Raw genomic sequence first — 230,686 nt, 5'->3', positions numbered from 1 at the left:
CCGGCGGTCGCGATGATCCGCCGGGCGATCTCGCCGCGATTCGCGACCAGCAGGCAATCTGGAAATGAGTTCATCACATCGTCCTCAGTAACTCGTCGGCCAGGCGCGCAGCAGGTGCTCGCCGATGCCGTTGGTCCGGGCTCGGTAGTGGTCTTTCAGCGCGCCGAGGATGAAGTCACGGGTCTCGGCGGGATCGATGACCTGTTCGACGCCGAAGACGCGTGCGACGTCGTACGCGGTAGTCCCCTTGGCCATCTCGGCGAGGCGCTGCGCATAGAGTTCGGGGTCGGACTCCGCGTCGACTCCGTGGACGACCGACACCGCGGACGTGGGATCCATGAAGCTCACCTCCGTCGACCACCAGCCTGCAGTCGTGTCGGCGGTCAGTCCGCCACCCATGTTGATGTAGGCCTGGCCGTAGTTCTTGCGAAGCGTGACAGCGATCTTCGGCACGGTCACCAAGGACAAGGCGTTCATCCAGTTGATGACCTTGCCTGCGATCTTGTTCCGCTCGGCTTCCAATCCGATCAGGAATCCCGGCTGGTCGACGAGGAACACGACGGGAATGTTGTAGGAGTCGCAGAGAACCAGGAAGCTGGTCGCCTTGTCACACGCCGGACCGTCGAGCGCCCCGCCCTTGAACATCGGGTTGTTGGCGATGATGCCGACGCTCTGTCCACCGATCCGGACCAGCGAGGTGTCCAGGCTCTTGCCGTAACGGGCCTTGATCGGGAACACCGAACCGGTGTCGGCGACGATCTCGATGACCTTGCGTACGTCGTAGGTCTGGGTGCGGGCCTGCGGAACGATGTCGTTGAGTTCGGCGGCACGCTCACCCGATCCACTCGGGATCGGCGCGACCGGCGGTGTCTCACCGTTGTGCGAAGGCAGGTACGAGAGGAACCGGCGGATCAGTTCGATCGCTTCCTCGTCGGTGTCGGCGACGGCATCGGCGTAGCCGGTGACCTCCGCATGAACCTTCCAGCCTCCGAGCTCCTGGGCGTCGACTTGCTGACCGGTGGCGCGGCTGACCAGTCCGGGGCTCGACACCGCCAGGACACTCCCCTTGCGGAAGACCGCGAAGTCGGCGGACACGGTGTGCCACGCGGCCGATCCGAAGCAGTATCCGAATGCGGCCGATGCCCAGGGACTTTCGCGCTGCCGGAGGAACCGCTTCTTGCTGTTGGCGGCGCCCATTCCGGTCCCGCCCATCGCGTCCGGCATCCGGACCCCGGTGGACTCCGACAGGTAGACGAGCGGCATCCCGACCTGAACGACGAGTTCCTTGAAATGGGACATCTTCTTGTTGCTCACCGGACTGCTCGACGACCCCTTGACGGTGAAGTCGTAGGCGATGACGGCTGCGCGCCGGCCGTCGACCTCGCCGGTTCCGGTCACCTTGCCGTCCGCGGGAGTTTTGTCGCGATCGGCGTCGACGGCCGAGGTCGTGAACAACCCGCTTTCCCGGAAGGTTCCGGGGTCGAGCATCAACGCAATCCTCTCGCGGGCGTTGAGTTTGCCCTCGGCGCGCCGCTGCTCCAGCTTCTTCGGGCCACCCATCGCCAGCGCGGCTGCGCGGCGTTCTTCGTGCTCCTGCTCGCGGCTGAGCGTGGGTTCAGCCATGACTGTGTCCTGTGACATCTCTACTACCTTCCGTCTGCGTCGCGTGACGCCTGGTATGTCCGCTGTCCCTGCTCGAGAACCGCCCGTGCGGCGAGGGCCGCGTCCTCGAAGGCCGGAAAGACCGGGATTCCGCGTGTGCGGGCGCGGTGCGCGTACGTCGTGATCAATGCCTCCGTGTCTGCGCTGCCGTCGGTCTTGAGCACGAGAAGTTGGTGGGTGTTCGACGTGGCTTCGTCGCGGGCGCCTGCGATCGAGTCGATGACGGTGCCGGTCACGTCGCCGTGGGTTTCACCGAGGTTGCGCTGGATGATGCCCACATTGAGGTGGGAGATCAGCACTGCCGGCTCACTGCCGGCGAGCACCACCGCGAGAACGTCCTTCGCGATCGCACCGTTCTTGACGGCGAGCGTCCCCGCGGGCACGTCGATCGGGTTGCGCAGTCCGTTGCCCGGCGGCAGGCCCAGGCCGTCCAGTTCCTCGACCACGGAATCGGCGAGCGGCGGTGTGGCCAATCCCTGCCGCTCGAGTGCGTCGGCGCCGAGGACGCTCGCGCCGCCGCCGTTGCCGAACAGAACAGCATCGCGACCGTTCGGCTTGACCGTGAGGTCGAGCGTGGACAGGGCATGCAGGGCCGTCGCGAAGTCCTCGAGTGAATCGACGAGTGTCATTCCGGCCTGCCGCGCGATCGCGGGCCACAGTCGGTGATTTCCCGCGAGGGCACCGGTGTGGCTGGTCGCCGCCCGCGAGCCTTCGCTGGTTCGGCCACCGGCGAGAAGCACTACCGGCTTGCGCATTTCGGCCCGGGTCAGCACGTCGAGCACCTCGCGTGCCGCCGCCAGCGACTCGAGGTACAGGCCGATGACACGGACCTCGTCGTTCCGTAGGGCGGATTCGACGAGCTCTGCAGCGGTGACGTCTGCGCCGTTCCCGATGCTGACCACGCTGTGAAAGTCGATGCCGCGCAACGATCCGATGCGCAGGATGTCGACACTCAGCCCGCCGCTCTGCGAGACCACAGCCGTCGTTCCGGGCGTCAGGGGAGCTTCGGGCACGAACGAGAGCCGACCGGCCGAGGCGTGCGTGCCCAGGCAGTTCGGGCCGATCAGCCGAATGCCCGCATCGCGGACGGTCTGGACCAGGGTCTCCTCGAGATCTTTTCCTTCTTCGACCTCACTGAAGCCGCTGGAGATCACCTGGGCAAACCGAACTCGACCGGCGCCTCGGCTCAGTGCCTCGCTGACACGGGTCGCAGGCAGCGCCACGAACGCGTAGTCGATCGGTTGATCGACCTCGGCCAGTGACCGCACGGTGGGAAGTCCTTCGATGCTGTCCGCGGTCGGGTGGATCGGCACGATGGTGCCGTCGAACCCGCCGCTCAGAATGTTCCGGATGAACCGGTTCGCGAGATTCGGCCGCTGACCGCTCGCGCCGAGGACGGCGATCCTGCGCGGATGGAACAGCGGCGTGAAATCGGTGGCCCGGCCGTCATCACGGTCGCCGGGTGCGGATCCGGTGTCTTCCACCGGACCGACGACGAAACGTGCGTCCACGGCCACTGCGCGTGTTCCGGAAACGATGACCGGGTTCAGGTCGATCTCGATCACGTCGTCCGGCAGCGACTGCAGCAGACCGTTCGGCCCGGCGAGTCGCGAGATCAGTGTCACCAAGGCAGGAATGTCTGCCTTCTCCCCACCGCGGGCTCCGTCGAGCACCTTCATGCCGCGCAGTTCGTGCAGCATATCGAGAATCTGTTCGTTCGCGAGCGGCGCGAGACCGAACGCAACATCCTCGAAGACCTCGACCAGTACGCCGCCGAGGCCCACCATCACGGTCCAGCCCAGCCCGGGAGCCCGAACTGCTCCCACGATCACCTCGTGACCGGACGGGACCATTTCCTCGACGAGGAGGCCGTCCAAGCGGTGCCCGGCGGCGGCCAGTTGCTCGCCCATCCGTGCAGCGACCTCGTCGATCTCGTCGCGGCGCACCCCCACCCGCACGCCGCCGGCGTCGGACTTGTGGACGAGCGTGGACGAGATGGCCTTGACCACCAACGGCTCGCGAATGTCGTCGGAAATCATCTGGCCGACAGCAATTTCGATGCCCCGGGGGGTGTCGATCCCGAAGGCGGAGAGCAGGGATTTACCTTCCGCCTCCGTAAACATCGCCGATTCTCTTTCCCGTGCAACGGAAATGAGTTCGGCGACTGCGTCCCGGGTGCATGGCTGTGCTGTATCGACTGACACCTGAAGTTCCTCACTGAACGTCGGATCCGGCGGCGATCTCGCTCGCTCGGCACGTATTCAGTGTGGTCAGCCGCACAGGGCTTGGGAAGGTCCGCAGCGTTGGCGGGGTGATACGGGTGCGCTATCGGACCGTCGCGACCGTGTCCCGGTCGACGGCGCCGTCAGTAATTCTTGGCAGATTCCCGCAACAACCCCAGGAATGCCTGCACCGCAGACGTCCGCGCTTCGTCATTCCTGACGATCGCGGAGATGCGGGCATGGGCCCACTCGAAGGGAAGGGGCACGAGCGCGACGCCGTTGCCGCTCACCGTCGAGCTGAGAAGTGTGTTCGCCATGCAGATCCCGACGCCGGCGCGCACCATGTTCTGCGACGCTTCGGCGTTGTTGGTCGCGTAGACGATCCTGGCTTCGATTCCGTCGAGTAGCTGCTCGAAGGCGGTACGGAGGATGCTGGTCTCCGCCGGGAAGATCAGCGGCTCGCCCTCCAGGTCGGCGGCCTCGAAGCCGTCCTTGCTGGCGAGGCGATGGTTCTCCGGGACCGCCAGCACCAGTCGGCCGGAGATCAAGTCGACGTGGTGCAGCAGAGCCTGCTCCGCCGGAATCAGATCGATTCCGGCCAGACGCGTCACCAGGCCCACGTCGAAATGGCCGCTGAGGACGCCGCGGCTCACCATTCTCGACGGACCTTCCTCCACCTCGAAACGCACATTGGGAAAGTCGCTCAACAGGCGCTTGACCACCCCGGGAAGGATCGTCTGAGATCCCGCGGGCACCGTGCCCAGGCGGACGGTGCCGAGTTTCAGGCCGCCGATGGCGCTGGCCTCCTCGCGCATCAGGTGTTCGGCCTGAACGGCGGCGACCACGTGCGGCAGGATCCGTTCGGCCGCGTACGTCGGTCGTACTCCCTTGGCACCGCGAACCACGAGCACGACGCCGAGGTCCTCCTCGAGCCGCTGTACCTGGTTGGTGATCGTCGGCTGAGAGATGTCGAGTTCCTTGGCGGCTTGACGGAACGATCCGGTCCGAAGCGCTGCTTCCAGATATCGCAACTGCTCGAATCTCATCGGTCTCCCTCGGTGCTGCTATGCGACGTGGCCCACATTACAGCTCGTCGGGGGCTCTCCGAACTCAGCGTCGCCCTGTTCGCAGCACTCGACACGAAACCGCGAGCGGACCGACCCGGCCGGTCAGTTCACCAGGTCGTCGAGGCCCGTCGAGTCCCGCGACAGGGAGCCGCCCTCGACGGGAATCGTTGTACCCGTGATGTATCCCGCGGCGGGAGACAGAAGGAACGCGACGGTGGCGGCGATCTCGAAGGGCTGACCGAGTCTCCCGAGCATGGGCCGTCCGGCCAGGATCCGGGAATCGTTCAGGCTTCGCGGGGTCGCGGCAACGCGTGGCGAGAGGAAGAGGCCCGGGGCGACCACGTTGACGCGAACACCGCGGGGTCCGTGCTCGGCGGCCAACTCCTTGGACCACACTTCGAGTGCCGCCTTGGCGGGGCCGTAGCCGGGTGCCGTTCGACCGCCGTGAGAACCCATCACACTCGAGACGTGGACGATCGCGCCGTGGCTGATCAGCGGGGACAGCCGGCGCGCAGACAGAAAGGCGTGGGCCAGGTTCACCCGGAAGTCCTGATCCCAATCCGCCAGTCCGTAGTCGGCGATCTGCTTGCGATGCATCCGGCCGATGACGTCCACGTAGCCGTTGATCTGTCCGAACTCGGCGATGGCACCGGCCGCCGCGATGTCGATGCCCTCTTCGGTGGTCACGTCCGCGACCACCGACGGCATCCGCAACGAGCCGGCGACGGCGTCGACGTCGTCACCATTGACGTCGACGCACAGAACGCGGCCGCCCAGGGCGACGATCGTCCTGCTGACGTGCTCACCGATCCCGCCGCCTGCGCCGAGGACGACGTAGGAATTGCCGTCCAGCCGGAACAGACTGTGGTGATCGATCGTCTCGGCGAGAAGTGGCTGATCGGGGTCGTCGATCTTCACCGACTCACCTCGTCCACTTGGTGACCAGCTTCTGCAGGCCGGAGATCGAGACGTCCAGGACCATGGACAGCAATCCCATGGCGATCAGGATCGCGAAGGTTTCCGCGACCTGGAAATTGTTGGTCACGACGACGAGGCGCTGCCCCAGGCCGGTGTAGGCGCCGACCATTTCCGACACCACGGCGCCGAGCACCGAGTAGACCGCGCCGAGCCTCAGGCCGCCGACGATGGCAGGCAGAGCCGCGGGAATCTCGATCTTGAAGAAGCGCTGGGTCCGCGTCATGCCCAGCGACTTGGTCAACTGAGCGATGTCGTGGTCGATGCTCTTCATCGCACCCATCGTGCTGGTCATCAGGACGAAGAACACGACGCTGAAGGCGACGAGGGCCTTCGGTCCGAAACCCAGGCCGAACCAGAGGATGAAGATCGGTGCCAGCGCGGGCCGCGGAAGGCTGTTCATCAAGGTCAGGAAAGGTGAGGCAGCGGTGTGGAGGACCTGGACGCGGGCGAAGACGACACCTGCGAGGATGCCGGCGATCGCACCGGTCACCAGCCCTACCATCGCCCCGCTGAACGTCGCCGTCACATCGGTCCAGAAGACGCCGTCGCTCAGCTGGTCGATGAACGCTCGCGCGACATCGAGAGGGGCGGAGATCATCATCGGGTCGACGATCATGTTTCCGGAGACATAGGCCCAGACGGCGACGAAGAGTGCGAGTGCACCCACCCGAAGCGACCAGACGAGGATCTTTTCGTTGCGCCGGGCGCGACGCCGTTCCACGAGGATCGTGTTGTCGATATCCGCCGGTTCGTCGTTGTTCGCGACTCCGCCGATCGACGCGACCGTGCGGGGCGCTTCAGTGATGGATTCCATGCCGGGACCTTCCCTTCGAGTCTTCTGGACAGCTGTGTGGGTCAGGCATCGAGCGGTCCTCGGACGAGCTCGACGTCGGCGGCCGAGGAGGTGTGGGGGCCGCCGGTGACCTGCAGGACGGTTCCCGTGATGAAGCTTGCGGCGTCGGAGCACAGGTACAGGCACGCATCGGCGACTTCTTCCGGCCTTCCGACGCGTCCGAGTGCGAGGTAGCGGCCGAACTTCTGCTCGGTTTCGGGAGACGCGAAACGAGACGCCGGCGTCAGAGTGGCGCCGGGTTCGACGCAGTTGACTCGAATGCCACGATCCGCCCATTCCCAGGCCATCGTCTTCGTCAGCGAGGCGAGCCCCGCTTTGGCTGCCGCGTAGGCGCCGCGGAGCGGGTGCGCGTGGTTGGCCGATCCGGATCCGACGTTGATGACGTTTCCGCCGCCCTGACGTTCGAAGACCGGCAGGCATGCGCGGGCCGTGTGGAAGGCCCCGCTGAGATTGGTATCGATCGTCGCGTTCCAGGCATTGACCGACAGGTCCTCGAGGCGCGACGCGAAGTTGCCGCCGGCATTGTTGATCAGGACGTCGATCCTCCCGAACTGTTCGAGAGCGGTCCGGACGAGATCTTCGGCAGTCTTCGGCTCGCGGATGTTGCCGGCGACGAGGGCTGCCTTTCGCCCGAGCGCTTCGACGCTCTCGACTCTTGCCTGGAGCGTTTCGGCGTTGCGCCCGTGCAGGATCAGATCTGCTCCCGCTTCCGCGAACTTGTCGGCGAGCGCCGACCCGATACCTCCGGAAGCGCCCGTCACTATGACGACCTGGTCCGTGAAGTCGAAAGTGGTCTGACCCACCTTGTTGATGGTGGCGGCTTCTCTGGTCACCTGACGTCCTCCTCGTGATTCGCACCCTGTGTGGGCAGCTTGTGACGCACTGGGAGCCGTTCCCGGCAAGGTGCGTTCGAGTTAGCGTCGTGCCATTCGAGGCCGTGGACAATGACTGAATCGCTATCAAGGCGATAGCCCCCGGGCGGGCCTCTTTTCCTTGACACCGTCGCCGACGTGTTCAACGATTCATAGGCCGATAGGGTGATATTCACCACAGGGTCATGCAGTCCGGATCCACCGCGGATTTTGTGCCGATTCAGCAGATCGTCCGGCACGGGAGGCAGCGATCGGTCGGCCCCGCACACACATCATCGGATTGACGGTGTCCGATTCATCCCTACGGTCAAACAGTGAGAGTGAGAATCTTGTGACTGGTCTAGCTGAAACTCCGACGAGGCCCACTACCGCCAAGGGGGTCTCGGTCGAGTTCGAGAATGTCCGCCACGCGTTCCTCCACGGCAATCGACCGGTGCGCGTGCTGGACGACTTCAACCTCCGCATCGAGCCGTCCGAGTTCGTCAGCATCGTCGGTCCGTCGGGCTGCGGGAAGACCACGGCGCTCGGCATGGTCGGCAACCTCCTGAAGCCGCGCAGTGGAACCGTTCGCATCGACGGAGCGGAGGTGAGGCCAGGCAGCAATGACGCGGCCTTCCTCTTTGCGCGTGATGCGCTCCTTCCGTGGCGACGGGTCCGCAGCAACGTCGAACTCGGCATGGAGGTCCGGGGCGTTCCCAAGGCAGAACGACGCGAGCGCGCCGAGGAATGGCTTCGTCGTGTCCGTCTGCACGAGTTCGCCGACTCGGACGTTCTCCACCTGTCGCAGGGCATGCGCCAGCGCGTTGCGATCGCCCGCACCCTGGTCCAGAGCCCCGGCGTCCTTCTGATGGACGAGCCGTTCGCAGCGTTGGACGCCCAGACCCGCGCGATCCAGCAGGAGGAGTTCCTCCGGCTGTGGGAGGCCGAGCGACCGACGGTCATCTTCGTCACCCACGACCTCGAGGAGGCCATCCTGCTCAGCGACCGCGTCATCCTGATGGCCAGCAGGCCGGGCCGCATGGTGGTCGACATGAAGATCGAACTCGAGCGGCCGCGACATCAGGAGATGCGCAGGTCCTCCGATCTCTTCAAATCCTATTTCCACGATATGTCCGCCCGGCTTCGGGCCGAAGTCGATCTCGCCGAACAGCGGATGATGGAAGAAAACCAGAATGACTGAAACTCTGCAGACTGCGACTACCGCCGATGGCGCCACCATCGCCTATCAGCAATTCGGCCGAGGGCCACGCCTGATCACGTGCCTGCACTCCCTGGCGTTGGACGGATCCTGGTATGCGCCTTTGGCCGAGGCTCTCGGAGACGACTACCGTCTGCTCGCGCCGGATTTCCGCGGGCACGGCATGACTGCGCGCGGAGGATCTGCCATCACTCTCGGTCTCATTGCCGGGGACGTCGCCGCGATGTGGGACACCGAGAACGTCGAGAGCTCGGTGGTGTTGGGAATCTCCTTGGGAGGCATGGTCGCTCAGGCGGTGTCGGGCAGCTTCCCGAACCGGGTCGACGCGCAGATCCTGATGGCCACCCGAGGCGCCTATGATGAGGAGGCCATTCGCGGAACTTCGGCCCGCGCGGCGGAGGTTCGTGCACCGAACGGCCTCGAGCAAGCCGAGGAGATGACCATGCATCGCTGGTTCGGCGACGCATCGCGAAACGAGGCAGACCCGTTGGTTCGGAAAGCTCGCGAACAGTTCCGGAACGCCGGCGGCAACACCATCGGCGCCTATTTCGACGCCATGACCGAGGTCGGCACGTTTCACACCGATTCACCGCCCCCGACCCTCGTGGTCGGCGGCGACGACGACCGAAGCACACCTCGTGCCGTGATCGAACAGCTCGCAGCGTCCATCACGGGTGCCGAACTGCGCTTCGCCGAGGGCGGACACCTCGCCGCCTTCGACAACCCCCGCGAAGTCGCCGCCACGGTGCGACCTTTCCTCGAGGGCCTCGACTGCTGGTAGCCACTCGGCCCACGTGCACACTGGTTCCACATACTGCTACGGAGACGACATGGATTTCACGCTCGATCGCGCGATGACAGAGGATGAGCTTCGCGCACACCTCGATTCGGCCCTCACGCCCGCGCTCCTGATGTTGACGGCCCACGTCACGGGTGACGCCGGCGTACTGCGTACGGAATGGAAGCCCAACCGGGCGACGTTGCCTGCCAGTGGACTCGCACCCGAGACCGACGCGGAGATCAGAGCCTTCTGCCTGAAGCGCCTCGCACCGTACCTCTCCTCGCAGCGAGACTGGGCTGCACTGCCCGACGATTCCCTGCGTGAGTCGATGTGCACCTGGTTGATGGACGAGAACATCGAGGACGCCCAGGCTCTGGCCGCGGTGGCCTTCACACCCGACGACAGCGATCCTCGCGGGCCGGAGTGGAATCTCGACGAGATCGCTCCCGACAGCGGCCTGAGTGCCGTGGTGATCGGCGCCGGATTCTCCGGTCTCCTTGCCGGACTTCGACTGAAGCAAGCAGGTGTGCCCTTCACGATCCTCGAGAAGAGCACGAATGTCGGTGGCACGTGGTACGAGAACAGCTACCCGGATTGCCGGACCGACGTCCGCAGCCACATCTACACGTACTCGTTCGTTCCGCACGACTGGGTCACGCACTTCGGCCGCCAGCAGGCCATCCACGAGTACCTGTACAACTTTGCGGCGAAGAACGGCCTCCTGGAGCACATCTCGTTCGGCACCGAAGTAACCGCGACCCGGTGGGACGAGAGCACCAGCACCTGGACGATCGACACCCGCACGTCCGACGGCGTCGTCGGCTCAGCCGAAGCTCAGATCGTCGTCAGCGCTGTGGGACAACTGAACCGGCCGATGATCCCCGCCGTCGACGGCCTCGACACCTTCACCGGCCCGGTAATGCACTCCGCACAATGGGACCACAGCATCGATTTCGCCGGCAAACGCGTCGTCGTGATCGGGACCGGCGCCAGCGCACTGCAATTCGCTCCGGCGGTCGCGAAGGAAGCGGAGCACGTCACGATCTTCCAGAGGAGTGCCCCCTGGTTGCGGTCGACGCCGGTGCTCCGGCAGGAGATCGACCCCGGCGAGCGCCGGCTCCTCACGAATCTGAAGCACTACCGCGCCTACTACCGTTTCTCCATCTTCCTTCCCCGCCTCATCGGCAACCTCCCGGCCGCAACGGTCGATCCGGACTTTCCGCCGACCGAGGTCTCGGTGTCCGCGGCCAACGAGGCCCTTCGTGTCGAACTGACCGACTATCTCACCGAACAGGCCGGCGACCGACTCGATCTGCTCGAGCAGATCATGCCCGACTACCCGCCCGCCGCGAAGAGAATCATCTGCGACGACGGCACATGGGTCGCCACCCTCAAGCGGGACAACGTGCGCCTGGTCAGCCAGGCCGTGCAACGGATCGACAAGGACGGTGTCTGGATCGGTGACGAGCACGTCCCCGCCGACATCATCCTGTTCGGAACCGGCTTCAAGGCTTCGGAATTCCTCGTCCCCATGACGGTGACGGGCATCGGCGGACAGGACCTGCACCAAACCTGGGGTATCGACGCCAGCGCCTACCTCGGCATCACGCTGCCCGGCTACCCCAACTTCTTCTGCATGTACGGCCCGAACACCAACACCGTCATCCACGGCAACCTGGTGTTCTTCCTCGAGTGCCAAGCCGCGTACATCATCAGCGCGGTCCAGATGCTGGCCAAGGGCGGCCACCGTTCGATGGCCCTTCGACCGGACGTGTTCACCGAGTACACCGACGAGGTCACCAAGGAGAGCGCCAAGCGCACCTGGGGCTGGTCGAAGACCCACAGCTGGTATCAGAACGCCGCCGGGCGGTCCACCATCATGTGGCCACTCCCGGCCCGGCAGTACTTCGAGCGCACCAGCGCGGTGCACGGCGAGGACTACCACATCCACTGACCCGCACGACGTCATCATCCGCATTTTTCATTTCACCGGAGGCTACTTTGATCACCGAGACGACGGCAGTTGTCGCCAACCTCGAAACCCGCTACCTGACGGGCGGTCCGGAAGACGGCGTCCCCGTCGTGTTCCTGCACGACGGCGCGTGGGGCGGCAGCGCCGACGTGACGTGGGGGCAAGTCCTGCCCCTGGCCGCAGAGAAATACCGGGTCATCGCCCCGGACTTCCTCGGTTACGGCGGATCCGCCAAGTCCGTTCGCCTGGATGTCTCGCCGTTCGCTTTCCGGATCCGGCACGTCTTCGCCTTGCTCGACCATCTCGGCATCGACGGTCCGGTGCACCTGGTCGGAAATTCGTTCGGTGGATCGGTGGGTCTGCGGGCGCTGGCCGACGGTGACTATCGATCCCGGATCGCCTCGGTCACCACACTCAGTGGCACCGGCGGCCCCTGGAAAGCGCCGGACATGGGCAAGCTGCGCGACTTCGACGGTTCGGTTGCCGGTATCGAGGCGTTCGTCGACCTGCTGTGCGACGACTTCTCCGGCAGGGCCGGACAGGTGGACGCCCGGTACAGGTGGGCCGTCGCGCCCGGTCACTTCGGGTGCATGAGCGCTCCGCATCTGCCGGTACCCGAGGCGTTGCGGAAGGAGCGCCCAGCCGATCCCTACCCCGCCACACTTGCCGGTGTTCAGACCCCCGTGCTGCTCCTCGAGTGCTCCGAGGACGTGCTGCTCGAGGCGGGGTGGAGCAAACACCTCCAGGCCGAACTCCAGAATTCCCGCGCCATGGTCCTGCCCTACCGGCACTGCCCGAACATCACCCATCCGACGGAGACGTGGGCCGTGATCGGCGAGTTCCTCGACAGCTGCACCGGCGGTACGAACTGATGCCGACCCCGGGCGGCAATGCCGCGACCGCGTCCACCGTGGGTTCGCTCGTTCTCACCGGCGGATCGTCCGGAATCGGCGCCGGGTTGGCGAGCGATCTGGCAGGCGAGTGGGACATCACCGTCGTCGATCGGGATCTGCCGGAAACGCCTGCCCCCGGCGTGACGTACCTCCAGGGCGACATCACCACCGACGATGCGGTCGACACGGTTCGCAAGTCCCTGACCGAGAACGGCCGGGCAACGATCGACGGCATCGTCCACTGCGCGGGCATCGGCGCATTCGGCCCCTTCATGGAGATGCCGAAGTCCGAGTGGGAACGGGTGCTTCTGGTCAACCTTCACGGAACACTCAATTTCGTCCAGGGCGTCGCCGACATGGTCGCAGACGGCGGCAGAATCGTCCTGTTCTCGTCCGGGACGGTCTTCAAGGCCCCGGCGAGCGCAGCGGCGTACGCGGCCTCCAAGGCCGGCGTGATCGGCTTTGCCCGCAGCCTCGCCGCGGAACTCGGAGCCAGGAACATCACGGTCAACGTGATCGCCCCCGGTTTGGTGCTGACCCCACTCTCGACGGCGATCGCCGCAGGTGAAGAGGCCAACATCAGCACGCGAGCGATCAAACGACCCGCAACGGTCGAGGACTTCATCGGCCCGACCCGATTCTTCCTCTCCCCCGGCTCCTCCTTCGTCACCGGGCAGACGCTCGTCGTCGACGGAGGTTCGATCCGCCGTTAGGCGGCGCCGCCCGGACCGCCACCGGTCGCCTGCTCGACGGCCGCGTGACCGAATTCCGGATCGTCTCGGTCCGCGGCCCGGGCGGCGGCGATAGTCTGGGAAGGGTCGTCGAGAGGTAGGCGGATGACACCACGGTTCCCGGGGCGGCACAGGGGCGGATAGCGCGTTGGCAACCGACGGCGATCCGCTCCGCACACAGCGCGATACCGACACCGCGACGACGGATGAACTGCGCGCGGCCGGGTTCGACGATGCCCGGGAGATCGGGCGTGGGGGCTTCGGCGTGGTGTACCGCTGCACTCAGTCCGCTCTGGAGCGCGCCGTGGCCGTGAAGGTTCTCAGCGGCGACCTCGACGACGAGAGCCGGGCCAGGTTCCTCCGTGAGCAGCGGGCGATGGGCAGGCTGACCGGGCACCCGAACGTCGTGAGTGTGCTCGAGGTCGGCGTCACGCCGAGCGGGCGTCCGTTCCTGGTGATGCCCTACCATCCGCAGGACTCCCTCGACGCGCGGATTCGCAGGCACGGCCCGCTCACCGTCACCGAGGCGTTGCGGTTGGGAGTGAAGATCGCCGGCGCACTCGAGACCGCGCACCGGTTCGGCATCGTGCACCGCGACGTCAAACCCAGCAACATCCTGCTCACCGACTACGACGAACCGGCGCTGACGGACTTCGGCATCGCGCACATCACCGGCGGTTTCCAGACCGCAACCGGAACCATCACCGGATCACCCGCGTTCACCGCCCCGGAGGTCCTCGAGGGCGACACCCCGAGTCCGTCCTCGGACGTGTACGGCCTCGGGGCGACACTGTTCGCCGCGCTGACCGGACACGCGGCATTCGAGCGCCGGAGCGGTGAACAGGTGGTGGCGCAGTTCCTGCGGATCACCACGCAACCGGCGCCGGACCTCCGTGAGTCCGGTTTCGAAGCCGACGTGGCCGCCATGCTGGAACAGGCCATGTCGCGAGACTCGCGCGAGCGCCCGTCCGCGGCGATGCTGGGTGAAACGCTGCAGGACATTCAATTTCGCCGCGGTGTCCCCGTCGACGCGATGGCGCTGGGCCCGGATCCCGACGCGGACCGAGCGCCGGAGCGCTCCGCACGACCGCCGACAGGACGATCATCCACCGGTTCCTCGGGATCGCCGACCGACGGGAGCCTTCCGCTGGACTTGACGAGCTTCGTCGGCCGGCGAAAAGAGCTCGCCGAGGCCAAGAAACTGCTCTCGGCGTCACGGCTGGTCACGTTGACCGGAATCGGCGGTGTCGGCAAGACCCGACTGGCACTGCGCGTCGCGACCAACATCCGGCGGGCATTCGACGACGGGGTCCGGATGGTCGAATTGGGCGAATTGCGCGACGGATCGTTGCTGGGAGAAGTCGTGGCGGCCGGGCTGGGATTGCGGCAGCGGTCGCCGAGACCGCTGCAGACCCTCATGGAGTTCCTGGAGCCGCGCGACATGCTGCTGGTCCTCGACAACTGCGAGCAGGTGGTGGATGCGGCGGCAGACCTGACGGAGACCGTGCTGCGTACCTGCCCCGGCCTGCGGATTCTCGCGACCAGTCGCGAAACCCTGGACGTCGCGGGGGAAGCCGCCCTGCGCGTTCGTCCACTGACGCTTCCGGATTCGGACAAGGAGCCGTCGCTGAAGAGTCTGCCCGGGTACGACGCAGTGACGCTGTTCGCCGAACGGGCCGCCACGGCGGTACCCGGCTTCGAGGTCACCGAAGACAATGCCGCCACCGTCGCCCGGATCTGCATCCGGCTGGACGGCCTGCCCCTGGCCATCGAATTGGCGGCGGCGAGGCTGCGCTCGATGTCGCCGGAACAGATCCTGCAGCGGTTGACCAACCGGTACGAGTTGCTGACCCGCGGAAGCCGGAGTGCACCGACCAGGCAGCAGACGCTGCGGTGGAGCATCGACTGGAGCTACGACCTGTGTCTCCCCGCCGAGCAGCAGCTGTGGTCGCGGCTGTCGGTCTTCGCCGGCAGCTTCGAACTGGACGCCGCCGAGGAGGTGACCATGTACGACGCCGAACCGGCCGGTCTCATCGATCTCGTCGCGTCGCTCGTGGACAAGTCGATCCTCATCCGCGAGGGATCGGGGGCGGTGGTGCGATTCCGGATGCTCGAAACGCTGCGCGAGTACGGCCGGGAGAAGCTCGAACAGGACGGCACCCTCCCGGACCTCCGGCGGCGGCATCACAGCTGGTACCGGCAATTCGCCCTCCAGGCCGAATCCGAATGGATCGGCCCCCGGCAGGTCGCCTGGCTCGCCCGGCTCGCCCGTGAACAACCCAACCTGCGCGAAGCGATGGAGTACGGCCTGTCCACGGCTGCCGACTCGGCCGAGGCGGGGCTGGAGATCGCGACCGCTCTGTATCCGTTCTGGGTTTCGCGTGGGCTGCTCCGCGAGGGACGCCGCTGGCTCGACCGCGCACTGGCACAGGAGGGAGGACACGACACCGCACTCCGGGTCAAGGCGTTGCATTCGGCCAGCGTCCTCGCCAGCCGGCACGAAGACCTGGAGCGGGCAGCCGAACTGATCGACGAGGGGCGTGTGCTTGCCGAGACCCGGGGCAGTGCACTCGATCGCGCCCTCATGCTTCAAGCCGACGGAGCGCACGCACTGCACGGCGGCAACCCGGAGCACGCCGTGAGCTCGTTCACCGGGGCTCTCGAGGTGTTACGCGGCGAGCGCAACCTCCTTGCACACGTCACGGCCCTGCATGCGCTCGGATTGGCTCACGAGATACTCGGGCACGCCGAGGCCGCCACCGGCTGTCTCGACGAGGCGATCCGGATTACCGAATCACACGGTGAATCGGTGTACCTGGGCCGCTCGTCCCTGACCCTCGGGCTGGTGATGTGGCGGGAGGGCGACCGTGATCGCGCGGTGCTGCTGCTCCGAAAGGGACTCGAGCTGGCCCGCGCGGTCGACGATCCGTTCGGAGCCACCTGGTGCCTCGAAATTCTCGCCTGGATCTCGACCCGCGAGAACGATTTCCACCGCGCCGCCGTCCTGCTGGCAGCGGCCGAGATGCTTCGACGGAGGGTGGGCACCTCCATCGTTCAGATCCCCGACTTGACCGAATCTCACAAGGAATGCGAGCTCGTCACGCGGCGCTCGCTCGGTGCCCGCGCGTTCGAGACCGCGTCCCGCGAGGGCGAGGCGCTGGGCTTCACCGCCGCCGCCTCGTATGCCCTGGGCGAAACTCTCCCCGCAGCGCCGCGGCGCGGCGATCCGGCGGCGGCACTGACCAAGCGCGAACGCCAGGTCGCCGACCTGGTCGCGCAGGGTCTGACCAACAAGGCGATCGCCGCCCGCCTCGTGATCTCTCAACGCACCGCGCAGGGTCACGTCGAGCACGTCCTCTCGAAACTCGGATTCTCATCCCGGGCTCAGATCGCGGCCTGGGTCACGGAACTGTCAGCCGACCCGGGCGGCCCGAAACCCTGATGCCGTTCCGTCGCACGCTCTTCGGGCGATGGGAGTCAGCCGCCACCGCTCGGGCAGGATCCGGAAACAGAACCGCACGACGCCTCCGAATCGGCGGAGCCTGCGCTCGTCGGCGGCGGACCACTCCCAGCCGAGCTTGTCGCGCGCGACGGGAGGCAGCGTTCCCCGGGCGATCCAGACGAGCAGCCGTCCGAGCGCGGGACCGACGAGACGCCACACCACCTCGGGGATGCGATCGTCGGGGCGTGGCATCGACAGTCCACTCAGAAGCCGCGACCTGCGCACCGTCTCGGTCTTCTCCAGGACGGTGCCGACCATCTCGTTCCAGTAGTCCACGAAATCGGCGTACGTCTCGGGCAAGTGGGTGGCCGACACCCCGTACAGCGCGTACCACTGCTTCGACTCCTGATACAACTGTTCCTTCTCGCCGGCGGTGAGCGGTTCACCGAAGTATTCGGCGACCACGTACTGGGTGCCGAGGAACGTGGCGTGTGCCCAGAAGTACGGACCCGGGTTCAGTGCGTGGTACCGCCGGCCGTCGTCCGTGGTGCCCTTGATGTCCTTGTGCATGTCGCGGATCATCTGGGCCTCCGCGCCCGTCGGATCGTAGAGCGCCCGGATGATCGGCCCCGCGGAACGGGCGAGCCGGGCGAGTTCGTTGTCGAAGACGGTCGAGTGCTGCACGAGGGCGGTGTCGATGACGGGATGCATCACCTGCAGCGTGCCCGACCACGAGATGAGCAGCGCGGTTCGCCAGTCGCCGAACCGGTGCCACGTCAGCGAATCGGGTCCGAGCGCAGGCGCAGTCGAACGACGGTGGGGCGGAAGCTCTGTGGTGGTCATGGCGATCTCCTGATGCCGCTGGATGTAGAACGTGGTGCATTCAGGATGACTGTTGACATCACCTGATGTCAACAGTCGGTGCGCGAGGGCACCCCGATCGACACCGGGATCGGTGAGACGATGACGGAATGAGCGACAGCGAGAACCCTCGTGGAGCGCCGCGCAGATGGCGCGGCCAGGAGCCGGACGACCGCCGCGCGGCGAGGCGCGCGGCGCTGATCGAGGCCGGCCTCCAGATCATGGGAACCGAGGGCACAGCGGCCACGACGATGCGCGCGACCTGCCGTCAGGCGAGCCTCACCGAGCGCTACTTCTACGAGAGTTTCGACAATCGGGAGGCGCTACTCGTCGCCCTCCTCGACCACGTCGTCCTGGGCGCGAGGGACACCCTGCTCGGGGCACTCGAGACGGCCCCGGAAGATCCGGGCCGACTCGTCCGCCACGTCGTGAAGGCGTTCACCGGCTACATCGCCGAGGACCGGCGGCGGGGACGCATCATGTTCGTCGAGTCGCAGTCCGTGTCGGAACTGGCGCAGCGCGGCGAACAACTCGTTGCCGAGTTCACCACCCCCATGGCCGCGGCACTGAAAATGCTGGGTGCCGACGGCGCACCCCGCGACGCCGTCAACACCCAGCTGAACGCGATTGCCTTGTTCGGGGCGATCGCCTTCCTGTATCAGCGCTGGCTCACCGGCAGCCCGAAGATCTCACAGAAGCGGATCGTCGAGCACATCGCACTCACCATCGAGGCGCACGTGCCGGTGAACAGCACCCCCTAGACCTGCGCGCGGACCAGCGGACGCCGCATCGCTTCGAGGCCGACGACGATCACCACGGCGATCACCACGTGCATGGCGGCCAGTGCGATGGTGCTGGCCGTGTCGAAGTCCGCTTGAACTGTGAGCGCGATCGTCGCCAGCGGCAGCAGCGCGCCGATCACTTCCGCAGGCCGGATGACGGCCACCCATTTGAGTGAGATGAGCGCGGCCAGCGTCATCCCGATCAACGTCGGAACCACCGTCAGGATGACGACGCCTCCGGGAGCGACACTGCTGGTCGTGCCCGCATCGGTCATCTCGAACGACCCGCCTGCGGCGAGGCCGAGCAGCCAGATGACCAGGTTCGGCACGAGCGCTCCGATGACGGTCGCGGCGACCGCCCAGGGCCGGCTCAGTTCGAGCGTCGCCGGGTTGATCCGTGAGGTTGTGGTTGCAGAAATCGTGGCTCCGGTGTCGGACATGATCTGTACTCCCCTGTCGAGTGGCTCGAATTGCTACTGACCGATCCTGCAACCTCAACCGTTGTTCGGGTCAAGGCGTGAAATCGAGGTCTTTTCGGTGGGACCTGACCATTAGACCCGCGGGATGCCCAAAACTCATCGCGATCGGCCCGAACCGCCCACCTGAGGGAAAATGGCCACCATGAACGCCGTCCCCACACCCCCTGACCGATCGCGCGCGCTCCGCAACCCGCTCCGCATCCTTGCGCGGTGGCTGGGCACCCGGGAATGGGTGATGCGGATGGCGCCGGTGATCATCTGGCTGGAGTCACACCTGCGCGCGTGGACCGGGAACCGCGTGAGCCTCATCGGCATCGCCGGCCTGCAGTCCGTGCAGGTGACGGTCCCGGGACGCAAGAGCGGCACCCCGCGGACGACAGCGCTGCTATGCATTCCGTACGGCGACGGATACATCGTCACCGGCTCCAACTGGGGTCGCCCCGAGCACCCGGCATGGTCGGCGAATCTGCGCGCCGCCGACGAGGCGCTCGTCAAGGCCGGGGCACGGGAGTCCCGGATGCGTGTCCAGATGGTCACGGGCGACGAACGCGAGAACCTGTGGAAATTCGTCGTCGACTACTGGCCCGGCTACCGCATGGAGCACCGGCGGTCCGGGGGACGCGAGTTCCGGCTCTTCGTGCTCGAGCCCACCCGATCGGCTACGACGCCGCGCGAATCCTGAAGATCGGCTCCACGAAGCGTTCGACGGTCCGCCGCTCGGCGGCCGCGTCGGGCAGCGGCCACGTCAACAGGGCCAGGACGACGCGCACGATCCATCCCGCAGCCTCCTCGTCGGGCGCGATGCGGGTGAGCGAGATCGCCACCCGGCCGAGTTCGGGTGCGCGGGCCAGGTACTCGTCCGTACCCCTCGGATGCGCCCCGGTGAACCACTGCACCAGGGTCGACTCCTCGCGGATCGCCACCAGCGAGGCGAGGATCGCCTCCACGATCCGCTCCGAGTCCTCGAACGGTTCCAGCGCCTGCTCGACGTGGTCGGCCACGGAGTCGGCAGCGCGGGACATCACGGCCTCGACGAGCGTGCGCTTGCCGCCGGCGTACCGGTAGAGCGTGGCGCGTGAACACCCGGCACGGGCGGCGACCTCGTCGACACTCACCCCGTCGATGCCCTGTTCGCGAACGAGGTCGGCAGCGGCGGCGAGAATCCTCTCGACCGCGAGCACCCGCCTGCTGCCTCCGGTCAACCAGTCTGCCTGCTCCGTGCCCACGGCACCTCCAGAAACGTCCTTGCCATTTTGTCTCACGATGAGACGGATACGTGCCAATTCTATAACGTGTTCCTCTCCGATAGGGCCGTGATCAGGATCGACGAAGCCGGATCATCGAGCACTGAGACACCGGCAGAACGGCGTGCTGATCAGCAGAATCCCAGCTTGCTCGCAGTCCTTGACAGCACCCGGCTCCGACGCGAACTGTGGTGATGTGCAACAAGTTCTCGATGACAAGGAGTCTTCGATGGCCCACTCGCCGACCCACGGAATCGACATCTTCGATCCCACCCACCTCGACGACCCGAACGAGCTGTATCGGATTCTCCGCGAGCACTCCCCCGTCCATCGCGTCGAAGGCACCGACTTCTTCCTCGTGTCCACGTGGGACCTCGTGACAGAGGCGGCGAACCGCACCGACGACTTCTCCTCGCACCTCACCGGCGTGCTGGTGCAGCAACCGTCGGGGCCGCCCACGACGTTCGACATGGACGGCGGCGGTCAGGCGATTCACGTGCTCGCCACCGCCGACGACCCGACGCACCTGCACCACCGCAAGCTGGTGCTGCCCACGCTCGGCCGCCGCATCCGCGCGCTGACGCCCACCGTGCAGTCGCTCGTCGACACCCTGTGGGACGAGGGGCTGCGGGACGGGCGGATCGACTGGGCGGCCGAGATGGCCGACCGCCTGCCGCTGACGATGGTGGCGCATCTCATCGGGCTGCCGGAGCAGGACGTTCCCCGACTGCTCGCCTGGGCGTACGACAGCACGGAGATGCTGGGCGGGATCGTCGACGCGGGTCGCCTCGGCCGGCTGGTCGCCTCCGTGGCCGAACTGGCCGCGTACTTGCGGGCCGAACTCGTGCGGGCGAGGTCGCATCCGTCGGAGGATCTACTGGGCGTCCTCGCACACGCCTGCAATGACGGAGACCTGTCCGAGGACGTCGCGACGCTCGTCCTGCTCCAGCTCGTCGGCGCCGGCGGCGAATCGACCGCGGGCCTGATCGCGAACGCCGCCCGCCTCCTGGCCACCCACCCCGGAGTGCAGACCCGGCTCCGGCACGAACCCGCGCTCGTCGACGCGTTCCTCGACGAGGCACTGCGCCTCGAATCCCCGTTCCGCGGACATCACCGGCACGTGGTCGCCGACACGACCCTCGGCGGCGTCGACCTGCCCGCGGGTAGCCACCTGCTCCTGCTGTGGGGCGCGGCCAACCGGGATCCGGCCGCGTTCGAAAGGCCGGACGAGATCGTGCTCGACCGGCCGCACATCCGCTCCCATCTCGCGTTCGGCAAGGGCGTCCACTTCTGCGTCGGATCGGCGCTCGCCCGCATGGAGGCACTCGCCGCCACCACCACGCTGCTCGCGCGCACCGACCAGTTCTCCCTCGCCGACGACGCCGAGACACGTTGGCTCCCCAGCGTCCTCGTGCGCCGCCACAGCGCACTCCCGCTGCGGATCAGGTCGTCGTCGAGCCTCGATTGACATTGACGTCAATATCAACCCATACTGTGACCGTGACCACAAGCGAGGCTCAGGAGCGGGCACGGTCGGCGCGTAAGGACAACGACGGTCCCCGCCGCCGCGAACTCCTCCGCGCCGCGAGCGCCTGCTTCGCCGAACTCGGGTACGACCGGACGACCGTCGAGGTGATCACCACCCGGGCGGAAGTGTCACGGGCGACGTTCTACGCGTACTTCTCCTCGAAGGACGAGGTGTTCCACGCCGTCGCCGCCGACGTCTGCGAGGAGTTCCTCGAGTCGCAGCACGTCGAAGGACCGGCGAGCGAGGACCTGCGAGAGGTGCTGCGCACCACCACGAAAGCCTTCGTCGAGGCCGTCTACACCAACGGACGGGTCCTCGAACTGATCAGGCACCGCGCCGGGCTCGACCCCGAGGTCGGCCGAAGCTGGACCACCGTGCAGACGCGGCTCATCCGCCGCTACACCCGGTTCATCGAGCGCATCAACGCCACCTGCGACGTCACGCCCTGTGCACCACCCGCCCGCATCGCGCAGACCCTCGCCGACGCCCAACTCGCGGGCGCGGCCCGGCTGGTCGATGCGAGCGCCCGCGAACAACGCCGGTACACCGCAGATCTGACCGCCATCTCCGAAAGACTCATCGGCTTCGCCTAGCAAGGACAATCCGCACAGAATCGGGAGTTCGGTATGCCCACTTCGCCTTCGAGTGACCCCACGGCACTGGAATCGGCCCTCGCCGAGATACGCGCACTCCAGGACGCCGCGTGGCCACCGGAGGTACCGCGGTCCGTCGAGTACCCGATCGAGGGCCGCACCGTGATCGACTATCTGCGGCACTGGGCAACGCAGCGGCCGCACACCGTCGCGATCGACTACTACGGCCGCGACATCACGTACGCCGAACTCGACGACCTGTCGGACCGCTTCGCCGGCTGGCTGCTGCAGCGGGGCGCGTCGGCAGGCGACCGCGTCGGCGTCCACCTGGCCAACTGTCCTCAATTCCACATCGCGATGCTGGGGATCCTGAAGATCGGTGCGGTCCACGTCCCGATCAACCCGCTGTTCCGCGAACACGAACTCGCGTACGAACTCGGTGACGCCGGCGTGGAGATTCTGCTGACCCAGGATTCCCTCGCGGACATGGTCGAATCCGTGCGTGGCGGGTCGGCTCTGCGGCACGTCGCGGTCACCGCCCTGTCGGACCTGCTGCCCGCCGAACCCAGCGTCGCACCGCCGTTCCCCACCGCGTCCGGAGCCACCGACTGGTCGGGGATCATGGAATCCCCTCGCGCCGATCCGATCCCGATGGATCCCGACGCGCTCGCGACACTGAACTACACCGGCGGCACCACCGGGATGCCGAAGGGCTGCAAACACACTCAGGCGCACATGGTGTACACCGCCGCCACCGCGACACTGGCCGGGGGCAGGCAGGTGGGCGAGGCTCCCCCGGTGGTCCTCGGGTTCCTGCCCATCTTCTGGATCGCCGGCGAGGACTTCGGCATCCTGTACCCCCTGATCAACGGCGGCACCGTCGTGCTGCTCACCCGATGGGACCCGGAAGCCGCGGCGACCCTCGTCGAACGGCGTGGTGTGACGTCGATGGTCGGCACCGTCGACAACTACGTGGAACTGATGGATCTGCCCGGCTTCGCCGAGCGGGACTTCTCCACCCTCGGCAACGCGATGGCCGTGTCGTTCGTGCTCAAACTCGACCCCGAGATCCGCGGCCGATGGCGCGACGCGACCGGACACGTGCTCCGGGAGGCCAGTTACGGCATGACGGAGACGCACACCGCCGACACCATCACGCTCGGTTTCCAGACCGACGACGAGGATCTGCTCAGCGAACCCGTGTTCTGCGGGCTGCCGGTTCCGGGGACCGATGTGCTGGTCGTCGACGACGCCGGGGTTCCGGTGCCGGTGGGGCAACCCGGGCAGATCATCGTCCGCAGTCCGTCGCTGCTCACCGGCTACTACGGCAAACCCGACGCCACCGCCGACGCACTCCGCGGCGGATGGCTCCAGACCGGTGACATCGGAAAGCTGAACGGCAAAGGCGCACTGCACTATCTGGCCCGCAATAGGGAGATGATCAAGACCAACGGGATGAGCGTGTTCCCCTCGGAGGTGGAGGCACTGCTCATGCTGCATCCGGCGATTCAGTCGGCCGCGGTGGTCCCGAAGCCCGATCCGGGCAAGGGGCAGGTGCCGTTCGCGTTCGTCCAGCTCCTGCCCGACCGTCAGGTGTCGGGTGAGGAACTGCGGGAGTGGGCCGCCCGGAACATGGCCACCTACAAGGTGCCCACCGTCGAGGTGCTCGACGCACTACCCATGACGGCGACGGGGAAGGTCCGCAAGGCCGACCTGTTCGCCCTGGCCGAGGAGTACAAGTGACCCTGCTGGTCGCCAATCGCGGCGAGATCGCGCTGCGCATCATCCGCTCGGCGGAGGAGATGTCGGTCGACACCATCGCCGTCTACGCGGAGGACGACGCCGACAGTCCCCACGTGCGCGCGGCGACCGAGGCGGTCGCGCTGCGCGGCTCCGGACCGTCCGCGTACCTGGACCCTCGGGCGATTCTCGCCGCGGCCGCCGAGTTCGGTGCGACGGCGGTGCATCCCGGTTACGGGTTCCTCAGCGAGAACGCCGATTTCGCCCGCGCCTGCGGCGAGGCCGGACTCACGTTCGTGGGCCCGAGCCCGGAGGTGCTCGACATCTTCGGCGACAAGTCGTCGGCACGCGAGGCCGCCGTGGCCGCGAAGGTGCCGGTGCTCGCCGCGACCCACGGTCCCACCGACCTGGACGGCGTCCGCGCGTTCTTCGCGGAACATTCGGGCGGCATCATGATCAAGGCACTCGCGGGCGGCGGCGGCCGCGGCATCCGCGCCGTCCGCAGCGCGGACCGGATCGACGAGGCCTACCGGGCGTGCGCGGCGGAGGCGGAACTCGGGTTCGGCAATCCCGCACTGTTCGCCGAGGCGCTGCTCGAGGGCGCCCGGCACATCGAGGTGCAGGTGGTCGCGGCACCGCAGGCGAGCGTGACGCGGGCACTCGCCGTCGGCGACCGCGACTGCAGCGTGCAGCGCCGCCACCAGAAACTCGTCGAGATCGCACCCGCGCAGGGGCTCGACCCCGGACTGCGCAGCGAACTGCACGAGGCCGCGGCGCGGCTGTGTGCCAGTGTCGGCTACCGGGGACTCGCCACCGTCGAATTCCTGGTGTCCCCGGACGGATTCGTGTTCCTGGAGGTCAATCCGCGGATTCAGGTGGAACACACGGTCACCGAGGAGGTGACGGGGATCGACCTCGTCGCCGTGCAGATCGACATCGCTCGGGGAGCGGACTTCGCGGAACTGGCGCTGCCGGACGGGGTCGGCGCCGTCGGGCTCGACACGTCGGGCACACCCGCTGTCGCGCGCGGAATCGCCGTCCAGTCCCGGGTGAACATGGAGACGATGCGCCCCGACGGTCAGGCCGTTCCCGCCGCGGGCACGCTGTCCGTGTTCTCCCCGCCGACGGGACCGGGGGTGCGCGTCGACACCTACGGGCGGCCGGGACTGTCGCCGAGCCCGCGGTACGACTCGCTCCTCGCGAAGGTGATCGTTCATTCCCGCGGGCAGTCGTTCGCGGCCGCGGCACGCAAGGCGGACGCGGCGCTCGCCGAATTCGTCGTCGACGGCGTCCCCACCAACATCGGCTTTCTCCGGGCGATTCTCACGGATCCCGGCTTCGCCGACGGCGTCGTCGGCACCGACTACCTCGCCGAGCGGATGGGTGCCCTCGTCGACGCCGCGCACGTGCATCATCCGGCGGAGGTCGCATCGGACACGCTCGAGTTGCGCGCCGGCGAGGACGTGCTGCGCGCGCACCTGGCCGGGACGGTCGTGGAGTCGGCCACCGAGGGGGCCGCCGTGACGCCGGGGGCGCACCTCGTGGTGCTCGAGGCCATGAAGATGCAGCACGTGATCGCCGCCTCCACCGGCGCGGTGGTCGAGCGGAATCTGGTGTCGCCCGGGCAGACCGTCAACGCCGGCGATCCACTGGTCGTGATCCGCCGAACCGGGTCGGAGGCCGGCGACGTGGCCGACAGCGCAACCGATCTCGATCGTGAGCGTGCCGATCTGGCGGAGATCCGGCAGCGGCACGACTACACCCTCGACGCCGCCAGGCCCGCCGCGATCGCGAAGCGGGCGAAGCTCGGGAGGCGGAGCGCGCGTACCAACATCGAGGACCTGGTCGACCCCGGCAGCTTCGTCGAGTACGGGCCCCTCGTTCTCGCCGCACAGCGCAGTCGCCGCTCCGAGCAGGACCTGATCGAGAACACCCCCGCCGACGGCCTGATCGCCGGCCTCGCCGCAATCAACGGGGACGTGTTCGGTCCGCAGAATTCCCAGGCGGTGGTGCTGTCGTACGACTACACGGTGCTCGCCGGAACCCAGGGCATGCGGAACCACGCCAAGACGGACCGGGTGATCGAACTCGCCGGCCGCAGGCAGGTTCCGGTCGTCCTGTTCGCCGAGGGCGGCGGCGGACGCCCCGGCGACACCGACGCCGGCCCCGCAGCGGGCCTGGACCTGAACACCTTCCGGTCGCTGGCGGCGCTGAACGGGAAGGTGCCGCTGGTGTCGGTCGTGTCCGGCCGCTGCTTCGCGGGCAACGCCGCCCTGGCCGGGGTCTGCGACGTCCTGATCGCCACCCCCGACGCGAACATCGGCATGGGCGGTCCGGCGATGGTCGAGGGCGGCGGGCTGGGTGTGTACCGGCCGGAGGACATCGGGCCGGTGGACGTGCAGCGGCGCAACGGTGTGATCGATCTGCTCGCCCGCGACGAGGCGCACGCCGTCGAACTGGCGAAGACGTACCTGTCGTATTTCCAGGGGGTGCTCCCCGACTGGGAAGCCCCCGACGAGCGGCTGGCCCGTCACGTCGTCCCGGAGAACCGGTTGCGCGCCTACGACGTTCGCAGTGCGGTGGAGTCCATCGCCGACGTCGGCTCGGTCCTCGAGCTACGCCGCGACCACGGCGTCGGCATCGTCACCGCGCTGATCCGGGTCGAGGGGGCGCCGTACGGTCTCGTCGCGAACAGCAGCCACCACCTCGGCGGTGCGATCGACGCGGTCACGGCCGACAAGATGGCCCACTTCCTGGAACTGTGCGAATCGTTCGGCCTGCCGGTGGTCTCGCTTTGCGACACACCGGGATTCATGGTCGGTCCCGACTCGGAGAAGGAGGCCACGGTCCGCCGATTCGGCAAGCTGTTCATCACCGGCGCGCAGATGACCGTGCCGTACGGAACGGTCATCCTGCGCAAGGGCTACGGTCTCGGCGCGATGGCCATGGCGGGCGGCTCCTTCCACGCGTCCGAGTTCACGGTCGCGTGGCCCACCGGCGAGATCGGCGCCATGGGGCTGGAAGGCGCGGTGCGCCTCGGGTTCCGGAAGGAACTCGAGGCGCTCGACGACCCCGCCGAGCGGGACGCGGCATTCACGCAACTCGTCGACGCCGCCTACCAGCACGGGAAGGCACTCAACGCGGCGACGATCTTCGAACTCGACGACGTGATCGACCCGGCGGATACCCGCGCCTGGATCGTGCGGCTCCGCCGCCCGTGAGTACTTGTTAACCGCCGGACGTTAATAAGTACTCACAGGCGCGTCAGCGCACGACCCGACCACGTACCCGCCCGCACCTGATCGATCACCGAGACGACGTCGGCAATCGGGACCTCGTGCGTGATCGACTCGAGGCGGCTGGGTGCGAGGTCGGAGGCGAGGCGGCCCCACAGTCGGCGCCGCTGGTCGATCGGGTACTGCACCGAGTCGATGCCGAGCAGGCTGACGCCGCGCAGGATGAACGGCAGGACCGTGGTCTCCAACTTCGGTCCGCCGGTCAGTCCACTGGCCGCCACGGCACCGCCGTATTCGATGGTGCTGAGCACGTGGGCGAGGGTGGCGCCGCCGACACAGTCGACCGCGGCAGCCCACTGAGCCTTGCCGAGGGGACGCGGTTTCGTGTCGGGTTCGGGGAGGCGTCCGATCACCTTGCTCGCGCCCAGCTGGGTGAGCAGTTCCGCCTTCTCCGGCTTTCCGCTCGACGCGACCACCTCGAAGCCGGCCGCCGACAGCAGGTCGACGGCGACGGTGCCGACGCCGCCGCTCGCCCCGGTCACCAGGACCGGGCCGTGGCCCGGCTCGACGCCGCGGGACTGCAGTGCCTCCACGCTCATCGCAGCCGTGAAACCGGCGGTCCCGATCGCGGCGGCGGTTCGAGTGGACATGCCGTCGAGTTTCACCACCCAGTCGGCCGGGACGCGGGCGAACTGCGCGTACCCGCCGTGCCGGGCCGTTCCGATGTCGTAACCGTGAGCGACGACCTTGTCACCGACCGCGAACTCCGGCGACTGCGACTCGGCGACGATGCCTGCGACGTCGATGCCGGGGACGATGGGGTATTCGCGGACCACTCCGCCCTTCGGTGTCAGCGCCAGCGCATCCTTGAAGTTCACGCTGGAGTACTCGACCTGGATCGTGACCTCGCCCTGTGGCAGGAACGATTCGTCGACCGTCTCCTCGGAGAGGCCGATGGCGCCCTCGTTCTCGCGAGCGATCCAGGCGGTGAATTCCTTCATCAGCTTGCTCTCCTGACCTCGGGGGTGCGTCGAGACCATCATGCGACAACTGTGCCGCGTCGACGATGCCGGGGCGAGGATCCCGGGATCAGAACCTGAGGAGAACCTTGCTCGACGACGACGCGTCCTTGGCCGACGCGAACGCGGTGAGCGCATCGGCTACGTCGTACTCGGCGGTGATGATCGGATCGACCGCCAGCGAGCCGTCGGCGAGAGCGGCCACGACCTCGTCGATCTCGTCGTTGAACCGGAACGAACCGATCAGGTCCAGTTCCCGGGTGATCGCGATCGAGACGGGTACCGGCTGATCACCGGAGGGAAGCAGTCCGACCATCACGACCCGGCCGCCGCGCGCGGTCCCGTGGATCGCCGACGACAGACCGCGGTGGTTGCCGGAGCATTCGATGGTCACGTCTGCTCCGACAGCCGCGACCGCGCCGGCGTCGGTGGCCGTGAGGGTCACGTCCGCGCCCACGTCGCGCGCGATCTGCAGCGGGTACTCGTGCATGTCCACCGCCGTGATCTTCCCGGCGCCCGCTCGCTTCAGTACCGCCACCACGAGCGCCCCGATGGGTCCGGCGCCGATGACGAGGACCGACCGATCCTTCACCTCCCCTGCCCGCGCGACCGCGTGCCACGCCACGCTCGCCGGCTCGGCCAAGGAGGCGAGCCGCAGATCGAGCCCGGACGGGAGGACCCGCAGCATGCGGGTCGGGACGGCGACGTGGCTGACGAACAACCCGTCCGTGTGCGGAAAGTGCGCCGCACTGCCCAGGTACGTGCATCCGGGGGAAATGTTGGGGCGGTCGGCCGGATACGTCGCGCTGTCGCCGCCGGGTGTCGCGGGATGGATGGTGACGGGTGCGCCGGGACGGGGACCGCTGCCGTCCGCCGCGCCGATCAGCACCGTGCCCGACGCCTCGTGCCCGAGCCGCATCGGTGCGCGGAGGATCGACTCGCCTGCGGCGCCGTGCTGCCAGTAGTGGAGGTCGGATCCGCAGATTCCGCCGTAGGCGATGCGGATCACCGCCTCGTCCGGCTTCGGTGCGGCGATAGGCACGTCCTCGACGCGCAGGTCGTTCGCGCCGTGGGCGACGACCGCCTGCGCATGCGTCGGAATCTCGATCGTTTCCGTGCCGGTGGTCTCGGTGGTGTTCATCGGTGAAGTCCAGTTCTGTGGGAGATGGGAGCTTGTCATCTGGTGACGGGTTCCGCGGTGGTGAGGAGTCCGAGTTCGTCCCTGCGCGGCATGCCCTCCCAGTCGCCGGACACGGTGCACGCGAAGGCCCCCACGGTCACCGCGGTTCTCAGACGGTCGCCGGGTGACTCCCCCGCGAGGCGGTCCGCGATGTATCCGGCAACGAAACCGTCTCCGGCCCCGACGGAGTCGACGACGTTCACCGGCACCGCCGGCAGGGAGAACGTCTCGCCGTCGACCACCGCCAGGCACCCCTGGTCTCCCAGTTTCAAGATGCTTTCGCGGGGACCCAGGTCGCGGACACGCGCGACGAGTTCTGCGGGGTCGCCGTCACCCACCGCGATCGCGGCCTCGTCCTCACCGGCGAAGACGATGTCCGACAACGCGATCAGCTCGCGGAAGACGGGACCCGCTTCTTCCGGCGACCACAGCGCACGGCGGTAGTTGAGATCGAACGACACCGGAATGCCCAGTGCGCGTGCCCGTTCGACGCAGTACAGAGTGGTCTTCCTGGCGCTGTCGGACAGGGCCGGGGTGATGCCGGTGACATGCAGCAGCGACGCCGACTCGAGGCGGTCGTCCGCGATGTCCGACATCGTGAGCCGCGACCCTGCGCTGCCGGTCCGGTAGTACCAGACGCGGGTGGCGGTGGCGGTTCGCCGCTCCTTCACCATTAGCCCGGTCGGGGCGTCCGGATCGCGGATGACGTCGGCGGTGATTCCCTCGGCCCGGAGTTCACGCTCGACCAGGTCACCCAGGCTGTCCTGGCCGACGCGCCCGACCCAGGCGACGTCCACGCCGAGCCGTCGTAGCGCGATCGCGAAGTTCGTTTCGGCCCCGCCGATTCCCAGGTGCAGCGTCGAGGTGTGGGCGAGTGCACCGGTGTCCGCCGCTCGGGTGAGTGCCATCGTTTCGCCGAACGTCAGTACCGTCATCACGCGACCGCCGGTTCTGCGACGACGCCCGCGAGGCGCCGGCATCGTTCGGCCAGCTGACCGAGGTCCCCGCCGCGGAGTGCGTCCCCGATCAGGGGGCCGCCGAGGCTGACCGCCGCCGCTCCGGCGGCGATCCACACGGGGACGTCCTCGATGCTCACCCCGCCCGAGGGGACGACCTGGATGTCGGGGAAGGGCCCGCGCAGATGCGCGATGTACTCCGGGCCGACCACCGATGCCGGGAACAACTTCACTGCGGTCGCACCCGCGTTCCATCCGTTCCACAGCTCGGTCGGGGTGAATCCGCCCGGGTAGATCGGGACACCCGCACGCACGGCCGTGGCGATGACGTCGAGGTTGGTGGTCGGTGTCACGAGGAAGTCGGCACCCCCGTCGAGGGCGGCCCGGGCCTGGTCGACGGTGGTGACCGTCCCGACCCCGATCTCGGCGCCGTTCCGGTGCGTCGCGCCGGATGCTGCGCAGGGACTCGAGGGTGCCCGGCGTGCTCATCGTCAGCTCGACGGCCCGCACCCCGTTCTCGGCGAGGACGGTCACGACCGGGGCGTAGAGGTCGGCGTGCGCGGCGCGCAGCACTGCGATGACGGAGGAGGTCATGCCGCCGTCACCTCACGATCGGTGGCGTTGGCGGCCAGCGTGAGGTCGCGGTCGCGGGTTTCCGGTGCCATCGTCGAGGCGATCAGAACGGTCACGGCCATCACGATCATGTAGACCGCGACGGGGATCCAGGAGCCGGAGAAGGCCGTGACGAGGGCCGCGCAAATCAGTGGCGCGACACCGCCGCCGAAGATCGACGCGAATTCACGGCCGAGGGTGACGCCGGCGTAGCGGTAGCGGGAGCCGAAGATTTCTGGGAAGTAGCTCATCGTGACACCGACCGCGCCCTGGCAGGCCAGGATGAAGCCGACGATCATCGCCATCGTGATCAACAGGTGCGAGCCGGTGTTCAGAGCCAGGAAGGTCGGCACCGGCAGGATGATCAGAGCGATCACGATCGAGATGTACACCGGCTTGCGGCCCACCCGATCGGACAGCCGACCGAACCCATAGGCCGCGATGCCGCCGCAGATGGCCCCGACCAGCAGCACCTTGGGAATGAACGTGGGGTCGACGTGCACGTCGTTCTTGAGGTACGACGCCATGAACACCTGGTACGTGTACGACTGCGCGCTGATGCCGATCGTCATGAACATGACGATGAACAGCGGCTTCTTGCCGTTCGCGAAGATCTCCTTCACGGGTGTCTTCGGAACGTGGTGCTGCTCCTTGAGTTCCTGGAACACCGGGCTCTCGTTGAGCTTGCGACGGATGACGAACGCGGCGACAGTCACGAGCAGACTGCTGATGAAGACGAGCCGCCAGCCCCAGGACATGAGCTGCTCCTCCGGCAGGAGCTGCGCGGCGATCCACGCGACTGCGCCGAGCGCCGTGCCCAGCGCGGCCCCGGTCATCACCAGCGCGGCGAGCCGGCCTCTCCTGCCTATCTGCGCTGTCTCCGTCAGAAGGGTTGCACCACCGGACTGTTCGGCGCCCGCGCCGAATCCCTGGAAGAATCGGCACGCGACGAGGAGAGCGGGTGCGAGCAGCCCGACCTGACTGTAGGTGGGCAGCAGACCGATACCCAGTGTCGCGCCGCCCATCAGCATCAGGGTCGCGACGAGCACCCATTTGCGGCCGAGACGCTCACCGTAGCGTGAGAAGAACAGGCCGCCGAGCGGTCGGGCGAGGAACCCGACGGCGTAGGCGCTGAAGCTCGCGAGGATGCCCGCCGCGGGCGAGATGTTCGGAAAGAACAGTGTGTTGAAGATCAGCGCCGAGGCGGTGCCGTAGATGACGAAGTCGTACTGCTCGAGGGTGGTGCCGATGAGTCCCGCCCACGCCGCCCGGCGGACTGCGGCCGGGTCTGCCTGGGGTGTACCGCCTGCGCGGCCGGGTGTTTTCGGGTTCACCGTGGGGTCGAGTGTAGTGTCCATGGATTCCTCCATTGGTGGTTCCCGGAAAGTCCGGGCAGGGGGTGAGAGAGTCAGATGGTCGCCCTGGACTGCAGCGTGAGCGCGCCGGAGTCCGGGACCGGGGCGGATGCTTCACCGGCGGCGACAGCCGGCCCGTGGCGGACGATGATGTCGACGAAGTCGGCAATCCGCGAGACGAACTCGGTGTGCGCAGCGAGAACGCTGGGAAACAGGCCTCCGTCGACGAAGACGGAGCGAACGAATTCTGTAGTGGAAGCGGCGTTGTCGGCCATTCCTGCCAGGCGCGGTCGAGCGGGGTCGGTCATGGATCGTGCGTGTGGGCCGGGGTCGAATCCAGGCAGCGGGGCGATGCAGGCGAGATACGCCGCCACGGTCAGAGCAAGGAACTGCGGGACGTCACCGCGGCCGAGGTGTTCGAGCGCGGGGATCGGGATACGCTGCGCCAATTTGACCGATCCGTCGGAGCCGACCTGCGAGGTGCGGTGTCCCAGAGCGGTATTGGACCAGCGCGAAAAGAGTTGCCGGATGTAGTCGTCCGTGTCGACCGCTTCGGGAACAGTGACTGTCGGCAGGTATTCGTCGCACAGGATGCGGCGCGCCGCGTCCTCGACGAACGGTCGTGCCACGGACTCGGGGATGGTGGCACACCCGTCGAGTGCGCCGAGGTACGCGATGAGCGAATGCGTCCCGTTGAGCAGCCGGACCTTCATCAGCTCGTACGGCTCGACGTCGTCGGTGAACAGTGCGCCGCCGTGCTCCCAGGCGGGACGGCCGGCGGCGAACTTCTCCTCCATCACCCACATCGTGAACGGTTCGGCGGGGACGGCGATCGTGTCCCGCACGCCGAGGTGCGTCAGGGCCGTCTCGTTGTATCGGTCCGAACTGGACGGCACGATGCGGTCCACCATCGAATTGGGGAACGCCACGGACGCATCCATCCAGGTCAGTACCTCGTCACGGAGGGGTGCCCTGAAGGTGCCGACGAACTCGCGCACGAGCCGTTCGGTCTGCCGTCCGTTTGCCAGCAGGTTGTCGCAGCTGAGGATGGTGATCGGGGTGCCGTGTGTGCTCGCCCGCAGGGCCAGTGCGCGGGCGATCTGTCCGATCGTCGTGCGCGGCGTCGAGGCCTCGGCGAGATCACGCCGGACAGCGTCGGAGTCGAGGTCGAGGGATCCGGTCTCGGGAGACACGGTGTACCCGTGTTCGGTCACGGTGATCGTCACGATCTTCGTTGCCGGATCCGCGATCGCGTGAACGACGGACTCCGGATCGTGTTCGGCCACCAGGGTCCCGGTGTGGGAGCCGGGAACTCTGACACGCGATCCACCGGGCGAGATCTCGACGACGCTGTAGAGCAGATCCTGCGCCGTCATCGCATCGGCGACGGCGCTCGACCGGCTCGCCACACCGAGGATCCCCCACGGCCCGGGTTCGCGTTCCATTGCCAGCGCGGTGTAGACGGCCTGGTGGGCACGGTGGAAGTTGCCGAGCCCCAGGTGTACGATCCCGGTGCCTTCCGGCACCCGCCGGTGGATCAGTGCCGCGGCGGAAACGTTTCGGCGTGAGAGTGGGTGTTCGGTCATGCGCGTCACCAATCCGTCATGGAGCCGTCGCGGCGCCGGGCGACCGGGAGGTAGGCCTGCTCGTAGGGATACTTCGCCGCGAGTTCCTCGTTCATCGTCACTCCGACACCCGGTGCGTCACCCGGGGTGAGATGGCCGTCCGCGAACGACCACGCGTGCGGGAAGACCTCACTGACGAGCGGGTCGTAGCCCATGTATTCCTGAATTCCGAAGTTCGGCGTCGCCAGTCCGAGATGCAGGCTCGCGCCCAGGGAGATCGGCGAGACGTCCGACGGCCCGTGCGGTCCGCCTCGCACCTGATACACCTCGGCGAGCGCAAATATTTTGCGGACGTGGCTGATTCCGCCGGCGTGGACGATCGCCACGCGAATGAAGTCGATCAGTTGTTCGGTGATCAGGTGCTGGCAATCCCAGATCGTGTTGAAGACCTCGCCGATCGCCAGCGGCGTCGTGGTGTGGTTGCGCACCAGACGCAACGCGTCCTGGTTCTCTGCCGGCGTGACGTCCTCGAGCCAGAACAGATTCACCGGCTCGAGCGATTTGCCGAGCCGCGCGGCCTGCTGCGGGGTGAGTCGATGGTGGGCGTCGTGCAGCAACTTGAGGTCGGGGCCGACATGGTCCCGGACCGCCGCGAGGACCCCGGGCACATGATTGAGGTAGGCGTCCGTGTCCCATACCTCTTCGACCGGGAGTGCGCCGCGGCTCGCGGGCTCGTATCCCGCAGCCCCCTTGTGCACACCGTAGACCGAATCGAGTCCGGGCACCCCGGACTGCACACGAATCGCCTGAAAGCCCTTCTCCCGCTTGGCGTCGACGGAGTCGAGCAGCGCGGGCACGTCCCACCCGGTGGCGTGGGTGTACGACAGGACGCGGTCACGCACGGCACCGCCGAGCAACTGGTAGACGGGCTGGCCGAGCGTCTTGCCCTTGATGTCCCAGAGCGCCACGTCGACCGCGCCGATCGCGGCCATCGTGACCGGCCCGCGGCGCCAGTACACCCCACGGTAGAGGTACTGCCAGGTGTCCTCGATCCGCGTCGCGTCCCGTCCGATCAGCAAGGGCGCGACGTGGTCTCGCAGATACGACGCGACGGACAGTTCGCGGCCGTTCAGTGTCGCGTCACCGTAACCGACGACGCCGTCGGCGGTGGTGATCTTCAGGGTGACGAAGTTGCGGGTGGGGCTGCAGACCAGCACGTCCGCGGAGATGATCTTGTCGGTCATGCCCGTGATCCTTTCGCTCCGACCGCGGGAGCAACGACGTTGCGCAACTGCTCCCCGCGTGCGAGTCGGGTGATGTTGTCGGTGATGTCGTCGACGCGGCCGAGAAACGTCTGCCGCGACACCCCGGAAGAATGCGGCGTCATCATGATGTTGGGGAGTTCGGAGAACGGGAGGGCACTGGGCGCACCTCGACCGTCGGCTCCGGGATAGTCGTACCAGACGTCGATGGCCGCAGCCGCGATGGTCGACGAGGACAGCGCGTCGAACAGTGCCTGCTCCTGGACGAGAGGCCCGCGGCCCACGTTGACCAGCACACCGTCGCTGCCCAGCGCACGCAATTCGTCGGCGCCGATCATGCCCCGCGTCCGGTCGTCGAGCGGTGCGGACACCACGACGACATCGGATTCGGCGAGGAGACGCCCGAGCTGGGACACGTCGGCCGCCCAGTCCAACCCCTCACCCGTCGCATCGACGTTGCCGCGGCCGGTCACGGCCGCTCCTGTCGCGCCGAATGCCCGGAACAGATTCCACGCGGCGTTGCCGATGTGGCCGAAACCCACGAAACCCACCCGCGCACCCTGCAGTGAATTCGACTGTGTGAGGCGGTCGTCGTAGACCGACGTCGCCCACACCCCGCGCCGCAGGGCCGCGTCCTGGGCGACGAAGCCGCGCCGAAGCATCACTGCGGCCGCCACGACGTATTCCGCGATCGACTTCTCGTGGTGGAAGGTGTTCGCCACCAGCACGTCGGGGGCCAGGGCGCCGAACGAGATATTGTCTGTCCCGGCGCCGGCGACGTGCACGAGCCGCAGCGTGGTCGCGGACGACGCCATCGACGGCGTGAACTTTCCCCCGACATACACGTCGGCGTCACGCAGATCTTCGATCAGGGCAGCCTCGTCGAAGCTGCCGTGCCAGGACAGTTGCGATCCTGTGGGAACCGCGGCATCGAACCGCGCCCGGTGTGGGATCAGATTACTGTCGGCAACAACGATTTTCATCTAGCGGCTCTCTTTTCCGGGGCGAAACACCCGATCGTGCGCCGGTCCGGCCGACGCACGGACGACAAGTTGTGTGGGGAGGTGAACTTCGCGGACGTCGGAATCCGGTTCGCCGGCGCGCTGGTACACCAGGTCGAGACTCAGCACGCCGGCTCTCGCCATGGGCACGTTGACACTCGTGAGCGCGGGGTTGGCGAGCTCGGCCAGCGGTGAGTCGTCGATGCCGACGACGCTCAGGTCGTCCGGAACCGAAAAGCCCATTGCGCGGACGCCGTTCATCACACCGATCGCCATCGGATCGTTGTGTGTGATCACGGCACTCGCACCGGTCGCGATCACGCTCGCGGCCGCGGCATGACCACCCGCGAGGGTCTCCTGCTGCCATCCGAGCAGGCTCAGCTGCACATCGCGGGACTTGCAGAATTCCTCGACCGCGGCGACGCGGCGCTGATTCGACCAGGACTGCGGCGAGCCCTGAACGTAGGCGAGGTGTTCGTGCCCGAGGGCAACGAGGTAGTCGATGGTCTGACGAAGACCGTCCTCGGAATCCGCCACGATGCAATCGCATTCGGGCGAAGACCGGTTGACGAGCACCAGTGGGGTGTCGCCGGCAAGCTGCACGATGTCGGACGCGGGCAGTCGCGGCGCGCAGACGACGAGTGCGTCGACACGACCCTGCAATTCGCCGAGGACCTCGCGCTCACGATCCGCGCTGCCGTCCGTGTCGGTGAGGAGCACGGTCTGCCGCCGGTGCCACCCCTGAGCCTGCGCCGCCTTCACGAAACTCGCGAACACCGTGTGCGCAATGTCGGGCACCACGACAGCGACGGTGGTCGCCGTCGGCCTCACGGCGTCATTGCGTGTCGGCGACGCCGCCCGGTAGCCGATCTCGTCGGCGACCGCGATGATCCGCGCGAGAGTGTCCGGTCCGATCCGGTCCGGGGCACTGAACGCCCGCGATGCGGTGGACAGGGATACCCCTGCGCGTTGAGCGACCTCGGTCAAGGTGGGTGCCACTGTGCTACCGCCTCGCTGTTCGTTGTGACTGCCGACACACACTATTCACCCGCTTGCGCAAGATTGTCAAGACTTGCGCAAGGCTTGCGGCAACTGTTGTGTGCCGTGCGGGTCACACGTCCAGGAGTGACAACAGCCGATCGGATTCGAACAGCGCGTCCCGGTCGAACGTGGACGTCGAGGCCAGGAGTTCGTCAGCGCCGGTGCGCGCCCTCAGCGCGTCGAGCGCGACCTTCACCTGCTCGGCGTCGCCGTGGATCGACGACGCGATCGTGGCGTCGACCTGTTCGCGCAGCCGCGGGGTCCAGGGCTGAGTGCGTATGTCCGCGACCGATTCAAGCGGCGGAAATTCGCCGGTCCGGCTCGATTGCGCCAGCGCCCACGCCTCCGGGAGCAGCAGTTCACGGGCCCGGTCGTCGTTCTCGGCGATCATGACCTCGAGCGAGATCATCACGTACGGGGCCCGGTGAACGGCGGATGGGACGAAGCTGTCGCGGTACCGGTCGAGTTCCGGGACGCGCGCGCCCGACCCTTGAAGGATCGGCCCGCCGACCACCACCGGCAGACCCGCCTTCGCGGCGAAGTCGAGTCCGCGGCGAGTCGCGAGAACGAACATCGACGGGGGGCTCGCCACCTGGGGCCGGGCCGTCACGGTGCCCTTGCCCTCGAGGTAGTTCCGCACCTCGTCGAGGTCGTCCGCGAACGTGTCGGGGGCGTTGCGGTCGCGTCGCAGCGCCTCCCGCACCGGCTTGGTGAATCCCAGGGACCGCCCGACCCCCAGGTCGATGCGGCCCGGGTACACGGCCTCGAGCATCAGGAATTGTTCGGCCACCACCAGCGGCTGGTGGTTCGGCAACATCACACCACCCGAGCCCAACCGGATCCGGCTGGTGCGGGCGCCGAGGGCCGCGAGCAGCACGGGCGGCGACCCGCTCGCGATGCCCGGCACGGCGTGGTGCTCGGCCACCCAGAACCGCTCGAATCCGAGGTGTTCGGCGTGCACCGCCCGCTCGATCGTCCCGGTCAGCGCGGCAGAGTCGGGCGCACCGCGGCGCGTGCGGGACCGGTCCAGAATCGAGAGCTTCACCTCCGGGGGAACCGCCGTCCTGCCGGCGGTATTTCCTCACCCCGTCCGCACTCGGTGGACGAGTGTGCCCGCTTCGCTGACATACTGACCGCCGCAGGATCCACGATCGCCGGGAGGTCAATGGTGAGCAGCACAGGGACTATGTCGTACTCGCTGGATGTCACGTCGCGGTCCGCAGCGCAGATGCGGGAGTGCGCAGAGTTCTTCAGCGAGCCCGAGCTGGCCCACCTGCCCACCGCCCGCCTCGCGGACGCACTGGAGTCGCTGGCCGAGGCGGGCCGCTACGAGCACACCGTGGAGGAACTGGAAGTCGGCTCGCAGCTGGCGTGGCGCAATCACGCCCGCTGCGTCGGTCGCAAGCACTGGCGCACGCTGAAGCTGATCGATGCCCGCCACGCCACCACCGCGGACGAGATTGCGGAGGCGTGCTGGGAGCACCTGCGGGTCGCGACGAACGGCGGCGCGCTGCGCTCGGTCATCACGGTCGGTCCCCTACCGCTGGCGGACGGACGCGAGTACAAGATCGTCAGCCCGCAACTGATCCGGTACGCCGGCTACCGCCACGCGGACGGGACGGTGACCGGGGACCCCGCCCAGGTCGGAATCACCGAGGCGGTGACGAAGATGGGGTGGCGGGGCGCAGGCACGCCGTTCGACGTGCTGCCGCTGCTGGTGAGCACCCCCGACGAGACGCTGCGCTGGTACGAGATTCCATCCGAGCTGGTGCTCGAGGTCGAGATCGAGCACCCCGACTACGCCTGGTTCGCCGATTTCGGTCTCAAATGGCATGCCGTGCCCGCCGTGTCGAACATGAGCTTCTCCGTCGGCGGGCTGACGTATCCGCTGGCGCCGTTCAGTGGGTGGTACGTGAGCACGGAGGTCGGGGCCCGCAACTTCAGCGACCGGGACCGGTACGACATGCTGCCCGCCATCGCCGAAAAGCTGTGCCTGGACACGTCCTCGGAGCGGACGCTCTGGCGCGACCGGGCACTGGTCGAACTGAACCGCGCCGTGATCCACAGTTACCGGCAGTCCGGGGTGCACATGGTCGATCATCACACCGTCGCCAAGCAGTTCATCAGCCATGTCGAACGCGAGGAATCGCTGGGCCGGAAGTGCCCCACCGACTGGTCGTGGATCAACCCACCGATGTCGGCGGCGCTGACCCCGACGTTCCACCGGCTCTACGACGCACCCGACATGGACCTCCGCCCCAACTTTCTCCCGGCCGCCAGCTCGGGTTGCCCGATCTCCGGTCAGCCGCGGTAGGGCGGGGCGACGCCCCAACCCCAGTGCGGGACGGGTGCGTGCTCGACCACCTCGGCTCCCGGACTCGAATTCTGCAGGGCGAGCCGGGTCCCCCACTCGACGTATGCCATGAAGGCGGAGCGGAATTCGGGGTCGGACGGCAGGGCCGCGTCGTCGGCGGCGAGACTCATGGTCGCGGCGAAGCGGTGCCGCTGTTGCGGGCTGATGGCGAGACCGATGTGGTGCCGCAGCATGCGTTCGTAGCCGCCGAGGTGTTCGGTGTATCCCGGCGGGCCGCCGAACACCTCGCACCACCACAGAGTGACGTTGCGGCGATGCTCCTCGTGCACGCCGCCGGGGAACATCGGCGACAGCAGTTCGTCGCGCTCCACCCGGTCGTAGAAGGCGTCGATCAGCCGCCGGAACGACTGCTCACCGCCCGCCCATTCGTACAGGGACGGGGTGTCCTGATCACTCATGCGAGCTCCCGATTTCCGTCGTCTCTCCATTACAATACACATCAGCATTGGATTGAAAAGAGGTTCGAGCATGAGTGTGGCCGGGCGCAGTCGCGACACCGACATCGACACCCGGGTCCTGAGAGTTGCGGGCCGGCAACTGTCCCGGGCCGGATACGACGCGATGTCGCTCGCCGCGATCGCGGCGGAGGCGGGCACCACCCGCCAGGCGCTGTACCGCCGGTGGGCGACGAAGGCGGAGTTGGCCGCGGCCGTCGTGGCGCAGTTGGCCGACGAGGAGACCGGCCGGTCGTCGGCGGACCCGTTCGGTGATCTGGTTCGCGAACTGGCCGACTTCCAGCGCGGGGTGTCGTGCACCGGCCGGCTGTCGCTGGTCGGGACGATGCTGCAGGACACGACGGACGGCGACGTCCGCGCGCAGTACCGTGCCCGGGTGGTGGCACCGCGCCGGCGCCGTGTCCGCGCCATCCTGGATCGTGCCGCGGAGCTGAAGATGATCGACGCCGACGCCGATCTCGAGGTCGCCGTCACGATGACCACGGGCAGTTGGTACGGCCGCGCCCTGGCCGGCGATCCGCCCCCCGCGGACTGGGCGGCCCGGACCGCGGCGCTGGTCTGGCGGGCGGTCGGAGGAACGGCTCCCTCCTGACGTGCCCCCTACGCAGCGGACCGGCGGTCGCCCATGTTCCGCGACATCAGGACCCCGGCGAGGAGGAGAACACCCGCGATCGCGATGAACCATCCCGTGCGGTGCAGTCCGTCGTCGCCGATGACGTGACCGGCGGTGGTCTGCAGCACGACGGCCGACAGGTTCGCCCCGATGTACTGCACGGTGCGGTACATCCCGATGGCCGTGCCCACTTCCTCGACGGACGTGACCGAGCTGATCAGATTCTGGTTGCCGATGTTGTTGAATCCGTTGGGGATTCCCAGCACCGCCGCCACCATGAGCAGCACGACGATCGGGGCGGTGCTGCTCTCCACCGAGGCCAGGAGCACCCCGCCCACCAGCAGCGCGCACGTCCCGACGGTGAGCGTTCGGCGCACCCCGTGCCGCCGGTACGTCCGGGACGCGAGCAGCGTGGAGCCGATACCGACGACGGCGACGGGAAGCATCGTCAGCCCCGCCTCGGTGGCGCCCATTCCCCGGGAGTACTGCAACCACTGCGGGATTCCGAAGAAGACGCAGTAGAAGGCGGTGTAGGTGAGGAGGGTCCGCGCGAGTGTTGCGCTGAGCGCCCGGTTCCGGGCCAGTGCCCGAACGTCGATGAACGGTTCGTCCGCCCGACGTTCCCACTGGACGAACAGCGCCAGCACCAGCGCCCACACGGGGATCAGCCACCACACCGGGTCGGTGGTGACCGACAACAGGAACAGCATCGTGGACGAGACGAGCGCGAGGAACAGCAGGACTCCCACGACGTCGAGTGCGTGCAACAGCTGGCGTCGACTGACCGACATGCCGCCGACGAAGCCGACGTTCGCGAACTTCGTGACCGCGATCGCGCTGAACGCGACGATCGGGAGGTTGATCCACATGATCGACTGCCAGCCGAACGCACCCACCAGCAGTCCGCCGAGCGTCGGGCCGAGTGCCACGACGCCCTGGCTGCAGATCGCGAGGGTCGTGATCGCGGTGCGCGGTTGCGCACCGTGCCGTTCCGCGTACCCGCGAATCATCGTCATCGCGTTGGGATACTGGGTGGCGGTTCCGATTCCGACGAGGATGCGGGAGAAGATCAGCCAGCCGACCGTGGGTGCGAGCAGACCGGCCACGGAGCCCAGCGCCACCAGTGCGAGGCCCCCGAGGTACACCTTCCGGGCGCCGAGGAGGGCGCCGAGCTTCCCCGCCATCGGCGCGGTGACGGCGGTGGCGATGTAGAGCGCGGAGATCACCCAGGTGATGCCGGACGAGGAGCCGAACTGGGCGGCGATGCCGACGATCGCCACCGCGATCATCGACGAGTTCAGGGGTTGGAGAATGCTCCCGGTGGCGACGGATCCGCTGACCCGGAACGGTACGGACGGCGACTTCTGCGCGACAGCGGTGTCGGCGACGGTCGCGCTCACGAGTTCATCAGTGACTCCCGCTGCGGCGCCGACTCGGGGGTTGCTGCGAGTCGGCGGAGTAGCCGTCCGGCGATGTAGAGGAGGTCGCGTTCAGCCTCGGTGCATTCGGTGGCGAGCGCGGCCGAGAGCCATTCGCTCCGCCGCGACCGGTCGGCGGTGAGGGTCTGCAATCCCAGCGCGGTGATCGCGACGATGCTCGCCCGCGCGTCCTGGGGGTCCACCGTGCGGGATACCATGCCGGAGTCCTCGAGGATCGAGACGGTCCGCGCGATGGACTGCGGCGCCACCTGCTCGAGATCGGCGAGGGCACGGGCGCTCATCGGACCTTCCCGGTCGAGATGCGCGAGGGCCTGCAGCTGCGAGGGCGTGAGCAGGTGCCCGGACCGCTGGGTCCGGATGCGCCGGGTGAACATGACGACATCCTCACGGAGTCGATCAGCCTTCTCGTCCATGTATTCGCCTCTCGTTCGCCGGAGCAATTTCATTAGCCAGTCTAGCTGTTTTATTTCTCAAGGTCAATCGTCATGTTGCGCCAGCTACGTGCGCATACAGTCAGAAATATTGCCAGCACAGCTGTCTAAATCGTCGTGAGTGGACGGATTCACCCAGGTCGGGCAGGGTCGGCGGGTGTCTGACAGGAAACTCCGAGGCGATCGCTGGCAGTATGAGGACGGCGAAACGCTGATCGAGATCCGAAAGAAGGTGGTCGTGACTCTCCGCACACGGACAGCCGGCATCGTTGCAGTGGTGGCCCTGACGTTCCTGGCCACGGCATGCACCATCGGAGACACCGGCACCTCGGAACCCCCGACCACCACCCAGGCCGCGCCCGCCTCGATTGCCGTTCCCGCGGCCGCCGGCGCGCCGATCAACCCGACCACCCCGATCGTGGTCACCGCCACGGGCGGCCGGCTGACCACCGTGACGGTCACGAATCCCGCCGACGCCGGCGCACCGGTCTCCGGCGCCCTCGCCCCCGACGGCACGAGTTGGACGAGCACCGCGCCCCTCGGATACGGGTCCACGTACACGGTCGTCGCCGACGCGGCGAACCCCGACGGCGCCCCCGTCGAGCAGACGTTCACGGTGACGACGATGACCCCCGATTCCACCGCGTACGCGAACGTCGTCCCGGCACCCGAGGTCGTCGCGGACACGGGCATCGGAGTCGGCCAGCCCATGGTGTTCCAGTTCACCGCTCCGGTCGCCAACAAGGCCGCGGTGCAGGAGCGACTGCACGTGACGACAACACCGCCGCAGCCCGGGGCCTGGTACTGGACCGACGACCAGAACGCGCACTATCGCGCCGCGAACTATTGGGCGCCGGGAACCAAGATCCACATCGAGGCGGACGTGTTCGGCGTCGACCTGGGCGACGGCGTCTTCGGTGCCGAGAACAATGCCGCCGACTACACCGTGCACGACTCGTGGGTCGCCAAGGCGGACGGTGCCAGCGAGGTGCTCACCGTGTTCCACAACGGTGTTCAGGAAACATCGATGCCGATGAGCCTCGGCTCCCCCGACCACCCCTCGCACGAGGGCCCGCACGTGGTCTCCGACAGGCAGCAGAGCATCATCATGGACTCCTGCACGTACGGCGTCTGTGCCGGCGACCCCGACTACTACCGCGAGAAGGTCGACCTGAACCTCCGCATCTCGAACGACGGCGAGTTCGTCCACTCGGCGCCGTGGTCGGTGGGCGATCAGGGCAACAGCAACGTCTCCCACGGCTGCGTGAACCTGGCTCCCGCCAACGCCCAGTGGATGTTCGACCACTTCGGTATCGGCGACGTCGTCGAGATCACCAACTCGGGCGGACCGATCCTGCCCGTGTGGGACACGTACGGGGATTGGGAAGTTCCGTGGGCCGAGTGGCAGGCAGGTAACGCAACCGGATAGGAGGCGCTCGTGAGTTCACCATCCGCGGAATGTGTCGCGCAGCTGAAGGCGGTGCTCCCGCACCGGGTTCATCTCCCGGACACCGACGACTACCGCGCGGCACTGGGCAGAGTGTTCTTTCCCGACGCCGCGAGACGCCGACCGTCCTGCATCGTCGAACCGGAGTCCGTGGAGGACGTCTCCACTGTCATGCGGGTTGCGCATCGGACGGGCGGCACCGTCACCGTCCGCGGCGGCGGGCTGAGTTCGAACTGTGTCGCCGACGACGCCGTCATGCTCGACTTGTCTGCCCAGATGAACACGGCGCGGCCCGAGGACGACCGAGTGGTCGTCGCCGGCGGCGCCACCGTGGGAACCATGCTGGACGCACTCGCCCCCACCGGCCGGGTGGTGCCGGTCGGGATCGTGGGGCATGCCGGCTTCGGACTCGTCACCCGCGGCGGCGTCGGCTACCTCACCCGCAGTCTCGGGCTGACCGTCGATCAACTGCTCGAGGTCGAACTCGTGCTGCCCTCCGGCGAAGTCGTCCACCTGTCCGATGCCAGCACCGGCGACGAGGCCGATCTGTGGTGGGCGGTCCGGGGTTGCGCACCGTGCTTCGGGGTCGTCACGTCGGCGGTGCTGCGCACCCATCCGCAGGGCCCGGTGTGGGTCGATCGAATGGTGCTCGGACTCGAAGCGCTCGCCACCTATTTCCGTGTCGCCCCGACGCTTCCGCGTGACACGACGATGGGCGCGGTGCTCGGTTACAGCGCGCTGTCCGCCGACGAACCCGTCCTGTTCGTGTACACCGCGTGCGCGAGCGACGATGCATCCGACATCGACCGCGCCCGGGCCGCCGCCACCTCGGTCGCCGCCGTGTCGGGCAGCGTGCTGTACCGGTCCGAGACCTCGGGCAACTACCTCGACGGGCTACCCGAATTCGCGCCACCCGGAGCCGACGGCGAAGAACCGGAACCGATCCGGCTGCCCCAACCGGGTGACCACAGGGGGTCGTTCTTCGGGAAGGCCGTCTTCACCGGACCGACCCTCGACTCCCACCTCGCAGAAGCCCTGGCCACCCAGATCCGCGGGGCGCCGACGCGGGAATGTCGTATCGACTTCCAGCACACCGGCGGTGCACTCGCCGATGTGAGTAACGGCGACACCGCCTTCTGGGGTCGCGGCGGCGAATGGAACATCCCGCTCAACGCCATCTGGTCCGACCCCTACGACGGCGCCGCCTGCCTGTCCTGGGCGGGCGGCACCCTCGACGCGCTCGCACCCCACACCACCGGCGTCTACAGCGTCGAAGTCCGGCCCGGATTCCCCGAGACGGGCGCCGAGATCGACGCTGCCTACGGCGGAAACCTGCGGCGACTGCGCGAACTGCGGCAAAGGCACGATCCGATGGGGGTGCTGACGCACTACCCGCTCTGAGATTCGCAGATGTCACACGCAATCGTCGACGGCAGCCCGGCCGGCGAAACGTGCTGCAAGGAAGTCGATCGCACCCGGCGCGCCGGAGACCAAGGTGGTGTTGTGACTCGGCACATGCGGGCTCGGTCCACTCGGCCCGAACTGGAGGGCAGCGCGGATGCCGTCGAGAACCGCGTAGCCGGCCTGTGGTCCGGCGAGGAATTCGGATTCCGGTCCTTCGTAGTCGGCGGTGACGACCGCCCAACCACGGGATAGCAGATACGCGATCATCAACGACTCTGATGCGGTCGAGCGACTTGTACAGCAGCTGCCAGGAATCGACCGGGATCGGCACACTCCGTCCCGTCACCGCCGCGACCAGAAGGCGCAACCACCGCCGAATGCGCACGAAAAACATGCTACCGTGCGAATGGTACGACCGAAAGGACTTTTTGTGGACGCCGTCGTGTTGCGAGAATTCGGGGAGCCGGATGTCTTGAAGGTGGAGTCGATTTCCGACCCCGTGGCGAGCTCGGGTTGGGTCACCGTCCGCCTGAAGGCGGCCGCGCTCAACTGGCACGACGTCCTCGTCCGCCAGGGCAGGTATTCGTCACCGCTGCCGCACGTACTCGGCGCCGACGGCGCAGGCATTCGCAGCGACACGGGCGAGGAGGTTCTCGTCCTCCCGTCGCTGTGGTGGGGAGATCGCGACGCCGCGCCGAGCGCACAGTGGGAGATCCTCGGCGATCACCAGCGAGGCACCTATGCCGAGTTGGTGCGCGTTCCCGCAGACTGCGTCGCCCCCAAACCACGCGGGCTCAGCTGGGAGCAGGCCGCCGCACTGCCCCTCGTCGGACTCACCACCTACCGCGCCCTGTTCACGCGTGGCCGCCTCCGCGCCGGCGAGAACGTGCTCGTCCTGGGTGCTGGCGGCGGCGTCGCGACCATGGCCGTCATGCTGGCTTCCGCAGTAGGAGCGAACGTCACCGTCACGTCCTCCACGGCGGCCAAGATCGCGCAGGCACAGGAACTCGGCGCCGCGAACGGTGTGCTCTACACCGACCCCGAATGGCCGGACGAGGCTCGCCGACTCACCCCGGACGGTCAGGGATTCGACCTCGTCCTGGATTCGGTGGGGACCTGGGAGCAGGCCATCGCCGCACTGCGGCCGGGTGGCCGCCTGGTCGTGCTGGGCGCGTCGCGCAGCGAGCTCGCCACCCTGGACGTCCGGCCTTTCTACTTCGGTCAGTACGAACTGATCGGGACCACGATGGGCAGTCCCGGGGACTTCGCGGGGCTACTGACACTGCTGGACACCGAATCCGTCCCGCCCGTACCCATCAGCGCAGCATTCCCCCTCGCCGAAGCGGCCGCCGCACACAAGCATCTCGAACAGGGAAGCGGGTTCGGGAAGGTCGTTCTCTCGCACGGGTGACCGCGGTTCTATGATCTACCTCGACGCGGTTCGGTGACGACGAGAGGACGCCCAGTGGCGAGTGAACTCCCGACGCCGGCTGACGACGAGCGCCACGACGTGGTCGACTGGATGCGAGCCGAATGGTCCCAGCGGCGTGATTCGGCCGATCTGGAGTTCGGAACCACGATGGCGTTGCTCCGCACGCACCAGTGGATCGTGCGCGCCATGGACCAGGAACTGCGTTCACTTCGACTGTCGCGCAACGCCTATCTCATTCTCACGTCGCTGCAACTGTCGGAGCAGCGCACTCGCACGCTCGGCAAGTTGAGCAAGTACCTCATGGTCCACCCCACCACCGTGTCGATGGCGGTCGACCAACTCGTCAAGGCGGGCCTCGTCGAACGCAAAGCCCACGCGACGGATCGCCGCACCGTTCTCGCAACCCTCACTCCGGCCGGCCTGGAGGTGGTCGAGGATGCGAACGATCGCCTCGCCGCAGTGCGCTTCGGCCTTGCGCCCGTCGACACCGACACCCTGGAAGCGTTGATCGAACAACTGCAACAGGTACGTCGCGCCGTCGGTGACGTCGAAACCGGGGACTGAGAACCGCCGGAGACCCTCTCGCGGTTGAGGTGCCGGACCCGGGCGCCGCATCTCCCACGTAGACATCTACCCGGCACATCCCTTGCCTCATTAGCTTTGACGCCCTACTATTCAAACCTAGAATAGTTCTCACGGGACGAGGAACGGGCCGTCCGGCTTCTCAGTGCACGACAACGCCCCCTCGCCGTGATCCCCCAGCCGAGTCACGCACAGGAGCACACTCCGATGGTTTCATTCGCATTCACCGACGAACACGAAGAGTTCCGAAAGACGCTGGCCACGTTCAGCGACCGAGTTCTACTTCCCGGCTACCGCGATCGAGCCGCGTCAACGGACTTCCCTTTCGACATTCTGAAGAGGATCGGCGACCTCGGATTGCTGGGCATCGGCCTGCCCGAACAGTACGGCGGCACGGGCACCGAAGACCCCGTCCTCCTCGGGATCGCCACCGAGACCCTGGCCTACGGCGACGTGAACATGGCGTCGGCACCCGTCCAGATCGGGTTGGTCGCCTCTCAACTGGCGCTGTGCCGGGACGAGATCCAGGAGCGCTACCTCCCTCCCCTCATCAACGGGGAGCAGACCATCGCCATCGCGTTGACCGAACCGGGCTCGGGCTCCGATGCGAGTACACTGACCACCACCGCAACGGCGGTAGAGGGCGGATGGCGCCTCAACGGCGAGAAGACGGCCATCTCCTGGGCGATGAATGCCACTGCGGCACTTGTCTACGCGCGAGAGCCCGGATCCAGCCGTGCCCGGGGTGTCAGTTGCTTCGTCGTGCCGCTCGACGCGGACGGGGTCAGCGTCAGCCACATGCCCGGCATGGGCTGCCTGCCCTTGGGGTGGGGAAGCATTCATCTGTCCGACGTCTTCGTTCCCGAGTCGCATCTCGTCGGCGAACTCGGCAAGGGCTTTCACTCGGTCATGGACCACTTCGACTACAGTCGTGCGGCTCTCGGACTGATGTGCCTCGGCGCCGCGAAACAGAGTCTGGAGGAAGCCGCCGCGTACGCGCAGCAACGGGAGACGTTCGGGCAGCCGCTCTCCGAGCACCAGGGACTCGCGTTCCAATTCGCCGAGCACGCCACCTATTTAGAAGGCGCTCGCTGGATCTGCTACCGGGCGCTGTGGCTCCGGGAAACCGCCCAGCCGCACACCGCCCTGGCGTCGATGAGCAAGTGGTGGCCTCCCGTCGTGGCCAAGAACGCGATCGAGTTCGCCATGCGCGTACACGGAAACCTCGGGTACTCGACCGAATCGCCTCTGCAGCAACGCTACCGCGACGTCACCGCGTACCTCGTCGCGGACGGCACAGCCGAGATCCAGAAACGCATCATCGCGAAGGACATCTTCGCCCGCGGCACAGTATCTCTCTGACCCCCATCACCCTGAAGGAGCTCACCATGGGAACGCATGAAATCTCACCGCCGAAAGAACTGAAGGACAGCAGCGGACTGATCGTCGGTGGCACGGCAGGGATCGGGCTCGCGACCGCCGTCGGCCTCGCTCAGGCCGGCGCACCGCGCATCATGGTCGTCGGACGCAGCACGGAACGCGGACACACTGCCGTCGATCGCATCTCGTCCGCCAACTCGTCGTGCGAGGTGACCTTCCTGCCGGAAGACGCAACCACAGTCGACGGCGCCGCCCATATCGCGTCCGAAGCCGAGCGGATTCTGGGCGGCGTGGATGTCCTGGTATCCACGACAGCTGCCGACGTCCGGCCGGAACTCTTCGCGAACATTCCCACCGACGACATCGCGCGCATCTTCAACCAACTCGCGCTCCCGTGCATGTATCTCGCGAGCGAAATCGTTCCCCACATGACGGCACGGAAGGGCGGCGTCATCATCAACGTCGCATCGGACGCAGCCAAGACCGCGACGCCCGGCGAGTCCGTGATCGGGGCGGCGAAGGCCGCGATCGTCATGTTCACCCGCACACTGGCCATCGAAGCCAAACGCAGCGGAATCCGCGTGAACGTCCTGACGCCGTCGCTGGTCGCCGGCACCGGGTCTACCGAACGCATCACCTCCGACGGGTTCAGTGCCAAACTGTTCGCCAAGGCAGCACAGCAGGCCCACCTCGGCGTCCCCGAATCCGAGGACCTCGCTGCGCTCGCCGTCTTCCTCGCCTCCCCCGCCGCGCGCCGGCTGACCGGACAGGCGATCAGCGTCAACGGGGGAATCTCGGCGGCCTGAGAACTGCCTCCGAATCGGGGGCGAAACCCCTCGTCTGGGTGACGCATGGGTGCCGTTCATGCATGAGACTCGAGTCACAGCATGAACGGACACCGCGCGACAGCGCCGGTACGTCCCGGCGCTGTTCAGCCCACACCAGAGAGAAGGTTGATCATGACGACGGTCGAATCCGCCAACACCACAACAATTCCCGATGAGATAGCACGGCAGATCGTTCTCGCCGAGGGACACACCGACGACGCGAAGCTGTACGACGCCTACCGGTGGCTGCGCGAGAACCGGCCGCTCGGGCAGGCACGCGTTGAGGGATACGACCCGCTCTGGCTGGTCAGTAAGCACGCCGATCTGATGGAGATCGAGCGACAGCCGCAGATCTTCAGCGCCGGCGGCGGCGAGGACAAGGGCTCGCACAACCCCATTCTCGCCAACCAGGCCGGAGACGAGTTCACGAAGAAACTCACCGGCGGAAGTCTTCGCATCCTGGACGCGTTGCCCTACCTCGATCCCCCGGAGCACTCCACCGTCAAGGATGTTGCGTTCGACTGGTTCCGGCCGGCCAACCTCAAGAAATGGGAGGACCGCATCCGCGAGACGGCGAAGGAATCCGTCGATCGGCTCGTGTCCGGGAGCCAGGACCTCGACGCCGTACAGGAATTCGCGGTGTTCTTCCCGCTGCACGTCATCATGTCGCTGTTCGGTGCGCCGGTCGAAGACGAGCCGCGCATGATGGCACTGACACAGGACCTGTTCGGGGTCGCCGACCCGGATGCGACACGTGAGGACATCGAGAGCCTGTCTCCCGATGCCGCCGCCCAGCAGTGGGCAGCGGCGATCTCCGACTTCTACGCCTACTTCGATGTTCTCGTCGAAAGCAGGCGAGCAGAACCACGCGACGATCTGGCGACTCTCATCGCGGTCGCGAAGGATGCCGACGGCGAGTACTTCCCCAAGACGTTCGCCTACGGGTGGTTCGTCGCCATCGCCACCGCCGGCCACGACACCACGGCGAGCACCCTTGCGGGTTGCCTGCAGCAGTTGGCCGCACGTCCCGACATCCTCGAGCAGGTGCAGGGAGACCTCGATCTGGTTCCCCACCTGGTGAACGAAGCGTTGCGGATCGTGTCTCCGGTGAAACAGTTCACCCGAGTCGCACTCACCGATTACGAACTCCGTGGGAGTTCGATCAAGGCCGGCGACCGACTGATGCTGCTGTTCCAGTCCGGTAACCGCGACGCCGACGTGTTCGACAACCCGGACACCTTCGACATCGACCGGCGTCCGAACAAGCAGATCGCGTTCGGCTACGGACCGCACATGTGCATCGGCCAGCATCTCGCCAAGCTCGAAATGAAGGTCATGCTCGAGGAACTGCTGCCCAAGCTTCGTCGCGTCGAGGTGACCGGCGAACCCAAGATGATCCAGACCAACTTCGTCGGCGGATTGCGGCACCTCCCCGTCCACCTGACGTTCGCCTGACCAGGTGGTGTGCCGAGACAAGATGATATTCGGCGCACCACCTTCGAGTGAGAAAGTGCCCTCAGCGCATGACGAAAGTTACCTATGACCTGCCGGACGGGTCGACGGAGCACGTCGATGTCGAACCCGGTGAAACGCTCATGAACGCAGCGCTCCGCAACAACCTCCCCGGCATCGTCGCCGAATGCGGCGGCAGTTGCGCCTGCGCTACGTGTCACGTCCACCTCCCGAAGCAGTACACCCGCTTCTTCGCCGAACCGACGGACGAGGAGACGGATCTGATCGCCTATCTGGACGCCGCGGACGACGATTCTCGTCTGTCCTGCCAACTCGTCGTCGCCGACAGCGAGGCCGAGATCCACGTTCGCGTCGCAGACAGCAGGTGACGTCGTGACCACGCAGATGCGCGGAAATACCGCAATGAATGCCCGTCACGCCTTCTACGTCGTCGCCGGGATCGCTGCGCTACTCCTGACCTGGCCATTCGCGTTCGACTGGATCGGCGACGGCGGAAACATCTTCAACCCGGTCGAATTCTTCGGAGACGGTATCGAGCCGGGCGGCACCGCCGCGTTCCTGAGCATCGACATGCTGATCGCCTGGACGGTCTTCATCGTCTGGGTGCTCACGGACACCGCACGGATCGGCATGCGCCGGAAGTGGGGCGTGGTCTTCGTGCTCTTGTCCTACATCGGCGTCTCCATGGCATTCCCGTTCTATCTCGTTGCACGAGAGCGCTTCCTGGCGCACGAGGCCGGCGGTCGACCGGACGCGAAGACACCGGAGAACCCGGCGTCCCGTGTCGGGCGCGGCTAGCAACCGACCGAGGCCCCTACGTCGAGCGCTGCTCGGCGTGGGGGCCTCGTGCCGTTCGGCCTTCTACGACACCACTCGCCGCGCCTTCATGCCCTCGAAGACCGGTGCGATCCGAACGACGTCGCCTGTCGTCGGCGCATGCACCATCTGACCGTTTCCCAGATAGATCGCGACGTGGCCGGGCCCTCCCGGGCCCCAGTTGCCGAACAGCAGATCGCCCGGCCTCGCGCCGTCCAGCGGGACCTCGACACCGACGTTCCACTGGGTCTCCGACGTGCGTGGGAGGATGAGGCCGGCGGTTGCGTCGTACACGGCGTAGGACGTCAGACCGGAACAGTCGAACCCTCCGGAGGACGGGCCCTTCACGCTGCCGCCACCCCACACGTACGGCAAGCCGAGATACCGAATTGCCGCCTGCACGATGAGACCACCCACACCCCCCGAATCACTGCGCAGGAGTTGTAGAACCGACGCGAACCGCCCCTCCGACTCACGGATCTTCGCGACGTACGGCCGGGTCTGGTTCTCGTAGTCGTCAGTCCCTCTGGGCATTCCCCCGAATTGGCGTACCGCTCCTATCCCCGCGTTGTATCCGGCGAGAGTCAGGTCAAGGGTATCGCCGGATACGAGCCCCTCGGCCTTCCATTCACCGATCTGGCTGTACATGTCGCACAGCAGGTTCCCGGACGCCATCACCGAATCGGCTACTCCGAGAACGTCCGACATTCCGTCGCCGTCGGCGTCCTTGCCGTATCGCGCCCAGGTGGCCGGCATGAACTGTCCGGGTCCACGTGCACCCGCCGGCGAGGCCGGCGAGGTGGCACCGTACCGAAATCCGTTCTCGACGGAATACAGCGCTGCGAGAACGGGCGCGGTGATTCCCTCGCAGATTCCACCCGCCTTCGTGAACCAGGGGACGAACACGGCGATCGAGCCGATCGGCATCGGACCGGCTGCGACGCTGCTGATAACGTCACCTTCCTCGCGCGGAATTGTTTCCGGCACAGTACTGTCGGCAGCAATCGGCTCCTCTGCGGGCCCGACCACCTCGGGCTCTTCGGATGCCCCCGGCAGCGACTCGTCGATTTCGGGATCAGGAGGAACCGCGACGACGGGTGACGGCAGAAACGGTGCCACCGCACTCTGGGCCGTCTCGGCAGCCGTGTCGACTGCCTGCCGAGCGGGCTCGCGGGAATTCTCGGGTAGCAATTCGATGTAGTCGTCGATTGTCACGTCGACGGCCTTCGCCTGATCCGCCACCGCGTAAATCTGCTGCATCGCGAAATCCTTTGCTGCATCGGGCATATCGGCGCCCTGGACGATGCCGCCGATTGCGGCGGCGACCCCCATGATGAGCGCCGAAGGATCAACAGACACTGGTTCCTCCTGAGATGGGACATCGATCGAGTTGATCGCGGAATGTGATTCAAGTCTCTCTTCATGCGTGCACTCGACGCGTCACACCAAGGGGTGTTTTCGGTACTTCGTCGGGGGCATCGGGTTCCCGCGGCGCGCAGACTGCCGACCCTGCGTCGACTCCGCCACATGAGCCTCGACTCCGTGTGGCGAATTTTCACAGGAAGACAGGACCTCTCGGGTGCCGTAGTCCCATCGGGGGTAAAAGGGGGGAGATTGGAGCGAACTTGCCGCTCATCCCTATTTTCAGGGCTTGTGATCTACCTAACATTGCACCTGAGCAAGTGATGCCCGTCCTCGGGCGAACACCTGAAATAGGGAGCAGTCGTGCAGATCACCGCCGCCGTAGTCCACGAAGTCGCGGGCGACTTCGCCATCGAGACCGTGTCTCTGAGCGAACCCACGGAACACGAAGTCCTCGTCGAGATCGCCGGCGTCGGTCTCTGCCACACCGATCTGGCCGTCAAGGAGGGCCATCTCCCGTTCCCCCTTCCGGGCGTCGTCGGCCACGAAGGTAGCGGGACGGTCGTGAGGGTCGGATCCGGAGTCACCAAGGTCGCTGCAGGCGACAAGGTCGCGATCAGCTTCAACAGTTGCGGCCAGTGTGCCCACTGTGGGAAGGGCGAGCCTGCGTACTGCCACAATTTCATGGCGTTCAACTTCGGTGGTGTGCGCCCGGACGGCAGTTCGGCACTCACCGCGGGGGACGCCACGCTCGGCGGCAACTTCTTCGGGCAGTCCTCCCTCGCGACACATGCCATCGCTCATGAACGCAACGTCGTGAAGGTCGCGGACGATGCCCCTCTCGAACTCGTCGGTCCGCTCGGCTGCGGAATCCAGACCGGCGCAGGCGCGGTGTTGAACTCTCTCGACGTCGCTCCAGGATCTTCACTGGTCGTCGTCGGCGCGGGTTCGGTCGGCCTGGCGGCTGTGCTTGCTGCCGTGGTCCGCGAGGTCGGCGTGATCATCGTCGTCGAACTTCACGAGTCGCGGCGCGAGCTCGCGCTGTCTCTCGGCGCGACCCACGTCGTCGATCCTGCGGACGGTGACCTCTCCGAACAGATTCGGGCAGTGGTGCCCGACGGCATCGACTACGCGATCGACACGACGGCTCTCTTGCCCGTGCTGGACCAGATCCTGCAGTCACTGGGTGTCCGGGGCACCCTCGGCCTCATCGGGGTCCCCGCCGACCCGACCGCCACAATCCCGATCGGCATGATGTCGACGCAGCTCTTCGGTCTGACGATCCGCGGGATCGTCGAGGGGGATGCCGACCCCGACACGTTCATTCCGCACCTTCTCGATCTGCACCGTCAGGGCAGGTTCCCGTTCGACAAGTTGATCACGACAATGCCGTTCTCACAGATCAACGAAGCTGTGGCCGTCCAGCATCGAGGTGACGCGGTGAAGGTCGTCCTCGTCCACGAATGATGACCGACTCCGCCGTATCGGATACTCCGGAAACAGTGAGAAAGGCCGTTCGATGTCAGTAGATCTGGAAGCCCGCCCGTCGAGGGCGAGCGCTGTCAAGAAGGGCATTCAGGTCGCGCCGACTGCGGTGGGCGCGTTCTACGCGACGTCGATGGAGACGTTCCGATGCATGTTCAAGCGCCCCTTCCACGCTCGCGAGTTCGTTCAGCAGGCATGGTTCATTGCGGGTGTGTCGATCATGCCGGCGCTGCTGATGGCGATTCCCTTCTGCATGATGTTCGTCTACCAGATCAATATTCTGCTGGCCGAGATCGGAGCCGTCGACCTCAGCGGGGCCGGCGCCGGTGTCGCGATCATCCGTGAAATCGGTCCGGTGGTAACGGTTCTCGTGGTTGCCGGCGCCGGTTCGACCGCGATCTGCGCCGATCTGGGATCGCGCACGATTCGCGAGGAAATCGACGCGATGAAGGTGTTGGGAATCGACCCGATTCAGCGTTTGTGTGTACCGAGGGTGCTGGCGTCGACTCTCATCGGAATGTTTCTCAACGGTCTGGTGTCTGCCGTCGGACTGGTGGGCGGTTACTTCGCGACGGTCTACATGCAGGGTGCGTCGCCGGGGCAATACGTCACGGCCATCTCGATCCTCACGGGACTGCCCGATTTCCTTGTCAGTGAGGTGAAGGCGGCGGTGTTCGGCATGCTTGCCGGTCTCGTCGCGTGTCATCTGGGACTCAACGCGAAAGGCAGCTTCCTGCTGCTCTTCCTCGCGAACTCGGTTATCACCACTCTTGCGCTGCACTGACAGCGCTCAACACCTAGCCGCACAGTCGGCTGTCAACGGGAGAATTCTGTGTCGAAAGCTACTCGGGCCGCCCCGGCGAGACCGCACGTTGCCGGGCTCGCGCTCCGCGCGGTCGGTGCACCTGTTGGTCATCTGGAGGAGATGGGCAGGCAGCTCCACTTCTACAGCCACGCCGTCACCTCCATCCCGCACACGGTTCGGCGTTACCGCAAGGAGACGATCCGACTGCTCGCCGAGGTCAGCATGGGTACCGGTGCCCTTGCGGTGATCGGGGGAACCCTGGTGGTCATCTCGCTTCTCACCACCGCGGTCGGCTACGAGGTGGGCCAGCAGGGAGCGACGTCGATGGGCCGCATCGGAATCGGTGCGCTGTCCGGATTCATCTCGGCATTCTTCAATACCCGCGAGGCGATTCCCGTCATCGCCGGCATCGCGCTGACCGCGACGGTCGGTGCGGGTTTCACCGCTCAACTCGGTGCGATGCGGGTGAGCGAAGAGATCGACGCCATGGAGACCATGTCGATCCCGTCGCTCCCCTATCTGGTGAGCACTCGCGTCACCGCCGGGGTCATCGCGGTGATTCCGCTGTATGCCGTGGCGTTGTTCGTCGGGTACGTCGCCACGCAATTGGTCACCGAGTATCTCGGTGAGGCGAGCGGAACGTACCAGCACTATTTCAACGTCTTCCTCGTGCCGAGTGATGTCGCGTGGTCGATGGTGAAGGTGCTCGCGATGTCGGTGGTGGTGATGTGTGTGCACTGCTACCACGGCTACAACGCGAAGGGCGGGCCGGCGGGAGTCGGTGTCGCGGTCGGACGTGCGGTACGCACATCCCTGATCTCGATCATGGTCATCGACCTTCTCATCGGAATCGCCGTCTACGGTGGCTCCGCAGGCGCCGTGAAAGTGTCGGGCTGACATGGGTGGCCATATCGAAGAGCGGAGCCGCCGCGTCTACGCGCTCCTGGGTGGGTGTCTGATCGCGTTGATGGCAATCGCGACCGCAGCGTCAGTCGGCATCTACCGCGGATTGTTCCATTCGACCGTCCCGGTCACGTGTACTCGGTGCGGTCAGGGCTGATGCTCGAACCCGGCTCGGACATCAAGATGCGCGACGTCGTCGTCGGCCGGGTGTCGAAGGTACAACTGGTAGACGACCGGGCCAAGATCACCATGGACATCGACGAGAGCCGAACGTCGACGATCCCGGAGAACATCACGGCCGTGATCGATCCGACCACGTTGTTCGGACGCAAGTTCGTCACGCTCGTCCAGCCGGAACATCCCTCGAGCACAATGGTGTCGGCGGGCTCTGTAGTTCAGGGCACCGGCGTGGCCACCGAGGTGAACGATCTCCTCGATTCGCTGGTGACGGTGCTGCGGACCGTGGAACCGCAGAAGGTCAACGCGACGTTGAGTGCGTTGTCGACCTCGTTGCAGGGCCGCGGCGACCAACTCGGGGACATGATGGTCGAGCTCGACGCCTACTTGTCCGAGTTCAACGGCAGCCTTCCCACGTTGCAGCGGGATCTGGTCAAGGGTGCGGAGGTCTCCGATGTCCTCGCCGATGCCGCTCCGGAGCTGCTGCGGACCGTCGATCATGTGAGTACCACCGGTGACACGGTGACCGAACGGGAACAGCAGTTGAGCGCTTTCCTGCTCAGTTTCAGCGGTTTCGGCAACAGCGGGCGGAGCTTCTTCGAGGCTTCCGGTGACCCGTTGGAGAAGTCCCTCGATTCGCTGGAGCCGACGACGGCGCTGCTCGCCCAGCATGCGCCGATGTTCCCGTGCTTCCTGGCGAGCATGGATCAGACCAACAGGTACCTGGAGCGCACCGTCGGCGGTAGCGATCAGGCCGGGCTGAACATCCTCGGCACTCTGCTGATGGGCGATCCGCCTTACACGTACCCGGAGAATGCGCCGAAGAACGGTGCTGACGGCCCGCCGCGGTGCTACGACCCCGCGCAGGCCCCCGGCCATACCGATTTCGACGACGGCAGCAAGGCCTACCAGCCCGCGCACGGAATCGAAGATCTGATCGGCAACCCGTTCGCGCAGTTCATGTTCGGAGGTGTTCGCTGATGACGAAGGCACCGGGAATCAAGTTGCTGATCTTCGTCCTGGTCACGTCGTTGACGGGATTCGGTGTGGCGACGGTGGTGGGCAACATGCGCTTCGGCAGCACGAACACCTATCAGGCCGTGTTCTCGAATGCGTCCGGGCTGGGCCACGGGGAAGACATCAAGGTCGGTGGTGTGCCGATGGGAAAGGTGACAGAGGTGGAGTTGGCCGGAGACGGCACGGCAGTGGTGTCGTTCTCCCTCTCCACGGAACGCCCCCTGACGGCGGGGACGACGGCGCGGATCAAGTACAAGAACCTGATCGGTGACCGCTACGTGGAGCTCTCGAACGGACCTGGCGCGATCGGAGCGCTCGACGGCCCGATCCCCCTCGAGCAGACGACGCCGGCGCTCGACCTCGACCAGGTGGTCAACGGATTCCGTCCTCTCCTACAGGGTCTCGACCCGGATCAGACAAATCAGCTGTCCGCTTCTCTGATCGAGGTACTGAACGGTCAGGAAGCGAGTATAGGGAGTCTGGTGGCCCAAATCGGAACCTTGAGCAACACATTGGCGGACCGGGATCAAGCGATCGGTCAGGTGGTGAGCAATTTCAACACCGTTGTCGGGACCGTGAACAATCGCGGTGACCAGTTCTCCGCACTGATCGACCAACTCCAACGTCTGGTCGCGGGTCTCGACGGCGACCGTGACCTGATCACCAATTCCCTGGTGAACATCGACCATGTCACGGACAGTCTCGCAGGAGTTCTCGACCAGAATCGCCCGGCGATCGCGCAGGACGTGGTTGCGCTGGGCGATCTCGCGGGCAACCTCGACGCGAATACCGACACCCTGAACATGGTGCTGTCCACGCTGCCCGAGAACTACCGCCTCATCGGCCGCGTCGCGGGTTATGGAAGTTTCGTGAACTTCTTCGTCTGCGGTCTCGCTGTCAAGTACGCGCCCGGGCCCGGTGGACTCACACCGATGTTCAAGGCCCCCGCAGAAAGGTGCCAGTGATGGCTCAGAAGTCCTTCCTCGAGCGCGATGCGTTCCGCATGGGCCTGGTCGGAACAGCCGTGCTGATCGGAGTCCTGTTTCTTGCGCTCAACTTCAACTCGATACCCGGTGTCAACAGGGCCACGACCTACCATGCCGAGTTCGCCGATGCCAGCGGCCTCGCGGTGGGTGATACCACGCAGATCGCCGGTGTGAAAGTCGGAGAGGTGAAGAAGCTTTCGATCGCCGATGGAAGAGTCGACGTGGAATTCGATGTGGACGGCGGTGCGGTCGGGCTCGGTGAGGACACGACGGCGGCGATCAAGGTCGAAACTGCGCTCGGTCGGCGGTACGTGGAGATCACTCCGGGACGCCATGGCGAGCTCGCCGACGACGCCACCATTCCGCTGGCCCATACCAGCTCCGGATACGACATCACCCGGGCGCTCGAGGAGGTCACCGACAAGGTGTCGGAGACCGACACCGTCAACCTGTCCGGCGCACTCGAGCAGGTCTCCTCGGTCGAAGACGAGCTTCCGCCTGACCTGCGGTCCTCTCTCGACGGCCTGTCCCGCCTGTCCGACACGGTGGCGAGCCGCGACGACGAACTGCGTCAGCTGCTCTCAGGCGCCGCCGACGTGTCCCGGATCCTCGCGGACCGAGACGTGCAGGTCGCCACGCTGTTCGGCCAAGGGCAGTCGCTCTTCACCGCACTGAACAGCCGGGCAGACACCATCCATCGCGTGCTCGTGCAGTCACGGCAGGTGGCCGACGCCCTCACCGGGCTTTCCCGCGACAACGCAGCAACACTCGGACCCACTCTCGATCAGTTGAAGACTCTGGTGGCCACATTGAACAGCAATTACGACAACATCAACGCATCGCTGACCGGCCTCGAACGGTTCGCGAAGCAGGTCGGCGAGGCGGTGGGCAGTGGTCCGTTCTTCGGGGTGCTCCTCCACAACATCGTTCCCGCCAACCTCTCCGGGCAGCTTCCCGGAAGCTTCGGGGGGCCGCGCTGATGGCATCGGTACGTGAGATGGCACGGGCAGTGCCGGCGAGACTGCTCGCCGTGGTGATCGCGGTCGCCCTCGTCGGGTTGCTGACCGCCGCCTGGATCGAAAATCACTCCGTCAACCACGTCACGGCGTATTTCCGGAACACCACCGGCATGTACGTCGGGGACCGGGTGATGATTCTCGGTGTCGAGGTCGGCCGCATCACGACGATCGAGCCGGACGGTGAACGGGTCCGAGTGGAGTTCGACTACGACAACGAGTACGACGTCCCCGCCGACGCGAAGGCGGCGGTCGTCGCCCCGACCTTGGTCACCGGCCGCTACATCCAGCTCGCACCGGCGTACTCGGGTGGACCGACCCTCGCGGACGGCGAAGAGATCCCCCTCGACCGAACAGCCGTCCCGGTCGAGTTCGACGAGATCAAGAAGCAGGTGGTCAAGCTCAGCGAGGACGCCGGACGCACTCCGGAGCATCCGGACGGTTCGCTCAATCGCTTCGTCAGCAGTACCGCTCGGACACTGGACGGCACGGGCACAGCGCTCCACGACTCCCTCATCCACCTCTCGGACGCCGCCACCATCCTGAACGCGAGCGGCGAGGACCTGTTCGGCACTGTCGAGAACCTTCAGAAGTTCACTACCGCGCTCGCGGCCAGCGATCAGCAGATCCGGGCATTCAGTGGCGAACTCGCGAACGTCTCGGGGCTGCTCAACGACAACCGGACCGAACTCGACGCGGTGCTGAGCAGCATGGTGACTACCTTTCAGGAAGTCACAAAGTTCATCGAGGACAATCGTGGGGCGCTGGTCGACAATGTCGGGCAGCTCGAAGAGATCACCCGGTTGCTCGTCGACCGCCAGGACACCCTGATGTCGATCCTGCACTCCGGACCGACGGCACTGTCCGACTTCTACAACATCTACGATTCCGACGCGAACTCGCTCACGGGCGCACTCGCGGTGCCCGAAATGCCGGACCCACGCTCGCTCATCTGTGCACTCTTGACCACGGTCGATGCTCCGGGCGACGAATGCAACACGGCTGCCGGCGCTTTCGCGGCGCCCTTGGCCAACGCCGCGGTGCGGCAGGCGTCACCGGCACCGGTCACCGCCCCGCGTCCCCCGGGGATCACGCCGGGCACTCCCGCACCGAATGATCCCGTCGCCTCCATCACCCAAAGTCTGCAGAACCTCATTCTCCCGGAGGGACCACGATGACGAACTCTCTGCGAAGATCGGCGCTCACGGCAACCATGCTCGTCGGTGTCGTCGCCGCGGCGGCAGGGTGCCGATTCGACGGAATCAATTCGATCGGGCTGCCCGGCAACGCGGTCGGAGGCGACGCCCACGAGGTGACAGTCGAGCTGGCGGACATCCAGAACCTGGTCGGCAACTCACCGGTGAAGGCCGGCAACGTCATCGTGGGAAACATCAGCCACATCACGGGCGACAACTGGGGCGCCAAGCTGACCCTCGAGCTCGACCCGGATGCAGAAATCCCCGTAAACGTCAGCGCCAAGCTCGCCCAAACCAGTGTGCTGGGCTCCCAGTACCTCGAGCTCACCGTGCCGCCCGGTACGGAGGGGGTCGGCAGACTCGCCGACGGCGACGTGATCCCCCTCGCCCGCACCAGCCAGTACCCGTCCACCGAGGAAGTGCTCTCGGCACTCGCGCTCGTCCTCAACGGAAGTGGATTGCAACAGATTCGCACCGTGACCTCCGAGCTCAACCGCGTTCTGGGTGGCCGGGAGGAATCGCTGCGCAGCCTGTTCGGCAACCTCGAAGAGTTCGTCGGTGGTGTCGACCAACAGCGCGACGACATCGTCCGGGCGATCGACGGACTGGACCGTCTCGGCGCGGAACTCGCCAGTCAGAATGAGACGATCGATCGGGGAATCACGTCGATCCAACCGGCCCTGCAGGTACTCGACGAACAGCAGAAACAACTCACCACGATGCTGAACGACGTGGGACGGTTCGGCGAGGTGGCCACCGAAGTACTCGAGAGCAGCCGCGACGACCTCGACGCCAATCTGCGGTCGCTGCAGCCGGTGTTGTCGCAGCTCGCTGCGGCCGGCGACCACCTCCCGGAAGCGTTGAAGATCGCCGGAACGATCCCGTTCCCGGTGACGACCACCCAGCGCGCCGTCAGGGGCGACTACATGAATCTCTTCCTCACCCTCGACGTCAGCGCCGAGACGGTCGGCGGCAAGGTCCTCGGCAGCATCCCCCTCGACGAACTGGCGGGACTGAACCCTGCCCGCCAAGCCGTGGATCCTCTCCTGGCACCCACCGGTGCAACGACATCCGGCCGGCCCGCGACGTCCGCACCGCAGAACGGAGCACCACGCTGATGAGATCGAAACTCGTTCGCTTCCAACTCATCGTGTTCACCGTGGTGGCAGTTCTCGCCGTCGGCAACGCCGCGGTCAACTACCTCGGGTTGAAGAGGGTCACCGGGATCGGGATGTACACGATCACGGCCGAATTCGATCGCGCCGGAGGCCTCTACGTCAACTCCCTCGTTACCTACCGCGGCGTCGACGTCGGCGTCGTGAAGTCGATCGACCTGGGCCCCGATCGGGCGTCGGCGGAATTGCAGCTGGATTCCGACTTCGCGATTCCCCGGAACAGCCAGGCATTCGTCCGCAGTGTCTCGGCCATCGGCGAGCAGTATCTCGACGTGGTTCCGGCATCCTCCGAAGGTCCCTTCCTCGCGGATGGTGACGTGATCACGAAGGAGAACACCGAAATCCCGGTGCCTGCCTCCGAGGTCGTCGACAAGGTGAACGTGCTCCTGTCGGAACTGCCCAAGGATGACCTCCGAGTCACCGTCGACGAGGCCTACACCGCATTCGACGGCGCCGGACCTGCCTTGTCGCGACTCATCGACTCCTCGCGTCCTTTGATCGAACTCGCGCAGGCGAAGATCGGCACCACGAGGACCCTCCTCGACGACGCCGAACCCGTCCTCGAGGCCGGAATCGACTCGCGAGCAGACATTGCGAGCTTCGCCCACGATCTCTCCTCGTTCTCCGAGCAGTTGGTGATGAGCGACGCGCAGGTCCGCGGTGTGCTGGACAACGGATCACAGTTCTTCGACACGGTCAGCGGCACACTCGACGACGTCCGCCCCACCGTTCCGCTGCTGCTGGCGAACCTCCAAACGGTCGGTGAGGTCGTGCGAGTGAGCATCCCGGGTATCGAGCAGATCCTGGTGATCTACCCGGCCGTGTCGGCATCGATCAACTACATGCACCGGGGAGTCCAGGGCGACGACCGGGTGTACGGTCAGGGCGCCCTCGACGTCAAGCTCGGCAACTCCGCGAACCCGCTCCCCTGCACCGAGGGTTACCAGGAAACCCAGCGGCGCGACCCCAGCGATCTCAGCGCGATCCCCGCACCGGAGAATTCCTACTGCAAGCTGCCGCAGGCCGACCCTCGGGTCGCACGAGGGGCACGGAACATCCCCTGCGCGACGAATCCCGCGGTGCGCACCGCCGAGATCGCGGACTGCCCGGGCGGTCTGCCGTCCACGTGGCCGGACATACTTGCCCGGCCGGGACAACCGTATTCGCCGCCGCCGGTGGATACCGGCGGTCCGAGCACGGGACCGATCTCGACCCCGCCGAGCCCGGACGCCACCGAACCCGGAACCGTCACACCGGCCTCGTGGTCGAACCGACAAGAATTGGGGAGCGGCGCCGGCACTCTCAGCGTTCCCTATGACCCGGTTACCGGAAGTTTCCGGGCACCGAACGGCGATCTCTACTCGATCGCCGGCGTTTCCGCACCACACCCGAAGGAGGAATCGACATGGCAGGCACTTCTGCTCCGGTAGAGGTCGAACCCCGCCTCGACCAGCCCGGCCCCGACCGACCCGGGGACGAGGCCCCAGCGGGGGCCGTACCCGACTCCGAGGAGCGGGCACCGACGCGCGGATTCCTCATCGGCCTGGCCACGACCGCGGTGATCGCGATCGCCGCCGTCGTCGTCGGCGGCGTCTCGTGGACCAACCTACGCACCGAACAGACCGCACAGTCCCGAGACGAGCAGGTCCTCGAGACGGCACGGCAGGTGGTGGTCAACCTCGTGACACTGCGGCACCAGAGCGTCGACGAAGATATCCAACGCGTCGCGGACGGCACCACAGGACCGTTCCGCGACCAATTCACTAGCGCGTCGGGCAGTTTCGGTGACGTATTGAACCAGGGCCAGGTCGAGTCGACCGGTGAAGTAAAGGAAGCCGGTCTCGTCGAGGCCGACGACGACCACGCCGTGGTCCTCGCCGCCGTGACGTCCACGGTCAAGAACACCGAGGCACCCGACGGCGAGATCCGCGTCTACCGCATGAAGGTCTCGCTCGATTCGGTGGACGGCAACTGGCTCGTCTCGGATGTGGAGTTCGTAGCATGAGAAACACACTTACCCGGATACCCGAGGCCATCGCCACCTGGTCCTATGCGCGGCGGCGGGCCACCCGCTACCTCGCCGTGCTTCTCGCAGGCGGACTCGTCGCGGTCGCGGTCGCGGTCGCGGTCACCCTCCAGGTCCACGATCACCACCAGATCAACAGCGCGGAGGCACAGGCGCGTGAACGCGCCACTCAGCTGGTCGCCGACGTGTTGTCGTACGACTTCAACACCATCGACACGCATTTCACCGACGTACTTCCCAGTCTCGGTGGCGATCTGCGCGGCCAGTTCGACAGTGTCGGCAAAGAGGTCATCATTCCGTCGGCGAAACAGCGCCAGGTCGTCACCTCTGCGACCGTCGTCGAATCCTCCGTCGTGGCCGCGTCGGAAGACGCGGTGACTCTGCTGTTCTTCGTCAACCAGTCGACCACCAGCACCGACAGCGCCGCACCGAAGTTGGACGGAAGTCGCGTGCGGGTCGGCATGACCGAGCAGGAGGGTACGTGGGTCATGACGGAGATGACTCCGGTCTGACCGTTTCCCCGAAACACGGGGATCAGTCGATGTTTTCGCAATCGTAGGAGGTAAAAGTGGGTGTCGAGGTATCCGTCGAGGGACTGACCAAGTCGTTCGGCTCGCAGAGGATCTGGCAGGACGTCACGTTGATCCTGCCCACCGGCGAGGTCAGCGCATTGCTCGGCCCGTCCGGAACGGGCAAATCGGTGTTCCTGAAATCGCTGATCGGTCTGCTCCGCCCCGAGCAGGGCTCGATCGTGATCGACGGCACCAACATTCTCGAATGCTCGTCCAAGGAACTCTACGAGATCCGCAAGCTGTTCGGGGTGCTGTTCCAGGACGGTGCGTTGTTCGGCTCGATGAACCTGTACGACAACGTGGCCTTCCCGCTGCGCGAGCACACCAAGAAGTCCGAGTCGGACGTCCGCAAGATCGTGATGGAGAAGATGGAACTCGTCGGCCTGCTCGGGGCCGAGGACAAACTGCCCGGGGAGATCTCCGGTGGCATGCGCAAGCGGGCCGGCCTGGCCCGGGCGCTGGTGCTGGACCCGCAGATCATCCTCGTCGACGAACCCGACTCCGGCCTGGACCCGGTCCGCACCACCTACATCAGCCAGACGCTGATCGACATCAACGCCGAAATCGACGCGACGATCCTGATCGTCTCGCACAACATCAACCTCGCGCGGACGGTGCCGGACAACATCGGCATGCTGTTCCGCCGACAACTGGTGATGTTCGGACCCCGCGAGGTGCTGCTCACCAGCGACCAGCCGGTGGTCAAACAGTTCCTCAACGGCACCATGATCGGCCCGATCGGGATGTCCGAGGAGAAAGACGAGGCCACCATGGCCGCCGAGCAGGCCATGGTCGACGCCGGACACCACGCCGGTGGTGTCGACGACGTCGAGGGCATCGTCCCGCAGATGAAGGCCACCCCGGGGATGCCGTTCCGGCAGGCCGTCGCCCGCCGGCAGGAACGCGTCCGCGACATCTTGCACACCCTGCCGGAGAACGCGCAGGTCGCCATCCAGGACAGCTTCGAGGAGAGCTTCGGCCCCTACGACGACACCGAGGATTTCTCGATATACGAGGAGCCCCTCGAATCCGTGTGATCCATCTTCCCGGTTCACGACTCGGCAACAAGAACAGCCAGATCAACGAGAGGAACCCGTCATGACGACGAACAACAACGCCTTCTTCATCGGAGGCGAATGGCATGCGCCCGCCTCGAGTGGCGTGATCACGGTGGTATCGCCCAACGACGAACAGGTGGTGGGCCACACCCCCGATGGCGCCGAACCCGACATGGACGCCGCCGTCGACGCGGCACGCCGGGCATTCGACGATCCGACCGGTTGGTCGCAGTGGGAACCGGCTCGGCGAGCGCAGGCACTGGGACGCCTTGCAGATGCGCTCGACAAACGCGCACCGGAGATGGTCCAGGCGGTGAGCTCACAGAACGGCATGCCCGTCGCGGTCGCAGAGAAGCTGGAAGCCGTATTCCCGCAGGTTCTGCTGCGCTACTACGCCGGATTGATCGAGAACGACTCCTTCGAGGAGACACGGCCGGGTCTGCTCGGCGGATCGACTCTCGTGACCAAGACCCCGATCGGGGTCGTCGGCGCGATCGTCCCGTGGAACTTCCCGCAGGCACTCGCCGCGTTCAAATACGCTCCCGCTCTGGCTGCCGGGTGCACGATCGTCATCAAGCCGTCCCCGGAGACGGTCCTCGACAGCTACGTTCTCGCGGAAGCGGTCGAAGAGGCAGCCCTGCCGGCGGGCGTGATCAACATCGTGCCCGGCGGTCGCGAACTGGGCGCGTACCTGGTCTCGCATCCCGGCATCGACAAGGTGGCGTTCACCGGGTCGTCGACTGCCGGCCGCAACATCGCCGAGGCCTGCGGCCGACTGCTCCGGCCGGTCACGCTGGAACTCGGTGGAAAGTCGGCGGCGATCATCCTCGACGACGCGAATCTGGATCTCGCCACCGTCGGCGAACAGCTGTTCGGGGCGACCATGCTGAACAACGGCCAGGTCTGCTACCTCGGCACCCGCATCCTGGCACCACAGTCGCGCTACCAGGAAGTGGTCGACACGTTCAGTGCTCTGGCCGGGTCACTGACCGTAGGAAGTTCCCTCGACCCCGCCACGATGATCGGACCGATGGCCAGCGCCCGGCAGCGCGACCGGGTCGAGTCCTACATCGCGAAGGGCAGAGGCGAGGGTGCCCGCATCACGGTCGGTGGTGGACGCCCCGCGGACCTCGAGAAGGGATGGTTCGTGGAACCGACCATCTTCGCGGACGTCGACAACAACTACACGATCGCCCAGGAGGAGATCTTCGGACCCGTGCTGTCGATCATTTCTTATCGGGACGACGAGGACGCTGTCCGCATCGCCAACGACAGCGACTTCGGTCTCGGCGGCACCGTCTTCACCGCCGATCACGACCACGGAGTCGCCGTCGCCCGGCGCATCCAGACGGGAACCGTCGGCATCAACGGCTACCTTCCCGATCCGACGGCGCCGTTCGGTGGTGTCAAGGCCAGTGGTCTCGGACGCGAATTGGGTCCGGAGGCCCTGTCCGCCTATCTCGTGCCGAAGTCGATCTACCTGTAAGGGCGAGTGCGGGTGCGGCACTCGGGGCGCACCCGCATCGCTCCGCGGACCACTCATCCCCATGGGGCATTTCCCTCCCCCCGAAGGATGAGAACGCGTCCGATTCGCACCTTTTACCCCCTCTCGGTCGGCATTATGGTTCGACCAAACACTGTGGCCTGTCCCCTGTCGGGAGAGGCACCTGAAAGCAAGGATCCGCACATGGATGTCATGGAACACGCGGGAGCGATTCTCCCCGAGGACCGCTACAGTGCGAGCACCCTCGAGGCGTTCCGATCGAACGGGTACTGGCGCGACGAGAGCCTGACCCAATACGTGGACCGGTGGGCGGACACCGACCCGGACTTCGTCGCCGTCACCGACGGCTACGGAACTCTCACGCGCGGTGAACTTCGAGCGCAGGCGTACCGTCTCGCGGCCTCCCTGCAGACGCTCGGCGTCGAACGGGGTGACCGCGTTCAGGTCCAGTTGCCGAACTGGAACGAGTTCGTCGTCATCTACGTGGCGCTCGCCCGGATCGGCGCCGTCCTCGTGCCCACCATGCCGGTGTACCGGCACGACGAGGTGCGCTACGTACTGGAGCACTCCGGAGCCAAGATCTCCTTCGTCACCGAGGAATTCCGCAAGTTCCGGTACACGGATATGCTCGCCGAGGTGCGTAAGGACGTACCCGGACTCGAACAGGTCGTCGTCGTGCGTGGGACGGCGGGCGCCGGCACGATCGCCTTCGATGACCTGATTGCCGGCGACCATGTACCCGGCGACGACGAACTCGGACCACCACCGCCCGCGGATGCCGCCCACGCCATCATCTACACCTCGGGAACCGAGTCGCGGCCGAAAGGCTGCCAACATACCTTCAACACACTGTCTTTCACCGCCCACGGACTCGGCGGGCAGGTGATGGGGCTGAACCCCGACGACGTGATGTTCATGCCCTCTCCCGTCACCCACGCGACAGGACTGGCCGTGGGAGTGGCGACTCCGTTGATCCTCGGAAGCGGGATCCACCTTCTCGACGTGTGGGAGCCCAACGAGGGACTCCGGCGTATCGCGGAATTCAAGACGACAGTGAGCATGGCCGCGACACCATTCCTCCAGATGGCACTCGGGGCCATCGAAGCCGGTGCCGACCACGACGTCAGCGCGATGCGACTCTGGGTCAGCGCCGGCGCACCGATACCCGAGACCCTTCTTCGGAAATGGAAGACGGCACTACCTGACTGCACACTCTTACCGGTATACGGCAGTAGCGAAGGACTACTGGTGACGGCAGTGCGTGTCGACGACCCGCTCGAGAAGGTGCTCTCCTCAGACGGGCGTGCGTTCGATGGTGTCGGTCTCGAGATCCGCGACGAGGAAGGCACCACCGTACCGGCCAGCGAGGAAGGCCAGATCTTCTACGGAGGACCGGGCATCTTCCTCGGGTACTGGCGCGACCCCGAACGCACGACCGCGTCGGTCGACGCACGTGGGTTCCTCTCCTCAGGTGATCTCGGCCGCGTCGACAAAGACGGCTATCTGCGGGTCACGGGACGAATCAAGGACCTCATCATCCGCGGCGGCATGAACATCTCGGCGCGGGAAGTGGAGGAGCACCTCCTGGCGCACCCGCGTATCACCGCAGCTGCAGCTGTGTCGATGCCCGACGCGCGTCTCGGCGAGAAGGTATGCGCCTTCGTCGTTGCCAACGGCCCCGCACCAACTCTGGACGAAATCGCCGACTTCCTGCGAATCGAGCGCAAGGCCATGGTGCAGAAGATTCCCGAGAAGCTGGTAGTCGTCGATCAACTCCCCACCACCGCGACCGGCAAGATCCAGAAGTTCGTTCTCCGCAAGCAAGCGGCCGAAGCGGTTGCCGGCGACTAGATCCCGACCAGGACACAGGACCGCCCCCCTCGCCGAGGCAAGGGGGGCGGTATTCGTGTATGTGGTGAGTCCGTCACCCACCGAGATGGTCTGAGTGCGCGCGTGAGACTTTCGTGGCCCCTGTCACCGCTGGCCGGTCATCGCCAGATAGCGGTAGATCGCCTCGGACCGGTTCATCGCGCCCAGCTTGCGAAGTATCTTCTTGACGTGCGTCTTCACCGTGAAGATGCTGATGACGAGTTCGTTCGCGATCTCGGCGTTCGATGCGCCCCGGATCAGCAACGTGAACACCTCGCGCTCACGCGTCGTCAGCGATTCCAGCGCGGCGGGATTCAGATCGTCGTGGGGCGTACCGGGCAACGCCGAGACCTGCTCGGCCGAGGTCTCGTCGAGGAAACTGACGTCCGCGTGTTCGAGAAGCTCGGCTTCGCGGGCTTCCTGTTGCAGGCGTTGGACGATCACATCCTTCTGTTCACTGAGGCGGTCGGCCAGCATCGCCCGTTCGAACAACGTCCCGAAACCGCGGGCATATGCCCCGAGCATGTCCCGTACCACAACGTTCACCGGGTCCCCGGAAGGTCGACTGCCGTGCACGAGACCGATGACACCGGTCGACACGGTAATCGGGGCAACCACATAGGAGTCGGCGGCGAGCATCTGCATGACCTCGGCACTCGGCCGGACGTCGGCGTTCGGCCCGGCGAGTACCGCGGATCTGGTCTTACACGCCCGGCTCTCGGCTGATTCGAAACCGAGGGGTAATGCCTGCAGGGAACTCAGGACCTCGTCCGACCTCGTCGAGCTGTGGAGCTCGAGCGCCGTCCACGAGCCGTTGTGCACCTCGGACAGGAGAATTCGGTCGAGTCGCGCTGCGTTCGCAGCCTCGAAGCAGATTCTTTTGCGAAGACCGGCAACGGATTCCGAGCCCCGTAAACGCCGGATCGCGCTGGCGAACTCGGCGGGTTGCACGACGTGCCCCGGACCCTCGCGCATTGTGCGAATCCGCGTGCGCGTGTTCTGAAGGTCGACGATGAGGCGGCCGAGCGCTCGTTGCTGCTCGGGGCCGAGCGCGGGGAATGTCGCAATTGCCGATTCCGTGGCCTCGTCGAGGAGCGCCATCTGGGTGCCGAGCGAGACAACGCGGATCTCGTGGGAGCGGGGGCCGACGCCGTACTCGTCGCGCAACCGATCGAGGAGAACGATGACCGCGTGCGACAACTCGCGGTCGGTCGTCGACCTGACGGTCGCTCGCCCCTCCGTCTTCCCTGTCATCTCGCTCGGCGCGCCTGACTCGAGTAGAGGGCCGTCGCCGCGGCACGAGTCGGTGCGTGCAGCTTCTTGAGCACGGCTTTCACATGCGATTTCACGGTGCCCTCGGAGATGACCAGTGCCTGCGCAATCTGATTGTTGGTGGCCCCGGTTGCCAGGTGGGACAGGATCTCGCGCTCCCGGACGGTCAGCACGCTGTTGATCTCGAGCGCCCGGTTCTCCCCGGGCTCATCCGTGGAGCCCTCGACCGGTGCGGCGGCCTGATGAGAGAGAACCGCATCCGCCTTCGAGATCCGGTCCAGCATCGTCTGGGTTGCGTCGAACGACTCCTCCACCCGGGCACGCTGCAGTTGAATTCGGTGCTTCAGCACCGCCTGCTCGTACACGATGGCCAGAATGGTCGCGAAGGTGTCCAACCGATCCCGGTCGTCGGGATCGAGAACATGCTCCGACCCTGGCCGGTCGGCGTGGAGCAGTCCGATGACCTTACCTGCGGACATGACCGGCGCCGCGACGTATGCCGACGTCCGAGATCGGCTGACGATCTCCTTGTGTGTGCGGTCGTCGTCAGCCGGGGCGGCGACCAGCGCGGGAACCCGGCGTCGGACCAGCTCGGTTTCCAGAGGCGCTTCAGCCAGGGACAACACCGCGGAGTCGACGTAGTCGGAGAAGTCGAGAGGCGAGCCGTCGAGCTCGGGCCGCAGATAGAGGCGGCGGGGCTGCCACAGAGAGCCGGACACAGCTGAGACCATCGAGCGCGCGAAGGGCAATTGTGTACACACCACCTCCGGTGCCGCCTCGATGATCTGTCGCGGGGAAAGTCCCCGAAGCGTCACCGCGGCGTCGTGCACCTCGCCCAGCTCCGCGATCCGGCGAATCGCCTCGGTTCTCGCCAGCTGCTCCTGAACACGTTCGATGTCGACGAGAACCCGGCAAGCGTCTCCGATATCGGTCTCGGCGAGCTGCCCATCGGTCAGCGCTTCGACGAGGCGACCCCTTGCCGCTGCAAGAGACACCGACAACGTGGGAGAGCCGACGTCCGGGTTGTGCTGGTGGTCGACCAGTAGCTTCCTTGCCCTGCCGATACAGTCGGCTGCTTGGTGCTCGAGATCCGCGTGATCAGGATCCATTGACGTCTTCGTCCGGCTCACCTTCTCGTCACACCTCCGGCCGCATCGGCACACCACTCGACATGATTGTTGTGACTGGCATCACTCTGCAGTGTAGCCCGATCGCCCAGCTATCGTCCAATGGTATGACCGATCAGCTGATCGCGGGTACGCTGATCTACCCCGAGTACACGGCAAATGCCTTGTTGGAGTTGAAGACGTCGGTCACCACGAGGTCCGACCAGTCTCGGCGCAGGCCGAGCTCCTCGACCGCACCGAGCATGCAGAACCAGTTGAGAATTTCGTGCTGGCCGGCGTCGACAACTTCTGCGCTGGTGTAGTTGCGCATCAGCCCGAAGTCGTCCTCGAGCAGCGCCTTGTAGATACGCAGGTCGGCTTCGGTATCGGGACGCATATGCCACAGCTTGTCGGCGAGGAAGGCGTGCGACCAACTCGAGGAGGCGACGAACGCCACCCTGAGATCACGGTCGCGGAAATGTTGCGCGACCGCCCGACCGACTTGGAAACACCGGGCCGGCGTCGGACCCGAGGGGTCGAGAACCTCCGATTCGATGTCGGCGAATCGCGCCAATCCACCTTTGCGCGCGATGGCATGCTGCCCATAGCAATTGACCGTCATCGGGATGAAGGGATATGACATCTCGGCGCCGGCGTCGGCGTAGTCGAGGAACAATTGCGTATTCAGGATCGCGTGCGGAAAATGTGCGGCGGTGCGCTTCTTGTACGAGTAGGCCATGTCGAATCCGCGCTCGATCAGGCCGTCGGCGAGTTTCCTGGCCCCCGACGCGTCACCATGCATCACGATCTCGAAATCGTCCGGCTTCCCCCAGAAGTTCGAACTGCCTCGCTCGTTCATCACCTCGAAGGCGGGCACCTCGAGGTCTCCGTAGGCGAGCACGCAGAACGGTGGCACCACCTCCTCGCGAAAATTCTCGTACTGGTCGTCGCCCCACACCACGACGACGTCGGGGGCGAACTCGTCGACCGCGTCACGCACCCGAGTCAGATTCGCCACCAGCTCCGCACGATGCGCCGATGCGGCGGCGGTTCCACCGTCGTCGGACCACTCGCGACGCATACGGTCCGGCCAGTGGGCCGGGTCCTTCTCCTCGTCGGGGATGTCCGGGTCGGTGAGAGTCCATCGCAGCAGACCTGCCATGTGCTCGTCGGTTCCCGCCAACAGCGGGTAGTGGGTCATGCCGAGAGCGAGGAAGTCTCCCATTGGCCGTCCTTTCTGAGGTGGCGCCTCGGCGCCGTCACACGCGCCGGGGGTATCGCTCCCCATCGTGTGACGTGCGCGCGCCACACGCACAGCAAGTTCCAGTGCCCGGAACGCGGCGTCAGTCGTCGAACGGAAAGAGATCGGCCCTACCCTGGGCGAGCATCTGGGTGGTGTCACGGCAGATGCGGTGAGCAGTCAGTTTGACGGCGTTGATCACCGACTCCGAGACCTCCTTCGCCGAGTCGAACTGAACGGCGACAGCACCCATCGGCCGGCCCTTGATCAGCACCGGCGCGGCGATGTTGCCCAAGCCCAGAACCACCCCGTCCTTCTGCACGGCAACTCCCGCCACTCGAACGTGCTTCAACTCGTGGCGAATTCGGACCGGGTCCGTGATCGACTTCGGCGTCAGTCCTACCAGAGGTCCGGCCAGCAGTTCGGTGAGCTCCTCTTCACGCAGATGCGCCATCATCGCCCGGCCCATCGCGGACAGGTGCGCGGGGATCCGGGTGCCCACCTCCCCGATGGGTCGCGCGTGGTTCACCGCGAACAGCGCCTGCAGCACGACGACTTCGTTGCCCCTGAGGACGCCGAAGTGCACGGATTCCTTCGACCAGGCCTGCAACTGCGCCAAGTGCGGCAGCGCAACCTCGCGCATTCCGTCCACCGGCATGGACGAAACCAGCCGCAACAGCCGGATACCGAGCCGGTACCCGGCACCGTGTTCCTCTATCACCGCCAGTTCACCCAACCGCTGCAGCAATCTGTGCACCGTCGACTTGGGCAGGCCCGTCTTCCTGCTGATCTGTGTCAGGGTCAGAACCCGATCGCGCTCGTTGAACGCATCGATGATCGAGAACGCCTTCGCCAGGATCGAAGGCGGTGAGCTCCCCGCACCGCCGGTGTCGTGCTTGTCTTCTTCCATCTGCATCATCCGGGCCTCCGCAATCTTCACTCCGCCGACCCCGCGGAAAACTAATGTAACGGCAGTCACAGCGCGCTGACATTCAGGGTACGTGCCCGCCGATCGGTTCCAGCCCCCGGAACTACAGCGGCCGCAGCCGCACCGAGCCCCTAACGTTCCCTCCGTCCGGCTTGCCCGACGACGCGGGCAGGCCGGACGGAACACGCCACGGATGCGCGCGAAAGGAGACCCTCGTGGTTCCACCCGGCACCATCGATGTGCATGCGCACTACTTCCCCCGGGACGCACCCCCTGCCGACGTCATCGCAGGTTTTCCGCGAGCACCCCGATTGGTGCTCGATTCTCCCGCGGAGGGACGGCTCGTCCGCGGATCCGAAGACTTCCGCGCCGTCCGGCGCGCTCTCTGGGATGTGCCGGCGCGCTTGGAGGACATGGATCGCGCGGGTGTCGGGGTTCAGGCGATTTCTCCTGTTCCGGTCACCCTGGAGTACGGCGCCGCGCCGGCACCCTTCGCCGCGTACTGCCGGTGGATCAATGAGTCCACCGCCCGCGCAGTGGAAGACGGCGATGGCAGGCTCATCGGAATCGGAACAGTTCCCCTCTTGTCTCCCCGGGACTGCCTATCCGAACTTCACTACCTGTCCACAGTTCTGGGACTGCGGGCGATCGAGATCGGCACACGGATCAACGGGATGGAATTGGACGACCCGGCACTCGAGTACTTCTTCGATGCGGTCGACGGTCTCGGACTCGCGGTAATGGTCCATCCCGTCGACGGAGGCGGTGGCGCGGTGCGCCGTTCGGGGTTCACTTACGACTTCGGACTGGGGATGCCCTCGGATACCGCGTTGGCGGCTACCGCGCTTGTCTTCGGCGGGGTGCTGGACCGTCATCGACGACTACGCATCGCCATGGTCCACGGGTGCGGCACCTTTCCCTGGGCATACCCGAGACTGCGCCTCGGCGCCCACTTGGCCGCCACACACGTCCCAGACGATCTGGATCGCCTCGTATCACGTCTCTACGCAGACACATTGGTCTTCGACCCGGGACTCCTGCCTGCGTTGGTACACCGCTTCGGCCCGAACCAGATCCTGCTCGGCAGCGACCACCCCTTCATTCCGGGACAACCTGGAGATGGACTGGCGGACTTGAACTCTGTGGCACAGCATTTGCCGCCCGGCACCGTGCCGAGAATCCTCCGCGAGAATGCGCTCGAATTTCTCGGACTGGCATCCGGCGCACTCGTCACCGACCACTTCTCACCGATAAAGGAAGATCACCATGGCACTCACTGCTGAAAATCTCGTCGACGTTCCCGGCTTGGCCAGCCGTTGGGTCCGACTGGCGAACGGCGCCCGCGCCCACTACATGACCGCCGGCACGTCGGGCCCCGCCGTGATCCTGCTCCACGGCGGATTGCCCGGCTCCTCAGGCCTCGCGGGATGGCGCTTCATGGCCCCCTACCTCGGCGAGAACGGTTTCCGCGTCTATTGCCCCGACATGCCCGGATTCGGCCTGTCCGATACTCGTGCGGAGTATTGGCCGGACGGCATGGAGTCCTTCGTCGACTTCATCGACCAGTTCGCCACCGCACTGTGCCTCGACGAGTTCCACCTCGCAGGAAACTCCATGGGCTGCATGAACACGGTCAATTACACGGTTGCACACCCGGACAAGGTCAAGAGCTTCATTCTGATCGCGGGAGATGTCGGCGACGTCGTCCCGGAGCACTTGACCCCGCCGGCGGGCGAGTTCCGTCTCACCGCCTACGACGGCACACGCGAGGGAATGCGCACGATGATGGAGGCGATCATCCATCGCGGTGAGGCCATCAGTGAAGATCTGATCGACATGCGCTACCTCTCCGCGAGAGACCGGATGGACGCGCACGCGAAGTTCTGGCCCACTCTCCTGCAGTACCGGCGGATCACGGACTGGACGGACGAGAATCGCGCCGCCCGTTTGGTCACCAAGGGGCGCCTCGACCGGTTGAGCACTCCGGGGCTCTACCTCTACGGACGCCAGGACATCCTGACACCGGTCGAGTGGGGGTACGTCCAGGAAGACCACCTGCCCAACGTGCAATTCTTCTATCCCGACGAGTGTGGCCACCAGGGCCAGACCGACCGACCGGACCTGTTCAACCCGGTCTTCCTCGAATTCTTCCGCGACGGGAGGGTTTCCGGAGATCTCGCCGACGCCGCCGGCGTCTCCGATCGCCGACCCGAACTGCCACTGATCGATCGCTCCCTGGTCTCTGCTTGATTCTCCGATGACAACCGATGGCCGACGCCGGAATCCACGATTCGGCGTCGGCCATCGGTTGTTTCCGCCTCCGCCAATCCAGGAAGTGTCCGATGCCCCGACCGCAGTCCGTGCCGGCCGAAATCTCACCACCTGCTCCGGCAAGATCGCTGCGAGCCGGGCATCGCGACCGGAACTGGTTCTCACTCTGTGCGGCAATGTTCGTGGTCGCGTGGGGCGGCAATCAGTTCACTCCGCTGCTGACCATGTACCGGGCGGAGCGCGGGTTCAGCGAACTCGCCGTGAACACACTGCTGTTCGCGTATGTCATCGGCCTGATCCCCTCGCTCCTCCTCGCGCATCGGCTGGCGGCCCGCTGGGGCACCCGCACTCCCCTCGTTCTCGCCGTACCCGTCAGCGCGCTGGGTTCGATACTGGTCGCAGCCGGGTCACACTACCCCGCACTGATGTTCGCCGGGCGAATGTCGACCGGCATGGCTCTGGGGATCGGAATGGTGGTCGGCGGGCTGGCGCTCGACTCGCTGACCACTTCACCCGGCCGTGCTCCACGAGCGTCGGCAATGAGTCTGACGAGCGGCTTCGCGATGGGTGCAGGTGCCGCGGGCGCCCTCGCCCAGTGGGCGCCCGCACCGACCACCGCGGCTTTTCTGCTGCACGGGGTTCTCTGTGTAGCTGCCGCCCTGCTGATCGCGCGAACGACGACGAACAGCCCGGTGCGGGCTCGGCCAGAACCGTTGGAGAGGAATCGAATACTTCTTCCCCGCGCATTCCACCTCCTGGTGATACCCGCGGCACCGTGGATCTTCGGCGCCCTCGGCATCGCGTACGCGGTGCTCCCGCCCATCGTGGCGCCTCAGCTGGAAGGCTTCGACACGGCGTTCTCCGGTCTGCTGTGTCTACTGAGTTTGGGACTGGGCTTCGTCGCGCAGCGACTCGTCGGGCGCACGGCGGGACGATCGGGCCCGGCCCGCGGGATCGGACTGACACTCTTCGTGGCCGGCACGCTCGCCGCCGCCTTTGCCGCCGCAACCGCGTCGATCTGGCTGGTCGTGGTTGCGGCATCCGTGCTGGGCGTCGGATACGGATTGACGTTGGTCGGGTGCTTGCGTGACTGCGAGCGATTGGCCCCGCCCGGCCGGCTGGGGACGATGACCGGCCGGGTCTACTGCCTGGGTTACCTGGGGTTCGGACTACCGACGGCGATCGCCTGGCTGCACAGTTCCTATGCGATCGGCACGCCTGCAACATTGCTGGGCGTGGCGTCGGCAGCCGTCGCCGCCAACGTCGCAGGTGCCGCCATTCTGCGGATCCTGTCGCGGACGCGCGCCAGTCGACGCTAGCCGGGCTACATGCTCGCCGACTCGTCACCAATTCGCGGTTCCAGCGGCCGGAACTGCACACCACCTGGGCGTGATGCGTGGCTACGTTTCGACTATGTCCTTCCTGATCGTCGGCGCCTCGGTTGCAGGCACCAGAACAGCAATCGCATTGCGGCAGCGCGGTTTCGCCGGGCGCATCGTGCTCCTGGAGAGCGAGGAGCACTGGCCGTACGACAAACCCCCTCTGTCCAAGGACCTCCTGGCCGAGGGGCACGCCCCGGATGTTCCGCGGCTCCTCACACCGGAGCTCGCAGCGGAGTTCGACCTCGACGTCCGGCTGGGCGTGCGAGCCACCGCTCTGGACCCGGTACGGAGGGTAGTGATCGCCCACACCGGTGAGCAGTTCTCGTACGAGCAGTTGGTGATCGCTACCGGTGCTCACGCACGGTCCCTCCCCATTCCTGCCGTGCCGGCGGGGGTTCACACGCTGCGCACGCTCGACGACGCTACGGCTCTGCGAGAAGCTCTCACCGGCAGACCGCGGGTGGCTGTGGTTGGCGCAGGCTTCATCGGCGCCGAATTCGCCTCCGCGGCGCGGGGGCGCGGCCTCGACGTCACCCTGATCGAGGCACTCGAGATCCCGATGAGTCAGGTTCTCGGCGACGAGGTCGGACGCGAGATCGCGTCGATCCACACACTCGGCGGTGCCCAGCTCATCACCGGAGCGCGGGTGGAACGTTTCCGGGGCAGTGAGCACGTCGAGGGCGTCGTCCTTGCCGACGGAAGCGAGGTACCGGCGGACCTCGTCGTCGTCGGCGTCGGCGCAGTACCCAACACCCGGTGGCTCGAGAACAGCGGGCTTCCCGTCGACGGCGGGGTGCACTGCACTGACCGCTTCGAGGTCGAGGGATTCCCGTCGATCTTCGCCATCGGCGACCTCGCCCTGCGTCGGCATCCGCTGCTGGGTATCCGGGCGCGGATCGAGCACTGGACCAGTGCCGGCGAACAGGCCGATGCGGTCGCCGCGATCGTGACCGGTGCAGAACCCCCTGCACCGCAGCTTCCGTACGTGTGGTCGGACCAGTACGGCTCCCGGATCCAGATAGTCGGGAGGCCCTCGCTCGGTGAACTCGCCCATCGCGAGGGGGCGATCTCGGAGGGCCGCTTCCGTGCCGTCTACACCGACGCCGACCACAACCCGATCGCCCAGGTCAGCGTCAACGACCCCAGAGCAGTCGCTGCGTTCCGCAAGAACCACCGTCGCGGCGGGAGTCTCGCGGACCTCGTCGGCGGCCAGATACCCGCCCGATAAGGAAGGCACCCATGCGTCAGATCCAGCATTTCAAGGGGGGTCCGGACAAGATCCTCCACATCGAAACCGAGGGCTGCAAGATCAACGTGATCATCGGGACCCACGACCTCAGCAACGAAGTCTTCACCACCGTGGAAATCCTGCCCGCCGAACCGGACGACGACGGACGGAACTGGATGGCAATCGGCCCCACCGCCGTGCTGGTCGTCCCGGCCACCGGCTCCGATCCCGACAGTTGGCTCTTCCGGGACATCACCACAACCGATCCCCGCGTCGCCGACCACCACTAACTCACGCCGCCGGCGCGGCCCGCACTCACCAGAACGGATCAGCCCCATGACCGCAGAGCAATTCATCATCGACGACCGCGAGAACAGCCTTTTCCGGGTCAACCGTGAAGCCTTCACTTCCGAGGACGTGTTGCAGCGCGAACGAAAAGAGATCTTCGACAAGACGTGGCTGTACGTCGGACACGAGTCCGAGATTCCCGGCAAGAACGACTTCCAGACCCGGGACGTCGGCGGCCGACCGGTGATCTTCAACCGGGACCGGCACGGTGACGTCCGGGTGCTGCTCAACACCTGCCTGCACCGCGGATCCTCCGTCTGCCGGCACAGCTCCGGCAATGCGAAGATCTTCACCTGCTTCTACCACGGCTGGGCGTACCGGAACTCGGGCGAGTTGGTCAATGTGCCCGGCAACGAGGACTACAAGAGCGAGCCGGCTGCCGTGTACAAGGGTCTGCAGTCTCCGGCGCAGGTGGACTCCTACCGGGGGCTCTACTTCGTGAACTTCGATCCCGACGCGCCTGATCTGCTGACGTACCTCGGCGACGCCCGCTATTTCATCGATCTGGCAGCCGATCAGTCCCCCGAAGGCGTCGCGATCCTGGAGGGAACCCACAAGTACTCACTGAAGGCCAACTGGAAGCTCCTCGTCGAGAACAGCATCGACGGGTATCACGCCAAGTCCGTTCACCACACCTACTTCGAAATGATGATGGAACTCGGTGCCACACCACCGATGCTGGGCAAGGAGACCGTCAACGGTGTGGCACCGGCCGGTATGGGAACCGAATTCCCTAACGGGCACGCCACATTGATGTATCCGGCCAACGGACTTCCCCTGGCCACCGACAGTGTCAAGCAGACCCTCGCCGGCCTGCGGTCGCAGGCCGAACAGTCCTTCGGTGAGAATTATGCCAACGCGATGTTTGGCCTCGCGCGAAATTCGGTGTTCTTCCCCAGCCTCATCCTGATCGATCTCAGCTTCGGTTTGACGCTGCGCACATTCCACCCGGTGAGCCCATCGGAAACGCTCGTCACCGGTTGGCAGATCATCCCCAAGGGTGTCGACGAGGAGTTCGTCAGATACCGCATCAACAATGCACTCACCTTCTGGGGGCCGGCCGGCCTCGCGACCCCCGATGATGTCGAGGCCCTCGAACAGGCGCAGAAGGGGTTCGGCGCACGCGGCGAGGTCGGCTGGTCCGACGTGTCGAAGGGAATGGGCAAGCCCGTGCCGGCGGCCAACGACGAACTGCAGATGCGGTCCTGGTGGCGGGAATGGAACCGGCGCATCACCGGACAGCAGCTCCCCACCGAAGGCACGTCGTTCGTTCCCTTCGACAAGCAGGCTGCCGATGCCTGACCTCGTTCGATAAGCCGCACATCCGCCAGTCACCTCAGAAGGACACTCCCATGACTTCCGTGTCAGAGACACCCACCATCACGACGCGTAACGCCGTCGAGGAATTCCTGTTCCATGAAGCCGGCCTGATCGACGAATGGCGACTCGAGGAGTGGCTCGACCTGTTCACACTCGATTGCACGTACGAAGTACCCGCCACGGACCGGCCGGACGCGGACCCCGGTCTCACGTGGTCACTCATCCACGATGGCCGCACCATGCTCGAACAGAGGGTGATTCGCCTGAAGAAACCGGAAGCACACGCCGAATTTCCCCATTCACAGACCAGCCGGATCGTCGGCAACGTGCGAATCCTGACACAGAACAACGAGTCGATCTCCGTCACAGCCAATTTCATCATCAACCGCGCGAAAGCCGGCAAGTTCGACACGTATGTCGGCCGCTACGACTACGACCTGACCCCTCACGGTTCCTCCTTCCTGATCCGCAGGAAGCGGGCCGTTCTCGCTCACGACATGCTCGATCCCCAGGGCAAGATCAGTTTCATCATCTGAACTGTCACCGCGCACCGTATCCGCGCATCACGAGAGGGCCGACCATGGCACCGGAAATATCAACCGCAGCACTGATCTTCGCGTGCAACGAGGAAGATCTGGCCGACGGCGAAACCCTACGCTTGGAGGCGGATGGCGGGATCGCCGTCTATCGCGTCGACGGCGAGTTCTTCGCGACCTCCGACTCCTGCAGTCACGAGAAGTGGTCGCTGGGCGAGGAGGGCGAACTCGAGGGCCACGAGGTGCTCTGCACACTCCACATGGCCCGGTTCGACGTCCGCACCGGAGCACCCCTGTGCTTTCCCGCGGTGCTGGCGTTGAAGAAGTATCGGACCGTGTTGAGCGACGACCGGGTGTACGTAGCACCGAACGAAGACTGAACACTCTCGCGTCCAGCATATTCCAGAGGAAGGCAGCAGCACCACATGAACAGATTCAAAGGCCGGACTGCGGTTGTCACCGGGGCCGGCAGCGGCATCGGCCGCGCCATCGCCGTGCGACTCGCCGACGAAGGGGCGGACCTCGTCCTCGGAGACATCAGTGCCGACGCGGTGGAGGCGGTGGCCGAGCACCTTCGCCCCGGCAACGCGGCGTCCGTGACCACAATCGTCGGAGACCTCTCACAACGTGAGGACGCCGCCGACCTCATCCGACGGACTGTCACGGAACGCGGCGCGGTAGACGTGCTGGTGAACTGCGCGGGCGGTGGCGTCATCCTTCCCACGTTCGACCACACCGAGGAGACCTTGCGGGCCACCATCGACCGCAATCTCTGGACGACCCTGTACACCACTCTAGAAGCGCTGCCCCACATGGTGGACGCCGGTTACGGCCGGATCGTGCACATAGGAGCGGAATCCGTGCGCAATGGGCTGTACCGGCACGCGATCTACAACGCCGCCAAGGGCGGGGTCCATGCGTTCGGGACCGGACTCGCACGAGAGTTCGCAGATGCCGGAATCACCGTGAACACGGTCGCCCCCGCGTGGATCGAGACACCGGAGGCCGCAGCCAAATTGGCGTCCGCGACCCCCGAAGCGAAGGAGGACATGGCGGTCTTCGGCGCCCAGATGCGCAACCTCATCCCGATGGATCGACCGGGGACCGTCGAAGAAGTCGCGGCTGCCGTAGCCTTCGTCGCTTCCGAAGAAGCGTCCTACGTCACCGGTCAGGTGATCAGCGTGAACGGTGGCAGTTCGATGCTCTGACCCCGGCCTGTATCTGCAAGAACACGGTTGACCGACCGCCGCGTCGCCCTACCCGAAGTGCCCAGCGACCGGTTACTCCAGCCGAAGGTCGAGCCACGACCATCCCCGCACCGCTACCTCGCGTGTCAAATCGCGGCAAGTCGGCGGAAGCGGCTGCCGTGAAACACCAGAGGCGGCGTGTCGGGCTCAGCGCGAAGACCGTGCACCTCGAGCACCACGATCGCATGGTCCCCCGCAGGAACCTCGGCGTGGAGCGAGCAGTCCAACCACAGGCTCGCCCCATGGACGAAGATGCTGCCGTGCGGAGACTGGTCCCAGTCGACGCCGGCGAACCGGTCGCCGTTCTTGTCGGAGAGGCTTCGGCAGGCCCTGTCATGGCCTTCGGCCAGGACACTCAGGCCCAACCTTGTCGCGGTTCGCAGCCGTGGCCACGTCTCCGAGATATCCTGCACACACACCGAAACCAGGGGTGGTGTGACCGACACCGAGGTGAAGGAGCTCGCTGCCATCCCGACAGGTACACTGTCGACGATCGCACACGCGGCTGTCACGCCCGAGGGGAAGCATCCGAAGGCCCGCCGAAGCCGAATGGCATCCTGGTCGAACGGTTCGATCTCAATCATTTTTGTGTCACACCTTTTCCATGTATTGCATGACCAGTTCTGCAGTGGTCACGCACTTGTCTTTTCTGCGAGAGTGGCGCTTCGCAATGAGCTGCGGTCGATCCGGATGGGTCGGCTTGCCTCGTGATGGACGGACCGCACCGATGTCACCTCGAGATCCGCCAGAATCGAGGCGACCACAGTGTCGGTCCTGTCCGAATCCCCTGTAGACGGGGCTCCAGACAGTCCGCACGCATACGGTCGACCTTGCGCTCGGATGTACACGATCACTCCCCGCCGCTCCCCCGCCACCGTGGCCAGCCCTCTGTCGAGATCCTTCCGGCAGTCGCAGGCCGTTGATCCGAATACATCACCTGTCAGGCACTCCGTGTGCACGTGGACGGGCACGTCGGTTCCGTGGACATCCCCAGCGACCAGAGCCATGTGTTCGGCGCCATCATGCACACCGCGATAGCCGACGGCGCGAAACTCGCCGTGTGAAGTCGGAAGCGCAGCATCCGCATGTCGGCGCACCTGTGACTCAGTGCGTCTGCGGTACGCCACCAAATCCCCGATACCGACGATCTCGATCCCGTGCTCGGCCGCGAAGCGCTCCAGTTCTGGCCCATGTGCCATCTCGCTCGGCGTGTCCGTCGACACAATCTCGCAGAGGCCACCGGCTGGCCGCAGGCCCGCAAGCCGAGCCAGGTCGACAGCTGCCTCGGTACGCCCCGGACGCTGCAAAACTCCGCCGTCACGAGCTGCCAACGGCACCACGTGCCCGGGACGAGTGAAGTGGGCCGACTGGGCCGATGACGATGCGAGAGCCGCGATGGTGGTCGCGCGGTCGGCCGCCGAGATGCCGGTGCCTCGGCCCCTGAGATCGACTGAGACTCGATATGCGGCGGCGTATTTGTCGCCCGACGCGTAAGACATCGGGGGTAAGTCGAGGCGATTGCAGTCGTCGGCAGGCAAGGCGACGCACACGAACCCCGACGTGTGCCGGATAACGAAGGCCAGCAATTCCGTGGTGGCGTGCTCGGCCGCGAAGATCAGGTCGCCCTCGTTCTGTCGGTCGGCGTCGACGACGACAACGGGACGTCCGGATCTGATCGCGGCCACCGCCCGTTCGACACTGTCGCGCACCGACGGCCATCTGGCACCGAGCTCTCTCATGCGCGTCCTTTCTGGGCCTGACGGACGGAAACTTGCGAGAACCGCGCCGTCGTTGCTTGAAGATCTGTGTCCAGCCTGCACCGCGGGTGTGCGCTCCGTCACCTGTCGAAACCGTCAGCTCATGGCACTGGCTGGTTCGGAGACCGACAGCGTCTCTCTCGACAGGCCTGGACGTGATCAACGAGGGCCGTACACAACGAAGATGTTGCCCCAGGGATCGGCGGCGACCGCTCTGATCTCATGTGCCCCCTGTTCGACCGGACGCACGACCCTGCCACCTGCGTGTTCGATCGCGTGGAGTGCGGCAGTCACGTCCGGGACCTTGAACGATGCGGCGACCCGCTCGGCCAGATCCTCCTCCGGCGCGGCCAGGGCGAGAGTCGTCCCGCCGGCATCGAGTGCAGCGTACCGATCACCGTCCACGAACTTCGTCTCGATGCCGAGGCCGTCGCGGTAAAAGGCCGCCGCCGCGGCGACGTCCGCGACTGGATGGGTAACGTTGCCCAACTTCACTTCTGAGGGATCCACGGATGCCCGTCAGAAGGTCGTCCAGCCGGCATCCACCGGCAGCGCTGCTCCGGTAATGAAGGCTGATTCGTCGGACGCAAGAAACACCACCGCGCGGGAGACACCGTCCGGCGGAATCAAACCGTCGGGCAGCAGTGAACGGTCGAGTGTGAAGAACCGCGGCTGCCACTCGCTGGACTTCTCGATGGTCCCGCCCTGCAGCATCTGGGTGTCGACCATACCGGGCAGGATCGCGTTGGCACGGATGTTGTGCCGCCCAGCTTCCCACGCGAGGGTCTTCATCAAGCCGAGTACGCCGTGCTTGGCCACCGTGTATGCCACCGAGGACGGCTGGGCCTTGATTCCCATCGCAGACGAGGTGAGGATCACCGATCCGCCGAGGCCGCCCTCGATGATCTTGGGGATGAAGGCTTTGGTCACCTTCCAGGCACCCGTCAGAAGGACGTCGATACTCTCCTGCCAGTCCTCTTCATCGGTTTCCCAGGCGTTCTCGGAAATCGCCCAGATCCCGTGGTTGACCACGACCACGTCAATGCGGCCGAACTCAGCCATCGCCTGGTCGGCGAGTGCTGTCAGGGCGTTCAGATCGCGGGCATCGGCCTTGACCGCCAGGATGCGCTGGTCTTCTTTTTCCACGAGGCGCACGGTTTCGGCCATGTCCTCGGCTGTGGAGCCCTTGTGAAGTGGGCTACGAAGGCTGTCGAGAATGTCGAGCGCGACGATGGTGGCCCCCTCCTCGGCCAGTGCCACCGCGTGGGCCCGGCCCTGGCCTCGGGCCGCGCCGGTCACGACGGCCACTTTTCCGTCTAGTCGTCCCATTTCTCTCGGCTCCTTGTTCGAGGTGGCGGCACGCCTCTCTGGCGTACCGCACATGAATGCGCTGGATGTTGTGTCAGAGGATCTCGACGGCGTCGACGGCGAAGGTCATGGTCGCTGAACGCGCGAAAGGAAGAGAGTCGAGTGCTTCCTTGACTGCGGCCGCGTCGGTGGCGTCCAAGATCAGGTAGGCCCCGGTGTTGTCGGTTCGCCTGATGAGTTGCTCGATGATCCCGGCGTCACGCAACTCATTGACGCGTGCGAGTTCGGCAGCCATCTCGGGCGCGGGGTCCTTGCCTTCGACGAATCGTGCGTCGACGTGGAACTTCATCGTGTCCCTTTCGATTCGTGGCGGCTATTTGAGGAGCAGGCCCGCATCGATCGGCAGTGTCACCCCGGTGATCAGGCGGGCATCCTCGGATGCGAGGAAAACGACGGCCTTACTGATGTCAAGGGGATCCGCGACTGCGACCGGAAGCGCGTGCAGCGACGCGGATGCCACCTCGAAATCTTCTTTGGTGGGGTGCTCGAGATCGGGTCGGAAGATCTTGAAGGTCTCGTCGTTCATGATCATCGGCGTATCTACCTGCGTCGGGTGCACACTGTTGACCCGGATCGAGTGCTGGGCGAGCTCAGCCGCCATGGTCTTCATCAGACCGACAACGCCGTGTTTCGCCGCACTGTAGGCGGCGATACCCTGGTACACACGCAGGGCCGCCATCGAACTGGTCAGAATCATGGATCCGCCGCGGTCGCCCTCAACCAGATACGGCACCGCAGCCCGACAGGTCTTCCAGACACCGGTCAGATTGATCGCCAGCATCTGATCCCATTGCGCCTCGGTGATCTCGTGTGCCGGGATGGCGGACGTCGCGATTCCCGCGTTGGCAACGACGATATCGAGGCGCCCAAGTTCCTGCACGCCGGCCCGCAATGCGGCGGCGAGGGCGTCGCCGTCGCGGACGTCGACCTGTGCGGTGACGATCCGGCGGTCGAGATTTTCGACTTCCTTTGCCGTCTCGGCAAGTTCGTCGGCCGATCCGAGTGCGTACCCGAGGCCGAGCTCCGGCTCGTCGTGGGCGATGTCGATCGCGATGATGTCGGCGCCCGCACGGGCGAGCTCGATGGCGTGGCTTCGGCCCTGGCCGCGTGCGGCCCCGGTGACGAAGGCGACCTTGCCGGACAGAGTGTTCATGAGAAGACCTCAGTTCGATAGGCGAGCGGTGGGCCGCGAAGCCGCAAGCCCACCACTCGATCTTTGGTATGCCCGCGCGGGAGCGTGGGCCCTCGGTTGCGTCATGGAGATGCCGCAGGCCGACGGTGCCTGGGTCAGGACGCGGCGGTCTCTGCGGCGTGCTTCGCCATCGCGTTCTCAACGCTCTTGATCTGGGCGCCGCCCAGTTCACCGCGAGTGGTCGCGGCCCAGTCCGCGCTCGCCTGCAGCGACTCGATACTTCCCTGGAACGCGGGGAACACTCGCTCAGCCATCAACTCGTAGGAGTGCAGAGTATTCGCCCAGTTCGCCCACTCGTGGGTCATGACCAAGTACGCACCGAAACCGCCATTGGACTGCTCTTTGAGCTTCGAGATCTGCTCGATCGCGTCGTCCGGGGTGCCGATCACACCGAGCCCGGAGTTGATCACGAAGTCGATTCGTTCTTCCGTCGTCCGGCCGGCGACGTTGAAGTGCACCGCAGCCTGCACATCCTGGAAGTAGTCGAACCAGGCATCGATGCCGTGGTGAACCTGCTCTCGTGCTAGCTCGCGGGTCTCTGCAATGTGCATGGGGCCGACGAGGCGCCACTTGGAGCGGTCCGCGGTCTGACCGAACTGTGCGGCTCGCTGCTCCATGACGTCCCAGTGCAGGGCGAGCGTGTTGACACCGTCCGGCGCCATTGCCGACATCGTCGCACCGATCGACAGGACACCGTCTCCGTACTTGCCCGAGATGCGTGGGCCTGTGGGCGACGCCACCGCCGCGACCGCAACCTCGAAGTCGGAATAGGGCCGAATCTGTGTGCGGGCTTCGATCAGCTCGTAGCGTGAGGTCTTGTGGCTGACGGTTTCTCCCGCGAACAAGCGCTTGAGGATGTCGACATCTTCCTCGAGTGCGTCACGCTGCTCGAGAGGGTCTATGCCGATCATGTAGGCGTCGGTGGTGAGAGCCCCCGGGCCCAGTCCGAGCATGGCGCGGCCGCGCGTCAGATGGTCGAGCAGAATGAACCGATCCGCAACCCACAGTGGGTTGTGGTACGGCAGCGACAGCACACCGGTACCGAGCTTGATCGACTTCGTCTGCGGTGCCACGTTGGCGATGAACGTGATCGGGTCCGGAATGATCTCGGCACCGCAGGAGTGATGCTCACCGATCCACGCCTCGTCGAAGCCGAGCTCGTCGAGATGCTGGACGAACTTGACGTCACGGTGCAGCGCGAGATGGGGATTCTGCCCCATCGGAAGATGGTACGGGGCGTGGAAGACACCGAAACGGAGCCGGTCGGTCATGAGAATCTCCTTGGTTGTCGCTGAGTCAGAAACGATCGCCGGGCCGAGCCGAGTGTTTTCGCCACGCGTGCGTTCGTTGCATCGAATGTCGAACGGGCAGAGTTGCACCGGCGTGTCCGCAGGGAAGTCCGATCGCCTTGGGGCCGCTCCGTTCCGTTCTCCTTCGACGCTACGAGGTCGATGAGAGCCGCGTCACTGTCGTTTCCGACAGGATCGGAGCCATACCACTGGGATCCGCCCTCTGGAGACGACTGTGCCGGCGACTCCGTGAGCGGAGTCGCCGGCATAGTCGTGGTGGGAACCGTGTGGTCAGCCAGCCACCGTGGCCGCGGCGGCACCAATATTGTTGAGTACGAACGGCTGGTAACCATCTGCCGCGATGTCATCGCACTTGTCCCGGTACTGGTCCAATCCGGCCGCATAGGGAAGGAAGCGGCTTGGCTTTCCTGGGATGTTGTCACCGGTGTACCACGACTTGGCCTTCACGTAGAGCGTTGTCGCGGCAACCTCATCGACGTGCTGCGCCCAGTGTTCGTCGAAGTCGTCGGTCGATTCGATGGTCGCCACGTCGTTCCGGCGCACGTAGTCGATGCAATCGGTGATCCATTCGACGTGTTGTTCGGCGAAGGCGACGACATTGCCGAGCACAGCGGGGCTTCCGGGACCGTTGACGAGGAAGAAGTTCGGGAACCCGGCGACCTGTAGGCCCAACGCAGCCTTCGGGCCCTCCTTCCAATACTCGCGAAGTGTCTGGTCATCGCGACCCCGGATATCGATCTCGGCCACAGCACCGCTGATGGCATCGAATCCGATCGCGAAGACGATGATGTCGACGGCATGCTCGACTCCTCCGCAGCGAACTCCGGTGGCGGTGATGCACTCCAACGGTGATCGGCGTAGATCGATCAGGTCTACATTCGCCCTGTTGTAGGTGGCGAAATAGTCGGTGTCAGCGCACAAGCGCTTGGCGCCGAACGGATAGTCGGTGGGGCTCAGGGCCGCCGCGGTCTCGGGATCGTCGACGATTTCTGCGATCTTCGATCGCACGAAGTCTCCGACAGCGGCATTTACTTCGAGGTCGGACATCGCGTCGGTAAAGGACCGAAGCATCGCGGGTGCGCCACCGACTGTCCAGCCCCTTTCCAGGACACGTATCCGTTCCTCGTCGGTGAGGTTCTTGCCGGGTTCCGGCACGACGGACGGTGGCATGCCGGATGGCGCGCGTCTGGCCTGGTCACGGCGGGTGTTGTAGTCGGACTTGATCGAGCGTAACTCGTCCTCGGACAGGCGTCGGTTACGTGCGGGCACCGTGAAGTTCGGCGTACGTTGGAGCACGAGAAGATGCTCGGCTTCCTCGGCGACCTTCGGAATGACCTGGATCCCAGTTGAACCTGTACCAATGACGGCGACGCGTTTGCCCGTGAAGTCGACACCTTCCGCCGGCCATCGAGCGGTGTGGAACCACTGCCCACGGAAGTCGTCGAGGCCGGCGAAATCAGGGCGCTTCGGTGCCGAGAGCCCGCCGGTAGCCATCACGCAGAACGTAGAACGGACAGATTCGCCTTTGTCGGTGTCGAGTTCCCAGCGTCCATCGATGAACCGGGTGGCGACGACGCGGGTATTGAACTCGATATGGCGGCGCAGGTCGAATCTGTCTGCGACATGGTTTATGTACGCCAGGATTTCCTGTTGTGGCGCATACCGTTCCGACCACACCCATTCCTGCTGAAGCTCCTCGGAGAAGGAGTAGGAGTAGTCGACGCTCTCGACGTCGCAGCGGGCGCCGGGATACCGATTCCAGTACCAGGTGCCGCCCACGTCGGAGCCGGCCTCGAACACGCGAACCCGCATGCCCATCTCGGTTGCGGTGCGCTAGGTAGAGCCCGGAAAAGCCGGCGCCGACAACTGCGACGTCGAACTCGGGCTCGTGCACTACGTGCTGCACTGTGTACGGTCCTTTCTCTGCGGATCAGCTGCGGGGAAGGGTGAACGGGTCGCGGGTTGCGCCCGACAATTCCAGCCACACCGACTTGACCTGGGTGTAGTCGAGTACGGCGTCGGGGCCGTTTTCTCGTCCGAAGCCGCTCTGTTGCATCCCGCCGAAGGGAACGTGCGGGGAGTAGTTGCGGTAGCAGTTGATCCATACGACGCCGCAGCGGAGGCGGCGCGCCATCCGATGGGCACGCTGGACGTCCTTGGTCCACACACCACCGGCGAGCCCGAACTCCGTGTCATTGCCGAGTTCGATGGCGTGCTCCTCGTCACGGAACGGGACGACGGCAAGCACCGGGCCGAAGACCTCTTCACGCGCCAGTCGCATGTGCGGTTGGACGCCGGCGAAGATGGTCGGTTCGACGAAGTACCCGTCGGGCACGCGATGGGGTGCCGCCCTCGTGCCCCCGGTGACCAAGGTTGCTCCTTCGTCGACACCGCTCGCGACGAGGTCCAGGACCTTGTTCAACTGCGCTTCGCTGACCAGGGGACCCATCTCGCTGGCAGGGTCCTGGGGATCGCCCAGCAGAATTGTTTCCGCCCTCGCACGAAGCCGGTCCACGAGCTCGTCGTGGACCGTCTCCTGCACCAGCAGCCGACCACCGGCAATGCACATCTGGCCGGTAGACGCGAAGATTCCCCCGATCACCCCGTTGACCGCAGCGTCGAGATCAGCGTCAGCGAAGACGATGTTCGGTGACTTGCCACCAAGTTCGAGGGTGACGGGAGCGACGTGCTCAGCGGCAGCCTTCATCACCGAGGTTCCCACGGCGGTCGATCCGGTGAAGCTCACTTGCGCCACACCGTCATGTCGAGCGAGTGCATCGCCCACCACCACCCCGGGGCCGGTCAAGACGTTGAAGGCGCCGGCCGGGAACCCGGCCTCCTCGACGAGCTCGGCCAACAAGAGGGTGGAGGTGGGAGTCTGATCTGCGGTCTTGATGACGACGGCGCAGCCGGCGGCGAGCGCAGGGGCGACCTTCATCGCCGTGATCATCAGTGGTGCGTTGAACGGGATGATCGCACCAACGACCCCGACAGGCTCTCGGGTCGTGTAGACGAGGTAGTTGGGGTCTCCGGTTGGGAGAGTGTGGCCCGCGATTTTGTCAGCGGCGCCGGCGAAGTAGCGCAGCCATGCCGCGACCTGCCCGACGGCCGGTCGTGTCTCGCGGATCAGTTTTCCGTTGTCGCGGGACTCGACGGCTGCCAGCCGGTCGGCGTCCCGGTCGACGAGATCGGCGAGCTTGTTGAGCAAGCGTGCTCGCGCCGGGCCCTGTGTTGCGCCCCATTCGCCTTCCATTGCGGCGGTGGCTGCCGCAACTGCCCGGTCGACGTCGGCGACGTCACCAGCGGGCACCTGCGTCCACACCTTCCCCGTCGAGGGGTCGATGGATTCCATGGATGCGCCACACGCAGCGGCAGTCCAGGCTCCGCCGATGTACATCGAGTTCGGAAGATCGCCGAACACGTCGGCCCGCGCTTCGTCTTGTGTGATGGAGGTCATGCTTTCCACGCTACGATTTCGGCGGCTCGGGCGGACCTGTTGCATCCGTCAGGATTTCGCCGACCGGCAGGCATCGGAGATGGCAACGGCGACACTGCGGATAGCATCGTCAGCAACCGCGAGGGTGCCGAACATGGAGAAGAATCCGTGTGCCACCGTGTCGTATCGGTGCACAGTCGTCGGCACGGACGCATCCTCCAGTCGACGTGCGTAGTCGAGTACCTCATCGCGCATCGGATCGTGCTCGGCGACGACGACGACAGCTGGCGCCAGCCCCCGCAGATTCGCGGTCAGCCCGGGTGACGCGTCCGCCTGGCTCCGTGCATTGACATCCGGAACGTACTGTGACCAGAACCAATCCATGTCATCGGCACTGATCAGCAGCTTGTCTCCGCGGTCGCGGTACGAGTCGGAGTTCATCCGGTGGTCGAGCACTGGATAGACGAGTACCTGCAATGCGATGGCAGGCAGAGCGTGCTCGCGTGCGGACTGTGCGACCGCGGCGACGAGGTTTCCGCCGGCGCTGTCACCCATCAGGACCAGCGGCGCAGACCCGGCCAGCGTGTTTGCGACCCACCGGACGGCGTCCTCGGTGTCGTTCACCGCTGCCGGATAGACGTGTTCGGGTGCCAGTCGATAGTCGACGCTGACGACGTCGCAGCCGGTGAGGGCTGCGAGTAGACGGCAGAGTCCGTCGGATTCGTCGAGACTACCGAGCACCCAGCCGCCGCCGTGGAAGTAGACGACGATACCGTCGGCCGGACCACTCTGCGGACGGTAGTGACGTGTAGGTATGTCGCCGTCGCGCCCGGGGATCTGGAGATCGAAGACGTCGGCGAGTTGGATGGCAGGTGCAGTGGCCGACCGCAGGGCAGCGCGTCGAGCTCGGATCTCGGACGCGCCGAGCTCCCGCATGGGCTCGGCGAAGTGCTGTTGGAACACCCTGACGACAGCCTGCATCTGTGGATCGAGTGGGAGGTCGCGTTGATCGTCACGAAGAGCGGGTGCGGCTCTTCCGACGTCTGTCATTGCTGACCTCCGGTCGAGTCGAGGGCCCCTGCGTTGTTCCGGTCATCGAGTGTGAAGTGCCGCATGCATTCCATGGTGGGGATTGGGGCCATGACGCGACAACTGGCGTTTACGTCAGTTGACGCCTTCGCCCCGGCATCTCGATGATGACCGCTGTTCCTCCGTCGGGAACTGACCTGAGCACCATCAGCGCCGACTGCTCGGTCAACTTTCGTCGGGTCGAGGTAAGGCCGTAGCCGGGCGGCGCGCCCCGCAGCCCGAGACCGTCGTCTTCCACGCGGAGGACGACGCCGTCGGGGACGCGCGAGGATAGGACAACCGTGATCCTGCACGGACCCGCGTGCTTCGCCGCGTTGATCATGGCCTCCCGTCCCGCCGACAGCAGGGCGGTCGATGGACGCGGTCCGAGATCGGGCAACCTGTCGCCGTCGGGCAGGTCGACCTTGATCTCGATTCCGAACTGCTTCTCGACTTCTGACACGATCGTGAAAAGCCGGTCGCAGAGTGAGTGTCCGGGGTTCGCCGTTGCGGCGAGGTGACGAATGACCTCGCGGACCTCTCGGTCGCTCCGCTCCACCAGATCCAGGGCTCGCCGCACGTCACGACATGCGGGATGGTCGGCCTGCAATTGACCTGCCAAACTCTCGTCCAGGTTCTGCAAAGAGAGCTTTCCGGCAAAGAGCAGCTGCGCGAGACGATCGTGGATATCGTCGGCAATTCGCAGCCGTTCTTTCATTCGTGCGGTCTCGGCTTGCTCACGCAGGTACTGATCCGTCGTCCAGCCCAATGCGATCGTTTCGGCCATTCGTCGCACGGCGGTTCGCTCGTGCCGGCGGAAAGGCAGCCACGGAGTGCGCAAGAGTGCCAACGTCGCTCGGACCTCGCCATCGACCACGATGGGAACTTGGATGGAGACCCAGCCGAACTCTCGGGGCAACTCGGGTCGGTGCATTGCGCTGCGCAGACCCGACGACTCCGCATCGATCCCGGCCAGGAATCCGGTCGCGGATTCCACGGATTTCGCGTCACCCACCATGATTTGGTGTCCGTCTTCCCGGAAGGTGACCACGGTCGATACGCAGGACAGGACCGTCCGGAATTCGTCGAGGAAATCGACGAGTTCCTCGAAGCCGCGTCCTGATGCGATGGCAGCCGCGGCCCGACCGATCGACACCACCAGCTCTTCACGCTGACGCATCTCGAGGCGCTGCCGAACCTGTGCCACCGCTGACGCGATGAATGGAGTAAGGCGTTCGGCGAGCCGCGCGTCGCTCCAGGTGAAGGCGGTGGGGTGGTTTGCTACATGGACGACACCGAGCCTTTCTCCCCCGACGGTCATCGGCAGGGTGATGAGCCGCTCGACGCGAAAGCACTCGTACCATTCGGGAAAGCGTGGGATCTCGACGTCGGGGTGGTTGGACAGCATCGTCCGGCCGGACCGGAACACCTCTGCCGTCGACGTTGCGACCTCGGTGCGCCCGACCACTGCTGCTGCGACCACATCGGTGGGTGCGCCGAAGGAGCCGGGAAGAACCTGAAGGATATTACGATCGTTGAGTACCGACACACCTGCCGAAGTGCCGTCGACCAACACTCCCAGAGCTGCAGTGATACCCCCCAGCAGCTCCTCGATCGACTCGGCAGTCAGCGCGAGCTCGGCGAGAATACGTCCACCGGTCAGGACCATTCGCTCCTCAACGGGCAAGGCGCTCTCGACGACAGCGGCCCTTGCCAACCGCGCCAGCGACCGTAGGGCAACCCCGACACGTGAATCGATCAGAGACATTGACGGCCACTCCACCGTCAGAATGAGTCCGTCACCCTCCCCGCTCGATACAGTGGCGGTCGTGATGTCGCGTGATCTGTTGTGCTGCAGCGGAACCTCCGCACGAAGCAGTGAGGTATCAGCTGGTGTAGGGGGGGCCGCCACCGTGGGCGTACCGCAGGATGCCACGATCCCGAGCGGGTTCGACAGCGTTACCGCATCGGCCTCGAGTATCCCTCGCACTGTTTCCACGAACCGTCGAGGCCGAGTGCTGTTCGTTGTGTCGACAGCACCGGGGATCACCGGGGACATGGAGCTTCCTGCACGCTCGCCACCTCGGGATCGATGAACCCTTCCCTCAGCGCCGTGACGATGAGTTCAGGCGTTGTCCGTACTCCCACCCTCTCCTTGATCCCGTTGACATGGAAACGAACAGTCGACTCGGAGATGTGCAGTCGACGTGCAATCTGACCGTACGTCAAGCCTTCCGCGACCAGTTCGAGGACCCGCACTTGGTGCTGGGTCAACCCCTTCCCTCCCGGGCCGGCGAACGGACGTTCTGCACTGCCCTGCAACGAATCACGACAGACGACTCCCACCTGCCCGTCCAGTACAGAACCGAGTACAGCCCGAAGCTCCTGGAGCCCGGATCCTTTCGTCACATATGCAGCGGCTCCCGCACGCAAACACCGGTTGATCACGTCCTCCGCGCTCGAGGTGCTCACCACCACCACCGACGTTCCCGGTCTCGCCTCCGTCAAAGCCTGACACAACCGATCACCCGTCGTGTCGGGCAGACGGTAGTCGACCAGGAAGAGGTCGGGACGTTGGTGCGTTTGGACAGTCAACGCCTCTGCACCCGAGGCTACTTCGGCGATGACATCGACCGACGGGTCGGTGAGTGCGCCGAGCATCGCCCGTAGTCCTTCCCGCACGACCTCGTGATCATCGACTATGCATGCCTTCACCATTGGCTTCGCCTTCCGTGAGTTCAGATGACGTTGTCTTCGCGAAGCCGCTCGATCTCGCTGGGTGAGAGGTCGAGTAATGCCCGGAGTACGTCGTCGGTGTTCTCTCCGAGAAGCGGCGCCGGTGTGGCCGGCAGCGTTGGAGAGTTGCCCATCTGCAGCGGGCTGCCAAGCACAGTGCAGGCCCTGTCGCCTTCGCCGATCTCGGTGATCATTCCGCGGTCACGCAGAACAGGGTCGTGGATCACCTCGGCGAGCGATCGCACCGGCGCGGCCGGAACATCGGCTTCCTGCAGCAATCGGAACGCCTGGTCCTTGCTCAGTCCTGCGGTCCAGGCGGTGACTGCAGCGTCGACGTCGTCCATCTTCAAGACTCGGCCGGCCGGGGTTGCGAGGGCGGGGTCGTCGGCGAGATCCTCTCGTCCCATGACCCGGCACAGGTCCGTCCAGTGTTTCGGGCGCAGGCACAATATCGCCAGCCATCCATCTGTGACCGGATAGATGTTGTACGGACACACCGCAAGGCCACCATGTCGATTCCCGGTACGTTCCGGGAAGTCGCCATCTGCTTCGAGCAACCCTGCGATGTTGGAGGTCAAGGTCGGCACGATGGCGTCCTGCATCGCCACTTCGACGTGCTGACCTACACCAGTTCGCTCGCGCTGGAGCAGTGCTGCGAGAACGGCAGAGGTGAGGTGGCTACCTGCAGCGAAGTCGACAACCGCAGGTCCGGCCTTGACCGGTGCGTCGTCCGGGAATCCGGTCGTCGTGACCACGCCGGACATCGCCTGCACGGTCACGTCCATGCCTCGCATACCCTCGGCCGCAGGATGATTGCCGTAGGCGCGGCCCGACGCGAGGACGACAGCCGGCTTCACCGCGTGCAGCACGTCCCATCCGATGCCCAGGCGGTCCATCACTCCGGGAGCGAAGTTCTCGACCACGACATCTGCCTGTTGCACCAGGTCGAGGAACAGTTTGTTGCCCTGCGGCTTCTTGAGATCGAGGCGTACGCCGTGCTTGCCGGCGTTGAGCATGAGAAACGCCTGACCCGATGTTGCACCCGAGGAGCGCCAGCGAATCGGCTCACCACCGAACGGCTCGATCTTGATCACGGTGGCACCGAGTGCCCGCAGCAGGTGGGTGCAGTACGGGCCCGCGTACACCTGGCCAAGATCCAAGACCACGACGCCTGTGAGGGCGCTCTCCTGTGGGCTGCGGCTGGGCTCGAGTTGGGTTTCGTTCATTCACACTCCGTCCATATATACGGATACCAATCCGTACTTACGGATACGATAGGGAGTCGGGGAAACACCGTCAATGCCCCTCGTTACACTCGACGCTGTGCCACCGCGCCATCACCGAACAGTCGACCGACTCGCCGCCATCCTCGACGCCGTCGCGCCGGTCCCCCAGGGACTGACTCTTGCCGCGCTCGCGGACCGCCTCGGCGCGCCCAAGAGCTCGGTTCACGAGCTTGTGAACGGACTGCTCGCAACGGGATACCTCGTCGAGCGGGACCACCGCCTCAGCCTCGGTCCCGCACCGTTCGTACTCACACTCAGCGGGAATCGCCTTGCAGCCCAAGAGATCGACCGCGATCTCCTCCCCCGCATCCACGACGCCGTCGGCTGCAGCGTGCTCATCGGGATTCAGGTCGGCATGTCGCTGGTATACATCGATCAGATCGGTGAGGAACCAGCGCTCGAATTCGCCGCTCGCAACCACAACCGACGCTCGCTCTACGGGACCGCCTCCGGGAAAGCAATCTTGGCCTGCCTTCCCGGAGTCGACATGGATGCACTGCTGCATTCGGCCACCTCGAGCGAGCAAGTAGAGGTGGACCGCTTCCTGGCCGAGTTGCCCGACATCAGAGCCACCGGGCTGGCCTACAACCTCGGACTGACTATCCCGGATGTCTATTCCGTGGCCACGGCTCTTCGTCGCCCGGATGGCGCATTGATCGGCGCCGTGTGCGCCGTTGCGCGAGGAGAGCTCAGAGAGCGGCTTTCCGACATCGGCCATCAGATGCAAGAACTGCTCGCCGGGAGATCCGATGCCCCGACGACGCCGAAATGACGGCCACAGACCTGACGCCCGCGACTTCACGCCCGTCCTATTTCTTCAACAGGAATCCCGCATCTACCGGCAACGAGACGCCAGTGATGAACCGGGCGTCGTCGGAAGAGAGGAAGACCAGCGCGTTGCTGATGTCGACCGGATCCACCCATGGAATCGGAAGAATGTTCGCCAGCGCGTAGTTCGAGTCCGGCAGTTCCGCGTCCGCGCGGGTCGGATTCTCGAGATGAGGCATGAACAACTTGAGGATCGTCTCGTTCTGGATCATGTCCGTGTCGACGTTCGTCGGGAGGATGGCATTCACGCGGATGAACTGCGGACCAAGTTCGAGCGCAAGTGTTTTCATCAGGCCCAGCACGCCATGCTTCGCGGAGGTGTAGTGACCGAGATTCTGCACCGCAGTCACGCCCATCGCCGAGCTGGTGAAAGTGATCGAACCTCCGCGGCCGCCGGCGATGATGTGCGGGGCGGTGGCCATTGCGGTATGCCACGCTCCGGTGAGATTGACGTCGATGACGTCCTGCCAGGTTTGTTCGCTCAGATCGAGAACCTGGGATGTCGAGGCGATTCCGGCGTTGACTGACACGATGTCGAGGCGGCCCAACTCGCTTACGCCGGCCGATACCGCCTCCTCGAGCGCAGCTCGGTCTCGCACATCCGCTTTCGCGGTCACAATGCGACGGTCGAACTTCTCGACCAGTTCAACTGTTCGGCGAAGGTCTTCTTCAGTCCCCATGGTGTGGTCGGCAGTTGCGATCTGGTCGCAGATGTCGATCGCAATGATGTCGGCGCCTTCCTCCGCGAGCCGGGTTGCATGACTGCGCCCCTGGTCGCGTGCGGCACCCGTGATGAGGGCTACTTTTCCGTCAAACTTTCCCATGTTGCGCTCCTGTGGTCGTATGGAAGGATCTGTTTCGGCCGGAGGGTTCAGGCCAAGCGGCTGGTGTCGACGTACACGCGGTAACCGCTGATTCGATCTCCGGCGAAGTCGAGGAACGAGCAACCCTTGATCTTCTCGACTCGTCCGTCCGGGAACTGATATGCGACTGTCAACTCGACCCCCACCGCGCACTGCACTGGATCGGCTGTCACGCGAATGATTTCGTGGGTCAGCGATGCAAAGTTCGCCTTCCAGTCGCCGACGAAGGCCGCAATGGCATCCCGTCCGGGTACGGGGTCGTAATCGTTGAACGCGAACACCGCGTCGATGGTCAACCTGCGTTCGAACACGTCAGGTTCGTTGGAGTCGAGTTCGCGGTAGAAATCGGTGGCCGCGGCCGAGTAGTCGAAAACCGTCTGAGTCATTGTCGATCCTTCTTTGTCGATGTTCGTTCGAATTTGCGTCAGCTGGTGATGTGCTTGGCCGCTACATATGCGGCGCATTGAATGAAGCCGATCGTGTGACCACCGGCCCAATACGCCTCGCCGGACGGCGTTGCGGCGCAGTTGCCGACGGCGTAGAGACCCGGGATCGGCTGATCGTCGGGACGAACCACCTGATTGTTGTGGTCGACCCGGGGGCCACCAGCCGTGTCGATCAGCGCGGGACCGAGCACTGTCGCGTGATAGGGGCCGTCTGCGGAGAGCGGCGCCATCATGGGATTGGGTCCCTCACCGACCCCGAAGAAGGCGCTGAGTGCCTGCTCGATCGGTGTCGAGCCGCGCCCGAAGTCGTCATCCACGCCGCGGCGTGCCATGGTGTTGTAGCGCTCGACGGTCGCGGCAAGTGTGCCCGAGAACTCGGCGGCCAACTCCACCCGGCCCGTCATCGCGCGCAGCCGCTCGAGGCGCTCGCCGATGCCCTTCTCGAGATCGGTGAACGAATCGGCAGTAACAACCCAGTACGGGTCCTCACCCTCGGCGGGAATTGGATTGCCGAACCCGTCGCCGCCGAACCGCTGAGCTGCGTCGTCCCACAACATGATCAGCGGGTTGTTCGGGTAGGCCGCGATACCGCTATCCCACTCGAAGAAAGCTCGCGCGAAGTCGTGATATGGCGTCTTCTCACTGATCACCCGTTTACCGAATCGATTGACTATCAGCATAGAGTCGCCTGGAATCATGAAAGAGCCCCGTACCGCCGCCGGATCAGTCAAGAGGCGTTCGAGCACCATCGGCGCTCGCATTCCGATGTTCATGTTCGCGAAGTCAGCGCCGACCTCACGGACGATGTCGAGGATGTCTCCCGTATTGGTACGAGCGGCGCAGCCGCCGACGTACGAATGATCGAGATAGCGGAGTCTGCGGACCGGGTCCTGCGTGAATCCACCCGTTGCGAGAACGACGCCGCGGCGTGTCTTGATTCGAACCGTTTCGATCCCCACGTCGACGACCGCGCCGATCACCGCTCCGAGGTCGTCCTGAATCAGGCTCGTGATCCGGGCACCTGTGGTGATCGGGACTCCGGACCGCTCACAGTGCGCTGCAAGACGGCCGATCAGAATTTCCCCACCACTAGGACCGCCCTCACTCTCCGCAGGGAAGAGAATCCGGCCCGTGGGCGCCGCGTCTTCAGGTAGGTGTGCGTAATAGTCCGGAAAATCGGCCGCATGCCCGAATTCGAGGACCCCCAACCTCTCGTACTCGTCAGCCGCCTCGGAGGCATGGTCGTAGAACGCGGCGATACCGCGGTACTCCCATTCGGGCAGTCCTAGAGTTTCATGATCTGCGTCGTACAGTCGCGGGCGACTCAATCTCGCCATGTAACGAAGTGCGTCTTCGCGGGGGTCGGTCCGCCCGCTGGCCCGAAGGTACCTATTGTTCGGAATCCACATGTAAGCAGCGGATTTGGCGGTGGTACCACCAATCTTTTCCGCCTTCTCGACCACCTCGACTGTAGCCCCGGCCGCGGCCGCAATCACAGCAGAGCCGAGCCCACCAATACCGCTACCCGCGATGAGGACATCGACGGTCCGATCCCATGACACATCAGTCATTGCACGTTTCTCCGTATCGAAACACTTGGTCAAATGCGTTTCATGGTTCCTGTGTAGTCAGTACTCAATTCCTCGAAGCCTCGGCGCCTCCGCCAAGTGGCCGGCAAGGAATAATTTGATGTCACTTCGTGCCGACCACTCTGAAGACCCGTAATCGAAACTCCGCCTGAGCGGGCACCCTCCCCTTCATCGTCTTTATCTACGAATCCCTGCTAGCCAACCCAACCAAGCCTTGACGGAGTCCTGCCAGAAAGGCATGTAGCCGAATTCAGTTACTCGACAAGGTAATAGAAGAGTGTGATGTCATCGAAATGATGGCGATTCCGAACGTCATTTTCTTCGAGTGGTTGGGCCGTGCGGATGCGAGCGCCGAGTGCGCGCCGACGAGATGGTGGTGGTAAGTGAGCATTGCAGATCCTCCTTCCGCCACGCGCAAGAATTGCCGAACCTCGTCGAGAGGAATCCGGGCACCGATATGTCAACCGTTCAGGTTTCGCCCGACCACTTGTGTGGCGTGTGCCACAATTACAGCCCACGAGTTGTGGGGTTCGCACTGGGATAGAGCCCAGGGTTATCGCCCCACATTGGGCTAGAGACCAATGCAGAGCAGAAACATCACATCGCCTCGACCGCTGGTTCAGGCGTCGGGCCGGGACGTGGTGCCACCTCGGAGCCATTCGTGGACCCTGAGTGCGGCCCGCAGGTTGGTGGTCGAGGCTCCAGGTGGATGCTCACACAGGCTCAATGCCTTATGGACTCGATACGTGACCGTGTTCTTGGAAATATGTTCGGCAGCAGCGACTTTGGCCAGACTGTGATCCATGTCGAGATAGCGAATGAGGGTCGATCGCAGATCGGCAGTCCGGGCGTCGTCGTCGGCGAGGGGGCCGAGCAGGCGACTGGCGAATCCGGCGGCGGCATCTGGTTCGGCGAGGAGAAGCACTTCGAGGGCGAAATCTTCGTGCGTGCACGTGGTGCGCGGCTGATCGGCGCGAAGACGCACTATCCGCTCCACTGCCCTGGCCTCCATGTGACTGCGCCGAAAGCCATCCACTCCGGATCCCAGTTGGCCGACGACGACGGAGATGTCACCGAATTCCGGCAAAGGCTCTCGGAGGACATGCCCTTGATCCGGGGAGACCGCACCCCACGCCCATATCGTCTGAAGTCCCACGGGAATCACCAGCGTTGCTGTAGGAATTCCCCAGTGCCGCAACACAGGGTCGACGATGCTTCGCAGATCGTGACCCGCGTGCGGCCCGCTCCACGCGATGATCGCCAGATGGTGTCCGCCGAGCGGGTATCCCAGCACCTCGTCTGCGCGAGAAGGGTCGACGGGTTCGGCCTCGACGATCTTCTTGACGAAATCGAGTCGAGCGGCAGAGACCCCGGCCGCCCAGGCGCTCCGCTCCTCGAGAAAGGTAGTGGCAGCGACTCCGGTGAACTGGTCCAAGACCTCGAAGAGCAGCACCGAGACCCGCCGCAACTCAGCGCTGCTCTCCGCCGGCGGGATCAACCGGAGGGCCGCATCGAGGATGGCGGCTGCGAGAACGGCGTACCCGACTCGGATCGAGCCGAGAAGATCATTGAGTTCCAGGCCTCGGCGGGCGAAGTCCACCGCAACCTCCTCGACCTCGGCACTCGCCAGGGAGGTATCGGGTTCACCGAGGCCGGCGACCAATGTCAGGGCCCGTAGTGCTGTCGACGTCGTCGCCCTGCGCACGGCACTGGGCTGTGAGGCTCCTTCCCGAAGGATCGGCATTTCCCGCGAGATCCTGGTCGCGATATCCTCGCCTACCTCGACAGCCCAGGTCACAGCGCCGTCGCCCAAGGTGGAGCGGATGCGATCCGCGTCGGGACTGAGCCATTCGCGTTCGGATTGCCGGGCGCGGGTGCCCGCGAGTTCGTGAGTCCAGTGCGGCACTCGACATCCTTCCACTCTGCCCCCGACCACTACGATCCGCCCGAATTGGGCTCGAACCCAAATTCCTCGAGTGTTCCTGGTCCTCAGCCAGTAGCAACACGCGCTGAAATTGAATGAAATTGTGTCATCGATCAGTGACGGGCACCACAGCACCGGGTCTCTCGGACATGGCGTTCACCCGGTGTCGTCAACACATGTTTCGCATTACACCACCCATGAGTGACCCGTGGACACAAAGGAGTCAACGATGACCGCCACCCCCAAGTTCGCGCACGTCGTGCTGCAGACCAGCCGGTTCGAGGAGATGCGCGACTGGTACTGCACCGTGCTGGACGCGCACGTGGTCTACGAAGGGCACGGTTTGTGCTTCATCACCTTCGACGAGGAACACCACCGGGTCGCGCTGCTGGGCGCACCGGTGCAGCTCGAACCGAGGAACCCGGGCGCGTCGGGTATGCATCACACCGCCTACACGTTCGACACTCTCGATGATCTGCTCGATCGCTACGACTCCCTGAAGGAGCGGGGGATCGAGCCGAAAGTGCCGATCCAGCACGGGGTGACGACGTCGCTGTACTACCAGGATCCGGACGGCAACTTCGTGGAACTCCAGATCGACAACTTCACCACCCCGGACGAGGCAACGGCCTACATGAACGGCCCGGAGTACGGCAACAACCCGGTCGGAGTGTCGTTCGTACCGGAGTTGATGCGGGAAGCACTCGTGAACGGCACCCCGATCTCGCAGATCACCACCCACTCCTGGGCCCTGCAGACCAGCCCCGACCTGCCCGACCCGATGGCGGCGTTGACCAGCTGACCCCACTCGAGCTCACGCTCGGCTCGGCACAGCGGCAATTCTCTTTCACCGAAGGACAATCTTCATGCGTGTAGCAAACCAAGCCGGCCGGCTCCAGGTCGTGGCGGACGGCGTTGCCGTCGACGTCGAGACGGCCAGCGGGGGCCGCTTTTCCGCCGAACCCCAGCAGATTTTCGACCGGTGGGACGAGTTCACCGCCTGGTCACGCACCGCGGACCTGGCGGACGGGGTACCGGTGGACGAGTCGAAGCTGGGCGCTCCGGTTCCCCGGCCCGGCCAGATCTTTGCCGTCGGCGTCAACTACGCCGATCACGTCGAGGAATCCGGGCTCACACTGCCCGACGCCCCGTTCGTGTTCACCAAGTTCCCCGCGTCGATCGCCGGGCCGTACGACACCATCGAACACCCCGGTGGCTCGGTGGATTTCGAGGTCGAACTCGTGGCGGTCATCGGCAAGGAAGCCCGAAACGTGCCCGCCTCCCAGGGCTGGGACCACGTGGCCGGGCTGACCCTCGGCCAGGACCTCTCCGAGCGGGACCTGCAGCTGTCCGGTCCCCCGCCACAGCAGTTCAACCTCGGCAAGTCGTTCGCCGGATTCGCCCCGATCGGACCGCTGCTCGTGACGCCCGACGAATTCGGCGACCCCGACGACATCGAGATCAGCACGGTCCTCTCCGGCGAGCTCATGCAGAAGTCGCGGACCCGGCACCTGATCTTCCCGATCCCGGTTCTCGTGTCCTACCTGTCCTCGATTCTGCCGCTGTGCCCCGGCGACCTCATCTTCACCGGCACCCCCTCGGGGATCGGCTTCACCCGCGACCCGAAACGGCTCATCGGTGTCGACGACGAACTCGTCAGCCGCGCCGAAGGCATCGGCGAGATGCGGCATCGCTTCGCCGCCACCGACCGTCCGCACCCCCTCACCACTCTTTCCAGGAGCACGCACAATGTCTGACATCACCGTCCCGGTACTCGTCGTGGGTGGAGGCGGGTGCGGATTGACCACCTCGATCCTCCTCTCCGAGCACGGCATCGATCACCATCTCGTCGAGCGGCACACCGGCACCTCCCACCTGCCGAAGGCCCACTACCTCAACCAGCGCACGATGGAGGTGCTGCGCCAGGTCGGCGTCGCGGACTCGATCTACGAAGTGGGCACCCCGCCGAGGAAGATGGGCAAGACCCGATGGGTGACCTCTCTCGGGGGTGACGGCGAACTCGACGGCCGCACCCTGTTCACGCTGGAGTCGTTCGGCGGCGGACGGCTCGAGAGTGCGTACGCAGTCGACAGCCCGTGCCCGTCCAGCAACTACCCCCAGATCCGTCTCGAACGGCTGCTCCGGCAGCATGCGGAGGACCGGGCACCGGGCTCGATTCACTTCGGTCGTGAGCTGGTCTCGTTCGAGCAGGACGACGACGGTGTGCACGCGGTCATCGTGAACCGGGAAACGCAGGAGACCTACACCGTCCACGCCCAGTACATGGTTGCCGCGGACGGCGGCAAGACCGTCGGCCCCGAACTCGGAATCACGATGGAGGGCCCGAGCGGCATCCTGGACATGGTCAGCACCCATTTCACCGCGGACCTGTCGCAGTGGTGGGAAGATGACGTCCTGATCACCTGGCTCCTCAACCCCGAGGGCGCCGGGTCCTGGAGCAGCGGCGCCATGGCCGCGATGGGGCCGACCTGGGGCAAACATTCGGAAGAATTCGTCCTCCACTTCACCTTCCGGCCCGACGATCCCGCTCGCTTCGACGAAGACGCGATCGTTCCCCGGATCCGCGAACTACTCAAGCTGCCCGACCTGGAGATGACGGTCCACAAGGTCAGCCACTGGATCCTCGAAGGTGTGCTCGCCGACAAGTACCAGGTGGGCCGCATCTTCCTCGCCGGCGACGCCGCACACCGACACCCGCCGACCACGGGACTGGGTCTGAACACCGCCGTCCAGGACGCCCACAACCTGGCGTGGAAGCTGGCTGCGGTCCTGAAAGGGGACGCCGCCCCTGCCCTGCTCGACACCTACGAGCCCGAACGTCGCCTTGTCGGGATGCGCAATGTCGACTGGGCCATGTTCACCTTCCTCAATCACATGGTCATCGACGCGGGTCTCGGCCTGATCCCCGGGCAGCCCGTCGAGGCTCAGGTCCAGGTGTTCCGGGACTTTTTCTCCGACACCCCGATGGGTGAAACCCGCCGTGCGCGTGCAGCCGAGGTGATCAGTACCCAGCGCACCGAATTCCAGGCTCACGATCTCGAGATCGGCTTCTCCTACCCGGAAGGGGCACTCGTCCCGGACGGCACCGAGGCACCGCCGCGTGACCCGATGGGGCACACGTACTACCCCACCACCCGTCCCGGGCACCGACTGCCCCACGCGTGGATCGAACACGACGGCAGGCAGATCTCCACCCACGACCTCACCGGGAACAACGCTCACTTCGTGCTCATCACTGCTACGGACGGTGCCGCATGGTCCGACGCCGCCCGACTCGCCATGGACAAGTTCGGTGTCCAGATCAAGGTCGCGCAGATCGGCGACGGCACCGACTACACCGACCCCACCGGCCGGTGGAGCGAACTCCGCCAGATCGACGACACCGGGGCGATCCTGGTCCGTCCGGACAACCACGTCGCCTGGCGCAGCACCGGCACCGCCGCCGACCCCGCCGACGAGCTCACCCGCGCACTCGGCACCGTGCTCTCACGCTGACGGCGGGACCCACCGGAAAGGACGCACGACTATGACCACGCCAGGACGTGAAGTGCTGTGGACGCCGCCGCCCGGGCGGGTCTCGGCCTCGAACATCATCCGGTACCAACGCTGGCTCGCTACCGAGAAGAATGTCCCCACCGACGATTTCGATTCGCTCTGGTGCTGGTCGATCAGTGACCTCGACAAGTTCTGGCTCTCGATCTGGGAGTATTTCGACGTGATCGCCTCGGCGCCGCCGCAAACGGTGCTCGCCGACCCGCGGATGCCCGGTGCCCGGTGGTTCCCGGGCACTCGGCTGAACTGGGCGGAGAACCTCCTCCGTCACGTCGACGAGCCCGGGCCGGCGATCATCTCGGTAAACGAGACGGGCACGACCGGGGAACTATCGCGGGCCGAGCTGGTCGCGCAGGTCGCCAACCTCGCCGCGCACTTCCGCGAGATCGGAGTGCGTTCCGGCGACCGGGTCGCCGCGGTCTTACCGAACATCGCCCCCACCGTCGTCGCGGTGCTGGCCGCAGCCAGCATCGGTGCGGTGTGGTCCTGCTGCGCACCGGATTTCGGCGTCAAAGGGCTGGTCGACCGGTTCGCGCAGATCGAGCCGACCGTGCTGATCGGGGTGGACGGCTACCAATTCAACGGCAAGCGCATCGACCGCCGCGACGTCTTCTCCGCACTGCTGGAACAGCTCCCAACCGTGCGGCACACCATCATGGTCCGCAACCTCGGCCTCGAGGGGCGGCTCCCGCCCGAGGTCGCCGATTACGCCGACCTCGTCGTCGGGGACGCCGCACCACAGTACGAGCAGGTGCCGTTCGATCACCCGTTGTGGATCCTCTACAGTTCCGGCACCACCGGCCTCCCCAAGGGCATCGTCCACTCGCACGGCGGAATCCTGCTCGAATCCCTCAAGGCCAACGCGCTGCACTATGACCTCGGCCCCGCCGATCGGGTGTTCATCGCCGCGAGCACCGCCTGGGTGGTGTGGAACATGCTGGTCGACGTCCTGGCGGTCGGCGCCACCGTGATCACCTACGACGGCAGCCCCACCTACGGCCGGCCAGACCACCAATTCGAGGTCTGCGCCCGCTACGGGGCAACGAGATTCGGCACCGGCGCGGCCTACCTGACGCTGTGCGAAAAGGGCGGCACCCAGCCCGGTACCGATTTCGACCTGTCGAGGTTGCGGTCGATCATGTCGACCGGTTCGCCGCTACCGGACACCACCTGGCGGTGGGTCTACGACGCAGTCAGCGCGGACGTGCACCTGGGGTCGGACAGCGGCGGCACCGACGTGGCCACCGGATTCATCGGCGCCAACCCGATCTCCCCTGTTCGCGTCGGGGAACTCCAAGGCCCCTACCTGGGGGTCGATGTGCAGGCCTGGAACGAGGCCGGTCAGGCGGTCGTCGGCGAGGTCGGGGAAATGGTGATCGCCGCACCGATGCCGTCGATGCCGATCTACTTCTGGAACGATCCCGACGGAAACCGCTACCGGGAAGCCTATTTCGATGTTTATCCCGGGGTATGGCGGCACGGCGACTGGATCAGCATGGAAGCCGACGGCGGTTGCGTGGTCCACGGTCGGTCGGACTCGACAATCAACCGCGGCGGTGTCCGGATGGGGTCGGCGGATATCTATCAAGCCGTCGAAACGCTTCCCGAGATCGCCGAGGCACTGGTGATCGGCGCCGAGTTACCCCACGGGGGCTATCACATGCCGCTGTTCGTGGTGCTGCGCGAAGGATTTGACCTCGACGAGGCTCTCGTGGAGAAGATTCGCACCTCGATCCGCCGTCAGACCTCGCCCCGGCACGTTCCGGACGAGATCATCGATGTTCCTGCAGTTCCCACCACCCGCACCGGCAAGCGGCTCGAGATTCCCGTCAAGAAGCTGATCCAGGGAGTGGCTCCCGAGACCGCGATCAACCGCGCCACCGTCGCCGACGCCGCCGCCCTCGACTGGTACATCGACTATGCCGAACGCTTTCACAGCAACAGCGAGGGTGGCTGACTTGCTCAGGGAGCGATAGTCCCCTCGGAACTGCCCTGTTGCACCCCCGCAGCTTCGTCGTAAACCAAAGAGAAACAATGAACAACGCCCTGTCAGTCGATCACGGGACCGCGACCCCCTCGCAGCACGGGCCACGGACGCGGCGCTTCCACGCACGGCTGCTGTGTCCGGCACTCGACGCGCGACACATCGCCCTGCCGAGCCGGCCCTGGATCGTCAGGTTGGCGGATCGAGGACCCGGACCGACCGCGGAAGCGGCTGTACCGCAATATCACAACGCCTCGCCGCCGCCATGAAAGACTCCGGGCGCGGGTCCACAGGCCAGGACACCTCACCGGCCGGACCGAACACTGCGGCCGCATTCGCCGCCGGGCCCGTGGTGAAACGCGTCTGATACCGGATGCCGTCGAACTCGACATCGAACGCTGCCGCCCACGACCGGGGAACGTCGTACGGTGTCATCGAACACAACTCCCGGGTGAGCCCGAACGCGGCAGCCGCGTCAGCGCACGTGTCGGCGAGGTCATGGGTGCCCGGTACCCGGAGAGTCGACAGTGCCCGCTCGGCCGCGAAGTCGTGGGCGATCACCCCGAGCGATGCCAACGCCTCCCCCACCGTCTCCCGGATGGCCGTCGCCTCATCGAATGCGACGTAACACGTGCCCCGCGGTGCGGACAGATCGAATCGTCCGCCACCCGAAGAGGAGAACCACCACGGCCCATTCGAGACCCGGTGACCACGCTTGACCTGCCGCCTCCCAGTCAACCGCCAACCAGGAAACCCCGTGAGCGTGCGTGGTCCGGGCGCCCGAAGAGCAACGTCCTCACGGTTCACACCTCCCACCGCTGCACGTCCGCGCGGGCCGCCGCCAGGACCGGGTCGACCCGGCCGCCCTCGGCCAACCAGCCCGCCGCGGTCTTACCGCCGAACGCATCCTGCGGTGCCCGCAGCCACAGCGCACACGTCCACGGGTCCGCCCCCGCACGCAGGACACGCCACACCTGCACCAGCGTCGGATCCACGGTGCCGCTGCTGGTGAACTGCCACACCGGATAGACCCACTGCCCCTCTTCGAGTTGGCAGGCGATCACCGCGTTGGTAGCGACCCTCTTGCTCACCGCCTGCCGACTGACATTCCACCAGCGAGTCAGCCCGGCCGTATCGTAAAACGGGCCCACGACCTGGTCATAGACATGATGGGTGGGAAGCGCAGCCGACATCGCATCAGCGATCGCCTGCACGTCCGCGAACGCGTCGGTGGGCACACCGGCCGCAGCGGCCGCAGCGAACGTGCGGTGCACACGCTGCGACAGCTCCTCCATCAATCGCTTCTCCTGCTCCACCAGCGACGTCATCACACCCGCCCTTTCGCGTCAACCTTGTCAACCATAATGCTGCCTTATGTCGTCAACCACGTCAACCAGAGAGTCGGCCCGATCGCACCTCCCCGATCTACGGTCAAGTGCGGACGTCGATCTCATCGCCGCCGATCGTCGACCTCGACAGAGCGTTCCCCTCGACCTCGTCGAGGAGCCGGTCCCGGCCGGTCCCTCCGTGTGACCGAGGTTTCCTTGCGGATGCCGCATCCGGCGGGGCGCTCCGGGCACCACACTCTGCGGGGCTCGTTCCGGCGTCGCGATTGCAGCGGTGGCGTCGACGATCAGAGACGGCAAACGCGCCGATTTCCCCTGACGACGCGTGCTGGAGGGTCGATGGTTCACCTTGCCGGTTAGAAGCAACCGCCACCGCGCACTCGCGGCTTGAAACATCACGAGTCGAACGTGACTCATACACCACAAACTTGATCCCAAACCCGGCTACGCCGCCTCGATCAGTCCTCGAGCGAGACGAATCTGCACCCCCGATACCGAGTTGATCGACAACATGAAGGCACTCGATTCTGCCGTGACGGCCGTCGCACCGGATCTGTCCGAGTTGCCCGGCATCGGATTCGTCATTTGCGACCTCCGAGCTAATCGCATGGCCTCATCCCGACCGTGCCCGTTCGAGCCGCGGTCGCAGCCGCCGCCGGGACCGGCGTTGTCACGCAGGTCGATAGGTTCGTGGGCCGGCACGGGATCCGCGGCAGCGCCCGTACCAGACCCAACCCCCATCGCAGGATCGCTCACCTCTGCCCTTCTCGACCCCCGGCGAGCTTGACCGAGTTTGATCAGCCGTCGACGTGGAACACCGCATGTCGACCGCGGTCGGCGGAACGGCGCAACGCGGCCTGGATGACGGCGGTGCCACCGATTCCGCCGGCGAGGACAAGGAGCAGTAGAGCGACATTGAGATTCACGGGACAGGTCCTCCTCGGGATGGGCCAGGTGTGGCGGCCGGTGCGGATCGTGATGCGGTAGAGCTCAGTTCGCGCCCAGTCGGCAGCGAGGGCAAAGGGGTGTCGGCGTTGTCGTCAGCGAACATCACGGCGAGTCGGGCCTTGATCTCCGCGGTGCTGATCGACCCGGCACCGGTGAGGGTCGACGATCTCCTGCGGTCGGATGTCACACTCATGATGGACGATTCCTGCCTTCGTCTAGAAATCAATTGGTTGGCTCCGAGTGCACTCGGCCAGATCACGGACGGGCATGCAGTCACCCCACGAGAAGACCGCGAAGTCATCGCCGACCGCTACACCCTCACCAGCAAATAACGTGCCCATCGACGAGCCATGCGAACGGCGACGGGCCGGCGAAACCGTGAGTCACACTGCCCGCCATCGACCAATCCGTCCAGCACCCACGCTACGACCTCCGGAGCACCCTGTCATCCAGTAGGAAATCATCGAATTCTCCTATCGTTCAGTTTTTTTCGCTGTTGGTCGCCTGCCGGCCGTCGCCGATGTGGTCGAACCTTCGCGCCGCAGAGTGCGCGTACGCGGACACCTACCTCGGGGAACGCCACCGGACTGGGTGACCTCGTCGGTGTCGGCGCAGTGTGCCCGACGACGGTGCAGACTCCAACGGTTCCGAATTCAACCCCAGGCTCACGAACTCAACGTCGAGTGACCGGTCGAGCCATTCTCTCGTTCACTTCACGGCCGCCGTCGTCGCGGATGTCTCTGCGAGCGGGGCCGGTAGACGCTGGCGCAACTTCGCTTCGTGAGCGTCGATCTTGGACCTCAACGATTTGCCTGCCTTGGCCACCCGGCGTCCGGCGACAGTCAGCATCGGTCGTGGAATCCCGATACCCATTACCGGGACGCCTGTCACAAAGTTCTCCTTGAAGAGAAACATCGAGGCGTCGACCACTTCGTCATGGGTGAGCGCCGAGGCCACCCACCCGACCTCCGCTCCGATGGCATCCGCGTCCAGAATCGGGCTGCGATAACCCTCCGTTGTCTTCGCAAGAAGCCAACGCAGAACAGCGTCGCGAACCGCCCACTGACGATCGGTAGCTGCACTCACATTTCAGTCCTCCAAATAGATTCCACTAACGCTGCCCTGCACCATAGCCATCGGTGAGAAATAAGCAAGCTCCGTGAAATTTCCTGCGCGCCTTGCACCTCGGAAGCTCCCGACTGGTGTTTCACGACGACCGGACCGGACAAAAGGGGGCGTAGCGCCCCTCGGACCGGGGAACCGCCCGCCGAGGCGCCACCCGACCCCTCGTCACGACCCGGCATCACCGAGCCGCCTCGCATTTCGGCCGCTGAACTGGACTTATTTCTTTTGTTGGGTATGGTCGAGGTCAGTTCGCGGTTGCCGATTCGGAAAGGACCGACAATGGCCGACAAGTCCGCCGTCAAGAGTTCGAAACAGTCCGCACGTGCCCTCAAGGAGCGCCGGGCGGAGAAGCGAGAGAAGGCCCTCGAGTCCACTCAACTCATCCGAAAGCGGAAGAGCTGATGCGACACTGGCGTCAACACCGCATCCCGCCATCTTCTTCGCTGCCTGAGGATTGATGATGTTGCCGCGGGAACACGGCCAACACCCCTGACCCGCGCCCACATCAGAAGTAACGGCTTCGGAAAGGAACGGCCCGGAACGTGGAAATATTGCCGACTGCACTCACTTCCATTTTTTGCAGCAGCGAAAAGTCTCACAAGACCTGACGAGTTCAATGGAAGCACGCCGCAGGTTTTCGGTTTTCCCTGCGTGTGACCACCTTTTCGGGGGGCCAACTTCCGGCCTCTGGCACGTCGTCCCGGCCTCTCCGTGGCCGGGACGACGTGTTTTCCGAAGTAGTTCAGGGTGAGCAAGACAAGGCCACTCACACAACGACATCCGGAGTTCCAGACCCGTCGAGAATTGATGGAACAGAAATGAATCGTCCTGGAATCGCCACCCCCTCGGCCGGACCCGACTTCACTGTCGCCGAGGAGACGACGGGCCCCACGCACAGTTGCCGGCGTTCCGACACATCGTCGATCGCAGCAGTCCCCCGATAGCGTTCGGCCTCGCACCCGATGGACAGCGCGCACCTGACAGCCCGCAACGCCCGTACGTCGGCCCCCGGCCACCTACCTGTCGCTGTGGGAAGTACCCGGCAACGGACTGGTACTGGCCTGCGAGGAACTCACCCCCGACCGCGCCGGCAGCCTGATCGACCGAACAATGACCCGCTCCGCGACGGCGGCAGCCGAGAATTCTGGGCCGCCAAAGCCGGCGCCCGGTCGATGCTCGTGGACCGATGATATGGGCACGCCGAACCGAACCCCGCCAGTCTCATTCGTTCGGTTGCCGACACCACGAGATGTCGCCGCGATGAACTGCGGCGCCGAGCAAACCGCTGACGGCTGGGTGATCAACGGCCAGAAGACGTGGTGGGGCCTGCCCCGCCCCTTGCCATCGCCCCGCCGATAAGTTTATGGTCAGTCCATTCGCATGAAAGGAGATCAGGGTGTCGATCAGAGTGGGATTGTCGGTCACGGACGCACTCCTCGTCCCGAAACCCGCGGATCGGCGACTGCTCCTCGATTCCGCGGCAGAGGCGGGTCTCGACCACATCACCGTCGGCGACCACATCAGCTTCCACGGCGGAACCGGGTTCGACGGCATGGTCTCGGCCACGTCCGTCCTGTCCAGCCACGACACGTTGTCGGTGATCATCGGCGTCTACCTGCTCGGACTGCGGCACCCGATGCTCGCCGCGCGCCAGATCGCGACGCTGTCGCAGATCGCACCCGGACGGCTGGTCCTCGGTGCCGGCGTCGGCGGTGAGGACCGCTCCGAGATCTCGAACAGCGGGGTCGACCCCAGCACCCGCGGCCGTCGCCTCGACGAGACGCTCGAGGTGCTGCGCGCCGTCCTCACCGGCGAGGAAGTGACCCATCATGGTGAGTTCTTCACCCTCGACCGGGCACGCATCCTGCCTGCGCCGCAGCCGGCGGTGCCGATTCTGATCGGTGGCCGCGGCGAATCCGCCATCCGCCGCACCGCCCGCTACGGCGACGGCTGGCTCGGCATCTTCTGCACTCCACGCCGGTTCGCCGAGACCCGTACCGCCATTCTCGATGCGGCAGCGAAGGAAGACCGGGCACCCGACTCGTTCGGCGTCAACGTCTGGTGCGGGCTCGACAAGGATGCCGCGGTCGCGGACCGGCTCGTCGGCGAGAAGATGCAGGCGCTGTATCAGTTGCCGCGCGACAAGTTCCGTCATCTGGCCCCCGCCGGAACACCCGAGCAGGTCGCCGAGTGGCTGAACTCGTTCGTCGAAGCAGGTGCAGACAACATCACCCTGGTGCCGGCAACCACGTCGATGGAGTCGGCCATCGAGCACGCGGCGTCAGTCCGCACACTTCTGCTCACCCATCACCGCTGACCGTGTGATGTCCACCTCCGACGAGCGCACCGACCGTAGGCACCTTCCGCTCAGCGCGTTGGACGAGCTTCTCGACGACGCCGCGGTGGCCGTCGACTGCCTGTCCGCGATCGTCCGGGTCTGTTCGGAGGCCACCGGCAAAGCCGTCACCCTCTTCGACCGCCAGGGACACGTCGTCGCGTCCTCCCGGCCCGATGCCGGCAGGCAGACGACGTTCCCACCACTGCGCGAGATCGTGCGCGAGCACACGATCACCCCGACCAGTGCGGAACCCGTGCTGTTGCCCGCCGAACTCGGCACCGGGTTGTCGCGGCGCAAGATCCTCAGCGCGATCGTCGAACGCGGCGAACACCTCGGATGGCTCGTCGTCGACGAACAACCCACGCCGTTCCATCCCACGGACGAGTACGTGACCCTCCGCTGTGCCCGCCGCATCGGCGCGCAATTCCTCACCCAGCGTCGCATCACCCGGGTGGCCTGGAATGCGCGGTCCGCACTCGCCCGCCAACTCGTTCGCGGCTCCGGCGCCTGGGCCGATCTCGCGGCCGGTGCCGAATACCTCGGCGTGAACGTCCACGCCCGCCGGTCCCTGGTGTATGTCCGCGGATCCGACGGAACACCCGAGGATCTCGACCGCTCCCTCGCCGAGCACACCGAGCGTGCTCTCGGCATGGAGGTGTTGTCGACTCGGGGTTCGGAGGGAATCCTCCTGCTCATCGAGGCACCGGAGCACGTCGCGTCCCCGACCGTCGTCCGGCGCATCACCGCGACCCTCGAGGCGGCGGCCGCCGAACTGAGCCCGACGGGAGGTCTGATCGCCGGGGTGTCATCCGTGTACGAACCCGATTCGTTCACCCGCGCCTACCGCGAGGCACGGGAGGTGGTGCGCTGCATCGACCGTTTCACTCACGGAACGGGGCATCGCGTTCTCGCCGTCGACGATCTGGGACCGGCCCGGCTCTTCCTCGCGAACGGCGAGATCTCCGCCATCCGGCACTACATCGACGACATGCTCGGCCCCCTCCTCGATGACGACGCGACGTCGACCGAACTGATTCGCACCCTGGCAGTCTGGTTCGAGCAGAATCGCGGCATGCGCCGCACCGCCACGCGTCTGGGTGTGCACGAGAACACGGTGCGCCTCCGGTTGTCGCGAGTGCACGCCCTCACCGGCCTCGACGTCACCGGTGACGCGTCTCATCAACTGAGCATCCATACCGCGCTTCTCGTCCTCCGACTTCGCGACCATCCGGCCTTCCACGTCGAAAACCGCTGCGCCGAAGCGGAATGCGACGACACTGGACGCATCGATGCACTGCCCGACGAACGGAGATCCGCATGACCGACCCGCACCGCCGCAAGGCACTGGTAACCGGTGCCGCACGCGAGGGCGGTATCGGTAAGGCCATCGTCGCCCGACTCGAAGCCGACGGGATGGAGGTGGTCACGCTCGACCGTGCACCCGGGTGCACGTACCAGGCCGACATGTCCGCCGACGAACTGCCGCCCCTCGACGACATCGACGTCTACGTGGCCAATGCGGGTCTGACGACGATGTTCGGCGCCGCACACAGTCTGTCGATCGACAAGTGGCGAAAAGACCTCGAGGTCAACCTCACCGGGACCTTCCGAGTGCTGCAGCAATGCCTGCCGGGGATGCGCGAACGGGAATACGGCCGCGTGGTCGTCATCTCCAGTACCGCAGGCACGCAGGGCATGCCGGCCCAGGTGTCGTACAGCACCACGAAGGCCGGCCTGCTCGGTCTGGTCAAGACGGTGGCGGCCGAGAACGTCGCCCTCGGCATCACCGCCAACGCCGTCCTGCCCGGGATGACGGCCAGCTCCGGCATCCTGTCCATGCCTCAGGACATCCAGGACGCGTGGCTCGCGTCGATGCCCAACGGATTCGTCGACCCGGCCGACATCGCGGATGCCGTCGCGTTCTTCGCCTCCCCCACCGCTCGCAGCGTCACCGGCCAGTTCCTCACCGTCGACGCCGGCGACGGCCTCAACACCCGCACGGTCACCTCCTCGGTGGCGCAGCACCGATAGCGTCCGCGCGTGCTCAGTTCACCAGCACGCCGCCGTCGACGGGAAGACTCACCCCGGTCAGATACGCGGACGCGTCGCTCGCCAGGAACACCACCACCGCGGCGATGTCCTCGGGATCGCCGATGCGTCCGAGGGGTATCCGCGCGTCGATGATCTTGCGCTTGTAGTTCTCGCTGTAGTGCGCCGTCGCCTCGGACGGAAAGACACCCGGCAAAATGGCATTCACCCGGATTCCGCTCGGACCGAGTTGCGCGGCGAGGTCGCGGCTCAGCCCGAGAACGGCCGCCTTGCTCGCGCTGTACGCGGCGGCGGGCATCTTCGCCGTCGTGAGAGCCATGACGCTGGAGACGTTCACGATCGAACTGCCGCGGCCCATCACCCGCGCGCACGCCTGAATCATCCAGTAGGAGCCGTGCACGTTGACGTCGACGACGGACCGGAAGTGGTCGGGCGGATCCTCCGTCACGGGGTGGTATTCACCGCCGGTGCCCGCGTTGTTGACGAGGACGTCCACCCGCCCGAATGCCTCGACGGCGGCTTCGACGAGGCGGTCGCACTGGTCCACCTGCGTCACGTCGGTCTCCACCGCCACCACGCGGGGGTTGTACTTCCGCACCTGCTCCGCGGTGTCGGCCAGTTTGTCGCCACGCCGCGCCCCGAGGACGACGTCGGCACCCGCGCGTGCCAGGGCGAGCGCGTAGGCCACACCGAGACCGGACGACGCCCCGGTCACCACCGCGACCTTGCCGTGCAACGAGAACCGCTCCAGCCCAGCATCGTTCCGGGACCGATATCCGCTGATCGATGTCATAGACAAGCTCTACCACGCACCGGAGATCATCCGAAGCAACCACCGAGGGACCACTGTGGATTTCTTCAGTGACAGCGACGCGCGTGTTTGCGGTGCCGGCCGACCGGCCCGATCGTGGAGACGTGACGGAATTCGATGTGAACACGCTGACCACACGGGCGACGGCGGCCGCGGATCGCCGATGGCCGGGAGCCGCGATATCGGCGCCCTCGGCACTGCCGGGTGGGGTGTCGAGCCTGACCTACCGGGCCGTGCTCAGCCGCCCGGGCGTGCCCGACGCGGGCATCGTCCTCAAGATGGCACCCCCCGGACTGGAACCGGTCCGCAACCGCGACGTCCTCCGGCAGGCGCGGATCATCCGTCTCCTCGGCGCGGCGCCCGGCGTCCGGGTGCCATCGATCCTCCTCGAGGAGAACGGAACACCCGAACGGCCACCGTACTTCGGCATGACCCTCGTCGACGGACAGTCCTACGAACCGCTCCTCGACGAAGCCGGCTCCCCGCCGTCCGCCGACACGGTTGCCGTCCGCGCTCTCCGAGCCGCCGGGATGCTCGCACGGATGCAGAACCTCGATCCCGTCGCGCTGGGAGTCGGGGACGAACCGGTCGTCACCGTCGCGGAGGAACTCGCGCGTTGGCAGCGCCTGCTCGACACCGTCGACGATGACATCGCGCCTCGGCACGCCGAACTGCACGCCGCGCTGACGGACCGCATCCCCGCACGGGTCGCTCCCACCCTGCTGCACGGCGACTACCGACTCGCGAACATGCTGTTCGCCGGCGACGACCTCGCCGCGATCATCGACTGGGAGATCTGGTCCGTCGGCGACCCCCGCACCGATCTTGCGTGGTTGCTGATGCACACCGACCCCGCGCACCGGTTCCGGCGGTCCCGTCCGGCGGCCGACGTCGCGGCGGGAACCGGGATGCCGTCGCGCGGCGAACTCCTCGCCGCCTACCGCGCCGAGCGTGACGGGCCGATTCCCGACCTGGACTGGTTCCTGGCCTACTGCTACTACAAGACGGCGTCGACGATGTCGGTCTTCGTCAAACGCAACCGGAGGCGCCCCGACCCGGACCCCGCGCTGGTCGTCGCCGCGGAGAGCCTCGCCGAGGTCGTCGAACGAGGGCTGGCCGTCCTCGGCACGCCGGCGGTTCCCTGAGCCCGTGCCGTCAGGCCGACGGCACCACTTCCGTAACACCGCGAGGTACCACCTCGACGACGACCTTGCCGAGCGCGGCCCGGTCGTCCAGCGCGCGCAGTGCGGCCGCCGACTGTTCGAGCGGGAACGTGGCCCCGACATACGGCCGTATTCGTCCCTCGGCGGCCAGCGTCTCGACGGCGTCCCGAACCATCCGCAGCGTGCCGGGATACTCGGTTTCCATGTTGTCCATGGTGATTCCCGTGACGGTGAGATTGCGGTGGAGCAGACGGTTGACCTTGACGGTGGGAATCGAGCCGCCGGTGAATCCGACGACGACGAGTCGCCCGCCCTGGCGCAGTGCGCGGAGGGAGTCGGTGAACCGGTCGCCGCCCACCGGGTCGATCACCACGTGCACGCCGCGACCGTCGGTGAGGTCGCGCACCTCGTCGAGCCACGGCCCGTCCGACCGCACCACCGCGTGCGCGCCGTGGTGGCGCGCGACCGCCTCCTTCCGGTCGCTGGACACGACCGCGATCGCCTTCACCCCGAACGTGTCCGCGAGGTCGAGCGCCGCGGTACCCACCCCACCCGCCGCGCCGTGGACGAGCACGTACTCGCCCGGCCGAGCCTGCGCCCGGTGCAGCGCGTACCAGGACGTCGAGTAGTTCATGTAGAGCGCCGCGCCTTCGACGAACGACATCGACGGCGGGATCTTCACCGTGTACTCGGGCAGTGCCAGGGCCCGCTCGGCGAGCGCGCCGTGCCAGACGATTCCGCCGACCCGGTCGCCCGGCCGGAGGTCGGTGCCGCCCGGCGCCTCGACCACGACACCCGCGAACTCGCTGCCACACACGTACGGTGTGGGCACGCCGTTCTGGTATTTCCCCCAGGTCTGCAGGGGGTCGATGAACGAGAGGCCGGCGGCGTGCACGTCGACGAGTAGTCGCTGTCCGTCCGCCCGGGGGTGGGCGCCGTGCGGTTCGGGTACCTCTGCCAACGTCGCGGCCTCCGGGCCGGTCAGTTCCTCGACGACGACTGCGCGCATGGACGTCACTCTCCTCGTATTCAGTGGAAGTAGGCCACGACCGCGTCCGCGACGCAGGCGGGTTTGTCGTGACCCTCGATCTGGAAGGTCTGCCGGATCGTGAACCGATATCCGCCGTCGATCGGTCGCGCATCCTGCAGTCGCGCCGTCATGCGGATCCGCGAACCGACCGGGACGGGGTTCAGGAACCGCACCGTGTCGAACCCGTAGTTGAGTCCCAGCGAATGCCCGTTCATCTCGAAGACCTCGTAGAGAAACTTCGGCCCGAGCGAGAGTGTGTACATTCCGTGGGCGATCGTGCCGCCGAATCCGGCCTCCCGGCCCCGCTCGGGGTCGACGTGGATCCGCTCGAAGTCCTCGGTGTCGTGCGCGAACGCCGTGATGCGGTCCTGGGTCACGTCGTACCAGTCCGTCGTGCCGAGGTCGGTGCCGACCCGCGCAACCAACTCGTCGATCCCGTTCAGCTTCAGCATGGCCGCATGCAACCACGGCGACCGCGCGCACCACAGGAACCGTCGATTCGGCACTGGAGAAATCAACAGTGCGGCGCGGCGGCCTCGTGGCTGTGGGTGCCGCCGCTCCCTACCGTCCGATGCATCAGGAAACCGAAGCGGAGGACGCCCTATGGACTGGACCATTCCCGACGATGTGCAGCAGTTCGTCACCGACCTCGACGCGTTCATCGATCGCGAGATCACCCCGCTCGAGGCCAAGCACCCGCAGTTCTTCGACCACCGCCGCGAGTACGCCCGCACGGACTGGGAACGGGACGGATTCCCCAAGCAGGAGTGGCGCGAGTTGCTGCTCGAGGCGCGGCGCCGATCCGACGCCGCCGGGTTCTTCCGGTTCCCGTTGCCCCGGGCGCTCGGCGGCAACGACGGGAGCAACCTCGCGATGGCCGTCGTGCGCGAGCACCTCCTCACCCGGGGCTCCGGTCTGCACTTCCCGCACGCCGACGAGGCATCGGTGGTCGCGAACCTCCCCCTTGCGCTCGTACTGCACGAATACGGTACCGACGAACAGCGGGAGCAGTACCTCGAACCACTGATCCGCGGCGACATCGAGATCGCGTTCGGTCTCACCGAGCCCGGGCACGGCAGCGACGCGACGTACCTGGAAACGACGGCCCGGCGTGACGGCGACGACTGGATCATCAACGGGGCGAAGCGCTTCAACAGCCTTGTCGACTGCTCCGAGGTCGACCTCGTGTTCGCGCGCACGTCCGGGCAGGCCGGCAAGGCCGACGGGATCACCGCATTCCTGGTACCGACGGACGCGCCCGGGTTCTCCGTTCCGTTCAACCACTGGACGTTCAACATGCCCAGCGACCATTCGGAAGTCCATCTCGACGACGTGCGGGTCCCGGCGAGCGCAGTGGTCGGGGAGGTCGGCCGCGGCCTCGACTGCGCGCAGCTGTTCGTCCACGAGAACCGGATCCGGCAGGCGGCGTCGTCGCTCGGTGCGGCGCAGTACTGCATCGACCAGAGCGTGAAGTACGCGCAGGAGCGGGTCGTCTTCGGGAAGCCGCTGCACGAGCACCAGGGAATCCAGTGGCAACTGGTGGAACTCCAGACCGATGCGGAACTGATCCGCAACACGATCTACAAGACCGCGGCAATGATGGACGAGCTCGGGAAGACGGCCGTCACCGACAAGGTGGCGATGGTGAACCTGCGCAGCAACCAGCTCGCCTGCCGCGCCGCCGATCGCGCGATCCAGATCCACGGCGGCGTCGGATACTCCCGCCACAAGCAGTTCGAGCACATCTACCGCCACCACCGCCGCTACCGCATCACCGAGGGCACGGACGAGCTGCAGCTGCGCCGGATCGCGAGCAGGATCTTCGACTTCTCGTCCCATCGCTAGTCACCCTTTTGGACTGTCCTTTACTTTGGCCTGTCCATATGGTGTTATCTGTGACGGAGGCCACTCACCGTGGATCCCCTGCGCGGCATCGCCGCCCCCGACTACCGATATCAATCGACAGGAGCTTCCATGAGCGCAGTCGGCACGACTGGGTTGCAGGCGCCCACGCGGCATCTGAACCGCTGGTGGTATGTCGTTACCGGTTTCATGACACTGCTGTTCGGCACGACAGCGGTCAACGTTCTGTTCAACATCCTGGGCAAGCCCATGACCCAGGAGTTCGGCTGGGAACGCAGCGTCATCAGCAACGGCCTGTCCATCGAAACGGTGCTGGTGGGCATCAGCATCGTCATCCTGGGCTTCCTCATCGACCGGTACGGACCCAAGATCCCCTCGGTCCCGATGTCACTGGCGTTCGGAATCGGCCTGATGCTGATGTCCGCACTGCCGAACAATCAACTCGTCTTCTACCTGCTCTGTGTGGTGATCGGCGCCGGAGCGGGCGCCGTGAACCCGGTCGCGCACTCGACCGTGGTGAGTGCGTGGTTCCAGGACCGGCGCGGCATGGCGCTGGGCATTCTCATGGCCGGCCTCGGCTCCTGCGGTGTACTGATGCCGTATCTAGCCAACTGGATGCTCGGCATCGGCGGATGGCGCTTGGCGTTCCTGGTCATCGGCGCCCTGTGCACGGTCATCCCGGCCGCCGTCTACGCCTTCGTCACCCGGATGCCGGCCGAACACGAGGCCGAGCGCATGGCCGCGCGCCTACAAGGCCGGATGGCCGGGGAGTCCCTCCTCACCGTGGCCCGGAAGTACCGGCAGTTCTGGCTGCTCTCCATCGCCATCTTCCTGGTGTCGTCGGCAACCTTCGGGTTGATGTCGCAGATCGTGCCCATGACCACCGACAAGGGCATCAGCCAGGGCACCGCCGTCTCGATCCTGTCCGTCCTCAGCCTGGCGTCGGTTTCCGCCCGCCTGCTGGTCGGCTACCTGTTGGACCGGTTCTACGCCCCCGCCATCGGCTCGATCATCTTCGCGTTGTGCGCGGTCGGCGTCTTCCTGATGATCACGTCGTCGCAGACCGGCCTGCTGTTCGTCGGCGCCGTCCTGATCGGTCTCGGCCTGGGATCCGAGGGTGATCTCGCCGCCTACATGGTGAGCCGATACTTCCCCAAGCACTCCTACGGCCGGGTGCTGGGATTCATCTACTTCCTCTACGCGCAGGGGTCGGCGTTCGGCATCTTCCTGCTCGGACAGGTCTACAGCGCCACCGGTTCCTACCGTGCCGGAGCGCTGCCGATCATCGTGCTGGTCGGTGTCGGGATCGTCTGCCTGCTGCTGATGGGGTCCTACCGCTTTACCCTCGATCACAAGGAGGTCGACGCTGTCGACGAGACATCGGCGCCGAAGTCGCCGGTCTCCAGTTGATACCCACCGTCGACCAGAAGGAGTACGCATGACCGACGGATTCCACGACGCCCTGGTAACCCGGGCCACTGCTGACATGCCGGAGAGGTTCTTCGACCGGTTCATGTTCAACCTTCATCCGGACGGCGCCGCCGCGCCGTCGGTGATCCTCGGCGCCGGGGTCTATCCACCGCGGAACGTCGTGGACGGTTTCGTCGTCCTCACCACGGAGACCGAGCAGCGCAACCTGCGCTTCTCCACCGAGCACGACGCGACCGACGCCGCCTCCGTCGGGCCGCTGAAGTGGGAGACGCTCGAAGACAACACGACCTGGCGAATCCAGCTGGGTGAGAACAAAACCGGACTCGAACTGGACCTGGTCTGGCGCGCCCGGGCACCGTATTGGCTCGGATCGGTGGATGTGGAGAACACCGACGGAAACGTCACGTCGTTCGACCATCTCTTCCAGCCCGGCCGCTACGAAGGCACTCTCACCCTCGACGGGTCCGCCACCGACGTCGGCGGGTGGTACGGCCTGCGGGACCGCTCCCGCGGGGTGCGGACCATGTCCGGCGGACAGGGCCTGCACATCTGGTACCAGGCGCAGTTCCCGGACCGCACGTTCGGGTTCCTGCTCGTCGAGGACCGTCGAGGTGGCCGAATTCTGCTGGAAGGCGCCGTCATGCACGACGACGGCCGACTCGACGACATCACCGACGTCCGGCACGACCTGGCGTTCGCCGCGGGCAACGACCTCACCGGGGGAACGATCGAGGTCGTGACGGCCGGCGGCGCGACCTACCGCATCGGTGCGGACGCCTCCGCCGGCGGTGGCTACATGGCGGGCGGTGGCTACGGCGGACACCACGGCAAGGTCCGTGGCCGCGACTTCCAGGAGTTCGACGTCTATCCGCTCGACGGATCCGTCGGGCCGACGACCCTCGACTCGGCCCTGACCGACCGGTGCTGCACGTTCGAGTGGAACGGGCAGACCGGCTACGGAATCTTCGAGTTCGCCCTGTCGCGGTCGTCGTCCTACACGTACCGCTCCAGCATCGCGACCTAGCCCGAGACTGACTCTGCCCCTGCATCTACCGATAGGTGCAGGGGCAGAGTGCTACTACCGGTGTGCTGTTACCGGAAAGCGTCCAGGCCCTCGCTCGCCATCCTCACCATGTGATCGGCCAGCCCGGCCGTGCGAGTCACCTTGGCGGGCCAGTACGCGATCGAGAAGATCATGCCCAGGCAGGATTGGGTGGCCACGGAAACCTCCGCCGGTGACGCGGCGGGGATCGACCGCGCCACCGCGGCCTCCCACCCCTGGACGTACTGCTTGCGCCGGCGGTTGATCGCCTTCCGCCACGGATCGACCAGCGACCGGTCCTCACGCTGGCTGACGTTCACGAGATGGCGGTGCCGGGCAGCATAGAGGGCGTGGTGGCGGATCATCCGCTGGAGATCGAGATCCGCGTCCTCGTGCACCGGTTCGGTGGCGCCGATCAACTCGTCCATCGCCTCGTCGAACAGGGTGGCCAGAATCTCGTCCTTGCCTGAGAAATGACGATAGATGGCAGGACCGCTCAGCCCGGCACGGGAGCCCAGTTCATCGACACTCGTGCCGTGAAAGCCTTTTTCGTAGAACAGCTCTGCGGCGGTGTCGAGGATCTTCCTGTTCCGGTCCACAGCTGCATTCTAGCACTCGTTGTTAACGATCGTTATTATGGACCGATGACGTCACCAGCCGAAATCCCCTCATACCTCCAGGTGGTTGCACTGCCCCGCGAGTGCGGGCCCTTGCTCGTTCCATCCGCCTACGAGGACGAGAACGGCCACATGAACATCCGCCACTATTTCGACCTCGAGGCGCAGGCGATCGCGGAAGTGTTCGATCGAATGGGCATTACCGACGACTACCGCGCCACCCGTGGCCAGGGCTTCTTCACCGCCGAGCACCACATCCGCTACTACGCGGAGGTCCACGTCGGCGACCGCGTGTCGGTGCACGCGCGGATCGTCGAACGCTCGGACAAGGTCGTCCACGCCATGGCGTTCCTCGTCGACGACACCACCGAACGCCTCGCGAGCACACTCGAGGTCACCGCGACCCACGTCGACCTCACCAGCCGCCGGGTCGTGCCCTTCGCCGGCGACGTCGCCGGTGCGGTTGACCGGGAACTCGCCCGCACCGACGTCGACTGGCCCGCCCCCGTCTGCGGTGCGATGGGCGTCCGCGCCAGGGCCGCGCGGTGACGGCGTCGGACTGACGGCTTCCACCAGCCCTTGACGCTCACCTTCTCGGTTCCCGCACTCGCTACGGCGGCCGAGAAGGTGCGCGTGTGCGGAAAAGTAGTGCCGGATGCCGTCAACGCGGCCCGACTCACGTGGCGTCGGACGACCTCAGGTCACGAATGCGAGACTCGATTCCCGCTGCCGTTCTGCGCATCTGGCCGGCCAGTCCCGACTCCAGGCTGGCATGAAACCTGGTTGTCGGCATCGCCACGACCAGGGCGCCCAGAGCGACACCGTCGCTCCCGCGGAGACTCCCTGCACGAGACGCAGCACCGTCAGGAGAACCGGTGCGGCAAGCCCGATCTAGTAGTAGGTGGGCAGCACACCGATGCCCGCCGCGGCGAGCGTCATCAGGGTGATGACGACGGAGAGGACCGTTCGCCTGCCGTACCGGCCACCCAACGGCGCGAAGATCACCGCACCGAGGGGGCGTGCCACGAAGCTGGCGGCAAAGGCGCCGAAGGTCAGCAAGAGGCTCTCATCTGTTGCCAATGTATCTAATACTCGCTACCAGTTTCTGGTCCTGTCTGTCCCCGCGGATTGGCGTCTGCGGAGTTCGTGGGCTGTCGGTCGTCGGGTGCGCAAGGGCGCAGACGGAGGCCCCGGTTGCCGTCTCGGCGCGCGGGTTCGGGTCCCCAACTCTGTGGTCGCGCGGACCCGGGCGCCTATCCAGGAAGGGCTGCATCAGGTTGTGCGGGGGCGACTCCCGAGATCGAGGAGGTATTCATAGGGGTCCCGGGTTCGGTAGGACGGGAGGGATCGCCAGCCGATCAGCAACATGGTGCGGGAGAATGTTATTGGTGCGGGATCGCGGATCTGCAAGGATCGCGGTTCGTGTCTCAAGAGTGCAGCGGGCGGGGCGCGGGCGGATGCTCGACCCTGCGGCTCGGGCCGACACCCGGTGGTGCGGTGGGGTGGGATCGATTGCCCCGATTCGCCGGTAGCGCGGATCGAGCGGTTCTTGTCGGAGGTCGGCGTTACAGTCGAGGCCCTGAGAGAGGTGGGGTAGCAGACCGTGGGGAATGGAGGTGATCGATGAGCTTGCCGGGCGGCGGCGGTTCTGCACGGGAGAGGGATCAGCCCGGGCTTGTTCGGGTTGTTCCTGGCGCCGGGCCGGCCGGCATGACCGGGCCGGGATCGACTGCGCCGCGGCAGTTCGCGTTCACCACCCGCGCCCACGTGGCGGTCGACGACATCACCGGCGAACCGATCGGCCTCGACGACGTCGACACCCGGGTGGGGTGGCTCCTCGACCTGATCGCCGCGGCCGGCACCGAGTTGGTGGCGCGGTTGTGGCAGCCGGTCACGTTCGACGTCCTCGCCGCCGGCCTGGACCGCCAGGACCGCAGGCTGCCCGCACAGGGTCACGTCGCCGCGGCCCGCCTCGGCTGGAACCCGCACTACCCGAACGGGGTCTACGTGCCCTCGCGCGTGAGCAGGGTGGTGACGGCGCAGGTGATGGCGACCCTGCGGACTCTGGCTTACCGGGACACCGCGATCGCGGCACTGTCGGCCCGCTTCGACCCGGCCACCGGCACTCTGGCGCCGCCGACCGAGCCGGACGACTGGGTGCCGTTGGGTTTCGCCCGGGGTGTGCGGCGCCAGCTCCTCGCCCACGCCCGCCGCACCGACGGGGCGCCCTCGGCGCGGTTGCGGATCACCGACGTCCAGGGACCACCGCAGACGAGCGCGATGGCCCGGCTCTCGGCCGCCGATCGGCAGCTCGCACAGATCACCGTGACAGACCGTGAGTTGGTGTTGACGGTGAAGCTGCCGACCTGCCCGGCCCCGGCGGGGCGGGCGCAGTGGCAGCGGGTCCGGCTGACCGCCACCATCCCCGCGCACCTGCACGGCCGGGCGATCACCGACTGGCATCTACCGACCCTGGCCCTCGACCGGAAAGGTTTGTTGTGGCGGTGCGCCGCGACCGAACTCGTCCCCGAGAGTGACCTGGGATCGGCCACCGTCGCGGTCGGGGTGGATTGGTCCCCGTCCACGTTGGGTGCCGCCGCCATCACCGCCGAGGACTCGGACGGGCTGTTCTCGGACTACCGGGGCGTTACCTACGACGATCGCGGCCTCGGGACCAAACTCGCCCGCCTGCAGAACGAGGGGCAGCTGCTGCACCGCAAGGCGGCCCGGTTGACGCGGCTGGCCGCGACCGCCGCTCCTGAGGTCCGCGCCCGACTGGAGACGAAGATCGCCGTCCTGAATGACCACCGGACTGCGGTGGGCGTCAAACGGGGCAGGATCAACCGGGAACTGGGATTCCACTTCGCCCGCCAGGTCACCGACTACGCCACCTCCGCGGGCGCGCAGGTGATCGCGGTGGAAGACCTGACCACCCTCGAGACCCGCGGGCACGGCCGGGTCAACAACAACCGAGCCGCGCAGTCGGCCCGCCGCCAGGCGGTTACTGCCCTCGCGCACACCGCCGCAGAGGTCGGCATCACGGTGGTGTCGGTTCCGGCCCGCGGATCGTCGGCATTGTGTCCGGGCTGCGACGAACCGCTCGCACGTCCCGGCGGTTACCACAGTGCGTGGTGTTCCCGCTGCCGAGTCGGCGGCAACCGCGACCACGTCGCGGGGGTGAACCTGGCCAAACGAGCGCTGCTCGGCAAACACAAGGTGACCCGGCGGCGGGGGCAGATGCCCGCGGTCCGGGTCGCCGAGCACGCGCCGGTCCGCAAGTCTCGGGACAAGACCAGTCCGACCCCGAGCAGGCCGCGGCACCGCCGGGTCCGCCGCAGCCTGCCCACCGTGACACCGCGGGCGGGGGTGACTCCGAACAGATATGTTCCTGCACCCGAAGCGTCGGTGTGGGACACGGTCAAACCCGCACCACCTCACGGTGATGCGGGTAGCCGTGACACACGTCCATCTCCAACACACGCCACACCAGTGGTAGATAGTATGAGATCTACGTGGACGCTGACGAACGAGTTCCCGGTGGGAAAGAAGGCTTGCGCGATGTACGTCGCCACGTAGCCGTAGATGACGAAATCGTAGTACTCGACAAAGGTTCCGAAACTGGCGGCGGAGATCGCGCGCCGACGCACGGCTGTCGAGACCGTACTGTCGGGGGCGGTGGTGATCACCTCGGATGACATGTTTTCTCCTGATCCATGAGGCAGACGGTGCGTTGGCTAGTGCGCGCGGGTGGCGGTCTGGGCTCCGAGCAGAGAGCGGAGCGGCGGGACCGTATGCGGGTCCGGATCGACACCCTGAGGGAGGAACCACGACCGCTGCAACTCGACGAGTGGTCGTGAGTGTTGGAGCACGATGCGGCTGACCTCGGCGCCCGTGTCCGGGTCGGTGGTGCGCGCCGATCGGACGATCCCGGCAATCGCACGCGTCAACTCGTCCGTGGCCCGGTCGAGTTGTCCGTACTCCGGAACGGCGAGCAGATCGGTGCGGCGCGCATTCTCGAGTGCGTCCGCGAGCAGTGACCGGGCAGCGTGATCAACCTTCTCGTGGTCGCTGAGCCGTTCAGCGAGAGCGAGATACGTTCGGAACTCGTACTGCTTCCGCGGATACTCGTGGTGTGCGCGGTCGCGGTAGAAGTCGAGGACACCGGCGATGACCCTCACCTGCTCTGCGGCCAGCGAGTTCGATTCGCCCAGCGCCGGTGTCACCGTCATGCGGAGGGAGCGGGCGGCAGCGTCGAACGTGTTCGCGGATTTGTTCACCATTACAGAACCTCCTCGAGATCCTGGCCGAGTTGATGGGCCATCAGATATCCGGTCGCCTCGAGTCCCGTCAGCAGAACGTCCCGGTGGGTCTTCCCCAGCTTCGAGACGCGGTAGGCCGAGCCCAGCGCGGTGACGACGGACTGGTATTCGTTCAGAATCCGGTAGAACGTCAGTTTCTCCGGATCGACGGTCAGGCCGGACGCCTGCTCGTACATCTCGAAGAAGACGGCGGTCGGCAGCAGTCCGGTCGCGAGGAGTTCGGAACCGTCCTCCGACGGATGGCCGAACGGGTACAGCGTCGCCCATGCCAGGTCGCGGTGGCGGTCGCCGAGGAAGCTGCGCTCCCAGTCGAGAATGGCCGTGACGGATCCGGTGTTCTCGTCGAACAGGAAATTTCCGCCCCGGTAGTCGCCGTGGACGAGACTGACACGGTCGAGAACAGGCAGGTTGTCTTCCAGCCAACCCGCCGCCACATCGAGCAGCGGAAAGTCTTCACCACGGTCCTCCTCCCACACCCGCCTCGCCCGATTCAACTGCCACAGTGCGCTCTCGGTACCGGCAACGGCGGGCTTCTCGTAGTGATCCAGCTTCGCCGCCATCACGTCGAACGTGTGAATGCGTGCCAGGAGATCGACGAACTGCGGCGCCAGGACTTCTCGGAGTTCGGGACCGAAGTTGATCCCGATGCCGGCGATCCGGCTCTGGGCGCGGCTGGGTTTCGCGGATCCGTGCACCCACGTATAGACGAGCGCCGGCTCCGGGAACCACCTGCCGTCCTCGTCGACCCACCGGACCGTCGGCACGGGCACCGTTCCGGCGAGGGCGTTGATCACCTCGAATTCCCGCATCCGGCTGGTGGCGTTCAGGGACTCGGGCGGCTCCATGCGCAGGACCAGATCCTCGGTGACCTCACCGGCTACGGAGTCGTCGTAGCGCAGCGTGAAACCCATCTGAATCTTCGACGCCCCACCTGTCAGCCACCGCGCGTTTCGGACCTCGAACCGCGAAGACGGCAGTACGTCCCTCAGCATGTTCTCGAGCGCCGCGGTGAGAAGGTCCAGATCGAAGCTGCGATAACCCTGCCCCGCCCGCCGCTCCATCTTGCGGGTCAGCATCCGGTCGTATTCGGTTTCGGTGGGGAACCGCGCGCGAATCCCCTCGATGACGTCCGGCGTGGGCTCGTCTCGATCGGAGTCTGCGATCAGTCCGGGTATCTGCCGATCCCGTTGGATGGTTGCACTCATGATTTCCTCATCACGCTCTTGGCGGGTCACGCCGTGACCGGAGCGCTACAGCACGGCTCTCCGGGAGATTGGGGCTTGCGAGTCGGGTGGTCGTCACCTCGACGACCCGAACACTAATGTGACCGGGCACACACGTACAGAAGGTTCTGCTGTGCAGAGGATGGGGACGCGACGACCAGGCCTCGGACGAATACTGCAGACCTTCGCTCCGATATCACTGCAGGTCACAGCGTTCTTCACCGTCGCTCTTGAAAACGCTCGTTATCAGCGCTACGTTCGTCATAAGGTAAGACCAAAACAACTTCGCGGGTGGCTCACGCTCCGCGGGCAGCATGAAAGGACCAACAGGTCGATGAGTGACTTCACGGATGTGACGTACGAGGTCGAGGACGGACTCGCCTGGATCACGATCAACCGGCCCGAGCGGTACAACGCGTTCCGCGCGCGGACGGTCGACGAGTTGGTGAAGTCGTTCAAGAAGGCGTGGGGCAGCTCCGAGGTCGGGGCGATCGCGCTCACCGGCGCCGGGGAGAAGGCGTTCTGCTCGGGTGGCGACCAGAAGCAGCGGATGGAGACCGGCGACTACGGCCCGTCCGACAGCGGCCTGTTCGAGGTCGAGGCTCTGCACCGCGTGATCCGCGACGTGCCCAAGCCCGTGATCGCCGCGGTCAACGGTGTCGCGGTCGGTGGCGGTCACGTGCTGCACCTGCTGTGCGATCTGTCCATCGCCGCCGAGCACGCGATTTTCGGGCAGAACGGGCCGCGCGTGGGATCGTTCGACGCCGGCCTCGGCACCGGCTACCTGGCGCGGGCCATCGGCGAGAAGCGGGCGCGTGAGATCTGGTTCCTGTGCCGCCGCTACAGCGCCGAGCAGGCCCTCGACTGGGGGTTGGTCAACAAGGTGGTGCCCGGTGACCAGTTGCGGGCCGAGGTTCGGGCGTGGGCAGACGAGATCCTGCAGCTGTCGCCGACGTCGCTGAAGGTGCTCAAGCAGTCACTCAACGCCGACACCGAGCACTTCATCGCACAGGGCAACATGGCGTACTCCACGCTCAAGCTGTTCGGTGAGTCCGCCGAGGCCATCGAGGGAATCAGCGCGTTCAACGAGAAGCGCAAGCCCGACTTCTCCAAGTTCCGCGGGGCCTGACGGATCGGGGAGGCGGGGCGTACGCGCCTCGCCTCCCGCCCGCCGCGTCGACCGAAGCCCACCCCTCACGCGAGAGAGCATCCGCCGCTATGCGTTTCACTAGAGAGCAACGAGAGTTCGCGGTCGCCGTCCGCGAGTTCTGCGCCGCCGAATGCAAGACCCTCCAGCAACGCGACCTGCTGACCGAGGGCGGCACCCTGGCGAACAGCCCCCTCATCCTCGACAAGTTCGCCGGCCTCGGCTGGCTCGCCGTCTCGCTGCCGGAGGAGTACGGCGGTGGCGGCGCCGGAATGGTCGAGGAATGCATTTTCCTCGAGGAATCCGCCCGCGGCCTCGCACCTATCATCGCCTACTCCACCGGTCTCACCGCCGCGCAGACTTATCTTCGCTACGGCACCGAGGAGCAGAAACGCACCATCGTCGGCAACATGGCGGCGGGCAAGCTCGAGGCGATCGCCCTCAGCGAGCCCGGCGCCGGCTCCGATCTCGGGGGCGTCCGGATCAAGGCGGAACTGGTCGACGACCACTACGTGATCAACGGGCAGAAGACGTGGATCTCCGCGGCCCACATCGCCGAGCACATCCTCCTCCTGGCCCGGACCGACACGACCGGCAACAAGCACCAGGGCCTGACCCTGTTCATGGTGCCGGCCGATGCGCCGGGGCTCGAGATTCACGAGATCAAGACCATGGAGGCCCGGACCTGCAACGACCTGTACTTCACCGACGTCGCGGTCCCGGCGAGCGCGGTCGTCGGCACACCGAACCAGGCGTGGCGCCACCTCATGCGCGGACTGAGCGTCGAACGCCTCATCATCGCGACGATGGCACTGGGCGGCGCCCAACGTTCGCTCGACGACCTGATCGCGTTCGTCACCGAGCGTGAACAGTTCGGCCAGAAGATCAGCAGCTTCCAGGCCATCCGGCACCGGATCGCGGACCTCGCGACCGACATCGCCTTCGCGAAGTCCTTCGTGTACGAGGTCGCCGAGCGGATCGATGCCGGCGAGGAAGACACCCTCAACCGCGAGGGCTCGATGGCCAAGCTGAGATGTACCGAGATCGCGAAGAAGACCGCACTCGAGGCGATGCAGATGATGGGCGGCTACGGCTACACCCGCGAGTACGGCATGGAGGAGCAGGTCCGCCGTTCTCTGGCACCACCGATCTACGGCGGCACCAACGAGATTCAGCGCGAGATCATCAGCAAGAGCCTGGGCCTGTAGCCCTCGTTCCCCATCGTAAGGACCATCGCATGACCACCTCTCCCTTCACCTCCGACGCCCTCGCGGGCAAGCGCGTCCTCATCACCGGCGGGGGCACCGGACTCGGCCGCGGCGTCGCGCGCCACCTCGTGGACCACGGCGCCGAAGTCCACCTGTGGGGCCGCCGTCCCGCCGTACTCGAGGAAGCCGCGGCGGAGGCGTCCGTGTCCCGGCCGGGTTCGGTCCACTGGCAGACCGTCGACGTGCGCAAAGCAGATCTCGTGTCGGCCGCAATGGACGAGATCTGGACGCTCCACGGTCCGCTCACCGGCGTGATCAACAACGCCGCCGCGAACTTCATCGCCCCCACCGAATCACTCAGCCCGCGTGCCTTCGAAGCCGTCACCTCCACCGTGATGAACGGGTCGTTCAACACCACTCACGCCGCGGGCCGCCGCTGGATCGACGGCGGGACCAAGGGCGTCGTCCTGTCGACGCTCACCACCTGGGTCTGGAGCGGCTCCGCGTTCGTCGTCCCGTCCGCGATGGCGAAAGCTGCCGTGCACTCGATGACGATGTCACTCGCCGTCGAATGGGCGCGGTACGGCATCCGCCTCAACGCGCTCGCACCGGGACCGATCCCGACCGACTACGCGTGGGAGATGCTGAACCCGACCGAAAAGAGTGCAGTCGGCGCGACCCAGGCCGACCAGGTGCCGATGGGCCGGATGGGCACGATGGAGGAACTCGCCAACCTCACCATCTTCCTGCTGTCGGACGCCTGCGACTACCTCACCGGCCAGACCATCGCCATGGATGGCGGCCAGATGCTCGCCGGCCCCGGCACTTTCGCCGGCCTGACATCGATGAGCAACGAAGACTGGGCCACCGCCCGGGAAAAGAGCAAGGCCGCCAGCGAAGCCGCGAAGTCGCAGCGCGGAGTCTGACCCCTCACAGACCGGGCCTGCCAGTCGGTGACGACAAGTCCCGGCCGGCAGGCCTTTCTCATGTGCGCCCGTAGTCCGCGCCGTATCCGCCGAGAGAGACATGACAACCGACAATCTCCAGGCACTTCCGTTCATCTCGGCGGGTGCCGAAGCACTGTTCCGTGTGGCTCCCGTGATCGGCGACGCCACGCGTGGCAAGTCTCAGATGCAGACCGGACCGTGGATGTGCGACGAACGCGGCCTTCCGTGCCGCGGCGCTCTCGGCGTCCTGATGGACGACGTTTCGGGATACCCGATCGCCGCCCGCGCCCCGGCCGGACATTGGGCCGTCACGACTGAACTTCACCTCGACTTCTCACGAAACCCGGCGCTCGACGGTTCGATCCTCCATGCGGAGAGCCGAGTCGTCACGTCCGACGCGGATGGCGGCCTTGCAACCGGCCGGGTCGTCGACGAGTCCGGGCGGGCAGTGGCCATCGCCAGCGCCCGGCTCCGGTTCGTCGCCGCGGAGATGCCGACGGCATCCGCTCCCGATGACCGACCCCCTGTCGGACCGAGCGCATCCTCGATCGTCGAACTGCTCGGCGCCCACCACCGACGGGACAACGCCGCCGCAGGGCTGGAACTGGAAGCCGCGGAATCGCACTGCAATCCGCTCGGCAACGTCCACGGCGGCATACTCCTGTGCGCCTCCGAGATCGCCGGCAACTCCGCGGTAACACCGGAGGCGGAGTTCCAGACGACCTCGATCGCCATGGCGTTCGTGCGCCCCTGCCCGGGCACCGAGCCACTCACCTTCGCTCCCCGGGTGATCTACCGTGGCCGCAGCTTCGCCGTCGTCCAGGTCGCCGCGCGCAATCGAGCCGGAAAGACCTGCACCACAGCGACGGTCACGTGTCATCGCGTGTGATCCGGACCGATGACGGTCAGTGACCGGCACCGGACATCGCACGCAATTCGTGCTTGAGCACCTTTCCGGTCGTGTTGCGCGGCAAGACGTCGACGACGCGCAGTTCGAGCGGCAACTTGTAACGCGCCAATTCGGCGCCGGCGAACTCTCGCAGTTCCTCGAGTTCCAGTCGCACACCAGGCGCCAGTACAGCGACCGCCACCACGCGCTCCCCCCATCGGTCGTCCGGGGCACCGATCACTGCGACCTCCGCAATGGACGGGTGGCCATACAACACACTTTCGACTTCCGCAGGGTAGACGTTCTCGCCACCGCTGATGATCATGTCTTTGAGCCGGTCGGCGATGTAGTAGAAGCCTTCCTCGTCCCGGTAGGCCACGTCGCCGGTGCGGAACCAGCCGTCCGGGCCGAGAGCCGCGGCGGTTGCCTCAGGCATGTTCCAGTATCCCGGGGTCACCGTGTCGCCGCGCACGCACAGTTCTCCGTGCACGCCCGGCGTCGTGAGCACGTTGCCGTCGGCGTCGATCAGCCGCACCTCGTTCAGCATGCCGGCAGTGCCGCACGACCCGAGCTTGTCGAGCGCGCGATCCGTGCCCAGGAACGTCGCACCGGTCGCGGCCTCGGTGAGACCCCAACACTGGCTCACGGGGATGCCGCGCGTCCCGTACAGGCGCAACATCGGTTCCGGGACCGGCGCTGCGCCGGCCACGATGATCCGGACACTCGACAGATCCGCCGTCGCGAAGCGCTCGTGTTGGCTGACGAACAGCATCATTGCGGGCACCATGAACAGCGATGTCACCCGGTACCGCTCGATGTCGTCGAGCAGTATGCCGGCGTCGAACTGCTCGTGAACGACGACGTGGCCACCGGCCATCAGTGTCGGAAGTGTCATGACACACATGCCGCCGGAATGGAAGAGCGGCGCCGACGTGAGCGCGACGTGCTCGGCGTTGTAGTTCACCGCCAGCATCCAATTGACGTTGCTGGTCCACAAGTTTCGGTGCGTGAGTATCGCGCCCTTCGGCCTTCCCGTCGTTCCGGAGGTGTACAGGATCAGGGCAGGAGAATCTACGTCGACGACGACTTCCTCGATGTGGGGGTGTCGCCGTCCACGGAGATCGTCGGTACCTTCCCAGCCGTCAGTACTTTCGCCGGTTCGTAGATAGCGCCGCACGCCGAGATCGGTGCGCACCTCGTCGACGGGGCCGGTGTGCGCGTCGTCAGCGATGAGCAGGCGAGCATCACTGTCCTGGATATTCTGTGCAAGTTCACTTCCTGTGAACCGGAAGTTGAGAGGCACGAAGATCGCGCCCAGTCGCGCCGTCGCGAAGAGCGCCACGAGGAAACGGCTGTGGTTGAAGCCCACGTAGGCGACACGGTCACCGGAGCGGATCTCACACCCGTACAACACATCCGCGAAGGATTCGATCTCTCGCTGCAGCGCCGCGAACGACAGGGTCTCACCGGCGAACGTCAACGCCGACCGATCTCCGTCACGCTCGGCGCGCCGACGCAGCCACGTGGCCAATCCAATCGGGTTCATCATTACTCCGTTCGACGTCGAAGGCCGGGTGCGATTCCCTTGGGCTGGTCTCCGCGGTTGCCCGTGACTCAGGCGGAGACGGTTTTCAATCCCGCCGCGCGGTGTGCGGCGTCGAGGAAGGAGCGCACCAGTGCCTCGTCGCGGTAGTACTGGTCGCCGACGCCGGCGACGGCGCGGCGCCGCCCGTATTCGTACAGGACCGCCAGTTTCCACAGGGCCAGTGCCGTGTACCAGTTCAGGTTCGACAGGTCGGCGCCGGTGGCGGCCGCGTACCGCTGAGCCAGTTCGTCCCGGGTCGGGTATCCGTCCTCGAGGACGGCCGTACCGAGGTCCTCGGTCGGTGTGCGTTCCTCCCCCTCGACGGGATACGACGCGAGGAAATAGCCGAGATCGAACAGCGGGTCGCCGATCGTCGCGAGCTCCCAGTCCAGCACTGCGGCAATGCGTCCCGGCGAGTCGGGAGCAAGGATGACGTTGCCGATGCGGTAGTCGTTGTGGATGATCGCCGCACCCGATTCGGCAGGCACGTTGGCGCCGAGCCACGCGTCGATGTCCGCGAACTCCGGCGGCGGTGTCCCGTCCTCGGCCGCGACCAGCCTGCCCATGCGGCGCAGGTGACGTTCGTTGAATCCTTCCGGGCGGCCCAGGTCGCCCAGGCCGGCGGCCTGCCAGTCCACCGCGTGCAGTGCGGCGAGCGTGTCGATCAACGCCTCCCCGATCCGGCGGCGGTCTGCCGGCGCGCTCAGCGCGGACGGGGTCTCGGTGGTGACCACCGGTCCGGCGACGTAGTCCATCACGTAGAACGGGACGTCGAGCACCTCACCGGTCTGGCCGACGGCGAGGACGTCCGCCACCGGCACGCCGCTGCCGGCGAGGCCGCCGACGAGACGGGCCTCCCGCAGCATGTCGTGGGCGCCCGGTGGAATCGGCGGAGGCGGCGGGCGGCGGACGATCACCTGACGGACCCCGTCGGACACGAGGAACGTCAGGTTGGAATGTCCGTCACCGATCCCCGCGGTCGTGAGCGGGCCCTCGGTGATCCCGCGCTCGCGCAGGAACGTCTCCAGCGCACCGAGCGTGTCGGGCGTCCATTCCCAGGTCATGCGCTCGTCTCCATCCGTGTCGTCATTCGTTGATTCCTACTGCCCTGTGAAGCGCGGCGCCCGCTTCTCCTTGAACGCCGCAAGCGCCTCCGGCATGTCGGCGCACCGGGTGAGCAGCGCCTGCCCCCGGTTCTCCAACTCCAGTGCCGCCGCATACGACGTCACTTCCTGGTTCCGTTGCAGCGCACGCTTCGACATCCGGACGCCGCCCGGCGAGTTCGATGCGATCGCCTCGGCCACCGCGACTGCCTCGTCGAACAGGTCCTCGCTCGGCACCACCCGGTTCGCCAGCCCGATTCGGGCGGCTTCCTCCGCACCGACGAAACGCGCGGTGTAGGCGATCTCCGCCGCCCGGCCGGGCCCGACGAGCCGGGTGAGCTGCCACGACGTGCCGAGCTCTCCGACGGACAGTCCGACCTTGACGAACGCCGCATTGAACTTCGCGGTGGGCGCCACGAGCCGGATGTCGCAGGCGAGCGCGAGCGACAGCCCGCCCCCGGACGCCGCACCGTGAATCGCGGCGATCACCGGGAACGGCAAGTGGTGCAGCGCTGCCAGGCCACCGGTCGCGGTCTCCTGGAATCTGAGGAACTCACGCACACCCATTTCGGTGATCACGCTGATCTCGTCCAGGTCGAAGCCCGCGCAGAACACGCGATCGCCCGCACCGCGGATGATCAGCGCCCGCGCGTCGGTGTCGCGGAGGGCGTATGCGACGGTGTTGAACTCTTCGAACATCTTCACGACCATCGAGTTCATCCGCTCGGGCCGATTGATCGTGAGGACGACGATCTTGCCGTCGAGCACCTCGAGGGTGAGGGTCTCCAGCTGCGGCGGCTCGTAGTTGCTCAGCACCGCCGTATTCTCCCGCACTTCGGTCTGCGTCATCTGGCTCACCTTCCCGTGAACTTCGGGGTGCGCTTCTCTTTGAACGCGGCCAGCGCCTCGGGCATGTCGTCGCCACGAGTGAGCAGTGCCTGCCCGCGGTTCTCGAGTTCGAGCGCCGCCGCATACGAGGACACTTCCATGTTCGCGTGGAGTGCACGCTTCGACAGCTGGACTCCGGCAGGCGAATTCGCGCTGATCAGGCGGGCCATCGCGAGCGCCTCGTCGAGCAGCGACTCGGCGGGCACGACCGCGTTGAGCAGTCCGAGGGACTCCGCCTCCACGGCCTCGATGAAGCGGCCGGTATAAGCGAATTCCGCTGCGCGTGCCGGCCCGATGAGGCGGGGCAGGTGCCACGACGCCCCCAGGTCGCCTGCGGACAGGCCGATCCGCACGAACGCCGCGTTGAACCGTGCCGCCGGCGAACCGATCCGGATGTCGGCGGCGAGGGACAGGGACAGCCCGCCACCGGCGGCCGCACCGTTGACTGCGGCGATCACCGGGACCCGGATGCTGCGGATCGCCGAGAGAGCCCGCGCGGCCAGTTCCTGCTGGTCCAGCATGCCCATCGGCGTCATCGACGACAAACCGTCGGCGTCGTCGAGGTCGAATCCGCCGCAGAACGCCTTGCCTGCGCCGGTGAGGATCACGACGCGGAGGTCGTGTTCGTGATCCAGTTGCAGCGCAACCCTCTCGAGTTCGACGAACATGGTGTTCGTCATCGAGTTCATTCGTTCGGGGCGATTCAACGTCACGACGGCGATGCCGGGTTCCGGCCGGTCGAGCGTGAACGTCTCCCATGTCGTGGGCTCGGTCACGAGGTCACTCCTTCTCAGTTCGGCGATCCCAGGTGGTCGCCGCAAGTTTTTTGGTGGTGGTCCGGACGCCGATGGTCCGGCAGGTCAGGTCTCCGCGGCGGCCTCGCGCACAGCACCCGAGCGCAGCCACTCGGCGGCACGGCCGGGGTCGATCCCCCAGTCGGTCAGGATCTCGGTGGTGTGTTCGCCCGGCATCGGCGGACGGCGATCTACTGCGGCCGCGGTGCGGCTGAAGCGCGGCGCCGGCGCCGGTTGGACGAGACCGTCGACGTCGACGAATGCCTTTCGGGCGACATGATGCGGGTGCGACGGCGCCTCGTCGACCTCGAGGACGGGCGATATGCAGGGTGTGAGTCCCTCTCCCGCCTCGAGCCATTCCGTGAGTGTGCGGCCGCGCACTGCGTCGGCGAAGACCTTCTTCATCTGCGGCCATTGCGAGCGGTCGTTCTGGTCCGGCAGGTCGTCGGGCAGTTCCAGCAACGCGACCAGGTCGGCGTAGAAGTGCGGTTCCATCGCGCCGACGGCCAGCCACTTTCCGTCTGCGGTCTCGTAGGCGTCGTAGTAGGGCGCACCGCTGTCGACGATGTTGGTGCCGCGTTCGGGGTTCCACGTTCCGGTCTGCGTGAACCCGAAGAATGGTGTGGCGAGGAGTGCGGACCCCTCGACCATCGAGGCGTCGACCACCTGTCCGAGTCCCGAGCGCTGCCTCTCGAACAGCGCCGACAGGACGCCCATCGCGAGAAGCATTCCCCCGCCGCCGAAGTCGCCGATCAGACTGAGCGGCGGGGTGGGCGGTTGGCCGTGGCGTCCGATCAACGACAGGGCACCACTGAGCGCGACGTAATTGATGTCGTGGCCGACGTGCTGAGCGAGCGGTCCGTCCTGACCGAAACCGGTCATGCGGCCGTAGATCAGCCCGGGATTACGTGCGGCGCAGTCGTCCGGTCCGATGCCGAGTCGCTCAGCGACCCCGGGTCGGAAGCCCTCGATCAAGATGTCTGCGTCCGCTACGAGAGAGAGCACCACCGCGGCGCCGTCCGGATGCTTGAGGTCGACGGCGAGCGAGCGACGTCCGCGGTGCAGCAATTCCGTCCGGAAGTCAGCATTCGGCCCCACCAGTCCCGAACCCGTGGCGCGATCCACTCGAATCACGTCGGCGCCCAGATCGGCAAGGAGCATGGCGCAGAACGGACCCGGCCCGATCGAACCGATTTCGATCACCTTCAAGCCCGACAGCGGCCCGGTGAACGAGCGTTTCGAGTCGTCCCGCACCATCTACCCACCTCCTGTCGATCTTTGGTCTGATAATAATACCTTGGAATCGTTCACGGAGGAATACCCCCGACGCCGCGGCCCGGCGTGTGCACTGACGACCAGTACGACCGAAAGCAGTACGACCGCTCCCCCGATGACGAGGACGGGCGTGACGGGCTCGGACAGGACCACCGACCCGAGCGCCACGGCCACCACCGGATTCACATACGTATGGGTGGCGACCAGCGACAGCGGGGCGTGATGCAGCAGCCACGCGTACGCGGTGAAGCCGACGATCGAGCCGAAGACCACGAGGTAGCCGAACGCGCCCCACGCGCGGAGTCCGATGTCACCGTGCAGCCGTTCCCCTGTCGCTACCGACGCGAGCGTCATGGCCGCACCGGCCGCCAGAAGCTGGTACGTCGCACTGACATACACGTCACGAGGCAGCCAGATTCGGGGCTTGATCCACGACCCGAACGACCAGGACACACTGGACAACACGATGACCGCCACGCCGACGAGCGGGAGTCCCGAGTGCTCACCACCGTGCGGCAGCACCAGGACTGCGAGACCGACCAGCCCCACACCGACGCCGGCCAATTCGAGAACCCGTGGACGGTCACCGGACAGCGTGCGGTAGATGCAGATCCACAGCGGCACCATGGCCACGAGGAGCGCCGTCACCCCGGAGGGCACGCCGTGCAGTTGGCCGACCGAGGTCAGGCCGTTTCCGCAGGCGAGTAGCAGCACGCCCAGGAACGAAGCGCCTGCCGCTTCCCGCCAGGTGAGGCGCAGCCGCCGCCGGCCACCGCGACAGGCCAGGAAGGCGGCCATCAGCAGAGCGGCAAGGAGGAACCGCGCACCCATCGAGCCGAGCGGAGGGACCTCGTCGATCACCAGGCGGATCGCGAGATAGATCGATCCCCAGATCACATAGACGAGGAAAAGGGCCAGCGCGATCGCACCCCTCCCGGCACGCCCCGACGTCACGACGCTCAGGAGAATCGCGGAGCGCGCTTCTCGAGGAAGGCGGTGATGCCCTCCTTCGCCTCTCCGTTCTCGAACAGGTCCTGCTCCTGGGCGACCTCGAACCGGAAGCCCTCCTCGAGCGGGGTGTCGAACGACGCGTCGACCGTGCGGATGACGGCGCGCTGCGCGGGCAGCGACATCGTGCACAGCTCGGCCGCGAGCGCCTGCGCTGCATCGGTGGCGGTACCGGCGTCGACGAGTCGGTCGATCAGTCCGATCGCATGCGCCTCGGCGGCGAGGACCTGCCGGGCACTCAGCATGATGTCCAGGGCGCGACCACGACCCACGAGACGCGGAAGTCGCTGCGTTCCACCGGCTCCGGGGATGAGGCCGAGCTTCACCTCGGGCAGCCCGAACTTCGCGTCCGCCCCGCCGACCCGCAGGGTGCAGGCCATTGCCAGTTCGAGGCCGCCGCCGAGTGCGAGGCCGTCCACCGCGGCGATCGAGATGCGGTCGGCGGACGCGAGTCGGTCGAGCGCCCCACGGAGTCGATCGCCGTACGCGGTGAAGGACTCCGCGTCCACGGACGACATGTGCTTGATGTCGGCGCCGGCCGCGAAGAAGCCCGGAATGTCCGAGCGGACGACGATCACCTTCACCGATCCATCGGCGTCGGCTGCGTCGAGCGCCGCGTTCAGGCCGTCGATGATCGGCAGCCCGAGCGCGTTCGCCGGCCTGCGTTGCAGCGTGATCGTCATGACGCCGGCGTCGACGTCGCTCCACGCGACTGCGGGCGTTGCGGTTTCCGACATGCACACCATCCTGTTCGGTCCAGTCCCATGTGAGCGGCGAAGTGTGCGCGGGCACACTTTGCCACTCACATGAGGTATTGACCCAACCATACTAATTGTCGGACCGAAATGGAAGATCAGGGCCGCCGCGGAAACTTCTCGAACTCGGGGCGCCGCTTCGCCTTGTACGCCTCGCGCCCTTCCTTCGCCTCCTCGGTCGAGTAGAACAGCAAATTCGCGTCGTGAGCGAGCTGCTGAATGCCGGCCATCCCGTCCTCGGCGGCATTGAAGCTCGCCTTCATCAGCCGCAGCGCGAACGGCGACAGCTGGAGCATCTCGCGGCACCACTGCACGGTTTCCCGTTCCAGGTCGGCGAGCGGGACGACGGTGTTGACCAGCCCCATCTCGCGCGCCTGCTGTGCGTCGTACTGACGGCACAGGAACCAGATCTCCTTGGCCTTCTTCACCCCGACGAGTTCGGCGAGCAATCCCGCACCGTAGCCACCGTCGAACGACCCGACCTTCGGACCGACCTGACCGAACCGGGCATTGTCCGCCGCGATGGAGAGGTCGCAGACCAGGTGCAGAATGTGGCCGCCGCCGATCGCGTAGCCGGCGACCATGGCGACCACCGGCTTCGGCAGACGCCGGATCTGGATCTGCAGATCGGTGACATGGAACCGGCCGACGCTTCCCGCCTTCCCCGGTTCGGTGAGGTAGCCGGTATCGCCGCGCACCCGCTGGTCGCCGCCGGAGCAGAACGCGTCGGGACCCTCACCGGTCAGCACGATGACGCCGACCGAGGAGTCCTCACGGGCATCGACCAGAGCCTCGGAGATTTCCATCAGCGTCTGCGGACGGAACGCGTTGCGCACCTCCGGACGGCAGATCGTGATCTTCGCGATCCCGTCGCCGCTGTGCTCGTATCGGATGTCCTCGAACTCACCGACTGCCGTCCAGGATACGAAATCCGTTGTATCACTATTGTTCGTCATGAGGCGATCATAGGCACACGCGCAAACGATCGTTATCAACGGAGCCCGCATAACGACGAAGGTGCGGCCCGGAAACGGGCCGCACCTTCCGAACGGATATGCCGTCAGGACATCGTCAGACCACCGCTGACGGACAGGGTCTGTCCGGTGACGAATTCTGCTGCATCGGAGGCGAAGTACGCCACCGCGGCACCGATGTCCTCCGCCTTCCCGAGTCGCTTCATCGGCACGGCGCGGGTCATGCCTCCGATCACCTTGTCGGCCTCCTGACCCGAGCTGTCGGCGAACTTGCGGAGCGCCGGGGTGTCGGTCGGGCCGGGGCACACGGTGTTCGCGGTGACGCCCTTGGTCGCGATTTCACGGGCGAGGGTCTTGGTGAAGGCGATGATGCCGCCCTTGGCGCCCGAGTAGACGGCCTCGAGCGACGAGCCGACGCGGCCGGCGTCCGAACCGATGTTGATGACCCGGCCGAAGCCGCGCTCCACCATGCCCGGGACGGTCGCCTGGATGACCCGCAGCTGGCCCTTGAAGTTGATGTCGAGGATCCGGTCCCAGAACGCCTCGTCGGTCTTCAGGAACGGCATGAAGTCGTCCCAGCCGGCGTTGTTGACGACGATCTCGACCGGGCCGAACTGCTCGGCGACCTGCTTCACCGCGGCCTGCACGGACGCGGTGTCAGTGACGTCGACGGGCACGGCGATCGCCTGGCCGCCGGCGTCGCGGATGCCGGCGGCGGTCTCCTCGGCGACCTCCAGGTTGAGGTCCGCTACCGCGACGCGGAAGCCCGCTGCCCCGAGGGCGTCGGAGATGCCCTTGCCGATGCCCTGTGCACCGCCGGTTACGAATGCGACTCGATTACTCATGTTCTTCTCCGTCTTGTGGTGTTCGTGGGGGAAAGCGGTCAGCGCGTGCTCGCGGCCCATTCGATGGGGCCTGCGACGATCGAGTGACTGGTGAGTTTGCGGCCGAGCACTGTCTGAGCTTCGCGCGCGGCCTCGATGACCCGCGGAAGGTCGAGACCCGTCTCGACGCCCATCTCGTGGAACATGCTCACCAGATCCTCGGTGGCGATGTTGCCCGTCGAGCCTGCCGGAACGGGGCAGCCGCCGAGCTCCCCGAAGCTCGATTCGAAGCTCGCGCAACCTGCTTCGAGTGCGGCGTACGCGTTGGCGAGGCCCTGGCCACGCGTGTTGTGGAAGTGTGCGGTCACCTCGACGCCGGGCAGCCGGTCGAGCGCCGCGGCGAAGAATTCCGACGCGTATGCCGGGTTGCACATGCCTGTGGTGTCGCCGAATCCGATCTCGGTGGCGCCGGCCTCGGCGAACCGTTCGGCGAGGTCCAGCACGCGTCCCAACTCGACCTTGCCCTCGAACGGGCAGCCGAACGACGTCGCGATCACCGCGGCGCAGTCGAGGCCCTCGGCGACGATCCGCTTGGCCATGACGTCGTTGTCGGCCATCGTCTCGTCGACGGTGCGGTTGACGTTCTTCTTGTTGTGGGTCTCCGACGCGCTGACGAAGATTGCGACCTCGTGGAACTTGTCGCGCACCTTCAGTGCGTTGTCGAGGCCCTTGCTGTTGGGGACGAGCACCATCAGTTTGGTGTCGTCGGGCACCTCGATGCGCTCGAGGACCTCGACGCCGTCGGCCAACTGCGGGATCACGTCCGGCCGCACGAAACTGGCGACCTCGATCCGGGTGAACCCTGCCCGCCCGAGGGCGTTGATCAACCGCACCTTGTCGTCGGTCGGGATGTGCTCCGGTTCGTTCTGGAAGCCGTCACGCGGTCCGACCTCCCGGATCTGGACCCGCTGCGGACGTGCCATGGCGTTGACTCCTTTCCCCTCACTCCGTTGCGGATGCAAGGTCGTACTCCTCGAGATCGAATTCCAGCCTTTCGCGGTGCTCGGGTGCCGCCACGGCGATCATGCGCCGCGCACGCTCGCCCAGGGAACATCCGCGCAGTGCCGCGGCACCGTGTTCGGTGACCACGAAGTCCACGTCGGCGCGGGCGGTGGTGACCGCGCCGTATTCCAAAGCAGTCTTGATCGTCGACTCCCCTCGCGAATCCGCGCGCATCGCGATGATCGAGCGGCCGCCGGTCATCGCCGCGGCCCGGGAGAAATCCACCTGACCCCCGACGGCACCGGCGTAGGTCGTGTTGCGCAGTTCCGCGCCGACCTGCCCGGTCAGGTCCACCTCGATCGCCGAGTTGATCGACACGAACGATCGCAGCTGCGAGAGAACCTGCGGCGCATGGGTATAGCTCGCCGGGCGGAAGGCCACCGGAAGACCGGGCAGCCGGTCGTACAGTGCCGCCGTTCCGAGCGCGGCGCCCGTCACGTGCAGCCCAGGATCGATCTCCTTACGCGCCCCGGTCAGCACGCCCCGGTCGATCAGTCGGAGCGCCGCGTCGGAGATCATGCCGGAATGCATCCCGAGGTCCTTGTGACCCTCGAGAGCGGTGAGGACGGCGGCGGGCAGCGTCCCGACGCCGATCTGGATCGTGTCTCCGTCCGCCACGAGATCGGCGACGTTCCGCGCGATCGCCCGTTCCACCGCGGCGGGCTCACGGTCCGGCGCCTCGAGCAACGGCCGGTCGGTTTCCATTACCGCGGCGAACCGCGACAACGGAATACGTGGTGCGCCCAGCGTGACGGGCATACGCCGGTTGATCTCGGCGATGAGAACCGGAGTGTGGTCGAGGGCGTCCGCGATGTAGTCGACACCGACCCCGAGCGAGCAGTTCCCGGCTGAGTCCGGCGGTGACACCTGCACGAACCCGACGTCGCACGGGAGCCGCCGTTCGGCGAACAGCCGCGGCAGTGCCCCGTAATGGCAGGGCACGACCTCGAGTCGGGCGAGGCGGCGGAGTTCGCCGAGGCCACCGTAGGAGACGACGGAGAGTTCGTCGGGCAGTTCGCTCGTCAACCGCCGATTCCAGGTCAGTCCCACAAATGCCCGCACCGGGCCGATCGACGAAACCTGGTCGAGCAGGGCGTGGACGAGCGGGGTGGGTTCCGCGCTCGTCTGGCTCCACCAGATTCCGTCGCCGGGCCGGATGTGCGGCGTCAGGTCGATCATCAGTCGATCCGCTGGATCAGGGTCGCCGTTCCCAGGCCGCCGCCGCAGCACATGGTCACCAGACCGATTTCGGCGTCACGCCGCTCGAGTTCCGCGACGATGGTGGCGATGAGCCGGGCACCGGTCGCGCCGACGGGGTGACCGAGCGCGATCGCACCGCCGTTGACGTTGACCCGGTCCATGTCGGGCTTCAGTTCCCGCTCCCAGGCCAGAACCACCGAGCTGAACGCCTCGTTGACCTCGAAGAGATCGATGTCGTTCATGCTCATTCCGTTGCGGTCGAGCAACTTCCGGGTGGCCGGGATCGGACCGGTCAGCATGATGATCGGGTCCACCCCGACGGTCGTCTGATCGAGAATCCGGGCCCGGGCCCGCAGTCCGTGCACGTCGACGGCCTCGCGGGAAGCGAGCAGCACACCGGCCGCCCCATCCGAGATCGGCGACGAACTGCCCGCCGTGATCCGGCCGTTCTCCCGGAACACCGTCTTCAGCCCGGCCAGGCTGTCCAGGCTCGTGCCGGGGCGGATGGTCTGGTCGGTGGACCGGGTCTCGCCCGCAAGATCGAGGGGGATCATCTCGGCGTCGAAACGGCCCGCCTCGATGGCCTCGGTCGCCAGACGATGGGAGCGGACGGCGAACTCGTCCATCTCCTGCCGGGAGATCTCCCACCGGTCCGCGATGAGTTCGGCACTCTCGCCCTGGTTCACGAAGTCGTACCGGTCGCGCAGCGCTTCCGGCCACGGGTCACCGTACAGTTCGGAGATCTTGGCCGGTGAGTTCATCGGCACGTGGCCCATGTGTTCGACACCGCCGGCCACGACGACGTCGTGGGTACCGGAGCCGACCAGGGCGGCGCCCATCTCGACAGCCGTCTGGGCGGATCCACAGCGGCGGTCCAGGACGACGGCCGGGACCTCCGGCGGGTAGCCGACCTGCAACCAGGCGTTGCGGCCGATGTTGCGGGACTGCTCGCCGAACGGTGCGGTGCACCCGATCACGAGGTCCTCGACCGTTGCCGGAGCCAGCCCGCTGCGGCGGATCAGTTCGGTGTACACCGCGCCGAGCATGTCGTTGGGGTGGGTGTCGCGGAACCAGCCGCGGTCGGGGTGCGACTTGCCCATGGGGGTGCGCGCTGCTTCCGCGATGATCACCTCGCGGGCGGAACGCTGGAAGGGGTTGCGCTTCTCGGCCATCAGATCACCGTCCCGCCGTCGACGGGCAGCACCTGGCCCGTGATGTACGCCGCGCCGTCGGACGCGAAGAACACGAAGCTGGACGAGATCTCGTCCGGTTCCGCCCAGCGGCCCAACGGGATCCGCGCGAGCGTCTTGGCGGCGAGCTTTTCGTTGCTCCGGATGTTCTCCGTCATCTTGGTGGCGGCGAGCGGCGCAATCGCGTTGACCGTCACCTGCTTCTTGGCGAGTTCCCGCGCCAGCGACTTCGTGAGACCGATGATGCCCGCCTTCGCGGCACCGTAGTTGGCCTGCCCGATGGTGCCCACCAGGCCGGCCGCGGAGGTCACGTTGATGATGCGCCCACTGCCGTCGGTGGGCAGGTACGGGAGGACGGCCTTGCTGCAGACGAAACTGCCGACGAGGTGAATGTCGACGATGCGGCGGAAGTCGTCTTCTTCGAGGTTCGGGAACATTGCGGGCGCGATGGCGCCGGCGTTGTTGACCAGGATGTTGAGCGTGCCGCCGTTCAGGGCGGCGGCCTGCTCCGCCGCCGCGGCGGCCGCGTCGCCGTCGCGGACGTCGAGGGCCGCGGACTTCGCCGAACCGCCGGCCGCGGTGATCTCCGCGGCCACGGCCGCAGCGGCCTCGCCGTCGACGTCGGTGACGAGCACGGCCGCGCCTGCTCGCGCGTAGGCCTGCGCGACCGAGGCACCGATGCCGCTGCCGGCACCGGTCACGAGGGCGGATTTTTCGGTGAGTTCGAACATCAGTAGCTCCTGGGAAGGCCGAGGACGTGCTCGCCGAGGTAGTTGAGAACCATCTCCTGGCTGAGCGGGGCGATCTTGGTCAGGCGGGCTTCGCGGAAGTACCGGGCCACGTGGTACTCCTCCGAGTAGCCCATGCCGCCGTGGGTCTGCAGTGCGCGGTCCGCGGCCTGGAAACCGGCGTCGGCGCAGAGATATTTGGCCATGTTGGCCTCGCGGGCGCAGGGCTTCCCGTTGTCGTAGAGCCACGTCGCCTTGCGCAGGACGAGTTCCGCGGCGTCGAGTCGGGCCAGCGAATCGGCGAGTGGGAACTGCAGTCCCTGATTCATGCCGATGGGGCGGCCGAACACCTCACGTTCGTTGGCGTACTGGACGCCGCGGCGCAGGGCGGCCCGGCCGATGCCGAGGGCCTCCGAGGCGACGAGCATGCGCTCCGGGTTGAGGCCGTCGAGGATGTACTTGAAGCCCTTGCCTTCCTCGCCGACGCGGTCCTCGACGGGGATCTCGAGGTTGTCGATGAACAATTCGTTCGACGTGACCGCGTTGCGCCCCATCTTCTTGATCGGGCGGATGTCGACCTTCGAGCGGTCCAGGTCGGTGAGGAACAGCGTCAGACCGTCCGTCTTCTTCTTCGCGTCCTCGAACTTCGTGGTGCGGGTGAGGAGAAGGATCTTCTCCGACTCCATCGCCTTGGAGATCCAGACCTTGCGGCCGTTGACGATGTATTTGTCGCCCTCACGCCGCGCGAAGGTGGTGATCCTGGTGGTGTCGAGGCCGGCGCCGGGCTCGGTGACACCGAAGCAGACGTGCAGGTCGCCGTCGACGATCCGCGGAAGGGTGCGCTGCTTGAGTTCCTCGGAGCCGTGCACGATCACCGGGTGCATTCCGAAGATCGACAGGTGCATCGAACTCGCGCCGTTCATGCCGGCGCCGGAAGCGGCGACTTCCTCCAGCAGGATCGAGGCCTCGGTGATTCCCATACCGTGCCCGCCGTACGCCTCGGGCGTGGTGATGCCGAGCCAGCCGCCCTTGGCGAACGCGTCGTAGAACTCGGTGGGGAACTCGTGCTCGCTGTCCTTCTCCACCCAGTACTGCTCGTCGAACTTGCCGGCCAGCTCTCGCACCGCATCTCGGATCGTCGCCTGATCCTCGGTCAGATCAAAGTCCACAGCACGTCCCGTCGTCGTTGGTTCCGTTTGGACTTAAGTTACTAAAGGACAGACCAAAAAGTCAACGGCGAATCACCCGGCGGCGGGCAACAGGGGCAGATCCCGCGCCAGGCGCTCGTTCCACACGCCCGGGCCCCCGAACAACTTCTCGTCGAGCTTGGCGCGCTTGTAGTAGAGGTGCAGATCGTGTTCCCACGTGTAGCCGATCGCGCCGTGCATCACGAGGGCGCTGTCCGCCGCCTGCACCGCATTTCGCGGCACCTGCGCCTTGGCGACCGCGGCGTGGATTGCACGGTCGGCGAGGCCGAGATCGACCGACGCCGCGGCGTAGTAGGCGATGGAACGTCCTGCCTCGACGGAGACGAGAATGCCTGCCGCAGCGTGCTTCACAGCCTGGAACGACCCGATCGGGACGCCGAACTGCTGGCGCTGCTTGCTGTAATCCACTGCGAGCCGCAGCATGCGGTCCATCGCCCCGAGCGAGTCGGTGGCCACCAGCACGGCCGCTCGCAGCCCCGCGTCCTCGAGCGCGGTGGCGGCTTCGACGTCGAGGCGTTGTCCGGCGGCGTTGTCGAACCGGACGTCCGCGGCCGCGCGGGACGGGTCGAGGAGGCGCCGCGGTTCGACCGCGACGCCGGGGTCGTCGACGCGCACAAGATACAGAGCGGCGGTTCCGTCGGGGTCCGTCGCGGGGACGACCAGTAGTTTTGCCCGTTCGGCGCCGAGCACCGTCGCGACGCGACCGGTCAGTGCGCCGGTCTCGTCGACGCGCACCGAGTCGGCGAGACCGAACGGACGGGTCGCGTCGACGGCAACCGCGGCGAACCCACCTCCGGCCAGCACGTCGGAGGCGACGTCGACGGGCAGCATAGGTGCCGCGAGAACCGACGCGGTCCAGGCACTCGACGGAGCGGCGTACCGGCCCAGCGCCTCGGCAGTCAATGCCAGTTCGAGCAGACCACCGCCCTGACCACCGATTTTCTCGTCGAGACCGGCGGCGAACCAGCCCTCCTCGACGAATTTCTGCTCAAATTCGGCAGGATCTCCCGATTCACCCCACTTGCGGACATTCGCCGGAGCGGCGAACCGTCCGAGCCAGCCGTCGAGGGCTTCGGTGAACATTTCCTGCTCTTCTGACAGTTCCCAGCGCATACAACTGGTCCTCTCGATGAGACGAAGAATAGGCTGCAAGACAAGTGCAGCGAGAACTCAATGGTATATTAGGTCTGACCGTTAGACCAGAGAGGGCGGGGAGCCATGCCACCAGCCGTGCCGAACACCACCCGGAACGGACGTTCCTCCATTCAGTTGACACCGATGGAGGTACCGAAGGCGTCGGACGTCCTTGCCAACGAACTGCGCGAGCGCATTCTCAGCGGGGACTACGTCGAGGGCACACCGCTGCCACCGGAGCGCGAACTCGTCGTCCAGACGAAGATGAGCCGCACCACGGTGCGCGAGGCCCTGCGAATCCTCGAAGTACAGGGACTCGTCCGCATCAAGGCGGGCCGGGCCGGTGGCGCCTTCGTTCAGCGACCGGGTGAACAGTCCATGGCCGACACGGTGGCACTGCTCATCCGTGGTCGTCAGATCCGCCTCGCCGCACTGCTCGAGACCCGCGAGGCGATCGAACCGTTCTGCGCACAACTCGCCGCCCGCCATCGCACCGACGAGGATCTCGCCCGACTGGACGCCGCCAACGACGACATCGCCGGAGCAGGCGACAAACTCGACGACTTCCTTCAGGCGAACATCGATTGGCACGTCGCCGTCGCGAGCGCCAGCCACAACGAACTGTTGTCAGGTCTCATGATCTCGCTCTCGCGGGCCATCTACGCCGCGACCGAGAACGAAGGATTCATCGACGACAAGGTTCGCGAGATCACCGTCAAGGCGCACCGCTCGGTGACCAGGGCAATACGCGAGAAGGACGCCGAGGCCGCGGTACGACGCATGAGCAGGCACGTCCACTCGTACGCCGAGTCGATCAAGGACTTCGAGCAGCGCACCGACATTCCCCTCGACGAATAGCTTTTCCGTCTTCCTGCTTCGACGACGAAGGCCCCACACCGTGCGGTGTGGGGCCTTCGTGGTACTCACGACGCTGCGTTGCTTGCCCCCGCCACCACTGCGCGGATCTCGTCGACGGCCTCCGGGTTCTCGGCACCCGACAGGTCCCCGGGATCGATGTCGAGCGCGGCGGCCCGCACCGCTCGGCGCAGGATCTTCGCCGACCGGGTCTTCGGCAGGCGCGACACCCGGTGAACAGCGCTCGGCGCGAACGGTTTCCCGAGTTCCGCGGCAACGCTGGCGACGAGTTCGGCCGAGATGTCCGTCGTGTCGGTGTCCGCGCGGGGAACCCAGAACGCCCAGACCGCCTCGCCCTTCTTCGGGTCGGGGACACCGACCGCCGCCGCCTCCGACACCGCCGGGTGCGCCGTCAGTACGGCCTCGACCTCCGCGGGCGCGAGACGCTTTCCCGCCACGTTCATGACGTCGTCCGATCGGCCGCGGATGTACCACTGACCGTCGTCGTCGACGAGGGCGTAGTCGCCGTGCCGCCACATGCCGGGGAACGTGGACCAATACGCCTCCAGGTAGCGTTCCTCGTCCTTCCACACCCCGCGCGTCATCGACGGCCACGGTTGCCTGCAGACGAGTTCGCCCTGTTCCCCGCGCAAGGAGCGTCCCGCGTCGTCGACGACGTCGACGTCCATACCCAGGGACGGACCGCCCAGCGAGCAGCTGTGGATCGGCTCCACCGGATACGGTGCAAGGAACGAGCCGCCGACCTCGGTGCCGCCGGAGAAGTTAATAATCGGCACCCGGCCGCCGAACACGTCCCGCGCGAGCCACTCGTACGAGTCCGGGTCCCACGGCTCGCCGGTGGACCCGATCGTGTGCACGGAGGACAGGTCGTACCGTGCCGCGACGTCCGTGTCCCGTCCGCGCAGGGTACGGATCAGCGTCGGTGAGACACCGAGCATCGTCACCCGGTGACGCTGTGCGAGCTGCCACAACCGGTCGGTGTCCGGCACGTCCGGCGAACCTTCGTACAGCACGAGGGTTCCACCGTTGGCGTGGGTGCCGATGATCGACAGCGGGCCCATGATCCAGCCCATGTCGGTGATCCAGCAGAACACGCCGCCGGGCTTCAGATCGAACGAGTACGCGACCTCGCTGGCCGTCTTCACGAGGAACCCGGCGTGGGTGTGGACGGCACCCTTCGGCTTGCCGGTGGTACCGGACGTGTACGCCAGCGCGAACGGCTCGCCCGCGTCCATCGCCTCCACCCGGCCCGGGTCACCGGCGTTGCCGAGGAGCTTGCCCCAGGAGATGTCGCGATCCGTGGAATCGACTGGGACGCCGATGTTCTCGACCACGACGACCGACTGCACCGTCGGGCACGAGGCCAGCGCGTCGTCGAGGGCCGGTTTCATCGTGACGGACTTGCGCCGGCGGACCGTTCCGTCCGCGACGATCACCACCTTGGCGTCCGCGTCCTGGATGCGGGACGCGATCGCGCTCGGAGCGAACCCGGAGAACAGCGGAACCAGCACCGCACCGAGCCGCGCGACGGCATACACCGACACGACCGCCTCGGGGATCATCGGCAGGTAGAGGGCGACGGCGTCGCCCTTGCCGACGCCGAGTTCCTGCAGTCCGGCCGCGGCCCGCTCGACGTCCGCCGCAAGTTCGCGATACGAGAGACTGCGGACCGTGCCGTCCTCGGCCTCGTGCGCGACGGCCGTCCGGTCGGCGACCGCGGGATCGGCGAGCCACCGCTCCAGACACGCGTCGACGACGTTGGACGTGCCCTCGACGAACCACTCCGGGTACTCGATTCCGCGTGAGGTGTCGAGCACCTCGCGGTACGGCGATCGGAACGGCAGACCGAGGTCGCGGACCACGGCATCCCAGTACCACCGCACGTCGGCGACGGAGCGGGCGCGGAGTTCACCCAGGCCCGAGAGTCCGTGGGCGCGGGCGAGCCGGGTGACGTTGGCGTTCTCGACGTACTCGTCGGTGGGGCGCCAGGTGTAGTCGGACACGGTCAGCTCCTCGGCATTTCGAGCATGCGCTCGGCGACGATGTTGCGCTGGATGAAGGTGGAACCGCCGGCGATGGCGGTGCCGCGGGCCTGATATGCGAGCCGTTGCCACCGCGCCGTCTTCTGCGGCTCGTCGTCGAGGGCGAATTGCCCGCCCACCGGCTCGAGGGACAGCCGGAAGTCGGCGAGTTCCTCGACGAGGGGGCAGAAGAACAGCTTGCCGATGGACGTGACCGGCCCCGGTGGGCCGTCGTTGGCCGCGAGGGTGATGACGCGCTGACCGATGAGGTAGTGCACGAGGGCCCGGCCGTAGAGATCGGCGACCTTCTGCCGGATCACCGGGTCCTCGCCGAGCGGACGACCGGCGTCGTCGGTCATTCCCGCGATGTCGGAGACGATGTCGTCGACGGCACGCTTGGTGTTGACGCGGCCCGTCGCGATCGCCACCCGCTCGTAGGCGAGCGTGCCCATCGCGACCTTCCAGCCGCCGTCGACCTCGCCGACGACGAGGTCGTCGGGGATGAACACGTCGTCGAGGAATACCTCGTTGAACTCCGCCTCGCCGAGCATGTGCGCGAGCGGTCGCACGGTGATTCCCTCACTGTCCATCGGGACGAGGAAGTACGTGATGCCCTTGTGCCGCGGACCGCCACCGGTGCGGGCGAGCAGGATGGCGTGGGCGGCGATGTGCGCGCGGCTGGTCCAGATCTTCTGCCCGTTGACCTTCCAGCCCCCGTCCACCTTGGTGGCTTTGGTGCGGAGGGAGGCGAGGTCGGACCCGGCATCCGGCTCCGAGAACAGCTGGCACCAGATCTCGTCACCGGCCAGGATCGGTCGAAGGAACCGTTCCTTCTGTGCGGGTGTCCCGAAGTCGATGATGGTCGGGCCGGCGAAGTCCTCACCGATGGTGTTGAGGCGCTCGGGTGCGCCCACCCGGTCCATCTCCTCGGTGAAGATGGCCTTGCGGATCGGGTCGGCGGCCTGGCCGCCGTACTCCTCCGGCCACGACATCCCGCCGTAGCCGGCGTCGAAGAGCAGCCGCTGCCATTGCTGCCAGAACGGCACCTTGTCGACCAGATCGACCGGTTCCGGCCACGGCAGCGTCGGGACCGCTTTTTCGGCCCACTCCCGGACTTCTGCACGGAATGTGGCCTCGTCTGGGGAATCAGCGAGCTCCATTGCACCCTCCTCACGAATTTAGGCTCAATGATACTATAGGTCAGTCCAAAAAGGAGGCCCGGATGTCCGACCCACTCCCCGCCGGCGTCGTCGACCGCGTCGAATACGACGTCGAACGCGGCAAGATCCGCGAATTCACGCGCGCCACGTTCACCACCGATCCCGTCCACACGGATCCGGCCGTCGCGCGCGACGCCGGATTCGGCGACGTGCCGGCCACTCTCACGCACACGGTCGTCGCCGGACACCAGCGCGACCAGCGCGCGTTCGTCGACTCGCTGGGCCTGGCCCTCGCCCGGGTGGTGGTCGGTTCGGTCACGTGGACGTACCTGCGACCGCTCACCGCCGGCGACCACGTGGTCGGCACCCGCCGCGTCGTGGCCGACGAGCAGCGAGAAGGCAAGCGCGGCGGGACGATGCGCGTCGTGACCCTCGAGACCGAGTACGTCGACACCGACGGCGAGCCCGTGGTCCGGCTCGAGGAAGTCCTGATCGAACGAGGAGAGCAGCGATGAGAACACCGGCCAAGGTACGCGTCGGCGACACTCCGGACGTCCGGGTGGTCGGTCCGGTGACCCAGACCGACATCGTCCGGTTCGCCGGGGCGGGAGGCGATTTCAACCCCTTGCACCACGATCCCGGCTTCGTGGCCACGTCGGGCTTTCCGGGCGTCATCGCGATGGGTCAGATGCAGGCCGGGATCCTGGCCGGATGGCTGTCCGACACGTTCGGTGTCGAGCATGTGCGCTCCTTCGGAGTCCGGTTCGTCGCTCCGGTCTTCCTCGGCGACACACTGACCCTGGGTGGCACGGTGGTGTCGATCGACGAGACCGAGGGCGAGTCGCTCGCAACGCTCGATCTCGTCGCCTCCGGAGACAAGGGCCCGGTGGTCACCGGATCGGCGACGGTCGTGGTGGCCTCGACCTGATCACCCTTGTCGAACAATGCGAAAGGGGGCGAAGCCGATCGGCTTCGCCCCCTTCCTTGTTCGATCAGCTGACGGCCTGTGCCCGTTCCCGGTCGGCCTCGATCTTCGCCGCGATCTGGGCGCGCAACACGTTCTTCTGGATCTTGCCCGTGGCCGTCGTCGGCAGCGCCTCGACGATCTCCAGCCGCTCCGGAACCTTCTGGATCGCCACCCCCTGCTCGAGCAGGTAGGCCTTGATCTTCTCGAGCGTGACGTCGCCGTACCCGGGCGCGGCAACGAGGTAGAGGCACACCGCCTCCCCGAGGCGCTCGTCCGGCATCGCGACCGCCGCGACACCGCGGACGGCGGGATGAGCGGCCAGGAGATCCTCGACCTGACGCACACTGATGTTCATGCCGCCGCGGATCACGATGTCCTTGGTCCGGCCGGTGACCCGCACGTAGCCGTCCTCGTCCATCCGGCCGAGATCCCCGGAGAGGGAGTAGCCGTCGGGGGTGAACAGCTTGGCGGTCTCCTCGGGATTGTGGAGATACCCGAGCATGTGCATGGCGCCCTTGTAGGCGACGTCGCCCTCCTCGCCGCGCGGAACCTCGTTACCGAGTTCGTCGACGATCTTGACCGATTGCAACGGCAGCGGACGACCGTCCGAGGTGAGCGACCGCTCGGGCTCGTCGTCAACCGTGCACATGGTGGTCGTGACATTCTCGGAACGGCCGTACAGGCTGAGCACCTGCAGGCCGGGGAACAATTCGGCCGCCTTCGTGACGAAGCTGGCGGGGATCGGGGCGCCGGCCGCCACCCACAACCGCATGGTGCCGATGTCATGCACGGCGGGGTCGTAGACGTCCATGACCATCTGCAGGAACGTCGTGGCACTCACCGCGACCGTGCAGCCGCGTTCCTTGATCTGTTCCATGCCCCGGACCGGCTCCCACACCTCGATGAGGTGCGACGCCGCCCCGTGCATGAGCGGGAGGACGATGCTGGTGACCAGGCCGGTGGTGTGGGTGATCGGGGAGGGGCCGAACTGCACGTCGTCGGGCGTGTACGCGAACCCCTTGGCCAGCAGACGGGATCCGCAGGCGAACGTGTTGAACGTGTGGATGCAGCCCTTGGGACGGGACGTGGTGCCGCTGCTGTAGACGATGACGAACGGCTCGTCCGGACCGACACCGGGCCCGAGTTCGTCGATCGCCTCGTCGGGGCCGATGTCCGCGAACAGCGACTCGAACGACACCGCACGATGCGGGAGTTCGCCGCTCCCGCGGACGACGACGACATCCTCGAGCGACTCGACGGCACCCAGGATGTCGGTGTACATGCCGGCGTAGTCGAACTTCTTGAAACTCTGCGGCGTAATCGCCAGCCGCACACCGGCGTTACCGAGGATGTACTCGACGTCGTCGCGGCGGTAGATCGGCATGATCGGCACCAGGACGGCGCCCAGTCGCGACAGCGCGACGGCGATGATCGCGAATTCGATCCAGTTCGGAACCTGCACGGACACGCGGTCGCCGGCGGCGATGCCGTGGCGCCGAAGGCCCACCGCAAGACTCAGCGCCTTGTCGCGCAACTCCCGGAAGGTGATGCCGCCGCTGGTGTCGTCGGTCAGGAAGACACGGTCGCCCCGCTCGGCGACCTGAGCCTCGAGCATGTCGAAGAAGGTGTCGCGGTGCCACTGCCCGGTGGCATAGAACTCTCGGATCTGTTCGTCCGAATAGCGATCGGTGACCGATGCGAACGCCATGGGAAGCCTTCCTCTGTGCGCAGATGTGAAGAGGGAATAGAACACTCTGTGTTGGCCCTCACAATATAATGGTTAGACCGAAACCGCAACGAGCTCCCGGGCCGGCGATCACCGCATGCTCCATACGGGAGAACGCTTTTCGCGAAACGCGGTGACGCCCTCGACGATGTCCTCGGTCGTGAACGCGAGAGCGAGCTGAGACTGCAGCGCCGTGAGTGCATCCGGCAGCGACATGTCCCGGGTGTTGTTGATCGCCTCCTTGCCCAGACGCATGAGCAGCGGCGATTTGCCCGCGAGCCGCCGCGCCCACGCGCGGACCTCCGTCTCGAAGTCGTCGTCCGGGATCACGCGGTTCACCAGCCCTAGTTCGAGTGCGTCCGTGGCCGTGATGAGCTCGCCGTACATCATCAGCTCGTTCGCCTTGAGTCGCCCGACGTTCCGGTAGATGAGGGCGGAAATCATGAACGGGAAGACACCGACGTTGATCTCCGGGCACCCGAACCGGACCGACTCCTTGGCGAGCACGAAATCGCACGCCAGCGCGAGACCGAACGCACCGGCCAGCACGTCGCCGCCCGCCGCGCAGATCACCGGCTTCCCGAGACCGCCGATGAGCTGATACAGCCGCGGGAAGCGATCCAGCCCGGCGTATTTGACGATCGTGGGCGTCTCGCTCGCGAACGCCTTGAGGTCGCCGCCCGCCGAGAAGATCTTCTCGTGCGAGGACGCGAGCACGACAACCCGCACGTCGTCGTCCCCGCGCGCACGTTCGAGTGCGGCGAGCAGCTCGTCGAGCACGTCGTCGGACAGCGCGTTGCGGGTTTCGGGGCGATCGAGAGTGAGGACGGCGATGTGCTCGTCGACGTCGTATCGCACGGGGTGCGCCATAGGGCCGATCCTTTCGATTTTGGTCTTACCATTCGACCCTAGTACGACGACGGTATCCGCGACAAGAACCTGTCCGCATCACTTTCGCGGAACGCGTGACGTATTTGGACTGACCATATACATTGGAGTGAGGTCGCTGACGGCGCGGAAACGTCCCAGGTGGCACCTCCTATACTGTGCGTTACGTCACAGGAATGGGCGACGGTGTCGTCGTCATCCGTGCGGCGGCCGCGGCGCAAGGAGTGGTGAGTGGTCATTTCGACGAGTTCGTTCGAGCTTGCCGAGCAGGCAGTCGCAGAGTTGCAGGAGCTTCTCGGGAGCGAGCCGAACCTGATCCAGCTGGCGGACGGCGAGCCCGACCTCACGGTGATCCGTGCGTTCGCGGCCCGGAAGCTGCGTGAAGGTGTCTCCTCCCCCGAGCACACCCTGCGCCTCGCGGAACTCGTGACGCGACTCGACGCCGCGAGCCGCGACGACATCGCGCGCCGACTGCGCGTGCACACTGCCCAGTTCGAGGCGTTACAGCGGGTCGTGCGTGCGCTCGACACCGGCTCGGACCGCATCGCCGAAGTCGTCACACAGGAACTGTGCACGAGCCTGGGATACGGCAAGGCGATGTTCTCCGTGGTCCGCGGTTCCACCTGGTCTCCCGTCGCGCTAGCCGTCAACCCCGAACTGACAGGGGACTTCCACGAACTCATCACGGCCATTGACGGACGCGAGATCTCGCTGCGCGAGGCCCCCCGCGAGGCCGAACTCGTCCGGCGCCGCCGGCCCTACGCGGTGGACGGCGTCGACACCTACCGGCATACGTACCGACCCCTCATCGACCTGTCGCGGCCCGCCGGATACCTCGCGGTTCCCATCGTCGTCGACGCCCGCGCGGTGGCGATGATCCACGTCGACCGCCAGAGCGACAGCCTGTCCGACACCGACGTCCACATCGTCGGAGTACTGGCGGGCGCCTGCGCCTCGTCGAAGGAACGCGCCGATCTGCGTCGGCAGATCCATACCCGCAACGAGCACGTCGACGCCGAGATCCAGCGGCTCACGCAGGCACTGCGACACCTCGAGCAGCCGCTGACGATGCCCGAACTCGCCACGTGCGACCTCCCCCGCTCCGGCGCGAACAGCGGGGAAGACACGTCGCAGGCGCCGGTCGTGCCCCGCGCGCACACCTTGACCGCTCGCGAGCGCGAGGTGCTCACCCTGATGGCGACGGGAGCGACCAATGCGGCCATCTCCCGTCGCCTGTGCATTTCCGACGGCACCGTCAAATCCCATGTCCAGCGGATCTTCAAGAAACTCGGCGTCTCGACGCGGGCCGAGGTGGCGGCGCTGTGCGCCAACGCCAAGACGGTGTCCGGTGGCTGACGCGCCCCACACCGACGAGAACACCACGGACACCGAACTCGATCGCGCCATCGCGGACGTCCTGACCGAGATGCGGGTGGCCGGCCCGGCACAATCGACCGAACTCGGGAGACGCCTCGTCGACCTCCTCGACCGCAGAAACGCCGCCGACGCGAACCGGACCGCCGAGATCGGTGCGATCGCGACGGGCATCGATCGCGCCGTCCGAGCACTCGACGACGCCGCCTCGAGCCCGGAACTGATGCGGCGCGCGTGCGAACAGGTCGCGGAATTGTGCTCTGCGAAAAGGGTTGTCCTGTCCCGCCTCGACGGGGACCGGATCGTTCCCGTGACCTGGTTCAGCGCAGACCCCGGCATGATGCCGTCACCACCGGCCGAATTCGACGTCGTGGACGGTTCGCCGGAGGAACAGGCGCTCGCGACGAACACGGTCAGAGTCGGCACCGACGTACCCGCCGCACTGCAAGAACTGCTGGGCACCAACGGTTTCACGACCGTTCCGGTTTTGGTCGGTGGCGGCGCCGCCGCGCTCGTGCACATCGACACACCTGTGGATGACATCCGCCGCCGCGCACTGGGGGTGTTCGCCGAAGTGCTCGGCGGGTGCTTCGAGCGAGTCGGCCTGGAATCGCGCCGTGAGCGCCAGAGCGCGCTCCTGCACGACAGTGCCAGGCGATGGGCCGGCGACACCGACGTCGACACGGCGCCTCCCCGCGGCGCATCCCAACTCGCCCCGGCGCAGGCCGACCGCGACGCCGCCGAGCAGCGCCTGCTCGACCCCCTGACCGACCGCGAATCCGACGTCGTCCGATTGATTCTCACCGGGGCGTCGAACTCGGCGATCGCCGAGGAACTGGTCATCACCATCGACACGGTCAAGTCCCACGTGAAACGCATCCTCCGGAAACTCGGTGCCACCAACCGTGCCGAACTGATCGCGAAGTATCAGGCCGGCACCCGGTAACGCGGCCGGTGGAAGGCCCCTCAGGCGTCCGAGGACGGCACGGTCACGGTGACGGTGTCCACGTCCGGCGTGAGCACGAGCTGGCAGGCGAGACGCGAGCACGGCTGGACTCCGTCGAGGAATTCGAGGAGGTCCTGTTCCTCCAACGTCGGTTCGCCGAATGCCGCACTGGAATCGTCGTCCAGGTACACGTGGCACGTGGCGCACGAGCAGCTACCGCCGCATTCGGCGACGATGCCGGGAAGGTTGTTGCGGACCGACCCGTCCATCACGCTCTGGCCGGCGGGAACGTCGACGGACGACGTCGAGCCGTCCGGAAGCTGGTACACGACGGTGGGCATGGTGATCTCCTTCAGGTTGACCGGTGAACTTCTGCGCGGCCGTCATGCCGTAGCGAAGGTCCGGCCGCGTTCTCGGTACCGAAAATTGTGTCGCCGGTCACTGGCCGGGCACATCACCACTTCGACTGATTACCCCCCTCCCGTGGGGTGATCCTTGCCCCGGCGACCCCGATGTGCGCTGGGGTGACCGGGCACACATCCCCCGTTAGGTGGACAACTTTCGATCGATGGTGTGATGCCCCTCACTCCTGTGGCTGACAGGCTGAAGTCACTCCAGTCGGCGAGGGCGCCGCGACGTTCGGCGCCGCACCACACTGCACCACGAAGGGGAATCGATGAGCACTACAGAGCAGGTCACGGAACTTATTCCGGACACCGTCGCCCGTCAGATCGTTCTACCCGAAGGACACCGGGACAACGACGCACTGTTCGAGGCCTACCGCTGGCTGCGCGAGAACAATCCCCTCGGCCGTGCCATGGTGGAGGGGTACGACCCCATCTGGCTGGTGAGCAAGCACGCCGACATCATGGAGATCGAGCGTCAGCCCGACATCTTCACCAGTGCGGGCGCCGAGGACAAGGGCTCCGTCAACCCGATCCTGGCGAACCAGGCCGGCGATCAGTTCACCAAGAGCATCAACAACGGCAGCCTCCGCATCCTCGAGACTCTCACCTACCTCGACCCGCCGGAGCACACCGCGATCAAGGACATCGCGCTGGACTGGTTCCGGCCCACCAACCTCGCCCAGTGGGAAGCGACCATCCGCGACCTCGCGAAGGCTGCCGTCGCCCGGCTTCTGAAGACGGACGGCCGGATCGACTTCGTCAAGGACTTCGCCCTCCACTACCCCCTGCACGTCATCATGAGCCTGTTCGGGGTGCCGGAATCGGACGAGCCCCGCATGATGGCCCTCACGCAGGAGTTCTTCGGCACGGCCGATCCCGATGCCGCGCGGGAGGACGTCGAACCGCTCACCCCGGACGCCGCCGCGAAGCAGTGGGTGGCCACGATTCAGGACTTCTACGCCTACTTCGAAAGGCTGCTGCAGGACCGGCGGGCCAACCCCCGCGACGATCTCGCGACCATCATCTCGGTGGCACGCAACGAGAGTGGCGAGTACTACCCGAACGAGGTGGCCTACGGCTATTTCATCGCCATCGCCACCGCGGGTCACGACACCACCTCGAGCACCCTCGCCGGCGGCATGCTCGAACTCGGCCGCAACCCGGAGCTCCTCGCGAAGGCCAAGGCCGATCCGGCGCTCGCCCCGCACATCGTCAACGAATCGCTGCGCTGGGCCTCGCCGGTGAAGCACTTCATGCGTCAGGCGACGCAGGACTACACACTGCGCGGCCGCGACATCAAGAAGGGCGACCGCTTCATGCTGCTGTACCAGTCGGGCAACCGCGACGCGGACGTCATCCCGGACCCCGACACCTTCGACATCACCCGCAGGCCCAACAAGCACATCGCCTTCGGTTACGGCCCGCACATGTGCATCGGCCAGCACCTGGCGAAGCTCGAACTGCGGATCATGTTCGAGGAACTGCTCCCCCACATCGAGTCCCTCGAACTCGCCGACGACACGAAGATGATCCAGACCAACTTCGTCGGCGGGCTCAAGAACATGCCCGTCCAGATCGCGTTCACCCGGTAACACCATGGTCACGTCACATGCGTCACCCACCGTGGTGATCGTCGGGGCCGGGCACGCCGGCGGCACTCTCGCCGGCATGCTGCGGCAGCAGAAGTTCGGCGGTCGCATCGTCCTGTGCGGGGACGAGACCCATCCGCCCTATCACCGCCCGCCGCTGTCGAAGAAATACGCCGACGACGAGTTCGTGCAGTGGCTCAAACCGGAATCGTTCTACGCCGACAACGAGATCGACACGCTGCTCGGTGATCCGGTCAGCCGCATCGACCGGGACGCGCGAACCGCGACGACCGTATCCGGAACGGTGCTGGAGTACACGACACTCGTGCTCGCGACGGGCGCCGCGCCGCGGACGCTGTCGCTCCCGGGAAGCGATCTCGAGGGTGTGCTCAGCCTCCGCACCCTCGCCGACGCCACGATGCTCCGCGAGGCCGTGCACTCCGGATCGGCGCTCGCCATCATCGGCGGTGGGTACGTGGGACTCGAGGTCGCGGCGTCGGCCCGCGCCCGCGGATGCGACGTCACGGTGATCGAACGGGAGGACCGGGTGCTGGCCCGGGTGGCGAGCCGGGAACTGTCGACGGCACTCACCGACTTCCACCGGAACCGCGGCACCCGCATTCTCACCGGGGCCGAGGTCCGGGGAATCACCGGCTCCGACGGCCGCGTCGCCGGGATCGAACTCGGTGATGGAACCGAAATCGCCTGCGACGTCGTCCTGGTCGGGGTCGGTGCCATCCCGAACGACGCGCTGGCACGCGAGTCCGGCCTCGAGTGCCTCGCCGGAATCGTCGTCGACGGGTCGGCCCACACCAGCGATCCGCACGTTCTCGCGATCGGGGACGTGACCTATCGGCTGCACGACACGCTCGGGAAGATGGTGCGGCTGGAAAGCATTCCGAGTGCGGTCGAGCAGGCGAAGCAGGCGGCGGCGGTCATCATGGGCGCCCCGCTCCCACCGCACGAGGTGCCGTGGTTCTGGTCGGATCAGTTCGATCTGAAGATGAAGATGGCGGGCATGATCGGGCCGGACACGCAGCCGATCCTGCGTGGCGACGCCTCCGCCACCTCGTTCGCACTGTTCCATCTCGACAGCGACGGGATACCGGTGGCCGTCGAGACCGTGAATGCCGCAGGCGAATTCATGGCCGGAAAGAAGTTCATCGGAAATCGCACCAAGGTCGACCGCACCGCCCTCGCCGATCCCGCGACGCCGTTGCGGGAAGCCGCTCTCTGAGCATTCGATCCACGCCGGTCCTTCTCGGGCCGGCCCCCACAGACATGGAGTCATTGACGATGGAAGCACTCGCAGCAGTCGCGAGAGAACCCCACACCGAGTTCTCGCTCGAAACGATCACCATCGACGGACCGAAGGCCGGCGAGGTACTCGTCGAAATCGAAGCGGTCGGCATCTGCCACACCGACCTCGCCGCACGCGACGGCGCCCTCCCGACCGCGCTGCCCGCCGTACTCGGCCACGAAGGCTGCGGCTTCGTCCGCGCAGTCGGCGACGGTGTCACCAAGGTCGCCGCCGGCGACCGCGTCGCCATCACTTTCAACAGCTGCGGAACCTGCCCCTCCTGCACCACCGGGGCGCCCTCCTACTGCCACCAGTTCATGCACCTCGCCTACGACGGAGTCCGCGAAGACGGCACCGGTCCGCTGTCGACCACCGACGGCGAGTCCCTGACCGGCCTGTTCTTCGGGCAGTCCTCCTTCGCCACCTACAGCCTCGCGTTCGAACGCAACGTCGTGAAGGTTCCCGCCGACGTTCCCGCCGAGCTTCTGGCTCCGCTCGGCTGCGGAATCCAGACCGGCGCCGGCGCCGTCATGCGCTCCCTCGACTGCCGACCCGGATCCGCGATCCTCGTCGCCGGCGCCGGATCGGTCGGGCTGGCCGCCGTCATGGGCGCCGTCGTGCAGGGCGCCGCCACGATCATCGCCGTCGAACCGCACCAGTCGCGCCGCGACCTCGCCCTCGAACTCGGCGCCACCCATGTCATCGACCCCGGTGCCGGTCCGCTGGCCGAGCAGGTTCGCGCGATCATCCCCGCCGGCGTCGACTACGCGATCGACACCTCCGGGGTCCCCGCCGTCATCGAATCACTCGTCGGCTCCATGACCTTCCACGGCAAGATCGGCCTCATCGGCGTGCCCGCCGACCCCGCATCCTCGGTGCCGCTCAACATCATCAACTCCCTCGCCATGGGGCTGACGATCACCGGAATCATCGAGGGCGACAGCGTCCCCGACGAGTTCATCCCCGAACTCGTCGAGCTGTACAAGGCCGGGAAGTTCCCGCTCGACAAACTCGTCACCACCTTCCCCTTCGCGAAGATCAACGACGCGATCGACGCCCAGCACCGCGGCGAAGTCCTCAAACCCGTGCTCCTGCACGACTGACGACCCCACCACCGAACCTTTCTGAGAAGGACACCCCGATGACGATCGACTACCCCGATCTCTACATCCGCGGCGGATGGACCCGGCCCGCCGGCGACTCGACGATCCCGGTCATCTCCCCCACCACCGAGCAGCGCATCGGCTCCGTGCCGGAGGGCACCGAAACCGACATCGACGACGCCGTCGACGCCGCCCGCGCCGCGCTCACCGAGTGGGCGTCGTGGACCGCGGCCCAACGCGCCGAGGTCCTGAACCGGTTCGCCGACGAACTCGAATCCCGCGCCGAGGACACCTCCACCCGGGTCAGCAGCCAGAACGGCATGCCCATCACCCTCGCCCGGCAGTTCGAGGGCGGGTTCCCACCGGTTTTGCTGCGCTACTACGCCGACATGGCGGCGAAGCAGGAAGACGAGATCCGGCCCGGCATGCTCGGCGGCTCCACACTCGTCACCCGCTCCCCGATCGGTGTGGTCGGCGCCATCGTCCCGTGGAACGTGCCGCAGGCCATCACATTCCTCAAACTCGCCCCCGCCCTCGCCGCCGGCTGCACCGTCGTCCTCAAACCGTCCCCCGAAACCGTGCTCGACGCGTTCCTGATGGCCGAAGCCGCCATCGCCGCCGGACTCCCCGCCGGTGTGGTCAACATCGTCCCCGGTGGACGCGACCTCGGCGCCTACCTCGTCGCCCACCCCGGGATCGACAAGGTCTCCTTCACCGGCTCCACCGGCGCCGGACGCGCCATCGGCCGCACCTGCGGCGAACTGCTGCGCCCCGTCACCCTCGAACTCGGCGGAAAGTCCGCCGCCGTCGTCCTCGACGACGCGGACCTCGCCGCGAACATCGAATCGTTCTACGCCGCCACCCTGCTCAACAACGGGCAGATCTGCTGGCTCGGCACCCGCGTCCTCGCACCCCGCTCCCGCTACGACGAGATCGTCGACACCATCACCGACCTCGCCAAGGGCCTGTCGGTCGGCGACCCGCTGTCCGACACGACCCAGATGGGACCGCTCGTGTCGTCCCGGCAACGCGACCGGGTGGAGGGATACATCGAGAAGGGCCGCTCGGACGGCGGCCGCGTCACCACCGGCGGCCGCAGACCCGCCGACGCCGAATACGGATGGTTCGTCGAACCCACCGTCTTCGCCGACGTCGAGACCGGCCACACGATCGCCCAGGAGGAAATCTTCGGGCCCGTCCTGTCGGTCATCCCCTACACCGACGAGACCGAAGCCGTCACGATCGCCAACCACTCCGACTACGGCCTCGGCGGCTCCAGAAACCGCCGACCCCGAACGCGGCGCCCAATTCGCCCGGGGCATCGCCAGCGGAACAGTCGGAATCAACGGCTACTCCAACGATCCGACCGCCCCCTTCGGCGGCATCAAGAACAGCGGCCTCGGCCGCGAACTCGGACCCGAGGGCCTCGCGAGCTACCAGCAGCTCAAGAGCATCTACCTCGACGTGCGATGACCCCCCGGGTGCGGCCGTGCGACACCACGCACGGCCGCACCCACTTCCACACGAGAGAGCGGAAGACGCCGGCGACCAACGAAGAACTCGCCATGCTCGACTTCGCGGTCACATGGGCACCCTTCGGCGGCGGCTCGACGAACTGTGCACCGTGAAACTCACACCCGCGCGCCCCGACAGGCGGAGGTCGTATTCGCGCGTTCGCACGATGCACTAGCGAGGATCCAACGCCGCTCGATGGCTGCCACGACACGGCTTTCGGCATTCGTGTCCGTCCTCCAGGGGAGTGCGAGCACCGTAACCGAAATCAGGCCACAGGCGACGAGGTCAGCGTCCGATCGGTCGTCGTAAGGCGGCGGATTCCGCCGCCTGCGCAGCGCGAGACTATTGCCTTCGAAGTCGAAGGCGACGTCATCGCAACTCACGGTGCCTGGATCGGCGAAACGCAGGCCTCTCAGTTCCTGGAACGGAAGCGCGGGCACGTTCACGTTCACCGCGACCGGTGGCAGCCCGGCATCGACCAGTCCGCCGATGACACTTGTGGCTACCCGACTGGTCGTGTCAAGACCGAGCACCGAGTGCGCTTCGGTGCTGAATGCCGCAGCACAGACGTCGAGGGATGCGGCCGTGAGCACGGCGCCGACCGTCCCCGAATGCAGTACGAGCCGCCCGGTGTTGAAGCCTGGATTAATCCCCGACACAACTAGATTCGGCTTCCACCCGAATGCCCCGCTGCAGGCGGCCCGGACCCCGAGCGCAGGTGGCGCGTCCACGGAATAGGCTTCGATTCCAGCGAAACATTCGTCGCCGGGCACCGACACCGTCACGCGATTCCTGTCCCGGATCACGCCGAGGCTGGCCGCGCTGCCGCTGGACTCGGCGCTGGGAGCGACGACCACGAGTTCGCGGCCGCCGCCCCCAGCTGCGGCAGCGAGTGCCGCCAGTCCGGCCGCCTCGATGCCGTCGTCATTTGTGACGAGGATTCTCATCGGGCGTCAGAGGAGGCACGGCCGAGGAGTTCCTCCAACTGGGGAACCGATCCGGGATCTGGTTCGAACCCGAACGGGAGATACCACGCACTTTCCATCTCGACCAGAGGCTCGATTCCCCCGATCACTCTGGTGCTGATACGTTCACGGACGTCTTCAGGCGCCTGCCGGGCGGTTCTGAGGACACCGCGCACGACCACCCAGAGTTTCTGCGAGGACGCGCGCAGATCCTGTGTATGTGCGTCCGCATCGGCGTGGACGGATCGCGCATCGGATACGGCGCGGGTGAGTCGGTCGCCGACATCCGGGGAGATCAGCGCGGCGTCGTCGAGAAGGGCCTGTGCGATGTCCATCTGGCGGCCCAGTTCGTAGCGTTGCCGGGCATGGATGTCGTACACGCGGGTCCGCAGGAATTCGAGGAAATCGATCGTCAGTCGAAGCTGCTCGACTGCCTGCGGATCCAGCGGGTCGACCGCCGGCGCGACGGTGTCACGCAGCGACTTGATCGCAGCACGGAGGGTGTTCTCACTGTGGTCCATCATGTGTTCTTCCCCTTCAGGAGCGTGATGAGTTGGCGAGAGATCACCGGGACCAGTCCCTCCACACGGGTGAGCAGGATGTCCTGGTGTGACTTCCCCAGCCGGGCGATGCGGTAGGAGGACGCCATCGTCGACACGATGATGGTGAAGCAGTTCAGGATCTGGTAGAACCGCAGCCGCTCCGGATCGACGGTGAGACCGGAGACCTCGGTGTATCGATCGAAGAACTCGTCCAGAGGGATGAGGCCACACACGAAATAGCGGCCGTCGGCGTCGTAATGGCCCATCGTGGGGAGAGTGATCCACGCCAGGTCACGGTGCCGGTCACCGATGAGGCCACGCTCCCAGTCCAGCCAACCCAGGATCCGACCGGATTCCTCGTCGAAAAGGAAGTTACCGCTCCGGAAGTCGCCGTGGACGACACCGGCGACATCCAGGGTGGGAAGATTGCTCAGCAACCAGTTCGCCGTGATCTCCATGAGCGGGGAATCCTCGCCCCGGTCCTCTTCCCAACAGCGCAGCGCATGGTGGACCATCCATTCCGCCGACTCGGTGGAACCGGTGCGGGGAACCTGCAGATGAGTGAGCGACCGGTCCGAGACATCGGTGTTGTGGATCTTGGACAGGTGGTCGAGGTACTGAGGTGCCAGCACCCTCCGGTGGTCCGGCCCGAAATCCGTACCGAGACCACTGATCCGCCCGGTCCCCGTGGCCCGAGGTTTGGTGACCCCCTCCACGAACTCGTAGATCAGCGCCGGTTCCGGAAACCATTCCCCCTCGGCGTCGAGGAAATGCGGTCTCGGCACCGGGATCACACCGTTCATGAGAGTCAACAATTCGTGCTCTCGAGCGCGGCTCGTCGCATTCGATCCCTCACTGGGGTCCATCCGAAGCACGAGATGTTCCGACCGACGGCGCCCCGCGGGATCGTCACAGTCGAGTGTGAAACCGATCTGGATCTTCGACACTCCCCCGGTGAACCAGTGCAGATCTCGTATCTCGAAGTTGGACGAACCGAGTTCGTGGCCGAGAAACTCGTCGAGGATCTTGGCCATCTCGGCGAGATCCGGGCGGCGATACGACGGGCCTTTGCGGCGGCTCATCTTGCGTGTGAGCATCGTGTCGACCTCTCGCTCCGTCGGGTACTCCCGACGGACTGCGTCGATGAAATCCGGCGAGGGGTCGTCGCGGTCGTCGAAGTCGAGACCCCACGTCAGGTCGTGATCGTTCATGCGTTCAGCCCCCGTGCACGGCCGTGGCTGGACATCCGCTCTGCCAGATAGTCCAACCCGTAGATGTCGGCCATCTCCCCGTATCCCACCTTGTCACCCCAGTGGTAGCGGAAGACCCCCTGATAACTGACGTGGGAGGGGTTGAAGTTGTACCAGGGGTGGCTCGAGATCGCCGTGCCGAAGAACTCGTACTCCTTTCCTCGCGCATCGGTGATCCGGATGTGATTGTTGATTGCCAGGAGTTGCGTGTGTTCGGCTCGGATGTCGGCGTCCACCACAGGATGGACCTCACCGTTCTCCACGACGAAACCGAATCGGAGTTTCTCGTATCTGACCTGACCGTCCCGCAGGTTGATCAGGACGGCGAGGTGAACGGCCAGTTCCGGCCCGAAGTTCACCGATACCCACGCCACCGAGCGGGTACCTGTCTCCGTACGGGGGCCCCAGCTGTGGTCCATCCCGTCGTAGCAATCAACCTTGTATTTCTTGCCGCGCAGCTCGAGGTTTCCGGTGATGTGCCCCTTCACCTCGAAATGGCCGTTCTCCCATTCGTCACCGTGTCGACTGTCCCCCGTACTCCGGTCCGCCGCGAGGAGCGGATTCTGCTCGGGATCGCCCGGATCGAACGGCTCGTGCAATGCCCGGAACGACAGGTCCAGTGAGCACGCACCCAGTGCGTTCTCGTAGCTGACGTCGTACTCCTTGGGTGTCGGAGCGTTCACGCTGAGCCCGTTCCCCAGCGTGAATTTGGCGAAGGATTCGGGACAGGGCAGGTGCACCTGCGGATCGGTGAATGCGATCTCGTACGGCTGTGTGCAGAATCCCTTGCCGATGAGGATCGACGACGTGGCAATTCCGACATTCGGGCGGGCGAGAACGTACACATTGCCGAAGATGCCCTCGTCGGGGATGGCGAATGGCAGGAACATCGTCTCGGTCCAGGTCCGATCGTCCGGGTCCCTGGGATGAAACTCGGAGTCTGCATCTGTGATCATCGTGGTTCTCCTCGATAGGTGCGGTTGTGGAATGGATAGCGTTGGAACTAGGCCGTTTCCGGCACACCGGCAGTCCGGCCGGTGCCGAGATACGCTTCGGCGATCAAGGATTCGTCCATCTGGGAGCTCGGCCCGACGAAGCCCAGCCGGCCACGGGACAGGACCGCTGCGCGGTCGGCGACTCGGAGCGCGATCTGGCTCTGCTCGGCGAGGAGGACGGCTGCCCCACCGAGTGCGTCCCGGTGTTCGCCGAGGAATTCGTAGATCACCTCGACCATGACCGGGGCCAGCCCCATGCTGGGCTCGTCGAGCAGCAGCACCGCGGGTCGCGCCATCAGCGCCCGTCCGATCGCAACCATCTGCTGCTCGCCGCCGCTGAGTAGGCCGGAGGGAGTATTGCGCAAGCGCGCGAGGGGCGGGAAGAGTTCGTGGACACGGTCTATCGAGGCTTCGATTTCCCGTCGGGGGCAGCGTCCCGCTGCATGTGCCGCGAGCTGCAGGTTCTCCCGGACGGTCAGTGGCGCCACGACCTGGCGGCCCTCGGGGACATGGACGATCCCGGCGCGGGTGATCCGGTGCGTCGGAGTGGAGGAGATGTCCCGTCCGCCGAAGCGAATCTTGCCGTTGCCCTTACGGGCCTGATTGGTGATTCCGCGGAGCAACGTCGACTTGCCTGCCCCGTTCGGACCTATGAGAGCGAGGGTCTCCCCCGCGTACAGTGTCAGCGTCACATCCGTGACCGCAGATACGTGCCCGTAGGAGATGCTGACATCCTCAAGCGAGAGAACCGGATCCGATGTAGGCACGGATGACCTCCTTGGAATCGAGTACGTTGTCGGGTTTGCCTTCGGCGATTTTCCTGCCGAAGTCCAATACGACGAGCCGATCGCAGAAGGAACGCATCATCGCCACGTCGTGCTCCACCACGATCACAGCGACGCCACCCGATCTGATGTCCGAGATCGTGTCGAACACGTCTTGCCGCTCAGTGGGATTCATACCTGCAGTTGGTTCGTCGAGCAGTAGTACGCGGGGCTCTCGCGCAAGGGCACGCGCGATCTCCACCCGTCGTCGCACCCCGTACGGCAGGCTGCCCACCGGGATGTCGGCGGCCCAGTCGAGACGATTTTCGGTGAGCAGATTTCGGGTCCGCTCGTGCACATCGACGCCCGGACGCCGCGCGATGCCCAGCCGGACGTTGGTCGACACAGTCTCCTCGTCCATCAGTCGGATGTTCTGGAAAGTCCTGGCGAGCCCGGACTGAGCCGTGACGTGTGGGTGACCCCAGAGTTCGGAGAAGTCGTGCTCGAGCAAGGTGCCGGTTCCGCTCTCCGGACGATAGACGCCGGACAACACGTTCAGGAGAGTCGTCTTTCCCGACCCGTTCGGGCCGATGATGCCGAGTACCTCCCCGGATCGTGCTTCGACACTGACAGCGTCCAGCGCGCGCAGGCCCCCGAATGACATGACCACATCCCGGATCTCGAGGACGGTATCGCCTGCGGGCCCGTCGTCCCGCAGGAGTGGGAACACCCGCTCCGCGGATGTCTCGTCCGCGCTGTCCGGTGGGGAGGGACTGCTGCGGACCGGCCACCACGAGCGGAGACTCCCGAGGATTCCGCTCGGCGCAAAGGCGACGATCAGCACGATCAGCACGCCGTTGACCAGTGCCTCATACGAAGCAAGACCGGTCAAGGCGACGGGCAGGCCGATGATGACGAGGGCACCGACGAGCGAGCCGGTGACGAACACCGTCCCTCCGATGACCACTATTGCAAGTAGCTGGGTGAGTAGTTCGAAGCTGAACTGGCCCGGTTCCACGAAGCCCGACATATGGACGTGGAGGGCGCCGGCGGCTCCCGCAAGGATCCCCGAGAGCGCAAACAACGCGGTCCGGTATCGGACGACGTCGACTCCCTGGTGGCTCGCCATGAGGGAGTCCTCCCGCATGGCACTGATCGCGAGCCCGAATCGCGAACGCTTCAGTGCGATGAGACCCGCAACGGCGACGACGACCACGATGCAGATCACGAGATCGGTCGTGGTCCGTGGGATGCCCACCTTGCCCTGTGCGCCCCCGGTCAGTGGCAGATTCAGCACCGCCACCCGCACGATTTCCGCGAACGCGATGCTCGCGATGGCCAGGTAGATGCCGTTGAGCCGGTGCAACAGACCGGCCAGCAGCAGGGCGACGAATCCGGATGCGAGCGTCCCCCCGATGAGAGAGACCACGAACGGGGCCCCTGCGTCGACGGAAAGTACAGCCGAGACATATGCCCCGACAGCCATCAAACCGACTTGGGGCACAGCGAAGATTCCGGCGCTGAGCACAACATAGAGCGACAGGGCAACGAGTGAGAGGACGATTCCGTCCCTGATCACGAAGTCGTACGCACCGAAGATCGAAAAGAACTCTGTCATGGTCGTGTCACACCCTTGTCAGTTCTGCGCGGGTCCGGAACAGACCTTCGGGCCTCAGAGCGAGGAAGAGGAGCATCAAGACGAAGACGACGAGATCGCGATAGGTGCTCGACAGGTACCCCGTCGCATAGGTGGACGCGATCCCGATGACCAGACCGCCGACGAGCATGCCGCCGACACTGCCGAAGCCGCCGACCACCATGGCTCCGAGCGCGATCACCAGGTAGGTCGAGCCGAGTCCGGCATCGATGACGTTGAACGCGATGGCGACGAACGACGCGGCGACACCTGCCATGGCGCCTGACGCGAAGAACACTCCGGCGCTGACGCGATCCACGTTGACGCCGAGGATCGCGGCGGTGTCCTTGTCGAAAGCGACGGTGCGGATCTCCCGGCCGAGCTCCGTTCGGGCGAGTAGCCAACTCGTCACGGCCACGATGACGAGCACCAGGCACACCATTATCAAGTGCAGGGTGGTGATCCGAACCGGGCCGATCGACAGAGGTGCACTGGTGAACGCGTCGGCGTTCATTCGCACGACGGCACCGTCGAGGTGGTGGTGTGCCAGCTCGACGAGCACGATGAGGCCGCCCATCGAGGAGATGAAGGCGGCCATCTCGCCGCCCCGGCGATGAAGGACACGGCGGATCAGCAGGAAGTAGGCCAGCACGTTGAGTAATCCCGCCAGCACCGCGACGACCGGCAAGGCCACCAGGAGGGACCAGCCGAGTCGTGATGTGAGCTCCCAGGCGAAGATTGCTCCCCAGGTGAACACCGCTGCATGCGCGACGTGGAAGATCCGGAGGTTTGCCATCACCAGACCGAAACCCGATGCATAGAGGGCATATACGCTGCCGAGAACGATCCCGTTGACGGTTTGCTGAAGCAGGAAGTCCATGGATTCACCCGTCCGATCCGGCGAGGACCATGGCTCCTCCGTCTGCGAACGTGGCCATGACCCCGCTCGAGATCGCGAGACCGTCCGCAGTCATTTCGAGCCCGAGAATCCCGTGTTCTCGTACCAGGTCCGAAGTCGAGGCAGCGGGAAGGAGATCACGCAGAGCACTACCGTCCACGGTTCCACTCTTCTCTGCCTGGATCACGGCAGCCACTGTCGTCCAGCCGACCTGATAACCCAGGGCACCGTAGGCAGTGGGGACCTCACCGTACTTCTCCGTGTACCGTCGTTCGAAGGCGGTGGGATTGGTTCCGCCAGGAGCCCACACCTGCGGAAACTCGAAGCCTCGGGCCGAGTCCCGGGCCACCGTGTAGGTTTCACCGCTGATCGCAACCGTTCCGATCAGTTTCACGTGCTCGAATTCACCGGCGTTCTTCATCTGGAGGATGAGATTTCCGGCCTGGGCCGGGAGGACCGACAGAACCACGGCATCGAGGCGATCCCGCCTGAGATTCGCCAGCACAGCGGAGAAGTCGGTGTCCTGGGACGAAACCTCCTGCCGAGATGCAAATCCGGCCGGTAGCCCCTTCTCGGTTGCCTCCGCCAGAGTGGTGAAGGATGGATTGTCGCCGGCCACAACCAGACCGATACGGGTGTGGCCCTCCTCGGCCAGGCGACTGCCGACCGACATCGTGGGGGTGCTCAGATCGGTGAATCGGAATGAGTACCCGCCCGAGTTCTCCAATGCGCTCCCGGCCCCGCTGACCAGGGTGATCCGGTCTTCGTTCGCCAGGGGCGCCACCGCTTGACCGAGTGGGCTCTGCGAGTCCTGGACAACGAGCGGCACACTCTGTTGACGGAGTTTGTTGTACCCGGTTACCGCTGATGGTACGGCCGATTTGGCATCCTCGGTGAGGACCTCTATCGATACACCGGACTCGTCCAGTATCGGTTCGGCCTCGTGCAGAGCGAGTTCGAATCCTCGCTCGAAGGGCTTGCCGAACGACATCGCCGCGTCACCGGTGAGATTGGCGAGGAGCCCAATCCGGACGGCACCAGAGTTGTCACCGGCCGGGCCGCCACATCCGGTGAGTGCCAGAAGCGCAGCAACCATCGCGGCTGCACCCGCTAGTCGTCGCTTTCTCGTCCAGTTGACGGATCGCATAGGGACTCCTTGCTATTCGTACTCCGAAGCATGTGAGTTGGAACACGCTGGGCGCCAGTTAATGCCGTCGTCGATTCGAAGGTCAAGAACTTCGGCCCGGACTCACGTCGCCGCATTGGAGAAGTCGACAAGGAGGGGTTCAGCTCCCTCGAATCTGCCCCACGTTCAACGCGCTACCCGGCCGAAACCCGGCACCGCGTGGTGACCCTGCAGTCGGAGAATCAACAGTGCAGTCTGGGCACTGAGCTGATCGTTCGAGTTTGCGGCCACGTCGAGACCGGTGATGTCGTGCACCCGCCCCAGTCGGTGTCGCACAGTATTTTCGTGCACATCCAACCGCACTGCGGTGTCACGCACACTCCGTCCACTGTCGAAGAACTCCTGCAGGGTACGGAGAAGGTCGTTGTTCGACACTCCCCCCGCAAGTAAATCCCCGAGAACGTCGTACACGTACATCCGAACGGACTGTTCGTTGCTGTTCGCTACGAGTAATCGTGCAGGCCCGAGTTCGTCACAGGCGATGGCGCGGTTCGATTCCGAGGGGTATCGGTCAAGGCACCGGGCAGCCTCGAATGCCTCCCGGTATGCCCGTCGGAGCTGACCGGGCCGGGTCACCGACGAGATGCCCGCAACGGCAAATCGGTCACCCATCCGGTCGAGGCCCTTGTTGACTGCCGCCTTGCAGCGCGCGATCACCGTCGCATTCCCGACCCCTGCCGGCGCCTCGATCGAGAGGATGACGCCCTCGGTGCCACGAATCGTGAGGATGTCGACGTCGAGATCTTCGGAGATCAGATCACCGAGGCGGCCCGCATCGACTGCCGAACCCGACGACCGGCCCCGCTCCAGGACGAACGCGATGACCCGGTCCGCGGCCAGATCGACGCCGAGGTACTCCGCGCAAGCCCGAAGATCTGCATCGTAGGTAGTCGACCGAACCATCTGCCGCGCCAGGTTCGCACGTGCATTCCAGGCCACGCGGGCGATCCGCCGCTGGGAGACGAACTCGGCCGTCAGGTGGACCACTGCCCGGTCCACGGCCCACTGCACATGTGCAACGGACACGGATCCTTCGATCGGGGTGACTACCCATCCGAAGAGGTGGTCGCCGTCGACAACCGAACCGAGCATGTAGTCGCGGCCACCCGTCCGCCCACCATCCACTCGCACAACGCCGGCAGCCGCGCCGGCGGCTACCGGTCCTTCCGGCGACTCGAGCCGCTCCAGCGTGGGGATCGCGGTAGACGAAGCACCCGGAGGGACGGCCCGGCTGATCACCTGCCCGGCGGGACCTATCAGGAATACCGTTGCCTCCAGCATGTCGGACAGAGCGCTGATCAGGCAGGACAGCGTCCCGACCGCTGCCGCGCGGTCGGCAAGCGTGGTTTCCAGTCTCAGTTTCCAGGACAACGAGGCCGGCGTCTCCTCTCGGGAATCGGCAGCCGACTCCGGCTCGCCGCCCGGCCGTAATGCGGACGACCCGTTCCCTGCCTGCTTCGCCCTGTGTGCCACAGACCACACTGTAAATTATTGGACCGAACATGGGAAGGTCCCCGAAACCGCTTACGGCACCTGAGCGGCGGGTACGTCGAGACCGGCGATCCGACGCCACTGCGCGTGGGCGGTGGGGGTCCACTCCGCGCGCAGGTCTCGCAGGCGCCGCGCGGCCTTCAGCCCGCGCCAGTCCGGCAGCAGCACCTCGGGGAGCCGCGGATCCATGTAGGGCATGCGCCGTAGCGCGTCCGCGAGTTGGAGGTGCGCGAACAGCAACTCGTCGCCCGGTTGGAAGGTTCGCGCATCGAAGCGGTCGAGCAGTTCGTCGTACTCCTTCTCGGCGGCCTCCAGATCCCATGAACGGCGGACGAGTTCGCTCTCGGGAATCCCGGGCACGGCGAGCGTCCCGACGAACGAGACCGTATTGGCGGTCAATCCGAGAGACTCGATGGTTCGTTCCGCTTCCGCGGCACGGTCGACGTGGGGAGTGACCCAGACGCCGGGTGTCGGATTCCCGAACCCGGCCCACCGCAGCGCGGCATAGAGCTTCTTGCGGGTCGAGCGGTGAGACTCCGGAATCGGCACGTTCACGACGAGCCACCTGCCGTCCCACTGCGTGGTGTCCACGTCGGTGGAGAAGACACGAAGTTCACCCTCGGTGAAGAGCCGATGCGCCTTGTCCGTCAACGTCCACTGCGTTTCGCGTCCGTTCCGGCCGGCGGCGATCAGACCTGCGGAACCTGTGCGCGCGATCGCCTGCCGGGCGGCATGCTCCCCGTACCCGAGCCCTTTGAGGACGTAGAGAAGCGCGGCCGTCCGCACCGGCTGTCCGTACGGTTCGACGAGTTCGCCGAGCACGGTGACGAGGACCGACCGCGCGCTTCCGGTCGACGCCACTTCCTTGTCGGGGGTGGACTCCGGTTTCGAGTCGGACGGCTTCGAGTCAGACATAAGTGCCATCGTCGCGCATCACGTCAGCCCGTTGCCACAACACCCCTCGAGGCCCCGGTCAGCGATCGTCATTCGACACCCCAGTCCCGGAAGACCGCCTCGGTGTCGGCGCCGGGTGTGCGGGGCGACGCATAGGTTGCGGGTGGTGCCTCGGCGAAGCGTGGCGCCGCCGCCGGCTGACGCTGACCGAACGCGGTCACGACCGTGTTGCGCGCGGCGATGTGCGGGTGATCCGGCACCTCGGCGAGGGCCAGCACCGGCGTCACGCACGCGTCGAGGTGCGCGAACGCCTGCACCCACTCCTCTCGGCTCCGCGTGACGAAGACGTCGGCGAAGGTCTTCCGGAGCGCCGACCATGCCGACTCGTCGTACTGGTCCGGCAGACCCGCGGGGTCGAGTTCGAGTCCCGTCAGTAGCTGCGCGTAGAAGACCGGCTCGACTGCGCCGACCGCGATGTACCGACCGTCGGCGCACTCGTACGTGTCGTAGAAGGGCGCCCCGCCGTCGATGACGTTGGTCCCGCGCCGATCGGACCAGAGCCCGTTCTCGGTGAGTGTCCAGAACATCGTCATGAGCGCACTCACCCCGTCGACCATCGCGACATCGACCACGTCTCCGACACCGGTCTGTTCCCTCGCGTAGAGGGCGCCGAGAATGCCGGTGACCGCCGGCATCGAACCGCCGCCCAGGTCGGCGACCAGGTTGAGCGGTGCGAGTGGCCTCTCACCGTCCCGTCCGATGGCGTTCAGCGCACCGGTGAGCGCGAGGTAGTTGATGTCGTGCCCGGCATAGGGCGCGAGCGGGCCGTCCTGGCCCCACCCGGTGATCCTGGCGTACACGAGCCGAGGGTTCCGCTGACGGCACACGTCGGGACCGATGCCCAGTCGCTCCGCCGCACCCGGCCGGTAGCCCTCGATGAGGACGTCGGCCTTGTCGACGAGCTTCAGGATCCTTGCCAGGTCGGCGGGATCCTTCAGGTCGGCACTCACCGAGCGCCGATTACGCAGTCCCGCATCCTTGTCCACGGGCAGCAACTGCGTCACACCCCCCGGACGCTCGATTCGCACGACCTCGGCGCCGAGGTCCGCGAGCTGCATCGCGGCGTGGGGCGACGGGCCGATCCCGGCGAGTTCGACGACCCGCAATCCATCGAGCACATGTTTCATCAGGAGCCTCCGAACAACGGACGGCGTGGGTTCTCCCCACAACCAATGTTTGACAACTATGGATACTATCTATCCAATAACGTAATATCTCAAGTCAGGTCGCCGCGGCGCAGTTCGTCAGTCGCCGCGGTGTATCCGTCCACCAAGTCGAAGGGCTGGATGTGAACGAACTGGATCCGACCGTCATGTCGTCGCTGCGAGCGGCGGCCGATGACCCGGTCACTTACGCGCAGGCATGGAAAACGAAGAACGGAAACCGCGTGATCGGTTCCTTTCCGATGAACTTTCCTTCCGAGATCGTGCACGCCGCCGGTGCGTTGCCGGTGATCGTCCAGGAAAGCCGCACCCCGATCACGGAGGGCCGCAACCTGCTTGCCGAGTTCTACTGCGGCTACACGCGGAGCGTCGCCGATCAGGCCGCAGTCGGTGAACTCGACGTCTTCGACGGCTTCGTCGCCGCCGATCACTGCGTGCAACTCCTCGGCGCCGTCGACGTGATCCGCTGGGCGCGGCCGGAGAAACCGGTGCACTTCGCGCAGTTCACCAGCGCGATGGACGATCCGTGGACCAAGCCGCGGGTCGCGGGCCGTGTGCACGAACTCAAGCACGAGATCGAGGGGGTCGTCGGGACGACGATCACGGACGAGTCGCTCGCCGAGAGCATTCGGCTGTTCAACACGAATCGTCGCCTGCTCCGGGAACTCTACGACCTGCGGCGCACCGGCCGTGCGCGTATCACCGCGAGCGACATGCAGGTATTGGTGAAGTCGAGCATGGTGATGGACATCGATGAACACAACGCCGCCCTGAACGGTCTTCTCGTCCGACTCGATCCGAATGCCGACGCACCCGGCGATCTGGTGCGGTTGCATCTCTCCGGTCACTTCTGCCACGCCCCGCGCCCCGAGGTCCTCGATGTGATCGAGGAATCCGGAGTGATCGTCGTCGACGACGACCTGTACACCGGCTTCCGGTACATCTCGACCGACGTACCCGAGCACGGCGACCCGCTGGAGGCGCTGTCGGTGTGGTACCTGGACCGTAACGACAACGCCCCGTGCCCGACACGGGTCACCGTCGGGGTCGACTGGGACACCTACCTGATCGACTCACTCGAGAGGAGCCGCTCGAACGGTGTCGTCGTCTTGATGGCGAAGTTCTGCGAACCCCACATGCTCTACTACCCGGAGTTACGCAAGGCGCTCGACGCGCGCGGGATACCGCTGCTGCTCCTCGAGACCGAGCACGAAGGCAACCCCGTCGAGACACTCCGCACCAAGATCGAGACCTTCGTGGAGCGCATTCGCCGTCAGCTCGCACCCGTCCCGTCCTGAATTCGACTTTCACTCAGAGGAGTTCGCCATGGCGATCGAAGAGATCAGCAAGGAAAAGACCCGCCGCTTGTCGAGTACGCGGGCCGGCGGCAAGTTGGTGGCCGACTATTGGGAGAACATCTTCACCGCCAAGGAGCGCGGGAAGCACGTCGTCTGGTACAACGGCGCCGCACTGAACCCGCTGTTCCAGGCCGCGGGCCTGGAGTGGTGCCACGGCGAGGCGTTCGCCGCCCGACTGGCCGCCCAGCACCTCGAAGGGCCCGCCCAGGCTGCCGGCGCCGAGTACGGCTACATCGGTGAGCTCTGCTCCTATGCGCGAACACATCTCGGCTGCGCGGTGCTGACGCACCAAACCGCCGCAGACCGGGAGACCGGCGTGGTCGGCATGGTCGACCAGCAGGAACTGGCGAGCAAACTGCCTGCCCCGGATTTCTTCGTCAACGGCTACGCCGGATGTAGCACCGGTCAGCAATGGGACGCGATGACCTACCGGGTATTCGATCGCAAGCTCCCGCTGTTCAACGTCTCGATCCCCATGCTGTGGGGCAACAAACCCGACGCCGGGTACATGCGGGGCGAGGAGTGGACCGAGGTGAGCAAGTACGTCGAGGGGCAGCTGCGCGAGCTCATCACCTTCCTCGAATACCAGACCGGGAGACCGTTCGACTGGGATGGACTCAGCGAGAGCATGTCCTACATCAAACGGGCCTCCGAGCTGCGCCTCGAAGGAATGGCGCTCTGCACGCAGGCACCCACGCCTGCGACCTACTGGGACTGGGTCGCGAGCATCGCCCCGATCAACTTCCTGCCCGGCAATCAGGCGCTGGTCGACTACTTCGCCGGCGTGAAGGCCGAAATTCAGCAGCGGGTCACCGACGGGGTCAGCGCGGTCGCGGACGAACGCTACCGCGTGTACTTCGACGGCATCATGAACTGGAACAAGCTCGGCTTCCTCACCCGGAAGTTCGCGGAATACGACGTCGCCGTCGTCGCCGGCCGCTACACCCACGAATCCTTCTGGCAGGAGCCGCAGCTCATCGACGTGGACAACCCGCTCCTGGGCATGGCGCAGCACTACCTGCTCTGCCCACTGAACCACGGATTGAAGAACCTGCAGGAACTCCTGCTCCGCCGGCTGGACGAATACGCGATCGACGGGATCGCGTTCCACTCGACGCGGACGTGCCGGGCGATGACCAACCCGCAGACGATGCTCGCCCGCGCTGCCGAGACGGAGCGCGGCGTCAAGTCGTTCTTCTTCGAAGGCGACGTCGCCGACGCGTCGTTCTACAACGACGAACTGTTCGACAGTCGACTGGAGGCGATGCTCGAGGCCATCGACGTACAACGGATGAAGTCCGTGATCTAGATGGCCGCCACCTCCGCAGACAAGACAACGCCGGGTTGGTTCGTCATGGGCGTGGACCTCGGGTCCACCACGGCGAAGGCCGCCGTCGTGGACCAGGACGGCGCCCTGCGCGGATCGAGTGTCGTCCAGATGGGAGCCGTGAGCCGCGAAGCGGTCGCGCGCGCAATGGACGGGGCGATGGCGGCCGCCGGTGTCGCGCAATCCGACATCCGGCGGACCATCAGCACCGGCTACGGGCGGAAACTGGTCCCCGGGGCGAACCGGACGTTCACCGAAATCACCTGCCACGCCCGCGGCGCCGCAGCCCTGCACCCGGGTGTGCGGCTGGTGATCGACATCGGCGGACAGGACAGCAAGGCCATCATCGTCGACGACGACGGCCTCGTGGAACGGTTCGCCATGAACGACCGGTGCGCGAGCGGGACCGGCCGCTTCTTCGACGTGCTCGCGCGGGCACTGGAAGTCGACATCGACGCAGTCGGCGAACTCGCGCTCGCCGGTTCCGAGGGCCTCGAGGTCAGCAGTATGTGCGCCACGTTCGCGGAGACCGAGGTGATCTCACTACTGGCGCAGGGCCGCGAGAAGGCGGACATCGCCGCGTCCGTGCACAAAGCGGTCGCGGCGCGCACACTCGGACTGGTGGCACAGGTCGGCAAGGCGACACCGACGGTGATGACGGGCGGAGTGGCGAAGAACCCGGCCGCCCGGCTTCACGTCTCGCGGGCGCTGGGCCACCCGGTGGAACTACTCGATCAGCCACAGATCGCGGGCGCGTACGGCGCCGGACTGCTGGCCCGCGACGACTACGCGGGCACCGCTCAGGCGCCGACGTCGTCCGACGCCGCCACCGAAGAACAATTCCGGGCGAGCCTGTCGGGCGGAACGCCGCACTGCCAGGACTGCGACGGCAGGCCCGGCCATTCCCATTCGGGCACCGGCGAACCGGTGCCCCTCGAACTGCAGAGGAACATCCGATGACAACAGACACACCCGAAGTCTGGGTACCGGACCTGTCCGAGGCGACCGTCTACATCGTGGGTGGGACGAGCGGAGTAGGCCTGCAGGTCGCCCGCCAGTTGGTCCGGGCGGGCACCCAGCGCATCGGTCTGGTCGGCCGCAACACCGAACGCGGCGAGAAGGCAGCGGCGGAGATTCGAACACTCGCTTCGGGTGTCTGGGCCTTCTTCGCGGCGGGCGATGTGAACGACCCCGCCGAGGCCGCGCGGGTGACCGAGGAACTGTCGGCCTCGCTGGGACCGGCCGACATCCTGATCAACAGCACGGTCAGCGCGTTCACGCCCCAGCTGTTTCACGACACGCTCCCCGAAGATGTTCCCGCTATCCTGCTGCAGCAGGCGCTCGGCCCGATCAATATGTGCCGAACCGTACTTCCACACATGCGGGCGAAGCACGGCGGCGCGATCGTGAACATAGCTTCCGACGCGGCGAAACATCCGACCCCGGGAGAATCCGTCATCGGCGCGGCCATGGCGGCCATCGTGATGTTCTCCAAAACCCTTGCGATGGAGGCCAAGCGCGACGGCATCCGCATCAACGCGGTGACGCCGTCGCTCATCCGGGACACCGGCGCCTACGACCGTGTCATGGCCGAGCCGTTCAGCGCCAAGCTCTTCGCGAAGGCCGCCGGACTGGCGTCACTGGGGGTCGCCGAGCCGGTCGACGTGGCGGACCTCGTGTTGTTTCTGTGCAGCCCTCAGGCCCGTCGGATCACCGGGCAAGCGGTCAGCCCGAATGGTGGCATCTCGGCAGGGTGAGGGATCGAGTGCCGCGCCTCAGCTCGTCCACACTATTTTGACGGATTCATAGCGATCAGCTCCACATATGTATTACATTGCGTGGTGACTGAGACACCGCCTCACAGCCGACTCCGGCTTCCTCGTCACGAGCACCTCTCGCTCCACCAACTCCCCCCACCCCGCACAGTCCGAAGGCAGGATTGCATCATGCCCCTCGAAAAGTCTCTCTGGCCGGCGACACCGAGCTCAGGCGTCCGCGACATCACCGTCGGCGACCTGCTGCGAGAGGCCGCGTCGGCGGAACCCGACCGCCTCGCCCTGGTCGACGGAACTCCCGATCCAGCCGATCGGCGAGAGTGGACCTACCGTCAACTCCTCGCCGACACCGAGATGGTAGCCAGAGCACTGCTGGCCCACTTCGCGCCCGGAGACCGGATCGCAATCTGGGCGCCCAACAGTGCAGAGTGGGTAATCCTCCAGCAAGCGATCGCGATGGCCGGGATGGTGGTGGTGGGCGTGAACCCCGCTTACCGCGCCCACGAACTCGAGTACATCCTCCGCCAGTCCCGCTCGGTCGGACTCTTCTACCGGGATACCTATCGCGGCGCGGACCTCACGGCACTTCTGGCGGAAGTACGGCCGTCGCTCCCCGAACTCCGCATGGTGATCGCACCCAGCGAGTGGCGGTCCTTCATCGCGACCGGCGATCCGGCAATGAAGTTTCCCGCTGTCGCACCCACCGCCCCGGTGCAGATTCAATACACCTCCGGAACCACCGGTTTCCCCAAAGGTGCACTCCTGCATCACAAAGGAATCGTCAACGAAGCCACGTTCGTGTTCGAGCGGGCCGGGCTGGTGGACCACGTCGTCTGCGTCAACGCAATGCCGATGTACCACATCGGGGGCGGTGCCGTCACCGAACTCGGGACGTTCGCGGCACACGGGACCTATGTGGTGCTACCCGGCTTCGACGCCGCGCTCATGCTCGAGATGCTCGAGGCCTACCGCGGAACGCACTCGCTGATGGTTCCGACGATGCTCATCGCGCTTCTCGAGCACCCGGACCGTGGAACACGCGACCTGTCGAGCCTCCACACCGTACTGTCCGGTGCGGCAGCAGTTCCCCAGGCACTCGTCGAACGGGTGCTCGACGAACTCGACTGCCAAGTCACGATCCTGTTCGGGCAGAGCGAGATGCACGGCGTCATCAGCCAGACCCGAGTCACCGACGATCCGGCCGATCAGGCCACCACGGTGGGACAGCCGCTGCCGGAACTGGAAGTGAAGATCATCGACCCCGTCTCCCAGGAGATTGTCCCGATCGGTGAACAGGGTGAAATATGCTGTCGCGGCTACCAGACGATGCTCGGCTATTCCGAGATGCCGGACGAAACCGCCGCCACCATCGACGCCGACGGATGGCTGCACATGGGTGATCTCGCGACGATGGACGAACGAGGCTTCCTCCGCATCACCGGCCGCCTCAAGGACATGATCATTCGAGGCGGCCTGAACATCTATCCGCGCGAAATCGAAGAACTGCTGTTCCGCCACGACGACGTGGCCGAAGTTGCGATCGTCGGGGTTCCGGACACCCGATGGGGCGAGCAGATCGGCGCCGTCGTACGACCGGCGGACCCCGCCAATCCACCGAACCCGACCGAATTGAAAGCCTGGTGCCGCGACCGAATCGCCGCCCACAAGACGCCGTCGCTGTGGTACTTCACCGACACACTCCCCATGACACCGTCCGGGAAGATCCAGAAATTCCGTGTGCAGCAAGAGATTGCGTCCGGAGCACTCACGGCTGCACGCCTCGACAACAGGTCTGTGCCGGAGCAACTCTCGAACAACTGAGAACACAGCGTCGCCCTACCCGCCCTTTCTGGAGAGTGGAAGGATGAGGACGTCGACGGCGAACGGTGGGCGAAGGTCATGAACGTTGCCCGCAGCGTCGAATGCAGGCCATCGGGCCTGCATTCGACGCACCCCGCGCGGCCCTGCTGATAGCGGGGCTCGAGGTCTCCCACCCTGCACGTCCATGTCTTCGCTGCATACGACCTGGACGACTTCAACATCAGCAACGCCAAGCCGAACCCCTCGCAGGAGTCCCTCGACGAGGCGGCAGCCAAGCTCAGGACGAGCCTCCGCGACCTCGGCCACACAGACACCGTCGCAGCATAAGGAAATTCGTTCTCCCTGACCGCCTACCGCTGACACGGTAGCTCCACCCATAGGGTCGCCACCTGACATCTACACCGGTTTGTCAAGGGCGCAGGGGCGTCGATTGAGCCGGTTGCTACCTTCTGCCAGGTGAGGCCGCTGAGGTCCTGGGTTGAATGGTCCTCGTGCCATACCGTTCGTCATCCGTGTCGCATCTCCGTGGTCCGGTGATCAGAGGGTACGGGCGATCAGTGTCTTCATGATCTCGTTGGTGCCGCCGTAGATCTTCTGCACACGGGCAGCGGCATACATACGGGCGATCGGGTACTCCATGATGTAGCCGTATCCTCCGAACATCTGCAGGCAGCGGTCGATGATGTCGCACTGCTTGTCCGAGCCCCACAGTTTGGCCATCGAGGCGGTAGCCGCATCGAGTGCTCCTGCGAGGTACTGCTCGATGCAGTAGTCGACCAGCGTTTTGCCCGCGAGTATCTCCGATGTGCACTCTGCCAGTACGAACTGGGTGTTCTGGAAGTCGAGGACCCGCGATCCGAAGACCTTGCGGTCCTTTACGTAGTCAAGGGTAGTGAGGACGGCGGCCTCTGCCATCGCGATGCCGCTGATGGCGATGCTCAGGCGTTCGCGGGGCAGTAGTCGCATCAGTTGAGTGAATCCTTGCCCTTCCTCACCACCGAGGAGGTTTGCTGCCGGAACCCGCATGTCGGTGAAGGACAATTCCCGGGTGTCTTGGCCGTGCTGTCCGATCTTGTGCAGGATTCGGCCGCGTTCGAAGCCGGGCAGGTCGGCGGTTTCGGCGACAAGCAGTGAGACGCCCTTCGCGCCGAGGCTCGGGTCGGTCTTGGCGACGACAATCAGCAGGTCGCAGTGGGAGCCGTTGGAGATGAAGGTCTTGGATCCGTTGATGACGTAGCTGTCGCCGTCGCGGATGGCCGTCGTGCGGATGTTTTGCAAGTCCGATCCGGTGCCTGGCTCGGTCATGGCGACCGCCAGTACTGCCTCACCCGTCGTGACCTGTGGTAGCCAGCGCTTCTTCTGCTCGACCGTACCGAAGGTCGAAAGGTATGGCGCGCAAATTGTCGAGTGGATATTGAAACCGAAGGCTGTGTCGTGCGCGTGGGCGAGCTCCTGCAGAATGACGGCTTCATGACCGAAATGACCACCGCCCCCGCCGTAATCCTCGCTGATTTCGAGGCCGAGTAGGCCCGCGTCGCCTGCCTTTCGCCACAACGTTCTGTCGACCTGATGGTCGGCCGCCCACCGATCCTGATGCGGGGTTACCTCTTTCGCGAAGAATTCTGCGGCGTGCTTACGCAGCGCGATGTGATCCTCGGTCTCCCACGCGCTGTGATAGTTGGGGAACAGTGTCGGCATAGTTCCACTTTCTGGCGATCTCGTATTCGATGTTGGGTTCGAACAGCGGGCGACTCGTCGTTCGGAATACTGCAGTGGGTTGCGATGCGACCGGCTCTCGACCCGTTCGAGTGTTGTTGTCGTGCAGCCGGCTTCTCGTTGAAGCCGGCTGCACAGGTCATCGCGTGCTACCGAGAGAGCGATCGCACGTGGTCCGACTACGAGGTACCGGCCCGCACACTCTGGGTCACACCGTCTGCGACTCCAGTGCGACCTGGTGTGTACCCGCTCGGCCAGGATCGGACTTGTCGAAGAACTGTGCGGAGCGCTCACTGATGGCCGGGTTGTCGCCGCAGAGCGCGTATCCGAGCAGAGCCTCGAGCTTCAGCTGGTCGTCGAGTGGTCGGCCGATGACCTCGAAGATCGTTTCCTTGGCCGATTCCATTGCTTTCTGGTCGTTGCGGAGGATCTTGGCCACGAGGTCGTTGGTCGCGGACTCGAGGTCGTCGTGGGGAACGACGCGGGAAACCAGGTTCGCATGCAGCGCGCGCTGGGCGTCGATCGGCTCACCGGTCAACTCCATCTCGAGGGCGATCCCGACACCGGCGGTGTTGACCAGCCGCACGATCCCACCGTCTGCCGGGTGCATCCCGCGGCGGAGTTCAAACGAACCGAACTGTGCCTTGTCCGAGGCGATCCGGATGTCACAGGCCAGGGCCAGCTCGAGGCCTCCGCCCAGGACCCAGCCGTTGAGCGCGGCGACGATCGGCTTGTAGATGCGGTGCTGTCCGCGGGTGATGCCCCCGGCAAACCCGTCGGGAAGTTTGTTGCGGGCGAGCATCGGGCCGCCGTCGCTCCACGTCGGCACGTGAGTCTTGAGGTCGGCGCCGGCGCAGAAGGCGTCGCCGGTTCCGGTGAGGACGGCAACGCGGAGGCTGTCGTCGGCGGCGAAGTCCGCCCAGATCTGGCGCAGCAGTTCGTGGGTTTCGACGTCGATAGCGTTCTTGACCTCGGGGCGGTTCAGCCGGATGTGGGCGACGGGACCGCGCTTGTCGTAGACGACCTTGGACATGATTGTTCTCCTTGCAGGAATTTAGGCCGAGACCGCGGTGAGGATCTCGGGGGCCGTCGAGCGGTGGAATCCGTCGAAGGGTTCGTTGTGGACAGCGGGCTGCAGTTGCCACCAGCCGCGGCGGGCGTTGGGGGCGCCGCCGTCGATGCGCAGGCAGGATCCGGTGACGAATCGGGACGCCGGGGAGAGCAGGTAGACGATCGCGGCGGATACTTCGGCTTCGGTGCCGAAGCGCTGCAACGGGATACCGGGAGTGACCTCGTTCTGAATGAACTCGCGGTCCTTCTCGTCGTAGGTGTCCAGGCCGCTCGAGGCGATCGACCCTGGCGCGACGGTGTTGACCCGGACGCCGGCGGCGGCCCACTCGGTGGCGGCGCTCTCGCTCAGGGTGAACATGCCACCGCGCGCTGCCGCGGAGTGGGAGAAGTGGGGCCAGCCGTGCCAGATGTCGGCGATCATGTTCACGATCGACCCGCCGTGCTGGGACATCGAACGAGTGAACACCTCTCTCATGACGATGAAGCCGCCGGTCAGGTTGTTGCGGACGACTGCTTCGAAGCCCTTGGTGGAGATGTCCTCGAGCGGTGACCGGTACTGACCGCCGGCGTTGTTGACGAGACCGTCGATTCCGCCACGATCTCCGATGATGGTGTCGATGACCGCGCCGACGCCGTCCTCGTCCCGGATGTCGGTGACATGCGTCGACACCGATCCCCCGTCCTCGGTGATCTCACCGCGCACGTGGTCGAGCTTGTCCTGGTTGCGCCCGACAATGGCCACGTGCGCGCCGAGCGAGGCGAGTTCGTGCGCGGTGCAGCGCCCGATTCCGCTACCTCCACCGGTGACGACGATCGTCTGCCCGTCGAACAGACCTGGTGCATAAACAGATTGGTAAGGCATGGTGACTCCTCCTCAGGCGCGGTCGCTGTACTTGGCGCGCAGTGCAAACTTCTGGATCTTCCCGGTTGCCGTGCGGGGAAATTCCCCGACGTACTCGATGCGTTCGGGGACCTTCCACATGGCGATCTTGTGCTCGTCGGCGAGATGGTGGCGCAGGTCCTCGATCGTGAGACGGGTGTCGTCCCGCGCCACGACCACGGCGCACGCGCGTTCTCCGACCGCATCGTCGGGCAACCCGACCACTGCGACGTCCGCGATCGACGGGTGCAGCAGTAGGGCCTCCTCGACCTCACGGGCACTGATATTGAATCCGCCTCGGATGATGATGTCCTTGATCCTGCCCGTCACCCGCAGGTAACCGTGCTCATCGATCCGCCCGAGATCACCTGTCCGCCACCAGCCTGCGGAGTCCTGCCCCTCGGCCGTGAGCTCCGGGCGTCGCCAGTACTCGAGCATCCGGCCCGGCCCGCGGTATCGGATTTCGCCGTCGACCCCGGGATCGGCCTGCTGCTCGTCGAAATCGACGATTCGCAGTTCGACACCGGGTACCGGTGCGCCGTCCGAGGACGCAATCCGCTCGATGGAGTCCTCGGGCCGGCAGACCGTGGCCATCATGACCTCGCTGGACCCGTAGGCACTCACCACCCGGCACCCTGACAGTCGTTCTTGGGCTTCCCCCACCAGCGAGGCGGGGATCGCGGCGCCCGCGGTGAGCCAGAACCGCAGCCGGGACACGTCGTGCACCGCCGGGTCGTAGGCGTCGAGCAACATTCGAATGAACGGTGCGGGACTGGCCGTTCCCGTGCACTTGTAGGCGTCGATGCGTTCGAGGGCAGCGACCGGGCTGAAGATGTCGAGTAGATGCGCCTGGGCTCCGGCGATGGTGGGGGCCATGACACCGAGGGTGAGCCCCAGAGTGTGGGCCACCGGTGAGGGCACGAACATCACATCCGACCGTGTCATTCCGAGAACGGGCACCGCCTGCTTGGGCAGGAAAGACGCGGTGTTCCAGGTGTGCAAGCACCCTTTGGGACGCGACTCCGTACCGGAGCTGTAGAGGATGATGTGTGCATCGTCCGCAGCCGATACCGGCGGGAGGGTGTTCGTATCATGCTCGGCGGCGAGCAGCGTACCGAGGTCGACTCGGCCGTCGCCGTCTCCCGCACGGGCCGTCACGTGGAAAGACACACCGGGGACCGCGGCGGCGATCTTCTCCCCCATCGCCGCATGGTCGAACCCCCGGAACTCGCCGGCGGTGACAAGGCCGACGGCCTCGGAGTTCTCGACGATGAACTGCACCTCGTGCTCGCGGTAGACCGACACCACGGGGACCATGACAGCGCCGATTCGCGCGAGCGCCGCATAGACGAAAAAGAACTCGTTCCAGTTCGGTAGCTGGACGACGACCCGGTCCCCCGGCCGCACTCCAAGCCCGATCAGTCCCGCGGCGAGATTCCATGCTCTCTTGCGGAATTTGCCGTAGCTGTAGGTACTGGCGCCGTCGGAAATGTACGGGTGGCTGGGATCGACCTCGGCCCAGTGGTCGATCGCTGTGACAAGCGTCGAGTGATCCCAGTAGCCGGCCTCGTAGTAGGCACGCATGTGGTCCTCGAATCGTGGATCTGCGCTGACAGTCATTGATCAAGCCCCTTCGGCTCTGATGCGGCTCGCATCTGCCGCGTAGGAAAAGTTATACACGATTAACTATCGGACCAAAAGGGGTCTTTCGGAGCGCCCCGCCCCTGAGGCGATTTCTGACGTCAGCGAGTGGTACAAGGCATGCGCAGACAGGCGGGTAGCGACCGTCGACCGGGAAGTTCGGTCGCAGTCGCACCTAAAAGTTAATCAAAGTTAACAATCGCCGCCGGGGGTCACGGCTCCACGGGGAGACCGACGACGGCGCATGCCGCTCGGCGGAGCATCGCCTTCAGGCGATCGTCCGGCATACCGACGTTGTGGACGAGCGCCGATTGGATCGCGCCGATCGTGGCATGGACGAGAACACGAGCAGAGGACTCGTCGAGCGCTGGGTCGAGTTCACGCACCACATGCACCCACTCCTCCACGTACTGCCGCTGCTTACGCCGCAGACGAACCTGGTCGTCGGGAGAGAGGTGCTCTACTTCTCGGTAGTAGACACGTGCGAACTCTCGCTCGTCAACCACGAAGTCGACCTGCCGGTCGATGAGAGCCCGCAGAGCATCGGGGATGGCTTCCCGACGGTCGACGATTGCACTCTCCTCGCGAAGCAGACCATCGAGAGACCGATCGAACAGCGCCAACAGGAGTGTGGCCTTGTTGTCGAAGTGCCGATAGACCGCGGCTCCACTGATTCCGACCTGGGCGCCGATGTCTGCCATCGACACCGCGTGGAATCCACGCTCCGCAACCAGTTCCGCCGCCGCCGCAAGGATCTTCTCCTTACGGTCAGGATCGCGGCGCCGTGCGAACGGTGCAATTTCGGTCATCGACTCCAGCTCTTCCAGATTCCTCGATCGTCGGAACAGTGCACTCGAAGCATATGACCGTGAGCCCGTCGACACTGCCCGGCCCCTACCTGCAGCCCGACTCGAGGAGGAACCGCTCCTTGGCGTAGCGAACCAGCCCGGCGCGGTTGGATTCTCCGGTCTTCTTGAGCATCTTCCCGATGTGGAATTTCACCGTGTGGAACGTGAGGTTCATGCGCTCCGCGATGGCGTAGTTGTCGAGCCCGGCGGCGATCATGGTCACGATCGAGAGTTCGCGCTCGTTGAATGCCGGTTTCTCGGTGGTTGCCCGGCGTGCGTCCACCCACTCCTTCAGGAGTGCGGGATCGATGTACTGGCCGGAGCGGACGACTGTTCTCAGCATGTCCGGGAGCGCCGACATGCTCGCCGCTTTGAGGATGTATCCCGATGCGCCCAACAGTATTGCCCGGTCCACGAGTTGGGCATTGCCGTATCCGGTGTAGAACACCACTTTGGTGGTGGGCGAGGCGGCGAGTAGGTCGCGGCACAACGACCACCCCTGCTCTTCGCCGATGAAGAGGTCCAGCATGACGATATCCGGGGAGCAGCGCAGGGCGTCCTTCTCCGCGCTCGCGACACTTGCCGCTGCTCCGAGGAAGACGAATTCGGGTTCCCTCTCCGCCAACCGCTCGAGGCCGGCGTGGACTATCTCGTGGTCGTCGATCGAGAAGACACCGATCCGGCGCGGTTCCGGCACGTCGTTCAACTTGATACCGCCTGATCGGAGCCGATCGGGAAGCTGGCCGTGACGGACAGTCCTCCCGACGGGGTGCGATCGAACCTCACCTCGCCGCCGACCTTGCGCGCTTCACGTTTCATGAACTCGATTCCGTAGTGGCCCTCGAAGGGTTCGTGTGCGTCGAAGGATCGACCGTCATCGCTCACCGACATGACGCACACCCCGGGGTGGACCTCGAAGGACATCGAACATCGGTCTCCCTTCGAATGATTCTCGGCGTTGAAGACAGCTTCCTGGCCCACCTTGCACATCGCCTCGCCGATGTCTGCAGGCACCCGCACGTGCATGCCCGCCCCGCTGACACCGCCCGACGAGAAGTCGGCAGTTCGGCTCATGCCCGACACACTCGGCACAGCGAACACTCGCTCCGCGACGTCTTCGAGGGTGCACTCACTCGCCCGTTCGCTCTGCAGGAGGTGACGCAGTTCGTCACGCACCAACGACATGCACTCGTCGACACTCGCGCTGATGGACGCTGCACGCGATCGACTGTCACCGGTCGACTGGTATTCGAGTTCCTCTGCCGCGAAACCGATCTGGGTCAACCGGCGTACCAGATCGTCGTGGAGTGATTGCGCGATCCGGGCACGTTCCTGGTCTCGAACGACCTCCCGCCGGCTCTCGTCCAGATTGGACCGGTCCAGACCCAGCAGTGCCGCGTTCGCGAAATCCGCCAGTACGCGTTCGTCGTCTTCGCTGTACGCGCGCGGCCGCCGGCTCGCGACGTAGAGCACCGCCTCGACGTTGCCGCCGTCACGGACGGGGACCGCCAGTGCCGAGTTGATTCCCTCGCCACGCGTCTCCTCGCGCATGGCGGCGCGAAGGTTGCGATCTTCCTCGTAGTTCAGCGAACGAATGGGGTGCCCGGTCTCACGCGCCGCCCCGCCGAGCCCCTCGCCCGACCCGACCCGGAGATCACGGAACGGGTCGGTGTTGATCCCCAGCGTTCGAGTGAAGACGAAGTAATTGTCATCGACCGGCAACGACAGATACGCGACATCTCCTTCGAGCAGATTGCGCGCGGCGGCGAGAGTGATGTCGAAAACGCGGTCCAGTGAGACGTCGGACGTTGCCGCGCGCGCGACAACCCGGTAGGCACGGTCGAGGTCGCGATGCCTGGTCTCGTGGACACGAGTACGGAGCGCGTCGATATCCCGAGCAAATCGCCGGACTGTCGCGAGCGTCTCCGCGTCCAGTGCGGCCGCCGACCCCAGGATCACCTCGCCGTGCCCGTGACCGTCCGCGAACGGGAGGATCAGTGCACGGTCGAAATCGAGTGAGACCGGGCGCATCAACGACGTGAGCCGCACGTGCCGGGCCGTGGCCGCGACAGGTGACCACTGGATGTTGCTGCGCACGGGTTCCTCCGACGTGAACACCGAGTTGCCCAACGGCTCCGATGCAATCACCCGCAGGGGCCCGCCACTCGGTGCGTAGATGATGACGGCCTCGCGCGCCTTCATCGAGACACGGAGAAGCCGCAGCGGCTCGGCGAGCTCCTCCGCGAGCATCGAGAGCTTCCACCGAGGCGAATCTTCCGGGAGACCGACCATGTCATCGAATACTACGGAGATTTGCGTCGCTAGCCATATGGCTAGCCCAGGTCTAGCCGCCTTACGGCGCGTTCGTCGTTAGCGTGAATGCATCCGTAATGGTCGTCACAACCGAGGCAGGGTTCATGTCAGATTCGATCACAATTTCCGCCGCGAGCTTCGCGATCCGTCCGGTGAGTAGTTTCGACGAGTTCGCCGACCATTCACGGGGACTCCTCGACCAGGCGGCCGGCAGCGACCTGGTTCTCTTCCCGGAGTTGTTCACGCTGGAGTTGTTCACCATCGCCGATTCGTGGCAAGACGATCCGGTCACCGAATTGACGCGTATCGGTGATTACACCCGGGAATACCGTTCTTTGTTCATTTCGGAAGCGCGCAAGCGCAATCAATTCATCGCGGCGGGATCGCACCTGGAATATCGCGAAGACGGATACTACAACATCGCATACATTTTCGGCCCCGACGGGGAACAGTACGAGCACCGCAAGACGCATATCTTTCCTGCGGAGGCGGATTGGTCGACGAGGGAGGGCGACGACATGGACGTCTTCGAACTTCCGTTCGCCACGGTCGGTTTCAACGTCTGCTACGAGACCGAAATTCCCGAATGTGCGTCGTCGCTCGCCGAACAGGGCGCGGAGATAATTCTCTGTCCGTCGTACACCTTCACCGAGTACGGGTACTGGCGGGTGCGGCACTGCGCGCAGGCCCGCGCCATCGAGAACCAGGTCTACTTCGCGCACTGCGCCACCGGCGGCGCACCCGGTGGCCCCATCCCCAGCGGGTGGACCCAGAGTTCGATTCTCTCGCCCTGCGACCTCCCGTGGACCCCCTCCGGGGTCGTGGCGCAAGCGCCCGTAGCGAACACCGAGAATGTCGTCACAGGCGTCGTCGATCTCGATGTCCTGCGCCGGAACCGTCTCGACGGTGCCGCGACCACGTTCCAGGATCGCCGCCGGCGCGTGGAGTCCTACCGCCGCTGGCCCTCCCACACCACCGCACGCCAGCTCGGCTAGGACGCTCCGCCGATCTCGACGAGCCTCACCCCACCACAAGCACGCAACCGATATCAGGAGAAGCGACAATGGGTCATCTCGAACTGCCCGCGGGCAAGAAGATTGCAGTCAATCTCGGAACCGACTTCGACGCACAGTCACTCTGGCTGGGCGGGTTCAACAAACCCAGCCCGTCCTTCATGTCGCGCGGCGAGTTCGGCGCCAAGGTCGGCGTCCCGCGCCTACTCGATCTCTACGCCCGCTACGACATCAAGACCACCTGGTTCACGCCCGGGCACACCGTCGACACGTTCACGAAGGAATGTGAACAGATCGCCGAGAAGGGTCACGAGTTCGGCCACCACGGGTATTTCCACGAGAACCCCACCCTGATCGATGCCGGGACCGAGGAGGAGCTGGTCGAGCGTGCCTTCGCCACCTTCGACAAGCAACTCGGTGTTCGTCCGACGGGGTATCGCTCGCCGTACTGGGACTACTCCGACAACACCCTGGACATCGTCGAGAAGATGGGGTTCAAGTACGACTCCTCCCTGATGGGCCGCGACCTCGAGGCATACCGTCCGCAGCGGTGGGCCATCGACTGGGAGAACGGCAACAAGCCCGGCAAGGCGAGCCACGTCCTCGAACTGCCGGTCAGCTGGTACCTCGACGACTTCCCGCCACTCGCCTGCATCACCGGAGTACAGGCCGGCCAGCAGGACAGTCGTACCGTCTTCGAACGCTGGCGCGACATCTTCGACTACGGCTATCAGAACGTCGAGGGTGCCGCGTTCGTCTCGTGTGTGCATCCGCAGATCGTCGGCCAGGCCCATCACATGATGTGGTACCAGAAGCTGATCGAGCACATGGTGTCCCACGACGGTGTCTGGTTCGCGACCACCGACGAGATCGCCGACTGCTGGGTCGATGACGAGGAGGACAAGCGGAACATGGAGCTTCCCGACATTCGGACCACGGCGCCGCGTCCGAGCTACTACCCCGACTTCTGATTCCGACCGAGAGTTCCGTGTGGCCCGCTCCCCGAGCGGGCCACACGGCGTTCCCGTGATGGCCACCGCTGATCATTCCTGCAGGTTGCACGCCTACCGACCACTGCGGCGCACGTCACCTTGTCAATTTTGTGATCACAGATTACATTCAGGTAAGAATCGCGTAACGGTCGGGTTCCCTCGCGCCGATGTACGCCGATTCGTGGTGCCCACGACAACTCGATCCACAGACCTCTCAGGTGTGCCGCGGGACGAACTCCCTCCTCGCCTGCACGTCACGGTGTTCGGGTTCGACAATCCCTGAGCTCAGCACGAAGGAGGATCATCTTGGCAAGAGTGGCGATGACTGGCCGGAACGCAACCTTGGCCGGCCTGGCAGCGATTGTTTTGTGGAGCACCATGGTCGGCATGATCCGACTGGTCACCGAGAGTCTCGGCGCCATCGGCGGCGCGGCCATGATCTACACGTGCTGCTCCGTTTTGTTGTTCCTCACCGTCGGGTGGCCCAAACTTCGCGAGTTCAACCGCGTCTATCTGCTGACCGGTGCGCTGATGTTCGCCGGATACGAAGTGTGCTTCGCTCTCGCGATCGGACTGGCAACCGACGCGCGCCAGGCGATCGAGGTCGGCATCGTGAACTACCTGTGGCCGTGCCTGACAGTCCTGTTCGCCATCCTGTTCACCGGTCAGAGATCCTCGCTCTTGTTCATCCCCGGCATCGGGTTGTCCATTGCCGGGATCGCACTGGTCCTCGGCGGTGACGCCGGACTCGACCTGCCCGGGACCATCGAGAACATTCGCACGAATCCCCTCAGTTACGCCCTCGCACTCCTGGGTGCCGTCATCTGGTCCGCGTATTGCACCGTGACAAAGCTGTTCGCCAAGGGCAACAACGGGATTACTCCGTTCTTCATGCTTACCGCAGCATCGTTCTGGGTCCTGTACCTGTTCAGTGACACCGAACCCCTCCACCTGACGCTGACCGGGGTGGTAGCGACACTGGTAGCGGCATGCGCCATCGGCTTCGGCTATGCCCTGTGGAATGTGGGCATTCTTCACGGAAACATGACCTTGCTCGCTGCCGCTTCCTACTTCACACCGGTACTGTCGGCTGCGTTCTCTTCGCTGATGTTGGCTACCGCGCTCGGAGTCACCTTCTGGGTCGGTACCGCGATCGTGTGCGTCGGAGCAACGGTGTGCTGGGTCGCAACGCGCGAACCGAAGAAGGCCGGCGAAATTACTCCTCCAGCACCGGCGACGTCCGACAGCACCGTCACAGAGGAACGACCGCGGGATCGTGCGTCAGTGCGCGTCAGCGGTCGACGTCACTCGTCGCGAGGCCCGAGCGCGCTGGAAATTCGCCGGCGCAAGCACGAAGCCGACGCGATCGACACCCACTGACTGTCGCTGACCTTTACGTCACCGAGCCATCGTCGCCGTCCGCGACGATGGCTCGGTGACGTTGGTCGTCAGGGCGAAGCGATAGGCCTTCCCGACTGCTCGCAAGTTGACCGTCGGAGTGGTGCCGTATGCCCTGTCACCGCAGAGACACCGAATCCCGCAGCAAGCGTTCGCCGGTCGAGTGCCGGCCTGTACGGTGCGGCACTGCCGGGAAAGTCCATGAGGCACACGAGAACCGTGTCCTTCGAAGCGAAGGACACGGTTCTCGAATAGTGCCGGGGTTCTGCTACACGGAGATCGTCTCCGCGGGGGCGGGCGACTTGGCCGTCTGACCGAGCCCGGCGCTCTCGGAGAGGGACAGCCCCCGGGTCTCGGGTGCCCACATCTGGGAGATCACGGCACCGAAGAGGGTGACGCCGGCAGCGATCAGCATGGTGACGCCGATGCCGAGGCTACTGAGGGACAGCGGCACCAGGAACGTGCCGATCGCAGCGCCGATGCGACTGAGCGAGGACGCCAATCCGACTGCGGAACCGCGGACTTCGGTGGGGAACAGCTCGTTCGGGTACACCCACTGCAGGATCTGGGAGCCGCCGATGAGGACCGCGTAGGCGGCGAAGAGTACCATGATGATCGCGCTCGGCGCTCCGGGGAAGATTCCCAGCAGCAGCAGGGCCAGACCCGACCACACGAAGCTGTGGATCAGCAGCGGGCGCCGGCCCATCCGGTTGACCAGCAACAGCGCGAAGACACAACCGACCATGAACAGGATGGTGATGGCGGCGGATCCGATGTGTGCGGCGTCGCCCTCGAGTTTGAGGGCACCGAGGATGGCCGGGGCGAAGGCATAGACGGCGAACAACGGAACCACCGAGCAGGTCCAGAAGAGGGTGATGAAGGCCATCCGCTTGCCGTAGCCGGAGCGGAGGAGTTCCTTGACGCCGACGTTGGTCTCTTCGTCCGCAGGAAGGTCGGCGACGGTGACACCGGGACCGTAGACCTTGAGCAGTACTTCGTTGGCCTTGTCGATCTTCCCCTTGCTGACCAGCCACCTGGGCGACTCCGGTGTGCCGACCCGGGCCACGACGATCAATACTGCGGGGAATGCGGCACTGGCGAGCATCCAACGCCACGCGTCGTCTCCGGCGGTTCGCGCCAGGACCTCGCCGACGACGTACGCTGCCGCCGCTCCGACGAACCACATGGTGACGAAGGCACCCAGCAACGGACCACGGTACTTACGCGGCGCGAACTCCGTCATCAGTGACGTGGCGATCGGGTAGTCCGCACCCACGGCCATGCCCAGGAGCAGCCTCAGAACAATCAACCAGACGACGCCCTCCACGAAGAACTGCGCCACGGAGCAGGCGATGATCGCAACCAGGTCGAGGGTGAACAGGACCTCCCGGCCGAAGCGGTCGGTCAGCCAACCGCCGGCAAAGGCGCCGAGCAGGATGCCGATCAGCGTGGACGCGGCGATCAGGCCCTGTTCGGCCGACGACAGGTTCCACTGGCCCGAGATCTGCACCATCGCGACACCGATGATCGAGAGGGCGTAACCGTCGAGGAACGGCCCTCCCGAGGAGAACACCGCTAACTTCTTGTGAAATGTGGACAGTGGCGCGTCGTCCAACGGGTTGGTCGTCGTCATCTCGGACTCCTTGTTGACATACTGTGCCGACCCGGACCTGATGCGGCATTCCTCGGTGGCGATATCGAGGTGGTCGGATGTTGATTCAATTCCTGTTGAGACACATAGCGATTCGAGAACACGTGATTCTCGACCCGAGGCCGTGCCGGCGACCCGGCGATACGAGCTGGCTTCGTTCACTACTTCCCGCACCCGCTGGTGTGATGTGCGTCTCGTCACAGAACAATAATATGTAATCACAGATCACACAACCCCCGGGCGTGCTTCCACCCCGATGACACAGCGGGACAGCCGATCGCTCACCCGGCCGCGGGCCCACCATCTTCGGCGGCGCGACCTTCCGGCCGTGGTTACTCGGGGGTCATACCGGCCCGAGGGTGCACTGCTCGACGGCGATTCGCGCCGACGGCGTAGAGGTGTGTTTCGCGCTAGCCGGCGTCTGCCGACGCGGCCTGCTCGGTCGCCAGGAGCGCTTTGATGCGGTCGGTCGCGTCGAGGAGCGATTCCTCGTTGACCGCGGCCGCGGATTCACCCGAGCGATCCCGGGCAGCAGCAACGAGGCGCTCCTGGAATCGCCACAGCGGGTCGTCTCCCCCGGAGTCCAGGCTTCCCTGCGCGCCCACGATCTTGTAGGCCCGGCAGTGGTTCCACAGGTTGCGGATCGTCTGCAGAAGAACAGGATTCGCGGCGGCCTCGTACAGGATCGACAACAGGGCCTCGTCGTGGTCGAGAAGGGCGACCACGCGTCCCTCGTCGACGGCGGCGCGCATCAGCGTGAACTCGGCTTGCATCCGGTCGCAGTCCTCGGCGCTGATCCGCTGTGCGCCGAGCCGGGCGGCCTCCACCTCGAGCAGCCGGCGCACGTCGTAGACGTGCACCAACTCGGCGAGGGTCAGGCCTTTGACCACCGCCCCCCGGTGGGGCACGCGTTCGGCCAGGCCGGCTTCCTCGAGTCGGCGGATCGCCTCGCGCACCGGCATCACGCTGGTTCCCACCTGCTCGGCGAGATCACGCACGCGCAGGCGGGCACCGGCAGGCAGATCACCGTTCATGATCGACTCGTGAATCATCGAGTAGACCTGATCGGTCAGAAGTGTCGGCTCAGCGCGCTTGGACATGACCACAGATCACATATTAACCGGCGATCGGACCTCCCCCGGCGGCCGGCGACCTCTGATCGGTAATACGCGCTGTCGGAGCAGCAGCAGCACATGGCGCTTTCCGGGTGTTTTCGGGCGACCGAAAACAGCCTCACCCTTGTGTGATCTGTGATTACATTTTAGTCTGGTGCAAGACGCAGACGCCGCAGCAGCACGCCCACCTCAGGCGATCCCCGAATACACGCCATTGCACCCGCACTATTCATGCCCGCCGTAATCGGCCCGGGATCCACAACGGACCGGGCCTGCAGCTCGAGTTCCACGATCATGGAGGTACCTCTGATGTCCATCTCTACTCCCGTCGAGGACGTGACGGTACGCCGTGCACCCGGCTCGGCGCCGCTGATCACGGCGGCCGATCTTCCCCCTACCTCGCATTTCGTCGACGGCGCCTTCGACGATGCTGCTCCCGGCGACGTGTTCGATGTGATCGACCCCAGCGCGGAGAACGTCATCGCCCAGATCCCGCAAGGCACCACCGCGGACGTCGACCGTGCGGTGAGCGCCGCCGCAGCGGCCGCGGAAGCCTGGGCACGCGTGGTACCCAAGGAGCGGTCGGAGGTGCTGCACAAGATCGCCGACCGGCTCGCAGCCAACGCCGACCTGCTCGCCCGGCTCGAATCCGCGAACGCAGGAAAGCCCCTGGCCGTCTCCCGTGACGACGTCGACGGCACCATCGACACCTTCCGCTTCATGGCCGGCGCTCTGCGCGCGACCACGTCCATGGCCGCCGGCGACTACGTCGAGAACCACCTGTCGGTGATCCTGCGCGAACCCCTCGGAGTGGTCGGAGTGGTCACCCCGTGGAACTACCCCCTGCTGATGGCCGCCTGGAAGATCGCCCCCATCCTCGCAGCCGGCAACACCCTGGTGATCAAGCCGTCGGAGCAGACCCCGCTGACAACCCTGAAGTTCGCCGAACTCGTCGCCGACCTGCTGCCCGCCGGAGTGCTGAACGTGGTCACCGGCCGCGGCTCGGTCGTCGGCGCCCGGCTCGCCGAGCACCCGGACGTGGACATGATCGCCCTCACCGGGTCGGTGGGCAGTGGCCGCGCCGTCGCCCGCGGCGCCGCCGAGACCCTCAAGCGGGTCCACCTCGAACTCGGCGGCAAGGCGCCGGTCGTGATCTTCGCCGACGCCAACCTCGAGGAGGCAGCTGAATCGCTGCGGGTCGCGAGCTTCTGGAATTCCGGGCAGGAATGCGGCGCGGCGTGCCGCGTCCTGGTCCACGAGTCGGTCGCCGACAAGTTCGTCGAACTCTTCGTCGCTCAGGTCCGCGAACTCGCCATCGGCGAACCCGGCTCCGGGGACGACATCGAGATCGGGCCCCTGGTCTCCAAGGCTCATTTCGATCGCGTCGTCGGATACCTCGATCGCGCCGCCCAGCAGGGCATCCGGGTCGCCATCGGCGGAACGGCACTGGCCGGTACCGGCTACTTCGTGGCACCGACGGTGCTCGTCGACGTCCCCGACGGCGCCGAGTGCTCCCGTGAGGAGATCTTCGGACCCGTCGTCACCGTCGAGACCTTCACCGACGAGGACGAGGCCGTGCGCCGCGCCAACGACGTACCCGTCGGCCTGTCCGCGTCGGTCTGGACCGAGAACGCGCGCCGCAGTCACGACATCGCTGCGCGGCTGGATTCCGGTACCGTCTGGGTCAATTCACACCTGGTGCTGGCCAACGAGGTCCCGTGGGGTGGATTCAAGGGTTCCGGTTACGGCCGCGACCTGTCGATCTACGCCCTCGACGACTACTCCCGCACCAAGCACGTCATGCACAACCACAGTCGCTGATTCGATCGCACCACGAACCGACGTCGACGGTGCCGATCGAGTCCTGCCATGCCGCCCATACGGTCATCCGTGTGGGCGGCACGCTCGTGCCTGGATCCGGGTTCCAGCGGTGAAATCCCGTGGCGGTCCGTCGATGTGCTCGGAAAATCAGGTGGACAGCGGATCGAGAATTCCGCGCACGGTGGAGCGAGAAGTGCGGCACACGTGCTCGAGAATGCGGAATGCGCTGTCGCCGTCGCGGGTTTCGACGGCAGCGACGAGGTCGGCGAGATAGCTCCACCGGGACAGTCCGTGCCCGACGGCGTCGCGCACCCAGAGGTTCTTGTAGGGGCGGCAGGTGTCCCACATGCCCTGGATCAGCCCGGTGAGAACCGGGTTGTTTCCCGCGGAGAACAACGCCGACAGCAGCAGTTCGTCCTGAGCAACGGCTCCTGCGATGTCGCCGTGCGCAGCCGCGCTCTCCAGCAGCCGCCAGTGCTGTCTCATCGTCTCGACGGCCGCGTCGTCGGCCAGGACGGCGCCCCGGCGCGCGGCATCGGGCTCGAGCATGATGCGCACGTCGTACACGTATTCGAGTTCGTCGATACTCAACTCCCGCACCGACGCTCCCCGGTAGGGCTCCGTGACGATCAGACCCGCCTGCTCGAGCCGCCGGAACGCCTCCCGGACCGGCATCACGCTGGTGCCCACCAATGCGGCGACCTCCCGGATCCGTAGCTGCGTCCCCGGCGCCCAGTGACCCTGCGCGATGTGCCCGCGCAGGGTCTCGTATACCCGGTCCGCAAGCAAGTTCGACGAAGAACTGTGCGGTGGAGTCGTTTTCATCTCCCGCAGAACGAGAGTATTCGGCCTGCCCATGAGGACCTCCGAGTTGTGGCGAGATCGCCGGAGAGAGGTCACCGACGCTTACAGCCACCCTAGCATTTGTTGTGATCACAGATCCAATCTATTGACGGGTGGGTGTGATCCCGGCTACGGTCATCGATAGCGTGAAAGACCGGATAGAAGCGGAGAAGTCATGAGCGCGTCTCTGACAGCGCACCCGTACGCACCCTCGACGGAGATGTGGGACTGGCAGTTGCATGCCCGCTGCCGAGACATGGACACCGACCTGTTCTTCTCCCCCGACGGCGAAACACGGCAGGCTCGACGCTATCGCGAAGAGTTCGTCACCCAGATCTGTCACTCCTGCCCGGTCGTGACCGAGTGCCACACGTACGCCCAGACAGTTCGTGAGCCGTACGGGATCTGGGGCGGCGCGACCGAGGCCGATCGCCGATTCTCGACCGCCCGCACGCCGCGGCAGCAGCCCGGAACGAGCACCGCAACCGGAAGCGCCGCACGACGTCTGACCGTTTCCTCCCGCCATCCGAGGCCCGGACGGCAAGAGCGTTCCGGGGACGCAGCAGACTAGGCGGGGTCACGTAGCGCATGTCTCTGGGCCGGAGCAGCGTGCTCCGGCCCAGAGGAATCCCGCGACTACCGGTCGCTCGGCAGCGCGTACGACGCCTCGGTGTCGAAGTCTGGTTCCTTATCGATGTTTCCGCCTTCGACGGAACCGGCCGGCGTACGCCCGGGGCCGAACTTGCGCCGAGCCTGGTATGCGATCAGGGTGACGGCGAGGGCACCCAGGCTGAGGGAGATCTGCGATCGCGTGGATTCGACGAAGAACATCGAGATCAAGACCGCGAGGATACCGACGACCCCGAGGATCGAGAGGTACGGGAAGAGCCACATCTTGAAGCGGAGTTCGCGGGCCTTCTCCCGGCCGAGCATTGACCGGAGTTTGATCTGGGAGAGCGCGATCATCAGGTAGACCATCAAGATGGTGGCGCCCGACGCGTTGACGATGAACGCGAACGCCGTCGTCGGCGAGAAGTAGTCGAGCGCAACGCAGCCCAGCCCGACGCACAACGCGGCCAGCAGCGCCCCGCGGGGAACTCCGTTCTTGTCCACCCGAGCGACCGAACGCGGTGCGTCGCCCTGATTGGCCAGCACGAACATCATGCGCGAGGCGGTGTAGAGACTCGAATTCAGGCAGGACAGCACCGCAACCAGGACCACCGCGTTCATGATGTCCGGGCCGCCCGGGATACCCATGACGTTCAAGGCGTCGACGAAGGGCGACTGGCCGACCTTGATGGAAGTCCAGGGGACGATGATCGCCAGGAGAAGCACGGAGCCGAGATAGAACACTCCGACACGGCCGATCACGGAGTTCGCGGCCTTGGCAACCGACTTCTCGGGTTCTTCGGACTCTGCCGCCGCGATCGTGGCGATCTCGGGACCGACCATGGAGAAGACCGCGACGACGACACCGGAGAGAACGACCGTCCATCCGTTCGGTGCGAATCCCCCGTGATCGGTCAGGTTGGAGACGTCCGCGCTGTGCCCCGGCCACAGGCCCACCACGAAGCACGCCCCGATTGCGAGGAACGCGATGATCGCGGCGACCTTGATGCCGGCGAACCAGTACTCGAACTCACCGAAATTGCGCACCGACCGAAGGTTGGTGGCGACCATGGCGAGCAGCAACGCCGCCGCCATGGGCCACGAGGGGAGATCTATCCACCGCTGCAGGAGTTTTCCGCCGATCACGGCCTCGGCCCCGGCGACGACTACCCAGAAGAACCAGTACAGCCACCCGGTGGTGAAACCCGCGCGGTGTCCGAACGCCTTACGCGCGTATCCGGCAAAGGACCCCGTCGACGGGTCTGCCACGGCCATTTCGCCGAGCATGCGCATGACCAGAATGACTACGAGACCGGTGATCGCGTAGGAGAAGATTGCCGCGGGGCCCGAGGAGTTCAGCAGCGCGCTGGAACCGACGAACAGTCCGGCGCCGATGACGCCGCCGATAGCAATCATCGTCAGGTGACGTTGCTTGAGGCTCTTCTGCAGGGCGGGTGACGGGTTCTTATCCAAATCAGACATCGGCAGCTCTCACGATCGATTCGACACACGTGGACGCGGGGAGGTCTGTCCGCGTCCGCCGAGCGAGACTTCTACTCGCCCAACGACTTCGATCAAACCTGGCGGCAGCAACGCACCCGCCCAGGCGATGATCACGTCCCGTGTCTGGATGTGATCCATATAACACCCCCGAGGTGCTCCGCGACTATCGACAGATGCCAGAAGTATGCAGGTGTACGTCAGACATATGGATGATCAACAAACTGGCCGCATGTTAATATATTAGTTATGAATCAGATCGGCCGGGGTGCTGCCATTGCGAGCGTCGACGACTTCATGGCACGCACGCGCCGGCACCTGGGGGCGTCCGTAGTGCTGCTCGACAGCGATTTCGAGATGATCGCGTACAGTGCCCGGTCGATCGCAATGTCACAAGATCACTCACAGTCGGTCGTCAGGCAAGCGACCGATGCGGACACCCGCAACTGGATCGTCGATTGCGGAATCACCTACGCCACCAGGCCGGTTCGAACACCGGCGAACAGGAATACCGGCTCGAAGGCACGAATCTGCCTCCCCGTCCGGCACGGAGGAAAAACGTACGGGTTCTTGTTCGTCCTGCCGGACGACGACGCATCGATCTCCGACCATGAACTCGAAGAATTGATGCCGCTCGCGGCCCAGGCGGGCGCGCTGCTCGCCGCCGACGCATCGGGGAACGGACACCTGGCAGGGGCGTTTGCGGACCTGCTCGAAGGCGATCCGGACAGGTCTTCGGCTGCCGCCGAGCATCTCCGGGCGTCGGGCGACGTGTCCGACGCCGAATTCACGATGCTCGCAACGGACCACGACGCGATCGATCGACGGCCGGGCGTCACCGCGGTGCCGATGGGACGACTCACGGCAGTATTTGTAACGCACCGTGATTCATCATCGGCTGCACTTCGCTCAGCTGTCGACAGCTACACCGCCGAGGGAAGCGTCGTCGGAGTCGGGGGAACCTACTCGGACCTTCGGGATGCCAGGAAGAGTTGGCGGCAGGCAAGGCTGTGCCTCGACGTCATTGCGTTCGAGCCCTCCAAGGGGCCGGTGGCGTACTGGGATCAGCTCGGCGTGTATCGGCTGGCCGCAATCGCATCCGCGGAGCTCATCGCCGAAGCGGTCATCACCCCTGCGGTCAGGGCGCTGTTCGAGCACCGGAACCGAGACCTTCTCTCCACCGCGGAGACCTTCTTCGACAATGGTGGCGACATTGCCGCGACGACCGATGCTCTGAGCATTCATCGGCAGACCCTCTACTACCGGCTACGTCGAATTCAGGAACTCACGACGCTGGATCTGTCGATCGGCCAGGACCGCTTGGAGTTGCACGTCGGCCTCGCGCTGGGAAGGCTCGTCGGGGGTCCGGGAACGTCGAATCGCTCGTAGCCGTGAGGTACCCGGACGCTCGGTGAGCGCCCGGGTACCTGCGAATCGTCTCTGCCCTGCCGGCTGGGAGTCAGGCGGTAGGTAGCGTCGTGCGTGTGGTGGTGCTCAGTGCGGCGCTTTCCGTCAGTGCCATTCCGCGGGTCTCCGGTGCCATGACCTGTGACAAGACCGCGCCGAGGAGGGTGATGGCGGCCGCGATGAGCATCGTGGGGCCGATGCCGATACCGCTGAGCGACAGCGGCACCAGGAACGTGCCGACCGCGGCGCCGATGCGACTGAGCGAGGAGGCCATTCCTACCGCGGAACCCCGGATCTCAGTGGGAAACAGCTCGTTCGGGTAGACCCACTGCAGGATCTGACTGCCGCCGATGACCACCGCGTAGATCGCGAACAGCGCCATGATGATCACGCTCGGTGCTTCGGGGAACAGTCCGAGGATCAGGAGAGCGAGTCCGGACCACAGGAAGCTGTGGATGAGGAGGGGTCGCCGGCCCATCCGATTCACCAGAAGCAGCGCGACGACGCATCCGACCAGGAACAGGATCGTGATCACGGCCGACCCGAAGTGTGCTGCATCGCCTTCGAGCTTCAGTGCCCCGAGGATGGCGGGTGCGAACGCGTAGACGGCGAACAGCGGCACGATCGAGCAGGTCCAGAACAGCGTGATGAAGGCCATCCGCTTTCCGTATCCCGATCGCAGGAGATCCTTGACGCTGACGGTGCCGTCTTCCCTCGGGAGGTCTGCGATGCTGACGGTGGGTCCGTAGACCTTCCGCATCACTTCGTTCGCTTCGTCGATCTTTCCCTTGTTCGCCAGCCAGCGGGGGGACTCGGGTGTTCCGACCCGGGCGAGGACGATCAGAGTCGCAGGCACTGCGGCGCTGGCCAGCATCCAACGCCATGCGTCTTCGTGTCCGGTTCGTGCCAGGAATTCTCCGACGACGTACGCAGCTGCGGCGCCGACGAACCACATCGCGACGAACGCGCCGAGGAACGGACCCCGGTACTTGCGCGGCGTGAATTCGGTCAGCAGGGAGGTGGCGATCGGATAGTCCGCACCTACGGCCATACCGATCAGCAGGCGCAGAATGATCAGCCACACGACGTCTTGGACGAAGAATTGAGCCACGGAGAACACGATGATGGCGACCAGGTCGATCGTGAACAGAATCTCACGTCCGAACTTGTCGGTCAGCCATCCACCGGCATAGGCGCCCAGCAGGATTCCGATCAGCGACGAGGCACCGACCAGGCCCTGTTCGACGGACGACAGGCTCCACTGATCCGCGAACTGCACCATCGCGACACCGATGATCGACAAGACGTAGCCGTCGAGAAACGGTCCGCCCGAGGAGAACAGCGCTAGCTTCTTGTGGAATCTGGACAGTGGCGCATCGTCCAAAGGGTTGATCGTCGTCATAACGAGCTCCTCGTCAGTGATGGTGTTCTGAAGTCGGTGTCGGGCCGGCGAGCGTCGGTCAATTGTTCGAGGAGGCAACGGAGGCCCGGATCAGGGAAGCGACACGTTCTGCTTCCGTGTACGCCCCGTGGGTCCCCGCGGTCTCGGACGTGTAGTCCCCGGCGAAGTGGATCGAACCCACCGATCGCTGGAGTTCGGCCAGATTCGCGGCACGATCGGGGCCGAGTAGCGCAAAGCAGTGCTCCCAGGTGCGTGCGTGAACACCGGTGATCCTTCCCCTGAGCTGCGGCGCAACGGTCAAGAAGCTCTCCACCCAGTCGGCGACACGGGCCTCGTCTTCGGCGAACCCCGGCTGGAACCCGGTGGAATTCCCGTAGCAGGTGAATTGCACTCTGCCCGCGGCCCAGTTGGGTCCTACCCGGCCCGGGGTCGGGTTGATGATCGCGTCGAACGGCATTCCGGCGGTCACGATGAACGCCCAGTCTTCGATGCCGGACAGGCCTTCGATGTCGGCGACGATATTGAGCGTGGTGCTGCCGGGAGTGTCGAAGCTGCTGAGCGCGTCGGTCTTCCATGTCGGTAGATCACCGAAGACGGTGGGAACCAGGGGGGCGGGCAGCGTCGATACGACATGACGGGTCAGGAGTGTTCCCACTCCCTCCGGGCCGGTGAAGCTTACCTCGTAAGCGTCCTGCTCGTCCTTGAAGGCGACACCGGTGACCACGGTGTCGAACCGAACGGTGTCCGCAGGCAGGTGGCCGTGCATCGCCCTGGGGATGGCCTGCATGCCGCCGAGCGCGAAGGATCGGTTGCGCTTCTCTCGCGCGAGGTAGCTCGCGAAGTAGCGGAGGGCGTACTTCGCCGACAGCTTGGCCGGGTCTCCGACAGCCCCGCCGCGCAGAGCGGCGTCGATGATCTGACGTACGCCGGGTTGCAGTCCGCTGAGCCGGTCGGCGATCGTCTCGGTAGCCAGACCCTGATCGTCCTGGTCCAGCACGCCGTTGCTCGTGTGCTCGTTGTATTCGAGCAGGGCACTGTCGAAAAATTCGCTCAACTCCGCCTTTTCGGAGTCGGTCAGATCCAGACGTGCGACGAGGTCTTCGTTGGTCTCGGCGACGATCGTCTTGCCGTTGACATGGATTCCGTACGTCGCGGGTTCGAACGGTACGACGTCCAGCGCGAGTTCGGTGGCAAGTTCTTCGGTCCGGGTGTTCCTGTAGATGAACAGTGCACCGGAGTTCGCACTCGCCCCCGCGAGATCTACCGTGTTCGACCTTCCTCCCACTTCACCGGTTGCCTCGAGCACGCAGATATCCAATTTCAGGTCTCGAAGAAAGTAGGCCGTGGCCACTCCCGCTGTACCGCCACCAACGACGATCACGTCGTACATGCATGTCTCCTGAAACCGAAGTAGTGAAGTTGACTGCTGCAGCGAAGGCCAACTTGCTCGACCTCGAAGTTGGGAATCCGACAACGGCGGCGGACGTCCACAAAGCTGCATGCGTCACAACGTCTTTGGCGATTGCCCAGGCTCGCTCCCACCGCCGGCGGTAGTCCCGCGCGCCGCAGGAGTTGTGACACCCGCCACATCATCGTGGCACAAGGAGAGTCTATAAGCAATAGAAGATATTTTCACTTTTTAAAGTTCTAGCGCGAAGTGCCAGGTCAGGGGCTACCGGACACGGGTAACCGCGGATCCGAGGCCCCGGGATCAGGGCAGAGGCGACACCAACTGCCAGCTTCTGCCGTTCGGGAAGAGGTCCGCGGCCAGTTCCGACGTGGACCACGACGTGACGTCGTCCGGTTGCAGAAGGTCCCCGGGTAGGTATCCGGACGTCGTGGAGGCGATGACGCGCAAGTCCGCATTCACCAGAACGACGGGACTTCGGTCCCGGTCCCCCGTGAACAGGAAGCGCTCGAACCGATGCGCCAGAACATCGGCACCCGCGACGCCGGCGAAACCACCCTCAGTGATGACCGGCACCGAGATCGTGACCGTGTAGCTGTAGGAGTCGATACCGCCGAAGTCGACATACGGTCCGATGATGGCCGGAGTACCGCAGGTCTGAGGAATGGAGAACCAGCCCCGGCTGGAGTAGTCGTAGAAGGAGACCTGTCCGGGGTTGACGCTGTGGCCGATGAACTCGAGATCCCCGTGGTCGTCGTAGCCCCACCACTCCATCCAGTACGGGCTGTCCATCAGATAGTCCACGGCGGTGGCCACGCCGATGCGATCCACCGCGCACTCGGGGTTCCGCAGACACGCCTGCAGACTCTCGCGGATTCCGCCGAGATCGGAGCGGGCGGGTCGACGCCCGTCCCGCTCGACGCGATCGAGCAACTCGCGCATGTCGGCACGCACACGAGTGAGACTGTCCAGCGTCACGCGCAGATAGTCGGTGATCTCTGCGGTCAGCCGATCCAAATCCGGAAGCTGCGCGGGCCGGCGGCCGTCCTCGTTCTTCACGTCGCCGCCAACGCGAGGTGACGATCGACCAGAACGCGGGTTTCTCGTGCACAATGCTCCAGCGCATGGCGGTGCGCGGCGTCGGGATCACGATTGCGGATGGCCTCCACGATCAAACTGTGCTCGCGGATCGCATCGTGCGGATCCAGCGCGTCCGTGTCCCACAGCAGCGGGGCCACCTGGGCCTGCGCCTGGACGATCAACGTCGTCAGATGCGACGACTGCGCCGCGGCGCCGAGTTCGATGTGGAAGCGGCTGTCCGCGCGGCGTCGAACGTCCGCACGAGTGGCCTCGGCAAAATTCCGTGCGAGATCCTCCAGCCGGTCGACGTCCTCGGGCAAGGCGCGCAGGGCCGCAAGGCGGGTTGCCGCGCCGGTCAATGCCCCCACCAAGTCCCCGAGGTCCCGCAACTTCTCCGCACTCGTCGTGCGAAGTTGCGCGTCCGCCCGTTCGCGGTCGGCGGTGCCGAAGTCGCGGACGTAGCTCCCCCCGCCCCGGCCTCGCCGGGTTTCGATCAGACCGCGGTCCCTCAGTACGGTCAGAGCCTGCCGCAACGTCACCGTCGAAACCTGCAGTTTGGCGGCCAACTCGGCCTCGGTGGGTAGCCGTTCCCCGCCGGCCAGCAGGCCGACCGCGATCGTCATCTCCAGTTGATGGACGACGCCGTCGACCAACTTCGAGACGGAGTCGTCCCGCACTCGACCGAGATCGACAGAGAAGACGTCTTTCTCCACAGAATTCATATCCCCGCCAACGCACTTCAGGACGGATGAGAGTCTGACGAAGCCGGAGGGTGCGTCCGCCGAGGCTCCACCCCACGCTTAAACATCATAACTATACTTTATCTTCTCTCACCGTACCCGCTGCCCGGTTTCGACCGGGCTCGCCCCACCCAGTGGGACGCCCAGCCGCACAGGAAGTCGATTCGGCTGTGCGGCTGAGCGAGAATCGAGGGCAGTGGCCGACGGACACGGGGTAGTCCGCGCAGCCCGGCTGCCGTCCTAGGCGGGGGCGTATTGGACATCGGCGCAGTAGGAGTCCTTGCGGACGATCTTGTCGTCCCGGAACTCCCAGTGGTCGCATCCGCGCGCGCTCACCTGCTTGCCGTCGGTCGTCGTGCGGGTGACAAGCCAACTCCTCGTTCGAGCAGGGCTATCCGGAAGAGCTCGAGCAGCGCGTGCTGGCCCACTGGCCGGCCTGACGTGGGGCCGGCTGGGGTCTGATGTGCCCTCGGTGGGGCGGGGCAGGAGAACTCCGCCCTCGATGACATCCATCGTCCGCCACCGCAGCGGCGCCTCCACCCAGGAATTGAGACGTATCGACCTGCACGGCCGGTACGTTCCACACTGAAAACTCGATGTCAGTTGACCTGACGTGCGTGTCCGTCCCAATACGGGGAGCGCAGTTTGAACTTCTGCAGCTTGCCGGTGGCGGTGCGGGCCAGCTCACTGCGGAACTCCACCGAGGTCGGCGCCTTATACCCGGCCAGATGCTGCTTGCACCAGCCGATCAACTCCGCCTCCGTGCCGCTGTCGGACGGTGTGCCGGGGGTCAGGACCACCAGGGCTTGATCGTCTCTCCCCACTTCTCGCTCGGCACCGCGATCACGGCCACCTCGGACACGGCCGGGTGGGAAAACAGGCAGTCCTCGACCTCGATCGAAGACACGTTCTCACCGCCGGTGATGATCACGTCCTTCTTCCGGTCGGCGATGGTCAGATACCCATCGTCGCCGACGACGCCACCGTCGCCGGTGTGGAACCAGCCACCGGCCAGCGCCTTCTCGGTCTCCTCCGGTTTGTTCCAGTAGCCCTCCATCACGACGTTGGAGCGGGCCAGCACCTCCCCCGCGCCTTCCTCGCCCTCCTCGATCTGCAGCCGGACACCGAGCGCCGGGGCGCCGGCCCGGATCAGTTTCGCCGCGCGGTCCTCGGGGTCGAGGTCGTCCCATTCAGCGCGGGTGCGGTTGACGGTCAGCAGCGGGGAGGTTTCGGTGAGACCGTAGATCTGGATGAACTCCCAACCGAGTTCCTCCTCGACCCGCACGACGGTCGTCGTGGGCGGCGGCGCAGCGGCCATGATGATCCGCACCCGGTCCCGGCCGGGAATCTCGCCCTCCCAGGTCTGTGCGGCCTCGAGGACCGCGGACGCGACCGCCGGCGCCCCACAGAGCACCGTGACCCCGTGGTCGCGGACCCGCCTCAGGATCTCGGCGCCGTCGACCTTGCGCAGGACGATGTGCCGGGCGCCGACGCCGGTCAGCGCGAACGGTTGACCCCAGCCGTTGCAATGGAACATCGGCAGCGTGTGCAGGTACACGTCCCGGTCACCGATCCCGGCGTGCAGCCCGAACGTGACCGCGTTGACCCAGATGTTGCGGTGGGTGATCTCCACACCCTTCGGGCGGGCGGTGGTCCCGGAGGTGTAGTTGAGGGTGGCGATGGCCGACTCGTCCGGCTCCCACGGCTGCGGCACCGCCCCGGGAGCGGCGTAGAGGTCGGTGTCCGAGCCCAGGACGAACTTGTGCTCGCAGTCGACCTCCGCGAGCGCGTCCTCGAGTTCGGGATCGACGTAGAGGACGCGGGCACCGGAGTCCTCGACGATGTAACGGACCTCGTCGGGGCGCAGCCGGAAGTTGGCCGGGACCAGCACCCGGCCCGAACCGCTGACCCCGAAGAACGAGGTCATCAACCGGCTGGAGTTGTGGCTGACGATCGCGACCCGCTCACCGGCGCCGATGCCGAGTTCATCGAGCTTGGCGGTTTGGCGGCGGGCCAGGTCGGCGATCTCGGCGTAGGTCAGCGACCCCTGGGACGGGGCGGGTTGGTCAGGTTCGTCGACCACACCGATCCTGTCCCCGTACACGGTCTCCGCGCGGTCGAGAAAATCGTTGACACTGAACGGGACAAACACAACTCCTCCTACGGATGTTCGTACGCCGGTGATCCCAGGGTTCTGCCCTGGTGTCGCTACCGGACGAGGGCAGGTTCCTCTTTACGCATTCGAAGACCAGTGTCGACCTGTGGTGTCGGAGACGTACTGCATCCCCGCTGGGGGGTTCCGGCCCGGCTCGGAGTCGGCATGGGCGCTTCCGCGGGGGTCGGGCACGCCGACGACGCCGCGAACTTCGCAAGTTCTGCATGTGTCCTCCTCACACGAGGTCATTACATCTTTGCCTGTGCCGAGGTGTGCGTCGAGATGCGAGTCGTAGCCCTCGAGGTCGAAGCGCGCATCGCCGTGCGGGCGCGGGAGTCTTACTTCCCTGCCCGCACGGCGAATCCGGAACCCGACGTCAGTCCCCGATCCGATCCCCCGTCTCCGGGTGGAACAGGTGCACCGCTCCGTCTCGCTTGCGCAGTGAGACGGTGTCGGCGAGCCGGGCGGGGGTGCGGGTCAACGACCGGGCGACGAGTTGGGTGCCGTCCCCGGCGATGTGGGTGTGGACGTACGATTCGCTCCCGAGCTCCTCGACGAGGTCGACGATCACCTCGATGCCGCCCTCCCCGGTCGACAGTTCGAGCTGCTCGGGCCGCACGCCGACCGTCACGGTCTCCAGGCCGGCCGCGTGCAGCGTCGACAGCTGCTCGCGTTCGAGCGGGAGCGTCGAGTTCCCGAGGCGCACGCCGTCGCTGACGATGGGCATGGTCATCAGATTCATTGCAGGCGAACCGATGAAACCGGCGACGAAGGCGTTCTTCGGGCGATCGTACAGCTCGGTGGGAGCCGAGAACTGTTGCAGCTTGCCGTTCTTGAGGACGGCTACCCGGTCACCCATGGTCATGGCCTCGACCTGGTCGTGGGTGACGTACACGGTGGTGGTGCCGAGCCGGCGCTGCAGCGCCGCGATCTGGGTGCGGGTCTGGACGCGCAGCTTGGCGTCGAGGTTCGACAGCGGCTCGTCCATGCAGAACACCTGCGGCTCACGCACGATCGCGCGGCCCATCGCCACCCGCTGACGCTGACCTCCGGACAGCTTGCCGGGTTTACGGTCGAGATAGTCGGTGAGGTCGAGCAATTTGGCGGCATCGGCCACCTTCTTCTTCCGTTCCTCCACACCGACCCCGCGCATCTTCAGCGCGAATCCCATGTTCTCGCCCACCGTCTTGTTGGGGTAGAGGGCGTAGTTCTGGAACACCATCGCGATGTCGCGATCCTTCGACGGCACCCCCACCATGTCCTTGCCGCCGATCTCGATGGTGCCCTCGTCGATGTCCTCGAGGCCGGCGAGCATCCGCAACGCCGTGCTCTTGCCGGAACCCGACGGGCCGACGAGGACGATGAACTCGCCGTCTTCGATGTCGAGGTCGAGCGAATCGACCGCCAGCGTGTCGGCGTTCTCGTAGAGGCAGGAGGCGCCCTTGTACGCGATGTCAGCCATGATTGCTCCTCAGGTGGGTACGAACGGTGGGGGAAGTGGTTGCCGGGGTGATCATTTGATCGCGCCGAAGGACAGGCCGCGAACCAGTTTGTTCTGCGCGACCCAACCAGCCAGGATGACCGGGAGCGCCGCCAGCGTCGCCGCCGCCGACAGCCGGGCCCAGTACAGGCCCTCACCGGTGATGAATCCGACGAGGAACACCGGAATGGTCTGCGCCTGAACGGCAGTGAGGTTGACGGCGAAGAAGAATTCGTTCCACGAGAAGATCACGCAGATCAGCGCGGTCGCCGCGATACCGGGGGACACGAGCGGGAGGATCACCTCACGCACGGACGTCCACAGGCTCGCGCCGTCCATGCTGGCGGCCTCGAGCAGTTCGCCCGGAACCTCGAGGAAGAACGAACGCATCATCCACACCGCGATGGGTACGTTCATCGCCGTGTACAGGATGATCAGCGCCCAGATGTTGTCGAGCAGTCCGATGTCGTTGACGATCACGTACAGCGGGATGATCGCGGCGACGATCGGGAGCATCTTCGTGCTGATGAAGAAGAACAGGGCGTCCTTCGTCTTGCGGACCGGCCGCAGCGACAGCGCGAACGCCGCCGGCACCCCGAGCACCAGCACGAGGATCGTCGATATGGCGGTCGCGAACGCCGAATTCAGCAGTGCGGTGCCGATGCCGCTGTCGAGGACCGCCTTGAACTGGTCCAGGGTGGGGGTGAAGAACAGTTTCGGCGGGGTCGTGTAGGCGTCGCCCTCCTGCTTGAACGCGGTGAGCACCATCCACGCCACCGGGAAGAAGAAGCCGAGCGCCACGATCCACGCCACCACACTCCACGGGCTGAACTTGCGGTGCTTGCGCGCCCGCTTGGTCTCCGGAGCGGTGGAAGTGGACTCCACCGGCGCCGCCGCAGTGTCGGTACTCATTACGCTGCCTCCTCGTTACCGGTAAAGCTCTTGAAAATCAGGCGCAACGCCAGGGTCGCGACGACGATGGTCGCGATCACCACGATGACGCCCATCGCGGCGGCCTGCCCGATGTCGAAACCGAGGAATGCGCGCTGATAGATGTAGAAGGGCAGGTTGGCACTGGCGGTGCCGGGGCCACCCTGGGTCATCATGTAGATGGCGTCGAACGTGTTGATCAGGTAGATCGCACCCAGGACGGCACCGAGTTCGATGAACCGGCGCAGATGCGGGAGCGTCAGTTCGCGGAACATCGCGAACGGCTTGGCGCCGTCCACCCGGGCCGCCTCGAGGATGTCGCGCGGCATCGACTGCAGTCCGGCCAGGATCAGCAGCATCATGAACGGCGTCCACTGCCACACCAGGCTGACCATCACCGAGGCCAGCGGGAACTTGCTGACCCAGTCGACCTGCCCCACCCCGAACGGGGAGAGCACGAAGTTGACGATGCCGAACACCGGGTCGAACATCGTCGTCTTCCACAGCAGCGCGCCGGCGACGGGTGTCACCAGGAACGGCGTGATGAGCAGAGTACGCACGATGCCACGGCCCAGGAACGCTCGGTCCAGCAGCAGCGCGAGGAGCAGACCCAGCACCACCGAGATCAGCACGGTCCCGACGATCAGGATCACGGTGTTGACCGCGACCTCACGGAACTGGCTGTCCTTGAACACGTCCACGTAGTTCTGCAGCCCGACGAACTCGCGGGAACCGGGCCGCACCAGGTTCCAGGACTGCGTCGAGTAGTACAGCGTGAACAGGAACGGAATCTGCGTCACCACGATCATGAAGATCAGGGCGGGCAGCAATGGCCCCCGGCGACGCCAGCCCTCGGCCCGGGAGACGCTGTCGTCCTTGGCCTCCCGCAGTTCCCGCACCCGGTCGGCGGTGCCGTCCGCGGTGGGTTTCTCGGCGATGGTGGTCATCTTTCCTCCCGATAGGTCGCGCCGACGACCTCGGCGTACTGCTGTGCCTGGGCGAGTGCCTCGGGCACGGTCTGCTGGCCGGCGATCGCCGCGCTGATCTGCTGGCTGACGCGGGTTCCGAGATCCTGGAACTCGGGGATCGCCAGGAACTGCACGCCCGTGTACGGAACCGGTTGCACGGTGGGAGCTTCCGGGGTCGCGTTCTCGATCGCCTCGAGCGTCAGCGGTCCGTACGCCGCCGAGGCCTCCTTGTACTCGGGAATCTCGTAGGTCGAGAGTCTGCTGCCCGGAGGCACCCGCTCCCAGCCGAGATCCTCACCGACCGTGCGTATGTATTGCTTGTCGGTCATCCACGAAATGAACTTCCAGGCCGCATCGGGGTTCTCGCTGCTCTCGGGGATTCCGAGCGCCCAGCTGTACAGCCAGCCGGAGTTGTCCTTCACCTCGATGGGCGCGGGTGCATACCCGATCTTGCCGACGACGGCGCTCGAGGACGGATCCTCGAGCGTGGAGACGGCGGACGTCGAGTCGTACCACATCGCCACCTGACCCTGAGCGAGCTGCGTGGCGCACTCGCCGAAACCGCTCGTCGCGGCGCCGGGCTCGCCGTACTCGCGCACCAGGTCGACGTAGAACTGGACCGCGCGTTCCACCTCGGGGCTGGTCAGCTGAGCGTTCCAGTCCTCGTCGAACCAGCGGCCACCGAACGTGTTGATGACGGTGTCGAGGGGTGCGAGCAGTTCACCCCAGCCGGGCTTGCCGCGCAGGCAGATGCCGGCCATGTCCTCGGAGTCGAGTTGCTTCGCCGCCGCGGCCACCTCGGTCCAGGTCGGCTTCTCCGACAGGGTGATTCCGGCCTGCTCGAACAAGTCCTTGCGGTACATCAGGAACGAGGACTCGCCGTAGAACGGCACCGAGTACATGCTCCCGTCGTAGGACAGCGACTCGCGCAGGGTGGGGATGAAGTCGGCCTCGTCGTAGCCCTCCGTCGCCTGGGCGTACTCCGACAGGTTCTTCAGCCAGCCGTACTGCGCCCACTGCGGGGTCTCGTAGTTGCTGATCATCACGACGTCGAACTCGCCGCCACCGGTTGCGGTGGATGCCGTGATCTTCGCGCGCGCCTGGTTCTCCGACAGCGTGACGAACTTCAGGTCGATGTCGGGGTTTTCTTCCTCGAACTGCGAGGCGAGCTTCTGCGCATCTTGCATCTGCGAGTTGGAGACCATCGCGATGGTGATGGTCTGGTCCGATGCGCCCAGCGATCCGGCGCCCGCGCATCCGCTGAGCGTGAGGCAGAGTGCTCCTGCCCCCGCTACCAGCATCGTCGCCGGTTTCCTGTGTTTCTTCACCGATCTTCACCTCTCTTGCGTGGTGCTACTGATCGAGCAGCCAACGCGCGCATTCGATGTCGCAAACCAGCATCTTGGCCAGTCCGCCGTGGAGGGCACCCAGTGCCGCTTGGTGTTTGGCGACGCCACCGGTGACGAGGATCGATCCCTCGCACGCGCGGATGTCGTCGAGAGGAACGGACATGGCCCGTTCGTCCAGTGGTCCGGAGACCTCGGTTCCGTCGAGCCGGTAGAAGCGTCCACCGACTTCACCGACCGCGCCGAGGCCGGTGAGCACGGACAGCATGTCCGTGTCGATGAAGCTGCCCTCGAACAACGTTGTCGACGTGGAGACGGCGCCCGTGCCGAACATCATCATCTCCGCAGTCCGGCCCGCCTCGAGCGCCTTGGAGATGACGGAGTCGCCCCGCATGGATACCACGGTCGATGCGTCCGCGTACAGGGGAACGGGAAGCCGAACGGTGTTGGCCTGCAGCTGCTCTGCGCATCTACCCAGGACGTACTCCGTTCCGGTCTGATAGTTGATCGCACTCACCGAGCCGTCGAGCTGGACGACGGATGCGCACGTGGCCGCACCGGACGGCAGCCCCTGCGCGACGGCGACCGTTTCGGGCCCCCAAGTGAATCCGAGGGTGTCGCCTTCCCGGATCCGGCGGACGAGGAGGGATGCGGCGGCGCGCCCGACACCGGCGAAGCTGTTGTGGTCGTCGATCGCACCGGCGGCGTCGACGGAGTCGGCGACCACCACCGCCTCGACGAGGCCGTACTTCTCCTCGAGCGCGCGCTCCTCGTCCGAGCGCAGTGCATCCCGCAGATGCGCGGGTGCCTGCACCTCGATGCGCACCAGGCCCTGGGCACGGGCTCGCGCCACCAGCCGGCCCGCGGTCGGGCGGGAGACACCGAGTCGCGTGGCGACCTCGGCCTGGGTCATTCCGTCGAGGTAGTACAACGTTGCGGCGCGCAACGCGAGGCGCAGATCCTCCGTCGTGGACGGCGGTGGTGCCGCGATGGGAGACGGCGTCGGGGCCGTCGAGTTGGGGGACGTCACTGGTTCTCCTCGCCATGATCCCGAGCCCGTCGAGTGTGTCTTCGGAGCCTCGAGAAGCCGTGAGCAAATGATCACTATGCGTTCATCTGCTCAATACGCTAGCATCGAAGTGTGACCCACACAACACTCCCATCGGATATCCCCAGGACGATGCGTGCCAGCGTGCTCGTCGAGCCGGGCGCGATCGAAATCCGGGAACGGTCCGTGCCCACTCCAGGCCCCGGTGACGTCCTGATCCGCGTGGCCTCGGTCGGCGTCTGCGGATCGGACGCCCACTACTACCGCGAGGGCCGCATCGGCGAGTTCGTGGTCGATCAGCCGATCGTGCTGGGACACGAGGCGTCGGGCACCGTGGTGGGTGTCGGGGCCGGCGTCTCGGCGGAGCGCATCGGGCAGCGAGTCTCCATCGAACCGCAGCGCCCCGACCCGGACACCGACGAATCCCGGCGCGGTCTCTACAACCTGTGCCCGCACATGCAGTTCTATGCCACCCCGCCGATCGACGGGGCGCTGGCCGAGTACGTGACCATCGGCTCGGCGTTCGCGCATCCGATTCCCGACGAGATGTCCGAGGACGCGGCCGCACTGTGCGAGCCGTTGTCGGTGGCCATCGCCACCACCCGCAAGGCCGGCGTGACGGCGGGTTCGCGGGTTCTGATCGCAGGTGCGGGGCCGATCGGAATCGCACTGGTGCAGACGGTCCTCGCGTTCGGTGCCACCGAGGTGGTCGTCTCCGACCTCGACCCCCGGCGGCGCGACGTCGCAGCGAAATTCGGTGCCACCGCAGTGCTCGACCCGCGCGAGCAGGACGTCGCGGGACTTCACGTGGACTCGTTCGTCGACGCGTCGGGCGCCCCGAGCGCGGTACTGGCCGGCATCCAGGCGGTCCGGCCTGCGGGAACCGTTGTCCTGGTGGGCATGGGCGCCCCCGAGATGACGCTGCCCGTCCAGACCATCCAGAACCGAGAGTTGTTTCTGACCGGGGTGTTTCGTTACGCCAACACCTGGCCGACGGCGATCGCGCTGGCGCGGTCCGGGCGCGTCGACCTCGATTCGATGGTCACCGGAAGATTCCCGCTCGCCGAGGCGGAACAAGCACTGAACGCAGACCGGACGCCGGGCAGCCTCAAGGCCGTCGTACGCGTCCAGGAATGAGGAGAGACCGATGCAACTGAGCGCGCAGGCACTGCAGCAGTTCGACGACACCGTGCAGGTGCCGAACTACGACCGAGGCGACATCACCGTGGGCATAGTGCATTTCGGTGTCGGCGGATTCCACCGGGCACACCAGGCGATGTACGTCGACCGCCTGTTGCGGCGCGGTCAGGCGCGCGACTGGGGCATCTGCGGAGTCGGGGTGCTGCCCGGTGACCGGCGCATGAAGGACGCCCTCGACGCCCAGGACGGCCTGTACACGCTGGCGCTGCGACACCCGGACGGCACCTGGGACGTGAGCGTCATCGGGTCCATCGTCGACTATCTTCTCGCCCTCGACGACCCCGAGGCGGTCATCGAGAAGATCGCCGCGGAGACCACCCGGATCGTCTCGCTGACGATCACGGAGGGCGGCTACAACTTCACCCACGACACGGGCGAGTTCGACGCCGAGAACCCCGACGTCGTGCACGATCTCACCGACGGGGCCGTCCCGCGGACCACGTTCGGACTCGTCGTCGAGGCCCTGTCCCGGCGCCGCGCGCGCGGGTTGCCGTCACCGACCATCATGTCCTGCGACAACATTCAGGGCAACGGCGACGTGGCGCGCCGGATGTTCCTGGCGTACGCGGAGTTGAAGGACCCGGACCTCGCCGAGTGGATGCGCGCCGAGACGTCGTTCCCCAACTCCATGGTCGACCGCATCACACCCGTCACCACCCCCGAGGTGACGGAGGCGCTGTCGTCGCGCTTCGGCGTCGACGACCGGTGGCCCGTCGCAGCCGAGCCGTTCACGTCATGGGTGCTCGAGGACGCGTTCCCGCTCGGACGCCCGGCATTCGAGGACGTCGGTGTACAGGTGGTCGACGACGTCGAACCGTACGAACTGATGAAACTGCGCCTGCTCAACGCCAGCCACCAGGGCCTCTGCTATTTCGGATACCTGGCCGGGTACCGACTGGTGCACGACGTCGCACAGGATCCGCTGTTCGCCGACTTCCTGCTCGCATACATGGACGACGAGGCCACACCCACCCTGGCGCCGGTCCCCGGCGTCGACCTCGACGACTACAAGCGCACGCTCATCGAACGCTTCTCCAATCCCGAGATCCGCGACACCGTCGCTCGCCTGTGTGCCGAATCGTCCGACCGCATCCCGAAGTGGCTGCTGCCGGTGATCCGCGAGAACCTGGTGGCCGACCGGCACATTCGACTGTCGGCCGCGATCGTGGCGAGCTGGGCCCGCTACGCCGAAGGAGTCGACGAGGACGGACAACCCATCGACGTCGTCGACCAGTTGAAGGACTCCCTCGTCCCGATCGCGCGCAGCCAGCACGAGAACCCCACGGCCTTCATCGAGAACCGATCCGTCTTCGGCGATCTGGCCGACAACCCGCGCTTCGTCACCGCCTACCTCTGGGCGCTGGACTCACTGCACGGCGTCGGCGCACGGAAGACACTCGAGGCTCTGCGTGAGAAGGTGCAGTCATGAGTCTGGTCATCGGTGAAGCCCTCATCGACATCGTCACGGCGAGCGACGGCGCCACCACCGAATACGTCGGCGGTAGCCCGCTCAACGTCGCGGTCGGCCTCGGCAGGCTCGGTCGTCCGGTCGAATTCGTCACCCGGATCGGCGACGACACACGGGGCCGGTCGATCATCCGGCACCTCGAGCAGTCGGGGTGAGCGTCGCGCCCGGCAGCGTCACCGCGCAGCGAACCGCGACGGCCCACGCCACCCTCGACACTGCCGGATCCGCCACCTACGAGTTCGACATCGAGTGGGACCTCCCCTCCCCCAGCGGGGCATCCGCCCCGTCGCTCGTCCACACCGGTTCCATTGCCGCCGTGATGGAACCCGGCTGCGATGTGGTGGCAAACATGCTCGAACGCCGGCGCGCCGCCGCGACGATCAGCTACGACCCCAACGTGCGACCGGTGTTGATCACCGACAAAACGCGCGCCCGGGAGCGAATCGAGCACCTCGTGTCGATCTCCGACATCGTCAAGGTCAGCGACGAGGACCTCCGCTGGTACGACCCCGATCGGGACCCCGTCGACATCGCCCGCGCGTGGCTGTCGCGCGGTCCGGCGATGGTCGCGGTGACGAAGGGCGCCGAGGGCGCCTTCGCGGTCTGCGCGGCCGGACTCGTCGAGGTCGCGGCCCGCCACGTCGAGGTGGTCGACACCGTCGGAGCGGGCGACGCGTTCATGGCCGGACTCCTCGACGGATTCTGGTCGCACGGCTTCCTCGGCGCGGAGAGCCGCGCCGCCCTCCACGCGATCGAACCGGACGAACTGCGGAACGTGCTCGACAACGCCGTACTGATGTCTGGCCTCACGGTCGCGCGCGCCGGGGCGGACCTCCCTACCCGCGAGACACTGGACCGCGCGGCGGGTGTGCGGCAATGACACTCGTCGCGGGCATCGACTCGTCCACCCAGTCGTGCAAGGTGATGGTCTGCGACGCCGACACCGGCGCACTCGTCCGCGAGGGCAAGGCCTCGCACCCGGACGGCACCGAGGTCGATCCGCGCGAGTGGGCTTCGGCCCTCGACGACGCCGTCGCCGCCGCCGGCGGACTCGACGACGTCGCGGCGGTGTCGGTCGGAGCGCAACAGCACGGCATGGTCTGTCTCGACGACGCGGGCGCGGTCGTGCGTCCGGCGTTGCTGTGGAACGACACTCGCTCCGCCGGCGCCGCCACGCAACTGGTGGAGGACCTCGGCGGTCCGGACGCGTGGGCGGATGCGGTGGGTGTGGTGCCCCTCGCCGCGATCACCGTCAGCAAACTGCGCTGGCTCGCCGATTCCGAACCGGCGAACGCCGACCGGACGTCCGCGGTGTGCCTGCCCCACGACTGGCTCGCCTGGCAGCTCACCGGCCGATCCGACCTCGGCACCCTGGCCACCGACCGCGGCGACGCCAGCGGCACCGGATACTTCTCCGCCGCAACGGATTCCTACCGGACCGACCTGCTGTCGCTGGCGCTGCGGGGGCGGACGGCCGCCGTGCCGCGTGTCGCCGGGCCCGCCGAGCGGATCGGTGAGACCCGCTGGGGTGCCGCCGTCGGACCGGGCACCGGGGACAACGCCGCCGCAGCACTCGCCCTCGACGCCCAGGAGGGCGACGTCGTCGTCTCCGTGGGAACGTCGGGCGTCGTGTCCGCGGTGTCCGTGACACCGGCGAACGATCCGGGCGGTTTCGTCGCCGGCTTCGCCGACGCCACCGGACGCCAGCTGCCGCTCGTGTGCACGCTGAACGCCGCCCGGGTCCTCGACGCGACCGCCTCGCTACTGGGGGTCGATCACGACGAGCTGTCGCGGCTGGCGCTGTCGGCGCCGTCCGGCAGCGGCGGCCTGGTGATGGTGCCGTACTTCGAGGGCGAACGCACCCCCAACCGTCCCGACGCCGCCGGCTCCGTTCACGGTCTGCGGCTGGCGAATTCGACGCCCGCCCACCTCGCTCGCGCGGCCGTCGAGGGGCTGCTGTGCGGTCTGGCGGAAGGCATCGACCACCTGATCGCCCAGGGCGTCACCGTGCGTCGGATCCTCTTGATCGGCGGCGGTGCCCGCTCACAGGCACTGTGTGAACTCGCGCCCGCCATCTTCGGGGCGCCGGTCCTCGTGCCGCAGCCGGCGGAATACGTCGCGATCGGCGCGTGCCGTCAAGCGGCCTGGACCCTGGCCGGGACCCCGGAGCCGCCGCAGTGGAGCCAGACGTCCACCCGGCGCTTCGAGGCGGACCCGGCACCCGACGTCCGCGAGCGGTACTCCTCCGTGAGGCGCTGACGCGCCTGTGCGCGGTTAACGAGTCTCTGGACTCCTGAGCCGCGCACGGGTGGCTACACCTTCACCAGCATCTTCCCGACGTTCGCGCCGCGCATGAGCTGCAAGAACGCGTCGACCGAGTTCTCGATGCCGTCGACGACGGTCTCGTCGTGCACCACGTCGCCGGACGCGAGCCACGGTCCCATCTTGGCGGCGAACTCGGGGAACACGTGGGTGTAGTTGCCGAGGGTGAAGCCCTCGAGGGTGAGACCGCGGCTGATGATGTTCACCATGTTGTCGGGGCCGGGCGTGCGCTCGGTGGCGTTGTACGCCGCGATCGCGCCGCACAGTGCGGCCCGCCCGCCGGGGCGCATGACGTCGAGGGCGGCCTCGAGGTGATCGCCGCCGACATTGTCGAAGTAGACGTCGATGCCGTCGCCCGCGAGTCCGCGAAGCTGCTCGCGCACCGGCGCCTGCTTGTAGTCGAAGGCGGCGTCGTATCCGTACCGGTCGGTCAGCAGCGCGACCTTCTCCGCGGACCCGGCGGATCCGATGACCCGGGACGCGCCCTCGAGTCGCGCGATCTGTCCGGCGGCGGTCCCGACCGCTCCCGCGGCTCCGGAGATGAACACGGCGTCGCCGGCCTTCAGGTGGGCGATGTGCACGAGGCCGACGTAGGCGGTGAGCCCGGTCAGTCCGAGAATCCCGAGGTAGGCCGAGATCGGCACTCCCGGAATCTCTTCGACCATGCGGAACGCCGAGGCGTCACCCTGCGCGACGTCGCGCCACCCGAGGTCGTGGACGACCACCGAGCCGACCGGATGGGTGGCGGCGGTGGATTCGACGACGCGACCGACGGCCCCGCCGGTCATCGTCTCGCCCAGCACGAACGGCGGGATGTACGACTTCACATCGTTCATCCGGCCGCGCATGTAGGGGTCGACCGAGACGAACTCGTTATGCACGCGCACCTGCTCGGGCCCGAGTGCGGGCAACTCGACGGAGGCGGTGCGGAAGTCGTCCTGGGTGGGCCAGCCCACCGGCCGGTTGATCAGTTGAATCTGGGTGCTCGACGGCATGGTGTTCCTTTCGATACTTCTGAGGTCACAGCGCCAGTCCGAGCGCGAGGAGGACGACGGCGAGCAGCGGCAGCGTCCCCTGGGTGATCGCCGCGCGAGCCTTGCCGGGCGACGACAGCAGGAGTACGAGCGCCGCGAGCAGCATGGAGCCCGCGCCGGCGAAGATGAGGGCCGATCCGACGGCGGTGGCGCCGATGATCACGGCGACGATGCCGACTGCCGTCACGATCGCGAGGAAGAGGTTGTAGAAGCCCTGGTTGAAGGCAAGCTCCCGGGTGGCGGCGGCCTCTTCGGCGCTGGTCCCGAACGTCGCGCGGGTGCGCGGCGCCGTCCAGAGGACGGACTCGAGCACGAAGATGTATACGTGTAGCGCACTGGCGAGTGCGGCAAGAACAAGACCCGCGGCGACCATACGAAACCCCTCCTCGTTCTGAACTGACCATTTCAATATATACTGAAATGGTCGTTTCACAACCACGAGTGAGGATCGTCATGCCGCGCACGCAGGACTTCGACACGGCCGAGGTGGTCGGCCGCGCCCGCGACCTGTTCTGGGACAAGGGCTTCGAAGCCACGTCGATACCCGACCTCGAGCGCGTCACCGGTTTGAATCGGTCGAGCCTCTACAACGCCTTCACCAGCAAACGCGGACTCTACGACGCCGCAGTGCACGACTACTTGGACCGGGTGGTGCGCCCCCGGCTCCGCATCCTGACCGACGAGCCCACCCGCCCCGACGCCGCCTCGCGCTACTACCGCAGCCTCGCCGGCGCCCTCGCCTCCCTCCCCGACGAAACCCCCGGCCGCGGCTGCCTGCTGCTCAACAGTGCCGCCGGTTTCGCCGCGCACGACGACACGCAACGGTCCGTCGTCGAGAGCTACCAGCGTGAACTGTCCGGGGCGCTCACCCACGCACTCCGCGCCCACGACCCCGACGCCCCGGCCGCCACCCTGCAGCACCGAGCCCGGCTCCTGACGTCCCTGTCCGTCAGCGCCCTCCTGCTGTCGCGGGTCGACCGCGACGAGGCCGTCGCGGTCGCGAACACCGCCGTCGAACAGCTGGAGGAATGGCGCCCCTCCCGTACGTGAGTGGAAAAGAGTGCCCGAACACGCTTTGCCACTCACATGGGGGTCACGGTGGCGCGCCGTGTCGTCGAGCGCGGCGACCTCACCGGGTGGCGGGCTCCGGTGGCAGCAGGAGATCGAGCGACCGGGCGAGGGCCTCGTCGAGGTCAACGCCCGGGTTGGTAAGCCAGAACTCGTGCGCGGTGTGAACAGCCGCCACCACCGCGTACCCGACCGCTGTCGGGAACAGTGCGGTCGCCGGCTCCCCCGATCGGACGCTGGCGAACTCGGTGGCCGCAGCACGCCACGCGGCGTGCCGGGCCGCGGCGTGCACCTGCACCGCCGGGACGCTGAGCACCAACTGAGCCCGGTGCCGCGCCCACTCGTGCTGGTCTTCGGGAACGTGCAGGGCCCCGATCACCGCGCGTGCGACGACCGTCCGGTACGGCTCGGCCGGCAGACCGGCCGAGAGTTGTTCGCACAGCCTGGCCAGTTCGGCGTCCGACTCGACCCAGAGGACATCGGCCTTGGACGGGAAGTAGCGGAAGAAGGTGCGGCGGCTGATGCCGACCTCCGCGGCGATGTCGTCGACGCTCGTCTGCTCGAACCCATGGGTGAGGAACAGCCGCTGCGCCACCGCTGCCAGCTCGTGCGCACTGGTCGCCGCGGGACGCCCACCGCGGTCGGAGGGTGCGGGGGTTCGGTCGCCGATCCTGGTCACGCGTCGATGATCTCAAAGGCCGAGTGCCCGGCGGACGACTTCCCAACCGAATCACCCAATTCGCGATGTTTTGTCACCGCATGACATAACCTGCTCGATACGACGCGATGCCGCTCGAATCGGCGCCGCATGTGCCGGAAGGTCAACTGTCATGGGACAACTCGAGAATCAGGTCGCATTCATCACAGGCGCCGCACGCGGCCAGGGCCGCAGTCACGCATTGCTCCTCGCCCGGGAAGGCGCGGACATCATCGCGGTGGACGTCTGCCGCCCGGTGGAGACCGTGCCGTATGCGACGGCCACCCCGGACGATCTCGCCGAGACCGCGCGCCAGGTCAAGGCCCTCGGCCGCCGGATCGTGACCGCCGAAGTCGACGTCCGGGACCTCGCCGCGCTCACTTCCGCCGTCGACGACGGGGTCGCTCAACTCGGCCGACTCGACATCGTGCTCGCCAACGCCGGAATCTCGGTACCCGCGCCCACGCTGGAAATGTCCGAACAGACGTGGTCGACGATGATCGACGTCAATCTCACCGGCGTCTGGAAGACCTGTGTTGCCGCGGTACCCCACATCATCGCCGGAGGACGCGGTGGCTCGGTAGTGATCACCAGTTCCCTCGCGGCCCTCAAAGCCAACGCGAACACCGCGCACTACTCGGCCGCCAAGGCGGGCCTGATCGGGTTCATGCGCGTGCTCGCGCAGGAACTCGCCCCGCAGAGCATCCGGGTCAACACCATTCATCCCACCACGGTGGCGACGGACATGATCCTCAACGAGCCCACCTACCAGCTCTTCCGACCGGATCTCGGACACCCCACGCGTGCCGACTTCGAGGAAGCTGCGCTCACGCTCAACGCGCTTCCCGTCCCCGCACTGGAGTCGATCGACATTTCGAATGCGGTGCTGTACCTGGTCGGTGACGCCGGCCGGTACATCACCGGCACCACGCACACCGTCGACGCCGGCGGACAACTCTGACAGCAGCGAAATCGTTCCATCAATCAGGAGGTAATCATGGGAATGCTGGACGGGAAGGTCGCATTCATCACCGGTGGAGCACGCGGCCAGGGGCGCGCGCACGCTGTAACCTCGGCGCGCGAGGGCGCGGACGTCGTGGTCATCGACATCGCCGCCCAGATGGGCACCGTGCCGTACAAGATGGCGGACGGATCCGACCTCGCCGAGACGGTTGCGCAGGTCGAGACCCTCGGGCGCCGGGCGCTGTCGTTCGAGGTTGACGTGCGGTCGCAGGCTTCACTCGACGACGCAGTCACCCAGACCATCTCGACGTTCGGAAAGATCGACATCCTGATCGCCAATGCGGGTATCTGGACACAGGCACCGTTCTGGGAGCTCAGCGAAGACGACTGGGAAGAGATGATGGGCGTCAACCTGACCGGCGTGTGGAAGTCCGCGAAGGCCGTGGCACCACACATGATCGAGCGCCGAAGCGGGTCCATCGTCATCACGTCCTCGGTCAACGGACTGGAGCCGGGCATGAACTACGCGCACTACGTCACGGCCAAGCACGGCGTGATCGGATTGATGAAGAACATTGCGCTCGAGCTGGCGCCGTACGGGATCCGGTGCAACTCGATCAACCCGGGAGCGATCAAGACACCGATGACCGACCACCAGGGCGCCTGGGACATGTTCGCCGGCCACGAGGGCGGGACCGAGGCCGACATGATCGAGGGCGGCTATCACTTCCACGCCCTCAAGGGCACGACGTTCATGCCGCCGCAGGTCATCGCGGATACTGCGCTCTACCTGAACTCCGACCTCGCCGCGTCGGTGACAGGCGTGACCATCCCCGTCGACGCCGGCCACCTGCTGCTGACCGGCTCGAATCCCGCACCTGTCAGATAGCGAGCAGGATGATGCGAGAGGTGGCAAACCCCGCCACGCTCACCGCCGACAAAGGAAGGGTGCCGCGGCGCAGCCCGGCCGCCGTGGTCGGATAGCGTTCCGAATCGCCTACTGGTGCTGCACGTGCGGCACGTCCTGACCCGAGGGGCGCGCCGCACGTGAGTGGCAAAGAGTGCCCCGGCACGCTTTGCCACTCACATGGGGGTCAGGTGGCGGTCACCCAGTCGGCCATCACGTCCGCCAGCGCCTCCGCGCCACGGTTGCAGTCGTCGGCTTCGGCGAACTCGTCGGGCGAGTGGGACACACCGGTCGGGTTGCGGACGAACATCATCGCGGTGGGTACCTTCGCCGACAGGATCCCCGCGTCGTGGCCGGCCGCGGTCGGGAGGACGGGGATGTCGCCTAGGTGAGCGAGGGACCGGCGCAGTCGCTCCCGGATGTCGTGCGGGAAGTCGACGATCGGTGTCACCGATTCGGCGTCGACCTCGAGACCGATGCCGTCGGCGGCCGCGTAGGCCTGCGCCTCGGCGGTGATCTGCTGCACCAGTTTCGTCAGCGTCTCCTCGTCGGCGGCCCGGGCGTCGAGCCACGCCCGCACCTCCGACGGAATGGCATTGGCACCGTTGGGAAGTACCCGCACCTTGCCGAACGTGGCGACCGCCTCGTGCAGCGCCGCGGCGGACCGTGCGGTGTGGACCGAGGACGCGAACGCGAGCATCGGGTCGCGGCGGTCGACGAGCCGGGTGGCGCCTGCGTGGTTGGCCTCCCCGGAGAACACGAACTGCCACCGGCCGTGCGGCCAGATCGACGAGGCCACGGCGATGGGGCTGTCGATCAGGTCCAGAGCGCGCCCCTGCTCGACGTGCAGTTCCACGTACACGCCGACGCGGTCGACGAGGTCGGGGTCCTCGCCGAGTTGGTGTGGGTCGCGGCCGGCGGAGATCAGTGCCTCGCCGAGGCTGATGCCGTCGTTGTCTCGCAGAGCCAGTGCACGGGCGGGTGTCACCGCCCCGGTGGACAGTTGCGAGCCGACGCAGGCGACACCGAATCGCGCACCCTCCTCGTCGGAGAACGCCGTGACCGCCACCGGACGCGTCGGAACGATGCCCCGTTCTCGCACCAGGTCGATCGCCGCGAACGCCGACACGACCCCGAGGGGTCCGTCGTAGGCGCCGCCGTCAGGCACGGAGTCGAGGTGCGATCCGGTGACGAAACTGTCGCGTGGATCGCCGTCCCATCCCTCCGGCATCCACCAGGCCCACAGGTTGCCGTTGCGGTCTTCCTCGACGCTCATCCCCCGCTGCCGGGCGCAGTCGCCGAACCATTCGCGCAGCGTCATGTCGGAGTCGTTCCACGCGAAGCGGCGGTACCCGCGCGTCGACTTGTGCTGACCGACATCGAGAATGGTCGCCCACAGCGAATCGAACGAAGTCATGTATTGGGTCCTCTACTCGTAGGAATAGGCGCTTCGCGCCCGTGCGCCTTTCTGGTTGTTCCAGCTACCAAAAAGGCGCACGGGTGGCGGAGCCGCCTACAGGGCTCCCGGAATCCAGGTGGTTCCGGCGAGGGGCACGCGGGCCATGGCGGACGCCTCGACGGTGAGGGCGACGAGGTCCTCCGGTTCGAGGTTGCGCAGGTGCGACTTGCCGCAGGCGCGGGCCAGGGTCTGCGCTTCCATGGTGAGGACCCGCAGGTAGTTGGCGAGCCGCCGTCCGCCCTCGACGGGGTCGAGGTTCTTCGACAGTTCCGGGTCCTGGGTGGTGATCCCGGCGGGGTCCTTCCCGGCCTGGAAGTCGTCGTAGAACCCGGCGGCGGAGCCGAGTTCCTCGTACTGCTTCGCGTAGCGGGGACTGTTGTCTCCCAACGCGATCAGGGCGGCGGTGCCGATCGCGACGGCGTCCGCACCGAGGGCCATGGCCTTCGCGACGTCCGCGCCGCTGCGGATGCCGCCCGACACGATGAGCTGGACCTTGCGGTGCACCCCGAGTTCCTGCAGCGCCTGGACGGCCTGCGGGATCGCGGCGAGGGTGGGGATGCCGACGTGCTCGATGAACACGTCCTGGGTGGCGGCGGTGCCGCCCTGCATGCCGTCGACCACGACGACGTCGGCGCCGGCCTTCACGGCAAGCTTCACGTCGTAGTAGGTGCGGGTGGCACCGACCTTGATGTAGATCGGCTTCTCCCAGTTGGTGATCTCGCGCAGTTCGATGATCTTGATGGCGAGGTCGTCGGGACCGGTCCAGTCGGGGTGCCTGCATGCCGACCGCTGGTCGACACCCATGGGGAGGGTGCGCATCCCGGCGACGCGTTCGGTGATCTTCTGCCCCAGCAGCATTCCGCCGCCACCCGGCTTGGCGCCCTGACCGAGGACGATCTCGATGGCGTCCGCCTTGCGCAGGTCGTCAGGGTTCATCCCGTACCGCGACGGCAGGTACTGGTAGACGAGGTTCTTCGACTGTCCCCGCTCCTCCGGGGTCATGCCGCCGTCACCGGTGGTGGTGGACGTGCCGACCTCACTGGCGCCGCGGCCGAGGGCTTCCTTCGCCTGCCCGGACAGCGCACCGAAGCTCATGCCGGCGATGGTGATCGGGATGTCGAGGTGCAGCGGGAACTTCGCGTTGCGGTCACCCAGCACGACGTCCGTGTCGCACTTTTCGCGGTACCCCTCGAGCGGGTACCGCGACATCGACGCCCCGAGGAACAGGAGGTCGTCGAAGTGGGGCAGCCTGCGCTTGGCGCCCCAGCCGCGGATGTCGTAGATGCCGGTCTCGGCGGCCCGCTGGATCTCGGAGATGACGCCGCGGTCGAAGGTCGCCGATTCGCGCAGGGCCGGGTTCGGGGTGTTCATGACGGGTCTCCTAGTACGCGCTGGCGTTGTCGACGTGGAAGTTGTAGAGCTTGCGGGCGGAGCCGTAGCGGGTGAACTCGGACGGGTCGGCGTCGAAACCGGCCTGATCCAGCAGATCCCGCAGTTCCGTCAGGTGCTCTTCGCGCATCTCCTTCTTGATGCAGTCGGCGCCGAGGGAGGCGACGGTGCCGCGCACATAGATCCGGGCCTCGTACAGCGAGTCGCCGAGGGCCTCGCCGGCGTCGCCGAGGACGACGAGACGTCCGGCCTGACCCATGAACGCGGACATGTGCCCGATGTTGCCGCCGACGACGATGTCGACGCCCTTCATCGAGATGCCGCAGCGGGCGGCGGCATTGCCGTCGATCACGAGCAGCCCACCGTGGGCGGTGGCGCCGGCGGACTGCGACGCGTCGCCCTTGACGTGCACCGTCCCCGACATCATGTTCTCGGCGACCCCGACGCCGGCGTTGCCGGTCACGGTCACGGTGGCCTGCTGGTTCATGCCGGCGCAGTAGTAGCCGACGTGGCCCTCGATCGTGACGTCGATGTCCGAGTCGAGGCCGCAGGCGAGAGCGTGCGCACCCTGGGGGCCGGTGACGGTGACCGTCCTCGGCGCCTCGGGCGAGGTGAGCCGCTCGTTGACGGCCCGGGTGCTCGACGACGCGAGGTCCAGGACAGTTGCTTCGGTGGTGGCTACCGGTGCCATACGTACACCTCTTCCGGTTCGGGCTCGAAGATTCGGGCGTTCTCGACGCCGGGCAGGTTCGCCAGGGCGCGGTATTCGGAGGCCATCGCGACCCACTGGTCGGTCTCGGCGATGACGGCGGGCTTGCAGGAGATGGCGTCGCGGACCACGGCGAACGAGTCGACGGTCGAGACGAGGAGGGTGTAGAAGCCGTCGAACGTCTCGTTCAGCATCAGGAGCGCCTTCTCCAGATCGACGCCCTCGGCGAGTTGCTTGGCGACGAACCGCGCCCCGACCTCGGTGTCGTTGGCGCTGTCGAACACGACACCGTCGCGCTCGAGCTGGTGCTTGATGCTCATGTGGTTCGAGAAGGACCCGTTGTGCACCAGGCACTCGTCGGGGCCGACGGAGAACGGGTGCGAACCCTCGGCGGTGACGGCGGATTCGGTGGCCATCCGGGTATGGGCGACGCCCTGCCAGCCGGTGGCGGCGGGCAGCCCGAACCGGTTCGCCAGATCGACGGGGTTCCCGACGCCCTTGAGGACGGTGAGATCGTTGCCGAAGCCGATGACCCGTGCCGTGGGGACGACGCTGCGCACAGCCGCGGCGAGATCCTCCGCGCCGACGACCCCGTGCAGGATCGTGGTCGGGTCCAGGTCGAGTCCGGTGATCGTCGTGTCGAGGGTGGACGACAGCGTCGCGGCGAGATCCGCTGCGGGGATGGGGCAGTCGAGCAGGGAGACCGTCGACTCCCCTTCCGGCGACCAGGTCCGGTCGCCGTAGATGGCCATGCCGGCGGAATCGGGGCCGCGGTCGCACATCTGCGCGAGCATGTCGGTGAGCAGGGCGCCGAGTTGTGGGTAGAGGGACGGCTCACGCAGGTGAAGTCCGACGATTCCACACATGGATGTCTCCTTTCGGGAGGTCTGTCAGAACGCTGTCAGGTAGTGGTCGAGTTCCCAGGGGGAAACGGTGTTGTGCCAGGCGAAGAACTCCTCGCGCTTGAGTTTCGCGAAGTACTCGGCGACGCCGGGGCCCGCGACGTCGAGGGCGCCCGTCACGATCGGATCCGATTCCAGTGCGTCCATGGCGTGCAGCAGCGTCATCGGCAGCATGTCGCTGGGGCTGTCGCCGGATCCGGGGGTGCCGGGGTCGAGGTCGCGGGCGATGCCGTCCAGGCCGGCAGCGATCGCGGTGGCGGCCGCGAGGTAGGGGTTGGCGGAGCCGTCGCCGCCGCGCAGTTCCACCCGGTTCTTGTCCGGCACCCGCAGATAGTGGGTGCGGTCGTTGCCACCGTACGTGGCGTACCGCGGCGACCAGGTGGCGCCGCTGCTCGTCGAGGTGGCCCCGGTTCGCTTGTAGGAGTTGACGGTCGGGGCGATCACGCCCTGCAGAGCGCACGCGTGCTCCAGAATGCCGGCGATGAACGCGTACGCGGTCTTCGACAGTCCGAGTCCCTTGGGGTCGTCACCGTCCGGGAACACCGAACCGCCGTCGTTCCACAGCGACAGGTGCAGGTGCATGCCCGACCCGGTGCGGTCGGAGAACGGTTTGGGCATGAATGTGGCCTTCATGCCTCGCTTCTCGGCGATCACCGACAACAGGTACCGGGCGGTGATCACCCGGTCCGAGGTGGTCATCGCGTCGGCGTAGTCGAAGTTCTGCTCGAACTGCCCGTTGCCGTCCTCGTGGTCGTTGGCGTAGTTGCCCCACCCGAGCGTGTTCA

At 66.0% G+C, this 230,686-nt stretch carries 207 protein-coding genes and 4 pseudogenes (2 of these 211 only partly in view); 93 read left to right on the top strand and 118 right to left on the bottom strand.

The window, feature by feature from the left end; translation table 11 throughout:
- The 7 genes from BLV94_RS33485 to BLV94_RS33455 form a co-directional block, all read right to left on the bottom strand.
- Positions 1-74, bottom strand: partial view of an acetyl-CoA carboxylase biotin carboxylase subunit gene (locus BLV94_RS33485; protein WP_072937217.1) — the beginning only. Its footprint begins 1,303 nt before the window's first position; 74 of the gene's 1,377 nt are visible here — the first part of the coding sequence; the start codon lies at positions 72-74; its stop codon lies beyond the left edge, outside the window.
- Between the two features lie 10 nt (positions 75-84).
- Entirely contained in the window at positions 85-1,623 is a 1,539-nt protein-coding gene (locus BLV94_RS33480) for an acyl-CoA carboxylase subunit beta (protein WP_072937280.1), read from the bottom strand.
- 23 nt (positions 1,624-1,646) lie between these two features.
- Entirely contained in the window at positions 1,647-3,866 is a 2,220-nt protein-coding gene (locus BLV94_RS33475) for an acetate--CoA ligase family protein (RefSeq protein WP_255314949.1), read from the bottom strand.
- Between the two features lie 161 nt (positions 3,867-4,027).
- Positions 4,028-4,930: a LysR family transcriptional regulator gene (locus tag BLV94_RS33470; RefSeq protein ID WP_072937215.1), complete on the bottom strand. Its 903-nt coding sequence runs from the start codon at positions 4,928-4,930 to the stop codon at positions 4,028-4,030.
- A 123-nt stretch (positions 4,931-5,053) separates the two neighbouring features.
- Positions 5,054-5,869 (bottom strand): SDR family NAD(P)-dependent oxidoreductase, encoded by an 816-nt coding sequence (locus BLV94_RS33465; protein ID WP_072937214.1) that lies wholly within the window; start codon positions 5,867-5,869, stop codon positions 5,054-5,056.
- A 4-nt stretch (positions 5,870-5,873) separates the two neighbouring features.
- Complete coding sequence (locus BLV94_RS33460) at positions 5,874-6,743, bottom strand: ABC transporter permease (RefSeq protein WP_072937213.1); 870 nt, start codon at positions 6,741-6,743, stop codon at positions 5,874-5,876.
- A 41-nt stretch (positions 6,744-6,784) separates the two neighbouring features.
- Complete coding sequence (locus BLV94_RS33455; RefSeq protein WP_167372202.1) at positions 6,785-7,615, bottom strand: SDR family NAD(P)-dependent oxidoreductase; 831 nt, start codon at positions 7,613-7,615, stop codon at positions 6,785-6,787.
- 472 nt (positions 7,616-8,087) lie between these two features.
- On the opposite strand from BLV94_RS33455, the gene BLV94_RS33450 reads away from it, so the two are divergent.
- The 6 genes from BLV94_RS33450 (at position 8,088) to BLV94_RS33425 (ending at position 16,671) form a co-directional block, all read left to right on the top strand.
- Positions 8,088-8,834 carry an ABC transporter ATP-binding protein gene (locus tag BLV94_RS33450; RefSeq protein ID WP_167372201.1) on the top strand — a complete coding sequence of 249 codons (747 nt, stop codon included), beginning with the start codon at positions 8,088-8,090 and terminating at the stop codon, positions 8,832-8,834.
- Entirely contained in the window at positions 8,827-9,633 is an 807-nt protein-coding gene (locus BLV94_RS33445) for an alpha/beta fold hydrolase (protein ID WP_072937211.1), read from the top strand. The genes BLV94_RS33450 and BLV94_RS33445 overlap by 8 nt, the downstream gene beginning before the upstream one ends.
- A gap of 49 nt (positions 9,634-9,682) precedes the next feature.
- Positions 9,683-11,587 (top strand): flavin-containing monooxygenase, encoded by a 1,905-nt coding sequence (locus BLV94_RS33440; protein ID WP_072937210.1) that lies wholly within the window; start codon positions 9,683-9,685, stop codon positions 11,585-11,587.
- A 47-nt stretch (positions 11,588-11,634) separates the two neighbouring features.
- A complete protein-coding gene (locus tag BLV94_RS49705; RefSeq protein ID WP_072937209.1) occupies positions 11,635-12,477 on the top strand; it encodes an alpha/beta fold hydrolase in 843 nt (280 codons plus the stop codon).
- The gene (locus tag BLV94_RS33430) at positions 12,477-13,211 is read left to right on the top strand and encodes an SDR family NAD(P)-dependent oxidoreductase (protein WP_072937208.1); all 735 of its coding nucleotides are present in this window, start codon (positions 12,477-12,479) and stop codon (positions 13,209-13,211) included. The genes BLV94_RS49705 and BLV94_RS33430 overlap by 1 nt, the downstream gene beginning before the upstream one ends.
- A 166-nt stretch (positions 13,212-13,377) precedes the next feature.
- Entirely contained in the window at positions 13,378-16,671 is a 3,294-nt protein-coding gene (locus BLV94_RS33425; protein ID WP_072937207.1) for a protein kinase domain-containing protein, read from the top strand.
- On the opposite strand, the gene BLV94_RS33420 is transcribed toward BLV94_RS33425, so the two are convergent.
- Positions 16,642-17,514: an oxygenase MpaB family protein gene (locus BLV94_RS33420; RefSeq protein WP_072937206.1), complete on the bottom strand. Its 873-nt coding sequence runs from the start codon at positions 17,512-17,514 to the stop codon at positions 16,642-16,644. The two genes, BLV94_RS33425 and BLV94_RS33420, sit on opposite strands and share 30 nt — an antisense overlap.
- Before the next feature lie 128 nt (positions 17,515-17,642).
- On the opposite strand from BLV94_RS33420, the gene BLV94_RS33415 reads away from it, so the two are divergent.
- Entirely contained in the window at positions 17,643-18,293 is a 651-nt protein-coding gene (locus tag BLV94_RS33415) for a TetR/AcrR family transcriptional regulator (protein WP_072937205.1), read from the top strand.
- On the opposite strand, the gene BLV94_RS33410 is transcribed toward BLV94_RS33415, so the two are convergent.
- Positions 18,290-18,754 (bottom strand): DUF6069 family protein, encoded by a 465-nt coding sequence (locus BLV94_RS33410; RefSeq protein WP_072937204.1) that lies wholly within the window; start codon positions 18,752-18,754, stop codon positions 18,290-18,292. The two genes, BLV94_RS33415 and BLV94_RS33410, sit on opposite strands and share 4 nt — an antisense overlap.
- 181 nt (positions 18,755-18,935) lie before the next feature.
- On the opposite strand from BLV94_RS33410, the gene BLV94_RS33405 reads away from it, so the two are divergent.
- Positions 18,936-19,475 (top strand): nitroreductase family deazaflavin-dependent oxidoreductase, encoded by a 540-nt coding sequence (locus BLV94_RS33405; protein WP_371851532.1) that lies wholly within the window; start codon positions 18,936-18,938, stop codon positions 19,473-19,475.
- On the opposite strand, the gene BLV94_RS33400 is transcribed toward BLV94_RS33405, so the two are convergent.
- On the bottom strand, positions 19,453-20,019 hold the full coding sequence (locus BLV94_RS33400; RefSeq protein ID WP_072937202.1) for a TetR/AcrR family transcriptional regulator: 567 nt from the start codon (positions 20,017-20,019) through the stop codon (positions 19,453-19,455). The genes BLV94_RS33405 and BLV94_RS33400 overlap by 23 nt on opposite strands.
- Before the next feature lie 247 nt (positions 20,020-20,266).
- Here BLV94_RS33400 and BLV94_RS33395 point away from each other — a divergent pair, with 247 nt between their 5' ends.
- From BLV94_RS33395 to BLV94_RS33380, 4 genes are read left to right on the top strand one after another with little or no spacing between them, the layout of a single operon-like run.
- Entirely contained in the window at positions 20,267-21,505 is a 1,239-nt protein-coding gene (locus BLV94_RS33395) for a cytochrome P450 (RefSeq protein ID WP_072937201.1), read from the top strand.
- A 26-nt stretch (positions 21,506-21,531) separates the two neighbouring features.
- A complete protein-coding gene (locus BLV94_RS33390; protein WP_072937200.1) occupies positions 21,532-22,158 on the top strand; it encodes a TetR/AcrR family transcriptional regulator in 627 nt (208 codons plus the stop codon).
- A gap of 33 nt (positions 22,159-22,191) precedes the next feature.
- Entirely contained in the window at positions 22,192-23,901 is a 1,710-nt protein-coding gene (locus BLV94_RS33385; protein WP_072937199.1) for an AMP-binding protein, read from the top strand.
- Entirely contained in the window at positions 23,898-27,119 is a 3,222-nt protein-coding gene (locus BLV94_RS33380) for an acetyl-CoA carboxylase family protein (protein WP_072937198.1), read from the top strand. Before BLV94_RS33385 ends, BLV94_RS33380 begins: the two co-directional genes overlap by 4 nt.
- Positions 27,120-27,151: 32 nt before the next feature.
- Here the strand turns inward: BLV94_RS33380 and BLV94_RS33375 are convergent, their stop codons facing one another.
- From BLV94_RS33375 to BLV94_RS33330, 10 genes and pseudogenes are all read right to left on the bottom strand, one after another.
- Complete coding sequence (locus tag BLV94_RS33375; protein WP_072937278.1) at positions 27,152-28,135, bottom strand: MDR family oxidoreductase; 984 nt, start codon at positions 28,133-28,135, stop codon at positions 27,152-27,154.
- A gap of 88 nt (positions 28,136-28,223) precedes the next feature.
- Entirely contained in the window at positions 28,224-29,294 is a 1,071-nt protein-coding gene (locus BLV94_RS33370) for an L-idonate 5-dehydrogenase (RefSeq protein WP_072937197.1), read from the bottom strand.
- 35 nt (positions 29,295-29,329) lie between these two features.
- Positions 29,330-30,268 (bottom strand): sugar kinase, encoded by a 939-nt coding sequence (locus BLV94_RS33365; RefSeq protein ID WP_072937196.1) that lies wholly within the window; start codon positions 30,266-30,268, stop codon positions 29,330-29,332.
- A pseudogene (locus BLV94_RS33360) lies at positions 30,268-30,883 on the bottom strand (bifunctional 4-hydroxy-2-oxoglutarate aldolase/2-dehydro-3-deoxy-phosphogluconate aldolase). The gene BLV94_RS33365 and the pseudogene BLV94_RS33360 overlap by 1 nt, the downstream one beginning before the upstream one ends.
- A complete protein-coding gene (locus BLV94_RS33355; RefSeq protein ID WP_072937195.1) occupies positions 30,880-32,259 on the bottom strand; it encodes an MFS transporter in 1,380 nt (459 codons plus the stop codon). Before BLV94_RS33355 ends, BLV94_RS33360 begins: the two are co-directional and overlap by 4 nt.
- A gap of 50 nt (positions 32,260-32,309) precedes the next feature.
- On the bottom strand, positions 32,310-33,842 hold the full coding sequence (locus BLV94_RS33350) for a mannitol dehydrogenase family protein (RefSeq protein ID WP_072937194.1): 1,533 nt from the start codon (positions 33,840-33,842) through the stop codon (positions 32,310-32,312).
- Positions 33,843-33,847: 5 nt separating this feature from the next.
- A complete protein-coding gene (gene manD / locus BLV94_RS33345; RefSeq protein WP_072937193.1) occupies positions 33,848-35,065 on the bottom strand; it encodes a D-mannonate dehydratase ManD in 1,218 nt (405 codons plus the stop codon).
- On the bottom strand, positions 35,062-36,066 hold the full coding sequence (locus BLV94_RS33340) for a 2-hydroxyacid dehydrogenase (protein ID WP_072937192.1): 1,005 nt from the start codon (positions 36,064-36,066) through the stop codon (positions 35,062-35,064). Before BLV94_RS33340 ends, manD begins: the two co-directional genes overlap by 4 nt.
- Positions 36,067-37,083, bottom strand: a complete 1,017-nt coding sequence (locus BLV94_RS33335; protein WP_072937191.1) for a LacI family DNA-binding transcriptional regulator — start codon at positions 37,081-37,083, stop codon at positions 36,067-36,069.
- A gap of 112 nt (positions 37,084-37,195) precedes the next feature.
- Positions 37,196-38,170 (bottom strand): LLM class flavin-dependent oxidoreductase, encoded by a 975-nt coding sequence (locus BLV94_RS33330; protein WP_072937190.1) that lies wholly within the window; start codon positions 38,168-38,170, stop codon positions 37,196-37,198.
- Between the two features lie 141 nt (positions 38,171-38,311).
- Between BLV94_RS33330 and BLV94_RS33325 the strand changes: the two genes are divergently transcribed.
- A complete protein-coding gene (locus tag BLV94_RS33325; RefSeq protein WP_072937189.1) occupies positions 38,312-39,439 on the top strand; it encodes a nitric oxide synthase oxygenase in 1,128 nt (375 codons plus the stop codon).
- On the opposite strand, the gene BLV94_RS33320 is transcribed toward BLV94_RS33325, so the two are convergent.
- Positions 39,427-39,897 carry a group II truncated hemoglobin gene (locus tag BLV94_RS33320; RefSeq protein ID WP_072937188.1) on the bottom strand — a complete coding sequence of 157 codons (471 nt, stop codon included), beginning with the start codon at positions 39,895-39,897 and terminating at the stop codon, positions 39,427-39,429. The genes BLV94_RS33325 and BLV94_RS33320 overlap by 13 nt on opposite strands.
- Before the next feature lie 70 nt (positions 39,898-39,967).
- On the opposite strand from BLV94_RS33320, the gene BLV94_RS33315 reads away from it, so the two are divergent.
- The gene (locus BLV94_RS33315; protein WP_072937187.1) at positions 39,968-40,546 is read left to right on the top strand and encodes a TetR/AcrR family transcriptional regulator; all 579 of its coding nucleotides are present in this window, start codon (positions 39,968-39,970) and stop codon (positions 40,544-40,546) included.
- 8 nt (positions 40,547-40,554) lie between these two features.
- On the opposite strand, the gene BLV94_RS33310 is transcribed toward BLV94_RS33315, so the two are convergent.
- Both BLV94_RS33310 and BLV94_RS33305 read right to left on the bottom strand, forming a co-directional pair.
- Entirely contained in the window at positions 40,555-41,967 is a 1,413-nt protein-coding gene (locus BLV94_RS33310) for an MFS transporter (RefSeq protein WP_072937186.1), read from the bottom strand.
- Positions 41,964-42,419, bottom strand: a complete 456-nt coding sequence (locus BLV94_RS33305; protein ID WP_072937185.1) for a MarR family winged helix-turn-helix transcriptional regulator — start codon at positions 42,417-42,419, stop codon at positions 41,964-41,966. Before BLV94_RS33305 ends, BLV94_RS33310 begins: the two co-directional genes overlap by 4 nt.
- A gap of 250 nt (positions 42,420-42,669) precedes the next feature.
- Here BLV94_RS33305 and BLV94_RS33300 point away from each other — a divergent pair, with 250 nt between their 5' ends.
- Positions 42,670-43,866 (top strand): L,D-transpeptidase, encoded by a 1,197-nt coding sequence (locus BLV94_RS33300; protein WP_072937277.1) that lies wholly within the window; start codon positions 42,670-42,672, stop codon positions 43,864-43,866.
- Positions 43,867-43,875: 9 nt separating this feature from the next.
- The gene (locus BLV94_RS33295; protein ID WP_072937184.1) at positions 43,876-45,285 is read left to right on the top strand and encodes an FAD-binding oxidoreductase; all 1,410 of its coding nucleotides are present in this window, start codon (positions 43,876-43,878) and stop codon (positions 45,283-45,285) included.
- A 12-nt stretch (positions 45,286-45,297) separates the two neighbouring features.
- On the opposite strand, the gene BLV94_RS51135 is transcribed toward BLV94_RS33295, so the two are convergent.
- A complete protein-coding gene (locus tag BLV94_RS51135) occupies positions 45,298-45,555 on the bottom strand; it encodes a lipase family protein (RefSeq protein ID WP_072937183.1) in 258 nt (85 codons plus the stop codon).
- A 163-nt stretch (positions 45,556-45,718) separates the two neighbouring features.
- Between BLV94_RS51135 and BLV94_RS33285 the strand changes: the two genes are divergently transcribed.
- From BLV94_RS33285 to BLV94_RS33255, 7 genes are all read left to right on the top strand, one after another.
- Complete coding sequence (locus BLV94_RS33285; RefSeq protein ID WP_072937182.1) at positions 45,719-46,699, top strand: quinone oxidoreductase family protein; 981 nt, start codon at positions 45,719-45,721, stop codon at positions 46,697-46,699.
- A 54-nt stretch (positions 46,700-46,753) separates the two neighbouring features.
- Complete coding sequence (locus tag BLV94_RS33280) at positions 46,754-47,284, top strand: MarR family winged helix-turn-helix transcriptional regulator (RefSeq protein WP_072937181.1); 531 nt, start codon at positions 46,754-46,756, stop codon at positions 47,282-47,284.
- Between the two features lie 225 nt (positions 47,285-47,509).
- Positions 47,510-48,664 carry an acyl-CoA dehydrogenase family protein gene (locus BLV94_RS33275; RefSeq protein WP_072937180.1) on the top strand — a complete coding sequence of 385 codons (1,155 nt, stop codon included), beginning with the start codon at positions 47,510-47,512 and terminating at the stop codon, positions 48,662-48,664.
- 26 nt (positions 48,665-48,690) lie between these two features.
- Complete coding sequence (locus tag BLV94_RS33270) at positions 48,691-49,488, top strand: SDR family NAD(P)-dependent oxidoreductase (RefSeq protein WP_072937179.1); 798 nt, start codon at positions 48,691-48,693, stop codon at positions 49,486-49,488.
- Positions 49,489-49,641: 153 nt separating this feature from the next.
- Positions 49,642-50,964 (top strand): cytochrome P450, encoded by a 1,323-nt coding sequence (locus tag BLV94_RS33265; protein ID WP_072937178.1) that lies wholly within the window; start codon positions 49,642-49,644, stop codon positions 50,962-50,964.
- 68 nt (positions 50,965-51,032) lie between these two features.
- Complete coding sequence (locus BLV94_RS33260) at positions 51,033-51,350, top strand: 2Fe-2S iron-sulfur cluster-binding protein (protein ID WP_072937177.1); 318 nt, start codon at positions 51,033-51,035, stop codon at positions 51,348-51,350.
- Between the two features lie 4 nt (positions 51,351-51,354).
- On the top strand, positions 51,355-51,780 hold the full coding sequence (locus BLV94_RS33255; protein ID WP_244163727.1) for a DUF2834 domain-containing protein: 426 nt from the start codon (positions 51,355-51,357) through the stop codon (positions 51,778-51,780).
- 63 nt (positions 51,781-51,843) lie between these two features.
- On the opposite strand, the gene BLV94_RS33250 is transcribed toward BLV94_RS33255, so the two are convergent.
- Positions 51,844-53,130: a C40 family peptidase gene (locus BLV94_RS33250; protein ID WP_143051515.1), complete on the bottom strand. Its 1,287-nt coding sequence runs from the start codon at positions 53,128-53,130 to the stop codon at positions 51,844-51,846.
- A gap of 393 nt (positions 53,131-53,523) precedes the next feature.
- Between BLV94_RS33250 and BLV94_RS33245 the strand changes: the two genes are divergently transcribed.
- From BLV94_RS33245 to BLV94_RS33180, 14 genes are all read left to right on the top strand, one after another.
- Positions 53,524-54,627: an NAD(P)-dependent alcohol dehydrogenase gene (locus tag BLV94_RS33245; protein ID WP_072937175.1), complete on the top strand. Its 1,104-nt coding sequence runs from the start codon at positions 53,524-53,526 to the stop codon at positions 54,625-54,627.
- Between the two features lie 52 nt (positions 54,628-54,679).
- On the top strand, positions 54,680-55,429 hold the full coding sequence (locus BLV94_RS33240) for an MlaE family ABC transporter permease (RefSeq protein WP_072937174.1): 750 nt from the start codon (positions 54,680-54,682) through the stop codon (positions 55,427-55,429).
- A gap of 141 nt (positions 55,430-55,570) precedes the next feature.
- Complete coding sequence (locus tag BLV94_RS33235) at positions 55,571-56,347, top strand: MlaE family ABC transporter permease (protein ID WP_095862193.1); 777 nt, start codon at positions 55,571-55,573, stop codon at positions 56,345-56,347.
- A gap of 162 nt (positions 56,348-56,509) precedes the next feature.
- Positions 56,510-57,511 carry an MCE family protein gene (locus tag BLV94_RS33230; RefSeq protein ID WP_244163726.1) on the top strand — a complete coding sequence of 334 codons (1,002 nt, stop codon included), beginning with the start codon at positions 56,510-56,512 and terminating at the stop codon, positions 57,509-57,511.
- Positions 57,511-58,512: an MCE family protein gene (locus BLV94_RS33225; protein WP_072937172.1), complete on the top strand. Its 1,002-nt coding sequence runs from the start codon at positions 57,511-57,513 to the stop codon at positions 58,510-58,512. Before BLV94_RS33230 ends, BLV94_RS33225 begins: the two co-directional genes overlap by 1 nt.
- Entirely contained in the window at positions 58,512-59,513 is a 1,002-nt protein-coding gene (locus BLV94_RS33220; protein WP_072937171.1) for an MCE family protein, read from the top strand. Before BLV94_RS33225 ends, BLV94_RS33220 begins: the two co-directional genes overlap by 1 nt.
- Positions 59,514-59,530: 17 nt before the next feature.
- Positions 59,531-60,727 carry an MCE family protein gene (locus tag BLV94_RS33215; RefSeq protein ID WP_244163725.1) on the top strand — a complete coding sequence of 399 codons (1,197 nt, stop codon included), beginning with the start codon at positions 59,531-59,533 and terminating at the stop codon, positions 60,725-60,727.
- Entirely contained in the window at positions 60,724-61,863 is a 1,140-nt protein-coding gene (locus BLV94_RS33210; protein ID WP_072937169.1) for an MCE family protein, read from the top strand. Before BLV94_RS33215 ends, BLV94_RS33210 begins: the two co-directional genes overlap by 4 nt.
- Positions 61,863-63,350: an MCE family protein gene (locus tag BLV94_RS33205; protein WP_072937168.1), complete on the top strand. Its 1,488-nt coding sequence runs from the start codon at positions 61,863-61,865 to the stop codon at positions 63,348-63,350. The genes BLV94_RS33210 and BLV94_RS33205 overlap by 1 nt, the downstream gene beginning before the upstream one ends.
- A complete protein-coding gene (locus BLV94_RS33200; protein ID WP_072937167.1) occupies positions 63,326-63,925 on the top strand; it encodes a hypothetical protein in 600 nt (199 codons plus the stop codon). The genes BLV94_RS33205 and BLV94_RS33200 overlap by 25 nt, the downstream gene beginning before the upstream one ends.
- Complete coding sequence (locus BLV94_RS33195; protein ID WP_072937166.1) at positions 63,922-64,458, top strand: hypothetical protein; 537 nt, start codon at positions 63,922-63,924, stop codon at positions 64,456-64,458. The genes BLV94_RS33200 and BLV94_RS33195 overlap by 4 nt, the downstream gene beginning before the upstream one ends.
- 56 nt (positions 64,459-64,514) lie before the next feature.
- On the top strand, positions 64,515-65,555 hold the full coding sequence (locus BLV94_RS33190; protein ID WP_072937165.1) for an ABC transporter ATP-binding protein: 1,041 nt from the start codon (positions 64,515-64,517) through the stop codon (positions 65,553-65,555).
- Between the two features lie 61 nt (positions 65,556-65,616).
- Positions 65,617-67,062 (top strand): aldehyde dehydrogenase, encoded by a 1,446-nt coding sequence (locus BLV94_RS33185; protein WP_072937164.1) that lies wholly within the window; start codon positions 65,617-65,619, stop codon positions 67,060-67,062.
- 201 nt (positions 67,063-67,263) lie between these two features.
- A complete protein-coding gene (locus tag BLV94_RS33180) occupies positions 67,264-68,931 on the top strand; it encodes an AMP-binding protein (protein WP_072937163.1) in 1,668 nt (555 codons plus the stop codon).
- A gap of 123 nt (positions 68,932-69,054) precedes the next feature.
- Here BLV94_RS33180 and BLV94_RS51635 read toward each other — a convergent pair whose 3' ends face one another.
- The 4 genes from BLV94_RS51635 to BLV94_RS33160 all read right to left on the bottom strand — a co-directional run bounded on the left by BLV94_RS51635 (position 69,055) and on the right by BLV94_RS33160 (position 73,486).
- Positions 69,055-70,203: a LuxR C-terminal-related transcriptional regulator gene (locus BLV94_RS51635; protein WP_072937162.1), complete on the bottom strand. Its 1,149-nt coding sequence runs from the start codon at positions 70,201-70,203 to the stop codon at positions 69,055-69,057.
- Positions 70,200-71,330 carry a helix-turn-helix transcriptional regulator gene (locus BLV94_RS33170; protein WP_083395755.1) on the bottom strand — a complete coding sequence of 377 codons (1,131 nt, stop codon included), beginning with the start codon at positions 71,328-71,330 and terminating at the stop codon, positions 70,200-70,202. The genes BLV94_RS51635 and BLV94_RS33170 overlap by 4 nt, the downstream gene beginning before the upstream one ends.
- A 157-nt stretch (positions 71,331-71,487) precedes the next feature.
- Positions 71,488-72,552: a DODA-type extradiol aromatic ring-opening family dioxygenase gene (locus tag BLV94_RS33165; RefSeq protein WP_072937161.1), complete on the bottom strand. Its 1,065-nt coding sequence runs from the start codon at positions 72,550-72,552 to the stop codon at positions 71,488-71,490.
- Between the two features lie 118 nt (positions 72,553-72,670).
- On the bottom strand, positions 72,671-73,486 hold the full coding sequence (locus BLV94_RS33160; RefSeq protein WP_072937160.1) for an IclR family transcriptional regulator: 816 nt from the start codon (positions 73,484-73,486) through the stop codon (positions 72,671-72,673).
- 224 nt (positions 73,487-73,710) lie between these two features.
- Between BLV94_RS33160 and BLV94_RS33155 the strand changes: the two genes are divergently transcribed.
- From BLV94_RS33155 to BLV94_RS33115, 9 genes are all read left to right on the top strand, one after another.
- Complete coding sequence (locus BLV94_RS33155) at positions 73,711-74,778, top strand: amidohydrolase family protein (protein WP_072937159.1); 1,068 nt, start codon at positions 73,711-73,713, stop codon at positions 74,776-74,778.
- Complete coding sequence (locus tag BLV94_RS33150; protein WP_072937158.1) at positions 74,762-75,745, top strand: alpha/beta fold hydrolase; 984 nt, start codon at positions 74,762-74,764, stop codon at positions 75,743-75,745. The genes BLV94_RS33155 and BLV94_RS33150 overlap by 17 nt, the downstream gene beginning before the upstream one ends.
- A gap of 197 nt (positions 75,746-75,942) precedes the next feature.
- Positions 75,943-77,085, top strand: a complete 1,143-nt coding sequence (locus tag BLV94_RS33145) for an MFS transporter (RefSeq protein WP_072937157.1) — start codon at positions 75,943-75,945, stop codon at positions 77,083-77,085.
- 94 nt (positions 77,086-77,179) lie between these two features.
- Positions 77,180-78,376 (top strand): NAD(P)/FAD-dependent oxidoreductase, encoded by a 1,197-nt coding sequence (locus BLV94_RS33140; RefSeq protein ID WP_072937156.1) that lies wholly within the window; start codon positions 77,180-77,182, stop codon positions 78,374-78,376.
- 11 nt (positions 78,377-78,387) lie between these two features.
- Positions 78,388-78,666: a hypothetical protein gene (locus tag BLV94_RS33135; protein WP_072937155.1), complete on the top strand. Its 279-nt coding sequence runs from the start codon at positions 78,388-78,390 to the stop codon at positions 78,664-78,666.
- A 46-nt stretch (positions 78,667-78,712) separates the two neighbouring features.
- Positions 78,713-80,026 carry an aromatic ring-hydroxylating oxygenase subunit alpha gene (locus BLV94_RS33130; protein ID WP_072937154.1) on the top strand — a complete coding sequence of 438 codons (1,314 nt, stop codon included), beginning with the start codon at positions 78,713-78,715 and terminating at the stop codon, positions 80,024-80,026.
- Between the two features lie 50 nt (positions 80,027-80,076).
- Positions 80,077-80,580, top strand: a complete 504-nt coding sequence (locus tag BLV94_RS33125; protein ID WP_072937153.1) for an aromatic-ring-hydroxylating dioxygenase subunit beta — start codon at positions 80,077-80,079, stop codon at positions 80,578-80,580.
- A 44-nt stretch (positions 80,581-80,624) separates the two neighbouring features.
- Positions 80,625-80,960, top strand: coding sequence for a non-heme iron oxygenase ferredoxin subunit (locus BLV94_RS33120; RefSeq protein WP_072937152.1), 336 nt, complete (start codon positions 80,625-80,627; stop codon positions 80,958-80,960).
- A gap of 45 nt (positions 80,961-81,005) precedes the next feature.
- Positions 81,006-81,788: an SDR family NAD(P)-dependent oxidoreductase gene (locus BLV94_RS33115; RefSeq protein WP_072937151.1), complete on the top strand. Its 783-nt coding sequence runs from the start codon at positions 81,006-81,008 to the stop codon at positions 81,786-81,788.
- Between the two features lie 125 nt (positions 81,789-81,913).
- Here the strand turns inward: BLV94_RS33115 and BLV94_RS33110 are convergent, their stop codons facing one another.
- The 13 genes from BLV94_RS33110 to BLV94_RS33050 form a co-directional block, all read right to left on the bottom strand.
- Complete coding sequence (locus BLV94_RS33110) at positions 81,914-82,411, bottom strand: flavin reductase family protein (protein WP_072937150.1); 498 nt, start codon at positions 82,409-82,411, stop codon at positions 81,914-81,916.
- Between the two features lie 48 nt (positions 82,412-82,459).
- Entirely contained in the window at positions 82,460-83,536 is a 1,077-nt protein-coding gene (ribB, locus tag BLV94_RS33105) for a 3,4-dihydroxy-2-butanone-4-phosphate synthase (protein WP_244163724.1), read from the bottom strand.
- Between the two features lie 207 nt (positions 83,537-83,743).
- The gene (locus BLV94_RS33100; RefSeq protein WP_072937148.1) at positions 83,744-84,079 is read right to left on the bottom strand and encodes a VOC family protein; all 336 of its coding nucleotides are present in this window, start codon (positions 84,077-84,079) and stop codon (positions 83,744-83,746) included.
- 24 nt (positions 84,080-84,103) lie between these two features.
- Positions 84,104-84,913 carry a mycofactocin-coupled SDR family oxidoreductase gene (locus BLV94_RS33095; RefSeq protein ID WP_072937147.1) on the bottom strand — a complete coding sequence of 270 codons (810 nt, stop codon included), beginning with the start codon at positions 84,911-84,913 and terminating at the stop codon, positions 84,104-84,106.
- A 73-nt stretch (positions 84,914-84,986) separates the two neighbouring features.
- Positions 84,987-85,241 (bottom strand): muconolactone Delta-isomerase family protein, encoded by a 255-nt coding sequence (locus BLV94_RS33090; RefSeq protein ID WP_072937146.1) that lies wholly within the window; start codon positions 85,239-85,241, stop codon positions 84,987-84,989.
- A 24-nt stretch (positions 85,242-85,265) separates the two neighbouring features.
- Complete coding sequence (locus BLV94_RS33085; protein ID WP_072937145.1) at positions 85,266-86,105, bottom strand: mycofactocin-coupled SDR family oxidoreductase; 840 nt, start codon at positions 86,103-86,105, stop codon at positions 85,266-85,268.
- A 134-nt stretch (positions 86,106-86,239) separates the two neighbouring features.
- On the bottom strand, positions 86,240-87,415 hold the full coding sequence (locus tag BLV94_RS33080) for an LLM class flavin-dependent oxidoreductase (protein ID WP_072937144.1): 1,176 nt from the start codon (positions 87,413-87,415) through the stop codon (positions 86,240-86,242).
- A gap of 309 nt (positions 87,416-87,724) precedes the next feature.
- A complete protein-coding gene (locus BLV94_RS33075) occupies positions 87,725-89,233 on the bottom strand; it encodes a flavin-containing monooxygenase (RefSeq protein ID WP_341866490.1) in 1,509 nt (502 codons plus the stop codon).
- 151 nt (positions 89,234-89,384) lie between these two features.
- Positions 89,385-90,911, bottom strand: a complete 1,527-nt coding sequence (locus BLV94_RS33070) for an aldehyde dehydrogenase (RefSeq protein WP_072937143.1) — start codon at positions 90,909-90,911, stop codon at positions 89,385-89,387.
- Between the two features lie 48 nt (positions 90,912-90,959).
- Positions 90,960-91,940 carry an alpha/beta hydrolase gene (locus BLV94_RS33065; protein ID WP_072937142.1) on the bottom strand — a complete coding sequence of 327 codons (981 nt, stop codon included), beginning with the start codon at positions 91,938-91,940 and terminating at the stop codon, positions 90,960-90,962.
- A gap of 109 nt (positions 91,941-92,049) precedes the next feature.
- Positions 92,050-93,726, bottom strand: a complete 1,677-nt coding sequence (locus BLV94_RS33060; RefSeq protein ID WP_167372200.1) for a GAF domain-containing sensor histidine kinase — start codon at positions 93,724-93,726, stop codon at positions 92,050-92,052.
- Between the two features lie 278 nt (positions 93,727-94,004).
- Positions 94,005-94,676, bottom strand: a complete 672-nt coding sequence (locus BLV94_RS33055) for a response regulator transcription factor (protein ID WP_072937140.1) — start codon at positions 94,674-94,676, stop codon at positions 94,005-94,007.
- Between the two features lie 20 nt (positions 94,677-94,696).
- Positions 94,697-95,920, bottom strand: coding sequence for a CaiB/BaiF CoA transferase family protein (locus BLV94_RS33050; protein WP_072937139.1), 1,224 nt, complete (start codon positions 95,918-95,920; stop codon positions 94,697-94,699).
- 73 nt (positions 95,921-95,993) lie between these two features.
- Here BLV94_RS33050 and BLV94_RS52225 point away from each other — a divergent pair, with 73 nt between their 5' ends.
- Positions 95,994-96,752 (top strand): IclR family transcriptional regulator, encoded by a 759-nt coding sequence (locus tag BLV94_RS52225; protein WP_083395750.1) that lies wholly within the window; start codon positions 95,994-95,996, stop codon positions 96,750-96,752.
- A 37-nt stretch (positions 96,753-96,789) separates the two neighbouring features.
- Here the strand turns inward: BLV94_RS52225 and BLV94_RS33040 are convergent, their stop codons facing one another.
- The 4 genes from BLV94_RS33040 to BLV94_RS33025 form a co-directional block, all read right to left on the bottom strand.
- Positions 96,790-97,632 carry a mycofactocin-coupled SDR family oxidoreductase gene (locus tag BLV94_RS33040; RefSeq protein ID WP_072937138.1) on the bottom strand — a complete coding sequence of 281 codons (843 nt, stop codon included), beginning with the start codon at positions 97,630-97,632 and terminating at the stop codon, positions 96,790-96,792.
- A 47-nt stretch (positions 97,633-97,679) separates the two neighbouring features.
- Positions 97,680-98,057: a nuclear transport factor 2 family protein gene (locus tag BLV94_RS33035; protein WP_072937137.1), complete on the bottom strand. Its 378-nt coding sequence runs from the start codon at positions 98,055-98,057 to the stop codon at positions 97,680-97,682.
- Between the two features lie 38 nt (positions 98,058-98,095).
- Complete coding sequence (locus BLV94_RS33030; RefSeq protein WP_143051448.1) at positions 98,096-99,721, bottom strand: FAD-dependent oxidoreductase; 1,626 nt, start codon at positions 99,719-99,721, stop codon at positions 98,096-98,098.
- A 604-nt stretch (positions 99,722-100,325) separates the two neighbouring features.
- On the bottom strand, positions 100,326-101,612 hold the full coding sequence (locus BLV94_RS33025) for a PucR family transcriptional regulator (protein WP_072937135.1): 1,287 nt from the start codon (positions 101,610-101,612) through the stop codon (positions 100,326-100,328).
- 247 nt (positions 101,613-101,859) lie between these two features.
- Between BLV94_RS33025 and BLV94_RS33020 the strand changes: the two genes are divergently transcribed.
- The 4 genes from BLV94_RS33020 to BLV94_RS33005 all read left to right on the top strand — a co-directional run bounded on the left by BLV94_RS33020 (position 101,860) and on the right by BLV94_RS33005 (position 107,160).
- Complete coding sequence (locus BLV94_RS33020) at positions 101,860-102,432, top strand: VOC family protein (protein ID WP_072937134.1); 573 nt, start codon at positions 101,860-101,862, stop codon at positions 102,430-102,432.
- Between the two features lie 64 nt (positions 102,433-102,496).
- A complete protein-coding gene (locus BLV94_RS33015) occupies positions 102,497-103,387 on the top strand; it encodes a fumarylacetoacetate hydrolase family protein (protein ID WP_072937133.1) in 891 nt (296 codons plus the stop codon).
- Positions 103,380-105,146: an FAD-dependent oxidoreductase gene (locus BLV94_RS33010; protein ID WP_072937132.1), complete on the top strand. Its 1,767-nt coding sequence runs from the start codon at positions 103,380-103,382 to the stop codon at positions 105,144-105,146. The genes BLV94_RS33015 and BLV94_RS33010 overlap by 8 nt, the downstream gene beginning before the upstream one ends.
- A gap of 31 nt (positions 105,147-105,177) precedes the next feature.
- On the top strand, positions 105,178-107,160 hold the full coding sequence (locus tag BLV94_RS33005) for an acetoacetate--CoA ligase (RefSeq protein WP_072937131.1): 1,983 nt from the start codon (positions 105,178-105,180) through the stop codon (positions 107,158-107,160).
- Between the two features lie 216 nt (positions 107,161-107,376).
- Here the strand turns inward: BLV94_RS33005 and BLV94_RS33000 are convergent, their stop codons facing one another.
- The 3 genes from BLV94_RS33000 to BLV94_RS51630 all read right to left on the bottom strand — a co-directional run bounded on the left by BLV94_RS33000 (position 107,377) and on the right by BLV94_RS51630 (position 109,459).
- Positions 107,377-107,925 carry an RES family NAD+ phosphorylase gene (locus tag BLV94_RS33000; RefSeq protein WP_241031343.1) on the bottom strand — a complete coding sequence of 183 codons (549 nt, stop codon included), beginning with the start codon at positions 107,923-107,925 and terminating at the stop codon, positions 107,377-107,379.
- Positions 107,926-107,990: 65 nt separating this feature from the next.
- Positions 107,991-108,515, bottom strand: a complete 525-nt coding sequence (locus tag BLV94_RS32995; RefSeq protein WP_072937129.1) for a hypothetical protein — start codon at positions 108,513-108,515, stop codon at positions 107,991-107,993.
- Positions 108,516-109,330: 815 nt separating this feature from the next.
- Positions 109,331-109,459, bottom strand: coding sequence for a hypothetical protein (locus BLV94_RS51630; RefSeq protein ID WP_255314948.1), 129 nt, complete (start codon positions 109,457-109,459; stop codon positions 109,331-109,333).
- Between the two features lie 30 nt (positions 109,460-109,489).
- On the opposite strand from BLV94_RS51630, the gene BLV94_RS32990 reads away from it, so the two are divergent.
- Positions 109,490-109,813, top strand: coding sequence for a hypothetical protein (locus BLV94_RS32990; RefSeq protein WP_143051447.1), 324 nt, complete (start codon positions 109,490-109,492; stop codon positions 109,811-109,813).
- A gap of 376 nt (positions 109,814-110,189) precedes the next feature.
- On the opposite strand, the gene BLV94_RS32985 is transcribed toward BLV94_RS32990, so the two are convergent.
- A complete protein-coding gene (locus tag BLV94_RS32985; protein ID WP_072937127.1) occupies positions 110,190-110,567 on the bottom strand; it encodes a serine recombinase in 378 nt (125 codons plus the stop codon).
- 318 nt (positions 110,568-110,885) lie between these two features.
- Between BLV94_RS32985 and BLV94_RS51625 the strand changes: the two genes are divergently transcribed.
- From BLV94_RS51625 to BLV94_RS32965, 4 genes are all read left to right on the top strand, one after another.
- Positions 110,886-111,008 (top strand): hypothetical protein, encoded by a 123-nt coding sequence (locus BLV94_RS51625; protein WP_009476095.1) that lies wholly within the window; start codon positions 110,886-110,888, stop codon positions 111,006-111,008.
- Positions 111,009-112,002: 994 nt separating this feature from the next.
- The gene (locus BLV94_RS32975; protein WP_072937126.1) at positions 112,003-112,923 is read left to right on the top strand and encodes an LLM class flavin-dependent oxidoreductase; all 921 of its coding nucleotides are present in this window, start codon (positions 112,003-112,005) and stop codon (positions 112,921-112,923) included.
- 7 nt (positions 112,924-112,930) lie between these two features.
- Positions 112,931-114,265: a PucR family transcriptional regulator gene (locus BLV94_RS32970; protein ID WP_072937125.1), complete on the top strand. Its 1,335-nt coding sequence runs from the start codon at positions 112,931-112,933 to the stop codon at positions 114,263-114,265.
- Positions 114,262-114,975, top strand: coding sequence for an SDR family NAD(P)-dependent oxidoreductase (locus BLV94_RS32965; RefSeq protein WP_072937124.1), 714 nt, complete (start codon positions 114,262-114,264; stop codon positions 114,973-114,975). The genes BLV94_RS32970 and BLV94_RS32965 overlap by 4 nt, the downstream gene beginning before the upstream one ends.
- Positions 114,976-114,988: 13 nt before the next feature.
- Here BLV94_RS32965 and BLV94_RS32960 read toward each other — a convergent pair whose 3' ends face one another.
- Entirely contained in the window at positions 114,989-115,786 is a 798-nt protein-coding gene (locus tag BLV94_RS32960) for an SDR family NAD(P)-dependent oxidoreductase (RefSeq protein WP_072937123.1), read from the bottom strand.
- Between the two features lie 122 nt (positions 115,787-115,908).
- Between BLV94_RS32960 and BLV94_RS32955 the strand changes: the two genes are divergently transcribed.
- Complete coding sequence (locus BLV94_RS32955) at positions 115,909-116,949, top strand: phosphotransferase family protein (protein ID WP_072937273.1); 1,041 nt, start codon at positions 115,909-115,911, stop codon at positions 116,947-116,949.
- A gap of 10 nt (positions 116,950-116,959) precedes the next feature.
- Here BLV94_RS32955 and BLV94_RS32950 read toward each other — a convergent pair whose 3' ends face one another.
- Positions 116,960-117,976, bottom strand: a complete 1,017-nt coding sequence (locus BLV94_RS32950; protein ID WP_072937122.1) for an NADPH:quinone oxidoreductase family protein — start codon at positions 117,974-117,976, stop codon at positions 116,960-116,962.
- A 20-nt stretch (positions 117,977-117,996) separates the two neighbouring features.
- Positions 117,997-118,449, bottom strand: a complete 453-nt coding sequence (locus BLV94_RS32945; protein ID WP_072937272.1) for a MaoC family dehydratase — start codon at positions 118,447-118,449, stop codon at positions 117,997-117,999.
- 151 nt (positions 118,450-118,600) lie between these two features.
- Between BLV94_RS32945 and BLV94_RS32940 the strand changes: the two genes are divergently transcribed.
- From BLV94_RS32940 to BLV94_RS32930, 3 genes are all read left to right on the top strand, one after another.
- Entirely contained in the window at positions 118,601-119,842 is a 1,242-nt protein-coding gene (locus tag BLV94_RS32940) for an acyl-CoA dehydrogenase family protein (protein ID WP_072937121.1), read from the top strand.
- 129 nt (positions 119,843-119,971) lie between these two features.
- Positions 119,972-121,270 carry an MFS transporter gene (locus BLV94_RS32935; protein WP_072937120.1) on the top strand — a complete coding sequence of 433 codons (1,299 nt, stop codon included), beginning with the start codon at positions 119,972-119,974 and terminating at the stop codon, positions 121,268-121,270.
- A 28-nt stretch (positions 121,271-121,298) separates the two neighbouring features.
- A complete protein-coding gene (locus BLV94_RS32930) occupies positions 121,299-122,315 on the top strand; it encodes an Rv3169 family protein (protein WP_072937119.1) in 1,017 nt (338 codons plus the stop codon).
- Between the two features lie 68 nt (positions 122,316-122,383).
- Here BLV94_RS32930 and BLV94_RS32925 read toward each other — a convergent pair whose 3' ends face one another.
- Positions 122,384-122,932 carry a TetR/AcrR family transcriptional regulator gene (locus BLV94_RS32925; RefSeq protein WP_072937118.1) on the bottom strand — a complete coding sequence of 183 codons (549 nt, stop codon included), beginning with the start codon at positions 122,930-122,932 and terminating at the stop codon, positions 122,384-122,386.
- 45 nt (positions 122,933-122,977) lie between these two features.
- Between BLV94_RS32925 and BLV94_RS32920 the strand changes: the two genes are divergently transcribed.
- Positions 122,978-123,499: a thioesterase family protein gene (locus tag BLV94_RS32920; RefSeq protein WP_072937117.1), complete on the top strand. Its 522-nt coding sequence runs from the start codon at positions 122,978-122,980 to the stop codon at positions 123,497-123,499.
- Positions 123,500-123,841: 342 nt separating this feature from the next.
- On the opposite strand, the gene BLV94_RS32915 is transcribed toward BLV94_RS32920, so the two are convergent.
- Entirely contained in the window at positions 123,842-124,030 is a 189-nt protein-coding gene (locus BLV94_RS32915) for a hypothetical protein (protein WP_371851531.1), read from the bottom strand.
- Between the two features lie 630 nt (positions 124,031-124,660).
- Here BLV94_RS32915 and BLV94_RS32910 point away from each other — a divergent pair.
- A complete protein-coding gene (locus BLV94_RS32910) occupies positions 124,661-126,526 on the top strand; it encodes a zinc ribbon domain-containing protein (protein WP_244163860.1) in 1,866 nt (621 codons plus the stop codon).
- Positions 126,527-126,684: 158 nt separating this feature from the next.
- On the opposite strand, the gene BLV94_RS32900 is transcribed toward BLV94_RS32910, so the two are convergent.
- Positions 126,685-127,230: a hypothetical protein gene (locus BLV94_RS32900; RefSeq protein WP_072937116.1), complete on the bottom strand. Its 546-nt coding sequence runs from the start codon at positions 127,228-127,230 to the stop codon at positions 126,685-126,687.
- On the bottom strand, positions 127,230-128,474 hold the full coding sequence (locus BLV94_RS32895; RefSeq protein ID WP_072937115.1) for a phosphotransferase family protein: 1,245 nt from the start codon (positions 128,472-128,474) through the stop codon (positions 127,230-127,232). The genes BLV94_RS32900 and BLV94_RS32895 overlap by 1 nt, the downstream gene beginning before the upstream one ends.
- Before the next feature lie 352 nt (positions 128,475-128,826).
- Here BLV94_RS32895 and BLV94_RS32890 point away from each other — a divergent pair, with 352 nt between their 5' ends.
- The 4 genes from BLV94_RS32890 to BLV94_RS32875 all read left to right on the top strand — a co-directional run bounded on the left by BLV94_RS32890 (position 128,827) and on the right by BLV94_RS32875 (position 132,683).
- Complete coding sequence (locus BLV94_RS32890) at positions 128,827-129,621, top strand: enoyl-CoA hydratase-related protein (protein ID WP_072937114.1); 795 nt, start codon at positions 128,827-128,829, stop codon at positions 129,619-129,621.
- A gap of 89 nt (positions 129,622-129,710) precedes the next feature.
- A complete protein-coding gene (locus BLV94_RS32885; protein WP_072937113.1) occupies positions 129,711-130,847 on the top strand; it encodes an acyl-CoA dehydrogenase family protein in 1,137 nt (378 codons plus the stop codon).
- Between the two features lie 29 nt (positions 130,848-130,876).
- Positions 130,877-131,773 (top strand): SDR family oxidoreductase, encoded by an 897-nt coding sequence (locus tag BLV94_RS32880; protein WP_072937112.1) that lies wholly within the window; start codon positions 130,877-130,879, stop codon positions 131,771-131,773.
- A gap of 100 nt (positions 131,774-131,873) precedes the next feature.
- Positions 131,874-132,683: a PaaI family thioesterase gene (locus BLV94_RS32875; protein WP_072937111.1), complete on the top strand. Its 810-nt coding sequence runs from the start codon at positions 131,874-131,876 to the stop codon at positions 132,681-132,683.
- A gap of 16 nt (positions 132,684-132,699) precedes the next feature.
- On the opposite strand, the gene BLV94_RS32870 is transcribed toward BLV94_RS32875, so the two are convergent.
- The 15 genes from BLV94_RS32870 to BLV94_RS32800 form a co-directional block, all read right to left on the bottom strand.
- Complete coding sequence (locus tag BLV94_RS32870; RefSeq protein ID WP_072937271.1) at positions 132,700-134,229, bottom strand: acyl-CoA synthetase; 1,530 nt, start codon at positions 134,227-134,229, stop codon at positions 132,700-132,702.
- A 68-nt stretch (positions 134,230-134,297) separates the two neighbouring features.
- The gene (locus BLV94_RS32865; RefSeq protein ID WP_072937110.1) at positions 134,298-135,332 is read right to left on the bottom strand and encodes a phosphotransferase family protein; all 1,035 of its coding nucleotides are present in this window, start codon (positions 135,330-135,332) and stop codon (positions 134,298-134,300) included.
- A 36-nt stretch (positions 135,333-135,368) separates the two neighbouring features.
- Positions 135,369-136,220, bottom strand: a complete 852-nt coding sequence (locus tag BLV94_RS32860; RefSeq protein ID WP_072937109.1) for an enoyl-CoA hydratase/isomerase family protein — start codon at positions 136,218-136,220, stop codon at positions 135,369-135,371.
- 5 nt (positions 136,221-136,225) lie between these two features.
- Positions 136,226-137,035: an enoyl-CoA hydratase/isomerase family protein gene (locus tag BLV94_RS32855; RefSeq protein WP_072937108.1), complete on the bottom strand. Its 810-nt coding sequence runs from the start codon at positions 137,033-137,035 to the stop codon at positions 136,226-136,228.
- A gap of 84 nt (positions 137,036-137,119) precedes the next feature.
- Positions 137,120-138,310: a CaiB/BaiF CoA transferase family protein gene (locus tag BLV94_RS32850; RefSeq protein WP_072937107.1), complete on the bottom strand. Its 1,191-nt coding sequence runs from the start codon at positions 138,308-138,310 to the stop codon at positions 137,120-137,122.
- Entirely contained in the window at positions 138,311-139,282 is a 972-nt protein-coding gene (locus tag BLV94_RS32845) for an EamA family transporter (RefSeq protein ID WP_072937106.1), read from the bottom strand.
- 5 nt (positions 139,283-139,287) lie between these two features.
- Positions 139,288-140,073, bottom strand: a complete 786-nt coding sequence (locus tag BLV94_RS32840) for an enoyl-CoA hydratase-related protein (RefSeq protein ID WP_072937270.1) — start codon at positions 140,071-140,073, stop codon at positions 139,288-139,290.
- Positions 140,074-140,189: 116 nt separating this feature from the next.
- Positions 140,190-141,047, bottom strand: a complete 858-nt coding sequence (gene menB, locus BLV94_RS32835; RefSeq protein ID WP_072937105.1) for a 1,4-dihydroxy-2-naphthoyl-CoA synthase — start codon at positions 141,045-141,047, stop codon at positions 140,190-140,192.
- A 104-nt stretch (positions 141,048-141,151) separates the two neighbouring features.
- Complete coding sequence (locus BLV94_RS32830; protein WP_072937269.1) at positions 141,152-141,910, bottom strand: SDR family NAD(P)-dependent oxidoreductase; 759 nt, start codon at positions 141,908-141,910, stop codon at positions 141,152-141,154.
- 38 nt (positions 141,911-141,948) lie between these two features.
- Positions 141,949-142,872: a hydroxymethylglutaryl-CoA lyase gene (locus tag BLV94_RS32825; protein ID WP_072937104.1), complete on the bottom strand. Its 924-nt coding sequence runs from the start codon at positions 142,870-142,872 to the stop codon at positions 141,949-141,951.
- Between the two features lie 19 nt (positions 142,873-142,891).
- Complete coding sequence (locus tag BLV94_RS32820; RefSeq protein ID WP_072937103.1) at positions 142,892-144,130, bottom strand: acetyl-CoA hydrolase/transferase family protein; 1,239 nt, start codon at positions 144,128-144,130, stop codon at positions 142,892-142,894.
- Entirely contained in the window at positions 144,130-145,323 is a 1,194-nt protein-coding gene (locus tag BLV94_RS32815; RefSeq protein WP_072937102.1) for a thiolase family protein, read from the bottom strand. The genes BLV94_RS32820 and BLV94_RS32815 overlap by 1 nt, the downstream gene beginning before the upstream one ends.
- On the bottom strand, positions 145,323-146,072 hold the full coding sequence (locus BLV94_RS32810; protein WP_072937101.1) for an SDR family NAD(P)-dependent oxidoreductase: 750 nt from the start codon (positions 146,070-146,072) through the stop codon (positions 145,323-145,325). Before BLV94_RS32810 ends, BLV94_RS32815 begins: the two co-directional genes overlap by 1 nt.
- Positions 146,072-147,238 (bottom strand): acyl-CoA dehydrogenase family protein, encoded by a 1,167-nt coding sequence (locus tag BLV94_RS32805; RefSeq protein WP_005250871.1) that lies wholly within the window; start codon positions 147,236-147,238, stop codon positions 146,072-146,074. The genes BLV94_RS32810 and BLV94_RS32805 overlap by 1 nt, the downstream gene beginning before the upstream one ends.
- Positions 147,239-147,310: 72 nt before the next feature.
- Positions 147,311-148,390, bottom strand: coding sequence for an acyl-CoA dehydrogenase family protein (locus tag BLV94_RS32800; RefSeq protein ID WP_072937100.1), 1,080 nt, complete (start codon positions 148,388-148,390; stop codon positions 147,311-147,313).
- A gap of 117 nt (positions 148,391-148,507) precedes the next feature.
- Here BLV94_RS32800 and BLV94_RS32795 point away from each other — a divergent pair, with 117 nt between their 5' ends.
- On the top strand, positions 148,508-149,269 hold the full coding sequence (locus tag BLV94_RS32795) for a FadR/GntR family transcriptional regulator (RefSeq protein ID WP_174705440.1): 762 nt from the start codon (positions 148,508-148,510) through the stop codon (positions 149,267-149,269).
- Positions 149,270-149,334: 65 nt separating this feature from the next.
- On the opposite strand, the gene BLV94_RS32790 is transcribed toward BLV94_RS32795, so the two are convergent.
- Together BLV94_RS32790 and BLV94_RS32785 are read right to left on the bottom strand one after the other, a co-directional pair.
- Positions 149,335-151,290, bottom strand: coding sequence for an AMP-binding protein (locus BLV94_RS32790; RefSeq protein ID WP_072937098.1), 1,956 nt, complete (start codon positions 151,288-151,290; stop codon positions 149,335-149,337).
- A gap of 2 nt (positions 151,291-151,292) precedes the next feature.
- The gene (locus tag BLV94_RS32785; protein WP_072937097.1) at positions 151,293-152,468 is read right to left on the bottom strand and encodes an acyl-CoA dehydrogenase family protein; all 1,176 of its coding nucleotides are present in this window, start codon (positions 152,466-152,468) and stop codon (positions 151,293-151,295) included.
- Between the two features lie 62 nt (positions 152,469-152,530).
- On the opposite strand from BLV94_RS32785, the gene BLV94_RS32780 reads away from it, so the two are divergent.
- Complete coding sequence (locus BLV94_RS32780) at positions 152,531-152,983, top strand: FAS1-like dehydratase domain-containing protein (RefSeq protein ID WP_072937096.1); 453 nt, start codon at positions 152,531-152,533, stop codon at positions 152,981-152,983.
- Entirely contained in the window at positions 152,980-153,396 is a 417-nt protein-coding gene (locus BLV94_RS32775; RefSeq protein ID WP_072937095.1) for a MaoC family dehydratase, read from the top strand. Before BLV94_RS32780 ends, BLV94_RS32775 begins: the two co-directional genes overlap by 4 nt.
- A gap of 64 nt (positions 153,397-153,460) precedes the next feature.
- Here the strand turns inward: BLV94_RS32775 and BLV94_RS32770 are convergent, their stop codons facing one another.
- The gene (locus BLV94_RS32770) at positions 153,461-155,143 is read right to left on the bottom strand and encodes an AMP-binding protein (protein ID WP_072937094.1); all 1,683 of its coding nucleotides are present in this window, start codon (positions 155,141-155,143) and stop codon (positions 153,461-153,463) included.
- A 108-nt stretch (positions 155,144-155,251) separates the two neighbouring features.
- Positions 155,252-156,031 (bottom strand): enoyl-CoA hydratase/isomerase family protein, encoded by a 780-nt coding sequence (locus BLV94_RS32765; RefSeq protein WP_072937093.1) that lies wholly within the window; start codon positions 156,029-156,031, stop codon positions 155,252-155,254.
- Positions 156,032-156,280: 249 nt separating this feature from the next.
- Between BLV94_RS32765 and BLV94_RS32760 the strand changes: the two genes are divergently transcribed.
- Together BLV94_RS32760 and BLV94_RS32755 are read left to right on the top strand one after the other, a co-directional pair.
- The gene (locus tag BLV94_RS32760) at positions 156,281-157,405 is read left to right on the top strand and encodes a LuxR C-terminal-related transcriptional regulator (RefSeq protein WP_072937092.1); all 1,125 of its coding nucleotides are present in this window, start codon (positions 156,281-156,283) and stop codon (positions 157,403-157,405) included.
- On the top strand, positions 157,398-158,369 hold the full coding sequence (locus BLV94_RS32755; protein ID WP_244163722.1) for a helix-turn-helix transcriptional regulator: 972 nt from the start codon (positions 157,398-157,400) through the stop codon (positions 158,367-158,369). The genes BLV94_RS32760 and BLV94_RS32755 overlap by 8 nt, the downstream gene beginning before the upstream one ends.
- A 20-nt stretch (positions 158,370-158,389) precedes the next feature.
- Here BLV94_RS32755 and BLV94_RS32750 read toward each other — a convergent pair whose 3' ends face one another.
- Positions 158,390-158,710, bottom strand: coding sequence for a 2Fe-2S iron-sulfur cluster-binding protein (locus BLV94_RS32750; RefSeq protein WP_072937091.1), 321 nt, complete (start codon positions 158,708-158,710; stop codon positions 158,390-158,392).
- Positions 158,711-159,045: 335 nt separating this feature from the next.
- Between BLV94_RS32750 and BLV94_RS32745 the strand changes: the two genes are divergently transcribed.
- From BLV94_RS32745 to BLV94_RS32730, 4 genes and pseudogenes are all read left to right on the top strand, one after another.
- Entirely contained in the window at positions 159,046-160,368 is a 1,323-nt protein-coding gene (locus BLV94_RS32745) for a cytochrome P450 (RefSeq protein WP_072937090.1), read from the top strand.
- A gap of 4 nt (positions 160,369-160,372) precedes the next feature.
- Positions 160,373-161,602 (top strand): NAD(P)/FAD-dependent oxidoreductase, encoded by a 1,230-nt coding sequence (locus BLV94_RS32740; RefSeq protein WP_072937089.1) that lies wholly within the window; start codon positions 160,373-160,375, stop codon positions 161,600-161,602.
- Positions 161,603-161,661: 59 nt separating this feature from the next.
- Entirely contained in the window at positions 161,662-162,768 is a 1,107-nt protein-coding gene (locus tag BLV94_RS32735) for an NAD(P)-dependent alcohol dehydrogenase (protein WP_072937088.1), read from the top strand.
- Positions 162,769-162,806: 38 nt separating this feature from the next.
- Positions 162,807-164,241, top strand: a pseudogene (locus tag BLV94_RS32730) (aldehyde dehydrogenase).
- Between the two features lie 158 nt (positions 164,242-164,399).
- Here the strand turns inward: BLV94_RS32730 and BLV94_RS32725 are convergent.
- The 11 genes from BLV94_RS32725 to BLV94_RS32675 form a co-directional block, all read right to left on the bottom strand.
- A complete protein-coding gene (locus BLV94_RS32725; RefSeq protein WP_072937087.1) occupies positions 164,400-165,230 on the bottom strand; it encodes a 5'/3'-nucleotidase SurE in 831 nt (276 codons plus the stop codon).
- On the bottom strand, positions 165,227-165,772 hold the full coding sequence (locus BLV94_RS32720) for a hypothetical protein (protein WP_143051446.1): 546 nt from the start codon (positions 165,770-165,772) through the stop codon (positions 165,227-165,229). The genes BLV94_RS32725 and BLV94_RS32720 overlap by 4 nt, the downstream gene beginning before the upstream one ends.
- The gene (locus BLV94_RS32715; protein ID WP_072937085.1) at positions 165,769-167,001 is read right to left on the bottom strand and encodes a phosphotransferase family protein; all 1,233 of its coding nucleotides are present in this window, start codon (positions 166,999-167,001) and stop codon (positions 165,769-165,771) included. The genes BLV94_RS32720 and BLV94_RS32715 overlap by 4 nt, the downstream gene beginning before the upstream one ends.
- Positions 166,998-167,996 carry a DUF7064 domain-containing protein gene (locus BLV94_RS32710; RefSeq protein WP_072937084.1) on the bottom strand — a complete coding sequence of 333 codons (999 nt, stop codon included), beginning with the start codon at positions 167,994-167,996 and terminating at the stop codon, positions 166,998-167,000. The genes BLV94_RS32715 and BLV94_RS32710 overlap by 4 nt, the downstream gene beginning before the upstream one ends.
- Before the next feature lie 47 nt (positions 167,997-168,043).
- On the bottom strand, positions 168,044-168,802 hold the full coding sequence (locus BLV94_RS32705) for an ABC transporter ATP-binding protein (RefSeq protein WP_072937083.1): 759 nt from the start codon (positions 168,800-168,802) through the stop codon (positions 168,044-168,046).
- Positions 168,771-170,417 (bottom strand): branched-chain amino acid ABC transporter ATP-binding protein/permease, encoded by a 1,647-nt coding sequence (locus BLV94_RS32700; protein WP_072937082.1) that lies wholly within the window; start codon positions 170,415-170,417, stop codon positions 168,771-168,773. The genes BLV94_RS32705 and BLV94_RS32700 overlap by 32 nt, the downstream gene beginning before the upstream one ends.
- Positions 170,418-170,424: 7 nt before the next feature.
- Positions 170,425-171,315, bottom strand: coding sequence for a branched-chain amino acid ABC transporter permease (locus BLV94_RS32695; protein WP_072937081.1), 891 nt, complete (start codon positions 171,313-171,315; stop codon positions 170,425-170,427).
- A 4-nt stretch (positions 171,316-171,319) separates the two neighbouring features.
- Entirely contained in the window at positions 171,320-172,429 is a 1,110-nt protein-coding gene (locus tag BLV94_RS32690) for an ABC transporter substrate-binding protein (protein WP_072937080.1), read from the bottom strand.
- Between the two features lie 216 nt (positions 172,430-172,645).
- Complete coding sequence (locus BLV94_RS32685) at positions 172,646-173,992, bottom strand: PucR family transcriptional regulator (RefSeq protein WP_143051445.1); 1,347 nt, start codon at positions 173,990-173,992, stop codon at positions 172,646-172,648.
- 51 nt (positions 173,993-174,043) lie between these two features.
- Positions 174,044-174,934 carry a PaaX family transcriptional regulator gene (locus BLV94_RS32680; RefSeq protein ID WP_072937078.1) on the bottom strand — a complete coding sequence of 297 codons (891 nt, stop codon included), beginning with the start codon at positions 174,932-174,934 and terminating at the stop codon, positions 174,044-174,046.
- A 59-nt stretch (positions 174,935-174,993) separates the two neighbouring features.
- The gene (locus BLV94_RS32675) at positions 174,994-176,091 is read right to left on the bottom strand and encodes a CaiB/BaiF CoA transferase family protein (RefSeq protein WP_072937077.1); all 1,098 of its coding nucleotides are present in this window, start codon (positions 176,089-176,091) and stop codon (positions 174,994-174,996) included.
- Positions 176,092-176,252: 161 nt separating this feature from the next.
- Between BLV94_RS32675 and BLV94_RS32670 the strand changes: the two genes are divergently transcribed.
- The 5 genes from BLV94_RS32670 to BLV94_RS32650 all read left to right on the top strand — a co-directional run bounded on the left by BLV94_RS32670 (position 176,253) and on the right by BLV94_RS32650 (position 182,408).
- Positions 176,253-177,425, top strand: a complete 1,173-nt coding sequence (locus BLV94_RS32670) for a 2-hydroxyacyl-CoA dehydratase subunit D (protein ID WP_072937076.1) — start codon at positions 176,253-176,255, stop codon at positions 177,423-177,425.
- 28 nt (positions 177,426-177,453) lie between these two features.
- Entirely contained in the window at positions 177,454-178,794 is a 1,341-nt protein-coding gene (locus BLV94_RS32665; protein WP_072937075.1) for a 2-hydroxyacyl-CoA dehydratase subunit D, read from the top strand.
- Positions 178,795-179,772, top strand: coding sequence for an acyl-CoA dehydratase activase (locus BLV94_RS32660; RefSeq protein ID WP_072937074.1), 978 nt, complete (start codon positions 178,795-178,797; stop codon positions 179,770-179,772).
- Complete coding sequence (locus BLV94_RS32655) at positions 179,769-180,569, top strand: SDR family NAD(P)-dependent oxidoreductase (protein WP_072937073.1); 801 nt, start codon at positions 179,769-179,771, stop codon at positions 180,567-180,569. The genes BLV94_RS32660 and BLV94_RS32655 overlap by 4 nt, the downstream gene beginning before the upstream one ends.
- A 189-nt stretch (positions 180,570-180,758) precedes the next feature.
- Positions 180,759-182,408 (top strand): AMP-binding protein, encoded by a 1,650-nt coding sequence (locus tag BLV94_RS32650; protein ID WP_072937072.1) that lies wholly within the window; start codon positions 180,759-180,761, stop codon positions 182,406-182,408.
- A 537-nt stretch (positions 182,409-182,945) separates the two neighbouring features.
- Here BLV94_RS32650 and BLV94_RS32645 read toward each other — a convergent pair.
- From BLV94_RS32645 to BLV94_RS32615, 7 genes are all read right to left on the bottom strand, one after another.
- Positions 182,946-184,106 (bottom strand): acyl-CoA dehydrogenase family protein, encoded by a 1,161-nt coding sequence (locus BLV94_RS32645; protein WP_072937071.1) that lies wholly within the window; start codon positions 184,104-184,106, stop codon positions 182,946-182,948.
- Positions 184,107-184,332: 226 nt separating this feature from the next.
- Positions 184,333-185,157: an enoyl-CoA hydratase/isomerase family protein gene (locus BLV94_RS32640; RefSeq protein ID WP_072937070.1), complete on the bottom strand. Its 825-nt coding sequence runs from the start codon at positions 185,155-185,157 to the stop codon at positions 184,333-184,335.
- 21 nt (positions 185,158-185,178) lie between these two features.
- Positions 185,179-186,057, bottom strand: a complete 879-nt coding sequence (locus BLV94_RS32635) for an SDR family oxidoreductase (protein WP_072937069.1) — start codon at positions 186,055-186,057, stop codon at positions 185,179-185,181.
- Positions 186,058-186,069: 12 nt separating this feature from the next.
- The gene (locus tag BLV94_RS32630; protein ID WP_072937068.1) at positions 186,070-187,695 is read right to left on the bottom strand and encodes a class I adenylate-forming enzyme family protein; all 1,626 of its coding nucleotides are present in this window, start codon (positions 187,693-187,695) and stop codon (positions 186,070-186,072) included.
- 233 nt (positions 187,696-187,928) lie between these two features.
- Positions 187,929-188,525: a TetR/AcrR family transcriptional regulator gene (locus tag BLV94_RS32625; protein ID WP_072937067.1), complete on the bottom strand. Its 597-nt coding sequence runs from the start codon at positions 188,523-188,525 to the stop codon at positions 187,929-187,931.
- An 85-nt stretch (positions 188,526-188,610) separates the two neighbouring features.
- Positions 188,611-189,261 carry a response regulator transcription factor gene (locus BLV94_RS32620; protein WP_143051444.1) on the bottom strand — a complete coding sequence of 217 codons (651 nt, stop codon included), beginning with the start codon at positions 189,259-189,261 and terminating at the stop codon, positions 188,611-188,613.
- Between the two features lie 5 nt (positions 189,262-189,266).
- Positions 189,267-190,856 (bottom strand): GAF domain-containing sensor histidine kinase, encoded by a 1,590-nt coding sequence (locus tag BLV94_RS32615; RefSeq protein WP_072937066.1) that lies wholly within the window; start codon positions 190,854-190,856, stop codon positions 189,267-189,269.
- Between the two features lie 125 nt (positions 190,857-190,981).
- Between BLV94_RS32615 and BLV94_RS32610 the strand changes: the two genes are divergently transcribed.
- From BLV94_RS32610 to yddG, 3 genes are all read left to right on the top strand, one after another.
- A complete protein-coding gene (locus tag BLV94_RS32610; protein ID WP_072937266.1) occupies positions 190,982-191,872 on the top strand; it encodes a carbon-nitrogen hydrolase family protein in 891 nt (296 codons plus the stop codon).
- Between the two features lie 68 nt (positions 191,873-191,940).
- Positions 191,941-192,861 (top strand): polysaccharide deacetylase family protein, encoded by a 921-nt coding sequence (locus BLV94_RS32605; RefSeq protein WP_072937065.1) that lies wholly within the window; start codon positions 191,941-191,943, stop codon positions 192,859-192,861.
- A gap of 342 nt (positions 192,862-193,203) precedes the next feature.
- Positions 193,204-194,262, top strand: coding sequence for an aromatic amino acid DMT transporter YddG (gene yddG, locus BLV94_RS32600; protein ID WP_072937064.1), 1,059 nt, complete (start codon positions 193,204-193,206; stop codon positions 194,260-194,262).
- 286 nt (positions 194,263-194,548) lie between these two features.
- Here yddG and BLV94_RS32595 read toward each other — a convergent pair whose 3' ends face one another.
- Positions 194,549-195,913: an MFS transporter gene (locus BLV94_RS32595; RefSeq protein WP_072937062.1), complete on the bottom strand. Its 1,365-nt coding sequence runs from the start codon at positions 195,911-195,913 to the stop codon at positions 194,549-194,551.
- Between the two features lie 428 nt (positions 195,914-196,341).
- Positions 196,342-197,031 carry a GntR family transcriptional regulator gene (locus BLV94_RS32590; protein WP_072937061.1) on the bottom strand — a complete coding sequence of 230 codons (690 nt, stop codon included), beginning with the start codon at positions 197,029-197,031 and terminating at the stop codon, positions 196,342-196,344.
- A gap of 324 nt (positions 197,032-197,355) precedes the next feature.
- Here BLV94_RS32590 and BLV94_RS32585 point away from each other — a divergent pair, with 324 nt between their 5' ends.
- Positions 197,356-198,867 carry an aldehyde dehydrogenase family protein gene (locus BLV94_RS32585; RefSeq protein ID WP_072937063.1) on the top strand — a complete coding sequence of 504 codons (1,512 nt, stop codon included), beginning with the start codon at positions 197,356-197,358 and terminating at the stop codon, positions 198,865-198,867.
- 147 nt (positions 198,868-199,014) lie between these two features.
- On the opposite strand, the gene BLV94_RS32580 is transcribed toward BLV94_RS32585, so the two are convergent.
- The gene (locus BLV94_RS32580) at positions 199,015-199,725 is read right to left on the bottom strand and encodes a GntR family transcriptional regulator (protein ID WP_083395746.1); all 711 of its coding nucleotides are present in this window, start codon (positions 199,723-199,725) and stop codon (positions 199,015-199,017) included.
- Between the two features lie 160 nt (positions 199,726-199,885).
- Here BLV94_RS32580 and BLV94_RS32575 point away from each other — a divergent pair, with 160 nt between their 5' ends.
- Positions 199,886-200,281, top strand: a complete 396-nt coding sequence (locus tag BLV94_RS32575; protein ID WP_072937059.1) for a WhiB family transcriptional regulator — start codon at positions 199,886-199,888, stop codon at positions 200,279-200,281.
- A gap of 65 nt (positions 200,282-200,346) precedes the next feature.
- On the opposite strand, the gene BLV94_RS32570 is transcribed toward BLV94_RS32575, so the two are convergent.
- Positions 200,347-201,801, bottom strand: coding sequence for an amino acid permease (locus BLV94_RS32570; RefSeq protein WP_074933878.1), 1,455 nt, complete (start codon positions 201,799-201,801; stop codon positions 200,347-200,349).
- A 267-nt stretch (positions 201,802-202,068) separates the two neighbouring features.
- On the opposite strand from BLV94_RS32570, the gene BLV94_RS32565 reads away from it, so the two are divergent.
- Positions 202,069-203,208, top strand: a complete 1,140-nt coding sequence (locus tag BLV94_RS32565; RefSeq protein WP_072937047.1) for a PucR family transcriptional regulator — start codon at positions 202,069-202,071, stop codon at positions 203,206-203,208.
- 70 nt (positions 203,209-203,278) lie between these two features.
- Here BLV94_RS32565 and BLV94_RS32560 read toward each other — a convergent pair whose 3' ends face one another.
- From BLV94_RS32560 to BLV94_RS32515, 11 genes and pseudogenes are all read right to left on the bottom strand, one after another.
- The gene (locus BLV94_RS32560) at positions 203,279-204,628 is read right to left on the bottom strand and encodes an MFS transporter (RefSeq protein ID WP_072937046.1); all 1,350 of its coding nucleotides are present in this window, start codon (positions 204,626-204,628) and stop codon (positions 203,279-203,281) included.
- Between the two features lie 58 nt (positions 204,629-204,686).
- Complete coding sequence (locus BLV94_RS32555; RefSeq protein WP_072937045.1) at positions 204,687-206,018, bottom strand: flavin monoamine oxidase family protein; 1,332 nt, start codon at positions 206,016-206,018, stop codon at positions 204,687-204,689.
- 321 nt (positions 206,019-206,339) lie between these two features.
- The gene (locus BLV94_RS32550) at positions 206,340-207,095 is read right to left on the bottom strand and encodes a cache domain-containing protein (RefSeq protein WP_072937044.1); all 756 of its coding nucleotides are present in this window, start codon (positions 207,093-207,095) and stop codon (positions 206,340-206,342) included.
- Positions 207,092-207,838 (bottom strand): FadR/GntR family transcriptional regulator, encoded by a 747-nt coding sequence (locus BLV94_RS32545; RefSeq protein WP_072937043.1) that lies wholly within the window; start codon positions 207,836-207,838, stop codon positions 207,092-207,094. Before BLV94_RS32545 ends, BLV94_RS32550 begins: the two co-directional genes overlap by 4 nt.
- 617 nt (positions 207,839-208,455) lie before the next feature.
- A pseudogene (locus tag BLV94_RS32540) lies at positions 208,456-210,008 on the bottom strand (AMP-binding protein).
- An 81-nt stretch (positions 210,009-210,089) separates the two neighbouring features.
- Positions 210,090-210,374 (bottom strand): 2Fe-2S iron-sulfur cluster binding domain-containing protein, encoded by a 285-nt coding sequence (locus BLV94_RS52220; RefSeq protein WP_371851530.1) that lies wholly within the window; start codon positions 210,372-210,374, stop codon positions 210,090-210,092.
- 13 nt (positions 210,375-210,387) lie between these two features.
- Positions 210,388-211,473 (bottom strand): ABC transporter ATP-binding protein, encoded by a 1,086-nt coding sequence (locus BLV94_RS32535; protein WP_072937042.1) that lies wholly within the window; start codon positions 211,471-211,473, stop codon positions 210,388-210,390.
- A 51-nt stretch (positions 211,474-211,524) separates the two neighbouring features.
- Positions 211,525-212,403 carry a carbohydrate ABC transporter permease gene (locus tag BLV94_RS32530; RefSeq protein WP_072937041.1) on the bottom strand — a complete coding sequence of 293 codons (879 nt, stop codon included), beginning with the start codon at positions 212,401-212,403 and terminating at the stop codon, positions 211,525-211,527.
- Entirely contained in the window at positions 212,403-213,368 is a 966-nt protein-coding gene (locus BLV94_RS32525; protein ID WP_072937040.1) for a carbohydrate ABC transporter permease, read from the bottom strand. Before BLV94_RS32525 ends, BLV94_RS32530 begins: the two co-directional genes overlap by 1 nt.
- Positions 213,365-214,690, bottom strand: coding sequence for an ABC transporter substrate-binding protein (locus BLV94_RS32520; protein ID WP_072937039.1), 1,326 nt, complete (start codon positions 214,688-214,690; stop codon positions 213,365-213,367). Before BLV94_RS32520 ends, BLV94_RS32525 begins: the two co-directional genes overlap by 4 nt.
- Before the next feature lie 52 nt (positions 214,691-214,742).
- Entirely contained in the window at positions 214,743-215,765 is a 1,023-nt protein-coding gene (locus tag BLV94_RS32515; RefSeq protein ID WP_072937038.1) for a sugar-binding transcriptional regulator, read from the bottom strand.
- Between the two features lie 150 nt (positions 215,766-215,915).
- Between BLV94_RS32515 and BLV94_RS32510 the strand changes: the two genes are divergently transcribed.
- The 4 genes and pseudogenes from BLV94_RS32510 to xylB all read left to right on the top strand — a co-directional run bounded on the left by BLV94_RS32510 (position 215,916) and on the right by xylB (position 220,710).
- Positions 215,916-216,920 (top strand): NAD(P)-dependent alcohol dehydrogenase, encoded by a 1,005-nt coding sequence (locus BLV94_RS32510; protein WP_072937037.1) that lies wholly within the window; start codon positions 215,916-215,918, stop codon positions 216,918-216,920.
- 10 nt (positions 216,921-216,930) lie between these two features.
- Positions 216,931-218,412: a mannitol dehydrogenase family protein gene (locus tag BLV94_RS32505; protein WP_072937036.1), complete on the top strand. Its 1,482-nt coding sequence runs from the start codon at positions 216,931-216,933 to the stop codon at positions 218,410-218,412.
- A pseudogene (locus BLV94_RS32500) lies at positions 218,409-219,331 on the top strand (carbohydrate kinase family protein). The gene BLV94_RS32505 and the pseudogene BLV94_RS32500 overlap by 4 nt, the downstream one beginning before the upstream one ends.
- Positions 219,328-220,710 (top strand): xylulokinase, encoded by a 1,383-nt coding sequence (xylB, locus tag BLV94_RS32495; RefSeq protein ID WP_072937034.1) that lies wholly within the window; start codon positions 219,328-219,330, stop codon positions 220,708-220,710. Before BLV94_RS32500 ends, xylB begins: the two are co-directional and overlap by 4 nt.
- 53 nt (positions 220,711-220,763) lie before the next feature.
- On the opposite strand, the gene BLV94_RS32490 is transcribed toward xylB, so the two are convergent.
- Positions 220,764-221,768 (bottom strand): NADP-dependent oxidoreductase, encoded by a 1,005-nt coding sequence (locus BLV94_RS32490; protein ID WP_072937033.1) that lies wholly within the window; start codon positions 221,766-221,768, stop codon positions 220,764-220,766.
- Between the two features lie 25 nt (positions 221,769-221,793).
- Positions 221,794-222,180: a DUF1304 domain-containing protein gene (locus BLV94_RS32485; protein WP_072937032.1), complete on the bottom strand. Its 387-nt coding sequence runs from the start codon at positions 222,178-222,180 to the stop codon at positions 221,794-221,796.
- Positions 222,181-222,260: 80 nt separating this feature from the next.
- Here BLV94_RS32485 and BLV94_RS32480 point away from each other — a divergent pair, with 80 nt between their 5' ends.
- Positions 222,261-222,857, top strand: coding sequence for a TetR/AcrR family transcriptional regulator (locus BLV94_RS32480; protein ID WP_072937031.1), 597 nt, complete (start codon positions 222,261-222,263; stop codon positions 222,855-222,857).
- 79 nt (positions 222,858-222,936) lie between these two features.
- Here the strand turns inward: BLV94_RS32480 and BLV94_RS32475 are convergent, their stop codons facing one another.
- Positions 222,937-223,554 (bottom strand): acyl-CoA-like ligand-binding transcription factor, encoded by a 618-nt coding sequence (locus BLV94_RS32475; protein WP_072937030.1) that lies wholly within the window; start codon positions 223,552-223,554, stop codon positions 222,937-222,939.
- A 151-nt stretch (positions 223,555-223,705) separates the two neighbouring features.
- On the opposite strand from BLV94_RS32475, the gene BLV94_RS32470 reads away from it, so the two are divergent.
- Positions 223,706-224,533: a mycofactocin-coupled SDR family oxidoreductase gene (locus BLV94_RS32470; protein WP_072937029.1), complete on the top strand. Its 828-nt coding sequence runs from the start codon at positions 223,706-223,708 to the stop codon at positions 224,531-224,533.
- A gap of 36 nt (positions 224,534-224,569) precedes the next feature.
- Complete coding sequence (locus BLV94_RS32465) at positions 224,570-225,424, top strand: mycofactocin-coupled SDR family oxidoreductase (protein ID WP_072937028.1); 855 nt, start codon at positions 224,570-224,572, stop codon at positions 225,422-225,424.
- Between the two features lie 205 nt (positions 225,425-225,629).
- On the opposite strand, the gene BLV94_RS32460 is transcribed toward BLV94_RS32465, so the two are convergent.
- From BLV94_RS32460 to glnT, 5 genes are all read right to left on the bottom strand, one after another.
- Positions 225,630-226,859, bottom strand: a complete 1,230-nt coding sequence (locus BLV94_RS32460) for an allantoate amidohydrolase (RefSeq protein WP_072937027.1) — start codon at positions 226,857-226,859, stop codon at positions 225,630-225,632.
- Positions 226,860-226,955: 96 nt separating this feature from the next.
- A complete protein-coding gene (locus tag BLV94_RS32455; RefSeq protein ID WP_072937026.1) occupies positions 226,956-228,272 on the bottom strand; it encodes an FMN-binding glutamate synthase family protein in 1,317 nt (438 codons plus the stop codon).
- A 10-nt stretch (positions 228,273-228,282) separates the two neighbouring features.
- The gene (locus BLV94_RS32450) at positions 228,283-228,981 is read right to left on the bottom strand and encodes a GltB/FmdC/FwdC-like GXGXG domain-containing protein (protein WP_072937025.1); all 699 of its coding nucleotides are present in this window, start codon (positions 228,979-228,981) and stop codon (positions 228,283-228,285) included.
- On the bottom strand, positions 228,969-229,865 hold the full coding sequence (locus BLV94_RS32445; RefSeq protein WP_072937024.1) for a class II glutamine amidotransferase: 897 nt from the start codon (positions 229,863-229,865) through the stop codon (positions 228,969-228,971). The genes BLV94_RS32450 and BLV94_RS32445 overlap by 13 nt, the downstream gene beginning before the upstream one ends.
- Before the next feature lie 24 nt (positions 229,866-229,889).
- A protein-coding gene (glnT, locus tag BLV94_RS32440) for a type III glutamate--ammonia ligase (protein ID WP_072937023.1) crosses the window boundary here: on the bottom strand, positions 229,890-230,686 show its 3' portion. The gene runs 565 nt beyond the window's last position; only the last 797 of its 1,362 coding nucleotides appear in the window; its start codon lies off the right edge, out of view; the stop codon is at positions 229,890-229,892.

Origin of the sequence: Rhodococcus koreensis (assembly GCF_900105905.1) — a bacterium.
Classification (GTDB): domain Bacteria; phylum Actinomycetota; class Actinomycetes; order Mycobacteriales; family Mycobacteriaceae; genus Rhodococcus_F; species Rhodococcus_F koreensis.
The sequence above is the reverse complement of the archived record's forward strand: the minus strand, read 5'-3'. Positions and strand labels throughout refer to the sequence as shown.

Bases quoted from the DNA above. Each gene is read 5' to 3' on its own strand.
- BLV94_RS33480 (WP_072937280.1), bottom strand. From the start codon at position 1,623: ATGGCTGAACCCACGCTCAGCCGCGAGCAGGAGCACGAAGAACGCCGC.
- BLV94_RS33470 (WP_072937215.1), bottom strand. From the start codon at position 4,930: ATGAGATTCGAGCAGTTGCGATATCTGGAAGCAGCGCTTCGGACCGGA.
- BLV94_RS33460 (WP_072937213.1), bottom strand. From the start codon at position 6,743: ATGGAATCCATCACTGAAGCGCCCCGCACGGTCGCGTCGATCGGCGGA.
- BLV94_RS33445 (WP_072937211.1), top strand. From the start codon at position 8,827: ATGACTGAAACTCTGCAGACTGCGACTACCGCCGATGGCGCCACCATC.
- BLV94_RS33440 (WP_072937210.1), top strand. From the start codon at position 9,683: ATGGATTTCACGCTCGATCGCGCGATGACAGAGGATGAGCTTCGCGCA.
- BLV94_RS33430 (WP_072937208.1), top strand. From the start codon at position 12,477: ATGCCGACCCCGGGCGGCAATGCCGCGACCGCGTCCACCGTGGGTTCG.
- BLV94_RS33420 (WP_072937206.1), bottom strand. From the start codon at position 17,514: ATGACCACCACAGAGCTTCCGCCCCACCGTCGTTCGACTGCGCCTGCG.
- BLV94_RS33415 (WP_072937205.1), top strand. From the start codon at position 17,643: ATGAGCGACAGCGAGAACCCTCGTGGAGCGCCGCGCAGATGGCGCGGC.
- BLV94_RS33410 (WP_072937204.1), bottom strand. From the start codon at position 18,754: ATGTCCGACACCGGAGCCACGATTTCTGCAACCACAACCTCACGGATC.
- BLV94_RS33405 (WP_371851532.1), top strand. From the start codon at position 18,936: ATGAACGCCGTCCCCACACCCCCTGACCGATCGCGCGCGCTCCGCAAC.
- BLV94_RS33395 (WP_072937201.1), top strand. From the start codon at position 20,267: ATGGCCCACTCGCCGACCCACGGAATCGACATCTTCGATCCCACCCAC.
- BLV94_RS33385 (WP_072937199.1), top strand. From the start codon at position 22,192: ATGCCCACTTCGCCTTCGAGTGACCCCACGGCACTGGAATCGGCCCTC.
- BLV94_RS33375 (WP_072937278.1), bottom strand. From the start codon at position 28,135: ATGAAGGAATTCACCGCCTGGATCGCTCGCGAGAACGAGGGCGCCATC.
- BLV94_RS33370 (WP_072937197.1), bottom strand. From the start codon at position 29,294: ATGAACACCACCGAGACCACCGGCACGGAAACGATCGAGATTCCGACG.
- BLV94_RS33365 (WP_072937196.1), bottom strand. From the start codon at position 30,268: ATGACGGTACTGACGTTCGGCGAAACGATGGCACTCACCCGAGCGGCG.
- BLV94_RS33355 (WP_072937195.1), bottom strand. From the start codon at position 32,259: ATGGACACTACACTCGACCCCACGGTGAACCCGAAAACACCCGGCCGC.
- BLV94_RS33350 (WP_072937194.1), bottom strand. From the start codon at position 33,842: ATGACCGAACACCCACTCTCACGCCGAAACGTTTCCGCCGCGGCACTG.
- manD (WP_072937193.1), bottom strand. From the start codon at position 35,065: ATGACCGACAAGATCATCTCCGCGGACGTGCTGGTCTGCAGCCCCACC.
- BLV94_RS33340 (WP_072937192.1), bottom strand. From the start codon at position 36,066: ATGAAAATCGTTGTTGCCGACAGTAATCTGATCCCACACCGGGCGCGG.
- BLV94_RS33325 (WP_072937189.1), top strand. From the start codon at position 38,312: ATGTCGTACTCGCTGGATGTCACGTCGCGGTCCGCAGCGCAGATGCGG.
- BLV94_RS33320 (WP_072937188.1), bottom strand. From the start codon at position 39,897: ATGAGTGATCAGGACACCCCGTCCCTGTACGAATGGGCGGGCGGTGAG.
- BLV94_RS33315 (WP_072937187.1), top strand. From the start codon at position 39,968: ATGAGTGTGGCCGGGCGCAGTCGCGACACCGACATCGACACCCGGGTC.
- BLV94_RS33305 (WP_072937185.1), bottom strand. From the start codon at position 42,419: ATGGACGAGAAGGCTGATCGACTCCGTGAGGATGTCGTCATGTTCACC.
- BLV94_RS51135 (WP_072937183.1), bottom strand. From the start codon at position 45,555: ATGATCGCGTATCTGCTATCCCGTGGTTGGGCGGTCGTCACCGCCGAC.
- BLV94_RS33275 (WP_072937180.1), top strand. From the start codon at position 47,510: ATGGTTTCATTCGCATTCACCGACGAACACGAAGAGTTCCGAAAGACG.
- BLV94_RS33270 (WP_072937179.1), top strand. From the start codon at position 48,691: ATGGGAACGCATGAAATCTCACCGCCGAAAGAACTGAAGGACAGCAGC.
- BLV94_RS33265 (WP_072937178.1), top strand. From the start codon at position 49,642: ATGACGACGGTCGAATCCGCCAACACCACAACAATTCCCGATGAGATA.
- BLV94_RS33260 (WP_072937177.1), top strand. From the start codon at position 51,033: ATGACGAAAGTTACCTATGACCTGCCGGACGGGTCGACGGAGCACGTC.
- BLV94_RS33250 (WP_143051515.1), bottom strand. From the start codon at position 53,130: ATGGGGGTCGCCGCCGCAATCGGCGGCATCGTCCAGGGCGCCGATATG.
- BLV94_RS33240 (WP_072937174.1), top strand. From the start codon at position 54,680: ATGTCAGTAGATCTGGAAGCCCGCCCGTCGAGGGCGAGCGCTGTCAAG.
- BLV94_RS33235 (WP_095862193.1), top strand. From the start codon at position 55,571: ATGGGCAGGCAGCTCCACTTCTACAGCCACGCCGTCACCTCCATCCCG.
- BLV94_RS33230 (WP_244163726.1), top strand. From the start codon at position 56,510: ATGCTCGAACCCGGCTCGGACATCAAGATGCGCGACGTCGTCGTCGGC.
- BLV94_RS33225 (WP_072937172.1), top strand. From the start codon at position 57,511: ATGACGAAGGCACCGGGAATCAAGTTGCTGATCTTCGTCCTGGTCACG.
- BLV94_RS33220 (WP_072937171.1), top strand. From the start codon at position 58,512: ATGGCTCAGAAGTCCTTCCTCGAGCGCGATGCGTTCCGCATGGGCCTG.
- BLV94_RS33215 (WP_244163725.1), top strand. From the start codon at position 59,531: ATGGCACGGGCAGTGCCGGCGAGACTGCTCGCCGTGGTGATCGCGGTC.
- BLV94_RS33210 (WP_072937169.1), top strand. From the start codon at position 60,724: ATGACGAACTCTCTGCGAAGATCGGCGCTCACGGCAACCATGCTCGTC.
- BLV94_RS33205 (WP_072937168.1), top strand. From the start codon at position 61,863: ATGAGATCGAAACTCGTTCGCTTCCAACTCATCGTGTTCACCGTGGTG.
- BLV94_RS33200 (WP_072937167.1), top strand. From the start codon at position 63,326: ATGGCAGGCACTTCTGCTCCGGTAGAGGTCGAACCCCGCCTCGACCAG.
- BLV94_RS33195 (WP_072937166.1), top strand. From the start codon at position 63,922: ATGAGAAACACACTTACCCGGATACCCGAGGCCATCGCCACCTGGTCC.
- BLV94_RS33185 (WP_072937164.1), top strand. From the start codon at position 65,617: ATGACGACGAACAACAACGCCTTCTTCATCGGAGGCGAATGGCATGCG.
- BLV94_RS33180 (WP_072937163.1), top strand. From the start codon at position 67,264: ATGGATGTCATGGAACACGCGGGAGCGATTCTCCCCGAGGACCGCTAC.
- BLV94_RS51635 (WP_072937162.1), bottom strand. From the start codon at position 70,203: ATGACAGGGAAGACGGAGGGGCGAGCGACCGTCAGGTCGACGACCGAC.
- BLV94_RS33170 (WP_083395755.1), bottom strand. From the start codon at position 71,330: ATGGATCCTGATCACGCGGATCTCGAGCACCAAGCAGCCGACTGTATC.
- BLV94_RS33165 (WP_072937161.1), bottom strand. From the start codon at position 72,552: ATGGGAGACTTCCTCGCTCTCGGCATGACCCACTACCCGCTGTTGGCG.
- BLV94_RS33160 (WP_072937160.1), bottom strand. From the start codon at position 73,486: ATGATGCAGATGGAAGAAGACAAGCACGACACCGGCGGTGCGGGGAGC.
- BLV94_RS33150 (WP_072937158.1), top strand. From the start codon at position 74,762: ATGGCACTCACTGCTGAAAATCTCGTCGACGTTCCCGGCTTGGCCAGC.
- BLV94_RS33145 (WP_072937157.1), top strand. From the start codon at position 75,943: ATGTTCGTGGTCGCGTGGGGCGGCAATCAGTTCACTCCGCTGCTGACC.
- BLV94_RS33140 (WP_072937156.1), top strand. From the start codon at position 77,180: ATGTCCTTCCTGATCGTCGGCGCCTCGGTTGCAGGCACCAGAACAGCA.
- BLV94_RS33135 (WP_072937155.1), top strand. From the start codon at position 78,388: ATGCGTCAGATCCAGCATTTCAAGGGGGGTCCGGACAAGATCCTCCAC.
- BLV94_RS33130 (WP_072937154.1), top strand. From the start codon at position 78,713: ATGACCGCAGAGCAATTCATCATCGACGACCGCGAGAACAGCCTTTTC.
- BLV94_RS33125 (WP_072937153.1), top strand. From the start codon at position 80,077: ATGACTTCCGTGTCAGAGACACCCACCATCACGACGCGTAACGCCGTC.
- BLV94_RS33120 (WP_072937152.1), top strand. From the start codon at position 80,625: ATGGCACCGGAAATATCAACCGCAGCACTGATCTTCGCGTGCAACGAG.
- BLV94_RS33115 (WP_072937151.1), top strand. From the start codon at position 81,006: ATGAACAGATTCAAAGGCCGGACTGCGGTTGTCACCGGGGCCGGCAGC.
- BLV94_RS33110 (WP_072937150.1), bottom strand. From the start codon at position 82,411: ATGATTGAGATCGAACCGTTCGACCAGGATGCCATTCGGCTTCGGCGG.
- BLV94_RS33095 (WP_072937147.1), bottom strand. From the start codon at position 84,913: ATGGGACGACTAGACGGAAAAGTGGCCGTCGTGACCGGCGCGGCCCGA.
- BLV94_RS33090 (WP_072937146.1), bottom strand. From the start codon at position 85,241: ATGAAGTTCCACGTCGACGCACGATTCGTCGAAGGCAAGGACCCCGCG.
- BLV94_RS33085 (WP_072937145.1), bottom strand. From the start codon at position 86,105: ATGAACACTCTGTCCGGCAAGGTCGCCTTCGTCACCGGGGCCGCACGC.
- BLV94_RS33080 (WP_072937144.1), bottom strand. From the start codon at position 87,415: ATGACCGACCGGCTCCGTTTCGGTGTCTTCCACGCCCCGTACCATCTT.
- BLV94_RS33070 (WP_072937143.1), bottom strand. From the start codon at position 90,911: ATGACCTCCATCACACAAGACGAAGCGCGGGCCGACGTGTTCGGCGAT.
- BLV94_RS33065 (WP_072937142.1), bottom strand. From the start codon at position 91,940: ATGACAGACGTCGGAAGAGCCGCACCCGCTCTTCGTGACGATCAACGC.
- BLV94_RS33060 (WP_167372200.1), bottom strand. From the start codon at position 93,726: ATGTCTCTGATCGATTCACGTGTCGGGGTTGCCCTACGGTCGCTGGCG.
- BLV94_RS33055 (WP_072937140.1), bottom strand. From the start codon at position 94,676: ATGGTGAAGGCATGCATAGTCGATGATCACGAGGTCGTGCGGGAAGGA.
- BLV94_RS33050 (WP_072937139.1), bottom strand. From the start codon at position 95,920: ATGAACGAAACCCAACTCGAGCCCAGCCGCAGCCCACAGGAGAGCGCC.
- BLV94_RS52225 (WP_083395750.1), top strand. From the start codon at position 95,994: ATGCCCCTCGTTACACTCGACGCTGTGCCACCGCGCCATCACCGAACA.
- BLV94_RS33040 (WP_072937138.1), bottom strand. From the start codon at position 97,632: ATGGGAAAGTTTGACGGAAAAGTAGCCCTCATCACGGGTGCCGCACGC.
- BLV94_RS33035 (WP_072937137.1), bottom strand. From the start codon at position 98,057: ATGACTCAGACGGTTTTCGACTACTCGGCCGCGGCCACCGATTTCTAC.
- BLV94_RS33020 (WP_072937134.1), top strand. From the start codon at position 101,860: ATGACCGCCACCCCCAAGTTCGCGCACGTCGTGCTGCAGACCAGCCGG.
- BLV94_RS33015 (WP_072937133.1), top strand. From the start codon at position 102,497: ATGCGTGTAGCAAACCAAGCCGGCCGGCTCCAGGTCGTGGCGGACGGC.
- BLV94_RS33010 (WP_072937132.1), top strand. From the start codon at position 103,380: ATGTCTGACATCACCGTCCCGGTACTCGTCGTGGGTGGAGGCGGGTGC.
- BLV94_RS33005 (WP_072937131.1), top strand. From the start codon at position 105,178: ATGACCACGCCAGGACGTGAAGTGCTGTGGACGCCGCCGCCCGGGCGG.
- BLV94_RS32995 (WP_072937129.1), bottom strand. From the start codon at position 108,515: ATGACGTCGCTGGTGGAGCAGGAGAAGCGATTGATGGAGGAGCTGTCG.
- BLV94_RS51625 (WP_009476095.1), top strand. From the start codon at position 110,886: ATGGCCGACAAGTCCGCCGTCAAGAGTTCGAAACAGTCCGCACGTGCC.
- BLV94_RS32970 (WP_072937125.1), top strand. From the start codon at position 112,931: ATGTCCACCTCCGACGAGCGCACCGACCGTAGGCACCTTCCGCTCAGC.
- BLV94_RS32965 (WP_072937124.1), top strand. From the start codon at position 114,262: ATGACCGACCCGCACCGCCGCAAGGCACTGGTAACCGGTGCCGCACGC.
- BLV94_RS32960 (WP_072937123.1), bottom strand. From the start codon at position 115,786: ATGACATCGATCAGCGGATATCGGTCCCGGAACGATGCTGGGCTGGAG.
- BLV94_RS32950 (WP_072937122.1), bottom strand. From the start codon at position 117,976: ATGCGCGCAGTCGTCGTCGAGGAACTGACCGGCCCGGAGGCCGCGACG.
- BLV94_RS32945 (WP_072937272.1), bottom strand. From the start codon at position 118,449: ATGCTGAAGCTGAACGGGATCGACGAGTTGGTTGCGCGGGTCGGCACC.
- BLV94_RS32940 (WP_072937121.1), top strand. From the start codon at position 118,601: ATGGACTGGACCATTCCCGACGATGTGCAGCAGTTCGTCACCGACCTC.
- BLV94_RS32935 (WP_072937120.1), top strand. From the start codon at position 119,972: ATGAGCGCAGTCGGCACGACTGGGTTGCAGGCGCCCACGCGGCATCTG.
- BLV94_RS32930 (WP_072937119.1), top strand. From the start codon at position 121,299: ATGACCGACGGATTCCACGACGCCCTGGTAACCCGGGCCACTGCTGAC.
- BLV94_RS32920 (WP_072937117.1), top strand. From the start codon at position 122,978: ATGACGTCACCAGCCGAAATCCCCTCATACCTCCAGGTGGTTGCACTG.
- BLV94_RS32910 (WP_244163860.1), top strand. From the start codon at position 124,661: ATGACCGGGCCGGGATCGACTGCGCCGCGGCAGTTCGCGTTCACCACC.
- BLV94_RS32900 (WP_072937116.1), bottom strand. From the start codon at position 127,230: ATGGTGAACAAATCCGCGAACACGTTCGACGCTGCCGCCCGCTCCCTC.
- BLV94_RS32895 (WP_072937115.1), bottom strand. From the start codon at position 128,474: ATGAGTGCAACCATCCAACGGGATCGGCAGATACCCGGACTGATCGCA.
- BLV94_RS32890 (WP_072937114.1), top strand. From the start codon at position 128,827: ATGAGTGACTTCACGGATGTGACGTACGAGGTCGAGGACGGACTCGCC.
- BLV94_RS32885 (WP_072937113.1), top strand. From the start codon at position 129,711: ATGCGTTTCACTAGAGAGCAACGAGAGTTCGCGGTCGCCGTCCGCGAG.
- BLV94_RS32880 (WP_072937112.1), top strand. From the start codon at position 130,877: ATGACCACCTCTCCCTTCACCTCCGACGCCCTCGCGGGCAAGCGCGTC.
- BLV94_RS32875 (WP_072937111.1), top strand. From the start codon at position 131,874: ATGACAACCGACAATCTCCAGGCACTTCCGTTCATCTCGGCGGGTGCC.
- BLV94_RS32870 (WP_072937271.1), bottom strand. From the start codon at position 134,229: ATGAACCCGATTGGATTGGCCACGTGGCTGCGTCGGCGCGCCGAGCGT.
- BLV94_RS32865 (WP_072937110.1), bottom strand. From the start codon at position 135,332: ATGACCTGGGAATGGACGCCCGACACGCTCGGTGCGCTGGAGACGTTC.
- BLV94_RS32860 (WP_072937109.1), bottom strand. From the start codon at position 136,220: ATGACGCAGACCGAAGTGCGGGAGAATACGGCGGTGCTGAGCAACTAC.
- BLV94_RS32850 (WP_072937107.1), bottom strand. From the start codon at position 138,310: ATGGTGCGGGACGACTCGAAACGCTCGTTCACCGGGCCGCTGTCGGGC.
- BLV94_RS32840 (WP_072937270.1), bottom strand. From the start codon at position 140,073: ATGTCGGAAACCGCAACGCCCGCAGTCGCGTGGAGCGACGTCGACGCC.
- menB (WP_072937105.1), bottom strand. From the start codon at position 141,047: ATGACGAACAATAGTGATACAACGGATTTCGTATCCTGGACGGCAGTC.
- BLV94_RS32830 (WP_072937269.1), bottom strand. From the start codon at position 141,910: ATGAGTAATCGAGTCGCATTCGTAACCGGCGGTGCACAGGGCATCGGC.
- BLV94_RS32825 (WP_072937104.1), bottom strand. From the start codon at position 142,872: ATGGCACGTCCGCAGCGGGTCCAGATCCGGGAGGTCGGACCGCGTGAC.
- BLV94_RS32820 (WP_072937103.1), bottom strand. From the start codon at position 144,130: ATGATCGACCTGACGCCGCACATCCGGCCCGGCGACGGAATCTGGTGG.
- BLV94_RS32815 (WP_072937102.1), bottom strand. From the start codon at position 145,323: ATGGCCGAGAAGCGCAACCCCTTCCAGCGTTCCGCCCGCGAGGTGATC.
- BLV94_RS32810 (WP_072937101.1), bottom strand. From the start codon at position 146,072: ATGTTCGAACTCACCGAAAAATCCGCCCTCGTGACCGGTGCCGGCAGC.
- BLV94_RS32800 (WP_072937100.1), bottom strand. From the start codon at position 148,390: ATGCGCTGGGAACTGTCAGAAGAGCAGGAAATGTTCACCGAAGCCCTC.
- BLV94_RS32785 (WP_072937097.1), bottom strand. From the start codon at position 152,468: ATGGAGCTCGCTGATTCCCCAGACGAGGCCACATTCCGTGCAGAAGTC.
- BLV94_RS32780 (WP_072937096.1), top strand. From the start codon at position 152,531: ATGTCCGACCCACTCCCCGCCGGCGTCGTCGACCGCGTCGAATACGAC.
- BLV94_RS32775 (WP_072937095.1), top strand. From the start codon at position 152,980: ATGAGAACACCGGCCAAGGTACGCGTCGGCGACACTCCGGACGTCCGG.
- BLV94_RS32770 (WP_072937094.1), bottom strand. From the start codon at position 155,143: ATGGCGTTCGCATCGGTCACCGATCGCTATTCGGACGAACAGATCCGA.
- BLV94_RS32765 (WP_072937093.1), bottom strand. From the start codon at position 156,031: ATGGCGCACCCCGTGCGATACGACGTCGACGAGCACATCGCCGTCCTC.
- BLV94_RS32750 (WP_072937091.1), bottom strand. From the start codon at position 158,710: ATGCCCACCGTCGTGTACCAGCTTCCGGACGGCTCGACGTCGTCCGTC.
- BLV94_RS32745 (WP_072937090.1), top strand. From the start codon at position 159,046: ATGAGCACTACAGAGCAGGTCACGGAACTTATTCCGGACACCGTCGCC.
- BLV94_RS32740 (WP_072937089.1), top strand. From the start codon at position 160,373: ATGGTCACGTCACATGCGTCACCCACCGTGGTGATCGTCGGGGCCGGG.
- BLV94_RS32735 (WP_072937088.1), top strand. From the start codon at position 161,662: ATGGAAGCACTCGCAGCAGTCGCGAGAGAACCCCACACCGAGTTCTCG.
- BLV94_RS32725 (WP_072937087.1), bottom strand. From the start codon at position 165,230: ATGAGAATCCTCGTCACAAATGACGACGGCATCGAGGCGGCCGGACTG.
- BLV94_RS32720 (WP_143051446.1), bottom strand. From the start codon at position 165,772: ATGATGGACCACAGTGAGAACACCCTCCGTGCTGCGATCAAGTCGCTG.
- BLV94_RS32715 (WP_072937085.1), bottom strand. From the start codon at position 167,001: ATGAACGATCACGACCTGACGTGGGGTCTCGACTTCGACGACCGCGAC.
- BLV94_RS32710 (WP_072937084.1), bottom strand. From the start codon at position 167,996: ATGATCACAGATGCAGACTCCGAGTTTCATCCCAGGGACCCGGACGAT.
- BLV94_RS32700 (WP_072937082.1), bottom strand. From the start codon at position 170,417: ATGACAGAGTTCTTTTCGATCTTCGGTGCGTACGACTTCGTGATCAGG.
- BLV94_RS32695 (WP_072937081.1), bottom strand. From the start codon at position 171,315: ATGGACTTCCTGCTTCAGCAAACCGTCAACGGGATCGTTCTCGGCAGC.
- BLV94_RS32690 (WP_072937080.1), bottom strand. From the start codon at position 172,429: ATGGTTGCTGCGCTTCTGGCACTCACCGGATGTGGCGGCCCGGCCGGT.
- BLV94_RS32680 (WP_072937078.1), bottom strand. From the start codon at position 174,934: ATGGCACTTATGTCTGACTCGAAGCCGTCCGACTCGAAACCGGAGTCC.
- BLV94_RS32675 (WP_072937077.1), bottom strand. From the start codon at position 176,091: ATGAAACATGTGCTCGATGGATTGCGGGTCGTCGAACTCGCCGGGATC.
- BLV94_RS32665 (WP_072937075.1), top strand. From the start codon at position 177,454: ATGGCGATCGAAGAGATCAGCAAGGAAAAGACCCGCCGCTTGTCGAGT.
- BLV94_RS32660 (WP_072937074.1), top strand. From the start codon at position 178,795: ATGGCCGCCACCTCCGCAGACAAGACAACGCCGGGTTGGTTCGTCATG.
- BLV94_RS32655 (WP_072937073.1), top strand. From the start codon at position 179,769: ATGACAACAGACACACCCGAAGTCTGGGTACCGGACCTGTCCGAGGCG.
- BLV94_RS32650 (WP_072937072.1), top strand. From the start codon at position 180,759: ATGCCCCTCGAAAAGTCTCTCTGGCCGGCGACACCGAGCTCAGGCGTC.
- BLV94_RS32645 (WP_072937071.1), bottom strand. From the start codon at position 184,106: ATGCCGACACTGTTCCCCAACTATCACAGCGCGTGGGAGACCGAGGAT.
- BLV94_RS32640 (WP_072937070.1), bottom strand. From the start codon at position 185,157: ATGTCCAAGGTCGTCTACGACAAGCGCGGTCCCGTCGCCCACATCCGG.
- BLV94_RS32635 (WP_072937069.1), bottom strand. From the start codon at position 186,057: ATGCCTTACCAATCTGTTTATGCACCAGGTCTGTTCGACGGGCAGACG.
- BLV94_RS32630 (WP_072937068.1), bottom strand. From the start codon at position 187,695: ATGACTGTCAGCGCAGATCCACGATTCGAGGACCACATGCGTGCCTAC.
- BLV94_RS32625 (WP_072937067.1), bottom strand. From the start codon at position 188,525: ATGACCGAAATTGCACCGTTCGCACGGCGCCGCGATCCTGACCGTAAG.
- BLV94_RS32615 (WP_072937066.1), bottom strand. From the start codon at position 190,856: ATGGTCGGTCTCCCGGAAGATTCGCCTCGGTGGAAGCTCTCGATGCTC.
- BLV94_RS32610 (WP_072937266.1), top strand. From the start codon at position 190,982: ATGTCAGATTCGATCACAATTTCCGCCGCGAGCTTCGCGATCCGTCCG.
- BLV94_RS32605 (WP_072937065.1), top strand. From the start codon at position 191,941: ATGGGTCATCTCGAACTGCCCGCGGGCAAGAAGATTGCAGTCAATCTC.
- yddG (WP_072937064.1), top strand. From the start codon at position 193,204: ATGACTGGCCGGAACGCAACCTTGGCCGGCCTGGCAGCGATTGTTTTG.
- BLV94_RS32595 (WP_072937062.1), bottom strand. From the start codon at position 195,913: ATGACGACGACCAACCCGTTGGACGACGCGCCACTGTCCACATTTCAC.
- BLV94_RS32590 (WP_072937061.1), bottom strand. From the start codon at position 197,031: ATGTCCAAGCGCGCTGAGCCGACACTTCTGACCGATCAGGTCTACTCG.
- BLV94_RS32585 (WP_072937063.1), top strand. From the start codon at position 197,356: ATGTCCATCTCTACTCCCGTCGAGGACGTGACGGTACGCCGTGCACCC.
- BLV94_RS32580 (WP_083395746.1), bottom strand. From the start codon at position 199,725: ATGGGCAGGCCGAATACTCTCGTTCTGCGGGAGATGAAAACGACTCCA.
- BLV94_RS32575 (WP_072937059.1), top strand. From the start codon at position 199,886: ATGAGCGCGTCTCTGACAGCGCACCCGTACGCACCCTCGACGGAGATG.
- BLV94_RS32570 (WP_074933878.1), bottom strand. From the start codon at position 201,801: ATGTCTGATTTGGATAAGAACCCGTCACCCGCCCTGCAGAAGAGCCTC.
- BLV94_RS32565 (WP_072937047.1), top strand. From the start codon at position 202,069: ATGAATCAGATCGGCCGGGGTGCTGCCATTGCGAGCGTCGACGACTTC.
- BLV94_RS32560 (WP_072937046.1), bottom strand. From the start codon at position 204,628: ATGACGACGATCAACCCTTTGGACGATGCGCCACTGTCCAGATTCCAC.
- BLV94_RS32555 (WP_072937045.1), bottom strand. From the start codon at position 206,018: ATGTACGACGTGATCGTCGTTGGTGGCGGTACAGCGGGAGTGGCCACG.
- BLV94_RS32545 (WP_072937043.1), bottom strand. From the start codon at position 207,838: ATGAATTCTGTGGAGAAAGACGTCTTCTCTGTCGATCTCGGTCGAGTG.
- BLV94_RS32535 (WP_072937042.1), bottom strand. From the start codon at position 211,473: ATGGCTGACATCGCGTACAAGGGCGCCTCCTGCCTCTACGAGAACGCC.
- BLV94_RS32530 (WP_072937041.1), bottom strand. From the start codon at position 212,403: ATGAGTACCGACACTGCGGCGGCGCCGGTGGAGTCCACTTCCACCGCT.
- BLV94_RS32525 (WP_072937040.1), bottom strand. From the start codon at position 213,368: ATGACCACCATCGCCGAGAAACCCACCGCGGACGGCACCGCCGACCGG.
- BLV94_RS32520 (WP_072937039.1), bottom strand. From the start codon at position 214,690: ATGCTGGTAGCGGGGGCAGGAGCACTCTGCCTCACGCTCAGCGGATGC.
- BLV94_RS32510 (WP_072937037.1), top strand. From the start codon at position 215,916: ATGCGTGCCAGCGTGCTCGTCGAGCCGGGCGCGATCGAAATCCGGGAA.
- BLV94_RS32505 (WP_072937036.1), top strand. From the start codon at position 216,931: ATGCAACTGAGCGCGCAGGCACTGCAGCAGTTCGACGACACCGTGCAG.
- xylB (WP_072937034.1), top strand. From the start codon at position 219,328: ATGACACTCGTCGCGGGCATCGACTCGTCCACCCAGTCGTGCAAGGTG.
- BLV94_RS32490 (WP_072937033.1), bottom strand. From the start codon at position 221,768: ATGCCGTCGAGCACCCAGATTCAACTGATCAACCGGCCGGTGGGCTGG.
- BLV94_RS32485 (WP_072937032.1), bottom strand. From the start codon at position 222,180: ATGGTCGCCGCGGGTCTTGTTCTTGCCGCACTCGCCAGTGCGCTACAC.
- BLV94_RS32480 (WP_072937031.1), top strand. From the start codon at position 222,261: ATGCCGCGCACGCAGGACTTCGACACGGCCGAGGTGGTCGGCCGCGCC.
- BLV94_RS32470 (WP_072937029.1), top strand. From the start codon at position 223,706: ATGGGACAACTCGAGAATCAGGTCGCATTCATCACAGGCGCCGCACGC.
- BLV94_RS32465 (WP_072937028.1), top strand. From the start codon at position 224,570: ATGGGAATGCTGGACGGGAAGGTCGCATTCATCACCGGTGGAGCACGC.
- BLV94_RS32460 (WP_072937027.1), bottom strand. From the start codon at position 226,859: ATGACTTCGTTCGATTCGCTGTGGGCGACCATTCTCGATGTCGGTCAG.
- BLV94_RS32455 (WP_072937026.1), bottom strand. From the start codon at position 228,272: ATGAACACCCCGAACCCGGCCCTGCGCGAATCGGCGACCTTCGACCGC.
- BLV94_RS32450 (WP_072937025.1), bottom strand. From the start codon at position 228,981: ATGGCACCGGTAGCCACCACCGAAGCAACTGTCCTGGACCTCGCGTCG.
- BLV94_RS32445 (WP_072937024.1), bottom strand. From the start codon at position 229,865: ATGTGTGGAATCGTCGGACTTCACCTGCGTGAGCCGTCCCTCTACCCA.